The organism is Kitasatospora sp. NPDC092948 (assembly GCF_044754805.1).
GTDB lineage: Bacteria > Actinomycetota > Actinomycetes > Streptomycetales > Streptomycetaceae > Kitasatospora.
On sequence record NZ_JBIVPU010000001.1, the window covers coordinates 355,939 to 586,624 of the forward strand.

Here is a 230,686-nt window from a genome sequence, read left to right on the forward strand (position 1 = left end):
TGGCGGAGGGTGGGTAGGGGTCTGCGGTGGCTGTGGTGTGGAGGGCGGACTGTTTGCGGGCGTGGGTCGGGAGGGTGTGTCGGCCGGGTCGAAGTTGCTTGATCCCGGCGGGAGTTCAGGGCTCGGTGGGCTGCTTGGCGGAGGGTGGGTAGGGGTCTGCGGTGGTTGCGGTGTGGAGGGCGGACTGTTTGCGGGCGTGGGTCGGGAGGGCGTGTCGGCCGGGTCGAAGTCGCTTGATCCCGGCGGGAGTTCAGGACTCGGTGGGCTGCTGGACGAAGGGCAGGCAGAGGTCCGCCGTGGCTGCGGCGTGGATGGCGAACTGTTTGCGGGCGCGGGCCGGGTCGCGGGCCTCGATCGCGCCGGCCAGGGCGCGGTGGCGCTGGGAGGGGGTGCTGCGCGATTCGGTGCCGCCGGGGTGGCCGGCGAGCAGCCGGGTCAGTTCGTGCTGGATGCCCTGTTCGGCCTCCAGTAGCCGGCGGGAGCCGGAGAGTTCGGCGATGTACAGGTGCAGGCCGGCGTCCGCGGTGCGATAGGCCTCGGCGTCGGCGACGACCGCGTCGGCGGCGGCCTCCAGTTCGCGCATCCGGGCCAGTCCGGCGTCGGAGGCGCGCAGCGCGGCGCGGGCCGATGCTTCGCCGGAGATCGCGATCCGCCAGGCCGTCAGCTCCTCGATGTCGGACCGGGTGTACGGGTGCAGGGCGGTCAACTCGCCGATCCGGGTGAGGATGTCGGGGACCACGAAGGTGCCCGCGCCGCGGCCGCGCCGGGTCTCGATCAGGCCGTCCTCGCGGAGCACCGCCATCGAGTGGCGGACGGTCATCACGGCGACGCCGAACAGCTCGGCCAGCGTCTTCTCCGGCGGCAGGCGGTCACCCCCGACCAGGATCCGTGCGCCGATCAGCTCGCCGAGCCGACGCGCGATCGCTTCGGCCGCTCCCGCCGCACGCACCGGCTCGATGTGTTGGGTCCACCCCTTGCCATCCATGAAATCTATCTTCTAGATTTCACATCTCATCCGCAAGCCGTTCAGGGAGAGCCTATGAGCGCCACCGATCACCCGGAACCCCTCATCGGGATACCCGTCCGCCTCAGCGACGGCGACGCTCCGGGCGCCGACATCCGCATCGGTGAGGCCAACCGGATCTTCGACGATGTCGTGAACCTGGTCCGGGCCGCCGGCGCCCGCCCCGTGCTGCTGGAGCCGGACGCCGTGGGCGACCCGTCGGCCGAGCAGCTCGCCGACTGCGCCGGCTTCGTGGTGCCCGGCGGTGGCGACGTCGACCCGGCCCGGTACGGAGAGGACGCGAAGCACCCGTCGCTGTACGACGTCAACCCGGTGCAGGACCGGCTCGACGAGGCCGTGGTCCGGTACGCGCTGGACAACGGCCGCCCGATGCTCGGCATCTGCCGCGGCATGCAGCTGCTGAACATCGTCCGCGGCGGCACCCTGCACGTGGACATGGCGCCGACCGACGTCCCGCACAACCCGGAGCCCGGTGTCGAGTGGGCCACCCACGAGGTCGTGCTGGCGGCCGGCAGCGCGGCCGCCGAGGCGTTCGGCCGCGACCGGATCGCCGTGGCCTCCGGGCACCACCAGGCGGTGGACCGGGTCGGCGAGGGCCTGGTCGTCTCGGCGCGCGCCGACGACGGCTGTGTCGAGGCGATCGAGCTGGTCGGCGACCCGGACGCGGCCTGGACGGTCGGCGTCCAGTGGCACCCCGAGGCGCTGGAGCCCCTGGCGGAGCTGCGGCTGCCGCTGTTCCGCGCGCTGCTGCACCAGGTGGAGGTCCGGCACGGAGTGGAGCTGCCGTCGTGAGCGACGTAAGAGAGACCCCGGGCGTCAGAGAGAGCCTCGACGTAAGAGGGAACTCCGACGTGGGAGAGCACCCCGCCGCAGGAGGGGCCCGGCCGCCGGAGGGCGCCCATGACACGGCCGTCGCCGTCGGCGGGGCCCAGCTGTCGCGGAGCCTGCTCAGCCGCCACATGACCATGATCAGCATCGGTGGCGCGGTCGGCGCCGGGCTGTTCGTCGGCTCCGGCGTGAGCATCCAGCAGGCCGGCCCGGGCGTACTGATCGCCTACGCGGTGACCGCCGCCATCGTCATCGTCGTGATGCGGATGCTCGCCGAGATGTCGGTGACCCGCCCCGACACCGGCGCCTTCGCCGTGTACGGCCGCCTCGCGTTCGGCCGCTGGGCCGGCTTCGCCAGCGGCTGGATCTACTGGGTCGGCTGGCCGCTCGGCATGTGCATCGAGTCCATCGCGGCCGGCAAGATCGTGCACGGCTGGATCCCCGCGCTGCCGGTCTGGCTGATCGCCGTGCTGATGCTCGCCGCGGTGACGGCCGTCAACCTCGGCTCCGTCCGCGCCTACGGCGAGATGGAGTTCTGGGTGGTCTGGGTGAAGGTCGCCGTGATCGCCCTGTTCATCGGCGTCGGCCTGGTCGCCGTGGCCGGCCTGCTGCCCGGCACGCCCGCCCCCGGCGCCGACAACCTGCTCGGCCGGGGCGGCTTCCTGCCGATGGGATTCAGCGGGATCGTCATCGCCACCTCCGGCGCGATGTTCTCCTTCTCCGGCACCGAGATCGTCACCATCGCCGCCGGTGAGGCCGAGGACGCCGCCGCCGCGATCCGCAAGAGCACCCGCACCATCCTGTGGCGCGTCACCGTGTTCTATCTCGGCTCGCTGTCCGTCGTGGTGCTGCTGCTCCCGTGGAACAGCGCCGCCGTCGGCGACAGCCCGTTCGCCGCCACCCTGGACCACCTCGGCATGCCCGGCGCGTCCACCGTGCTCAACGTGGTGCTGTTCGCCGCGATGCTCTCCACCATGAACTCGCAGGTCTACGCGAGCTCCCGGATGCTGTTCGCGCTGGCCCGCGACCGGGACGCGCCCGCGCTGTTCGCCCGGATCTCCCGCCGCGGCGCCCCGCACACCGCGATCCTGTTCACCTCCGCACTGGCCGCGGCCTGCCTGGTGCTCGAAGTGGTCCACCCGACGGACGCCTTCAGCCGCCTCGTCGACGTCACCGGCGACACCGTCTACGTCACCTGGATCGGCATCGCCGCCGCTCACCTGGTGCTCGGCCGCCAGGACCGCGCCGACGGCCGCAAACCCGTCGAGGGCACCGCGGTCTGGCTGTTCCCCGGCCTGACCTGGGCGGTCCTGCTCGCCCTGCTCGGCCTGTACGCCGTGATGATCGTCCTCGCCGACTCCCGCGTCGACGCCCTGCTGGCGCTGGCCCTCACCGTGGCCGTCTCGCTGGCCGGCCGGTGGCTCCAGCACAGGCAGGCGGACCCGCCCCGGTCCTGATCCGGGGCCGTGGCCGGACGGGGGGCCGGCCGTCCCGAGCCCCAGATGCGGACCGGGCAGGGCGGTGGGACGGTGTCGGGGAGGCGCGGTGAGGTCCGGCCGACCGACGGGTGCGAGCAGAGGCCGGGCGCCGCGCGGTTCGCGCACCGTAAGGGGTCCCGATGTTCGACACCAGTTTTGCGTTCCCCCGCGCCCTGCTGACCCCGACCGCCGGCCCGGGCGGCCGCGTGGTCGTGATCGGCGCCGGCATCGCCGGCCTGGTGTGCGCATACGAGCTCCAGCAGCGCGGCTTCGACGTGACGGTGTACGAACGCGGCAACCGGCCCGGCGGGCGGATCCGCACCCACCGGTTCTGGGACGGCACGCACGCCGACCTCGGCGCGATGCGGATCCCCGCCAACCACCACTGCGTGCTGCACTACGTGGAACGGTTCGCGCTGGCCACCCGGCCCTTCGTCAACGCCAACCCGCGGGCCTACTACCACCTGCGCGGCAGCCGGGTCCGGGTCGACGAGGTCTCCTCGCTGTTCCCCGCCTTCGCGCTGCGCCCCGACGAACGCCACACCCCCTCCGCGCTGCTCGACCGGATCCTCGCCCCCGTCTGGCGGGCCCTCAGCGTCGAACAGCAGCGCCGCGCCCTCGCCGGCCACTGGGACGATCCGGCGCTGGAGCGCGCCGCCTCGGTGTCGCTGTGGCAGTTCGTCCACAAGCACCTCTCCCAGGACGCCTGGGACCTGTTCGGGCACGCCAGCGGCCTCGCCCACTACGAGCAGTCCTCGCTGCTGGAAGTCCTGGTCGACTACTTCGGCCTGTTCCACCGCGGCCAGGTCGAACTCGCCGACGGCATGGACGCCCTGGTGCACGCCTTCGTCCGGGCGCTGCGCCCCGGCACCCTGCGGCTGTCCACCCGGATCGACGAGATCACGCTGCGCGCCGAGGGCGTCCGGGTGCGCGGCCGGCGGATCGGCGGACGGCTCGACGAGGACGCCGACTTCGTGGTCTGCTGCATCCCCGCCCCCGCGCTCGACCAGATCGCCGTCACCCCCGGCCTGCCGCACGCACAGCGCCACGCCGTGCGCGGCATCAGCTACGCGTCCAGCGCCAAGACCGTGCTGCACGTGACGCGCCGCCGCTGGGAGATCGAGGACGGCATCCACGGCGGCGGCAGCTTCACCGACCTGCCGATCCAGCAGTGCTGGTACCCGTCCGACAACGCGGTGCGCACCGACGGCGGCGTCAACGGCTCCGGCACCCCCCGCTGGGACGCCGCCGACCGGCAGCGCTCCGCCGAACCCGCCGCGCTGCTCGGCGCGTACCTGTGGGGGGCCAACGCGCGGCGGTTCGCCGCACTGGAGCAGGCCGACCGGGAGGCCCTGGTGCTGGAGTGCCTGGAGCAGCTGCACCCCGGCATCACCGGCGACGTCGACGACATCGTGCACTGCAACTGGGACGTGCAGACCGGCATGGGCGGCGGCGCGTTCGCCCACCTCACCCCCGGCGAGCACACCCGCTACCTGTCGGTGCTCGGCGCGCCCCACCCCGCGCACCGGCCGCGGGTCTTCTTCGCCGGCGAGCACCTGTCCGGCGCGCACGCCTGGTGCCAGGGCGCCGCCCAGTCCGCGCTCGGCGCCGTCGGCCTGCTGCTGGAACACGCCCGGCAGGCCGACACCGCCGCCCCCGTGAGCGCCACCTGATGGACCGGGCCGAGCTGCTCGCCCCGCTGACGCCCGCCGCGGACACCGTCGAACAGGTCGGCGTCGAGGTCGAGTGCGGCCTGCTCGACCCGGCCACCGGCATCGGCGCCCGCTACCACGGCCCGCGCGGCGTACGGGCCGTGCTGGAAGCGGTACTTCGGCACTGGGGCGGCGAACCCCAGTGGGACGCCGACTGCCTGGCGGGCGTCCGGCTGCCCGACGGCAGCACCGTCACGCTGGAGCACGGCGGGCAGATCGAGTACTCCTCCCTCCCCGGGCCCGGCGTCGGCAAGACCATGGACGACGTCCGCGCCGCGCTGGCCCGGCTCGCCGACCTGGCCGCCGGATTCGGACTCGCCCTGGTCCCCGGCGGCAACCTGCCCTTCGGCCGGCTCGCCGACGTCGACTGGGTGCCGATGTCGCGCGGCGCCCTGATGCGCCAGTACTTCGCCGACCTCGGCCCGGCCGGGGCCCGCGCCCCGCACATCATGGGGCTGTCGCTCTCCACCCAGGCCACCCTCGACTTCCTCGACCCCGCGGACCTCACCAGGAAGCTGCGGATGCAGACCGCCGTCGCCCCCGTGGTCTCCGCCCTGTTCGTCAACTCGCCGCTGCACCAGGGCCGCCCGTCCGGACTGCTGTCCCACCGCTGCTGGGCCTGGCTGCGGATGGACCCGCGCCGGACCGGCCTGCTGCCGCCCGGCCTGCGGTCCGACGTCGGCGCCGAGGACGTCGTCGACTGGGCGCTCGGCATCCCGCTGATCCACTACCGCACCGCCGACGGCCGCTACCACCGCGCCCCCGACGGCAGCTTCGCCGAACTGCTGCGGCACGGCCTCGACGACGCCCCGCGGCGCTGGGCCGCCCACCTCGACCAGCTGTGGACCGACACCCGGGTGCGCCGCACCCTGGAACTGCGCGGCGCCGACGGCCCGCCCCACCCCCACCTCGGCGCGCTGCCCGCGCTCTGGACCGGCCTCAGCTACCACCGCGAATCCTGCGACGCCGCCTGGGAGTTGACCGCCCGGCACAGCGCCGCCGACCACCGCGCCACGCGGGCCGAACTCCCCGTCCGGGGCCTGGACGCCCGCCTCGGCGACACCCCGGTGCGCCCGCTCGCCGTCGAACTGCTGCGCCTGGCCCGGGCCGGCCTGGACGCCCGGGTCGCCGCCGGACTGGAACCCCCGCACGTGCCCGGCCGGCTCGACCCGCTGGACGAGATCGTCGCCACCGGCCGCACCTTCGCCCAGCAGACCCTGGCCCGCTGGGACGGCGAGCTGCGCGGCGACCCCGCCCGGTACGTCGCGGCCTACCGGATCTGACGGCTGGTCAACCTGTCGGCGCAGGCCGCGATCAAGGCATCTGTCACCTGCGTGACCCGCGCGCCCCAGCGGACGTTCGCGTTCACCTCGCACACCGTGAAGGTGCCGTCCTCCTCGAACAGCAGGTCGACGCCGGCCAGCACCAGACCGATCTGCTCGGCGGCCCGCACCGCCAGCTGCTCCGCCGCCGGATAGCGGCCGGGGCACGGCTCGACGGTGCCGCCGAGCGTCACGTTCGACTGCATCAGGCCGTTGGACGAGGTGCGCAGCCCGGTGGCCACCGGGCGGCCGTCGACCACGATCACCCGCAGGTCCCGGCCGTGCGAGTGCCGCACGTAGCGCTGGAACAGGAACGGCACGTCGGGGCGCAGGCTGCCCTGGACATCGGCGACCGTCGCGGCGTCCGGCGCCAGGAACACCCGGTGGCCGCCGCTGCCGCGCACCGCCTTCACCACGCACGGCTCGGGGATCCCGACCAGCGCCCGGTCCGGCCGGGTGTCGGTGTAGGTGCGGGTGTCGGGGACGGGCAGGCCCGCCTCGGCGAGCTGCTGGAGCTGCCAGAACTTGTTGGCGCAGGTCAGGATCGACTCCGCCGGGTTGATCAACGCGGTGCCCATCGCCTGGAGTTGGCGCAGCAGGGTGATCTCCCGATCGCTGCTCAGCGACGTCATCGCCAGCCGCACCACCGCGAGCCGGGGCGGCGTGACCGGACGCCCCGTCAGGTCGTACAGGGCCAGCTTCCCGCCCGTCACGCCCAGCAGCAGCCGATCGGTCGACACCACCGCGAACCGCGCTCCGAACGCCTCGGTGAAGTCCCTGGCCAGCCGTTTCGCGACCGGGGAATTCAGCACGGTGGGGCCGAGCAGCAGCCACAACTCAGCCTCGGGCAAGGGTAGTTCGGACACGGAAGGGTCTCCTCGGATCGACGGGTGGACGAGCGCCCCCATCATCCGGGCCCGGGGCGTCGCCGGTACAGCCACCGCGCCGACCGCGCGCCCCTGGGGGCGTGGACTGCCGGTGGAGTGCGCCTGCTGCGCCCCCCTGCGCCGCCGTGTCCGGCCCCGGATTGCCGGGCCGGGGTCGCCCGCGCGACGCACGATGGCGCCCTCACCCCGTCGCCGACCTGCGCTTTCGTCGGCGACACCGGCATTCCGAGGAAGGAGCCACCTCCCGTGGCCGTCCCCACCGCACCCGACCAGACCGTCACCGACTACAGCCTCCCGCACGCCTACTGGCTGGCGAGGGCCTCCGATCTCGCCTACCAGGACGACGCCGCCGTCGAGCGGCAGGCCCACGACTGGGGCTTCCCGACGGTCCGGCATCACGCCACCGCGTTCACCCCGCCGTTCCCGCTCCAGGACACCCAGGCGTACACGGCGGCCAGCGACCGGATGATCATCACCGCGTTCCGCGGCACCGAGCCCAAGGAGATCCGCGACTGGCTCACCGACGGCACCACCCCGCCCTGGCCCGGCCCGGCCGACACCGGCTACGTGCACTACGGCTTCGCCGAGGCGCTGAGATCGGTGTTCCCGACCGTCCGCGACACCATCGCTGAGCTGCGCACCAACGGGCAGACCGTGTGGTTCACCGGGCACAGCCTCGGCGGCGCGCTCGCCATGCTGGCCGCCGCCCGGCTCTACCTGGAGGACCCCGAACTCCGCGCCGACGGCGTGGTCACCTTCGGCCAGCCCCGGACCTGTGACCGGCTGCTCGCCGCGGCTTACAACAACGGTTTCCAGCAGCGCAGTTACCGCTTCGTCAACAACAACGACATCGTCCCCCAGCTGCCCCCCGAGCCGGCCTTCACCCACGTCGACGCGCTGCGCTGGATCGACTCCGAGGGCCGGATCCACGACAGCGGCGCCGGCCTCGTCGGCGGCCTCGCCAACCGTGCGAAGGGGGTGGCGGCCGACGCGTTCTCGCCCACCGGCGAGGGCATCCGGGACCACTTCATGCGCAACTACCTGGCGGCGATCGAGCAGAACCTGTCCTGAAGGCGGACGGAGATTTTGAGCAGACACGGTCACGATTTGGCGTGAACATTACGGACACTTCACCACTGGTCGTACTGGTCGGTCACTTGGGCTCTATCCGCGTAGATCCCTGATGCCCCACCATGGTCCCGCTCCAGGAACCATCACGCCGGACCCGGCCCGGGTCCGGCGTCCATGGCCTGCCCGGAAGGCGGGCGGCCGCTTCAGGTGGAGGCTCCCCCATGTTCTCCCTGCACTCTGCACAACGGTTCCGCGCGGTGCTGACCGGCGTCGCGCTGACCGGTCTCGCCGTCACCGCCGCCCCGGGCCTCGCGTCCGCTGCGCCCGTCGCCGCCGGCCCCCAGCGGCACGCGACGCGCGTCTCGGCGGTGGATTCCATCGAGGACGGCACGGCCCGCTCGCTCGCGCTCTCACTGGCCGACAAGGCGTGGCAGCGCCAGGTCTCCGGCGCGCTGGCCAAGGGCGGGGCGGTCGGACTGCACGGCCTCACCGCCGGTTCGGCGACGAAGGGCGCGGCCGGTCTCGGCGAGCGCGTCGCGACGGCGGACCGGCAGGTCGTCGAGGCCAAGGGCCTGGGCGCGGACACCGGTTCGCTGCTCCGGGTCCGGCTGGTCGGCGCGGCCGCCGACGGTGTGGAGCCGCTGGTGGCGTCCTCGCCGTCGGACGACCACGCCACCGCGGTGGTCGCGTACGACAGCACCGGCAAGGCGTACGACCTGGCCGCCGACCACGCCCCCGACCGCCCGGTCATCCTGGTCGACGTCGACACCGACAAGGCCACCGAGGCCGGCCTGAAGGTGCTCCAGCAGGAGCTCGCCGCCGCGGGCCTCCAGGCTCCGGCGAGCGCGCCGACGAACACCGCTGCGGCGGCCGGCGGCTTCTGGACCACCCGGGTCACCTCGGTCACGGTCAAGGACGTCAAGGAGCCCTGGTTCAAGGGCGCCGCGGAGATCTTCGACCTGGTCACCGGCTTCGGTCTGGACGGCAAGGTGCGCGTCGACACCGTGACGATGCCGTACCTGGACTACGCCAACACCACGTACTACCCGAACCAGATCCTGGTGAACTGGTCGCTGTACAAGTACAACCTGGCCGACGTCGTGATGATGGAGGACGACGGCGACACCAACTACTCCTCGCTGGCCAAGGCGCTCGCAGCGGCGCTGCTGACCATCACCGACCAGGGCGCGTACATCCCGCTGGTCAACGCGATCATCGACGCGATGCCGTCGTCCTGGTGGACCGACGACCCGGACTACGTCGACTCCTGGTACACCCTGGCCACCACCACGACCGGCACCCGTGCCGGCGCCTCGGCCAACGGGACGATGACGTTCGACCGGTACTGGGTGTCCGCGCTCTGACGGACCGACAGGAGTGAGCCGGGCGCCGGCGGGGCACTGCTCCCGTCGGCGTTCGGCGTTCGGCGTTCGGCGTTCGGCGTTCGGCGTTCGGCGTTCGGCGTTCGGCGTTCGGCGTTCGGCGTTCGGCGTTCGGCGTTTTGGGCCGCCGGGCCCCGAGGTGGTGTGATGTCGGCGCCGACTCCCGAGGGGCCGGCGCGGGAAGAGGAGGTCCGTTGTCCGCGGAGCCGTTGTCCGCCGCCGATCGTGCGGAGCGCTGGCGTGAGGCCGTGTCCCGGGCGTTCGTGCCGATGGCGGTGGAGTTCCTGGAGGACGAGCCGTCGCCGGGGACGATCGTCGGCCACCGGCTCGGCCCGGTGCGGATCCTCCAGGTGCAGGCCGGCCCGCAGACGGTGACCCGGAGCGGGCGGCCGACCGCCCGGGACGGCGACGGGTCGCTGATCCTGACGCTCCAGCAGCGCGGCACCGCGCTCAAGGAGCAGGACGGGCGGGAGACGTCCGTCCGGCCCGGAGAGTTCTCGATCACCGACGCGTCGCGGATGTTCCGCAAACGCCTCGGGGAGGACTTCGCCTTCACGTCGTTCCACTTCCCCCGCGCCGAACTGGACGTTCAGGAAAGGGACTTGCGGGATCTGACCGCCATCGCCTTCGGCCCCGGCGAGGGCAGTGCGGCACTGGTGGCGACCTACCTGGCCGGGATGGCCCGCGAGGCGCCGGTGCTGGACGAGGCGGTCGGGCGGCGGGCCGCGGCGACCGCGCTCGACCTGCTGGCGCTGCTGGTCGACGACCGCTGCGGGCGGGCGGCGAGACCGCAGTCGGCGCACAGTGCGGCCTCGCTGGCGCGGATCAAGGACCACATCCTGCACCACCTCCCGGACCCGGACCTGTCGCCGTCCGCCATCGCGGCGGCGAACCAGGTCTCGCTGCGGCTCCTGCACAAGCTGTTCCAGCAGGAGGGGACGACCGTCGGGGCGTGGATCCGGGCGCAGCGCCTGGACCGGTGCCGCCGGGACCTGCGCCGGCCGACGACCGCACAGCTCGGTGTCGCGGCGATCGCCCGGCGCTGGGGCTTCGTCAACTCCAGCCACTTCGGACGGGCGTTCCGGGAGGCGTACGGGATGACGCCGCGCGAGTGGCAGGCGGTCGGCCGGTCCCGGGACTGACCTCGCGCCCGGGACCGGCCGGCTGCCGGACGAGAGGGCCTAGTTGACGTTGACGGCCTTCCAGGCCGCCGCCACCGCGGCGTACTCCGGGGCGCCGTACAGGTCGAGGGTCGCCCTGAGTGTCGCCTTGCGGGCGCTCGCGTAGGTGGTGGTGGGCAGGAAGTAGAGGTTCAGTGCCCGGTACCAGATCGCGGCGGCCTTGTCCCGGCCGATGCCGGTGAGCGTCGAGCCGTCGTACGTCGGGCTGTCGTAGCTCACGCCGTTGATCACCTGCGGGCCGCTGCCCTCGGACAGCAGGTAGAAGAAGTGGTTGGCGGGGCCCGAGGAGTAGTGCGGGTCCAGGGTGCCGATGCCCGGGTACCAGAAGTCCGGCGAGTTGTGGTCCCTGGAGGGTTGGTCCAGGTAGCGGATCGGGACGCCGTTGCCGCTGAAGTCGAGCTGTTCGCCGATCCAGTAGTCCGGCGGGTCGGCCGGCAGGTTGGCGTACCACTCGACCATGGTGCCGAAGATGTCCGAGGTGGCCTCGTCCAGGCCGCCGGGCTCGCCGCTGTACGGCAGGTTGGCGGTGGCGGAGTTGATGCCGTGGACCATCTCATGGGCGGCCGCGTCCAGTTCGGTCATCGGCTTGGCGTTGCCGGGGCCGTCGCCGTAGGTCATGCAGAAGCAGGCGTCGTCCCAGAAGAGGTTGATGAAGTTGTTGCTGTAGTGGACGCGGCTGCTGATGCCGACGCCGGTGTTCCTGATGCCGTTGCGGCCGAAGGTGTTCTTGAAGTAGTCCCAGGTCGCGCCCGCCGCGAACTGGGCGTCCACGGCGGCGGTCTGGCGGTTGGACGCGAGGCCGTTGCCCCAGATGTTGGTGACGCTGGTGAACAGCGGGCTGCCGCCGAGGCCCGCGTCGACGGTGTACTGGTTGCCCCGGGTGGCGTCCTTCAGCTGGTAGGTCCCGGAGGCCTGCGTGGTGGTCAGGGGGACGGTCCCGACACGGAAGCCGGTGCCGGTGCCGGCCGCGGTGCGGAGGTCCTCGTCGTCGGCGAGCACCGCGCCGGTGGCCGCGTCCGTGATCAGCTGCTGCCGGCTGGGGGTGCCGTCGGCCCGCACCCCCTCCACCGGGGTCCGGTAGGCCAGGTGCGGGGTGTCGCCGCCGGCCCAGACCACCAGCTGCGCCGCGCCGGTGGCGCCGACCTGTGCGAGCGCTGTTCCTCGCAGGCCGGCGGCCGCCGCTGCGGCGGCCTGGTCGGCGGAGAGCCTCGGGGTGAGGGTCGGCAGCGACAGCTGCCCGTCGAAGGCCCGGTCGACGGAGGTGATCGAGCCGTCGGCCCGCTGGTGCACGATCAGGTCACCGTTGACGACGGGCAGGCCGGCGAGGGTGCGTTCGTAGCGCAGGTGGCGGTCGCCGTTGGCGTCCAGCACCGCGTCCTTGACGATCAGTCGCTCCTGGCCGCCCAGCGCGAGTGCTTCGGCCAGTGGGGCGGCCTCGGCCCCGGCCAGGGCGAGCAGGGCACCGCGCTGCTGCCCGACCGGCGGCACGCCCGCCTGTGCGGGGGCGGCGGCGACCTGGACGGCTCCGGCCAGCAGGACGGCGGCGGAGAGTACGGCTCCGACTGTCGGCTTTCGCTTCACGTGCGGGGTCCCTTCCACGAAACCGCAGGTGCGCGGTCGCGCCGCGGACCGGGGCGCCGGGGTTGGCACCGTGGGGCGGTCCGGGCGCTGACGTGCCACTCCGCACAGTTGGTCAAGTTCGTTGTGCTGTACGGGAGTTGGGCAGCAGCATGACAATCCCTTGGGGGAAATGACAGGCCCCCTTTGCAGATTGGCCAGGTTCCGCCACCGGGCCGGGAGGCCGTCCGCCTGCCGACCCGGCGAGGGTGCTGATCCGCGCGCGTCCCTACTTGGCCAGGAAGGCCAGCAGTGCGGCGTTGACCTCCGCGGCATGGGTCCAGAGCAGGCCGTGCGGCGCGCCCTCGATCTCCACGTACTCGGCGGCGGGCAGCGCGCGGTGGAACGGGCGGGCGGTGTTCTCGACGGGCAGGATGCGGTCGGCGGTGCCGTGCACGATCAGCGCCGGAACGTCGATCCTGGGCAGGTCGGCGCGGAAGTCGGTGTACCAGGTGGACGGTGCGGCCGAGGCCGCGTACGCGCCGCCGCCTGCCGCGACGTTCCAGCTGTTGCGGACGGCCTCCTCGCTGATCCGGGTGCCGAGGTTCTCGTCCAGGTTGTAGAAGTTCTGGAAGAACTCGCTGTAGTAGGCGAAGCGGTCGGCCTTCACGGCGTCGACGATGCCGTCGAAGAACTCCTTCGGCGCGGCACCCTCCGGGTTGTCCTCGGTCTGCAGCAGGTACGGCTCCAGCGAGGCGAGGAAGGCGACCTTGGCGACCCGGGCCGAGCCGTACGTCGACACGTAGCGGGCGACCTCGCCGGTGCCCATCGAGAAGCCGACCAGGACGGCGTCGCGCACGTCCAGGGTCTCCAGCACGGTGTTCAGGTCGGCCGTGAAGGTGTCGTAGTCGTAGCCGGTGGCCGGCTGCGAGGACCGGCCGAAGCCGCGCCGGTCGTAGCTGACGACCCGGTGGCCGGCGTCGAGCAGCGCGGCCTCCTGGCGCTCCCAGGAGGCCGCGTTCAGCGGGAAGCCGTGGATCAGCACGACCGGCTGCCCGGTGCCGCGGTCCTCGTAGTGGAGCTCGATCGCGGCGGTGTTCTCCTGGCCGACGGTGATGTAGGGCATGGCACTTCACTCTCGTCCGTGGGGTGGCCCGGCGTGCGGGCCGTTGACGAGTCACATGCTGGGTGCGATCGGGGGAGTCGGATCGTCCGGGCTCGGGCCCCTGGGCGATTTCTCGCTCCAGGGGACCGAGCCCGTCCGCGGTGGCGTCCGCTTCGCGGCGTCTCACTCGCGGTGGAGGACGAGCCGGGTCGCCAGGCCGCCGCCGACGCCCGCGACCACCGCCGGCGCGAGGCACCACAGCGGCCAGTCGGCCAGGCCGAGCGCGCCGTCCGCGGACCACCGGCCGGGGCCGGTGGCGGTGAGGGCGGCGGCGGTGACGATCAGGACGAGCGGGAACTCGTAGCCGTCGTGCTGGACCCACAGGCCGTGCGGCCACTTGACGGTCAGGGCGACGGTCATGACGCCCATGACGCCCGCGCCCGCGAGGGGGGTGAGCAGGCCGGCGGCGAGCATCAGTCCGGCGCCGATCTGGGTGCCGCCGGCCGCCAGGGCGGTGAGCCTGCCGCCCCGGAAGCCGTCGCCCCGGAACTCGGCGGTGCCGCCCTCCAGGCCGTTGCCGCCGAGAAAGTGGCTGATCTTCTGGACGCCGTGGCCGGCGATCAGCAGGCCGACGACCAGGCGGAGCAGGAGAAGTCCGGTGTCCATGCCGGTCAGCCCGCGGCGTGCGGGTCGATCATCGACTGCGCGTAGACGACGCCCATGCCGTAGGCGCCGCCGTGCTCCTTGACCAGGTCGGTGACGGCGACGTAGGTCTCGGTGCGGGCCCAGTCGCGCTGGAGCTCCAGCAGCACCTGCACCCAGGTGACGGGCACGGCGCCGGCGGCGGTCATCCGCTGGAGGGCGTGCTCGTGGGCGCGCGGGCTCACGCCGCCGGAGGCGTCCGCCACCACGTACACCTCGTAGCCCTGGGCCAGCGCGGAGAGCGCGGGCAGGACCAGGCAGACCTCGGTCCACAGGCCCGACAGGACGATCTTGGTGCGGCCGGTGGCCTTGACGGCCTCCACCAGCGCCGCGTCCTCCCAGGCGTTCATGCTGGTGCGGTCGACGATCTCCTGGTCGGGGAAGACCGCCCGCAGCTGCGGCAGGATCGGGCCGGAGAAGGACTCGGCGGCGACCGTCGACAGCACCACCGGCACGTCGAATATCTTCGCGGCCTTGGCCAGGCCCACGGTCGAGTTGATGATCGAGGTGCGGTCGCCGGAGCCGGTGCCGAAGAACATCTGCGGCTGGTGGTCGACGAACAGCATCATCGCGTTGTCAGGGGTGATCAGGTCCGGGCTCGGGGCGGCCTTGACGTTGGCGAAGTCGACCACAACGGCACCTTCTTTCGTGAGAACAACGGGAATTGACGAACCGGCGGGCACACGTCCGGGCCGGCCGGGGGGCCACGTCGACCACGCTAGGCCGTGACCGGCGGCCCGTTCTGCCCGCTGCGCGCCCGGCACTGTTCCCACAACGCATGAGGCGGAGACCGTGCACTCCGGGGCAAACGGCCATGCGCTGGGGAGGTGTTGGGCGGGCGGTGGAATGCCTAGGTTCGGTGCCGACCTCCCGTACGCCCGAAGGGGACCAGCCTTGTCCAGCATGCCCGTCGTCGGAATCCGCCCCGGCACCCCCGACCAGCCCGCGGACCTGGTCGTCCGCAACGCCAAGGTGTTCACCAACGACCCGCGCCGCCCGCAGGCCACCGCCCTCGCCGTCCGCGACGGGCTCATAGCGGCGGTCGGCGAGGACGCCGACGTCGCCGCGCTGGTCGGCCCCGGCACCCGGGTGGTCGACGCGCTCGGCCGGCGGGTCGTCCCCGGGCTCAACGACGCGCACCTGCACGTCATCCGCGGCGGCCTCAACTACGTGATGGAACTGCGCTGGGACGGCGTCCGCTCGCTCCGCCAGGCGCTCGCCATGCTGCGCGAACAGGCCGAACGCACCCCCGCCGGCCAGTGGGTGCGGGTGGTCGGCGGCTGGTCCGCCGACCAGTTCGCCGAACGCCGGCTGCCCACCCTGGCCGAGCTGAACGCCGCCGCGCCCGACACGCCCGTCTTCGTCCTGCACCTGTACCAGTCGGCGCTGCTCAACAAGGCCGCGCTGCGCGCCGCCGGCTTCACCCGGGACACCCCCGACCCGGCCGGCGGCCAGATCGTCCGCGGCCACGACGGCGAGCCCACCGGCCTGCTGATCGCCGCGCCCGGCGCGCTGCTGCTGTACTCCACGCTGGCCAAGGCCCCGACCCTGGACGAGGCCGACAAGCTCGACTCCACCCGGCACTTCCTGCGCGAACTCAACCGTTTCGGCCTGACCTCCGCGATCGACGCCGCCGGAGGCTTCCAGGCCTTCCCGGAGAACTACGGCACCGTCATGGAACTCGCCCGCCGCGGCGAGCTGACGCTCCGCATCGCCTACCACCTGTTCCCGCAGACCGCCGGCCAGGAACTCGACGACCTCAGGCGCTGGATCGACACCGTCCGCCCCGGCGAGGGAGACGCGTGGCTGCGCCTGAACGGCGCCGGCGAGAACCTCACCTGGGCCGCCGCCGACTTCGAGAACTTCGCCGAACCGCGCCCGCAACTCGGCGCGTACGAGAGCGAGTTCGAGCAGGCCGTCCGGATGCTGATGGAGCACGGCTGGGGTTTCCGGCTGCACGCCACCTACGACGAGACGATCCGCCGCGACCTCGCCGTGTTCGAGAAGCTCGCCGCCGAGGGCCTGTTCCCGCAGGGCAACCGCTGGCTGTTCGACCACGCCGAGACCGTCAGCGGCGAGAGCCTGGACCGGATCGCCGCACTCGGCGGCGCGGTCTCCGTGCAGAACCGGCTGTCCTTCCAGGGCGAGGCGTTCGTGAACCGCTACGGCGCCGCCGCGGCGGCCGAGGCCCCGCCGCTGCGCGCCATGCTGGACCGCGGCCTGACGGTGGCCGGCGGCACCGACGCCACCCGGGTGTCCTCGTACAACCCGTGGGTCGCACTGCACTGGCTGGTCTCCGGCCGCGCCGTCTCCGGCCGCCGGCTGGCCGCCGAGCACAACCGCCTCGACCGGGCCCGGGCACTGGAGCTGTTCACCCTCGGCGGCGCCCGCCTCACCGGCGAGCAGGACGTCAAGGGCCGCCTGGCCGTGGGCAGTTACGCCGACCTGGCGGTGCTGGGCGCCGACTACTTCACGGTCGAGGAGGCCGACATCGCGCACATCGAGTCGGTGCTCACGGTGGTCGGCGGCCGGATCGTGCACGCCGTCGCCGAGCACGAGGGCCTGGTCGCCGACCTGCCCGCGATCAGCCCCGAGTGGAGCCCCGTCGCCCGATTCGGCGGCTACCGGGCCACCCCCGCGCCCGGCCTGGCCGGCGCCCGGCAGGCGGACCGGGTGCTGGAGGCCGCCGCCGACTCCGACGAGCAGTACGCCTGGCGCCTGGCCCGCGGCCGGGCCGTCCCCGCCCCCGTCCCCGGGCAGTCGGCGCTGCCGCAGGACCCCTGCTTCCTGTGATGATCGGTCAACTCCGGAAGCCCGCCAACCCCGACGAGGAGACAGGCGTGTCCACCGCCACCCCGGCGTCGCAGATCACCGACCGCCACCCGCTGGCACTGGCCCTGTTCGGGCTCACCATGGCCAGCGGACTGATCGACGCCGTCAGCTACCTCGGCCTCGGCCACGTCTTCACCGCCAACATGACCGGCAACGTGGTCGTCATCGCGTTCGCCCTGGCCGGCGCACCGGGCTTCTCGGTCGCCGCCTCGATGACCTCGCTCGGCGCGTTCCTGCTCGGCGCGGTGCTGGCCGGCCGGTTCACCACCGGGCGGCGGCCGGGCCGGCTGCGCACCGCGCTGGTCCTGGAGGTCGCGCTGCACGGCACGGCCGCCGCCGTGGCGTTCCTCTGGGCGGTCGAGGGGCCCGTCCGGTACGCGGTGATCACGCTCGGCGCGGTGGCGATGGGCATCCGCAACGCCACCGTGCGCGGCCTCGGCGTCCCCGACCTCACCACCACCGTGCTCACCCTCACCCTGACCGGACTGGCCGCCGACTCCCGCCTGGCCGGCGGCACCGCGCCCCGCCAGCGCCGCCGGATCCTGTCCGTCGCCACCATGCTGGCCGGCGCGATCCCCGGCGCCGTCCTGGTGCTGCACGGGCAGCTCGCCTGGGCGCTGGTGGCCGGTGCGGCGCTGGCCGCCGTCACCGCCGTCCTCTACCGGGAGTGAACGGAGCTGGCCGCCGTCACCGCCGTCCTCCACCGGGAACGAACGGAGCCGGACGCCCTCACCGCCGTCCACTGCCGGGCGTGAAGCCGCAGGCCAGGGGCGTACTGCCGGGGCCGCCCGGCCGGGCGATACCCTGGCGTCCCGGGGCGCGGACCGGCCGGGCCGTCCGAGGGAATGAGGCACGGTGGACGGCGGGCGGGTTACTGGCCTGGTCGGACGGCAACGCGAGACCGAACTGCTGACGGCGGCACTGGTGCAGGCCGAGGAGGACGGCAGCGGCTCCGCGGTCCTGCTGCGCGGCGAGGCCGGGGCCGGCAAGAGCACCCTGCTGGCCTGGGTCGAACACAAGGCCCGCGCCCGCGGGTTCACCGTGCTGCGCGCCGTCGGCACGGAGGCGGAGACCGACTTCGCGTTCGGCGCCCTGCACCAGGTGTTCTGGTCGCTGCTCCAGCACTCCACCGCGCTGACCGGGCATCAGCGCGAGGCCCTGGAGAGCGCCTTCGGCGTCCGCTCCGGCACCCCGAGCGGATTCGCCGTCGGCGCGGCCGCGCTGGCCCTGCTGGACGAGGCGGCCCGCACCGCGCCCGTGCTGCTGGTCCTGGACGACCTCCAGTGGCTGGACTCGTCCAGCGCCACCGTCTTCGCCTTCCTGCACCGCCGCTCCACCCGCCTGCCGGTGGTGCTGGTCATCGCCGGCCGCCCCGGCGGCCGGTCCGCGCAGGTCTGGTCGGCCGAGGCGCTGGACATCGGCGCGCTGCCCGAGGCCGACGCGGCGGCGCTGCTGGACAGCCGCCGACCCGACCTCGCCGCCACCACCCGGGACCGGGTGCTCGCCGAGGCCGCGGGCAACCCGCTGGCGCTGGTCGAGCTGCCCGGGCAGCTGGCCGCCGCCCAGCAGCGCGGCTTCGCGCCGCTGCCCGAGCGCCTGCCGCTGGGCCGGAAGCTGGAGCGAATATTCGCCGAACGACTCGGCGAACTGCCGCCCGAGGCAGGCCGGTTGCTGCTGATGGCGGCGCTCGGCTCCGGGTCCGGCCGCGGCGGCCGGCTGCGGGCCGACGACGGCCGGGCCCTCGGCGACGCCCTGGCCCGGCTCGACGCGGACGGCATCGCCCGGCTCGACGACACCGGGCAGCTGGTGTTCCGTCACCCGCTGGCCCGCACCGCCGTGGTGTCCGCCGCCTCCGCCGCCGACCGCCGCCGGGCCCACCGCGACCTGGCCGGCGCGCTCGCCCCCGACGACCCGCGCCGGCTCGCCCACGAGGCCGCCGCCGCGCTGCTGCCCGACGACGCCCTCGCCGCCCGCCTCCAGGAGGCCGGCCGCGACCTCGCCGCGCGCGGCGGCGACGCGGAGGGCGCGTTGCTGCTGGAGCGCGCCGCCGTGCTCAGCACCGACTCCTGCAACCGCTCCCGCCGGCTCACCTGGGCGGCCGTGATGGCGGCCCGCGGCGGGCAGCTGTCCCACGCCGCGGCGCTGGTCGAGGAGCTGACGGCCACCACCGTGCCCGCGGACGTCGCCACGCTGTTCGGGTACGCGGTGGTGTACGTCGACCAGAGCCACCGCATCGACTTCGACTCCTCCACCGCGCTGCTGCCCGCCGTCCTGGACGCGCTGACCGCGCCGGGCGCCGACACCTTCGGCGGACTGGTCGAACAGGCCTTCTTCAAGCTGCTGCTGGCCGCCGCCTACACCGACGACCCGTGGACCTGGCGGGCCCTGGAACGCCACCGCGACCAGGTCTCCGAGGCCGGCCGGCTCTGCCTGACGGCCTGGACCGCCCCCGGCCCCGGCACCGCCGACGCCCTGCTCGCCCTGGCCCGCGACCTGCCGGCCGACCAGGAGGCCGGCGCGGCCTGGCTGCTGCTGTGGACGGCCTCCGCGCTCGACTCCGCCGAGGGCGAGGTGTGGCAGCGCTTCGCCGGGCAGCACAGCTACGCCACCCAGGGCTCGGTCGCCAAGGCCAAGGCCCACCAGGACTTCCTGCTCGGCCGCTGGGACCAGGCGCCGGTCTGCCTGCGCGAGGCCGAGATCGCCGACGAACTCGGCTACCGCACCAACGCCCTGATCTTCCGCCAGTCCTACGCGCACTTCCTGGCCGGCCGCGGCGACGAGGCCGGCCTGCGGGAGATCGACGAGGCGATCCGGCCGATCGCCACCCGGGCCCGGATGCGGTACGTGCTGGACCGCCTCGCCCACCTGCGGGCCCTGGTCGCGTTCGCCCACCGCCGCCACGACGAGGCGTACGCGCACCTGTGCGTCCTCGCCACGCCCGGGCACCCGGTCGGCGGGCCGCCGTGGCGGCACGCGCTGGTCCTCGACCAGGTCGCCGCCGCCGTGCACACCGGCCGCCGGGACGAGGCGCTGGCGCACCTCGCGGCGGCGCGGGCAGCCGGCTCCGCGGCGATCTCCGACCGGCACGCCTTCCTGTTCGCGGCCGCCACCGCGCTGGCCGCCGACGACGAGCACGCCGAGGACGCCTACCGGGCGGCGTACGTCGTCCCCGGCGCCGAGCAGTGGGTGTTCGACCTGGCCCGGCTGCGACTCGCCCACGGCTCGTGGCTGCGCCGCCGCCACCGGCCCGGCGCGCGGGAGGTGCTGCGGGCCGCCCACCACGACTTCGGCCGGCTGCGGGCGCTGCCGTGGATGCACTGGTGCGAGGAGGAACTGAGGGCGGCGGGCGAGGCGGTCACGGCGCCCGCGGGCGGGCCGACCGGGGAGCCGACCGAACTGACCGGGCAGGAACTGCGGATCGCCCGGCTCGCGGCCACCGGCCTCACCAACAAGGAGATCGGCCGGCGGCTCCAGCTCTCGCCGCGCACCGTCGGGGCACACCTGTACAAGATCTTCCCGAAGCTCGGCATCACCTCGCGGGCCGCGCTCGCACACGCGCTCGACCAGCGCTGATCCGCGCCCGGACGGGGCCCGAATGTGCTGTCCGTGCACGCCGATCCGACCGGCAGTGCACCGCTTCGGAGGGGCAGTCAAATGACTTAAGCCGCCGCCCGGACGGTGCCGCACGCTCGCAGCAGGGCATCCGGGAGGGAGACAGTCGGAGATGGGTGTGCGGACAGCGGGCGGGTGCGCGCCCGCCGCAGCGGGACCGTGGCCGGCGGGCCCGGCCACGACGGAACGGACCGGCGAACGGGTGGTCAGGTCCCGGGTCGGGTACCTGCGGATCACCACCCTGGAGGCGGACACGGCACTCCCCGCCGGCGGGCCGGCCCTGGACGCGGGGGAGCCGATGGCGGGCATCGGGGTGCAGGTGTCGGGGACGGGGGAGCCGATGGCGGGCATCGGGGTGCAGGTGTCCGGGACGGCGGTGCTGACGCAGGACGGCCGGCGGACGGTGCTGGGCCCCGGCGAACTCGTCCTGTTCGACACCGGGCGGACGTACACCGTCGACTACCCGGAGCCGTTCCGCGCGCACCTGTTCCACCTGCCGCGCCGGCTGCTCGGCGTGCCCGCGGCCGAGTGGCAGCAGGTGACCGGGGTGCCGGTGACGGCCGCCGACGGGTTCGGGTCGGTGCTGCTGCCGTTCCTGGAGACGCTGGCCGGCACCGCGCACCACTACCCCGCGCCGGTCGCCGACCGGCTGGCCGGCACCGTCGCCGACCTGGTCGGCACCCTGGCCGCGCAACTCGCCGCGACGCGGCGCACCGAGGCCGACGACACCCCGAACGGCCACCTGGTCCGACGGGTCCGCGGCCACATCGAGCGGCACCTCGCCGACTCCGACCTGTCGCCGGAGACGATCGCCCGCGCCCACCACATCTCGGTGCGCTACCTGCACCGACTGTTCGAGGCCGAGGAGATGACGGTCGGCCGACTCATCCGCCGCACCCGCCTGGACGCCTGCGCCCAGGAGCTGTCCCGGCGCGGCCCGTCCGGCCCGTCCGTGTCGGCGGTCGCCCAACGCTGGGGCTTCGCCAGCCCGGCGCACTTCAGCCGGGCGTTCCGGGCCGCGTACGGGGTGTCGCCGCGTGAGTGGCGTGGGCAGCGCGCTGCGGCGTGAGTTGCGGGTCCGGGGCACCGGTCGGGTCGGTTGCCATGCCGCCGGGCAGCCGGGCCGTGCGAGTTGAGGAGTGTTGAAGTTCGTCGTCCTGTCGGCCCGTTCGGGCTGTTGGTGTCGGGGGTAGCCCTCGCCGGCCCGGCGCATTTCGGCCGGGCGTTCCTGTCGCCGCGTGAGTGGCGTGGGCAGCGTGCTGCGGTGTTGTGGGCCGGTAGCCGTGGTGCCCGGGGCCGGAGCCTGGCGGCCCGGTGCAGTTGTCGGTCGGGCGCTGTGGTGTCCGGCCCCTGATCTGAGGAGTGCTGATGTCCGTCGTTCTCGACACCGCCGCCGTCCCGCCTGCCGAGCGGGCCGCGTACTGGGAGGAGGCGGTCTCCCGTACGTTCGTCCCGCTGGATGTGCGGCTGCGGGAACGGATGCCCGAACCGGCCGCCATCGTGACCCACCGGCTGGGCGCCCTCCGGGTCTCCCTGGTGCAGGCCGGGCCGCAGCAGGCCGTGCGCAGTGCGGGCCTGATCGCCCGTGGCGGGGAGGACCGTCTCACCGTGGCGCTCCAGCGCCGCGGCACCGCCCGGCTGGACCAGGACGGCCGTCAAGTCCTGCTGCGCCCGGGCGCTTTCGCGCTCTCGGACGCCGGGCGGCCGTTCGCCAAGGACTTCGACGGGCCGTTCGCCTTCACCGCGTTCCACTGGCCGCGTGCCGTGGGCGGCCTGGGGGAGGACGAGTTGCGGGTGCTCACCGCGACGGCGTTCGACCCGGGCGCGGGCACCGCCCGCCTGGTGGCCGGCCACCTGGAGCGCCTCGCGCAGGCGGCCGGGACGCTGGAGCCGGCCGTGGCCGCCCGGCTGGCCGCCACCACCCTCGACCTGCTCGCCGCGCTCGGCCAGGAGCGGTGCGGGCGGGGCGGCCCGGACGCGCCCGGGACGGCCCTCGCCACGCTGGCCCGGGTGAAGGACCACATCCTGCGCCACCTCGGCGACCCGGACCTGACGCCGGAACGGATCGCGGCCGCGCACCACATCTCGGTGCGCCACCTGCACAAGCTGTTCCGGTTCGAGGGCGAGACGGTGACCCGCTGGATCCAGCGCCGACGCCTGGAGGTGTGCCGGCGGGCGCTGGCCGGCCCGGCCGCGGCCCGGACCACTGTGGCGGCGGTGGCGGGCCGCTGGGGGTTCGTCAGTGCGAGTCACTTCAGCCGCTCGTTCCGGGCCGCCTACGGGGTGTCCCCCCGCGAATGGCAGCAGGCCGGAACCGAAATGACGTTTCGTCAGGTCGCGTGAAGCTCGGCGACGTAGCCGCCCGGGAACTCGACCATCGCACCGGTCCGGCCGTCCGCCCGGACCGGCCCCCACAGCACCGTCGCACCGGCGGACCGGGCCCGGGCCAGGGTCGCGTCGAGGTCCGGCACCGCGTAGCCGGTGAGTTCCCGGCCGAACGGGTAGGGCTGGTGGCCGTCCGTCACCACGACGGCGGTCTCGCCGAACCCGGAGGTGAGCCGCACCAGCCGGTAGCGGGTGCCGGGCAGGCCGATCGCCGCGCCGTCGGCCCGCCGGTCGTCGGAGACGATCCGGCCGCCGGTGAACGACCGGTAGCTGTGCAGGAAGGCGTCCACCGAGTCCGGGGAAAGGTAGACCCGGTTCTCCGGCACGCTGGCCGGCGCCGGGTAGTTCGGCGGGGTGGTGTGCACGTAGAGCTGGGCGTTGATCCCGCCGGGGAACTGGACCACCGCGTCCCGGCCGATCGGGTCGGCGAACGGCGCGACCAGCACGGACGCGCCGTCGGCCCGGGCGGCCCGCACCGCGCGGTCCAGGTCGGTGACCAGCCAGCCGGTGCGTTCGGCGCCGAACGGGTACGGGACCGGCGTGGTGTAGTCGAACACCGACAGGGTGCCGACCGGCGAGATCACCAGCTCGGACAGCGTCCGGCTGGGCGTCGGAGTCACCTGGGTGGCGACCGGCCCGATCGTCGAGCCGCCGAAGGTGGACACCCAGCTCGCCACGAACGCCTGCTCGGTGCCCGGCGCGACGTACACGTGCGTGCTGTCGTACTGCGGGCCGACGGCGAACGTCCCTCGCACGTCGGCCGGTTGGGCTTTCGACGTGGTGGCGGCGGCGGGAATCGTGCCGAGCGCGGCGAGCGCCGCGACCAGCGGAATCAGCCGGCGGAACAGGCGGGGCAGTTTCACGGGAACCTCCCGGTCGAAAGGGGGGCGTACCGCCGTCCCGGGTCGGGACGGGCACGGCCCGGGGCGGCGGATCACGGATGCCGGGTCACGGACGCCGGGGGCGTCGCGGTCCGGCGGGGTGCGCTCAGCAGAAGTTGAACGGCCAGTCCATCACGGCGACGCGGTACTGCTCCGCGCACGGCCGGGCGCCCGGCTCCGCGACCGGCTCACCCGCCAGCACGCGCTCGGCCAGCTCGACCGCGGCGTACGTCTTCTCGTCAAGTGTGCCCTGCGCCATCGCAGTTCTCCTCTCTCAAGGGCCCGCCGGAGTGCGGACCCTGATCACCCGTCACGCTAGGCCGGGCCGGCGCACCGCAGTTGTGCGTTCGTGCACCGGAGGTTGCCCGGCAGCGGCAGTCGGTGCACGGGCCGGCGGCAAAACGGTTCGGAGTCGAACTCGGGTGCGAGTAACGTGAGTTGCGACCGGATTCGGTCAGGACCAGACAGCCCCGGAGAGGATGCGCTTCCCGCATGACACCCGATCAACTCGCCATCCAACTCGCCGATCCGACCCAGCGCCGGGTGTTCTCGGCGGTCGCCCTGGGCGCGACGACGTCCTCCGAGATCCTCGCCGTCTCCGCTCTCGCCGCACCGGACGCCGCCCCCGCCATCGGACGGCTGGTCCGGGCCGGCCTGCTCGTCCAGGGGCGCGGCACGGTGGCCCTGAACGACGCCGCCCTCGCCGCCGCCGCGGACAGCGCCGCCCGCCGCCTGGCCGACGAGGCGGCGAACGACCAGCCCGACCCGCAACTGCGCGGGCGCATCCGCGGCGGCGTCCTGGTGGACCTCCCGGAGGACGACAGCGACGCCCGCCACGCGGTCCTCCGCCACCTCGCCGGGGCCACCTTCGCGACCGGCCGGGAGTACGACGAGCGGACGGTCACCGAGCGCCTGCAACCCTGGTGCGAGGGCGGCCTGTTGGACGCCGTCTCGCTGCGGCGCACGCTGGTCGACGACGGGCTGATGCTCCGGCAGTCCGGCCGCTACCGGCTGGCCGCCGACTGACGGCCTGCGTCCGGGCCGCCGCCTCCGGGCAGCGGCCCGGACCCGTCAGGCGGCGTGGCGGTGCGACCCGCTCAACTCCTGTTCCGTACAGCCCAGTTCCGTCCGCCCGGCGCGGCGGCGATGGGCCAGCCAGGTGGCCAGGACGGCGAGAGCGGTGGCCGGCCAGGTCGTGACGCTCAACGGGCCGGCGAACAAGGGGTCGACGAGACCGGCCGAGATCTCGCGGGTCAGCGGCAGTGCGAACTCGTTGAGGGAGACGTGCGCCGCGACCGCCGCCCAGACCGACCCGGTGGAGAGCCGGACGGTGGCGATCACGGTGCCGAGCAGCGTCGCGGTCACCACGGCGACGGGTATGCCGAGCAGCACCGAGTGGCCGGGGTAGCTGCCGCCGAGGGCGGTCATCGGGACGTGCCAGGCGCCCCAGATCGCGCCGCCGATCAGCAGTCCGCGGGTCCGGCCGTAGCGGAGCAGGCGGGGCAGCAGGTAGCCCTGCCAGCCGAGTTCCTCGCCGAAGTACAGCGGGACGGACACCAGCGCGCTCAGTGCCAGCGGGGTGATCGCGGTGGGGCCGGGCAGGTGGGCGGGGGAGTACCGGCCGGCGAGCGCCGCCACGGCCAGGCCGCCGGCGGTGAGGGCCAGCGGGATCGTCAACGCGGCGGCCACGGAGCGGAGTTCGTGCCGCCACGGGGTGGCCCTGGTGAGTCCGAGGATTCGGACGGCCGCGCGTGGTCCGTGGCGGTGGGCGGTGAGCCCGAAGGCGGTCAGGGCCGGGACCAGCATCATCAGGATCATGCAGAGCGCGGCGAGCGGTGGCGTGCCCTGTGCGGCGCTGGTCCGGCGGAGGCCGTCGAGCCAGAGCGGGACCATGGCGAGCCAGGCGCCGGCGAAGCTGATGGCGAGGAACGGGAGGAGGCCGGAGGGTGGGTTCGGTTTCATGGCCCGGACGCTACGAACCGCGCCCCGGCCGGGACGATGGTGCAGGCTCGTCGATCAACGGTGTAGCAGGCTCCACTGCGCCGGGCGGTTCGGGCGGGAAAGACTGGCTGCCGTGAACAAGTGGGAGAAGTCGCTCGCGGTGGCCGCCCGTTCGGCGCGCGCCACCGGGTACTGCACGGCCGTGTTCGTCCGCGGGCTGGCCCTGATCGTGGTGGTGCCCGTGCTGGTCTACTCGTCGGTGCTCTGCCTGGTCGGCCTGGGCCTGCTCGTCCTGCCGTACGAGCTGCGGCTGCTGCGCCGGCTGGCCGATGCCGAACGCGCCCGGCTGGGCCGGTGGGCGGCGCCGGTGGCGGTCGCCGGACCGCACGGGCGCAGGCCGTTGCTGGTGATGCTGTCGGACTCGGCGACCGGCCGCGATCTGCGCTGGGCGCCCGGGCAGCTGGTGGCCGGCACCGTGCTGGGGATCCTCGGCGTGGCGCTGTTCCTGTTCCCGGTGGCCGTGTCGGTGCTGGCGGGCCTGTGGTGGCTGTTCCCCGCGCAGGACCCGATCCGGTTGATCCTGGACGTCCCGATCGACAGTTGGGCGTCCGTGGTGTACGCGGGCGTGCCGCAGTTCCTGCTGAGCGTGCTGCTCGCCCTGTTCGGCCCGCCGCTGGTGGCCAGGTCGGCGGCGTCCGTGAGCCGTTGGCTGCTCGCCCCGTCGGCCGCCGCGGCGCTCGCCGATCGGGTGGCGGCGCTGGACCGGACCCGCAGCGGGGCGATCGACGCGCACGGCAGCGAACTGCGCCGCATCGAGCGGGACCTGCACGACGGCACCCAGGCCCGGCTGGTCTCGCTCGCCATGCAACTCGGGCTCGCCGAACGGCTGTTCGGCTCAGACCCGGCCGCGGTCGGCCCGCTGCTCACCCGGGCGCGGGAGGGCGCGGAGGAGGCGATGGCCGAACTGCGCGACGTGCTGCGTTCCGTCTACCCGCCGATCCTCGCGGACCGGGGCCTGGCCGGTGCGGTCTCCGCGGTGGTCGCCCGCAGCCCGGTTCCCGCCACCCTTGCCGTCGGCGAACTCGGCGACGTGCCCGCACAGATCGAGGTCGCCGTGTACTTCGCCGTCACGGAGGCGCTCACCAACGCGGCCAAGCACGCCCACGCCGGTACCGTCGCGGTCACCCTGACCAGGACGGCGGCGGCCGTCCGCGCGGAGATCGCCGACGACGGCCGGGGCGGGGCCGCCGAGGGCCTCGGCAGCGGCCTGCGCGGCATGCGACAACGCGTCGAGGCGGTGGACGGGGCGCTGCGGGTGCGGAGTCCGGCCGGCGGCCCCACCGTGATCACCGTGGAGTGCCCGTGCGCATCCTGATCGCCGAGGACAACGCGCTGCTCGCGCAGGGGCTCTGCGCCCTGCTGGAGGCCCTGGGCAACGAGGTGCTCGCGATCACCGGGGACGCCGGGTCCTTCGTCGCGGCCGCCGTCGCGCACCGGCCCGACGTGGCCGTGGTGGACGTCCGTCTCCCGCCGACCTTCACCGACGAGGGCATCAGAGCCGTCCTGCGGGCCCGGAAGGACGTCCCCGGCCTGCCGATCCTGGTGCTCTCCCAGTACGTCGAGGACACCTACGCCCGGGAGTTGCTCGCCGACGGCGCCGGCGTCGGCTACCTGCTCAAGGACCGGGTCGCCCGCGTCGACGACTTCCTGGAGGCGCTGCACCGGGTGGCCGCCGGCGGCACCGCGCTGGACCCGGACGTCGTCCGGCAACTGTTCGCCACGCACGGCAACCCGCTGTCCAGGCTCACCGAACGCGAACGCGAGGTGCTCGCGATGATGGCCCAGGGGTACGGGAACTCCGAGATCGCCGACCGCCTGGTGGTCACCGAGCGGGCCGTGCACAAGCACATCGGGAACGTCTTCGTGAAGCTCGACCTCCCCCCGGAGGACAGCGGCGACCGGCGTGTCCTCGCCGTCCTCGCCTACCTCGGCGCGCCGCAGCGCCCGTCCCGCTGACCGGCCTCAGTCGCTGCGGGAGCCCAGGAGGCCCAGGCCGCGGGCGGTGGCCGCCACCACTATGCGGTCGCCCTCGGTCAGGACCTGGTTCTCGGGCGGCGACCAGAGCAACTCCGGTCCGCTGACGTGCGGTTGGGCGAGGTCAGGGCTGCGCAGCTCCGGCGGGGCGAGGTCGACGGCCAGGACCCGCCACAGGCCCGGGCGGTGGGCGTCGGCCACGGTGACGCCGCGCAGCCGGGGGGAGCGGGCCACGTCCACGGCGGCGATCACCAGCACCTCGCGGCCGACGGCGAGGGCCCCGATCACCTGACGGCCCATCATCGCGGACGCGAACGCGGGGGCCGAGAGGTAGGCCACGCTGCGGCTGCGGGTCTGTGCCTCGGGGTACGAGTCGCGCAGCGTCAGGTACACGTTCTCCGCGAAGTCGTCGTCGAACAGCCGTAGCACCGTGCGGAGTTCGGGCGCGGTCTCGCGGCCCGCCAGCGCCACCTCGAAGTTGGTGGAGTCGTCGCTGCTGAGCGCCAGCAGCGCCTGCGCGCGGTCCACCTTCGCGGCCTCCAGCACCCCGTCCTGGGTGGCGTCCCCGATCACCACCGGCACCCCGAACGCCCGCGCCCGGGCCACGCCGACCGCCGCCGGGTCGGCCTCCACGCACACCACCGGCACGTCCAGGTCCCACAGTTGCTCCAGCACCCGGCTGCCGAGTCGGCCCAGGCCCACCAGCACCACGTGGTCGGTCAGCCCGCGCGACGGGCGGCGCAGCGCCGTCGCGGTGCGGAAGGTGCCCAGCGCCTCCAGCACCAGGGCGATCAGCAGCGGCATCAGCATCATTCCGCTGATCGCCGTCAGGATCTGCAGCACCTTGCCGGTCCGGCCGCCCTCCTCCGTCGGATCGGCGATCTCCAGCACGTCCATCAGCCGCAGCCACGCCGAGTGTGCCGGGGACTCCCCGGTGAGCACCGCCGTCGTTCCCGCCAGCAGTGCGACCAGCGCGACCACTCCGGCCAACGACCAGCGCAGCCGCGCCGAGAACAGCGACGCGAACGGCATCCCCGGCATCCCCGGGAGTCGGCGCCGGCGGGCCGTCGTCGACCCGTCGCCCAGCAGCTCCAGCACCAGCCGCTCGCCCCCGGTGGCCTCCGGGGCGGGCAGCAGCGCCGAACCGTCCCCCGGCTCGTCGGGCGGGCCGACGGCCGTCACCGTCGCCAACTCCCGTCCCGACGCGGCCTCCCCGGCCCGCCGCACGGTGGTCCGCAGCAGCCGGCCGTCCACCTGCACCGCCTGGCTGCGGCCCGACACCGCCGCCGCCACCAGGGCCGGCGCGGCGGTCGCCGAGGTGGACAGCACCGTGGTGGACGCCTCCAGCTCGGCCCTGGTCAGCTCCGGGTTGCGGGCCAGTGCGGCCCGGTCCAGCGCCTGCTCGATCCGCAGGCCCAGCCGCCGGTTGAACACCCGTACCACCAGCCGCAGTTCCGGGTTCAACTGGCGCGCGTTCAGGGCGACCTGAAGGTTGGCGTGGTCGTCCCCCGAGGTCAGGGCGAGCGCCACCGCACCCCTCACCCCGGCCAGCTCCAGCGCCGCCACGTCCAGCCGGGACGCCTCCAGCACCTCCACCGAACCCGGCCGCTCCCGGGCCAGTTCGACGAGCCGCGGCCCGTGCCGCTCCGTCAGCGACGGCACCAGCACGACCACCCGGCGGTCGTACAGCGCGGAGAGCTGCACCGCCAACCGGTGCGCGAGCGGCCCGCCCCCGCAGACGATCATGTGTCCGTCGCCGTCGGGCTCGGCCCGCCCGGCCGCGCGCGGCGCCGGAACCGTCACTGTCTCGCTCACACTTCCCCCGTTGCCGTCCCCGGGCCCGTTCGCTGCCGGGCCGTCCGTACGCCACCCTGCCAGAACGCCCGGTGCCGGCGCGACGGTGATCGACGGAGATCGTCAACGTTCCTCGCCGATGTGACGGCGGATCAGGGCGGTGACGGCGAGGGCGGCGACGGCGGCCAGGCAGAGCCGGGCGAAGGTGTCGCCGATCCGGTTGTAGACCGTGGCGGTGCGGTGCGTCGGCAGCTGGGCGACCACGGTCTGCTGGTCCGTGCCGAACCAGTCGGCGGTGGCGAGCACGCGGCCCCGGCTGTCGAAGGCGGTCGACACGCCCGCCGAGTCCTGGCGGATCAGGCTGTAGCCGTTCTCGACGGCCCGCAGCGCGGCCTTCTTCGTGTGCGCGGAACCGTACTCCCGCCAGTCGTGCGAGGGCACCAGCATCAGGTCCGCCCGGACCTGCATCAGCGCCGGGAAGTCGGCGTCGTAGCAGATCACATCGGCGATCCGGCCGTACGGGGTGTCGGCGACCGGCACCCGGCCGTCGCCGGGCGCGTACGACTCCGAGCCCGGGATGGGGTGCGCCTTCCGGTACGTCCACAGCACCGTCCCGGACGGGTCGATCAGCAGCGCCTCGTCCCGGTCCTGCGCCGGGCCGGCCGCACTGTCCACCCGCAGCCCCACCTCCAGGTACACACCCGACTGCCGGGCCCCCTCCTGCGCGGCCGCGATCACCGCACCCGCCTGCGCCTCCTGCGTCCGCACCGCCTCCTCCGGCCAGACCACGATCTTCGCGCCCGCCGCGGCCTCCCGCCGGGTCGACGCCAGCAGATCAGCCTCGACGGCGTCCGTGATCGCCCCCGCCTCCGCCCCCGGCGCGGCCCGGAACTGCACGTTCTCGGCCGAGAGTTGCTCCAGCGCGGCCTCCTCGGCGTTGACCACCGCCCGGCTCGGGCTGACCCCCGCCACCCGCACCGTCGGCCCCCCGTCCGGCCCCGACGCCAGCCGGGCCCCGCCCGCTAGCAGCACCGCCACCAGCACCGACCCGCACACCGCGCCGCTGCGCCACGACGGCCACCGCCGGATCCGCAGGACGGTGGCGGCGAACCACCCGATCAGGAAGCCGACGCCGTACGGGCCGGTCACCGAAACCACCTGCAACAGCGGCAGGTTGTCGTACTGCGTGACCGCCAGCGACCCGAACGCCGTCCCGAACGGCGACAGCACCGTGATCAGGAACTCGGCGGCAGCCAACCCGGCCGGGAACACCAGCGCCCCCTGCCACGGCCGCAACCGCCCGGACAGCAATCGGTCGACGAGGAACGGCGCCGTCTGCAACGCGGCAAGCCCGACCGCGCCGCCCACCACCACCGGATTGAACCCGATCGCCGACTCCCACACCCAGAACACCGCCGCCGCCCCATGCGCCCCCCACACCCACCCCGCCCCGGACCACACCCCGGACCGCCGCGAGAACGCCAGCAGGAACACCGGGAAGACCCAGGCCGACGCGGCGACGTCCCACCGGCCGCCGACCGCGAACAGCATGGCCGCCGTGCCGGCCAGGAGGAGGGACGGGCGACTGCGCCACCACGAACGACGGGATGTTTCACGGGAGTTGGATGCCGCGTCGGATGCCATGTCGGATGCCATGTCGGATGTCATGGGGGCGACGCTAGGCGGCCGTCCGGGCCCGGCACGTCGGCCCGCACGGCGAGACTTCGGCGCGCTGCGCAACCAAGGATGTGCGCCCGGCGGAGGAAAGCGCTCTCTCCGGCGCCACTTCGGCAGTGCCGATCGGGCCGGTGCGCGGCCTCCGCCGAATGCTCAGCGGTGGCCGTGGTGCATCAGCTCGACGACCTCTCCTGCGGCCCTGCGCAGGGGATTTCGGCGCAGCCAGGCCAGATGGACGGGCAGGAGGACGCCGTTCCGGGTGTTCTCGAACTTCAGGACCTGTAGGCGGCCGGCGGCGACGGCCGGCCGGATCGAGGTGGTGGGCAGGTTGGCCCAGCCCGCGCCGCCCTGGACCAGGTCGATCGCGGCTTCCACCGAGTCCACGTGCCAGCGGTCGTCGGAGATGAGGAGCAGGCGCTCGATGGGGTCGTCGGGGCCGGAGACCACGATCTGGCGGCTGGTGCTCAGGTCTTCCAGGCGGCGCAGGTCGATGGGAAGGCTGGGCGTGTCGACGGTGGCCGAGGCGACGGCGACGTAGGTCTCCTCTCCTACGGTGACCCGGGCTTCCTCCCGGTCCGTGCGGGTGGCGGCGGCCATCAGGGCCAGGTCGACGCGTTCCTGGTGGAGCATCGTGCGGACCTGGTCCTGGGGTGCACGGAGCAGGTTGACGCGCAGGAGCGGGTAGCGGGCGCCGATGCGGATCACGGCGTCCAGCAGGCCGCGGTCCGGGATGCCGGTGGCCACGGCGACGGTGAGGGTGCTCTCCAGGTCCTGGGACAGCTGGGCGGCGTGGACCTGGAGAAGGCGCAGGCTGCTGGCGATGGTCCGGGCCTGCGGCACCAGGGCCATGGCCTGGGCGGTCGGTACGGCCTCGCGGTGGGAGCGGTCGAACAGCGGGTAGCCGAGTTCGGCCTCGATGTTGGCGACGCTCATGCTGACCGCGGAGGGGACCCGGCGCAGTGCGCGGGCCGCGCCGGAGAAGGAGCCGTGGTCCACCACGGCCAGGATCAGCGTGATGTCGTCGCTGGAGAGCGCCATACGCCCCTCACCTGTCAGCTCCGTCCGTTCCGGCAGCTCCGGCAGTTCGGTTCTGTCAGTTCTTCTGAAAGAACCTTGCTTTTTGCGCCAGCGTACCTGAACTAGCTTCCTCGTACGCAGACAGAAGAACTGGGAGAAATCACTGTGCAGGGCATAAAGCGGAAGCTGGTCTACGTCGGGGGATACGAGGTCCTCGGGCTGGCGGTGGGCACGACGGTGATGACGCTGTTGACGGGTGACTCGGTCTCCTCCACCGGCCCGCTGGCGATCATGATCACGGTCATCGCGACGCTGTGGAACATGGCGTACAACTACCTCTTCGAGGCATGGGAATCGCGTCAGGCCGACCGTACCCGGACGGTGTGGCGTCGGATTCTGCACGCGGTCGGATTTCAGGCCACCCTGATCTGCTTCCTCATCCCGCTCATCGCGTGGTGGCTGGAGATCACGCTGGTTCGGGCGTTCCTGCTCGACGTGGTGTTCATCGTCTACGTCCCCTTCTACACGTTCGCCTACCACTGGGCCTTCGACCGGATCTTCGGCGTTCCCGCGTCGGCCGTGAACGACGCCGAGCCGCAGGAACAGGAGAGCGTCGCCCTCGTGCACGCCGAGTAGACCGGGCAGGCGTCGGGCGGATCGGCGGGTGCCGCCGGCGGCTGCCCACGCAACCATCGATGTGCGCCCGGCGGAGGATCCGCACCGGGGAGGCGCTGGTCTAACCTGACGGACCGATGGCTACCTGGACGACGACGGCGCTGCGTGCCGCACCCCGATGGATCGCCGACCGGCCGCGGCTGACGGACGCGGCGCTCGGCGGTGGACTGACCCTGTTCGACGCCGCTACCGTGCTGAACCACACGCCGGTGCCCGGCAGTTGGGCTGTCGCACTGTGGGCCGCGCAGACCGTCCCGCTGCTGTGGCGGCGACGGTGGCCCGGGGCCGTGCTGACGGCGATGACAGCTGTGTACCTGTTGTTCCGACTCCTCGACCCGATCCCGGGGAAGATCCCCGGCCCGTACCTGCTGATGCTCGGCGTGTACGCGTTGGCTCGCTACGCCCCGCGCCGGGCGGGGGTGTTCGGCGCCGCGCTGTGCCTGGCGGCGGTCACGGCGGGCGACGCCCTGAGCGGGCACTGGGAGCGGCCGCAGCTCGGGTCGTTGGAGCCCATCAGCACCACCACGTTCGTGTTCTTCTTCGCCCTGGCCTGGATCCTCGGGTCGGGCCGCCGCCGGATCGGCGCCGACGCCGACCGGCTGCGCGAGCTCAACGGGCGGTTGCGGGCCGAGCAGGAACGCAACGCCCGGCAGGCGGTGGCCGGGGAGCGGGCCCGGATCGCCCGGGACCTGCACGACGTGGTGGCGCACCACGTCAGCGCGATCGCCGTGCAGGCCCGGGCCGCCGAGGACGTCCTGACGGACGATCCGCTGCTGGCCGTCCAGGGCGTCGGGCAGATCGCCCGGACCGCGGACACCGCGCTGGTCGAGATGCGGCGCATCCTCGGCCTGCTGTCCACCCGGGGGCAGTGCCTCGCCCCCGAACCGTCCCTCGCCCACCTCGACCGGCTCGCCGACGCGGCTCGGGCAGCGGGCTGCCGGGTCGACACGGCGGTGGAACTCCCGGTGGACGACGCACTCCCGGCCGGGCTGGAGGTCTGCGCCTACCGGATCGTCCAGGAGTCGCTGACCAACGTGCTCAAGCACGCCGGCCCCGTCGCCGTCCGGATCGCCGTCCGCGCCGCCGCCGGACGGCTGGTCATCGAGGTCGAGAACGGCCCGCCGACCCCCGGCCACCGGCCGGTCCCCGGCTCCGGGCGGGGACTGATCGGCGTGCGGGAACGGGCGGCGGCCTTCGACGGCACCCTGGACGCCGGGCCGCAGGCCGGGGGCGGCTGGCGGCTGCGCGCCGAGCTGTCGGTGCGGGCGGAGTCGGGCGAGTGGGCGCAGGCGCGGACCCGGGCGGGGGAGGTGCCAGCATGAGCGGGCGGGGCGCCGGGTTGTCGGTGCGGGCGGAGTCGGAGTCGGAGGCGTGGGCGTGGGTGGAGTCGCTGGCGCCGGCGCCGGCGCTGGCGGGGGAGGCGGGCGGATGAGCGTGCGGGTGCTGGTCGTCGACGACCAGGAGATCGTTCGGACGGCGCTGCGGCTGGTCATCGACCGGCGTGAGGGGCTGTCGGTGATCGGTGAAGCCGCCGACGGGGAACGGGCGTTCGCGCTCGCCGTCGAACTGCGGCCCGACGTCGTCCTGATGGACATCCGGATGCCCGGCACCACCGGCATCGAGGCCACCCGCCGGATCTCCGCCGAGTGGCCCGGCCCGGGGCCGGCGCCGCGCGTCCTGCTGCTCACCACGTTCGACCTGGACGAGTACGTGCACGAGGGGCTGCGGGCCGGGGCGGACGGCTTCCTGCTGAAGAACAGCGCCCCCGAGCAACTGGCCCGGGCGATCCGGGCCACCGCCGCCGGTGAGTCGGTGCTCGCGCCGAGCGTCACCCGTCGGCTGATCGACACCCTCACCGCGCTGCCGCCCGCCCTGCTGCCCGCACTCGACGCTCCGGTGGCCGAAGGCGTCGAGCTGCTCACCGAACGGGAGCTCCAGGTACTGGTGCTGGTCGGCCGCGGCCTGTCCAACGCCCGGATCGGCGAAGCCCTCGGCCTGACCGAGGCGAACGTGAAGAGCCGGGTCAACCGGATCCTCACCCGCCTCGGGCTGGAGAACCGGGTCCAGGCGGCACTGTTCGCCCACCGCGCCGGATTGAACTGACGTTCCATCAAGTCGCGTGCCGAGGTGAGGATTCGGTGTGATCGGCTTCCTCGCCCCGCCCGCAGACCGTAGGGTTCGGTCCGCGCACCCGACGGGGAAGGGACGGGCAGGTGCAGCCACTCGACGGGATGGATCCGCGGCAGGTCGGGCCGTACGCACTGGTGGGCCGGCTCGGGGCCGGCGGCATGGGTGCGGTCTACCTGGGGCGCTCGGTCGGCGGCCGGGCGGTCGCGGTCAAGGTGGTGCGGCCGGAGCTGGCGGAGGACGCCGAGTTCCGGCAGCGCTTCCGGCAGGAGGTGGCCGCCGCCCGGCGGGTGTCCGGCGCGTTCACCGCGCCCGTGGTGGACGCCGACCCGGAGGCCGCGCTGCCGTGGATGGCGACCGCGTTCGTGCCCGGCCTGGCGCTGCGTCAGGCCGTCGAACGGCACGGCCCGCTGCCCGTCGCGACCGTCCGCACGCTGGCCGCCGGACTCGCCGAGGCGCTCGGCGAGGTGCACGGCGCCGGGCTGATCCACCGCGACCTGAAACCGGGGAACGTGCTGCTCGCGCTGGACGGGCCGCACGTCATCGACTTCGGCATCTCCCGGGCCGCCGACGCCGAAGGGCTGACCACCACCGGCTCGGTGATCGGCTCCGCGCCGTACATGTCCCCCGAGCAGGCCCTCGGCGAGCCGCTCACGCCCGCCGCCGACGTGTTCTCGCTCGGCTCCACCGTGGCGTACGCCGCCCTCGGCCGGAACCTGTTCGGCGAGGGGGCGGGCGCGGCCGTGCTGTTCCGGATCGTCAACACCGAACCCGAGCTCGGCGAGCTCCCCGCCGACCTGCGCACCCTGGTCGCCGCGTGCCTCGCCAAGAACCCGGCGCACCGTCCGACGCCCCGTCAACTCGTCGCGCACGTCGCCCTGGCCGGCCACCCCGCCGGTCCGGACGGCTGGCTGCCGCCCACCGTCGCCACCGACGTGCGCGCCGTCCGCGCCGTGCTCACCGCGGCGCCCGCACCACCGCCGATGCCCCCGCGCGCCCCCGAGTCCGCAACCGCGCCCGTCGACCGGCCGCCGTCGCGCGGGCCGCGCCGCCGGACGCTGCTCGCGCTCGGCGGGGGCGTCCTCGCCGCCGGTGCGGCCGGCGCCGCCTACGCGCTGATCGACCGGGGCCGCGGCAGCGCGTCCGGCAAGCAGGCCGCCCCGCCGGTGCGGCCGAGTGCGGACGTCCCGGAGGCCGTCCCGCTCTGGCAGAACCACCAGGTCACCCTGCCGTGCGTCCAACTGCTGTCGCTGGACGGCGCGGTGGTCGGCATCACGACCCGGCAGACCTGGGCGGTCGACGGCGACGGCAAGCCGAAGTGGACGCTGGACGACGCCACGGCCGGCCTCACCTTCGCGCTCGACTCCACCCAGCCGCACCCCGTCGCCGCCTTCGACGGCCACCGCATCCAACTCGCCGGGATGGGCAGTACGGGCGGGCTGGGCGGCCTGGCGACCGTGCTGCTCGCCATCGACCCGGCCGACGGGAAGGCCGACGGTGGGGTGACACTGGACAAGCCGAAGGCGGCCGGGGTGCTGCGCCTCGCCGGGATCCGCGGCGGCACCGCGTACGTCCTGGGCCTCGGCCAGGGGCAGAACCAGCAGGGCAGCAACGTGTGGGCGGTCGACCTGGCCGGGCGGCGCACCGCCTGGTTCCACGGCGACGGCGAGCTGCTGCTGGAAGCCGCCCTGCCGGCCGACGGCGACCGGATCCTGGTGTCCGCCGCGGACCGCCTCACGGCCCTCGACGGCACCGGCTCCGTCTCCTGGCAGGCCCGCCTGCAGTCCTTCGGCATCGCCGCGGCCGGCGGCTGGTTCCTCACCCCCGACAAGGACGGCGCCGTCACCGCCCTCGACCCCGCCACCGGCAGACCCGCCTGGTCCGCCCCCGGCATCCTCGGCCCCCGCCCGAACGGCAGCGCCTTCGCACAGGGCCCCGACGACAGCCTGCTGTACTGCCTGTGGGCCGACATCGACGGCGGCTCCTCCGTCGGCGCCCTCGACCTGAAGAGCGGCACCCCGCGCTGGAAGACCCCGCTGCCACCCGACGGCACCGCCACCGGCACGTACAGCGCCGACCTGCTGTACGCCGAGGACACCCTCTACCGGATCGGCCGCGACGCGGTGGTCTGGGCCCTCGACCCCGCCAACGGCAAGGCCCGCTGGAAGTACTCCGGCTACAAGGGCACCGACCCGGCAACCCTGACCTGGACGGCCGGCGCGGGCCGCCTGTGCGTCGCCGCCGGCAGCCCGTCGATCCTCACCGCCCTGTCCGCGAAGGGGAATTGACGATGCGATCTTCCAGGGCTGGCCTGTTGCTCCTCACTGCCCGTCCTGCGAGGGGGGATTGATGATGCGATCCTCCCGTCGCGGCTCCGCCCCCCCTCACCGCCCGGCCCGCGAGGGGGAATTGACGATGCGATCCGCCGCCGCAGGCCCGTCGATCCGCACCATTCGGCCCGCGAGGGGACATTGACGATGCATCCGCTCGGACCGACCGACCCCGTCCAGGTCGGCCCCTACCTGCTGCTCGGACGGCTCGGTGCGGGCGGCATGGGCGCCGTCTACCTCGGCCGGTCGGCCGGCGGTCGCACCGTCGCGGTCAAGCTGATCCGGCCCGAACTCGCCGACGACCAGCGGTTCCGGGACCGCTTCCGGCGCGAAGTCTCGGCCGCCCGCACCGCGTCCTCCGCGTTCACCGCTCCCGTCGTGGACGCCGACCCGGACGCGCCGCTGCCCTGGCTCGCCACCGCGTACATCCCCGGCGTCCCGCTCGACGAGGCCGTCCGCCTGGTCGGGCCGTTCCCCGAGCCGGTGCTGCGGATCCTCGCCGCCGGCATCGCCGAGGAGCTCGCCGCCATCCATGCCGCCGGGCTGGTCCACCGGGACATCAAGCCCAGCAACGTGCTGCTCGCCCTCGACGGCCCGCACGTCATCGACTTCGGCATCGCCCGCGCCGCCGACGACAGCGTCCTGACCGCCGAGGGCTCCATTCTCGGCACCCCCTCCTTCCTGTCGCCCGAACAGGCCCTGGCCCGGCCGACCGGCCCCGCCTCCGACGTCTTCTCGCTCGGCTCGACCCTGGTGCACGCCGCGACCGGCGCGGGCCCGTTCGGCGGCGGCCACCCCGTCGAGGTGGTCCGCCGGGTCGCCGCGGAGGAACCCGACCTCGCCGCGGTGCCCGCCGGGCTGCGCCTGCTGATCGCCGCCTGCCTCGCCAAGGACCCGGCGGACCGGCCGACCACCCGTCAACTCGTCGACTCCCAACGGCTCGAACCGCAGCCGCCCGGCGGGTGGCTGCACCCCACGCTGGTCGCCGCCGTCGAACGTTCCGCAGCGGTGCTGGCGCCCGCGCTGCCCCCGCCGCCGGTCGCACCCACGAGGGAACTTCCGCCCGCCGCACCGGAGTCGAAGCGTCCCGCCCGGCGGAGCCTGCTCCTCGGGCTGGCCGGCGGAGCGGTGGTGCTGGCCGGCGGCGGGACGGCGGCATACCTGACGCTCGGCCCCGACAAGTCCCGCGCGGTGAAGAGCAGTTCGGCGGCGCCGCCCGATCTCACCGACCCGCGGCGCTCGCTCGACACCACCAACATCGCCACCGCGCTGTGGACGGTGCCGGTGCCCGACCCGGTCAACCAGCTCGTCGCGGACGGCGAGAGCATCCTCACCGTCGACGCCAAGAGCATCCGCGGCTACGACCGGGACGGCAAACCCCGCTGGGCCCCGAAGACCGCCCCGGGCGCGATGCCGGCCCCGACGCTCGGCCAGGTCGTCGCCGCCGGTGGCAAGGGCTACTACGTCGCCCGGGAGCCGATCACCGCCCCCGACTTCTCCCTCCGCACCTCGCTCAAGGCGATCGACCTGGCCACCGGCGAAGTCTCCTGGACGTTCACCCGGCCCGGGCTGAGCGCCACCAGCGGCGCGGTCTGCGGCATCCTGGACGGCGCCGTCCACGTCCAGGGCAACGGCTCCTCCACGGCGACCCCCGGCCAGCTGATGTTCCTCTGGGCGGTGGACGCGACCACCCACGAGCTCCGCTGGGAACAGCGCTTCCCGTCACCCGGCATGAGCAGCGGACGCCTCGCCGTCCCCAGCACCGGCACCCGGCTGCTCTGGCAGGCGACCGACATGGCCAACGGCAAGTCCACCCTCCAGGGCATCGACACCGCGAACGCCGGCATCTCCGCCTGGCAGCAGACCCCGCCCGGCACCACCCTCGGCTCGGGGCCCCTCCTCCAGCCCTTCACCGACGGCCCGCACAACTCCGCCGGCGGCCGCCTGCTCTACCTCGCCGACCGGGTCTACGCCCTCGACCCGGCGGACGGCAGAGTGGCATGGAAGACCGACGCCACGATGACCTACCAGGCGGCGGTGGCGAACGCCGACGGCACGACCGTCTTCGCCGTCGCCGTGGACTACCAGACCCTCACCGTCAGGATCCAGGCCCTGAACGCGAGCGACGGCACCGTCCACTGGGCCGGCGCCCTCCCCGCCGGCGCCCTCGCCACCAACCTGGGCGCCCAGTTCGCCGACGACACCCTCTACCTCTGGGTCCACGGCAAGGTCTGGGCCCTCGACCCCACCACCGGGAACGCTCGCTGGACCTACGACTTCCAGGCCTCCGCCACGACCCTCACCGTCCCTCTCTGGGCGGGCGGCGGCCGGGTCTACGGCCCCACCGAACAGGGCCTGACGGCGGTCGCGGCCACCGGCAGGGCCTGACTTCGAAGGCGGGTGCTCAGCTGTGCACCCGCTGGGTGCCGATCGCGGCGGGCGGCACCTGGCCGTCGGCGAGCTGCTGCATTCGTCCGTCCTCCGGCGCGCGGCTGTAGAGGATGTCGAAGTAGTCGCTCCATTGCTGCCGGGCGCGTTCGAAAAGGCCGACCCAGTCGGTGGCGTCCATGTCGTCACCGCGAAGTTTCGCGATTTTGTCCATCACGTCCGGGTCCCGGTCGAGATGGTCCGCCACCAGCAGGCCGGAGACGGCCCGGTAGTCCGAGAATCGTCCTGCGGTGGCGTGGCGAAGGCGGGTCACGTACCGCTCGAAGCGGCCCAGATGGTCCCAGTCGATCTTCAGTCCTGGGCGCATGAACTCCACCACCAGGAGCTGACTTCCGGAGGCGAGGACGAGGTCCACTCGGGCGTTCCAGTCCTTCTTGAACACGTCCTTGGCGACCTCTTCCATGAGCCCGTGCATTCCGCGCTCCACACGGAACGTCTCCCAGCGCGGGGAGATGAGCCAGGGATTCTCCGCGATGTAGTCACGGATGTGATTTTCGAGCTCGCGGTGCTGGACCCGCTCCTCCAGGCCGGTGATCAGGTTGAGCTGTGCCTTCACGTGCTCGGCGGCGTGAAGTGCGCTCATCACTCGCGACTCGGCGAGAATCCGTACGAGCTCGTCCGAATCCATCGAGTCCGCGGAGGCCAGGTCGTCGATGAGCCCCTTCAGTCGACCGCCCTCCCAGGCGGAGAGCATGGCGTTGGCCAGGTCGGCGAACTGATCGTCATTCAGGGAGGGGATCTTGGCGATCGACTGGAGTGCCCGCTCGACGATCTTCCGCTCCGGTCGTTCCAGTCGTCCGAGCCGGGTCGAGAAGGGGGAGATCCTGTCGCGCATGGCCAGGACCTTCGCCTCGGCCCGGCAGTTCTGCCAGATCTTCAGCAGGGACTTCACCCGGGCCTGGCCCCAGGCGAGCAGGGGCTCGGATGCCTCCGCGTCCCAGTTCACCCGCTGCCGTTCGGTGGAGATGAGGTCGCGGGCCTGATCGTCCAGGAAGTCGGCCTCGACCCGTCCGGAGAGGTAACTGGTTCCCTGCTGCCCGCCGAAGCCGCCGGTGAGGTTGAAGAGGAAGGGACGCTGCGCCAGCTTGTGATGGCTGAAGACCGAGATGCCGGTCAGCTCTTCTTCGCCGATCGGTTGCTTGTAGAACACGAAACGCCACCGGACGCGATGCCCGGTGGAGAGCTTCTCGACGCCCCACTCGCCGTCGATCGTCAGACCGTCGGGTGCCTGGCCCGGCGCGTAGTCCCGTGGGAAGGAGAATTCGACCTTCTCCGGGCTCTCGACGTCGGAGATCTGCAGGCCGTCGACCGTGACGGTGAAATCGTCCGACCGCTCCATGAGGAGAAATCGGCGCGCCATACTGACTCGGAACTGTTCCGAGTTGGGCGTCTTCTTGAGGGTGAGCTCGCGAAGGGTGATGGTGGTTCCGTGGTTCTTCCGGCGACTTTCGGAAGGTTCTTCGTAATCGACCACGTTGACCTGCAACGGGTCGCTCTCGGCGTAGCTGTCGACGCCCTCGATCAACTGTTCCGCGTTCAGTTCGAAGACGGTGCGTTCGCCGGTCTCCCTGCTGACGGTGTCCACCGTGACCAGGTTCGCGATTCCGAAGCCGGCGAACTTTCCGATTCCCTTCCGGCCCATCATCGGGCGCCCGCCGGAAGTGAACGAGGTATTGGCGTCCTTGCGCTTGTTGTAGCCCACGTTCAGGTAGCGGTTCTGGCATTCCAGCAGGGTCATCCCGTCGCCGGTGTCGTGGATGACGATTTCCGAACCGTGACTGATGTGCGGAGGGAGCGAGATGTCGACGTTCTTGGCGTCCGCGTCCCAAGCGTTGGAGACCAGTTCCGCGATTGCCGCCACCGGCGACTGGTACATGTCGATTCCGAGGTGTTCGATGACGCGCCCCCGGAATCGGATCTCAAGACGCGGTGTATCCCCGACCACAACTACCCCCTCGACGATTTCGGCGCGTGACGCCGCGCCAGCCTATCCTGCCGGTCCCGTGATCGAATCCGCCCGGCGTTCTCCGGCCGAGGGGCGCGGCCCGACGGTGAATCCGGTGACGGCTGTCGACGGTGTACGACGGGGGTGCGATCATCGAGGCCCAAGTCCCCGGCTCCCAGGAATGAACGGTGATCATGGTCGAGTCCCGCTCCGAACGCCTCAGCTGTCTTGCCGTGTGTGCCGGCGCCGGGGGGCTCGCGCTCGGGCTGGAGCAGGCGGGTTTCGATCCGGTCCTGCTGCTGGACAACCGTTCGGTGGCCTGCGAAACGCTGCGGCTGAACCGGCCCGCCTGGAACGTACTCGAAATGGACCTGCTGGACTTCGACCCGTTCGAGCATCAGGCGGTCTACGATGTGGACCTTCTCGCCGCGGGTCTGCCCCGGGTAAAGGGAAGCGCGACGGCAATGCGCGCGGACAGCGCCGAGGAACTGCGCGTGCTCGAAGCGACGATCATGCTCCTGCACGGCGTGCAGCCGCGTGCCCTGCTTCTCGAGAACGTTGCCGCCCTGGCGTTCAAGCCCGCCTACCAATCGATTCGCGACCAGGTGGCCGTCGAACTCGAACATCTCGGATACGGGCACCAGTGGTACGTGGTCGACGCGAAGGATCACGGGGTTCCGCAGGGCCGGAAGCAGGGCGTCCTGGTGGCCCTGAAGGGGGACGCCATCCGCGATTTCGTCCTGCCCGAGCCCCGGGAAGGGGAACCGGTCACCGTGGGCGAGGCGCTCGGCGCGTCGATGGCCGCGCGCGGCTGGCCCCACGCCGAAGCCTGGGCCGAGCAGGCCACGGAGGTGGCGCCCACGCTGGTGGGGGGATCGTGGAACCGGGGTGGCCCCGATCTGGGCATGGCCGGGTCGAAGCGGGCCTGGGCCCGGATGCGGGTGAACGGGGCGACGGTCGCCAACCAGGTCCCGGGGCCCGAGGTCGGGTGGGACACCTCGGAGGACGGCGGGACCCTGGTGCCGTTGACCGTGGAGCAGGCGGCCGTCCTGCAGGGATTCCCCGAGGAGTGGTCCTTCGCCGGCCCCAAGACACTGCGCTACCGGCAGGTGGGCCACGCGTCGCCGCCACCGGTGGCCAGGGCGCTCGGGCTGGCGATCCGGGCCGCACTGGGGCACGGAGCCCCCGCGGCGGGACCGTCGATGACGTGATCCCGCCGCGGGGCGATCACCGGCGAATCACCGATCGAGCAGATCGGCGAAGAAGCCGACCGCGGGATTCTCCGGAGTGCCGACCAGGAGCGCCCGGTCGAGCAGACCGTTGTTGTGCTCGCAGCTGGTCTCCGGAAGCATCACGCAGGCGTGGCAGGCGGCCAGGTTGGTCCCGCCCGCGCCGGAGATCTCCGTCTCCATGCAGAGCGGGTCCGCCGAACACCACTCGGCACGCCGGACCGCCGACCGGACGGCCTGACCGAGCCGATCCACCTCGCCCTGGGCGACCAGGCCGCCGAGGCTGCCGGCCGAGTCGCTGGTGGCGGTGTAGATCAGGACGCCGGCTATGTCCTCGCCCGAGTAGATCCGTTCGCGAAGTGACGCCGCCGGGTAGCCGGAGTCGAGGCTCCACTCGTTGATCATCACGTGTGCGAAGGTGTGCAGCAGCGCCATCCGGGGCGTGGCCGGCGAGGTGGGGACCAGCGTGGGGTCGGTGGCCCGCTCGGTGAGCACCTGCTGATGGCGGTCGCGCATCCGGGCCACCCGATCGACGACCTCCGGATGCTCGGCCCACGCGTCCAGGCGCTTCTCGTCGAACCGGAGGAACACTCCCTCGCCGTGAACCTCCATGGCGGGAAGCCACGTTGTGGGGGCGGCGGACAGCGCCGCCTCGTGACCTTCGGCGGAGCTCTCCGGGTCGACGACCCGGGTGAAGGCCTTGAGCGCACGGACCTCCCGGAGCTTCTTCACCAGCATCGGCGCGACCAGGCCCAGCTCGTGCAGGGGCTCGTCGTCGCCGGCGGGCGGTTCGCAGATGAACTGTTCGGTGTACTGCCCGGACTCCTCGGGGTTGCCCGCGCACAGGCGCTCGTACTCCAGGTTCCGCAGGGCCAGGTAACGCTGGTCCTGGGTGCGGTCCGCAGCGCCCTCGTCGGTCGGGTCCTCCGCCTCCATCGCGTTGATCCGCTCCCAGACCTGCTGGGCGGTCATCGGGGCGGGAACGTCCTTGAAGAGGTAACTCAGGTGGATCGCGAGCTGGTTGATGTCGGCGGCGGTCCGCAGCACGTCCCAGTGTTCGTACAGGACGTTCATCCGGGTGTCGCTCCACGGCGGGATGGAGAGCGCCGAGCGGAGCACCGGCTGCCACACGGAGGACGAACCGCGCTGGAGGGTCCGGAGCGCCCTGGAGCAGGGGACCCGCTCGGCGCCCTTCAACCAGGGCCGCTCGCCGCGGCAGCCGATGCCCAAGTCGCGGAGCGCGCCACGCCGGAACGAACCCTCCATGGACGCGTCCGGGACTCCGCAGGAACAGGAGAGCACCACCGAACGGAGCGAGGAGGTGCGCCCGGACGAGCGCAGGCTCATGCGGCCGCCGCAGGCGGCGGACCTGCCCTCGCCCTTCTGCTGCCGGTGCAGCCAGTCCCGGTACGGGAAGTCGGAGATGTGTCCGTCCTCGCAGGCGACCACGAAACGGGAGGGAACCAGCGGCTCCGCGCACTCGCCGCACTCGTTGCGGCCGGGCGGGGAGTTGAACTTCGCGACGTGGTCCAGCGCATGGCACTCCGGACAGTGGTGCCACAGCGGGAAGCGCCGCACCCGGATGCCGTCGCGGCTGCCGTCCGTCGAAGCGGGCGGAAGCCGGAAGTGCTGCACACCCAGCACCCGGGCGAGACGCCGCTCGTGGATCACCGGCGCCTCGTCGCGCGACCACTGGTCGCCCGCTTCGTCGATGCCGGAGACGATGAACGACTCCTGGTCCACGGCGACCAGCGAACCCACGCCGTAGGTGGTGATGGCCTGCGCCCGACGGACCGCGCCGCGGCGGGGCAGGGTGTGGACCGGTGCGGCGGAGCCGGTGGTGCCGCGCCGGCGACGGGAGGGGGGCGGGGTCATCGGGATGCCTCCATGAACAGGGCGGACTCGGCGTCGACGTCGCGGAGCGACCACAGGGTCTCCCACGCGGCCACGCCCTCCAGGGCGTCGTCGAAGGGCTTGAGCAGCGAGCGGGCGCGGTTTCCGCGCCGCGACTCGTAGTGCAGGCCGCCGTGCGCCGCGGCCTCGTCCTCCCACCATTCGACGAAAGTGTCGAAGTCGTCGGCGGCATGGGCGACTTCCTCGGCGGCGGTCTCCGGCGGCGAGACCAGTTCGACCCGTCGAAGGATCAGCGGACGGATCCGGGACCGCAGTTCGTCCCCGAAGAGGTCGATCCGGCCCGCGTCCTCGTTGCCGCGGGCCGCAGGGATCAGGAGGCGGGCCAGCGCGACGATCACCGCGTGCAGCCCGCGCTCGCGGGCACGGGCAGAGAACGGGGTGACCGAGGTGGACTCGACCTCGCGGTAGAGCGCGGAGTGGAAGTGCTGAAAGTTCTCGTAGTGCGAACGGTCGCGCGAACGGCCCGAGTTGAGCATCACCGCGACCAGGCCGGGGTGGGCTCGGCCGACCCGGCTGGTGGCCTGGATGTACTCGGCCGTGGTCTGCGGCTGACCCATCACGGCCATCAGTCCGAGCCGGTCCACGTCCACCCCGACGGCGATCATGTTGGTGGCCAGGAGCACGTCCATCACGTCCGCCGGGTTGCCGTCGGTCAGTCTGCGCTCGATCTGCTTCAGCCGGGCCGGAATGTCGCTGGCGTCGACCCGGCTGGTCAGCTCGGAGCAGTTGCCCGCCGAACGCGGCTCGCATCCGTCGCGGTCCGCCAGATGGTCGAGGTAGGCCACGACGTCGTCGTGGACCTGGAGTTCGGCGGCCGACAGCAGCCGCAGGCTGTTGAAGTAGCCGACCAGCGTCCAGTACGCGTCGAGCACCTCCGGGTCCGCTCCGGTGCGCATCGCCTGGTGGAGCAGGGTGGCGTAGGTGCGGATCAGCAGAGTGGACTGGCTGGTGCCGGGGGCGAGCAGGCCGACGTAGCGGCGGGAGGCCTTGTCGGTCGCCGGGGTCTCCACGGCGAACCAGGAGTCGCGGCCGTCCAGGCCGGCGGGCGGGAACTGACGTACGTCGCGGGCGAACAGCGCCCGGCCCTGATCGGCCGCCCGACGGATGGTCGCGGTGGAAGCGATCACTTTCGGCCGGTCGGCGAGCACATCGACGGCGGTCTCGTAGAGGCCGGTCAGGGTGCCCAACGGACCGGAGATCAGGTGCAGTTCGTCCTGGACGATCAACTCCGGAGGTGGGGTGGAGTCCTGGCGGTCGCGATTGAACAGGGCCGCGGTCCGCTCGCGCCACGGCATCGAGGCGAACTTGTCGACGGTGGCGATCACCAGGGTCGGCCTCGCCGCGTACACGGCCTCGTCGACCAGGTGCACGGGAAGCCCACCGGCGAACGGACAACCCGCGCCGGGGCAGCGCACGTCCATCCGTTCGGCGTCCTCGTCCACCGCGTAGTGGTGCGCGTCGAGGGCGGTGCCGCACCACGGGCAGGCGTGCAACTGCACCGGGTTCTCGGTCTGCAGCACCCGGCCCGAGCGGGCCGCCGACAGCTGCTGCGCGGCCGCGGCCAGGGTGTTCGGGGTGGCGGAGCGCCCCACCCACATGCCGATCGAGATCTCCTCGTGGCCCAGTACATCGGGATTCTCCCGGCGCAGCTCCTCCATCGCGCAGATCAGGATCGCGGCGCGCTCGAACTGTTGCAGGGTCAGCAGCCGGAGCGTGTAGCGCATGAGGACGGTGACACCGCCGCCCGCCGCGCCGAGGCGCATCCGCCGCAGGAAGGCGGTCAGCGCGATCAGACCGAGGTATGCCTCGGTCTTGCCGCCGCCGGTGGGGAACCACAGCAGATCGGACACGTTTCGATCGGCGTGCTTCGGGTCGTCCACCCCGGCGAGGCACAGCAGCACGAAAGCGATCTGGAAGGGGCGCCAGCGGGCAGTGGCCGGATCCGGTTCGCCGACCCGGCCGTCCTTGACCCAGGCGCTTCTGGCCCGTTGTGTCGCCATCGCGCGGTTGGCCAGCCGGAACGCGGCCATCAGGTCGGGCTTGTCGCGCAGCAGGGCGATGCCTTCCCGGATGCGGCCCAGGGCCTCCTCGCAGGCGCGGACCTGCTCGGCCGCGGCGCTCTCGTACGCCGAGCCGACGAGGGCGGCCGCCTCGGCGTTTTTCCGCCCGATCCACTGCTCGTAGCCGGTCGCCAACCGCTCCAGGGCGTCGATCACCCGGGAGTCGTCGTTCTCGGCGAGACCCAGCATGGTGAGGGCGCTCGCGTCGATCGTCGGATTGGAGTCGGTGAGCAGCACCTCGTGCGTGGGCACGAACTCGGTGCGGACCTCTGCCACGCCCGCCCGCACCACATCGGTCACGCCGATCGGCGGCGGGGCCCAGTCCCAGACCGCCGCACAGCCGTGACCGACGGCGAACGTGGGGGCGTGTCGGTGGAGCAACCGACTGCTCTCCAGCTCGGAGTCCACGGCGGACAGCGTGGTCGGGCGTTCCACGAATGCGCTCGACCCGTTCGCGGCACGGACCGTCAGACCGGTCTGGAACAGAGCGAATGCATCCTGGAGCTCCCGCTCGCCGACCTTCTGCTCATTCATCAGGGTGATCGTGACGGTCACCGTGTCGGTCTGCGGAACCGGTCGGCGCACGTGCACGTGCAGGTGGACCACACCGTGGATCAGCTTGTGGGTCCGGCGGCTCGGGTACGTGACGTCGATGACGGTGTCCGGCAGGTCCAGATCCGTCCTGCGCCAGCGTTCCCGCTGGTCGGCCGTGGTCCGGGCTTCGCTCCGGCGGGCCGGGATCCGGCGGCCCTCGGCGTCCTCCGGCTCGTACACGGCGGCGCGCGCCGAGACCACGATCTGCTCGCAGGAGGCGCGGTCGACCGCGAAGGTGAGTCCGACGCTGGAGGGGCGGCGTCCGCCGGAGTTCGGGCGGTCGGGGTTCGAGTCGGACTCGTCGAGGCCCGCCGACCTGATCAGGGGTTCCTCGTCGAGGCCCAGCTGCAGGCCGATCTCCTGGAGGAACTCCGTGTTGACGGCCGGATCCGCCGGGCGGGGATGGAGCACCCCGATCGGGTAGCGGGTGATCGGGGCGTCGTGCTCCAGGACCTCGGAGCGATCCGCGTCGGCGTCCCCCGCCTCGGGCCCGAACAGCTCCCGGCGCAGGCGCGCCACCAGCTCCTCCCGAACCTCGTAGTGGTCGGCGTGCCGGCCCGCATGGATGGTCATTCCTGTTCCTCCCCGGTTCCGGCGGAGTGCCGAAAACGTCCGATTCCGCTGATGCGCGGGGCGATCCACACCCCGTGGTCGCCGATGCCCGCGTTGGTCCCGGCGGCCGGGCTGCCCGCCACCGATTCCAGGCCGTCGATCCGCAGCCCGTGGAGCTCCTGCGGCCAGCGGATCTCCCAGGCCGCACCGACCTTCAGGACGGAGTGCAGCTGGGCCCTGAACGCCTCGGAGGCGTCGCCGATCTCCCGCCCGTCGTGCAGCAGCACGTACGGGGGGCTCTGCTCGACGCCCATCGGCAGCGAGTCGCGCAGCCGGAACGTCACCGGGTCCCCCGGGCGGACGTGCTCCAGCAGGTAGGCCTGGGCACCGGGGGCGTCGGCCCCGGCGCAGGCCGGTTCCAGCGTCTCGACGTCGCCGCTCCTGACCTCCACGCCGTCCCGCCGCCAGCGCAGGCGCGCGTTCGGCGAACCCCGGTACAACCGGCCGGTCGGCCGGTGGCTGAGTACCGTCACCGTGTCGGGCGCGGCGATCCGGTACAGGTCCTCGCGGGCCCGGGTCATCGCGACGTAGAGCGCGCGGGCCTCGGCGGGAAGATCGGGTTCCGCGGTGCGCCGGCGCAGCTCGGAGACGGTCGGCGGGGCGAGCAGGATCACCCGGTCGAACTCCAGCCCCTTCGACCGGTGGACGGTGGACACCACTAGCCGGGCCGGTTCCGGATCGGCCAGCTCGTCCGGGAACCGGCGCTCCGCGACCAGCCGACGCAGCCCCGCCGCATCGACGGTGCCGCGACCGGCGCCGCGCGCCGCCGCCCGCAGGGACCGCCACACCCGGTCGAGGTCGGTGCCTTCGGGCAGGGGCAGCGCGGCGAGCAGCTCGCGCACCCGTTCCTCGGACAGCGTCGCGCCCGGGGCCCGACGCAACAGCTCGGCGACCCAGAAGGGCACGGACCGGTCCCGGACCGGGCGCCGCAGCGCGTGCGCGATCCCTTGAGCGTGCAGCAGCTCCGAGACGACCAACGCCTGCCTGTTGTCCCGGCACAGCACGGCGCACGTGCCGGAGAACGACCTCAGCACGTCGAGTGCGAACGGCTCGGCGAACGACCCGAGGTCGGGAACCTCGTCCAGCAGGTCCCGCAGTTCCCCGTAGCGGCGTTCGGCCGCCGCGTCGGCGCCCTCGGGGGCGCTGCCGATGCTCTGGACGGCGGGGCCGAGCGGGAGCGCCGTGCGTGCGTCGGAGGTGACGGCCCGGAAGTTCTGGGTCAGCCGCAGTTCCTCCAGGTCGTCGGCGTAGGAGATTCGCACCCAGCGGAGGAAGAGATCGGTACGGTTGGCGAACTCCTCCGGGTCCTCGATCTGGAAGTCGTAGATCGCCTGCGCCGAGTCGCCGACCAGGGTGAATCCGCAGGACTCCTGCAGCCGGTCGAGCAGCGCCTCCACCATCTCCCGGCGGGCGCCCACCAGGTCCTGCACTTCGTCGACGATCACGTGCGTGGGCGGACCGGCCTCCAAGAACTCCAACGCGCCCTTCTCGATCGCCGTGGTGGCCGCCCGGATGCGCTCGTCGAAGGAGAGCGGCGACCACTCCCCGTCGGGGTAAGCCTGAAGCAGCAGGGAGTAGGCCCAGGAGTCGAAGGTCTGCACCCGCACCCGTCGTGCGTGTTCGCCGTACCGGGCGATCCGGTCCCGCAGCTCGCGGACGGAAGCGCGGGAGAAGCTGAGGACCAGCAGCTCGGAGGCGTCCAGCGCCTCGTCCGGGTCCGCGTTCCCGACCAGGGCGTCCATGCGGCGTACCAAGGTGTGGGTCTTCCCGGTCCCGGCCCCGGCGGTGACCAGTAGTCGGGCGTCCCACGGCCGGTCCACGACGGCCTGTTGCTCGGCGGTCAGGGCGGGATCGCCCTGGTGGCGGACGGTCAACGGTTGCTCCACAGGTGCTCGAACCGGGTGAAGGCGAGGGCGGTGTCGAAGTTCCGGATGTTGTCCCGGACGTTGAGGATGAGGCAGGTGTCCTTGCCGCCGTTGCGGGGGCCGCGCAGACCGCGGCCGATCATCTGCTGGTACACGTTCGGGCTGTAGACGGGGCGCGCCACGACGACCGCACGGGTGGCGGGGGCGTCGAAACCCTGCGTGAGGACGCCGTAGTTGGTGAGCACCCGCACCCTGCCGTCGCGGAACTCCCGGACCCGGGCCCGGCGGTCGTTGTCGGAGGTGGTGGCGTCCACCGAGGAGGCCGAGATGCCACGGTCCTTCAACTTGGCCGCCAGGTACTTGGCGTGCTCCACCGAGGTGGCGAACACCAGGACCGGCCAGTTCTCGTCCATGGCCGCGATCTCGGCCACGATGCGGCGGCTGCGGTCGTGGTCGTCGGCGAGCCGCTGCTCGGCGGCCTTGGACAGCAGGCTGAACTGCTCGGCGCTCTCCCGTTCCTGACGGGACAACTCGATGGTGCCACCGGCGAGTTCCTTGTGCTCGACCCGCGCCAGCACGCCGATCTCCTGGAGGTGACCGTAGGCGTCACCGGACGGGAAGACCCCCTCGTCCAGGCGGCGCGCGCCGAACCGGTTGACCAGGCGCCGGGTCTCCTCCTCGTTGTGCCCCCGGAACGGAGTGGCGGTCAGCCCGAGCAGGTGCCGGTCGGTGCGGTGCTGCGTCAGGCCGAGCAGGTTCAGGATCTCGGTGTAGCTCGGACTGGTCGCGACGTGCGCCTCGTCCACCACGACCAGCGCGGCGTCCCGGAGCCAGGCGTACCGCTCGGTGTCCAGGCACACCCGCAGCTTGGCATCGGTGGCCACGACGAGCTGGGGACCGTCGACGATCGGGGCAGCCTCGTTCGAGGTCCAGAGCCGATTGATCGTCAGGCGTTCCTGCGCGCCGGCCCTGCTCCACACGAACTGCCAGCTCTGCACGGCCTGTTCGCACAGTTCCTCGGTCTGGGCGATCCACAGGATCGGCCCGCGGAGCGCGCCGGTCTGCTTCACCCAGCGGATGACGGCCTCGGCGGTGACGCGGGTCTTGCCCGCACCGGTCGGCAGCGACAGCATGGCGCGCTGCGGGGCGAGCCGGTCGAGCATCTCGAAGATGTTGAGGGCGAGCCGCTCCTGGTAGTCGTGCAGCCGGGGGAAGTCCCGGGGGCCCTCCACGATCAAGCTCTGCTCCAGCGCCGGGGCCCGGTAGCCGGCGAAGGGCGCGGGCAGACCGAGCTCGGCGACGAACGAGACCGCGGCGGAGCCGCCGGTGTAGGACGACGGCGCGTTCGGGAAGCGCTCCTGGATGTCCCGGGCATGGACTTTCAGCACGCCGTCGCCGTGCGCGTTGAACGCCAGCTGGGCGATCCGACGGCCGGTCGGCTCGTGCCCGTCGAGCTCCTGCCGTTCGGCCTCGATCAGCCCGGCGGGGAGCCGGTCGCGCAGGGACTCCGCGCCGATCAACAGTTCCAGCTTCGCCGTCACGTCCGCAGCCGCGCGGACCGCCTTCAACGCGGACCGGGTCCGCTCGTCCTGCTCCTGACGGGTCTGGGCCTCCAGCACCACCCGGCAGCCGGCGTCACCCATCCGCAGACCCAGCTCACGGTCCACCGCGCGGAGCACGCCGATCCGGTCCAGCGAGTCGACGACCTTGATCACGTTGCCCTGGCGGGCGCTCTCCAACGACTTCGCCCGGGCGCCGTGCGGGGTGCGGACCACTTCCTCCAACGTGGAGCAGCGCAGCAGGGAGTACGCGTCGACCGAGCTGCCCACCTTCTGGCGCAGCGTCGGGAACTCCTCGACCAGCGGCAGCGGCTCCACGCTGGACTCGTGCCGGGTCTCCCGGCTGACCACGTCGTCGTGACGCAGCATGCCCCACCGCTCGACCATCAGGTCGGCGGACTCCTGGTTCGGCATCAGCAGCGCGGGCACCCGCTCGGCCTGCAGCGAGCGGTACTCGTCGCGGCCGGCGGCGACCGCGATCTCGCCGTCCACCCGGGTGTCCCAGGCGTTGCCGACCCGACAGCGGGTCAGAGAGTCCTCGGGGAAAGGGATCTCCAGCCGGGTCAGCAGGGCGTAGGTGGAGCCGACGAAGGCGTCGTCCTCGCTCGCCTGGAGCTTCTCCAGGAGCTGCGCCCACTGCTCCGCGCGGACCTTCTCGACCGTGCTCGCGAGGCCCAGCTTCCGGGCCTTCTCCTCACCGATCGACGCCACCGGCAGCACGTCGCGGTAGGCATCGAGCTGCGGGCCCACCGCCTCCTTGAGGGGCTTGAGGCCCTGCGAGGTCCGCACCCGGCCGTGCCGGTTGAGCATCCAGCGGACCGGCGACCACACCGGCCGGCGGGTGGCGGTCTGCGCGCCGATCTGCAGCGTCCAGTTCGCGAGCAGCGCGTCCTCGGGCAGGGCCTGCAGGAACGCCGCGCGGGCCTGCTCCGACATACGGGGCAGCAGGTGCAGCGGCCCGCCGACGGCGGCGCCCTCGATCCTGGTCCTGGCCAGGGTCGGGCGGGCGGCCCGGTCGTCGAGCTTGCGGCAGTAGGCGGCGTGCATCGCCTCCCGGTACTCCTCGAACCACCCTTCCTCCTCCGGCCGGTGACCGGCGGTGGGACGGTCGCGGAGCCCCGACTCCCGGAAGAACCCGGTGTCGTCGGAGTGGAAGCGCAGATCGACGGCGATCGCCGGGTCGCTCTCCGCGGTGACGACCGGGCCGGGCAGCAGGCAGTCGCGCATGGAGTGGAAACGCCCGTCGGCCGTCTTCACCATCAGGGTGTCCATCGGCGCCGACACCCGGGCGGTCACCTCGTGTCCCACCACGGAGGAGCCCGCCCGGTGGAACAGCTCCCAGAACCGGTTCCACTCCTGCGGGCCGTACCCGTCGAAGCCCTGTTCGAGGACGCTGACGAAACGACCCCGGACGTCCGCCTCCTGGATGCCGAGGGCGGTCAGCGCGGAGTGCAGCGACGGGTCGTCGGACAGCGCGCGGTCCACGTAGACCAGCGACTCCGGCAGGCCATCCTCCTCGGTGCGGCGGTACACCACGCTGCCCAGCGGCGCGACCAGACCGTTCTCCTCGGTGAGTACGATCCGGGCCGTGCGGGCCTGCGCGGCGCAGGCGGCGTTCGAATTGATCATGTCGGCGACGATCCGGACGGCGGCCGCCGAGGCCTCCGCCGAGCCGTCGAAGACCAGGGCCTCCAACCAGTCCACGACCGACTCCCGCTCCCGGTCGGCGGCGGCCAGGATGTGCTGGACCTTGCCGGTCCGGATGTCGGTGGCCTCGACCGAGGGGTGGATCCAGTTGCGGGGGCGGTCCGGGTACGCATGCCACGCCCACAGCCAGCGGTTGACGGAGGCGCTGTCCTTGCCCAGATCGGGGTGCCGAAGCTCGCTCGGCGCGCGCAGGACACCGTCCTGGTCCGGCAGCGACGGACGCCGCGCGGCGGCCAGCCAGATCTGCTCGGTGAGCAGGCGGTCGGCCCAGCTGATCGTCTCCACGGCCCTCAACCGGCCGGGCAGCAGCGGGAGATAGGCGCCGGGATCCTCCGCCGGCGCGAGGTCGGGCAGCGAGTCGACGACCAGTCCGGCGGCGACGCGGAGCATCTCGACGTTGAACGGCGAGGAGTCGAGCAGGTTCTGCCGGTCCTCATTGGTCTTCCACGCCCCGTTCAGGATGCCGCTGAGGGTCATCTCGTACTTGGTCGGGAAGTACGACCAGAACCTGCCGCGCCCGCGGGCGTCGGCGGCGCTGAGCAGGCCGGTCCGCTCGTCCGGCCGGTAGTCCGGCACCGCCCAGGCGACGTCGATGGACAGCCGGTCGTGGAGCTCGCCGGCGTCCTGCCGGGCCTCGGCGCCCGGCTCGTGGGAGCGGGTGAAGACCCGCCACCGGGAGGTGGCCGGCGGCCTGCCGACCCGCTCCTCGTGGATCGTGTGCAGGCTCCCGGCCCGCTCGGACCGGAGCACCCGGCGCGCGATCGGACGGAGCCGGCGGTCCTCCAGCACCACCGGTCCCACGTGCGGGGAGAACAGGTGGAAGCCGGCGGGGAACTCCTCCCGGGTCTCGTGACTGGCCGAACCCTGATGGCCGTGCATGTCCTTGCCCAGCCGGTCGGCGGCGCCGGGCAGCAGCGGCAGGCGGACCACCGTGGTGGCCCACTCCATCAGCTCGTCCAGCACCTGGTCCCGCAGCCGCTCCGCGGCCGTGTCCAGCGGGCGGGCCATCCGCAGCACCGGAGCCTCGAACGCCTCGCCGAGCCGCTCCCGTACCCCCGGCACATTCCGGATCAGCTCGTACGACCAGGCCCGGTCGAAGCCGAAGCTGCTGCCGTTCAGACCGAAGAACTCGGGTGCGTCGGTCACCACCAGGACCGACTTCACGCCCACGCCGAACCGGCCGATCTGGCCGCCGCGCTTGCGGGACATGCTCATCCGCAGGATGGTCTCCGCGCCCTCCGGCGTCATCGGGTCGCCCTGGTTGGCGCAGTACAGGTGGGTCGCGGTGAGGACGACCTGGATCCGGCCGCCGGGCTCGGCGCGCAGCTCGTCGGCGGCGTTCTGGACGAGTTCGAGCAACTGCCGGTCGCCGTACCCGCCCTGGGTGATGCGACGCTCGCCGTTGGCGTGCTCGGGGATCAGGCCCGGGTCGACGGCGTAGGTCTCCAGGACACGGCGGGACTGCTCGTCGACGGTGCGGATCACGGGGGAGTGCTGATCGGCCACAGATGGTTCCACTTCGGGTGCGGGGAGGAGGTGTGGGCGGCGGGGGGCCGTCAGCGGATACGGTCGAGCGGGGAATTCTGCGGGAACACCGGGGTACCTGCGCTTTCGCATTCGTGGGTTTGTGCACGAGAGAAATGGAGCAAGTGGTGCGGTAGTGCAGAGGGGAACGCGCCGCGAAGGAACACACGGAATCCACGATGGCCGGGATCGCCGGGCGGCTGAAGAGATTTCCCCCCATGGGAAAACTTGATACTTCTGGCCCTGTCCCCAGAGCCTCTCCTGCGGCCGTTCCGCCGGGGAGTGGCAGCGACTATTCCATGGTTTCGGTGGGCGGCGCAAGTGCCGTTCGCTCCGGATGGCTTCGGCGACAATTCCGGGCGTTCCGGGAAAATTCGGGCAAAGTGGAGCACAGGTGAAAGTCATATTTTTCGACGGCCCTCGGCATCTACCCCTCTGTCCGGCAGGTGTGTCAAGGGATGCTTGACAAGGCCCTGTCGTTGTCAACAGCACTCGGGTAGAGTGGCTCCCACCTTGTGGAACAGGCCGGGCGGAAGCAGGTGGGACGTGAAGGCGGCTGAGGATTTCGGCCCCTGGCTGGCGCGTCAGCTCAGGAACGCGGGAAAGAGCCAGACCGAGCTGGCGGAGGAGGTGGAGGTGACCAGGGCCGCCGTGTCGGCCTGGATCGTCGGCCGCTCCGTGCCCAGGGACGACACCATCCGGCGCATCGCCGGGGTGCTCAACACGGATCTGGAGACCATCCACACCCGCGCCGCCGACGCCCAACTCCGGGTGCCCGTCACCTGGTACCACCGGCCGGCGCACGCCGACGGCGGGCGCGAGTACGGGAACGCCGCCGCGTTCGCCTTCGAGGCCGACGTCTCCGTGCTGGCGCGGGAGGCCACCCAGAACAGCCTGGACGCGCGATTCGACCCGGCCGAGCCGGTCCGGGTCCGCTACACGCTGCACGAACTCACCGGCGAGGCGCTGGCGAGATTCCGCGAGGCCATCGACTGGGAGCACCTGCTCCCGCACTACGAGGCGCTCACCGCGGACGGCGGGAAGCACAGCAAGGTGTCGCGGACGATCGCCGCCGGGCTGCGGGACATGTACCAGCACGACCGCCTGGTCCTGCTCCGCGTCGACGACTACAACGCGACCGGTCTGACCGGCGGCGACTACGAGGACGGCCTGTTCGCGGCCGTCGTCCGCCGCCAACTCGACAGCAACAAGCGGGACGCCGGGGCCGGCGGTTCCTACGGCCTGGGCAAGGCCACCCTGTGGGCGACCAGCCGACTCGGCCTGGTGCTGATCAACTCCACCCTCTCCGTACCGCACGAGGGCCGCACCGAACGACGCCTGGTCGGCCGGCTCGACCTTCCCTGGCGCGAGGTCGACGGCCGAGCGTGCGCCGGCCCGGCCTGGTTCGGACGTCCGGACCCGACGACCGAATCGGCGGACGTGGTCCGTTCCTGGTGGGCGGACGAGGAGACGGTCGAGAAGCTCCTCCTCACCCGTGACAGCGCGGCTCCCGGCACATCCTTCCTCATCGTCGGCGCCCACGACGTGGCCAGCCTGCTGCCCGTCGGCGACACCGCGGACGAGGAGGAGAGCGGCGAGGACGACGACTCCGTCCACCGCATGCACGCCCGGCTGGTCGACGCGCTCGGCCGGAACTTCTGGGCCGCGATGACCGGCGGAGGGGAGCAGAAGCCGCACCTGGAGGCCTCCGTGCGCACCTACCGCAACGGCGAGGTGCTCATCGAGGAGGAGCACGTGGACCCGGCCCTGGTCCAGCCGTCCCGCACCCGCGCGCTGCGGGCCTTCCTGGACGGCACCACCGTCGAGCGCCTCACCGACCTGAGCCAGGTCGCGCTCGCCACGGTGCAGCTCAACGTGCCGCTCCACGGCGGCCGGACCCACGGAGGGGTGCCGCACCAGGCGGTGGTCCTGGTCACCGGGGCGGAGGACGCCGACGGCAAGAAGAACCGGCTGGTCTCCATGCGGGGCAACCGGATGACCGTCAAGGACAGCGAGGTCCGCAACCTGCCGATCGGCACCAACCCGTTCCAGGCCATCCTCCTCACCGGCCGCGCCGCCGGCCCGGCCGCGCCCGGCGCCGAGGAGGCCGAGGAATTCCTGCGCGCATCGGAGCCGCCGGAGCACAACAAATGGGGACAGACCGAGGAACTTCGGCTTTCCTATTCGCCCTCCGCGCACCGCCGCATCGCGAATCTGACCACCGCGGCGAACAATGCCGTGCGCGAACTCGTCGCCGTGCCCAAGGCCAAGCGCCACAGTGGGGGCGAGGCCAATATCGCCGGCCGGTTGAAGGTCGGAGGAGCGAAGAAAAGGAAGACCTCCACGAAATCCTCGGCAATGCCCGAACTGGACAACGTGGACGCGCTGGTCGACGAGACGGGGGCCTGGTCGGTCACCGTGGACCTGCGGGTTCCGGCCGGCATGGACACCGACCGTCCGGTCACGCCGGTCGCCAAGTTCGACGTGCGGTCCGGCCCTCGCCCGGCCGCGCCCTGGAAGGAACTCGTCGCCATCAGCGGCTGCCAGATCGTGGACGGCGCGGTTCAGGTGTCGCCGGGCAGCCGCAAGGCCGTCTTCCGGGGCGTCACCGACGTCTCCCGTCACCCGGTCCGGGCCCAACTGACCGGCCTGGTGGTCGAACTCCGCAGCGGAAAGGGGGAGCAGGCGTGAAGGTCTACCCCTACCGGCGGCTCACCGGAAATGTGTCCTGGCGGATCGACGGCGCCCGGCTCAGGGCGGAGGGCGAGCCCTGGGACGACGTGGAGAGCAAGTACGTCTCCGTCGTCGAGCACGTGGTCGCCCTCGGGCCCGACGAGGACCGGTCCGAGTGGTCCGAGGCCCGGCTCCGGCTGTCCGGCGGCATTCCGGCCAAGGCGCTCGACCCGTCCGGACCGTGGCAGGACGTCAGGCTCGTCGCGGTGCTGACCGAGCGCGCCACCAACACCCGCACGGCGACCGAGTTCCACCGGCCCGCGGACGACGGCCGCGAGTGGACGGCGGAGCTGTACCTGCGCCGGTGCGACCTGCTCGACCGGGCCTCGGTGGCCGTGCACGTGGTGGCCACCGTCGACGGTGTGCCCGGGCGGGTGATCGCCACCTCGGACGTCGAATGGCTCGTCGACGTCAACGAGGCCACGCCCGCGCTGGCCCGTGAACTCGAGGTCAAGATGGTCAACTTCGGCGCCGGAGGAAGCCGGCTCCAGCGCTTCAAGGAGTCGCCCTGGCTGGTCGACACCACCGGCCGGATCCCGGCCGTCCGCGTCAACACCGACTTCGAAGGGCTCGGCGACCTGATCGGAGCCGCCGGCGGCAGCGGCGCGGAGAAGACCGTTCGGGAACTCCTGCTCGCCCAGATGTGCTCCGAGGTCTGGACGGCCGTGTTCCACTCCGCGGTCGGTGACCTGGAGGTCGAGGAGGACGGCGCACCGGTGTTTCCGCACGGCTGGCAGGGCGAGGTGCTCCGGGAGATGCTCCCCGACGTGTACCCCGATCGCACGCCGGAGGCGGCGCTGCGCGAGGTTCACGCGGCCCGCACCGGAACGTCCGCCGCGGGCTGGGGCGAACTCCAGGCCCGGATCCACTTCGCCGCCGCCCGACGGGCCGACGTGCCCCGGACGCTCTCCACCACCGTTCGCGACCTGGAACGCCTCGCACAGGGGGACGACGCATGACCGACCGACCCGAGCACTTCCCCGAGCGGCTCGCGCTGCTGCCGGACTCCGAGGCGATCGAATTCGTCGTCGAAGGACTGCTCACCGGCCGTGAGAACGTGCCGAGCATCAAGCTCAACCAGGTCACCGAACCGCTCGCGCACGCCGACCGGCGTGGCGAACTGCGCCCCGTTCGGGACCTGGTCGAGGACGCCATGGCCTACTGCCGGACCAACGGGCTCAAGGTCACCCAGGCCGACGCGTGGCTGGCCCCGCGCCTGCACGCGGCGCTCCGGCTGACCCGCCGCGAGGCCGCCGACCCGGCCCTGTGGAACTACCTGGCCCTCGGCGTCGCCCCGGACTACGTGGTCTGGCGGCACCTGCCGGAACCCAAGGACGGCGCGGTCGTGAAGGTGGCGGCCGACCGCTTCCGCGGCCCGTACCACAAGCAGGCCTTCGCCCGTCTCTGGTGGGCCGCCGAACTCTTCCGGGACGGCCCGGACTACGCACCGGTGGTCACGGCCTGCGGCATCCAGGACGTCCTCAACACGGCACTCCGGATGTCCGTGATCAACCATCGGCCCACCGCGCAGGCGATCGCCCGACTGATCGGCAAGGGCACGATCAGCGGCGGTCGAGAGGTCAACGCCCTGGCCGGGGCCGTCAACGCCTCCGCCGCGACGCTGATGTACGACGTGATCGCCCCCGACCACCCCGAGCGCGACCCCGGGCCGCTGCTCGACTGGATCGCCGAGGCCGAGACCGCCCGCCAGGTGTCGCGGAACGCACTGCCGGCCGGGCCCGAGGAGGAGCCCGCGCCGGAATCCTCCGTGACCCAGCTGGTGGACTACTTCGCCGACCTCTTCGCGGACGCGCCGGTCCGCGGACGCGGCGAGTCCGAGGAGGTCGAGGAGGAGGCCTGACGCTTGGGCTTCGGGCAGTCGGGTCCGCAACCCGACGAGTCTCCGCAGCCGCTCTTGCGAAGCGTGGCCCGGTCCTCGGCGGAAGGTTCGGGCCAGTGCTCCCGAACCATCTCCTCCCGAGGACACGGCAGGGCGAGCGCGGCCGCCAGCACGTGCATGCCGAACAGCGGCGGCACCGCGTTGCCCACCTGCTGGGACTTGTCCCCGCCGCTCCACGGATAGTTGGGCGGGAAGGTCTGGAGAATGCCGGCCTCGGGGATGGTCAGCCGATCCGGGGTGTGCGGGCTGCCGCCCCCGGGGTGGTTGACGGCATTGCGGGAGACCTTGCCGGTGACGGTGAACGAGGGCTGCTGCCAGGTGCGGATGCCGCGGTTGTCGGGCTTGCCGCCGCTGCCGTAGTTCGAACGGATCTCGAAGCGGGACTTCCTTCCCTCGGGCCACTGCTCCGTGGCGCGAAGGACGTCCCACATCGGCACCCAGGGCTTGAGGTGCGACTCCAACGACAGCGCCATCTGACCGGACTGCGACTCCGGCAGCGCGTTCGGGTCGTCGGGGCCGCCGTGGAGCGGATTGTTGGTCCGGTAGGTGTGGTGCGTGGGCTGGGGGAGTCTCGGGATGCCGTGCCCGGCGAGGCGGGCGATGAGGATCGCCCGGCGCCGGGTCTGCGGAACGCCGTACGCCTCGGTTGGGAGCGTGGCGACCTCGGCGACCTCGTACTTCACCCTGGTCCCGTCGGGCTTGGGCAGACCGGTCTCCAGGGCTGTCTTGTAGACCTCCCAGAGGGCCTTGACCTGCGGTACCTGCTCCAGAACGATCACATCGAACGGACGTCCGTTGCGCTTCGTGGAGCCGAGGGCCTTGATCGCGTACCTAAGGGGCTCCAGGACGAGGGCGGTCCGGTTGTCGTCGCCCAGTTGCGCGAGTTGCTCGTCGATCTCCTGATCGGGAACGCCGTCCATGAGGGAATGGAGGACCTTCTCGACCTTCTCCAGGGATCGCCGACCCGCGCCCTTTCCGGCCACCGAATACGTCTGGCACGGCGGCCCCCCGGCCAGCACGTTCAGTTCGCTCGGCAAGTCCTCGAACCGGTCTCGGCGCACCTCGCTGACATCCGCGTGCACGGTCTGCAACCCCGCTGCGTAGCGCGTCTCGCAGGCGTCTTTGTCCCATTCGATGCCGAGACTGGGCACGTCGAGCAGGTGCGCGGCTACGTCAAGACCGCCCGGACCGGCGAACAGGTCCAGAATGTACGGGTTCTCGAGGAACGAAGAATGTGAGTCCGAGCGGGTCATGTGGCGAGAGTCTAGCCGGCGGGGGTCGGTACGACCTAGTCAGCCGAAACCGGCCCCGCCCGACGATCGCTGCCCGGAGACGGGCGGCGGGCGGCCGGAGGTCGGACCGGGGCCGGTTTCGGGACGGAGCGGGGAGGGCGCGAAGCGGTCGACGATCGCGCCGCCGACGGCGAAGAACGCGATGGCGGAGACCGAGGCGCACATGGCCTACAGGGTGAGGTGCCGCTCGCGCCTGCGGCCCGGCCAAGTGGCGGTGAGGCGCGGCCGGGCGAGCATGGCTCCGTTCGCCCCGTGGCCGGGTCCGGTCGAGGAGGGACCACGGGCAGCAGGCTCCGACCGGCCCGTAGGGAGGGCGAGAGACGTCGGCACGGTACGTCGTACAGATGGGCCGGGGCGGCATTCATCCTGGAGGGGCGGAGCGTCCCTCGGTAGTGCCGCCACGGGCCGATTTTGCGAGTGCATGTCAATTGTCCGTTGAATGGCGATCCGTCGGAATCTGCTCCTGACGGCCCGTCGGCAGTGCGCCCGACCGGGCGGGTTCCCGCAGGTCAGGGCGGCGGTGGGGCCCGGTAGCCTGGGCGGGTGGAAGCGATTCTGGTCAGTGCGTGTCTGCGTGGGGTGCCGTGCCGGTTCGACGGGCGGGACAAGGCGTCGCCCGCGCTCGCCGAGCTGCTCGACGGACGGCGGGCGGTGCCGTTCTGCCCCGAGGTGGCGGGCGGGCTGGCCACGCCGCGCCGCCCGGCGGAGCTGATCGGCGGGGACGGGCACGACGTGCTGGACGGCACCGCGCGGGTGGTCGACGACGGCGGGCACGACGTGACGGCGGAGTTCGTGGCGGGGGCCGAGCGGGCGCTGCTCGCCGCGCAGCGGGCCGGGTGCACGGAGGCGGTGCTGATGCCCCGCAGCCCCTCGTGCGGCCGGGGCGCCGTGTACGACGGCTCGTTCGCAGGCGCGCTGGTGCCGGGCGACGGGGTGACGGCGGCGCTGCTGGGACGCAACGGGATCACTGTCCGGCCGGCCCCGGGGGTCTGACCGGCGGCTCCGCGGGTGCCGGGCCGGCCGCGGTCCGGCGCCTTGTCCGACGCCCCGCGGGTGCCGGGCCGGCCGCGCTCCGGTGTCCTGCCGGACGCTCTGCCGGTGGCGAATCTGCGGCGGGCAGAGAACCGTTCGCCGGGGGCCGTCCGGGGTGAACAGTGGAGTGGACGACGCAACTCCCGCCCCGAGGAGGAGACTCCCGATGCCCCACTCGTTCCAGCCCCGCGCGGAGGACGGCGACACGCCGCCCAGCCGCTTCGACGACCACCTCGCGGCGCAGCTGCTCGCGCAGCGGATCGTCCTGCTCGGCACCCAGGTCGACGAGGTGTCGGCGAACCGGGTGTGCGCGCAGCTGCTGCTGCTCTCCGCGGAGGATCCGCGCACCGACATCAGCCTGTACATCAACAGCCCGGGCGGGTCGGTGACGGCGGGCCTGGCGATCTACGACACCATGCGGCTGATCCCGAACGACGTCTCCACGCTGGCGATGGGATTCGCCGCCAGCATGGGGCAGTTCCTGCTGACGGTGGGCACGGCGGGCAAGCGGTTCGCGCTGCCGAACGCGCGGATCATGATGCACCAGCCGTCGGCGGGCATCGGCGGCACCGCCTCGGACGTCGCGATCCAGGCGGAGAACCTGGAGTACACCAAGCAGGCGATCGAGCGGATCACCGCCGCGCACACCGGTCAGAGCGAGGAGACCATCGCCCGGGACGGCGACCGCGACCGCTGGTTCACGGCCGAACAGGCAATGGAGTACGGGATGGTGGACCAGGTGGTGGAGTCGCTGGCCGACATCCGCCCGGCCGCGAACCGTCGACGGATGGGGCTGTGACATGGGCTCGTACACGGTTCCCTACGTCGTCGAGCGCACCGCGCAGGGCGAGCGGTCCTACGACGTGTTCAGCCGGCTGCTGAACGAGCGGATCATCTTCCTCGGCACCGACATCGACGACGGCGTCGCCAACGTGGTGATCGCGCAGCTGCTGCACCTGGAGTCGGCGAGCCCGGGCGAGGAGATCGCGATCTACCTGAACTCGCCCGGCGGATCGTTCACTTCGCTGATGGCGATCTACGACACCATGACCTTCGTCCAGTCACCGATCTCGACCTTCTGCGTCGGGCAGGCGGCGTCCACGGCGGCGGTGCTGCTGGCCGGCGGCGACCCCGGGCGGCGGTTCGTGCTCCAGCACGCCCGGGTGCTGCTCGGCCAGCCGGCCAGCGGCGGGCGGCAGGGGACGGTCTCGGACCTGAGCCTGGCCGCGAAGGAGATGCTGCGGATCCGCTCCCAGGTCGAGGAGGTGCTGTCCCGGCACACCGGCCACGACGCGGCGGCGCTGCGCGCGGACATGGACCGGGACAAGGTGTTCACCGCCGAGGAGGCGGTCGCCTACGGCCTGGCCGACCAGGTCCTGAACCGACGAATCCTCCCGACCTGACGCGAACGGCCGGCCTGACGCGGCCGGCCTGACGCGAACGGTCGGTCCGGCAGTGGAACACCGCCGCCGGACCGGCCGTCCGACGTCGATCAGGCCGCCAGGCAGAGCCCGTTGTACGGTGCGGCCGGAGCGGCGCGGCGGGTCTGCGAGTGGCGGACGAGGTCGCCCTGGGCCAGCGACAGGAGGTCGCCGAGGTCGAGGCCGAGGGCGTGGGCGGCGGCCGCGAGGACCTCCGAGGAGGCCTCCTTGCGGCCGCGCTCCAGCTCCGAAAGGTAGGGCATGGAGATCCGGGCCGCCTCCGAGACGTCCTTCAACGTCCGCTGCTGGGCCAGTCGTTCGCGGCGCAGCACGCCGCCTACCAGGTCGCGCCACAGCGGTTCCTTCGGCGCGGGCTGCTGCGGGCGCAGCGGGATGACTCGGGCTTCGTTCCGCTCTTGAGTGCTCACCCCTCCAGCGTAGGCACCGGCGGCGCCGGGGGAACAGTGCGGCGTTCTGCTGTGGGTGAAGCACCGGAGCTGACGGGCGGTCAAAAATGGCGGGTGGTGGGGCGGGCGGCGGCCTAGGATCGACGGTCATGGTTGATCTCTATGAGCCGATGCACCCCTACGACAGTGGTTTCCTGGACACCGGAGACGGCAACCGCATCTACTACGAACAGCTCGGCAACCCCGAGGGCAAGCCCGCGCTGTACGTGCACGGCGGGCCCGGGGCGGGCTTCCCGAAGCGTCCGACCCGGGCGTGGGACCCGGCGGCCTACCGGGTGATCCGCTACGACCAGCGCAACTGCGGGCTGAGCACGCCGCACGCGAGTGATCCGGCGGCGGACATGGCGCTGAACACCACCCGGCACCTGATCGACGACATCGAGCGGCTGCGCGAACACCTCGGTGTCGAGCGGTGGTTGCTGGACGGCGCGTCCTGGGGGTCGACGCTGATCCTGGCCTACGCGCAGCAGTACCCGGAGCGGGTCAGCGAGATCGTCATTCAGGCGGTGACCACCACCCGGCGGGCCGAGACGGATTGGCTGTACCGGGGCGTCGGCGGGTTCCGGCCCGAGGCGTGGGACCGGTTCCGCGACGGTGTGCCGGAGAGCGAACGGGGCGGTGACGTCTACCGGTTGCTGGCGGCGTACGCGCAGCTGATGGAGCACCCGGACCGGGCGGTCCGCGAGCAGGCCGCGAACGAGTGGCTGGCGTGGGAGGACGCCGTCATCGAGGGGGAGCCGAACGGCATCCCCGGCATGTACAGCGACCGCGAGATGGACGACCGGATTGCGTTCGTCCGGATCTGCTCGCACTTCTTCAGCCACGGCGCCTGGCTGGAGGAGGACCAACTGCTGCGCGGGGCGCACAAGTTGGCGGGCATTCCGGGCGTGCTGGTGCACGGCCGGTACGACATGGGCTGCCCGGCGCAGACCGCGTGGGAGCTGGCGAAGGCGTGGCCGGACGCGAAGCTGCACATCTTCGACGACTCCGGGCACGTGGGCAGCCAGGACATGGCGGCGACCGTCCGGCAGGCCCTGGAGGACTTCAAGGGCAGTAAGTAGCCCCCGTGCGGCCCACGGGTCGATGCCCCGTCACGACGGTGGTCGTGACGGGGCATCGTCGGTCACTTCTGCCAGCCGACCGAGGTGATCACGACGTCGGCGAGGCTGCTGGCGCCGTAGTTGGCCAGGCCCTTGCGGATCGCGACGATGCTGGGGCGCTGGTAGAGCTCGACGGTGTGGCCGAGTTCCCAGATCTTCGTGTCGGCCTGGTTGTAGAGGGCGGCGGCCTGCGCCGGGTCGAGGGTGCCGGCGGCCTTGCGCAGCAGGGAGTCGATCTCGGGGGTGCTCAGCTTCGAGTAGTTGCCGAACACGTTGTCGCCCTGCGGGGCGCGGAACAGCGCCACCGTCTTGGAGAGCGGGAAGGAGTCGGTGTTGCGCCAGCTGGCCAGGTCGAACTTGCCCTGGTCGATGTACTTGGTGAAGTACTCCTTGCTGGGCACCTTGTCGATGGTCAGCTTGACGCCGACCTGCTGGAGCATGTTCTGCACCGCGCTGGCCAGGTCGACCTGGGTCTGGTTGGAGCCGTCGCTCATCACGTAGTGGAGTTCCAGGGGCTGCCCGTCCTTGCTGAGGGTGCCGCCGGAGTCCTTCCAACCCGCCTCGTCCAGCCACTTCTTGGCGGTCGCCGGGTCGTACGTCGCCCAGTCGCCGGAGTTGGCCTTGTAGCCGTTCTGGTTGGTCATGAACAGGTGGTTGTCGAGCGGCTTGAACTCGATCGGGACGCCCTTGTTGGCGATCTTGATCAGCGAGGCGCGGTCCAGTGCCCGGCCGAGCGCCTGCCGGACCTTCTGGTCGGCGAGCGCGCCGTTGCTGCCGAAGGAGATGTGCACCTCGTCCCACGGGGTGCCGGTGCGGATCACCGAGTCCTTGGCGTCCTTGAGCTGGCCGTAGGAGGAGGCGGTGCCCGCGGAGGCGAAGTCGATCTCGTTGTTGAGGTACGACTGGGTGATCGCGGCGGCGTCCAGCACCCGGAAGGTGATCCGGTCCAGCTTCGGCTTCGGGCCCCACCAGCGGGGGTTGGGCGTGAGGGTGATGGTCTGTGCGGTCTTGTCGATGGTGGAGACCACGAACGGGCCGCCGAAGGTCGGGACCTTCTCGATCCAGCCCTCGTTGAACGCCTGCGGGGTCGACAGCCCGGAGGCCGGCAGCAGCGGCCGGAACAGGCTCTGCCAGTCGGCGTACGGCTCCGAGAAGGTCACCTTCACCTCGCCGGCGTCGGCGCCCTGCTCGACGCCCGAGATCTGCTCGTAGCCGGCGGGGTCGGCCAGGTTGTACGCCGGGTCCTTGCCGTTGGAGGCCTTCCAGACCGCCTCGAAGTCCCGGTAGGACAGCGGCGTCCCGTCGGACCAGACCGCCTTCGGGTTGAGCTTGTACGTCACCACCTGCGGCGAGGTGGAGGTGACCTCCGCGGAGACCAGGTACTCGGGCACGGGGTGGTAGGCGCCCTTGGCGTCGACGCGGAAGATCTTGGCCTCCACGTAGCCCATGATCTCCACCGCGTCGCCGTAGTTGCCGTCGACCTGGTACGGGTTCCACTGGGTGATCCACTGCTGGAGCGGTTCGCGCAGCTCGCCGCCGTCCTTGATGTTCTCCAGCGGCTGCGGGTTGTTGTCCTCGGCGTCCACGGTCGGCACCACGGTCTTGGCGACGTCCGCCGAGCCGCCCTGGCTGCTGCAGGCGGTCGCGGCCAGGAGCGCGGCGAGGGCAGCGGCGGCGGCGCGGCCGATTCGGCGGGTGGCGGGCGATGTGTGCATCGGCGGAGTCCTCGGGTCTCGAAGAGTCGGCGGTCGTCGTCAGGTGTGGCGACGCTTGATCGTGGGCAGCCAAGTCGGTGCCGGCGGGCCGAACGTAACAGCCCATCAGCCGCTCCCACCAGGGTGATGCGCGGAACTGATCGAAACGAAACGGAGCGAAACACCGCCGCAATACCCCGTCCGTACCCGTCTGATCAGCTGTGACCAGCAGGTTCGCCGGACCGGTCGAACCGCAGGCGTCCCCGACTCTGGACGGGCCGGGCGAGCGTGGCGTACAACTGCTGCGCAAAAGTGCGTCAAAGTCCGTACTAGCGAAGGCAAATGACCATGTTCCGCAGGTGTGCGAACCACGCCGGAGGCGCTCCGTGACGGGCTACCTGGCCAGGCGGCTCGGCTACTACGTGGTGCTGCTGACCGCCGCGGTGTTCCTGGCCTACGCGCTCACCGGCACCGCCCTCGGCCCGCGCGCCTACTTCGAGGCCAAGCAGCCGCGGCCCTCCGCCGCCGCCGTCGACCGGCAGCTGACCGCGCTCAACCTCAACGACCACACCCCCGTGGTCGAGCGCTTCGCCACCTGGGCGGACGGCGTCCTGCTGCACGCCGACCTCGGCCGCACCATCCACGACACCTCCGTCAACGACGAGTTCGGCCGCCGGATCTGGGTGTCGCTCCGCCTGCTGCTGGTCGGCAGCGTGCTCGGCATGCTGCTCGGCGTGGCCGCCGGCGCATGGAGCGCGGTCCGGCAGTACCGGCTCTCCGACCGGGCGCTCACCGTGCTCTCCTTCGTGCTGCTCTCCACCCCGGTGTTCCTGCTCGCCCTGCTGCTCAAGAACGGCGCGATCGCCGCGAAGAACGCCGCCGGCCACGACGTCGTCCCGTTCACCGGCTACGAGACGCCCAACCTGTCCGGCGGCCTCGGCGCCCACCTCGCCGACTGGGGCCTGCACCTGCTGCTGCCCACCCTGTCGCTCGCCCTCGGCGGACTCGCCACCTACAGCCGCTACCAGCGCTCCACCATGCTCGACGTCCTCGGCGCGGACTACCTGCGCACCGCCCAGGCCAAGGGCCTCACCCGCAGCCGCGCCCTGATCAAACACGGCCTGCGCACCGCGATCATCCCGATGACCACGATGTTCGCCTACGCCTTCCTCGGCCTGTTCACCGGCGCCGCCTTCACCGAGACCATCTTCGGCTGGCACGGCATGGGCGAGTGGTTCATCCAGGCCGTCAACGAACAGGACGTCAACTCCGTCGTCGCCGTCAACCTCTTCGCCGCCGTCGTCGTCCTCGCCGCCGGCTTCCTCGCCGACGCGCTGCACGCCGCGCTCGACCCCCGAGTGAGGACGGCATGAGCGCGGACCTGCTGGAGCCGACCGAACCGGCACCCTCGGCGGAACGGGCGCCCGCAGGGCGGCTGCGGCTGGCCGCCGCCCGCCTCGCCGCCTCCCGCGGAGCGCTCCTCGGACTGGTCGTCCTCGTCCTGCTGTTCCTGCTGGCGTTCCTCGGGCCCTACCTCACGCCCTGGGACTACGCCACCCCCGACTACACCGCGCTCCGTCAACCCCCGTCCGCACAGCACTGGTTCGGCACCAACGGCCTCGGCCAGGACGTGTTCGCACAGACCGTCCGCGGCCTCCAGAAGTCCCTGGTGATCGGCCTGCTGGTGGCCGTGCTCTCCACCGGCCTGGCCTCCCTGGTCGGGGCGTGCGCCGGATACTTCGGCGGATGGACGGACCGGCTGCTGACGTTCCTGGTCGACCTGATGCTGATCTTCCCGGCGTTCCTGGTGATCGCGGTGATCTCGCCGCGGCTGCGCGGCAGCGGCTGGATCGCCTTCGTGCTGCTGCTCGCCGTGTTCAACTGGATGATCACCGCCCGGGTGATCCGCTCGATGACCCGGTCGCTGCGGATGCGCGAATTCGTGGTCGCCGCCCGGTTCATGGGCGTCGGACCGTTCCGGATCATCTGGCGGCACATCCTGCCGAACGTCTCCTCGTTCCTGATCATCGACGCCACCATCACCGTCGGCGGCGCCGTGATGAGCGAGGCCGCACTGTCCTACTTCGGCTTCGGCGTCCGCCCGCCCGACGTCTCGCTCGGCACCCTGCTGGCCGCCGGCGCCGCCGACGCCCCCGTCTTCCCCTGGCTGTTCTACTTCGCCGCGGGCCTGCTGGTGCTGTTCGTGCTCGCCGTCAACCTGGTCGGCGACGGCCTGCGCGACGCCCTCGACCCCACCAGCACCCGCCGCCGCCGATCCGTCACCACCTCGCGCCGGAGCACCCCTTGACCACCCCGCTGCTCGCCGTCCGCAACCTCACCGTCGACTTCGGGGACCACCCGGCGGTCCGCGGCGTCGACCTCGACCTGCGCCGCGGCGAGACGCTCGGCCTGGTCGGCGAGTCCGGCTCCGGCAAGTCCGTCACCGCGCTCGCCGTGCTCGGCCTGCTGCCCGCCGCCGCCCGGATCGGCGGCTCCGTCCGCCTCGACGGCCAGGAACTGGTCGGCCTGCCCGCCCGGCAGCTGGCGGACATCCGCGGCCGGCGGATCGCCATGGTCTTCCAGGACCCGCTGTCCGCGTTCACCCCCGTCTACCGGATCGGCGACCAGATCGCCGAAGCCGTCCGCGTCCACCAGGACGTCGGCAGGGCCGCCGCCCTCAAACGCGCCGCCGACCTGCTCGACCTGGTCGGCATCCCCGACCCGGCCCGCGCCCTGGACGCCTTCCCGCACGAGTTCTCCGGCGGCATGCGGCAGCGCGCGATGATCGCCATGGCGGTGGCCAACGACCCCGACATCCTGCTCGCCGACGAGCCCACCACCGCCCTCGACGTCACCATCCAGGCCCAGGTCCTCGACGTGCTGCGCACCGCCCAGCGGGAGACCGGCGCCGCCCTGGTGCTGGTCAGCCACGACCTCGGGGTGATCGCCGGCAGCGCCGACCGGGTCGCCGTCATGTACGCCGGGCGGATCGTCGAAACCGCCCCCGTGGACGACCTGTTCACCGCGCCCCGGCACGCCTACACGCTCGGCCTGATCGGCGCCGTCCCCCGCCTCGACGGCCGCAGCGGCGCGCTCGTCCCGATCCCCGGCCGCCCGCCCGCCGCCGGTGAACTGCACGGCCCCGGCTGCCCGTTCGCCGACCGCTGCCCACTGGTCGAGGACCGCTGCCGCACCGCCGAACCGGAACTCGCCGGAGACGACGGACACCTGGCCGCGTGCGTGCGCGCGGCGCAGCTCGCCGCCACCCGGCCCGCGCCCGCCGAGGTCTACCCCGTCCCCGCGGTGCCCGCCGCCGCCGAGGACCGGCCGCGCGCGGAACGCGAGAGCGTGCTCACCGTCACCGGCCTCACCCGCAGCTTCCCCCGCTACCGCGGCTCCCTGCTGCGCCGCCGGATCGGCGAGACCTTCGCCGTGGACGGCGTCGACCTGGACATCCGGCGCGGCGAAACCCTCGGCCTGGTCGGCGAGTCCGGCTCCGGCAAGTCCACCACGCTGTACGAGATCCTCAAGCTGACCGCCCCGCAGGGCGGACGGATCGAGCTGCTGGGGCAGGACACCGCCGCACTCGACCGGGCCGCCGCGCACCGGCTGCGGGCCCGCGTCCAGATCGTCTTCCAGGACCCGGCGGCCTCCCTCGACCCGCGGATGCCGGTCGGCGACGTGATCGCCGAACCGATGCTCGCGCAGCGCACCCCCGCCGCCGAGGCCCGCCGCCGGATCCCCGAACTGCTGCGCCAGGTCGGCCTGGACCCGGCGCACGCCGACCGCTACCCGCACGAGTTCTCCGGCGGCCAGCGCCAGCGGATCTCCATCGCCCGCGCCCTCGCCGTCCGCCCCGACCTGCTGGTCCTCGACGAACCGGTCTCCGCGCTCGACGTCTCCGTGCAGGCCGGCGTGCTCAACCTGCTCCAGCAGCTGAAGGCCGAACTCGGCCTGGCCTACCTGTTCGTCTCCCACGACCTGTCCGTGGTGCGCCACCTGGCCGACCGGGTGAGCGTGATGTACCTGGGCCGCACGGTGGAGACCGGCACCGTGGAACGGGTCTTCGCCCGGCCCCGGCACCCCTACACCCGCGCCCTGCTCGCCGCCGTCCCGCTGCCCGACCCGGCCGCCGAGCGCGCCCGCCCCCGCCTGCTGCTGGCCGGGGACCCGCCGTCGCCCGCCGAACGCCACCTCGGCTGCCCGTTCCGCAGCCGCTGCGCCGTCCACGCCGCCCTCGCCCCCGAACAGCGCACCCGCTGCGCCACCGAACTGCCGCCCGTCGCCCCCGCCGCCCCCGGCGTCGACCACACCGCCGCCTGCCACTTCCCGGACGGCCCGTGACAGCCCCTGACAGCTCCTGACGGCTCGTGACGGCTCCTGACGGCTCGTGGGTGACGTCACCGGCCTGGCGTGTGCGGCCGTGTCCTGCCGGGAACCGGGTGAACCCGGCATGCTTGCCGTGGTGTGCGGGGTACAAGAAGCACTGGGGCTGCCCGGAACGACGGCGCGGCGCCGCTACTACCCCGGCCCGACAGGGAGTTGGCACGCACCATGGACATCACGCACCTGCGGGCACAGACGCCCGGCTGTACCGAGAGCGCCTTCTTCGACAACGCCGGCTCCGCCCTGCACACCGAACACGTCACCCGCACCGTCGTCGACCACCTGCACCTGGAGGCCCGCCTCGGCGGCTACGTCGCGGCCGCCCGGGAGGACGCCCGGGTGGAGGCCGTGTACGCCTCGGTGGCCCGCCTGCTGAACGCGCGGCCCGAGGAGATCGCCCTGATGGACAGCGCCAGCCGGGCCTGGGACATGGCGTTCTACGCCATCGGGTTCCGCCCCGGCGACCGCATCCTCACCTCCCGCAGCGAATACCCGTCCAACGGCCTGGCGTTCCTGCAGGCCAAGCAGCGCCACGGCGTCTCCGTCGAACCGATCCCCGACGACGAGCACGGGCAGGTCGACCTCGACGCGCTCGCCGAGATGCTCGGCCGGGGCGGCGTCCGGCTGGTCGCCGTCAACCACGTCCCGACCTACGACGGCCTGGTCCAGCCCGCCGCCGAGATCGGCGCACTGGCCCGCCGGGCGGGCGCGCTCTACCTGCTCGACGCCTGCCAGTCGGCCGGCCAACTCCCGCTGGACGTCCGGGAGATCGGCTGCCACCTGCTGTCGGGCGCGGGCCGCAAGTATCTGCGCGGCCCGCGCGGCACCGGCTTCCTGTACGTCGATCGGGAGGTGGTGACGGAGCTCGACCCGCCGCAGATCGACCTGCGTGCCGCCACCTGGACCGGCCCCGACAGCTTCGAGGTCCGCCCCGACGCCCGCCGCTTCGAGACCTGGGAACGCGGCGTCGCCGCCCTGCTCGGCTTCGGCGCCGCCGTCGACGAAACCCTCGACCTCGGCCTCGACCCGATCCGCCGGCGCATCGACACCCTCGCCGAACAGCTGCGGGCGGGCCTGACCGGGCTCGACGGCGTCCGCGTCCACGACCGCGGACAGGTCCGCAGCGGCATCGTCACCTTCACCAAGGAAGGCTGCGACGCCCAGCACCTGGTGGACGGGCTGCGGGCCGCCGGAGTGACCGCCTCGGTCTCCCGGCCGTCCGGGGCCAGGTTCGACCTCCGCACGCAGAAGCCGTCCGAGGTGGTCCGGGCCTCCGTGCACTACTACAACACCGACGCCGAACTCGGCCGACTGATCGACGGCGTCGCGAAGTTGTGACCCGGGGAACCGGCCGCGGCCCGGGTCGGGCCCGGGGCAGGTCCGGGAGGCTGACGGGGCGTCACCGCCTCCGTGCGGAAATTCTCGGGCGTTTCCCCAGGTTGTCTGCCATCCTCGGGCGGGTGCCAGCTCGTAACCGCCGCCTGCCGCGGCACCTCTCGTGGCCGCTCAGCTCGACGGACATCTGCTCCGTGCTCGGCGAGACGCCGTCCGATGCGCTCCGGCTCAGCTTCGCCGACCTCCCCGGGGCCGACGGGACCGTGCTTCAGGCCACGTGGATGCCGTCGACCGGTTCGAACTACGGCACCGGCCTGCCCCCCGACTGGTGGTCGAGCGTCTGGATCGCCGTCGCGCCCGTCCCGAGCGGCGAGCGGGTCTCCGCCCGCCGGACGTTGCGCGAGCTGGCGCTGCCGGGGCTCCGGGAGTGGGTGGACGGCGCCCGGCACGGGTCCGAGGCGTGGGCGCTGAGCAGGCACCGCGTCTCGTGGCGGATCGTCGACCGGGCCCTCCAGCTCAGCCGTGATCAGCAGCCGTATCGGCCGGTCGAACCCGGGTGAGACGGGTCGTCGGCGCCCGGTGACGTGCCGCCGCGATCGCCGGGCCGTTCGCCGGCGGTGCGAGATTCCCGGCCTGGCGGTCCCTCAATCTCCGCTGCGGCAGGGCGTGTTGCTCGGACGGCAGCGGCCCCGCCAGGTATCCGGCGGGCATCGGCCCCGGGTACGCGTGCTGCCGGCCCGACGTGTGGAGCCGGGCGACCTCGCCGGCGTCCCGGGCGCCCCCGGCGCGAATCCTCGTCGTCCGGATCGTACCGACGGCGCCCGATACGGACCGGAAGGTCAGCCGCGCGGCTGGACCTCGGCCATCTCGGACCAGCCGTTGCCGGGGACCTTCATGTTGACGATCTCCGGGATGCTGGCGACGGCGCCGGACATCTTCTCCATGGCGTCCTTGAAGTGCGCCGAGTTGACGTGCTGCGAGCCGGCCTCGTCGTCGGCGAAGGCCTCCAGCAGGACGAACTGGTGCGGGTTGTCGACGCTGCGCGACCACTCGAAGAACAGGTTGCCGGGCTCGTTGCGGGTGGCGGCCGTGAAGTCGGCGACCAGGTCCAGCCACTTGTCGCTCTGCTCGGGGCGGACGGTGAACTTCACCGCGATGAAGATCATGAGGGTCTCCTTCGTTCGTTCTCGTGCTCCGGGAACGGGCCCCGGAAAATCGTTCGTGTGAACTCCAACGATCCCCCATCTGCGGTGTCACGCGTGCACCGGGGTCGACCCCGGGGGTGGCGCGCGGCCGCGGGAGGGCGGCGTCAGCCGGAGATCGGCCGGGCGCCCGTCGCCGCGAGCGAGAGCTCCCACAGCCGCTCGGCCGCCAGCGGGTCGACGGCGTGGGCGCGGACGCCGCCGTCGTCCATCGGCGTCCCCGGGGCGGCGGCGACGGCGACCTCGCAGTCCTCCAGATACAGCCCGCCGAGACCGGCGAGCAGCGGCGAAGTGGCGGCCCACAGGCCGGTGGCGGCGCCCTGGGACGCCGTCTTGAAACCGGCGCCGATCACGGCCCCGCGCTCGTCCACCCAGCCGCGGTCGACCTGCTCCCGGAGTGTCATCTCCCGCTGCAACCCCGTGATGATCTTCCCGGGGTGCAGTGCGAACGACCGGACGCCGTCGCCGCGCCCGAGGGCGTCGAGGTGCACGGCGAACAGCGAGTTGGCGGTCTTCGCCTGGCCGTACGCCAGCCACTTGTCGTAGCCCGTGCCGAAGTGCGGGTCGTGCCAGCGGAATCCGGTCAGGGCGTGGCCGGCCGAGCTGCTCACCACCACACGGGCGCCGGCCGCGGCCGCGAGCAGCGGGTAGAGCTCGCAGACGAGGGTGAAGTGCCCGAAATGGTTGACGGCCAACTGGTACTCCCAGCCGGGCCCGACCCGCCGCTCGGGAGTCGCCATGACACCGGCGACCGCCATCAGCAGGTCGATCCGCGGAAGCGTCTCGGCGATCCGGGCCGCGGCGGCGCGCACACTGCCCAGGTCGGCCAAGTCCATCGGGACCACCTCGCACCCCGCGACCTCCGCGAGCACGCCACCCGCCACCTCCGGACGGCGGGCCGGAACCACCACCCGGGCCCCGGCGGCGGCCAGCGCACGGACGGTCTCCAGCCCGAGACCCGAGTAGCCGCCGGTCACCACGGCATGCAGGCCGGACAGATCGACGCCCGCCAGCACGTCACGGGCGCTACTGGCGGCGGAGAAGGGCGAGTTGAGCGGCAGCTGTTCGGAACGGTTCATGACGAGGACGCTACGAGCTGGAGCGAGGTCCAGATCAAGTCGCGGCTCGCCAGGGCCTAGGCTGGCCGCCATGGCAGCCACCGAGACCGCGACGGAGCCGCTGAGCATCGGCGAAGTCGCCCGGCGGACCGGACTCAGCATCGACACGCTGCGCTTCTACGAGCGCGAACGGCTGCTGATCGGCCCGGTCGAACGCACCGCCGGCGGCCGGCGGAGATACACCGCGTTCGACGTCGAATGGCTGCTGATCTGCGTCAAACTCCGGGAATCCGGGATGCCCCTCGCCGAGCTGCGACGCTTCGCCGACCTGGTCCGCTCCGGCCCCGGCAACGAGGCGGAGCGCCTCGCGCTCCTCGACGCCCACCGACAGCGCGTGGACGCCAGGATCCGCGAATTGGAGGACTGCCGCGCCGTCATCTCCCGCAAGGTCGACATCTACGCGGAGCACCTCGCCCGCGGCGACGCGGCCGGACTCTGGGATCCGACCAACTGACCACAGCGGCCGGGCGGTGGCTCGGCTCGAGGCGTTCTGCTGCGACGTGATCCAGTACCGACGTGATCCGGTACCGACCTGATTCAGTACCGACGCGATCGACTGCGACGTGTTCGACTGCGACGTGATCGATTTCTGCGCGCCGCACACCTGACGGTCCGGGGCCGCGGCCGACCCGATCGGTTCGGCCGGTTCGGCCTGTTCGGGGCCGGGTCTGGGCCGGTTCGGCCGGTCGCGGCCCGGGCCGGCAGGTGGTCAGGCCATGTCGCCCTTGCGGCGGTCGGTCGTCGGGCGGGAGGTGGTGGTGTCGGACAGGTCGGCCTCGATGCGTTCCTTGCGGACCTCGCCGGTGACGGTGCGCTGCTCGATGTGCTCCTCGGTCACCAGGCGCACCCGCTCGACCGGCACGGCCTCGGTGCGCACGATCGGGCGTTCCGCGTGCAGGACGACGTCGTACTCGGCCTCGGCGATCGGCTCGTCGGACATCGCCGTGCCCCGGTTGGCCTCGGTGATCGGCTCCCGTTCGACCCGGACCTCTTCGTGCCGGATCGGTACGGTCCGCTGTTCCTCCTCGGTGACGACGTACTTCCGCAGCTTGGCGTGCCCGGTCTCGTACCGTTCGACGCCGACCTGCAGCCGCTCCTCGGAGCGGGTCATCACGTCGTCCCTCGCCCGGTCGCCCACGCGGTCGCCCACGCGGTCGTCTGCGCGTGCGGCCCGCGTGCGGTCGCTGGTGGTCGGTACGCCGGTGGCTGCCGCGCCGGTGGTGCCTTCTCCGCTGGTGGTGGTGATCCGGGTGCCGGACATGCGGGAGGTGTCGGCGGATTCCCGGCCGGTGCCCGGCATGGCCGCCGACTCGGTCCGCTCGGCCCGTTCAGCCCGTTCTGCCCGTTCTGCCCGTTCAGCCCGTTCGGTCCTGCCGGTGGTGGCCGCGCTGCCGCTGTCGCGGTGCGCCCAGCCGCCCTCGCCGGGCTCGTTGGCGGTCCTCCAGGCGTCGTCCCAGTCGATGCCGTAGTGGCTGTACAGCCGCCGTTCCTCCTGTTCGGAGAGGTGTCCGCCGCGGTCCACGGCCACGTGCGGGGCGTCCTTGACCTTGTCTCTGGCGAACGGGACCTGGAGGTGGTTGCCGACCACTTCGGCGTCGCGGATCGGGACGAAGGACTGGCCGCCTGCGAGGCGTCCGGTCTTGATGCTGACCCACTCCGGCCGGCCGGTCGCGTCGTTCAGGAAGAGGTTGTCCGCGGTGCCGATCCGGTTGCCTTCGGCATCGTGCACGGGGTGGTGCAGCACGGAACGCATCTGTTGTTCGGTGATCATGGATTCACGCCTCCTTCACATTCCAGCGTCGGGGCGGAGGGCCGACCTGCGCGAGTCCGGGCGTCGCGGAGGGCGGGAACGGGGGCGGGAAGGGCGAGCGGGAGCGGGGGTGAGGAGGTGCGGCGGGCCGAAACACTTGTCGGCGTGTTCGTGCGGTCGCCCTTCGTCGCGGTCGGACCGCTGTCGGGTCGGCGCCGCGAGGTCCGGCTGCGCGGCCGCGGCCCGGTCGACGGCCGGCAGGTACTCGCGCCAGAGCTGCTCGGCCCTGCGGGCGATCACCTCGGCCGCCCGTGGCAGGAACTCGGCGCCCTCCGGCTGCGCGATGAGCGGGCATGCTCCCAGGAGGCCCAGTACCGGCCCGACCGCCGAGCGGCGAGCGCCAAGCGTCGACCGCCGACCTGCTCGGACATCGGGGTGCGCAGGAGGGCTTGTTCGCCCTGCCGGGCGCGCCGGCCCGGCGACTGGCCTGGCCGGCCCTCTCCCCATCCCACACCGACGACGAAGTGGGCATCGCGGTGCGGCATGCCCTCTGCAACGCATCCGGGCGGACCGGTCGGCTCCACCGCGGCCGTTGCCGTCGCCGTCGTCGGTGGTGGGCGCGTGCAAGTGTCAGCGGCTCCCTGCTCCGTGCGGTCGGCACGGCGTCAGCCGGGCGTAGTAGGAGAACGGCGGGCCGATCAGCCGGGTCACGTGGAGCCCCGCGGCATTGGCATGGCGGGCCAGGGTGGTGCGCCGCACCTGGTGCCGGTCGAAGAACTCGCCCACCACGATCCTCCCGGTCGGCTTGACCACCCGCTTCAGCTCCGTCAGCGTCACGTCCGGCTCCGGTATCTCGCCCAGGGCGGTCACCAGGTAGGCGGCGTCGAACACGGAGTCCTCGAACGGCAGGTGGTGGGCGTCCGCCCGGGTCGGCGCGATGTTGGTGACACCGAGCTGTGCGGCCCGGCCCATCACGTGGTCGAGCATCTCCTGCTGGATGTCGACGACATCCAGTCGACCGTCGGGGCCCAGCTGCGGGGCGGTCCGCAGAGCCTGGAGGCCCGTACCCGGTCCGACCTCCAGGACTCGCTCGCCGCGGCGCAGCTCCAGCATCGAGTCGAGCCGCTCCTGGCTGAGCAGCGGCAGGGGCAGATCGAGCAGCCAGCGCTGCGCGTACGGATAGGGGGCGGAGTCCAACATCCACCAGGACAGGGCCGCGGTGCCGGCCGCCGCCGCGGTCAACCCCCAGCGCGCTCCGGGCCGACCGAGCGCAGTACGAAGATTCATGATCGAGGGTCCTCTGTCTTTCAGTGATCGACGGTTGGTGTCGGAACTCGGAGCGATCGCCAGGCGACGACCGCACAGACCACCGCAAGCGGCAGTTCGCCGAAGCACGCCATGGCCAGCGCCACGGCGAAATCGCGGCCGGGCCCCGCTGTCATCAGGTCGAACCAGGAGTCGACCAGCAGCAGCACCGAGGTGGCCGCGGCAGACAGGACCCGTCGGAGATCGCCCCGCGCTGCCAGGACCCCGGTGGCGATGAAGCCGAGCGCCTCCATGACGTCCAGCCCGGCCCAGGCGGCCGACCAATGCGCGGCGGTCGTCGTGGACGGCAGGGCGACGAAGAGCACGAACGCCCAGGCGAGTACTGCGACTCCGCAGCCGATGAGCGCCAACTCGGGCCACCGGCAAGGAAAACGGCGCCGGTTCCGCGCGGACTGCCGGCCCGCAACGGCGCTGTTGCCGGACGCCACGGACAAGGTCGCACCGGCCGGCGCCGGCGGGCCGTTGTCGAATTTCTTCGTCGCCTCGCGGATGTCGACCATCGGCGGATTCGTCATGCCACGAAGCTACGAACAGAGCGTGAACCGTCGCGTCGGCCGGTGGATGTCACTGTTCCCCGGGCCCTCGGCTCGGGGGTGTACCCGCGTACATCCCCGGGGCGACGCGCGGAGCCTGTGCGGCTCAATACGATCTCCGCATGGAAGAGCTTCTCCGGCGTCTCTCGACATCCGAGCGCATGACCTGGCTGACGGAACAGGCCGTGGTGCTGGCCACCGCCTGCTTCTACGCGGTGATGCTCATCTGGTCGATCGCTCAGATTCCGCACCACGCAGACCTGTTCCGGTTTCCCGGCGGGCCCTCCGAGTTGCAGATGATCGGTCTGTGCATCGTGCTCGCCCTTCCGGTTCTGCTGACGCGCCGTCGGCCGGGGGCGGTCTTCGCGGTGATCCTGGGCGAATCGGTCCTCGGCCACCTCGTCGGCGTGCGGCCCTGGATCGTGTTCGTCCTGCTCGTCGTCCTGGCCGGGTACCTCGCCGTCCGGCGGCCGAAGGCTGCCGCCGTGGGCTCCGTCGCGGCCGTCGCGGCCGTGTTCGTCGAGAACCTCCACGTCTACCCCGGGGAGAAGCTCGGCGACGCGATCCAGTGGGCCGGACAGTTCGCGTTGTGGTTCGCGGCCGCCTGGGTCTTCGGAGGGGTGCACCGCAAACGCCGCGAATACCTCGGAGCCGTGCACGAGCAGAAGGCGGCCCGCGCCGTCATGGCCGAGCGGCTGCGGATCGCCCGCGAGCTGCACGACAGCGTCGCGCACAGCATCGGGATCATCACGGTGCTGTCGGGAGCGGCGGCGCGGGTCGTGGACACCAAGCCCGAGCAGACGCGGCAGGCGCTGACCGGCATCGAGACCACCGGCCGGGAGACGCTGCTCGAACTGCAGCGCATGCTCGGGGCGCTCCGCCGCGCCGAGCCGGATGACGCCATGCCGGGGGCCGCTCCGCTGGCGCCGGCCGGCAGCCTGGCCGACATACCGCGGCTCGCCGAACGGACGGCCGACGCCGGGGTGCGGGTCCAGGTGGCCTGGCAGGGCGAGCAGCGTCAACTGCCGCCGGAGATCGAGCTGTCGGCGTTCCGGATCGTCCAGGAGTCGGTGACGAACGTCGTGCGGCACTCCGGCGCGCGGACGTGCCGGGTCGCGGTGGGTTACGAGCCGACAGGAGTGACGATCGAGGTGGTGGACGACGGTCCCGGCGGGCCCGGCCGGCCGAGGCCCGCGGTGGCGGCCGGCGGGAGCGGCTTCGGCCTGCTCGGCATGCGCGAGCGGGTGTCGCTGCTGTCCGGCCAGTTCAGCGCGGGCCGGCGTCCGGAGGGCGGGTTCCGGGTGACGGCGAGGTTCCCGGCATGAGCGTGCGAGTGCTGCTGGCCGACGACCAACCCCTGATGCTGGTCGGACTCGGGATGCTGATCGGCGGCACCACCGACCTGGAGGTGGTCGGCGAGGCCGGCGACGGCCACGAGGCGGTGCGCCTGGCACGCGAGCTGCGGCCGGACGTCGTGGTGATGGACATCCGGATGCCGGGCATGGACGGGATCGAGGCGACCCGGCAGACGACCGCCGAGCCGGACCCGCCCAAGGTGCTGGTGCTGACGACCTTCGACGACGACGAGTACGTCTACGGCGCGCTGCGCGCCGGCGCCAGCGGATTCCTGCTCAAGAGCATGGCCCTGGACGCGATCCTGGACGCGATCCGCGTGGTGGCGGCCGGCGACGCGTTGATCGCGCCGAGCGTCACCCGACGGCTGATCGCCGACTTCGCCGGTACCTCCGCCGCCCCCGCCGCGCCCGCAGCATCCGCCGCCTCCGCGCCGGACACCGGGCCCGCCGCGGGCCCACGTCTCATCGCGGGGATCACCGACCGGGAGCGCGAGGTGCTGGCCCTGGTCGGACAGGGGCTGTCGAACGGCGAGATAGCCGAGCGGTTGGTGATCAGCGCGGCGACGGCGAAAACCCATGTCGCGCGCCTGTTCGCCAAGCTCGAGGCCCGGGACCGCGTCCACCTGGCGATCATCGCCCACGAGAACGGGCTCACGCCGGGCGGACGGTAGAGCAGGAACGATCGCCGACCGCGAAATTCACCGCGCCCCCGGGAATACGCGACCTCACCCACCTGCCCGCGACGAAACTCGGGCCGAGGCCGTTCAGGAAGAGGAGGAGACGCCTTCGCACAGCTACGTCCCGGCCCGCGCCCGGGCCGTGCGGCCGTCCCCTCGGCGGAGCAGGAACTGGACGCTCCGCTGGTGGTGCGTCTCCGCCCGGGCCTGGTCGAGCAGTTCGAGCATCGACGTGCCGCCGAGGTGGGCGAACTCGGGGTGGGGTGTGGGGTGTTGGTGGTCAGGTGTCCCAGGTGAGCTGGTAGACGGCTGTGGCGGTGTTGGCGAAGTGGACGGCGCCGGTCAGGCCCCGGTAGGCGCCGGTGCCGCCGGTGACGACGCCGTCGAAGGTTCTCGGGTAGGCGGTGGTTGTCGGGTCGTCGGTCGGGATGACGACGGTGAAGGCGACCCGGTCGCCGGAGTCGAAGGCCAGGTCTGCGGTGCAGAGGGTGCCGGCCGAGCGGTTCTGGATCGCGTCCGCGTTGCACAGGTTGTGCGCGGTGCCGACCTGCGTGCCGGAGGTGTCCTTGGCCGCGCCGGTGCCTGCGAAGCCGGCGCCGACCGCGTCGCCCGGACCGGTGAAGTCGATGGTGACGCCGGGCGGGGCCTTCCGGTGGGCCGCGACGCCGGCGGACATGTCGGCCAGCATGGGGGCCCCGACCGTCACGGCGACGATGCCGACGACGAGCGCGGCGATCGCCTTGGCGTTACGGGACATGGTTCCTCCGGGTCGAGTCCGGTCCGGCTGCTCGGGCACGGGGCCACCGTAGTCCGGGCCGGGCGCGCCGTCGGGCCCGATGGCCGGTGCCGATGCGGCGGCGGGCGGCGGACGCACCCTCGCAGCCCTTGCCGGACAAGCTCCCTGTCGACCAGGGCGAACCCGGCGTCACCCGTTCGCCGGTAGCGCCCGCGCGTGTTGACGAGACGTCACCGGATATCTGCCGAACGGCAGATGGCAGCCGCACGCGGATCGGCGAGGCTCGGGGACGTACCCGATCGAGCCGCCCGGAGGAACCGGTGAACCGACGCCTGCACCCGAAGACCGCCCTGCTCGCCCTCGCGGTGGCCGCCGTGCTGCCGCTGACCGGCTGCGCCGACGCCTCCAAGGCCAAGCCCGAGGAGCAGACCTTCGCGTTCACCGGCACCACCCTGGACGTCAAGGCGCACGGCAACCCCACCGACCTGATCCCCGCCGACCGCACCGACGTCAAGGTCACCCGGTGGTTCGACACCGGCGCCCAGCTCGGCAGCAAGAAGCTCAGCTGGACGCTGGAGGACGGCACCCTCGACCTGCACGCCGGCTGCACCGGACTCGCCGACTGCGAGGCCAGGTTCCGCGTCGAGGTGCCCCGCAACGTCGCCGTCACCCGCGACGGCCGCGCCACCGACCTCAAAGGCTGACCGGCACCTTCCAGGGCCGACCGCCCGCCCCCGCGAACCACGGAGAAGCAGAACCATGGAGAACCACCCATGACCGAACCGACCATCGAACTCGACGGAATCGGTAAGGAGTACCGCGGCGGCAAACGCGCCCTGGACGACCTCACGCTGCACCTGCGCCCCGGCCTGACCGGACTGCTCGGCCCCAACGGCGCCGGGAAGTCCTCGCTGATGCGGATCCTGGCCACCGTCACCCGCCCCACCCGCGGCAGCTACCGCTACCGGGGCGTCGACGCACTCGCCGCGCCCGACCAGGTGCGACGCGAACTCGGCTACCTGCCGCAGGACTTCGGCGTGTACCCGAACCTGACGGCACGCGAGTTCCTGGCCTATCTGGCCGCCGCCAAGGGCCTCTCGGCCCGCTCCGCGCGGGACCGGATCGACCAGCTGATCGAACTGGTCAACCTGACCGAGGCCGTCCGCCGTCCGCTGCGCGGCTACTCCGGCGGCATGCTGCGCCGGGTCGGCATCGCCCAGGCGCTGCTCGCCGACCCCAAGGTGCTGGTGGTGGACGAGCCGACCGCAGGGCTCGACCCCGAGGAGCGGGTCCGGCTGCGCAACCTGCTCGGCGAACTCGCCGCCGACCGGATCGTGCTGCTGTCCACCCACATCGTCTCCGACGTCGAAGCGACCGCCGCCGACCTCGCCGTCCTCGCCCACGGCCGGCTGCTCCGCCGCGGCACCCCCGACCAGCTGCTGCGGGAACTCGACGGGCAGGTCTGGGAGACCGTCGTCGCACCGGCCGAGGTGCCGGCCGTGCAGGCCCGGTACCAGGTCGGCCGCGCGGTGCGCACCGCCGACGGCGTCCGGCTGCGGGTGCTGGCCGGGCACCCGCCCACCCCGGACGCCGTGAACGTGGCGCCGGACCTGGAGGACGCCTACCTGACCGCCGTGTATGGCGCGCCCGCCTGGCCGGAGGCGCTGCGATGACCGGCACCGCACTCGTCCGCCTCGCCGCCGGGGACTTCCGCGACCGGGTGCGGCGGCCCGTGTACGCGGTGACGCTGCTCGCCGCCGTCGCGCTCGGCTACCTGGCGGTGCCCGCCGCCGACAGCCGCTGGGTGATCATCGACGTCGGCGGCAACCGGGGCGTCTACAACAGCGCCTGGGTCGGCGCCGCGACCGCGCTCGCGGGCGCGCTGTGGCTCACCGTCGGCGGTTTCTGGGTGGTCCGCGGCGGCATCGCCCGGGACGCCGCGGGCCGGGTCGGCGAGATCCTTGCCGCCACCCCGCTGCGCACCGGCGGCTACCTGGCCGCGAAGTTCCTCGCCAACCTGCTGGTGCTCGGCTCGATGCTCGGCGTGCTGGCCGGCACCGCACTGGTGCTGCAACTGGTCCGCGGGGAGGACCGGTCCGTCCACCCCGTCGCGCTGTTCGGGCCGTTCGTCACGATCGCGCTGCCGCTGATCGCGGTGACCGCCGCAGCCGCCGTGCTGTTCGACGCCGTGCCGCCGCTGCGGGCCGGGTTCGGCAATGTGGTCTGGTTCGTGCTGTCGCTGGTCCTCGCGGTCGGCGGGCAGTCGGGCGCCGCCCCGCTCGGCGGGATCGGCGTGCAGCAGGTGACGCAGTCCATGGCCGACGCCCTCCGGCAGCAGCAACTCCCTCTCGGTGAGGGGCAGTTCAGCCTCGGCCTGACGCAGGTCCCGGAGCCGCTGCGCACCTTCGACTGGGACGGCGCGCAGTTCACCGGCGGCTTCCTGGCGACCCGGTTGACGATCGTGCTGTGCGCCGCCGCGCTGGCCGTGCTGCCCGCGCTCTGGTTCGGCCGCTTCGACCCGGCCCGCAACTCCCGGCGGAAGGGCGAAACCACCACCGGGCCGACGGTCGACCTCGCGCCCGCGTCGCCCGCCGCGCCTGGGTGGCCTGCCGCACCCGCGCCGTTCGGCGTGCTGCCGCACACCGCGCCGGTGCGGGCCGGGGCGTTCGGGCGGCTGCTGGTCGGGCAGACCCGGATCCTGGTGCAGGGCATCCGGTGGACCTGGTGGGCCGTCACCGCTGCGCTGGGCGTGGCCGCGCTTGCCGTGCCGCTGCCGGTCGCCACCGGTCTGCTGCTGCCCGTGCTGTGGCTGTGGCCGGTGCTGATCTGGTCCCGGCTGGGTTCCCAGCAGGTCGAGAACGGACTGGAGGAGCTGCTCGCCGCACACCCCGCGCCGAGGCTGCGGCTGCTGGCCGACTGGGCGTCGGGTGCGGTGCTGGCGGCGGTGGCCGGTCTCGGCCCGCTGCTGCGGATGCTCGCCGCGGGCGACGCCCCCGGGGCCGCGCACTGGTTCGCCGGGGCGCTGTTCGTCCCGGCGCTGGCCCTCGCTCTCGGCAGGGTCGTTCGCAGCCACCGCCCGTTCCAGGCGCTGTACCTGCCGCTGTGGTACCTGCTGGTCAACCATGTGGGGGCGGTCGACTTCATGGGCGCCGTCCGCACCGCCGGCCGCCCGGACGGACCCGGCCCGCTGCTGGTCGCGGCGCTGGCGGCGGCGCTGTTCGGTGCGGCGTTCCTGGCCGACGCGGCCCGACGCGACGTCGGACGCTAGCACCGGCCGGTCAGGTGGCGGCGCTGCTGGAGGTCAGGTGGGCGAACACCACGGTGTTGGAGTCGTAGCCGTTCTTCCGGTCGTAGTGGCCGCCGCAGGTGATCACCCGCAGTTCGGCGCGGCCGGTCGTCCCGTACACCTCCTCGGACGGGAAGGCCGACTTCGGGAAGGAGCGCACCTCGTCGACGGTGAAGGTGGCGGTCCGCCTGTCCTCCCGGGTGACGGCGATGGCCAGGCCCGGGCGCAGCAGCCCGAGCCGGTACAGCACGCCGGGGCCGCGCCGGTCGTCCGCGTGCCCGACCACCACGGCGGTGCCGTCGGCGCCGGGCATGGCACCGTCGCGGTACCAGCCGACCAGGTTGGCCCGTTCGGTCGGCGGGGTCTCCAACTCGCCCCGGGCGTCCAGGCCGAGATCGGTGAACGTGGCGTCCACGGCGATCGACGGGATGCGCAGCCGGCGCGGCGCGGACGGGTCCAGCGCGGGGGAGTCGGGGGTGAGCGAGACGGCGCGCGACGGGGCGGACGGGGCCGCTCCCGGGGCCGGTGGCCGGTCGCCGGTCAGGCCGTCGCGCACCAGCATGCTGCCGAACAGCACGGCGACGGCCGTGGCGCCGACCACGACGGGGTCGGCGCCACGGGCCCTCCGGCGGCGGGGAGTCCGCCGGGGTGCGGTCAACGGCGCGAGCGGCGCAGCCGGCGAGCCACCAGCCACCCGCCGCCGGCGAGCAGCGAGCCACCGACGGCGATCTCCGCCGGGTTCAGCCCGTGCGAGCCGCCGCCGGCGCCGGCCGCGACACCGCCCTTCGGCACGTGGCCCTGGTGCGCGGGCGCGGCCGCCGGGTTCGGGGGCGGCGAGGCGGGCGGGGAAGCCGGCGGGGAGGCCGGGGCGCCGGAGCCGCAGTCGACGGTGAACGCCTTCTGCTTGGCCTGGCCGGTCTGGCCGATGAAGTTCCAGGCCAGCCGGTACGTGCCGTTCGGCAGCGACAGGTTGGTGCTGTGGCCGGTGCCGCCGTTCAGCACGATGCTGCCGGACAGCGTCCGGCTGCCGGGCGGCTGCTGCTGGTCGATCTCCCAGGACACCAGCTGGACGGTCTCGAAGTTGAAGGCGTCCAGGTAGAACTTGCAGACCCTCGACTCGTCCCGAGGGTCGTTGAACGGCACGCCGGTACTGTGGATCTTCACGTCGCCGTTGTCGCCGGGCGCGGCGAACGCGGGCGCCGCGGACGCGGCCATCGGCAGCGCGGCGGCACCGACGAGGACACCGGCGCGCAGGGCAAGCAGGCGTCGCCCGGCCAGGGTTGAGGCCATGGAGAACTCCGGAGGGGTGGACGGGAGCTGCCGGCACCGCGCCGACACCCCACGAGGTTCACCGGGCCCTCGCCGCCCGCCGCCACAACACTCCGGTCCGGTACGACGTTTCGTTCCAACGGTCGAGCGGCCCCACTCCGACGGCCTGCCGGATCACCGACGGACCGTCAGGCCGCCTGCCGGGGGCGCTCTCCGCTCGTCATGCCGTCACGCCGCCGCGCCACCACGGTGTTATGCCGCCGCGTCGTCATGCCGTCCGGTTGTCGGGCCGTCGGCGGCGGCGCGGGCGCAGGCGTTCGCCGCGGGCCAGCCGGCGGACGCCCGCGAAGCGGGAGAAGCGTTCGCGGTTCGCGACCGATGCCCGGTCGAGTTCCTCCATCAGGCGGCGGGAGCGGTGCTCCAGGTCCAGCTCGTCGAGGATCCGGTCCACCTCGGCGAGCAGCGAGCCGTGCAACTGCCAGGCCTGCGGGTCCTGTTGGATGCGGCGCAGCAGCAGCTGCGCGACGTTCTCCCGGCAGGTCCAGGCGGCGGCCAGCTCGGACGTCAGCCGCTGTTCGGCCTCCTCGGCGTTCCGGCTGACCTGGGTGGTGACCAGCACCGCGAAGCTCACCAGCGCCCCGCCGATGTGTGCGAACAGCTCCTCCAACGCCACCGCGACCTCCGCCGGGAACAGCCGCTCGTCGACGGTGCGCCGCTTGGCCAGATCGGTCAGCGAACGGGCGATCACCCGGATCACCACCACGCAGATCTCCAGGGTGTCCAGGCCGGTGCGCAGCACCAGCCGCGACAGCAGGCCCTCGCTGATCCGCGGGTTCATCCGCAGGCTGTCCTCGGCCTGCCGCAACGCGCCGTCCACCTCGGCGATCGCCTGGTCCAGGCGGCGCGCCTCGTGCAGCCGCTCGGCGGCCCGCTCCACCGGCACCGGCCGGCCCAGCTCCTCGCCGAGGTCCAGCAGCAGGTGGCGGGCCCGGCGGGCCAGGTCCTCGATCTTCTCCCCGGCGGTGTCCACCCACACCGGCGGCGCGAACACCAGGTTGAACAGCAGGCCGACGACCGCGCCGATGACCGTCTCCAGCACCCGGTCCCAGGCCTGGGTGGTGACCTGCGAGACGCCCAGGATCAGCATCGCGCTGATCGCCACCTCCTGGACGAACTCGTCCACCCGCACGAACCGCCCCACCGTCAGCGACGCCAGGATGATCAGGCCCAGGCTCCACCACGACAGCCCCACCACGGTGGAGAACCCGATCGCGATCAGCACCCCGACCACCACCGAATTGACCCGCCGCACGCTGGTCTTCAGCGTCGAGTACACCGTCACCTGCACCACCAGCAGCGCCGTCAGCGGCGCCGTCAACGGCACCGGCTCCCGGCTCAGCCAGGTCGCCACCACGTACGCCAGCGTCGCCGCGACCGTGGCCCGCACCGTCTGCACGACGAACGGGTCCCTGGCACCGCGGCGCACCAGCGCCGCCACCGACTCCGGAACAACTCGCATGCCGCCCTTCTATCCTTCCGGCGGCGGTCCATACCTGCTGACACTCCATCAGCGTGTGAGCTGCGGTCACAGGACCAACGCCTGTCTGGTTGCCGATCCGGCCCGCCGCCCAGGATGGCCGCATCGGGCCTCCGTACTTCCTGCGCGCGGCCGACGGCGTCCCCGGTCCGAGGACGCGCCGCGCGCCGCTGACGAGGTGGTGGTCGCGGTGAGCGACGTGTCCGATCTTCCCCAGGCTGCGGAGCCGACACCGGCCGCCGAGCCGGCACCGGCCGCCGAGCCGGCACCGGCCGCCGAGCCGGCACCGGCCGCGGGGCCGACACCGGCCGCCGAACCGGCGTTCCGGCGGTGGCGGTACGCCGGCGTCTTCGCCCTGCTGTTCCTGTTCGGGACGGAGACCTTCCTGGTCTCCCCGCTGCTGCCGACCATCGCCGGCTCGATCCACGTCAGCGAGGCCGCCGCGGCCTCCACCGTCACCGCGTACGTCCTGGTATACGCGGTCTGCGCACCGTTCCTCGGCCTGGCCAGCGACCGGTTCGGACGCCGCCGCACCCTGCTGGCCGGCACCGTGCTGTTCGTCCTCTCCAACGCCGCCGCCGCGCTCTCCACCGACCTCACCCTGCTGGTGCTCTCCCGGGCCCTCGCCGGAGTCGCCGCCGCGGCCGCCGGCCCCGCGATCTGGGCGCACATCGCCGAGACCGCCCCCGACGCGGTGCGCGGCCGGGCCCTCGGACTCGGCATGGCGCTGTTCTCCACCGGCCAGGTCGTCGGCGTCCCGCTCGGCGGACTGCTGGCCGGCGCGGCCGGCTGGCGCGCCGCGTTCTGGGCCCTCGCCGCGGGCACGGCCGCCGCCGTCCCGCTGCTGCTCCGCCAGGTCGCCCCGCGGGCGGCCGCGGCGGGCGGCGGCACGATCCTGGTGGTGCTGGCGGCCTGGCGCGCCCCCGCCCTGCGGCGCGCCCTGCTGGTCAACACCGCCTTCAACGCCGCCAACCTCGGCGCGTACACCTTCCTCGGTGCGGTCCTCGGCGAACGCTTCGACCTCTCCGTGCAGGCCCTCGGCCTGGTCGGCGCCCTGGTCGGCGCGGGCAGCGTGGCGGGCTCCCTGCTCGGCGGGCGCCTCGGCGACCAGGCCCGGGCGGCGGGCCGCACCAACCTGCCGCTGCTCCCGCTCTGGGCCCTCCTCCTCGCCGCCGGCATCGCCCTCGCCGTCGCGGGCCCGGGCCTGCCGCTCTCCCTGCTCGGCGTGCTGCTCTGGTTCGTCGCCTCCGGCGGCTTCGTCACCGACCAGCAGACCCTGGCCGGCACCGTCGCCCCCGCCCACCGCGCCACCTCCAGCGCCTGGCTCACCTCCACCATGTACGCGGGCACGGGCGTCGGCGCCTGGGCGATCGGGGCCTTCGGCAAGGTCGCTGACGGTTCGTTGGTCGTCGGCGTCGCGCTGGCCGTGGTCGCGGCGGGCGGGGCCTGGCTGGTGACGCGGAGCCTGCGGCAGCAGGGGTGAGTACGCGCGGGGCGCGCGCGGAACGGACGGTGTTCCGTCCGGTGTTCCGTCCGATGTTCCGTGGTGTTCCGTCCGGGTGACGCCCTGCGTGACGGGCGCCGCCGCGCGGGATGCATGGGGGCGAGCGGCCGCCGAGGGCGGCCACCGTCACCGGAGGACCCATGCGCATCCGTACCGTTCTCACCGCCGGAGCTCTCGCTGTGGCGGCGCTGGCCGGCAGCACCGCCACCGCCACCGCCGCCGCGGGCGGCCTCTCCGACCACCTCACCGGCCACAAGCCCGCCGCACCCGCCAACGGCAACCCCGGCGCCTCCTGTTCCAGCCTCGCCGACGCCATGGCCATGATCCCGGCGCTCGCGAACCAGTTCGCCCAGGGCTGCAACGCGGCGTCTCCCAAGGGCTGACCCGAGGCCCCGCGCCGGGGGCAGTGCCATCGGCGCCGGCACCCGGCCGAACCGCCGCACCATGCCGGCACCCGGCCGAACCGCCCTGTGACAAGGGCACGACGGCACACCCGGGCGGCCCACCCCGGTACGGGGGTGGGCCGCCGTTCGCGGACCGGTCCGGGCGCGCGGCCCCGGCCGGCGGTGGGCGTCGCCGGCGCTACGCGGTGGCGCGCAGCGGACGGCTCGTCAAGTCCGCCATCCGCGCGAAGTCCGCCGCCGTGTTCGGGGTGAACAGGAGCACCAGCGCCGACGGGTCGTCGACCGGGTGGAAGGAACTGAGGGTGAGGCGCAGCGGGCCGAGGGCTGGCGGTTCGACGACCACCTCGCGGGCGGTGAGTTCGGCGACGGTGTGGCAGCCCCACCAGTGCCGCAGGTCGGGGGCGTCGGCTTCGAGGCGGCGGTAGAGCTCGTCCGTGCGGGGGTCGGCGAGGGCGGGGCCGGCCTGGGCGCGGAAGTGCTGGAAGATGTTCATGGCGAGCGGCTCCCAGTCGTGCAGGACGCTGCGCAGGTGGCGGTCGACGGCCATCAGCCACATCAGGTTGCGGCGGTCGGCGTCGACCTTCTCGGGGGAGCCCCAGAGCGCCGTCCAGGCGGCGTTCCAGGCGAGCAGGTCGAAGTGCCGGTCGAGCAGGACGGCGGGGCTGGCGGGCCAGGAGTCGAGGACGGGGCGGACCGCGTCGGTGAGCCGCTCGGCGGCGCTGCGGTCGGCGGGGACCGGCTCGTGGTAGCCGGCCAGGCGCATCGCGTGCCGCAGGCCCGCCGCGTCCAGGCGGAGCGCCCGCGCCACCGCCTCCAGGACCTGCCGGGAGGCGGTGACGCGGCCCTGTTCGAGCCAGGTGTACCAGGCGAGGCCGACGCCCGACAGCGAGGCGACCTCCTCACGGCGCAGCCCGGGGGTGCGCCGCCGCGCGGTGGCGGTGAGTCCGACGTCGGCGGGCTGGAGGCGTTCGCGGTGGGCGCGCAGGAAGGCGCCGAGCTCCTGACTGACGGCGGGGGTGGACACGGGTGGCTCCTCGTCGCGGGTGGTTCCGGGGTCGTCGCGCACTCAGACTAGGTGCGGGGCGGGCGGTTTCCGGTTCCTGAAACAAACTCCTCATGTGCCGTCAATTCCCAGAGCCGGACGGGCATCCGGCTGACCCACCCGAGCGAGTTCTGCCGCCGCCACGCGCTCGCCCCGACCTCCCGGTAGAAGTCGGCGCGGCGCGCCGCGGGCAGCACCCGGGCGTAGTAGTCGCCGAACGTCGCGGCGTGGAAGTGCTCGTACTGCTCGGCCGATTCCACCGTGACCACCGCCTCGCGTTCGGCGTGGCCGGCGACGCTCAGGTGCGGGGCGAGGACGGTGCGCAGGTCGTCGACGGTGCGGGTGCGGGTGGCGATCGGCAGGACGCCGTGTGCGGCGAGCAGCGCGGGGACGTCGGCCGCGGGGGTGCCGAGCGCGGCGAGCGCCTCGCGGACCAACTCGTCCTCGCCGCCCAGGCCGTGGGCGTCCCGGGCCGGGTGGTAGGTGGTGAGCAGGAAGCGCCCGCCGGGGGCGAGGTGGTCGGCGACCCAGGCGAAGATCCGGTCCTCGTCGGGGTACAGCCAGTGCAGCACCGAGGTCTGGGTGATCACCTGGGCGCGGTACGGGAGTTGCTCGGGCGCGGTGAGGTCGGCGGCGTGCAGGACGGCGCGTTCGCCGTACGGGGCAAGGCGGTTGGACGCTTCGGCGATCCGGTGCTCGGAGCGTTCCAGGCCGACGGCCAGGCGCAGCGAGGGGAACCGTTGCAGGGCGGTCTCCAGCAGCTGGCCGATGCCGCTGCCGAGGTCTATCAGCGTGTCGGGGGCGTCGGTGACGCGGTCCAACACCCAGTCGCGGTCCTGGACTTGGCGCAGTCGGCTGGCGTCGGCGTACCCGGCGAGGGTGCGGGCCTGGATCTCGACGGCGGACGGGCTCACGCGTGGGCCTCCTCGGTGGCGGCGGGGGCAGTGGTGGCGGCGGCGGTGGGTTCGGGTTCGTCGGTGGGTTCGGGACCGGTGGCCGGGTCGAGCAGGGCGAGCAGCCGGGCCCTGGTCGCGGACTGGTCGTAGCGGTGGAAGACGGTGATGCGGTTGCGGGCGAGGTCGCCGCGGTGGACGTACTCGTACAGGTCCTGGCGTTGGCCGAAGCCGTCCCCGGTGAGTTCCCAGGCCAGCCTGAACAGGCGGGACTTGAGCTCGACGTCGATGTTCCGGCCGCGCATCCAGCGGTCGAGGTGCGGGCGCAGCCGGGGGTTGGCGAGGTCGCCGGGGGAGGGCTGCATCAGCAGGCCGGACGCGCCGATCTTCCGGACGATCTCGACGGCGTGGCCGGCGACCTCGGCGGACCAGACCCGGGAGGCGAAGGTGTCGCCGGGGGCGAACAGGCCGGCGTCGGTGCGGGCGCCGCGGTTCTCGGCCGCGTCGAGGAAGTACTCGGTGAGTTCGGCGTACCCGGCGAGCTGCCCCAAGTCCTCCTGGATGTTGCGGAATTGACTGACGCCGATCGATTCGGCGAGCAGCGTGGCGGTGGCCAGCAGGGTGCGCAGGCGCTCCCGGTAGCGGATGTGGCCGACGTACGCGCTCCAGGCGTTGATCCGGGCCAGGCCGCGGCGCGCCAGATCGGCGTCGCGCAGCAGGAACACCCGGTCCCACGGCACCAGGACGTCGTCGAAGAACAGCATCGCGTCCTGTTCGTCGTAGCGGGCGCCGAGCGGATGGCCGTGGCCCCACGGGGCGGTGCCGAGCGGTTCGCGGGCCAGCGTGATCAGGCCGGGGGTGTTCAGCGGCAGCGCGAACCACACCACGAACTGCTCGGCCCGACCCTGGGTGAACGACGCCGACAGGTACACCAGTACCTCGTGCGCCAGCGGGGCGAGCGTGGTGAGCTGCTTCGCGCCGCGCACCACGATGCCCTGCTCGTTCTCCGCCAGCACGCGCAGCGCCAGGTCGGGATCGTCCAGCGGGTTCGCCGACCGGTCGATCTGCGGGTCGCCCAGCGCGTGCGACAGCACCAGGTCGTTCTGTGCGCAATGCCGGTACCAGGCCTCGGCGTTGGCCCCGAACCGGGGATCGGCCGAGGCCAGCTGGTGGCGGAAGTCGTGCACGCCGACGGCGATCGAGGCCATGAACGCCGGGGAGCGGCCCTGCTGGCCGAGCGCCTCGGCGTGCCAGAATTCGGCGCTGCGCCGCTGCACGCGCAACTCGTCCAGCGTGGTGGGCGGTTGGTAGGCACGGGCCAGGCGCAGCCCGGTGTCGGGATCCTTCCAGGTGAGCAACTCGCGGTGCTCGGGGAGGTGTTGAAGGTCGAGGAGCCGGCCGAGTTCCTCGGCGGCGGGCCGGAAGGCCGGGTGCTCGGCCGGGTTGGCGACGCGCTTCCCGTCCAGGTACAGCTCGCGGCCGTCGTCGAGTTCGGCCAGGTAGCGGGCGCCGGTGAGCAGGCCGCGCGGCTCCGGGGACAGCAGGGTCATGCGCCGACTCCTTGCGCTGAGACGTCAGTTGGTGGGAGCTCCGGCCCGAGTCGCCGGTAGTGGGCAGCGTGGTGCAGCAGTGGGAGGCCCGGGCCTTCGCCGACCGCGAGTGCCTCGCCGACCAGCAACAGGTGGTCGCCGACCGGGAGTTCGGCGTACAACCGGGCGTCGAACCAGGCGGACACGCCGGCCGGCACGGGACCGCCGGTGGGCACTGCCCCGCCGGCCGGTGCTGCCTTGCCGGTGGGTGCGGGCCCGCCGGCCGGTGCTGCCTCGCCGGTGGGTGCGGGCCCGCCGGCCGGTGCTGCCTCGCCGGTCGGGTCGGTGAGCAGTGGCAGATCGGCGAACCCGCCGGGTGCCCGGCCCGCGCCCGGGGTGGCGAACCGGCGTGCCAGCGCGGCCTGTTGCTCACCCAGCACCGCGACCGTGAAGCGCCCGGACGCGCGCACCGCCGCCGTCAGCGGGCTGCGCCGGGAGACCGCTACGCCGATCAGCAGCGGGTCGAGCGAGAGGGTGCTGAACGAGGAGACGGTCTTGGCGTGGTCGATGCCCGCCCAGCGGGCGGTGAGCACCGCGACACCGGTCGGCCAGTTCCGGGCGGCCGCCCGGAACTCGGCCTGGCCGAGCGCCGCCGCGGCCGAGCGCTCCGCTTCCCGGGCTGCCCGCTCCGCCTCCCGGGCTGCACGGCCCACGTCCTGTGCCGTGCGGTCCACGTCCTGCGCTGTGCGGTCGACGTCCTGCGCCGGGGCGCTCATCGCAGACCCACCCGGTAGGCGCGCAGCCACTCGTCGACCTGCACCAGGTGGTCCAGGCCGCCGACCGGGTTCGGTGCGGTGCGCGGACTGGGCAGCGGCCGGCCCTCGGCGAGATGGCGGCGCACCGACTCCCGGTCCACCAGGTCGAACACGGGCGCGGCCGGGTCCGCCAGCAGTTCGTGGGCGCGGGCGGTCAGCACCTCGGTGTAGCGCACCGCCGGGGTCGACGGGTAGCCGGACTTCGGGCGGTCCGCGACCTGTGGCGGCAGCAGGTCGCGCACCGCGTCCCGCAGCAGCCCCTTGGCCCGCCCGCCGGGGGACTTCAGCTCCCACGGCACGTTCCACAGGTACTCGACCAACCGGTGGTCGCAGAACGGCACCCGGACCTCCAGTCCGACCGACATCGAGACCCGGTCCACCCGGTCGAGCAGCGGCGGAAGCCAGCGGGTCAGCGCCAGGTGGAAGGTCTCCCGGACCTTGGCCGCGGCCGGGTCCTCGCCGGCCAGCCGGGGCACCGAGGCGAGACTGCTGCGGTACGCGGCCTCGGTGTACTCGGCCGGCCGGACCTCGGCGCGCACCTCCGGGCGCAGCAGCGCCGCCGGGGTGGTGCGGCCGTGCAGCCACGGGAAGGTGCCGGCGGCCAGCGCCTCGGCGTCGTGGAAGTACGGGTAGCCGCCGAACACTTCGTCCGCGGCCTCGCCGGACAGCGCGACCGTGGAGCGGCGGCGCACCTCGCGGAACAGCAGGTGCAGCGAGGCGTCCATCTCGCCCCAGCCGGGCCGGTCGCGGGCCCGCAGCACCGCGTCGCGGGCGTCCAGCAGGTCGTCGTCGGGGATCAGCACGCTGGTGTGCACGGTGCCGATGTGTTCGGCGGCGGCCTGCACGAACGGGGCGTCCTGGCTGGTGCGCCAGGCGTCGGGGGCGCGGTCGGCGCTGCCGGGGAAGTCCACCGAGAAGCTGGTGATCTTGCCGTGGCCGGCCCGCTCCCGGGCCGCGGCGGCCAGCGCGGTGATCGCCGAGGAGTCCACCCCGCCGGACAGCAGCGTGCACAGCGGGACATCGCTGACCAGCTGTCGTTCCACCGCGTCCGCGAGCAGCGTCCGCACGGTGGCCCGGGTGGTCCGCCCGTCGTCCGGGTGCGGGGCCGACTCCAGCTGCCAGTACGGGAGTTCGCGCACCGAATGGCGGCTCGCCAGCACCAGGTGGCCGGGCCGGACTTCGTTCAGCCCGCGGAACAGGCCGTGTCCGGCGGTCGGCGCGGCCGGCAGCGCGAACAGCTCGGCGATGCCGGCCGCGTCCAACTCGGCGGGCAGCAAAGGGTTCGCGAGCACCGACTTCGGCTCGGAGCCGAACAGCACGCCGTTCGCGTGCCGGTGCCAGTACAGCGGCTTGATGCCCAAGTGGTCGCGCACCAGCAGGAGTTCCTCACGCAGCGCGTCCCACAGCGCGTACCCGAAGATCCCGTTGAACCGGGCCGGCGCCCGGTGCCCCCACTGGAGGTGGGCGCGGAGCACCACCTCGGTGTCGGAGCGGGTCCGGAACACGTGCCCATGGGCCTCCAACTCGGCCCGCAACTCACGGTGGTTGTACAGCTCGCCGTTGTACGCGAGCACCGCCCGGGCCGGCTCCCCGTCCGCGAACGGCTGCAGCCCGCCGTCCAGGTCGATCACCGCCAGCCGGGTGTGGCCCAGCGCCGCGTGGCGCGACAGCCAGATCCCGTTGGCGTCCGGCCCCCGGCACAGCAGGGTCTCCGTCATCCGGCGGACCGTCGCCGCCCGCAGCCGCAGGTCGTCCGCCCAGTCCAGCCAGCCCGTCACTCCGCACATCAGGACGCCCCCGTCGTCTCGTCGGCTTCTCTCTCCGCACTGGACTCCCAGCGGCAGCCGTGGCCGGTGGGACCGGAGAGCAGTCGGTGCGCCGGGCGGAAGCCCTTGGCGCGGATGTTCGCGGACAGCGCGTGCGTGCAGTACGTGCACGGCGAGGCGAGAGTGATCGTCACCCCGCTGCGGCGGGCCTGCTCGCGGTAGTCCCAGATCGCGCAGTGCGTGATGGTCAGCGCGGCGTGCCGCGGGCCGGGCGGCACGGCGTCGTCGAACTCGTAGTCGGAGCCGTACAGTTCGGCCTGGCGGGCGATCCGGTGGATCGGGTCCGCCGCGCCCCGGCCGTGGTCCGGCTCGACAGTGCGGTGCACCTCGGCGTTGGACGCCGCCCACGCGGCGAGCACCTGCTCGCCGTAGTGCCGCACCAGGAAGCGCTCCATCAGCGCCTGCCCCCGGAAGAACAACCGCTGCCACTGCGCGGACGGCGCGGACCCGTCCGGCAGATCGGCGAATATCTCGCCCTGCAACGCGAACCACTCCGCGAGCTGCGGCTCGTCGCCGAGACTCACCAGGTATCTGGTCAGCCCGGCCTCCGCCTCGTGCAGCCGCCTGCGCCACAGCGCCGAGCGCTCGGCATCCGGCATCGACCGGTACGGCGAGCGCCAATGCTCTCTGTCTTCCACCGATTCGACGGGAAGCAGCGCAACTTGCCTCCCCACCGGCCCGGTCCCGCCCTCGGGTACGACGCCCATCGGTGCTCCCTCCGACCCGCACGGCTACGTCTTCCAGCCACGCTAGGCAGCACCCACCGACCCTCAGAAGCCCCGAACGGATCCCCCCGGGGCGACCTTCGTCGCCCTCCGCGAGGCCCTCGGCGGGGCGTTCGGCGTGGGTGGTCGGCGTGCGGGTGGAGCAACTTCCCTACCTGGGCGTCCAGTTCATCGATCTTGAGGCCTCGGAGCTCAGTGGGGGCGTCGGGCGGTCAGGAATCCGGCGATCGCGGTGACGGTGGCGACGGCCTCGGCGATCGCGGTCGTGGTCTTCTTCGGGAACCACGCGGGCTCGTACATGTTCGGCACCGGGCCGAGCGCGCCCACGTCCACGTACCGGTACAGCAGCAGGACGCCGAGCGCGGACGCGGCCACCAGGGCGGCGAACACCCACACGGACCGCCGGTGACCGGCCACCAGCACCAGGAGCGCGGCCAACGCGGCGACGGCGGCTTCGAGCCGGAACAGCGTGCCCTGGGTGAGGTGTGCGCCGATCGCGTCGTACCCGGGGGCGAGATCGGCGTGCACCGCGGCGCTCACCGCCAGCGCCGCGGCCGTGACCAGCTGAAGCACCCGGCGGAGCAGCAGCCGCCCGGTGCCGGAGTGCCGTTCCTGGAACTCAGTAGCCATTGCCGGCCGGCGAGGCGGCGCTGCCCGCACCGGTCGGCGACCCCGCCGCGCCCGCGCCGACCTGGACGTGGGCGTCCATGCCCAGCGCCTTGTGGTCGTCGATCGGACACCACAGCTCGTAACTGCCCTGCTGGAGCGTGACGGTGAGCTGGGCCTCGCCGCCCGGCGGGATGGGCGAGGTCTGCACGGTGGTGACGCCGGGGCCGGAGATGGCCAGCGCGTGGTCCGTCGTCCCGGCGTTGTGGGCGACGAACGTGTGGCTGCCGGGCGAGAGCTGCGTCTCCGAGAACGCGAGCGAGTACTCCTTCTCCGTCACCGTCACGGTCCCCGCCTGCCCGCCGGTCGCGCCCTCCGTCGGACTGCCCGCCGCAGCAGGAGACTTCCCACTGCTGCTGCACCCCGTGGCGGCCGCCAGCAGAGCAACCACCAGCACAGCGGCGCGGGTGACGGGCCCGGATCGGCGAACGGGAACCATGGTCATCGCCTCCTTCTGCGGACGAGCCTGGAGCACCCGCCCGGCCACCCGGCCGCGACACTCCCGCCACCTCCGACCGGCCACCCGATCGGCCGCTCACCCGATCAGCGGCTGACCGGGTCAGCGGCTCACCCGCTCACCCGACCGGACCGAGAACGACACGGCGAACCCGGCGGGTGGGCCGTGGCGTGAAGGAGGCTGCGCAGTCAGAAGGGAGGTTCGAGATCGCCGCGGCCGTCGCTGTGCGGCCCGCAGTCCCCGGAATCCTCCTGGAAAGGTTCAATGCCGGTGACGTCGTGGCCCCATGCTTCGAGAGCCTTCCGGGCAACACGCCGGTTGAGCTCGCCGCTGCCGGTGTCCAGGATGCGGCGCGCGTGCACGGCGAGGTGATCGCGGTGCTGGGCGAGCCCGGGGTGTTCGGCGAGGACGAGCGCGGCGACGCCGGCGGCTTCGCGCACGTCCTCGTGACTGTCCTCCAGGAAGGGCGCAACCGCCCGATAGAGCATCGGGCGCAGGTCCCGGAAGGCCGCCAGTTTTCCGCTTCGGGTGAGGAAACCGGGGAAGTACTGCTCGGTGTGGTCGACAATCTCGTCGGAGGCGTCGTAGGCCATGGAGGCCAACCAGTTCAACAGTGCCGCGCGGATGGGGACGTTGCGGTAGGGCCGGAGGTTCATAGCCGCCGGGTGAGCGAGGATTCCGGCGACATACACGACGGCGGGGGCGGTGGCTTCGTAGATGCTGTTCTGGTGCCCGACCAGCTCACTCAGTTCCGACAGAGCGACGACCTGCACCTTGGGATCGGGATCCAGCAACCGTGCCAGGACTTCGGGAAGGCACCCACCGTCCCCGAAAGCCGTCCGGAGCGAACCCCAATCAGTCTCCGCCAGGACTACCTGGTGGGGCGGCAAGTCAGGCTCCCGGGGCGCCCCGGCCTCGGAGCTGCTGTGGTTCACAGGCCAAACCTAGATCAGGCTTCTGACACGATTCCCGTCACGATTTCCTGTCCGGGCAGTCGGTGTTTCGGCGGCATGGACGAGGTGTTGTCCTGCGTGCCGCAAGTTTTCCTGACGGCACGGTGGTGGAGGTCAACGACACCCGCATGTCGGCCGATGCGTACGAGATTGGATACCCCATCACCCGCCACCCCACAGCGGCGCACCAGGGCGAGGGCGGAGCTGCCGCCGGTCGGTGAGGCGTCGCGGCCCTGGTCCGGAGCAGGCCCCTGGTGTCCGTGGGGGAGGTCGGTGATCATTGCTGACGTTGTGTCATGTTCACCTGACGAGAGGTTGATGGCGATGGCGGTCGACTGGCCCACGGAACCGTTCGTGCTGCGTCTGCACCGGGATCCGTCGTTGGTGGCGCAGGCCGCCGAGGGGCGGGACGGCGGGGTGGTGGGGCTCGTCCGGGAGGGGGTGGGGGAGCCGCAGTTGTGGGTGGCGGAGCGGTTTCGGGTGGCGCAGTCGCGGATCAGGCATGCGGCGACGGGGCTGTATCTGACGGCGGAGGGTTCTGGTGCAGGGGCGGCGGTGACGTTGCGGCCGAAGTTCGAGGACACGGGGTCGGACACCGCCTACTGGCGTCAGACGTGGCGGGCGTACGTCCAGAGCGGGACCGAGCGGTTGAAGGCGATCAACGACCTCTCCGGGTGCGTCCTGGGCCTGGCCCCGCCCGCCGAGGCCGCCGCCGGTCGGCCGCTCGTGCTGGAGACCAACACCGGTGCGCAGGACCTGACTTGTACCGCCTGGGCACCCGCCGTCCCGGTGGTGGCCGCGCCGGATCCCGTGGTCGAGTTGGCGCCGGGCACCGGGCGGGTGCGGGTGACCGCGAAGGTCTACGAGCCTCGTTCGCGGGTGATCGAGTCGATCTACGAGCCCTACCTGCTGGAGGTCGCGGGCCGCACGCTGGCCGCCGGGACGACGCTCGACTCCTTCGCGTTCGACGACTACTCCCGCACCGCCTGGTACTGGCAGGGGAAGGAGGGCGGCCTCACCGCGTGGACCGAGGGCTTCGAGGGGTCCGACACGGTCCGCAAGACCTTCCACCGCCTCGCCGGCGACCCGGCCCGCTACGTGGACGCCGACGAGGTCGACGTCAACTATCACTATGTCGCGCCCAAGGTCGTCGCCCGCACCAACTTCCCGGCCCGCCTGTTCGCCCCCGTCGTCGACAGCAACATGCTGATCAGGACCGATTTCCGGATGAACAGCGGCGACGCGTTCTACAACCAGCCCGAACGTCGCGAGGGCCTGTACTTCCCGAAGGTGGACGGCGCCGGCACCGTCGTGGCGTGGCACAAGACCTGGCTCGCCGACAACGACACCGTGCGCAAGGTGTTCCTCTGCTTCGACGGCCGCTACTTCATCGACGAGCGCGACATCACCTGGGCCACTGACTGACATTCCGTCAGCTGGGTTCGACTCGGGAGCTGTAGCTCGCCCGCCACTGATGTGCGGTGGCCCCGGTGGGCTACTGCGTGGGGTGGGTGGGGCGGTGGTGGGTGGCCAGGAGGGTGAGGAGGTGGGTGAGTTCGGACTGTTGGGCGGGGGTGAGGGGGGCGAGGAGTTCGGTTTCGGCTTCGGCGATGAGGGCGGAGAGGCGTTGCAGGCGCTGGTGGCCGGTGGGCGTGAGGGTGATGACGTTGCGGCGGCGGTCGGTGGGGTCGGGGGTGCGGCGGATGCAGTCGGTGTCGGCGAGGTCGTTGAGGACGGCGACCATGTCGCTGCGGTAGATGCCGGTGCGGCGGCTTAGTTCGGCCTGGCTGGCGGGGCCGGTCTCGGCGAGGGTGGCCAGCGCGGCGAAGTGCCACTTGCGGGCTCCCTCGGTGGCCAGGCGTTCGCCGACGAGCCGGTCGGCGACTGTGGAGGCCTGGGCCAGCAGCCGGCTGGGGATGGCGCGCAGGCGGGCCGGGGTCGGATCGGGGGACGGGCTCATGGGTTCCTCCAGCCGTTGCGTTAGTGCCACTAACAGTCTAGCTTTGTTAGTGGCACTAACGTTTGCTCAAGTGGCGCTCCTGGAGTGAAGACTGTGATCAAGCCGTTCCGCATCGACATCCCGCAGGCCGACCTCGACGATCTGGCCGATCGGCTCGCCCGCACCCGCTGGCCCAACGAAGTCGCCGACGCCGGGTGGGACTACGGCTTCCCGTTGGCGCGGCTCAAGGAGCTCGCCGAACACTGGCGGACCGGGTACGACTGGCGCCGGCACGAGGCCGAACTCAACGAACTCCCGCACTTCACCACCGAGATCGAGGGCCAGAACATCCACTTCGTCCACGTCCGCTCCGAGCGGCCGGACGCGCTCGCGCTGGTCCTCACGCACGGTTGGCCCGGCTCGTTCCTGGAGTTCCTCGACGTCATCGAGCCGCTGTCGCGTGACTTCCACCTGGTGATCCCGTCCATCCCGGGCTACGGATTCTCCGGGCCGACCCGCGAGCGCGGTTGGGAGAGTGACCGGATCGCCCGCGCCTGGGCCGAGTTGATGCGACGTCTCGGCTACGAGCGCTACGGAGCGCAGGGTGGCGACTTCGGCGCGGGCATCTCGCTGGCGCTCGGCGCGTTCGCGCCGGAGCGGGTCGTCGGGGTGCACGTCAACTACCTTCCTACGCCGCCGGATCCGAACTCCGAGGTCGAACTGTCGGCGACGGACGAGGCCCGGCTCGACAAGGTCCGGCAGCTGATGGCGGCCCGGCCGCCGTACCAGGCGCTCCAGGCCCTCGCCCCGCAGACCATCGGCTACCCGCTGACGGACTCGCCGGTCGGCCAACTGGTCTGGATCGCCGAGCGGTTCGCGCACTGGGTCGATCCGCGCTCGCCGATCGACGACGACCGGATGCTCACCGATGTCTCGCTGTACTGGCTGACCGCCACCGCCGCCTCCTCGGCGCGGCTGCACCACGACACCCCGCGCGGGACGGCGGCGTGCCCGGTGCCGGTCGGCGTGGCGGTGTTCCCGCACGACATCACGCAGTCGGTCCGGCCATTGGCGGAGCGGCGGTTCGACATCCGGCACTGGTCGGAGTTCGAGCGCGGCGGCCACTTCGCAGCGATGGAGGTTCCCGAGGAATTCGCGCGGGACGTAAGGGACTTCTTCGTCGACAGCGCCAAGGGCGGCCGGCCGTAGGTCGCGGGCAGGGCAGGGGCAGGTCGGGGACGGATCAGGGTTCGGATCAGGGGTGGTCCGGAGGCGCGGCGGGTGGGCGGGGCCCTAGCGTCTGGGCGGTGAACAGTGATGGTGCGGCGGGGGAGCAAGTGGTGCGGCTGGCCGGGGTCCGGCGGGCGTACCGGCGGGGCGAGAGCGTGGTGCGGGCGCTGGACGGGGTGGACGCCGGGTTCGCGGCGGGGAGTTTCACGGCGGTGATGGGGCCGTCGGGGTCGGGGAAGTCGACGCTGCTGCTGTGTGCGGCGGGGCTGGAGCCGGTGGACGCGGGGGAGGTGCTGCTCGACGGGGCGCCGGTGCATCGGATGTCGGAGCGGGCGCTGACCGAACTGCGCCGGGAGCAGCTGGGGTTCGTGTTCCAGTCCTTCAATCTGGTGCCCGTCCTGACGGCCCGTCAGAACGTCGAACTGCCGTTGCGGCTGGCGGGGCGGCGGATCGACCCGGCGGAGATCGACCGGCGGTTGGCCGAGGTCGGGCTGGCGGAGCGCGGCGGGCACCGGCCCGCCGAGTTGTCGGGCGGTCAGCAGCAGCGGGTGGCGATCGCGCGGGCGCTGGCCGCCGGGCCGAAGGTGATCTTCGCGGACGAGCCGACCGGCGCGCTGGACTCGCGTTCGGCGCGGGCGGTGCTGGCGCTGCTGCGCGAGGTGGTGGAGCGGCACGGCCGGACGGTGGTCATGGTGACGCACGACCCGGTGGCGGCCTCGTACGCCCAGCGGGTGCTGTTCCTCGCGGACGGCCGGGTGGTCGGCGAGCTGCACGACCCGACGGCGGAGGCGGTCGCGCTGCGGATGGCCGCGCTGGAGCCCGACGAGGAACAGGAGCCCGACGAGGAGCAGGAGCCCGACGAGGAGCAGAAACCCGGCGGGGAACAGGAGCCCGGCGGGGAGCAGAAACCCGGCAGGGCGAAGGCGCCCGACGCGCGGCAGGGGATCGACGAGGCCGGGGTGGAAGCGTGTTGAGCCTGGCGGCAGCCACCCTGCGGCAGCGCTGGGCGAGCTTCCTCGGCGCGTTCGTCGCGCTCGCGCTCGGCACCACGATGATCGGCACCATGGCGCTGGTCCTGACCGCCACCTTCGGCACCCCCCACCCGGGCCCGCAGCGCTTCCGGGACGCGGGGACGGTCGTCGCCCCGGCCGGGTTCGCCGACCACCCGATGAAGGCCCCGGCGGTGCTGCCGGACGACCTGGTCGCGCGGCTGGTCGCGGCGGGCGCCACCCCCGACCGCAGCTTCCCGGTCCACCTCGACGGCGATGCCACCGGCCACCCGTGGTCCTCGGCCGCGTACGCCGGCTACCGGCTGCTTGCCGGGAGGCCCCCGCAGGCCCCCGACGAGGTCGTGCTGGCGGGCGCGGCAGCCGACCTGATCGGCCACCGGTCGGCGGACCACCGGGTGGTCGGCGTGACCGAAGGGCGCTGGTTCGAACGGGCCGCGTTCTTCACCGACGCCGAGGCACAGCGCCTCTCCCCGGGCGTCAACGCGCTGGTCGTCGACCTGCCGGCCGATCAACTTCGGGCGCTGGTCGGCGAACGCGCCGTCGTGCTGGCCGGCCAGGACCGGACCGGGCTCGACCCCGACGACACCGGCGGCGCGCAGGCCCTGGCCAATGCCCAGGCGATGGCGGGCAGCACCACCGGACTCGCCGTCTGCGTGGCCGTGTTCGTGGTCGTCGCGACGTTCGCGTTCGCCACCGAGCAGCGCCGCCGCGAACTCGCCCTGCTGCGGCTGGTCGGGGCCGCGCCCCGGCAGGTGCGGCGGATGGTGCTCGGCGAGGCCGCGCTGATCGGCACGGCCGCCGCGCTGCTCGGCTGCGCCCTCGCGCCGCTCGCCGTCGGCCCGCTGCGCGGCTGGATGCTGCGGCACGACGTCGCGCCGTCCTGGTTCACGGTGCCGCTGAGTCCGCTGCCGCTGCTGGTGGCGTTCGCCCTCGGGCTGGCCGCCGCGCTGGCGGGCTCGGCGGCGACGTTGGTCCGGGTCTCGGTGATCCGCCCGGCCGAGGCGCTGCGGGACAGTGCGGTGGAGCGGCGCGGCCGGGTGCCGCTGCGGCTGCTGCTGGGCGGCGCGCTGCTGATCGGCGCGGTCGTCGCGGGCGTCGTCATCGCCCGGACCGAGCCGTACCTGGCCGCCAACGTCCGCAAGTACCAGGTCGTTCCGGTGCTGTACGTCGGCGCGTTCGCGCTGCTCGCACCGGTCCTGCTGCCGCCGCTGGTGCGGGTGCTGACCTGGCCGCTCGGGCGCTCCGCGAAGGCCGGTCCGATGCTGGTCCGCGAGAGCGTGCTGACGGAACGCCGGCGCACCGCCGCGACGGTGGCGCCGATCGTGCTCGCGGTCGGCCTGGTCGGCACCCTGCTGACGGTGCAGCAGTCGGCGGACGCCGCCGTGCTGGCCCGCCAGCGCCAGGAGGTGCACGCGACGGACGTGGTGCTGCCGCCGCCCGGCACGACCGGGGTCGCCGAGCGGCTGGCCGCGCTGCCCGGTGCCGTGGTCACGCCCGTGACCTCGCTGAACGTCAAGATCGGCACGGCAGCGGGCGAACAGCTCGACTCGCTGCGCGTGCAGGCGGTGCCGGCGACGGCGTTCGGCCGCACGTTCACGCCGCCGGTGCGGGCCGGGTCGCTGAGCGGGCTGCCCGAGGATTTCCTGGTGATCGACGAGCACGCGGCCGAGTCCGACGGCATCGCCGTGGGCGACCACCTGGTGGCCCTGCTGCCGACGGGTGACCGGGTTCCGGTGGTGGTGGCGGCCGTGGTGGCGCGCGGGCTCGGCGGCGACGACGCGTACCTTTCGGCGTCGCTCACGGGGGCGGTGCCGCCCAGCCTGCTGTACGTGGACGGGTCTCAACCTCCTTCGATCGAACGGGCGTTGGCCGGGACGGGCGTGCGGGTGACCACCCGTGCGGCGATGCTCGCGGCCGAACGCGCGAAGGCTGCCGAACAGGCCGACAACGCGGCCGTGGTGATCCTCGGCATCGCCCTGGCGTACTCGCTGATCTCGGTCGCGGGCACCTTGGCGATGGCCGTGGCCGGCCGCCGCAAGGAGTTCGCGGTGCTGGGGCTGGCGGGCGCGGTGCGGGGACAGATCGTCGGGGTGGCGGTGGCGGAGGCGGCGGTCGCCGTCCTGGCGGGGACGCTGCTCGCCGCGGCCGCGACGGCGCTGGCCGCTGTGACTCAACACGCCGCGCTGAACGGCCTGTTGGCCGACCCGCCGATCGCCGTCGCCTGGCCCCGCCTGCTGGCCACGGCCGCCCTGTGCGCGGCCGTCACCCTCGCCACGGCGGCCGCCTGCACGGCCCGGGTCAGCCGCCCGCAGGCGACGGGCACGCGGGCGCAGTAGCCGGGAAACCCGCTGGCGTGCGACCTCGTCCGGCCGTTGGGGTCGCCGCTCCGCCGAACAGGGAGACATCGGATGAGCCAAGTACTACGACCTCGGGGAGGAGACGCTCTGGAACCCGTCCAACGGGGCCTCGCGGCTGTTCCTGCGCCAGGTGACGGTCTTCGAGGAGGAGATCGGCCTGCCGTCCGGCCTGGGCCCCATGGGCGCGGACGAGTGCAAGATCGACCCGGCCGTGTTCGAGGAGTTCGTCAACGCGCTGCTGGCCCGGCGCCGACAGACCCGGCACCCCGTCGTCCAGGCCCTCACCGACGGTTTCGTGATGACGGTCCTGGTGCCGGCCGACCGGGCGGGCATCGACGTGGACTGGGACCCGCCGGCCGCCGCCCCGCCCGCCGAACTCCGGGACGTCCCGGTACGGACGGGGCCGCCGGTGTCGATCCACGAGAGGCCCGACGCCCGGGACGACGGACTGCGCGACCGGGTACGGCAGTCCGGCCGGGGCATGCCGCGCTGAGGGGGCCCGCCGGTCGGTTCGGAGAGTTGACGCGCCCGAGGGCGGTCCCGGCCCCGGCGGTGGGTGCTCAGCCGGTGAGGCCGTGCCGGACGGCGTAGAGCGCGGCGCGCAGGCGGTCGGACTGGCCGGTTTTTCGCATGGCCTGGGTGAGGTGCTTCTTGACGGTGGCTTCGGCGAGGGCCAGGCGGCGGGCGATCTCGGCGTTGCTGAGGCCGAAGGCGAGTTGGGTGAGGACCTGGCGTTCGCGGTCCGTCAGGCCGGCCTGGTCGAGGGGGCGTTCGGCGGGGGCGGGGTGCGGGCGCAGCGGGGTCGGGGCGGGGAGGAAGAGGGTCGCGCCGGCCGCGGCGAGGTGGACGGCGTCGAGGATGCGGTCGGGCGGCAGGTCGAGCGGGAAGCAGCCGCTGCCGCCGGCCAGCAGGATGCGGCTGGCCTCGGTGGTGGTCTCGGCGCGGCGCAGCAGCAGCACGCGGGCGTCGGGCGCGCCCTCGGGTCGGCGCAGCGCGGCGACGGCGGCGAGGTCCGCGTCGAGGCCGGAGCCGCGGCCGAGCAGGACGAGGTCGGGCCGGGCCCGGTGGACGGCGGCCACCGCGTGCCCGGGGTCGGTCGCGGAGCCGACCACCGCGAGGTCCGGGTCGGGGGCGAGGACGCTGCGCAGCCCGGCGCTGACCACCGGGTGACGTTCGATCAGGAAGATCCGGGTGGCGGCGGGCCGGTGCGCGCGGGCCGGGCACAGCGGGTGGCCGCAGGTGCAGGCGGGCTCCGGCGCGGGGCGGGCGGCGTCGGCGAGCAGCTGATGGCCGGCCAGCAGGTCGAGCGGGTTGTCGATCTCGGTGTGCAGGGCGTCCAGCGTCCTGGTGCCGCGCCGGGTGGGCGGGCGCAGGGTACGGGCGGAGCCACGGGTCAGCGCGGGCACGGGACCTCCCGGCGGGAGGGCGTGACGGGGTACGGGTGCATGGCGGAGGTCCCCTCGAAAGCGGCGGGCCGGGGCGTGGGGCCCGGCACGGGACGTGGGGATCGGCGACGGCCGGACGGCGGCGCGCGGATCCCGGCGGAGGACGGGCGGACGCCGGGGCCCGATCAGGCCAGGGGGCGGCGCACCGTGCCGGGGCGACACGTCTCGTCGAAGCACCTGCGGTGCCACGAGCCGCCGATCCCCCAGAGGGTGAAGTCGGTCCGCCGATATGCCATACCGGAAATCGTATGGATGCTGCTGACGGGCGGTCAAGGAAAGTTCTCCCCGGACCTCGCCCCCAGCGCGATACCCCGTCCCGCTGCTCCTATGACCACCGGTACCAGCATGAACGCCTGGCTGGCTGGCCCCGCGCACCGTCGGCGACCCTATGGCCAGTCTTCGAACCCCCTTCTGCCCTGCGGGTTCGAAGGCAGGCCCATGGCCTGGACACACCCGACGGGCCGCGCCCCGAGCACCGAGCACATCCGGTGCCGCCACCCGTCGCCGAACCGGAGGACCCGCCGCCGATGCCCGCCACCGTCCCGCACCGCCCGAGCACGCCGTGACCGGGTTCCTGCTGCGCCGCCTGCTGCTCGCGGTGCCCACCCTGCTGGGGGTGAGCGCCGTCGTCTTCGCCACCGTCGCGCTCGTCCCCGGCGACCCCGTCACCGCGTTCCTCGGACCCGGCGCACCCGCCGAAGCCCGGCAGGCCCTGGCGGAACGGATCGGACTCGACCGGCCGCTGCCCGTCCGCTACCTCGACTGGCTCGGCCACGCCCTCACCGGCGACCTCGGCACCTCGGTCTCCACCCAACGCCCCGTCACCGCGCTGCTGCTGCCCGCCCTCGGCCAGACCCTGACGCTCACCGCCGCCGCGTTCGCCCTGGTGCTGGCCGGCGGCGTCCTGCTCGGCACCCTCGGCGCACTGCGCCCGCACGGCTGGTGGGGACGCCTGTGCGGCGCGGCCTCCACCCTCGCCGTCTCCGCCCCGCAGTACTCGGTGGCGCTGCTGCTGATCGCGGTGTTCGCCGTCCACTGGCAACTCCTCCCGGCCGGCGGCACCCACGACGCGTTCGCCGCCGGCGGGCCCGGCGACCTGCTGCGCCACCTGCTGCTGCCCGCGACCGCCGCCGCCCTCGTCCCGCTCGGCCTCACCGCACGGGTCCACCGCGCCGCGCTCTCCAGCGTCCTGGACGGCGACCTCGCCGACGGCCTGCGCGCCCGCGGCCTCGGCCGCGCCGCCGTCCTGCGGCACTGCGCGCACAACGCCTCGCCCGCGCTGCTCACCATCGGCGGCCTGCAACTCGCGTACCTGCTGGAGGGAGTGGTCTTCGTGGAGACCCTGTTCGCCTGGCCCGGCCTCGGCCGGCTGCTCTACGACGCGCTCACCGCCCGCGACCTGCCGCTGATCCAGGGCGGCGTGCTGATCGTCGGCACCGCCTTCGTCGGCATCAACCTGCTGGTCGACGCCGCACACGCCGCGATCGACCCCCGGGTGCGGACCAGCTGACATGACGACAAATCGACTCCGCCTCGCCCTGGTGGCCGCCGGCGCACTGCTTCCCGTCCTGCTGGCCGTCGCCGCGCCGCTGCTCGCCCCCGCCGACCCCACCGCCGGACACCTCGCCGAGCGGCTGCTCGACCCCGGCACCCCGGGCCACCCGCTCGGCACCGACACCCAGGGACGCGACCTGCTCAGCCGCCTCCTCTGGGCCGCCCGCCCGTCCCTCACCGCCGGCCTGCTGCCCGTCGCGGTGGCCGCCCTGCTCGGCGCCCTGCTCGGCATCGCCGCCGGACTCGGCGGACGCCTCACCGAACAGGCCCTGCTGCGCACCCTCGACGTCCTGTACGCCTTCCCCGGCGTCCTGCTCGCCATCGCCGTCGCGACGCTGCTCACGCCCGGCCTGACCGCGACCGTGCTGGCGCTGTCCGTCGTCCTCACCCCGGCCGTCGCCCGCGTCGCCTTCACCGAGACCCGGCGCATCCGCTCGGCGGAGTACCTGGACGCCGCGAGAGTCAGCGGCGCGACCTGGGCCGCGCTGGTGCTGCGGCAGGTCCTGCCGGTGGTCGCCCCCGTCGTCCTGGTGTACGCGACCTCGCTGGTCGGGCTCGCGATCGTGTACGCGGCCGGGCTGTCGTTCCTCGGGCTCGGCGTCGCGCCGCCCACGCCCGAGTGGGGGGCGATGCTCGACGAGCTGCGGCCGGCGATCTTCACGCATCCGTGGCTGGCGGCGATTCCGGCGCTGGTGATTCTGGTGGTGTCGGTGCTGTTCAACGTCCTCGGAGAGGCGCTCGGGGCGGGTGGGCAGGCGAGTGCGGGACGCGGACGGGCGCGAAGCCGGGGGAGCTGGAGGTCCCCCCGGGGAAGCGAGGGGACGGAACGGCGCGACAAGCGCACACCACGTCCGCAGACATCCGATTGCGTGCTGGCGATCGACGAGCTGACGGTCGAGTACCCCGGCGGCGTGCGGGCCGTGGACGGCGTCAGCCTCGCTCTCGCGGCCGGGGAAGCGCTGGTCCTGCTCGGCGAGTCCGGCAGTGGGAAGACCACGGTGGCGCGGACGGTGCTCGGGCTGCCCGGGCGGGGCGCGCACGTCACGGGCTCGGTACGGCTCGGCGGGACCGAACTGTTGGGGCTGTCCGAACGGGAGTTGACGGACATTCGGGGGCGGCGGATCGGCTACGTCCCGCAGGACCCGTCCGCGACGCTCGACCCGCTGCGCCGGATCGGCGACCAGCTCGCGGAGGTGCTGCGCCGGCACGGCCTGGCCGAGAGCCGCAGGGCGGCGAGGGCGGCCGCGCTGCCGCTGCTCGCCGCCGCCGGCCTGCCGGACCCGGCGCGGACGGCCGCCGCGTACCCGCACGAACTCTCCGGCGGGCTGCGCCAGCGAGCCGCGATCGCGCTCGCGGTGGCGTGCGGGCCCGAGTTGCTGATCGCCGACGAACCCACCACCGCCCTGGACGCCGTCGTCCGGGCGCACATCCTCGACCTGTTCACCACGCTGCGCACCGAGCAGGGCCTCGCCCTGCTCCTGGTCACCCACGACCTCTCGGCCGCCGCCCGGATCGGCGGCACCGTCGCCGTGCTCGACCACGGCCGCCCGACCGCCACCGGCCCCGCCGAGACCCTGCTCGTTCCGACCGCCACCACGTCTGCGGGTGCTCACCGATGACGACTTCCGACCGACTCGACTCCGCCCCGCTGCTGCGGCTCGACGACGTCTCCAAGAGCTGGGCCGGGAAGCCGGCCGTCCGCGGCGTGAGCCTGGAGGTGCGGGCCGGCGAGGCCGTCGCGCTGGTGGGGGAGTCCGGGTCCGGGAAGTCGACGCTGGCGCGGCTCGCGCTGGGGCTGGTGCGGCCGGACGGCGGGGCGGTGGCGTTCGAGGGGCGCGACCCGACACGGCTGCGGGCGCGGGCCGACCGGGCGGTGCGGGCGAGGCTGCAGTTCGTGCCGCAGCATCCGCGCGGGTCGCTGAACCCGGCGCTGCGGGCCGGCGAGGCCGTCGGTTTCGCGCTGCGCGTGCACGGCGTGCCGAGACGTCAACGAGCGGAGCGGGTCGGTGAGTTGTTCCGGCAGGTGGGTCTGGCGCCGGAGCTGGCCCGCCGGTTCCCCCGGGAACTCTCCGGCGGGCAGCTGCAACGCGTCGCCGTGGCACGGGCGTTGGCGACCGGACCGGCCCTGGTGGTCTGCGACGAGCCGACCTCCGCGCTCGACCCCGCCACCCAGCGGCGGCTGCTGGAGCTGCTGACCGAACTGCGCGAACGCACCGGCACCGCCTACCTGTTCGTCTCGCACGACCTGGCCGCCGTCGCCCGCTTCGCCCACCGCACCCTGGTGCTGCGCGCAGGCCGAGTGGTCGAGCAGGGCCCCACCGAAACCCTCTGGTCGTCACTCCAACACCCCTATACCCGAGACCTGTTGGCCGCCTCCGGCCCGGCAGTCGCACTGCGCGACCCGGACGTCCGCACCACCACCGAACCGAACGAAGGACCGTCATGAGCACGTACGCCCGCATCCGTTCCAGAGCCGCCGCGCTCGCCGCCGCCGCCGTCCTGCTGGCGAGCGCCGGCTGCGCCGCCACCACGGACGCCGGGGCGGGAGACGGCGCAGCCGGAGCCGGTGGCGGCACGCTGGTGATCGGGGCGACCGGGAAACTGCCGAACCTGGACACCGTGATCGGCGGCGCCGGATTCGAGGGCAAGCGCCTGCTGAGCTTCCAGATCTACGAAGGACTCACCCGGTACGAGCTGCTCAAGGACACCGACCGGCCGCCGCAGGTCACGGGAGCGCTCGCCGAGTCCTGGCAGGTCGCCCCGGACCGTCTGACCTGGACCTTCACCCTCCGGCAGGGCGTCACCTTCCAGGACGGCACACCGTTCGACGCCGACGCGGTGCTGTTCAACCTGCACCGCTACCTGGACCCGGCCGACCCGGAGTACACCGCCGCGCTCGGCGCCGCCGCCAAGGAGTACGCCGGCGACATCGCGTCCTACCGCAAGACCGACGACACCCACATCGAACTGGTCACCACCGCACCCAACGGGCACTTCCCCGAGGACCTCGCACACGTCCTGATCGCCAGCCCCACCGCCGTGCGCAAGAGCGGCACCGCCAACTTCTCCCAACACCCCGTCGGCACCGGCCCGTTCGGATTCGTCTCGCAGACCGAGGGCCAACAGGTCGAACTCGCCGCCAACCGCTCCTACTGGCGCGGCGCACCCAAACTCGACCGGCTGATCGTCAAGGCGCTGCCCGACGCGGCCGCCCGCACCGCCGCGCTGCGCTCCGGCGGCGTCAACTGGATCGAGTACCCGAACCCCGACGACCTGGACAGCCTGAAGGCCGCCGGCGCGCAGATCCTCACCAACAGCTACGACCACCTGTGGTACTGGATCCTCGACACCGCCAAGGGCCCGTGGGCGGACGTGCGGGTCCGGCAGGCCGCCAACTACGCCATCGACCGGCAGGCCATCGCCGACACCCTGCTGCACGGCACCGCCGACCCCGCGTACCAGGCCGCGCCGCGGGCCACCGCCGCCTACGACCCGGCCGGCAACCGGTACTCCCACGACCCGGACAAGGCGCGGCAGTTGCTCGCCGCGGCCGGCTACCCGAACGGGTTCGGCACCTCGGTGACGGTGCCCACCGGCGGCTCCGGCAACCTGCTGCCCGTCCCGATCACCGAGGCGCTGCAACGCGACCTCGCCGCCGTCGGCATCAAGGTGGAGATCCGCACCACCGACTGGACCACCCTGATCGGCGCCGAGGCCAAGGGCCAGGTCGCGCTCGGCTCCGACGCCATCGCGCAGTCCACCACGCTGTTCCAGTCCGAGGCGCTGCTGCCGCTGTTCATCGGCTCCAACAGCCCGTTCTGGACCGGGCATTACGCCAACCCGGCGGTCGACGGCCTGATCTCCGCGGCCGCCGCCGAGCCCGACCGGGCGGCCCGGCAGACCGACTACCGCAGCGCGCTGCGCCAGGTCACCGAGGACGCGCCGTGGCTGTTCGTGGTCAACGACCGCAACCCGCGCGCCCTCGCGCCGACCGTCCACGGGCTCGTCCAGCCGCAGTCCTGGTTCCTCGACCTCACCACCGTCCGGGTCGGAAAGTGACGAGCCGTCAATTCATGTATCGGAAGAGGTAGTTAATTGAGCACGCAGAACCGAACGCCGGCCTGGGGCATCACCCTGCCGCTGCCCGGGCTCACCATCGACCGTCACCGCTTCCTGGTGGAGCGGCTGCCGGAACTCGGCTACACCGACGTGTGGAGCGCGGAGGGCGGCGGCACCGACGCGTTCACCCCGCTCGCCGCCACCGCCGCCTGGTCGCCGCACCTGCGGGTCGCCACCGGCATCGTCCCCGTGCACACCCGCGGGCCCGCCGTGCTCGCCCAGACCGCCGCCACGCTCGCCCAACTCGCCCCCGGGCGCGTGCTGTTGGGCATCGGGGCGTCGGTTCCCGCGCACGTCACCGACATCAACGGCATTCCGTTCGACGAGCCGTTCAAGCGGACCAGGGACGTGCTGCGGTTCCTCACCGCCGCGCTGCGCGGAGAACACGTCGCGGGCGAGTTCGACACCTTCTCCATCACCGGCTACCGCCTGCCGCACCCGCCGACCGAACCGGTCAAGGTCATCCTCGGCGCGCTGCGGCCGGGCATGCTCCGGCTCGGCTTCACCGAGGGCGACGGCGCGATCACCAACCTGCTCGGCGCCCAGGACCTGCCGAAGGTGCTGGACGCGGTCGGGCCGCAGCCGCCCGGCAAGGAGCTCGTCGTCAAGGTGTTCGTCTGCCCCACCGAGGACACCGCGTACGCGCACCGCGCCAGCCGGCCGTTCCTGGCCTGGATCCTCAACCGGGAGCCCTACCGCAAGTTCCATCAGTGGCTCGGCAACGGGGAGTTGCTCGCCGAGACGCACAAGCGCTGGGCCGACGGCGACCACGAGGGCGCGCAGCGGGCGCTGCCCGACGAGGTCGTCGACACGCTGTTCCTGAGCGGCTCGCCCGAGGAGTGCCGCGAACAGATCCTGCGCTACCAGCAGCCCGGAGTCACCGCCATCCAGCTGTACGTCTCGCTGCCGCCCGAGGTGTTCACCAGCCGCACCCGGCTGCTCGACACCCTCGCCCGGCTCGGGCCCGCCGCGAGGTGACCGCCGACTGTCCCGCGGCGGGCCGCCGTCCGGCGGCCCGCCCGCCACCGTGAAGCACGTCTGTCACCTGGAGACCTTTCGATGGAGCTCGAACTGCGCGGCGGCGTCCGCGCCGCCGCCGTCCTCGGCAACACCCCCGCCGAACGGCAGGCCCTGCGCTGGGCACCCGACCCGCGCGAACGCACCGCCGACCCGGCCCACATCAGCCGCACCGCACGGGAGTTGGAGGAGGACGGCCTGGACAGCGCGCTCGTCGTCCAGTCCTCCTCCTGGCCGGACCCGTGGCTGGTGGCCGGCTGGGCGCTCGCCGCCACCAGCCGACTGCGGATCGCCGCCGCCCACCGCATCGGCACCACCTCGCCGACCGCCGCCGCCCGCTCGCTCGCCACCCTGGACCGGCTCTCCGGCGGCCGGATCAGCGCCCACGTGATCATCGGCTCCAGCGACGCGGACGTCGCCCGGGACGGCGACACCCTGCCCAAGGCGGAGCGCTACCGGCGCGCCGACGAGTACCTCTCGGTCTTCACCCGGTACCTCGCCACCGAGACCGACCTCGACCACCACGGCGAGTACTACACGCTGCGCGCCGCCAGACCCGGCCTGCGGCCCGCGCCCGGCAGCGAGTTGCTGTCCTTCGGCGGCTCCTCGGCGCAGGGCGTCGAACTCGCCGCGAAGTACGCGCAGGTGTACGCCGTGCCCCCGCTGCCGCTGCCCGACACCCGGCTGCGGATCGCCGAAGCCCGCGTCGCCGCCGCCCGGCACGGCCGCACCCTGCGGATCTGGCGGCACGTCACCGTCGTCCTCGCCGACACCGACACGGCCGCCCAGCAGCACCTGCGGCGCCTGCGCCGCGACGCGATCCGCCTGGCGGCGGGCCCCGAGTCCACCCGCCACCTGGACGCCGTCGCCCTCGACCGCGACCGCGAGCGGGGCCTCGCCGGCCCCGACCAGATCGCCTCCTACATCCGCCGGAACCTCGCCAACGCCTACACCGGATCCCCCGCCACCGTCGCCACCCGCATCCACCTCCTGCGCGCCGCGGGCGTCGACATCGTCCAACTGGACCTCCCGGCCGAGACCGCGCAGGACCGCGCCCTGCGCCGGGAGTTGATCTCCCGCCTGCGGAACCCGCTGGGGCTGCGGCGGGGGTGGTGAGGGGGCCGCCGGCGGCGGCGCGGGCGGAGATCAGTGGCGGGGGAGGGTGCAGGTGATCTGCTTGCCGAGGGGCGTGGGGGTGACGGTCCAGCCCGGGGCGAGGGCGTCGAGGATCCAGAGGCCGCGGCCGGTGTTGGCCCGGGGGTTGTCCGGGGGTTCGGCGGAACGGCAGGGCAGGACGGTCGGCTCGGGGTCGTGGACCTCGACGACGACCTGCTGTTCGGTGTGGGACACGAGTACGACGACGGGGGCGTGCGGGCCGCACAGGCGCACGGCGTTGCCGACGAGTTCGCTCGCCACCAGGCGGGCGGCGTCCGCGACCTCCTCCGTGGCGCCGGCCGACGTCACGGCCTTGAAGACCTGGGCGCGCATCTCGACCAGGTGTGCGGGGCCCGCGTTCATGTGCAGGACGAAGCCGTCATGGCGGGGTGAGAGATAGAAGCCCTGGGTGGAGCCGGACTTGTGCGGTGAGGGGGCGAGGGATTCGCGCATGGCGGGCTCCGGTGCGGTGGAGCGATCCGTCGGCCCACTGGTGGGGCGGTGGATCGCTCAAGGGTTCGGCGGTCGCGCCGGTGCCGGGGCAGTTGAACACCCCGGTGGCCGGTGCGAGGCAGGCGATGGACTGTGCCACGAGGAGCGACAATGGAGTCACGGCGCGCTACCTGGAGTCAGCATGCCTCCATGATTGCCGAGTGGGCAATATGCCCAGCCGGATTTCCCCCGATCTAGTTGCTGTGCGGTCTCGGCTCGGTGGAGACTGCCGCCCATGGCGAAGAGAAACCCCACGCCCAAGTCGGTCTACCGGCGTCAGCTCGCGTCCAGACTCAAGGAGTTGAGGGACGAGTGCGAGCTGACGCTGACCCAGGTGGCCGAGGTGGTGGAGGTCAACCAGAGCTCACTGAGCCGGATCGAGAACGGCGACCGGGGAACCACTCCGCTGCTGGTGAAGGCCCTGCTGGACTGCTACCAGGTCACCGATCCGGCCGAGCGGGAGGACATCCTGGACCTGGTCCGCGCCGACCAGGCCCAGCGCCAGCAGTGGTGGAAGAAGTACTCGGCGGTCATCAACACCACCCAGTACGGCGGGTATCTCGCACTGGAGTCCAGCGCCAGCAGCCTGCGGTCGTACGAACCCCAGCTGATGCCGGGCCTGTTGCAGACCGCGGACTACGCGCGCCGGGTCATCGCCGAGATGCGGGTCGATCTGACGGACCGCCAGATCGACGCGCTCGTGGCGTTGCGGATGGAACGGCAGGAGAAGCTGCTGGACCGCGAGGGCGCTCCGAAGCTCTGGGCCGTGATCGACGAGGCAGCGATAGCGCGGATCGGGAGCAACCGAACTGTTTTGAAAGGGCAGTTGGAGCACCTGCTCAAGCTCTCGCCGCGTCCGGGAGTCGCGCTTCAGTTGCTGCCGTTCTCGGCCGGCTTCCATCCCGGACTGTACGGATCGTTCATGCTGATGGGTTTCCCGGATTCGAATCCGGAGGTGGTTTGGGTGGAGAATCTCACCAACTCGGTGTACTTCGAGGGATCCGAGGATGTGGAGCGCTACACCGAGGTCTTCGACCATCTGCGGGCCCGTGCCCTCGGCCCACCCGAGACCCGCAGCCAGATCAGCAAGATTCTCAAGGAGCTGTAAGAGTTGAGCACCACCAAGCCCGTCCCCGCCGAACTGGACTTCTCAGCGGTCGCCTGGGAGAAGTCCCCGTTCAGCGGGGGCAACGACAACTGCGTGGAGTTCGGCGTGGTCGGCGCGTTCATCGCCGTCCGTGACTCCAAGCGGCCGGAGCAGACGCCGCTCGTCTACACCCGCGACGAGATCCGGGCCATGGTTCAGGGCGCGAAGGCCGGAGCCTTCGACCACCTGGTCTGACGGCAGTAGGCGCACAGACATCGACGGCCCCGTTCGACCGCACCATCACCCCGGTGCGGACGGCCGGGGCCGTTTCGGGCGGCACGCCGGATCACCCGGAACGGTGAACTTTTCGGCGGCCGCCGGGGCCTGCGGCCTATCGGCGAGAAGTAGGCCTGCGCACCGACCGCCGGGCCGCCCGCGAATTACCGCACGACGGCCCCGGCATCCCCCGAAACGAACGCCGAGGAAGTACCCCCGGCCGCAATCACGGCCGGCCCGCCGATCGGAGCCGCCTCCACTCCCGCCGGGGCACGCCAGGTTTCGGGTCGTCATAGACCAGGTAAACAACGCGGATCGACACGGCCGTCCCGTTCGGGCCCAACCTGGCCGGATGACCGGGCGATTGAACACGGTGGCGCCGATGTGCGGCCTCCCGGGCACGGGCAGGACCACCTGCGCGAACGCGCCGGCGCGGGTTCGTGCGGCTGTCGATCGACGGGGCGGTGTGCCGGCGGCGGGGAGCTGCCGGGGTCAGGGGTGGCGGGTGGGCCACCAGAGGTGGGGGCCGGTGTGGTGGGTGAGGGCGGTGACGAGGACGGAGCGGACGATCAGGGTGTCGAGGAGGACGCCGAAGGCGACGGTGAAGCCGAGTTCGGCGGCGAAGACCAGGGGGAGGGAGGCCATCGCGGCGAAGGTGCCGGCGAGGACCAGGCCGGCGGAGGTGATGACGCCGCCGGTGGCGGTGAGGGCGGTGCCGGCCGCGCGGCGGGTGCCGAGGGTGCGGGCGTCCTCGCGGATGCGGGTGACCAGGAAGATGTTGTAGTCGACGCCGAGGGCGACCAGGAAGACGAAGGCGAGCAGGGGGAAGGCGGCGTCCGTCCCGGCGAAGTGGAACAGGTGGCGGAAGACCAGGGCGGAGACCCCGAGAGCCGCGCCGAAGGAGAGCACCACGGTGCCGATCAGCAGCAGCGGGCCGACGGCCGAGCGGAGCAGGACGGCGAGGATCAGCAGGACCGTCAGCAGCACCACGGGGATGATCAGGGCGTCGTCGTGGGCCGCCGCGTCCCGGGTGTCGAGGGCGATCGCGGTCGTCCCGCCGACCAGCGCGTCCGCGCCCGGCACGGCGTGCACCGCGGTGCGGGCGAGGGAGACGGTGTGCAGCGCGTCCCGGCTGCTCGGATCCGCGGACAGCTCGGCGGTGAGCAGGGCCCGGGACCCGGAGACCATCGGCTGATGAACCGTCAATATGCCCGGCAGGGCGGAGAGTTCGGCGCGTACGGGCTCGGCGGCGTCCGCGTTCGCCACCACGTACAGCGGGTCGCCCGCACCGGCCGGGAAGTGCGCCGACTGGATCTGCTTGCCGACGGCGGTCTGCGGGTGGCCGGTGAACTGCTCGGTGTCGGCGAGGCCGTCCGCACGCAGCGAGAAGCAGCCGAGGGCGAGCGCGCCGAGGGCGAGGGCCGTGCCGATCCAGACGGCGCGCGGGCGGCGGGCGATCGCGTCGCCCAGGCGGGTCCAGATCCGGCCGCCGGCGGGTGCGGCGGCGCCGTACTCGGGGCGGCGCGGCCAGAACGCGCGGCGTCCGCAGACGACCAGCAGGGCGGGCATCAGGGTGAGCATCGCCAGCCAGCCGACCAGGACGCCGACCGCGCAGGCCGGGCCCATGCCCCGGGTGGAGTTCAGCTCGGCGAGGACGAGCAGCACGAGCCCGGCGGCGACGGTCGCCGCCGAGGCGGTGATCGCCGGGGCGCAGCGGCGCAGCGCCAACGCCATCGCGCGGTGCGGATCATGATGGAGTGTCAATTCCTCGCGGTAGCGGGCGATCAGCAGCAGCGCGTAGTCCGTGGCCGCGCCGAACACCAGCACCACCAGGATGAACCCGGTCTGCTTGTTGACGACCAGCCCGGCGTGCCGGGCCAGCAGGAACACCGCCGCCTCCGCGACCGCCAGCGCCCCGCCGACGGTGACCAGCGACAGCAGCGGCAGCCACGGACTGCGGTAGGTGAGCAGCAGGATCAGCACCACCACGACCGCGGTGACGGCGGTCAGGCTGCCGCCCGCGCCGAACGCCTTGATCGAGTCGGAGGCGTACCCGGCGGGCCCCGTGACGTGGAACCCCAGGCCGTCCGCGTGCGCGGCGCCGATCGCGGTCAGCGCGTCCACGCTGCGGCCCAGGCCCTCCCAGCCGTCCCGGCCCTTGCGGAGCTGGACGACCGTCTGCAGGGCCATCCCGTCCGGCGAGGCCACCGGCCCCTGCACGGCGCCGACCACCGCCGGGACCGAACCGAACGCCGCCGCGTCGGCCTGCGCCTTCGCCAGATCGGAGGCCGTGACGCCGGACGGACGGTCGTACAGGACGATCGCCGGCACGGTGTCCGCCGCCCCGAACGCGGCGGCGCGCTGCACCACGGCGGTGGACTCCGCACCACCGGGCAGCCACGCCGCGTTGTCGTTCTGCTCCGCCCCGCCCAGCCGCCCCGCCAGCAGCACGGCGGGTATCAGCAGCACCGCCCACAGCGCCAGCACCACCCACTTGCCGCGCCGACCGGCGGGCGCCGTCAACCACCGAGCCGCCCGGTTCACACCAGACCCCCGAGCTTGTCCGGGTTCGACACCGCGTAGATGCCGGAGATCAGGTCGCCGTCCGGCGCCAGATCCAGCACCAGCACCGCGAACGCCCGGCCGAACGCCGAAAGCACCGCCGCCGGCGCGCCGTTGACGGTCCGCCAGTCGACGTCCAGCCCGCGGCCCGCCCTCGGCGCCAGACCCGCCAGCAGCCGTGCCACCTTGGCCCGGCCGGTGAGCGGACGCAGACCCCCGGGCGCCTTCCCGCCGCCGTCGCCCCACAGCGTCACCTCCGGCGACAGCAACTCCAGCAGCGCCGCCAGATCACCGCCGAGGGCCGCCGCCAGGAAACGCTCCGTCACCTGCCGCCGCACCGCCGGCTCCGGCTCGTACCGCGGCCGCCCGGCCCGCACGTGCTCCCTGGCCCGTTTCGTCAACTGCCGCACCGCCGCCGGGCTGCGCCCCAGGATTCCGGCGATCTCCGCGCCGCTGTACCCGAACACCTCGTGCAGCACGAACGCGCTGCGCTCCAGCGGCGACAGCGTCTCCAGCACCACCAGCAGCGCCATCGACACCGACTCGGCGCGCTCCACCGCCGCCGGCGCGTCCCCGGCCGCCCCCGGCTCCGCCGCCGGACCCACCAGCGGCTCCGGCAGCCACGGCCCCACGTACGTCTCGCGCCGGCGGCTCACCGCCGCCTGCTGGGCCAGCGCCCGGTTCACCGCCACCCGCACCAGGTACGCCTTCGGGTGCTCCACCGGCCGGGCCGCGACGTCCGTGCGCCGCGCCGCCCAGGCCAGCCAGGTGTCCTGCAGCACGTCCTCGGTGTCGGCGACGCTGCCGAGCAGGTTGTAGACCAGGGAGAACAGCAGCTCCCGGTGCTCCGCGTACTCCCGCGTGGCTTCGTCGGAGGCCGTCCGTGCCGCCGCCTGTGCCGCCCGCTCCTCGGTCATCCCGGGTGTCCTCTCCGCCGATCGCCGCCGATCGCTGTCGATCGGGTCGGCCGATCACTGTCGATCGTGTCGGAGCTGAGAGCCTCTCCGGGCCGCGGAAAGTGACACGGCGGCGCGCAGTGTGAGTCAGCTCACAGCGCGACGTCGGCCAGCAGCAGGTCGGCGAGCTGCGCGGGCGTCAGTCCACCGTCCAGGAAAGCGGTTTCCGGCGGCATCGCGGCCTCCGCCGCCCGGCACTCCGCGATCCGCGACCGGCACCAGGCCCGCACCTTCTCGTCCCGCGCCGGATCGTCCGGGAAGAAACTGCGCCCGTCGATCCGCGCCACCAGTACCTCGTCCGGCACCCGCAGGAAGAAGTGCCGGGCCGGGACGCCGGCCGCCGCCAGGCCGCCGAACACCTCCGCCAGGTACGCCGGGCGCACCAGCGTCATCGGCACCAGCACCGGCCGCCCGTACTCCGCCGCCAACCCGGCCGCCAGCGACACCACCTGACGCCGCCACAGCGGAAGGTCCTGGAAGTCCCCCGACGGCTCCGGCACCACCCGGCGCAGCAGGAACCCGACCTCCTCCGGATCGAACACCAACGCCTCGGGCAGCCGCCCGCGCACCTCGTCGACGAGCGTCGTCTTCCCACTGCCGAACGCCCCGTTCACCCAGATGATCACGCCGTCTCCTCCACTCCTCCGCCGCCCCCACTCCCCGTCACCACGCTCCCGACCGCCCCCCGGGTTCCGGCCGGACGGACGTACGCGCAGCTCCAGTAGGCTGACGCCCGCCGGAGATGTACGGGGGACAGGCCACGCCGGGCGGGACAGCCGGGCCGTGCCGCCCCGTGGACGGGGGCCGGCACACGGGGCCGGACAGGACACGAAGGACAGCGCACACAGTGAACGGCGGCGAGCAGCACACCGGCACGCAGGGACAGGACCAGGAGCGGACCGGGGGCGGCAACGCCTGGCGGTACGCCCTGTACGAGGGCGCCGACCCGGCCGGGCGGATTCCCGTCCAGAACGTGCAGGGCAGCTGGCCGCCCGGCCCGGGCGCGGCGTTCCGGCCGAACCCGCGGCTGGGCAGGCCGCTCGCCGACCCCGTCCCGGCCGACGCGCCGCCGCCCGGCGTGCCCCCGCTCGGGGCCGGCCGCAAGCCCGCCGGGCGGGCCCTGCTCGCCTGGCTGGAGGACGCCCGGGGCCCGCGCCTGTGCCGGGTGGCCGGCTCCTCCGGCAGCGGCCGCACCCACCTGCTGACCTGGCTGGCCGCCGCCTGCCCGCCCGACCACCCGCGGCCCGGACGCCGCGTCCACGCACTGCTGGACGTCGAAGGGCTGACGGTCCGTTCGGCCACCGCCCGACTCGCCGACCTGCTCGGACTCACCGCCGGCACCCCCGCCGAACTCCTCGAAGTGCTCCAGGACGGCACCCCGCGCACCGTCGTCGTCACCGACCTCGACCGGGCCGGCGGCGCCGGACTGCCCGGCACCCCCGAGCGGGTGGCCGGCGAACTGCTCGCCCCGCTGCTGTCCGTCCCCTGGCTGCTGCTGGTCGTCGAGGCCGCCCACGGCCCCGCCGCCGACCTGCTCACCGCCGCCGCCCCGGGCGGCGCCGTCCTCGACCTCGACCAGCCGCAGTGGACCGACCCCGAGAAGTACGCCGCCTGGTGCGCCCGGCTGGCCGGCCACCCCGTCGACCCCGCCGCCACCCACCCCAGCCCCGGTCTCGCCCAGCTCGCCGCCCGCACCCCCGGCGCCGCCCTCGACCCGGACCGCCCGCCCGCCGAACGCGCCACCGCCCTCGCCGACACCTGGTGGGCCGCCCTCCCCGCGGCCGAACGCGGCGCCCTGACCGCGCTGTCCACCGCCGAAGGGCCGCTCAGCACCGAACTGTGGGCCACCCTCCCCGGCGCCGGCGGCGAACCGACCGTCAAGTCCGCCGCCGACCTGCTGCCCCCGCCGCCGATGGCCGACCGCTGGCGGCTGCGCCCCGACGAGGTCGCCCACCGGGTCGCCGCCGACCGGCCGCCCGTCGACCACTCCGCGATGATGTGGGAGGTCGCCGGCGGCATCCCGGTCCGCGCCGACGGCGGGCCCGACCTCGCCGCCAGCGACCCCGAACGGCTCGCGCTGCTGCTGCGGCACGCCTCCCTCGGAGACCCGGCCACGCCGATGCTGGACGAGCTCGACCTGCTGCTGTACGCCGAACCCGCCTCCGTCACCGCCGCGTTCCAGCGCGCGAAGGACGCCGGCGCACCCGCCGGAGCCCTCGCCGACGCCTGGCGGCTCGCCGTGCCCGACCGCGACCCGCTCGCCCGCCCCGCCGACCGCGCCGCCGTCCTGCACGCCTTCCTCACCGGCCGCGACGACGAATCCGCCGCGCACTGCGCCGAACTCGCCGACGCCCGCTGGCACACCGTCTGGAACCGCCCCGCCGCCGGCCCCTGCATGACCGCGCTCGGCATCGGCCCGACGGCCGGCTCCCTGCTGATCGCCGACGGGACGGCGCTGCGCCTCACGGACCCCGCCACCGGCGAACCCGGGCCCGTTTCGGGCGAGTCGGTCGAAGCCCACCCGCGCGCCCTCGCCGCCACCCCGTTCGGCGGGGCGCTGCTGCTGGACGCCTCCGGCACCCTCCGCCCGGTCGCGGTGGGCGGCGCGGTCGGCGCACCGCCCGGCACCGTCGAGACCCTCGGCCCCTGCACCGCCGTCGCCGGCCACCACGACGCGCTGGTCTTCGGCCACCCCGACGGATCCACCAGCCACAGCACGCTCTCCACCGGCCTCACCCACCGCCCCGAGACCCCGCTGCACGACGGCCCCGTCACCGCCGTCGGCGTCACCGACGCCGACGGCGGCACCCTGGTGGTCAGCGGCGGCGAGGACGGCCGCGTCTGGACCTGGATGCCCGGCCGCCCCCCGCTGCCCGCCCCCGTCGACCGGCGCCCGCACCCCGTCACCGCCACCGCCCTCGGCGCCACCCCCGCCGGGCTGCTGCTCGCCGCCGCCTGGTCCGACGGCCTGCTCCGGCTGCGCCGCTGGGGCGAGCGCCACCGCGGCGCCGACATCCGCCTCGGCGCGACCGTCCGCTCCCTCGCCGTCACCCCGGACGGCCTGGTGGTCGTCGCCCTGCCGGAGGCCGTCCTCGCACTGACGCTGGTCGGGTGACGCGAAGGCCCCGGACGGTCGAGGACCGTCCGGGGCCGGGGGAGCGCCGGGAGCAGCGACGCGGTCGCCCGGAGCGGGGACGCCCGGAGCGTGGATGCTCAGAGCGCGGTGCGCGTCACCCGGCGGAACACCAGGGCGACCAGCACGGCGGAGAGCACCAACAGCAGCCCCGCCTCGACGAGTTGCATCGGCACGAAGTGCGACACCGGGTGGTAGTCGCCCCAGACCGAGGGCGCGTTCTCGCAGACCTGGTAGTCGGCGCCGCAGGCGGAGGAGGGCAGCCGGGTGCCGTCCGCGAGCACCACGCCGTCGTTCACCACCCACGACTGCTGGGGCTGGATGAAGTGGCCGAGATAGTTACGGCTGTTCGGGTCGGTGCTGTGCACCAGCGGGACGAAGTACTGCCGGACCTGGCGCATCAGCACCTCCGCCAGCACCACCAGCACGCCGCTGACCAGGATGGCCGCCACCGTGCGCCGCAGCAGCACGCCGACCGCCGCGCCGAGCGCCAGCCCGAACAGCGACCAGGCCAGCGGGGCCAGGCCGAGCGTGTGATAGGTGAAGCCCGGGTACGGCGAGTAGGCGAGGATCCGGTGGCCGGCGATGTCGGCCCGCCAGATCCAGGCGGTGAGCACCGACACCACTCCCGCCGACAGCGCCACCACCGCCGCCGGGACGACCAGCCGGGCCGCCAGCCAGCGCACCGGGGAGACCGACTGCGACCGGATCAGTCGGATCGTTCCGCGCTCGTACTCCTGCGCCAGCAGCGGCGCGCCCACGAACATGCCGACCACCACCGGCAGGGCGACCATCGCCGGCTGCACCACGTTCAGGAACACCGTGTTCAGCCGGAAGATCCGGTCGTTCAGGTCCGAGCACTGCGGCTGAATCCAGGCGCCGGGGTCGGTGCACACCCCGTGGGTGAGACCGTACTCGGCGTCCGCCATCAGCAGATGCACCGTCACCAGACCGAGCACCGCGACCAGCAGCAGCCCGCCCGCCACCCGGCGCAGCGGACGGCTCTGCCGCCAGGCCGGCCAGAACGCGCCGCGCGGGCGCAGCAGCACGGACAGCCGAGGGGCCGTCCCGGAGGAGAGCTCTGCGGTGGTCATGCGGCGGCCTCGCAAGTGCTGGGAGTTCCATGGGCATTCGGTGCGGGGGAGTCGGGGTTGCGCAGGTAGCCGAGCAGCAGCTGCTCCAGCTGCGGGCGGCTCGGCTCCCACGCGTCCGGCACCGGCGAGTCGGTGCGCAGCAGGCCGGTGGCCTGACGGCCCGTCACCCGCCACTCCACCGCGTCACCGGGCGGGCGCGGCCCGTCGGCGAGGCCCGTCACCAGCCAGTGGTTGTCCAGGATCTCGTCCAGCTCGCCGGCCAGCCGGACCCGGCCGGACTGCACCAGCAGCACATGGTCGATCGCGCCGTCGAGCTCCGCCAGCAGGTGCGAGGAGATCAGCACGGTGGTGCCGTGCTCGGCGGCCTCCGACAGCAGCAGGCCCATCAGCTCGTGCCGGGCCAGCGGGTCCACATCGGCCAACGGCTCGTCCAGCAGCAGGAGTTCGGGCCGCTTGCCGATGGCCAGCGCCAACGCCACCCGGCTGCGCTGCCCGCCGGACAGCGACCCCACCCGGGCCGTGGGCGACAGCTCGCCCAGCTCGACCACGCGACGCGCACCCGCCTCGTCCCAGCGCGGGTTGAGCTCCCGGCCCAGCCGCAGCGTCTCCTCGACGGTGAACGACGGGTACAGCGGCTTGCTCTGCGTCACACAGCCGATCCGCTCGCGCAGCCCGGGCGCGCCGGCCGGCTCGCCGAAGATCCGCAACTCGCCCTCGGACGGCGCGAACAGCTGCGCCATCAGCCCGAACAGCGTGCTCTTGCCCGCGCCGTTCGGCCCCACCACGCCGCACACCCGGCCCGCCGGGACGGTGAACCCGCAGTCCCGCAGCGCCCACTGGCCGCGACGGTAACTCTTGCCCAGCCCCACGGCCGACACCGCGGGCACGGGGCCCGTGACCTCGCTCATCGCTCCCCCTCACTCCTCGTCTCCCGCTCCACCGGGGGAACCCCCGACTCGAAGCGCTGATCCAGCACGGAGGTCACCAGCGCGGTGATGTCCTCCCGGTCCAGCCCCGCCTGCCGCGCCCGGTCCACCCAGGCCGTCAACTCGGCCCGCAGCGGGCCGTCCTCGGCCGTGCCCGGCCGGGACAGCGAGCGGAGCACGAACGTGCCAAGCCCCGGACGCGGCTCCACCAGGCCCTCGCGCTCCAACTCCCGGTACGCCTTGAGCACGGTGTTGGGATTGACCGCCGTCCGCTCCACCACCTCCCGGGCCGTCGGGAGCTTGTCCCCCGGCTGCAGCGCACCGAGCCGCAGCGCCTGCTTGGTCTGCTGCACGATCTGCTGATAGGTGGGGACGCCGCTGCGCCGATCGAGGCGGTACTCGATCACGCTGCATCACCCTTTCACTAGTTGATTAGTGGAATGGTGGCGGAGGGCGGCGCTGCGGTCAAGCCGGAGCGGGCGGTGTCAGGGGTGGCGCAGCAGCACCAGGTCGCCGTCGTCGACCACCACCCGGTAGCCGAGGTCCTGTTCGTAGCGGACCAGCATCCGCCAGGTCTCGGCGGCCGGGCACGGCACGTGCACGCTCGGGTCGGCCAGGTCGACCGCCACCCACTGCGGGCCGCCCTCCGGGGCGCCGTCGGGGCGCAGCGCGCCGAGCGGCGGCTCGGGCTCCCGGCACACCAGGGCGACCTCCGTCCGGCCGGCGAGCTGGGCGGCCAGGTGATTGGTCGCCACCACGCTCGCGCCGTCCGGTATCCGGGCCAGCGCGGCCCGGATCTGCACCACCCGCTCGGACGTCCCCCAGGCCGAGGGCAGCGCCACGTCGCGCAGCGGGTAGAACGGCAGGGTCAGGACGGCGGTCAGGGCGGCCAGCGCCAGGGTGCGGCGGGCCCGGCGGCGGCCGGCGCGGCCCACGGCCTCCACCAGGCCCGCCAGCAGCGGCGGCATCAGCACCGCGCTGTAGTGGTAACTGACGCCCCAGTAGTGCGGGTTGTCGGCCAGCAGCCGCCAGGCCAGGGTGGGCGCGCAGATCAGCACCAGCGGCGAACGCAGGCCCGCGAAGCCGACCGTGGCCGCCATCAGCGCCAGCAGCAGCCACTTCAGCGGCGGCCACAGCAGCCGCAGCGGCACCGTCCACGGCGCGGACGCGGCCTGCCCGGCGGAGAGCTGGCTGCCGTAGTCGAACCCGCCGGTCGGGTTGAAGGCCGGGACGATCAGGAAGACCGTCACCACCGTCGCCGCCACGCCGAACAGCGCCACGCCCACCGTCGCGACCCGGGCCCGGCTGCCGAGCGGCGCCCGCCGGAACGCGAGTACGGCGACGGCCGCGACGGTCAGCCCCAGATCCTCCTTCACCAGCACCAGCGGCAGCGCCCAGCACACCGCCGCGACCGGCCGGCGGCGACCCAGCGCCACCGCCGCGAACGCCAACAGCGGTACGGCGAAGGCGATTTCATGGAAGTCGTCGCCGACTGCGGCGGCCACTCCCCAGGACGCCCCCGCCAGGCAGCCGACCAGCACCCCCCGTCGCCGCCCGCCCGTCTCGCACGCCCACCGCGCCAGCGGCACCACCGCCAGCGCCATCAGCACCGCCTGCGCCACCAGCAGCGTCCGGGCGTCCGGGAACACCCGGTACACGGGCGCGAGCACGGCCAGGACCGGATGGAAGTGATCGCCGAGAAGGTGGTACCCGGGCCCCTTCAGCGGCACGATCGGCGCCCGCCCGTGCGCGTACGCCCGCACCGCCTGCTCGAAGATCCCCAGGTCGTACGCCTGACTCTCCAGCCGGCGGTACCGGTTCAGCGAGACGCAGCAGTACAGCGCGGCGAACAGGACGCCAAGTCCCCACGCGAGCACGGCGGGTGAGAGCCGGGCGGGCGCCAGTCGCGCGAGGCCGGCGGTCGGCGGGGGTGCGGTGGCGGCGGGTGGGAGCACGGGGGCGGGCATGGCTGAGCGCATGGGGAAAGTACCCTTCCACTAATCAATTAGTGGAAGGGTGGTGGAAGTCCGAACGACCCGTCAACTCCGGTCGGCGAACGCCGACCGGGCCTTCGACCTGCCCCGATGTCCCGCCGAGCGGTGCGCGGACCGGGGCCGGCGGTGCCGGATCCCCGCCTCTTCGGGAGCCGGGACCGGGCCCGGCGGGCCGAGCGCGGGGGAGGGGAGGCGACGCGTGCGGCGGGGTGTCAAAAGCGTTTGCCGGAGCGGGTGTTCGTCGGATAGGAAGCCTGAATGCTTCGAGGTGAGAAGATCGGGCTGCGGGCCCGGCACGACGAGGACCTGCCGATTGTGCAGCGGGAGCTCAACAACGACGTGGTGACCGCGGCGCGGTCCGAAGGCCGGCCGTGGCAGCCGGTCGCGGTGGGGAGCAGGCCGCCGCATCCGGTGGCCGACGATCCGAGCAACGTGCAGTTCTCGGTGGTCGAGCTGGAGCACGGTGAGCTGATCGGGGTGGCCAGCGTCTGGGGCATCGACCACCTCAACCGGTCGGCGCACCTGGGGCTCGGGCTGCTGCCGTCAAGCCGCGGGAAGGGGTACGGCTCGGACCTGGTCGCCGTGCTGTGCGAGTACGCCTTCTCGGTGCGCGGGCTTCAGCGCCTGCAGGTCGACACGCTGGCGGACAACCACGGGATGATCCGGGCCGCGGAGCGGAACGGGTTCGTGGTCGAGGGGCGGCTGCGGTCCTCGGCCTGGGTGCTGGGCGAGTTCCTGGACCAGGTGCTGCTCGGCCTGCTGGCCGATGAGTGGAGGCAGGCCCGCGCCTGACGTCGGACCGGTGTGCGGTGCTGCGGTGCGGCCGTTCGTGGTCGGGCGGCCGCACCGCGGGCAGCCCATCAGGTCATGTGATCACCCTATGGTCGCGCGTTCCGGGTCGGCTCCGGGTGTCGACCGCCTCGTCTGGGTTGGTGTACGTACGGTTCAGGAGGTCGGCCACCGCTGAAACAGGGTCGGGTGGAGGGCTGTGTTGAAAGAGTCCAGGAACGCAGCGATCTTCAACCAAACACAGGGAGCCCCACCATGTCCGGCTGCGGGGGGACCGAGTTTGATCACCGGAAGGACCTTGGCGTCAACGGATCCGCCTGTCCTTCCCCTCGGCGGATGAGGCCCTACACACATCAAGTCCGACAGGAAATGAGGAACCGATGACTGAGTACCGTGGCGGGGTCGATCAGGTGGAGAAGGTGTGCGCAGCCCTCGCGGGCCTGCCCGCATCCCAGCGACTCACCGAACTCGAACACCTCTGCCGGCGGACGGAGAAGATCCTCGGCCTCGCCGTCCTGGACACCGCGAGCGAGGTCTACGAGCAGGGCGACGACGCCGCTCTGCACCGCTCCCCGTACGCCTACGGCTACCTGCGCCGCACTCTCGGCTTCGGGACCGACCACCGGATGGACGGCTGACCGTTGTACACCTACTCGTGCCGGACCCGCTGGGGCGACATGGACGCCTTCGGACACATCAACAACCTGAAGGTCCTGCAGTACGTGCAGGAGGCCGTGTACTGCCTGCTGTACGACGAGAGCGAGGGCCAGGAGCTGTTCGAGGACGGGTTCATGATCGCCCGCCATGAGATCGACTACCGCACGCCGCTCTACCACAGCCCCGCCCCGCTCCCCGTGCAGATCTGGGTGGAACGTCTCGGCAAGGCGTCCATCGGCACCGCCTGCGAGGCGCGCCGCGACGGCGAGCTGGTCTTCGAGGCCCGGACGGTCACCGTGCCGACCGATGCCGGGACCGGCCGCAGCCGACCCCTGCGCGACGCGGAACGCCGGCACCTGAACCGCTATCGGGTCCGCCCCATCGGACCGCTCTCCACCGTCGCCCCGGTCGGCCGCGTCCCCGTCCCCACCGCCGCCCGCCTCCGGGTCCCCGCCCTGGGCGGACGGGCTTCCTGAGGGGCCCGGTGACCAGCACGCGGAGAACCCTTTCTGCCCCCGGGCAGGCACCACGGAGCGGGCCGGCCCGGGCCCGGGCAACAACGCCCGACCCGGAGCCGGCCCGGCTTCGGCTCCGGCCCCGGCCCCGGCTCCGGCCCCGGCGGGCGTCAGGCGTCGGGCGGCGAGCCTCGGGCGTCGGGCGGCGAGCCTCGGATGTCGGGCGTCGGGCGTCGGGCGTCGGATGTCGGGTGTCGGCGCGTGCGCCGCTGGTCGGACGGGCGTCAGGTGCCGGGTGCTGCCGGGCCGTCGCCCGGTGGTTCGGCCGACGGGATCTCGGCGTGCCCGTCCGGGGCGGGAGATTCGGCCGGGGCGGGCGCCGGGGCCACCAGGGAGTAGTACGAAGGATCGTTCATGCCACCATTGACCACTCGGCGGGCGGCCTTGCCAAGCCACCGCTCCGGCCGGTCGAGCGGCGAGCCCGGGATCCCCGATCCGGCCGGCCCACCGGCCTCGCCCGCAGGAGACTCGTCGACCCCGGAGCCACCCGGGCGGCCCAGCTTGTAGGCTCGCGAGGAACAGCTCCGAATTCTTGAAGGGGGAGCCCCGTGCGCGCCCGTCGCTCGATAACTGTGGTCGCTGGAGTCGTCGCGCTGAGCAGCCCGGCGGTCGCGTACGCCCGTGGCGGTGGCGGTAGTCACGGGTTCACCGGCGGCGGTGGCGGGGGCGGCGGCAGCACCTTCCACGGGTCCACCGGCGGCGGCTTCGGCTACGGTTTCGTGGCCGGTGGCGGCGGTGGCGGGATCTTCCCCCTGCTGGTCGTCGTGGCCATCCTCCTCCTGGTCATGTGGATCAAGTACCGGCGCCGGAAGGCGAAGGAGGCGGCCGACCTGAACACGGTGTCGGACCGTACGGCGCACCGCGCGGACGAGCAGGCACGCGAGCGCGCCGCCCAGATCGGGGCCCGGGTCGACGCCATCGCCGACACCGACCCGAGCTTCAACCGGGCCGCCCTCGAAAGCCGGGCCGTCTGGCTGTACACGACCGCCCAGCAGGCCTGGACCCGCAACGACCACGCCATGCTGCAGCAGATCCTCTCCCCGGTGCTCTACGGCAAGTGGGCCGAAGAGCTGCGCGACTACGAGTCGCGCGGCGAGATCAACGTGGTGGAGATCGTCTCCGGCCCGGTGGTCGAACTGGTCGACGTCGCGAACCGCGCGGGCGAGGTCAACGACACCGTCACCTTCCGGATCACCGCGACGCTCAACGACTACGTGCGCCGCACCTACGGCACGGACTCCGTGCGCAAGGACGGCTCGACCCGCCCGGTCGAGTACTGGACGCTGCGCAAGAACCAGGCCGGCGAGTGGATCGTATCGTCGATCGAGCAGGCGGCCGAGGGCGCGTACCACCTGACCAACGCCATTGAGACGGACAGCTGGGACCAGAAGGAGATCGCCCGCGAGGCGGTCCTCGAGGTCGCCGGGAACACCGCGGTCAGGGGCGCGGGCGACATCCTGTCGCTCACCAACATCTCCTGGAGCACGGACGCGGACGCCGCCGTCGGCGACCTGAGCGTGCTCGACGGCCGGTTCGACAAGGCCGTACTCGAGGTCTCCGTCGAGCGGTTCCTCGAAGAGTGGGTCATGAACGACGGCAGCCTGGACTTCACGTCCGTGCGCACGGTCAACCGGACCGTCATGCGCAACGCCGTCGTCAAGTCGGTCACGGTGCGCTCGCTGCTCTCTCGTGACCCGATCGTCTTCCGGGTCTCGGTCGACGCGGAGGGCGTCTACTACGAGGTCGACCGGCGCACCGAGCAGGTGCTCCGCGGCGACGCACGCGAGCGCAGGCCGATCACCTTCGCGTTCGACCTCCGCCTGGACGACACGTCGACCAACGCGTGGACCGTGGTCGCCACCAACGTGGAGTAGACCGATCCCACGGCGGGGCCGACGTCCTGGGACGCGGCCCCGGACCCTAACCGCCCAGGCGGGCGAAGCGGCCCTCCAGTCGGGAGAGTTGGAGCGAGGTGGCCGGCGAGCGCAGGGCGTCCTGGCGCTCGCGGAAACTCGTGTACGCCCGCCTGGCCTGGTGGATGTTGCCCGCGTCCAGCTCCAGGTGGGCCAGCTGGAGCAGCGACACCCCGATGGTCCGGTGCTCGCCCGTCGGGCGGGCCCGCAGTGACGCCCGCAGGTAGGACAGCGAGAGCTCGGTGGCGCGCAGGGAACGGTGGACCTGCGCCGCCTGGTACAGGAGTGCCGGCTCCGGATACTGGTGCGGACCGCCCTCCGCCACCGACCGGGCCGCCCACTGCTGGGCCTCCTCCAGGAATCGCAGCGCCTCGTCGGACTGCCGCAGCCGGGCCGCCGCCACCGCCTGCTGCGCCACCACGAACGCCCGCACCCCCGGCGCGGTGTCCGACGGCAGGTGCTCGGCCGCCGCGTCCGCCAGCCGGGACGCGTACGCCTGGTGCCCCAGCGCCCCCGCCTGGGTGCTCTGGTCGCGCAGCGCCATCGCCTGCGCCTGCCCGTCCTGCGCCTCCGCCGCCAGCCGGTAGGCGAACCGGTAGTGCCGCTGCGCCTCCCCGTGCCGGTTGTCGTCGGTGTACGTCCGTCCCACCAGGCGCACCAACTGGGAGGCGGCGACCAGGAGTTCGCGGTGCCGAAGGTCGCCGGCGGAGGACGTCAGCCAGGGCAGCACGTGGTCTCGCAGGTACCCCAGCAGCGGGCTGCGGGCGATTGCGCCGCCGTACCCGTCGTAGTGCCGCGCCCCGAACGCCGTCATCTCCCGTACCGCCTCGACCTGCCGCGACCCCACCCGCTCCGGGCCGGAGCGGCGCAGCACCGGTGCGAGCCGGGTGGGCGGAACGGAGGGAACGGACAGGACGGATGGGCCGGGGGAGGGCGGGGGAGCGGTCGCGGGTGCCGACGGGGGAGAGCTGCGGGGGGCCGGGAGCAGTCGGATTCGGAACAGCGGAGGCTGAAACGTTTCGTCCGAGGGGTCGCCGGAGTACGGCCTGGCGTGCAGTCGGCGCAGGCCCGTCAGCGCGTCTGCCGGCTCCGGGTCGAGGTCGTCGCCGGCGGCCGACTCGGCCGACCGGAGGCCGAGATCCGTCCGCGTGACCGGACGGCCCAGCCGCCGGGCGAACGCCTCCTCCAGCAGTTGCGGGCCCGGGTGCCGGGGCTGGGTGCCCGACAGCCAGTGCGCCACCGTGGTCCGGTCGTAGCCGACGCTGAACCCGCTCTCCCGGGCCACCTTCTGCAGGGCCGCCGCCAGGGCGGGCCCGTTCCACCCGGCCTCCGCCATGCGGCTGCGCAGCGCGAGATTGGGTCCACGGACGTGCGGCATCGACAACTCCTCGGGCGGACTGCCGAGAGGCCGGCCTTCGGAGCTCGGGAAGTCGTACGGTCGGCGTCGGCGGCGTATCCAGGTTTCGCAAAGCCCCCTGTTCAACGCGCGGGAGGGGAAATCGGTGCGGCGGAGGCAGAGGAGGCGGGGCGGAGGCGAAGACGGGGGTGCGCGGGGCTCACTCCGGCTGGGGCCGGTCGCGGTGCGCCGGTGGTCCGTCGTCCAGCAGGCGGTGCAGCAGGGCGCCGGTGTCCAGGTGCTGGTACTCCGTCCCCGGCGGCACCACCCGGTAGGACAGCCGCAGGAAGTCCCGGACCGGCGCGGACGGGGTGTACAGCACGGCGGTGTGCCCCGGGGTGTTGAGTGCGATCGCCAGCAGCTCCGGGTCGGAGCCGGACCGGCGGACCGTCACGTCGCCGATGCCCGCCCGCCCGTTCAGGCCCTCGGCGAGCAGCTCGCGGCCGAACAGCCAGGTGATCGGCTCCTCCAGGTCGGCGTGGCAGTCCAGGTGCACCGCGTACGGGTCGGACCGGTGGTAGCGCAGTCGGGCCGGGACGCTGACCTGTAGTCCCGGGCACGGGCAGACGGTGACGTCCAGCCGCAGGACGCAGTCCGGTTCGTCGGCGGGCCGGAGCCAGGTGCTCGGCGTGTTCTGGTGGGTCACCGGGTCTCCCTCGGGTGGACGGACGCGGACGGGGTGGCGGCCTCGGGGGCGGAGGGGCATTCGGGGGGCGTGCTGCGTGCGGTGCGCGCGGGGGGTGTGGTGAAGGCGGTGCGCGCGGGCACGGGGGCGCGTCCGCGGCGTGCGGGCGCGGGGGTGGGCTTCGGGGCGGCGGGTTCGATCTGCGTGGCGCAGTCGGAGAGCCGGGGCGGGGCGGCCGGTCGGGGCCGCTCCCGGTCGATCGGCCCGGGCGCGGGGCGGCCGGACCGGCGCCGGAGGGGCACCGACCCGGCGTAGATCGGGGACTGCTGAATCGTTTCGTCGCTGACGCCCGTCGGGGCCAGGGGATCGGCACTCACGTTCGGGGATAACGACCGAACCCGGGGGCGGTCACGGCGCTTTGCGGTCCAGGTCGCCGCCCCGCGCGCGAGCGCAGCGGAAGGGGGCGCGCTCCGATCGGAGCGCGCTGGTGGTCCGACGGGGCGTCAGCCGGTGGTCCGGCGGGGCGTCAGCCGGTGGTGGCGTGGGTCGCGGCGACGGCGCGGGCGTGGTCGAAGGCGCGGACCGGGTGGTGGGTGGAGGTCCAGGGGTGGGCGCCGCACCAGGGGCCGAGCTCGCGGAACTGGTCCAGCGCCAGCCCGGGCTGACGGGACACCAGCGCGAAGTGCGCCAACAGGTGCCGCAGCAGCGGGAGCTGGTCGTGCGGTGCCGGGACGGCGGCCAGCGCCGATGCCACGGCGGGCAGCAGCTCGTGCAGGCGGGCCGCGTCGGGCAGGCCGGACAGGCCGTGCCGCTGCTCCAGCTCGGTCAGCGCCTGGAGGTACAGCCCGGGCAGCACGGAACCGGGCGGGGCGGTGCGGACCGCGCCCTCGGCGAACCGCAGCATCAGCGCGTCGCTGCCGTGCCACTTGGCACACCAGTACTGCATCGCCTGCCAGTGCCCGGCCACGTGGTGCGGGGCGCGCGCGGTCAACTCCTGCCACAGCGCGCTGAACCGGCGCCGGTTCAGCGGGACGCCGCGGGCCGTGGTGACCAGCACCACCCACGGCCCGGGGTCGCGCGGGTCCAGCTCGGCGGCCTCCCGGGCGGCCGCGTTCGCCTCGCCCAGAACGGACTTGAACGCGGCCAGCTGCTCGGCCGGGACCTGGTGGGCGACGGCGCTGCCGCGCACCTCCCAGGCGCGCTGCACCAGCAGCCGCGCGTACACGGTGGTGGCGGCGCACGCCTCGGTGCCGGACGCCCGCCATTCGGTCAGCCAGGCGTCGCGTTCGGCCGCCACCCGGGTCAGGAAGTCCAGCCGGGACCACCGTTCGTCCCAGTCCTCGCCGGCCGCCGCCACGTACGCCGCGGCGGCCCGCCAGCCGCCGGCCAGGCAGGAGTCGGCCAGTGCCTCCAGCTCCTTCCGCCGCAGCAGCGGCAGGGGCGGCCCGGCGCGCCCCGGGTCCAGCTCCGCGCTCGACACCAGCCCGTACTGCCTGGGATCGAACCCGTCGGGGACGGGCGCCGTCGGCGGCTGTGCCGGCGCCGCCACCGGCATCGGCACGCCGCCGCCGTTCCACCGCCGACGGGTCAGCAGCGAGAGCAGCAGGGCGATACCGAACACCAGAACGGGGGTCATGTCGAGAATGATCTCCCACCCGGCGCGGCGCCCGGCACCCGCACGCCGGTCGGACCGGTCAGCGGCCGGCGGTGGGGACTGCGGTGGGGACCGCGGTGGGGTCTGCGGTCGGGGTCGCGGTGGGGACTGTGGCCGGGGCCGCGGTGGCCGACGGGTACAGGTCGGCCAGCGGGTTGTTGAACGTCGCGGCGGGCATGCAGGCGGGGGCCGGATCCGTCATCAGCCCGGCCTCCAACTGCCGGAACCCGTTCTCGGGGCTGGTCACGGCCAGCGGAAGGTGGATGAAGAGCCGCACGCCCGGCTTGAGCGCCCCGGGGCGCACCGTGAGGACCTGCGCGTGCCCGTCCGAGGAGATGTCCCGGCCGAAGTAGGCCGCCCGGCTCCGGCTGTCCCCGTTCAGGGCCCGGAGTGCGGCGTCCGAGGTGTCGACGGGCGGCGAGTTCGGCTTCGGGGCCTGGCAGCCGGGCTCGCCCGCGTAGACGCGGCTGGGCACGCCGAGCCGGTCCAGGTCGCTCTGGAGCCGGGCCACGTCGACCGGCTCGTTCTGGTTCAGCACGGTGAGCGCGACGGTGCCCTCGCCGGTGTTCTGCAAGGTGTACGCGACCTGGCCGGCCTCCAGCGGCGACGGGCTGCCGCCGACCGCGACGGTGTGGTGGCCGGGCGCGGAGCCCAGGTCGGCCCCGGTGGCGAACACGGCCGCGGCCGCGGCGGCGGCCAGGCCGACCGGAACGGCCCGCCGCAGCATCAGGTTGCTGCGCCGGCGGCGTGGTCCAGGCTCTCCCACACGCACAGCGCGAACACCTCCCGTTCGGCCGGACGCAGTCGCTCCAGGGCGGCCTTCGCCGCGCGCAGCTGCTCGGCGTCGGCGATCCGGCCGGTCAGCTCGACGGCGAAGTCCGGAGCGTCCTCGCGCGGCGGCAGTTCGGCCGGCGCCTCCCGGTGGCGGCGTGCGGCCCGCCGCGAGTTGCGGAACACGTTGGTGGCGATGCCCAGCAGTCACGGCCGCAGACTCCCGTCCTCGGGCTCCACCCGGGCGCGCAGGCGCCAGGCCTCCAGGAATGTCGGTGAGACCACGTCCTCGGCGACCGACCGGTCCGCGGTCATCCGGAGCGCGTGCCGGTGCACGGCGCCGGCGTGCTCCTCGAAGACCTGGCCGAAGGCCTTCGGATCCCCGGCTCTGATCCGCGCGCGTATCGAATTCTCCACACCTGTGCCTGTCCGGTCCCGGCGGGCCGCTGCCGTGATCCGCGCCACAGAGTCCGCCGCAGTGACGCCGCCGGAACCGGCGCCACGTCATTGATCGGGCCTGGCCCGGGGTTCGGCCGTCCGTCCGCCGGGGCCCGGGCCGTTTCGGGGCCGGGGCGGGAGGGGCGCTACCGTGGGGGCCGCGCGCGGGTGGTGTTCGTCCGACGATCTGTCCGGAAAAGCCCGTTCGCGTCCGGTCCGTGAGCGACGAGCGCGACGAGAGCGAGCCCCCTGATGCCCCTTGCTGCCCCCGACGTGGCGCGACTGTTCACTCCGGGCAGCCAGTACGACCTCGGAAGTGACCGGACGGCCACCGTGGTTGCGCTGCCCGAGACCGAACTCGCGCTCCCCACCGGGCGGTTGGTGGCCTGTGACCCGGTGGTGGGCCTGGTGGACGAGAACGAACCGTTCCTCGTCGTGGTGCCCCCGGGCCGCTACCCCGTCACGCTGGCCGTGGTCGAGGTGCGCAACGCGTACGGCCCCGGTTCCTCGGACACCCGGACGGCCGCCGCCCTGCTGCGGGTCGGCGACCGTCCGGCGGTGTGGTGGCAACTGGCGTTGAGCGAAGGCCAGGACGAACAGGCGCTCGGCCAGGACGACTTCTTCGGCTACGGCGTGGACGCGGGTGCCGGCTGCTTCCTGGACGCGTCCGCCGTCGGCCCGATCGGCGAACTGGTCGAACAGGACGCCGACCCGGTCGTCGACGCCATCCACGACGCCGGCCACCGCCCCGCCACCGTCGCCGACCCCGCGACCGGCCACACCATGGTGGCCTTCCGGACGGGCTGGGGCGACGGCCACTACCCGACCTGGGTGGGCCACGCCGAGGACGGCCAAGTCGTGTGCTTCGTCAGCGAGTTCTTCGTCGTCCCGCAGCCCGGACGCGGCCCCGCGGCGGGGTGACCGGGCCCGGGCGACGCGCCGTACGGCGCTCACTGGGCTGCGGGGCTCACGGGGCTCACGGGGCTGCGGGGCTCACTGGGCCGCGGGGCTTATGGCGTTCCGGGGCCGCGGGGTCAGCTCGGGATGGCGTATTGGGCGCGGACCGCGTCGACCACGGCGGGCGGGGCGGTCCGGGTGGAGCCGGCGGTGTAGGGCGGCTGCGGGTCGTACTCGGTGAGCAGCTGGATGCCCTGGGCGGTCTCGGCGTCGTGGATCCGGCCCACCAGGTGCAGGGCGAGGTCGATGCCGGACGAGACGCCTGCGGCGGTCGCGTACTTGCCGTCGAACACCACCCGCTCGTCCACCGGTTCGGCGCCGAACGCGGCCAGCGCCTGCGGCAGGAGCCAGTGGGTGGTGGCGCGGCGGCCGGTGAGCAGCCCGGCGGCGGCCAGCAGGATCGAGCCGGTGCAGACCGAGGTGGTCCAGGTGGTGGTGGCGTCGACGGCGCGCAGCCAGTCGAGCACCTCGGGCCGCTCCTGCTGGTCGAGCGAGCCCGGGCCGCCCGGGACGAGCAGCAGGTCGGCGGCGGTGACTTCGTCGAGCGTCGCGTCGGCGGTGAGCGCGAGGCTGCCCAGGTCGGAGCGGACGGGCCCGCGCCGGGCGGCGGTGAACACCACCTCGGCGCTGGGCATCCGGGCCAGGATCTCGTACGGGCCGACGGCGTCCAGGGCGGTGAAGCGGTCGAAGAGCAGGATGGCGATCTTCATCGGGTGCCTCTCGGGATCGGTGTGACGCCCCGTCAGGATGCTTTGCGGAAGCGTCGGCGGTAGTCGATCGGGCTGACGGCGAGCGTGCGGGCGAACGCGCGGCGCATCGCCTCCGGGTTGCGGTAGCCGCTGCGGCGGGCGACCTGTTCTATGCCGTCGTCGCTGTCCTCCAGTCGGCGGCGGGCCACCTCCAGTCGTACGCCGTCCACGTAGCGGCCGGGGGTGGTGCCGGTCTCGGCGGTGAAGACCCGGGCGAACTGGCGCGGCGACAGCGACGCGCGGCGGGCCAGGGCTTCGACGGACAGGTCGGCGTCCGGATGTTCGGTAATCCAGCTCTGGACGTCGCGCAGCGGCCGGCGGACGGCGAGTTGGGCGGCCAACTGGGTGGAGAACTGGGCCTGGCCGCCCGGGCGGCGCAGGAACACCACCAGGTGCCGGGCGATGCGCAGGGCGAGGTCGCGGCCGTGGTCCTCCTCGACCAGGGCGAGCGCCAGATCGATCCCGGCGGTGATCCCGGCGGAGGTGGTCACCCGCCCGTCCCGGACGTGGATCGGGTCGGGATCGACCGTCACGTCCGGGAACCGGCGGGCCAGTGCCTCGCAGTGCGCCCAGTGCGTGGTGGCCCGCCGCCCGGCCAGCAGCCCCGCCTCGGCGAGCAGGAACGCGCCCGTGCAGACCGACGCCACCCGCTCGGCGCCCTCCGCCAACTCGGCGATCCGGCCGACCAGTTCGGGTGCGGACTGCGGGGCCCCCGGCCCGCCCGGGACGATCAGCGTGCACGGCGGCGCGGCCTGCGCCAGGTCCTCGTCGGGCAGCAGCCGCAGCCCACTGCTCGTCCGCACCGGGAGCCCGCCGGGCGAGGCGGTGCGGATCGGGTAGCCGGCCGCCGCGAGCACCTCCAGCGGGCCGGTGACATCGAGGCTCTGCACCCCGTCGAAGAGCACGAAGAGCACGCTGCGATCGTCCATGCCCCCACCCTCGCCCGTGGCACCGGTTGGCAGCAATGACGTATACCCCACCTTTCCTGCCACTGCGCCCGGACAGCTGCGGCTTGGATCCGCGGTCGGCCCTCGGCCCTCGGCCCGCGGTCGGTCCTCGGTCCTCGGTCGGCGCCGGGCCGGGGTGGTGGCGTCAGTCCGGGTCGTGGCAGAGGCAGAACGGGTGGCCGGCCGGGTCGAGCAGGACCCGGACGTGCGGCTGCGGTTGACGGGCGGCGAGGGTGGCGCCGAGGGCGACGGCGGAGTCCAGGTCGCCGACCTGGAAGTCGAGATGCATCATCGGGCGCTGCTCGCCGTCGACCGGGGGCCGGACCGGGGCCCGGTAGCCGTCGGCCCGCTGGAAGACCAGGAACGGCCCCTGCGGGGAGGCGGCGACGGCGGCGGTGCCGGGCTCCTTGTGGCCGAGGTGCCGGCCGAGCAGTTCGACGTAGAACCTGGCGAGGGCGCCGGGATCGGGGGCCTCGATGGTGGTGCCCCACCACATGCCGGCCGTGCGGGATCTCGTGGCGGCGCACTGTTCCGCACGGCACTGACAGCACCGACAGCACTGGCGGGCCGTCAGGGGCGGTGGCGGGGAGGCCGGGCGGCGGCCGGGCGGTGGCGCGTACGCGGAAAACAGCCGACGGGCAGTCGCGGATGGGAGGCCGCGACTGCCCGTCGGCAGGTGGGGGAGTGGGGGTCAGAACTGCGTGGCCACGGTGACGTTGGAGAAGTCGGTGGCCGCGTAGAGGCTCAGGTAGCGGTAGCCGGCCTGCGGGGTGGTGACGGTGATGGTCTGGGTGGTGCTGTTCGGGGTGGTGGAGGAGGCGGTGTAGGCGCTGGGGGAGGCCCAGGTGGCGTCGTTGTAGTACAGGTACGCGGTGCCGGTGCCGCCGGTGGTGGTGATCTTCAGGGTGCTGGTGCCGGCGGGCAGGTAGACGTACAGGTAGTCGACGCTGCCGGCGGTGCGGGTGCGGCCGGTGCGCTGGCAGTTCTGGCCCATCGCGTCGGTGCGCTGGTCGGTGCAGGTCGGCAGGGTGGTGCCGCCGGTGCCGCCGGTGGTGACGGTGACGCCGGCCGGGGTCGAGGTGGAGCGGCCGGTGGAGTCGGTGACGGTCAGAGCGACGGTGTAGGTGCCGGCCGCGGCGTAGGTGTGCGACGGGTTGCGCTCGTCGGAGGAGCTGCCGTCACCGAAGGTCCAGTGCCAGGAGACCAGCTGCGCGGGCGAGTTGGTGACCACCGAGCGGTCGGTCAGAGTCACCGTCGCGCCGTTCACCGACTGGTCGAACAGCGCGGTCGGGCCGGTGGCGAAGCACGCGCCGGCCGCGCACTGGTTCAGCCAGGCGTCGAAGTCGGCGTCGTACGAGGTGCCGAGGCCGTTGTAGACCGCGTACCCGCCCTGGTAGTCCCCGGTGCGGAAGTGGCCCAGCATGGCGGTCACGTCCGCCGGGTGCTTCTCCATCATGTAGCGCACGGCCAGGTAGCCCCACGGGTAGACCCGGGTGGAGTCCGAGTTGTCGTAGGTGTTCTGGAACAGGGTGCTCAACTTGTAGGTGTGCTTGGCGGCTTCGGTCATCGCCTGGGTGTCCGTCACGCCCCGGTACGCGTACGACTCGTACTCCGCGACGCCCTCGATCCACCAGATGTCCGGGACGGAGATCTCGGTGGCGAAGTTGCCCTTCAGGTCGTAGATGTTGTCCAGGTAGTGCGTGTACTCGTGGTTGAGGTTCCAGACGTTGCCCGCGAAGTCGTCGTTCCACGACTTCTGGTACATGATCGACACCGGCTGGTTGTTCGGGTCGGTGACGTCCATGATGGTGACGCCGCCGTTGTCGGTGGAGTTGTCCCAGATCGCCCACGAGTACGTCTGGTAGTCCAACGCGCTGGCGAACACCGGAAGTTGAAGAGTCTTTCCGTACTGGCCCGGGATCGGGCCGTTGTCCTTGACCAGGTTGTGGAAGAACGCGTCCTCGCCACGCAGGCTCTCGCACACCGGCTGGAGCTGGGCGACCGTCAGGGCCTGGGCACGCAGCGTCTTGTTGTCGCAGACCAGGACGTTCGGCAGCACCGCGTTGATCAGCTTGTTGGGCAGGTCGCAGGTGCCGTACGTCGAACACTGATTGTTGTCATAGGTGTTGGCCTGGTACGCCACGTGCACGTACAGCGGGCCGCCGGCGCCGACGATCGGCGTCGAGTCGAGGATCTGCTTGACCAGCGGCCGGACCGCCGCCTCGATCGTCGCGCTGTCGCCGGACATCCGGGCCAGGTCGTTGCCCGCGTTGACCTCAAGGAAGGAATTGGCCGTTCCCAGCAGGTCCTTGTGGTTCATGGTGAAGCTGCCGAGGGTGCTGATCAGCGAGGTGTCGGCGTTCAGCGCGTTGACGAAGTCGGTGTTCCAGTTGCCGCGCCACAGCGGGGCGAACAGCACCGCGTTCACCGCGTTCACCATCTTCGGGTACGCGTTGTAGCTGTTGCTGTAGCCGTTCAGCACCTGCTTGTACGTGCCCAGGTAACTCGCCTGCACATTGGCGCTGTCGGTGAGCACCAGCACGTCGTACAGCACCAGGCCGTTGGCGTCCGAGACGTCCTTCCAGTGCTGACCGGCGAAGAACGTGTCCAGGCCCGCCCTGGTGGCGGCGGTCAGCGTCGAGTCGTAGCTGCCGACGCTGCCCGCGTTGTAGGACTGGACGTAGTAGCCGGCCCGCAGGAACTGCACCAGCTGAAGGATGTTGGCGTTGTTGGTGCCGTCGTACGTCGCCGCCAGGTCCTTGAAGGCGTTGGCGACGGTCAGCATGTTCGCCTGCTTGAAGATCGCGCCGGCGTCGCTGCCCGTCACGTTGTACAGCGTCCCGATGCACGCGGTGGTCGAGCCCTTGACGTACGAGACCAGGTCCGCGCCGGAGCGGGATCCGAAATCGGACGGGGTGCAACTCTGCGCGGCCAGCAGGCCCTTGGCGTTCTGCTGCTTCGGCTGCTGGACTGCCGGGCGGGGCGTGGTCTGGACGGCGGTGCCGGCCGGCTGGCCCATCACGGCCTGGCCGAGCAGGGCCGGGGGCAGCGGGGCCGAGACCGGGGCCGGGGCGTCCGGGGCGGCCGCGACGATCGGGCCGAGCGGCTTCGGGACGGCGCCGCCGGGGGCCTTCGCGTCGAGGGCGGAGGCGACGCCGGAGGTGACGGCGGAGGTGATCGGGGCGGCGGCCTTCGACTGTCCGCCGGTGGCCGCGAAGGCCGGGGCGGGCAGCAGGGTGGCCGCCGTGGCGCAACCAGCCAGCAGGCCGGCTGCCAGCGCGGGGAGGGATATGCGCACGCGCACTGCTTCTCCTGTGGGGTGGGGGTGGAGTTGAAGCCGGGGGAGGTGCCGGGGTGGGCACCGGGGCATGTGCTGGGGCTGGGGGAGTGCACCGAGTACGGGCTGGGGAGATGCGGGGGGAACGCATGAATCGTGGCACCGGGGCGAGGGTCAGAACAATGTCACAGGTCATATGACATTGCACTGCGGCGGCATAACATCGGTGGGGAGTTCTTGGTGTCCGACCGGTCGTGCGACCGTCACCGGGCCCGCGGCGGCCGGAACGTCCGGCCCGCCCAGGCATGCAAGTGCGGTGCCTCGGCAGCGAGTTCGCGGCAGGCGGCGGTGGCCGCGGCGAACACGGTGTCGGCGAGCGCCGGACCGAGAGCGGTCCGGCGCCACAGCAGGACGTACCGCAACCAGAGCGGCGCGCCGAGCAGCGGTTTGATGAGAGTGTTCGGGGCCGGCGGCGTGCTCGCCGGGACCAGGGCCGCGCCCAGCCCGGCCGCCACCAGGTCGAGCACCTCCCGCCGCCCGTACGGGAGTTGGCGAACAGCGGCGGGCGCGAACGCCGCCGAGTCGCAGGCCGCCCGGAGGACGGCGGCGTCCACGGCGGGCAGCAGCCAGGTCTCGGCGGCCAGATCGGCGAGGGCGGGCTCCGCGTGATGACGGAGCGGATGGGTGGCGGGCAGCGCGACGAACACCGGCTCGGTGGCGAGAACGCGGGCCGCGAGCGCGGCGGGGACGGGACGTCGGCCGGAGTCGGGACGGTCGAGGGCCAGCGCGAGATCGAACGGCTCGTCGGGGCCGGCGGACAGCGAGAACCGGAGCTCGGGCCGGAGTTGGCGGATCCGGGCCAGCGTGCCGGGCAGCAGCGCCGGACAGTCGGTGGCCAGCCGCAACTCCCGGTGCGGGCGCTCGCCGTTGGCGGCGACGGCATCGCCGAGACGGTCCACCCGGGAGAGCACCTCGCGGGCGGCGGCGAGGACCTCCGCCCCGAAAGTCGTCGGCACGACACCGGTTGCCGTCCGCTCGAACACGACCGCGCCCAAGTGGTGCTCGATCCGCCGCAGTTGGGTGCTGGTGGCGGGCTGCGACGCACCGATGGCCGCCGCCGCCCGCCCGACACTCCCGGTGTCGGCAATCGCGCAGAGCACCCGCAGGTGCCGCAACTCCAACTCCACGGGCCCGGCCCTCCCCTCGCGTGCGGCCCGCCACAAGCACGCCGTTTCGGGTTGACGTGGGGCCGATGGTGTCATTTCACACGCAACATGTCAGATGGTGCGGCTCACCTTCGCCGCTCGTCGGTGCCACGTCAAGCCCGGGGGTGGCGGCGGGGAGCCCCGGACGGCGGGGTCCGCTGCGCGGGGCCGGGGGAGGGGAAGGGCCTGTGAAGCGCGGGGGCGGTGGGGCGGCGAGGGTCCGCTGCGCGGGGCGAGAGTGGGGAAGGGGCGGCGAGGAGCCCCGGGCGGGGGGATCCGCTGCGCGGGGCCGGGGAGGGGGAGGGCCTGTGAGGCGCGGGGGCGGTGGGGCGGTGAGGGTCCGCGCTGCGCGGGGCGAGGGCGGGGAAGGGAGAGGCGGGGAGCCCCGGACGGCGGGGTCCGCTGCGCGGGGGTGCGGTTGATGGGCCGTTCTCCGGCGGGCGAGTTCGGGGGCCTGTCGTTCAGGCTGTCGGTGGGAGCGGGTGGGACTGGTACCACTCGGTCTGCATCAGTCGGTCGCGGACGGCGGGTGGGGCTGCGGCGAGGCGGCCGGGGAGGGCACCGCGGCGGACCTCGGAGTGGTGGGCGAGGACGGCGGCGAGCTTGCGGGGGAGCCAGGGGGTGACGTCGAGGGCCTCGACCGTGGCGTCGGGGACGCTGTGTGCGGTGCGGCCGGGACGCAGCAGGAGGGGGCCCAACTCCTGTGCGGCGCTGTGCGGGTGGGTGGCCAGCAGGAGTCGGCGGACCGGCCACGGGGCGCCGAGTTCGGGGTGGAGACCGGGGAGGGCCGCAGCGTGGACGGCGAGCACCGTCAGACGGTGGGTGTGCCGGTGGTCGGGGTGGCCCGTCAGATTGCCGTACGCGTCGTGGGTGACGACCCAGTCCGGGCGGAACTCCCTCAGGTGGGCGACCAGTCGGTCGACGGCCGGCTCCAGGGGGGCGTCGAGCAGGCGGGGCTGCCCGGGGGCGGAGGCGGGAACCTTGGCGTCCGCGTACCCGAGCAGGCGGGGTGGCCCCGCGCCCAGTTCGGCCAGGGCTGCGGCCAGTTCGGGGATGCGATGGGTGCCCTGCGCCCAGGTGGCCGTCACCACGCCCGTCCGGGCCCCGGCTTCGGCGTGTCGGGCGAGCAGGCCGCCGGCGGCGAGGGATTCGTCGTCGGGGTGCGCGAACACGCCGAGCACGCTGGGGAGTTCCATGCGTTACCGCCTTTACCCTGCGGAAGTTCCGTCTCCCGGCAGGGTGTCCGGTTCGTCCCTGGGGGAAACCGCAGCGTCGGGAGGGCGGTCGACAGGGGTCGGACGGCGGCCGGCGTCCCGGTCCCCGGGGGGTCAGGGGTGCTGCGGGCAGTGGCAGAGGGTGTCGTAGGCGTCGGTGAGGGCTGCGGCGAGTTCGGTGGTGACGGTGTGGGGTGGGTCGCCGGCCAGGATTCGGCGGCGGAGCTCGCGGAGTGTGGCGCGGTGGGTGGCGGCGAGTGCGGCGGCCAGGAACGGTGTGCGGGGGGACGGCGGCAGGGCGGCGGCGAGGGCGGTCTCGGCGTGCTCGGCGATCTCGCGTTCGCGGGCGCGCAGCGCGGGACTGCCCTCGATGGTGCGGAAGAACGCGGCGGTGCCGGGGTGGATGCCGAGCGGGTGGCCGTCGGCGACCTGGAGGGCGTCGCGCAGGTCGTCGCGGAGGGCGGCCACGGGGCAGCCGTCGGGCGGGAGGGCGCGGACCACGGCGGCCTGGTGCTGCTCGACCTCGGCCTGCCGGTCGAAGAACAGGTCCTCCTTGGTGGCGAAGTAGTTGAAGACCGTGTTGGTGGAGACACCCGCGTGCCGGGCCACCTCGGCGACGGTGACCTGGTCGAAGCCGCGCTCCAGGAACAGCGGCAGCGCGGCGTCCGCGATGGCGGTCCTGGTCTGCTGCTTCTTGGTCTCGCGAAGGCCCATGCGCCCCATGCTAGGGGAGTGCCCGGAAATGGTAGAGTCACTGAAAAATTGGTGTGACACCAAGAATGTCGAGCCAGGGGGCGAAGTGGACGACGCACAGCGGCAGTTCAGGTTCGGCATCTACCCGGGGGCGCTGCTCGGCGACGAGCGGGGGATCGTGCACCCCGTCAGCCCGGACGACCCACGGCAGGTGGCCGAGGCGCTCGACGCGCTCCAGGGCGCGGAGCCGGAGTTCCTGGTCCGGGTGTACCGGTCGTTCGCGTCCACCGTCGCCGCGCCGGAGCAGACCCCCGGCGGCTGGGAGGCGTACCTGGAGCGGCCGGGGCGGAAGGTCGACCTGGTGCTGCAGTTCCGCGAGCCGACCGGCAGTCGGGACGGGTGGGAGCGGTATGTGCGCGGGCAGGTGCGCGAGCTCGGGGCGCGGCTCGGCTCGGTGCAGATCTGCGAGGAGCCCAACATGGACCTGCCGGTGTTGGACGGCGGCATCCCCGGGGTGCGGGAGGCGCTGGTGGCGGGCGTGGTCGCGGCCAAGGAGGAGGTGCGGATGCTCGGCCTGTCCGCGGAGGTCGGCTTCAACGCGGTGCCGTCGTTCGACCCGGCCGCACCGTTCTGGGACGCGCTCGGCGAGCTCGCCGACGCCCGCTTCCTGGACGCGCTCGACTACGTCGGGCTGGACTTCTTCCCGGACGTGTTCCGTCCCTGCCCGGCGGAGCGGCTGGCCGACACGGTGGCCTGGGTGCTGCACGGCTTCCGGAACACCGACCTGCCCAGGGCGGGCATCCCGGCGACGGTGCCGATCCGGATCTGCGAGAACGGCTGGCCGACCGGCGCCGGGCGATCCGAGCGGGAGCAGGCCCGGGTGCTGGAGACGGTGGTCCGGGCGGTCGCCGGGCAGGCCGCGGCGTTGAACGTCGACGGGTACACGCTGTTCGCGCTGCGCGACGCGGACAGTCGCGGCGACAGCCTGTTCCATGGCTTCGGCCTGCTGCGCGACGACCACACCCGCAAGGAGGCGTTCGACGCCTACCGCCGGCTGATCGCCGAACTCGGGCCTTCGACCCGGAGCGGGGGCGGGAGCCGGCCGGCCGGTAGCTGAGGCAATGTCAAGAGTTTGTGAAAGAAAAGCGGAATGAACCGCTCCGGGCGATTCCCGGGCCGGTCGGGGAGATTTTGGCTGTTCAAGTACGGTTTTCGATATGTTTCGGCAGGGGTCATGCCAGGCTCGACCGGGGGAGCGCTAGACTCCGGAACGGTTCGGCCGGCGGCCCTGACGGATGGTTCGCGGGCCGCTCCGGCGCCGGGTGGGGATTCAGTTCCGGTGCTGGGGCGGGCAGTTCGCGCGAGCCGAGTCGGTCGTGTGCCGAAGAGCCGCCGTGCAGTGGGGTGTTGACCTTCGGGCGGCTCATCGCGCCTGGCCGGAAAGGATGTTGGGACACCGCGGGCGGTGCCGTGTCGGGGCGCCGGACCGCCATGGCGGCTTTATGGGCCGCTATACGGTGATACTAAGATCCACCCGTCAGAGTCCTCATCAGATTCGACCAGTTCTGAACGACTGGCGTCGCCCCCAAGGAGAATGTCCTGCCCACGCGCGCGCCTCGGCGGATCAACAAGGGCCGGCTGTCGCTTCGGGCGACCCTGCTCGTGCTGGCCATCGTCCCTGCGGTGGCGCTGGCCGCCCTGTGGGCAGTCACCAGCGGACAGCTCCTGTACTCCTTCCAGCGACTGGCCGCCCAGGGCATGCTCGCGGAACAGGCCGGCCAGCCGTCCAACATCGTGTACTACAACCTGCAGGAGGAACGGCGCCTGAGCGCCGAAGCCCTCGCCGGTCACAGCGGCGTCACCGGCGCGCTGCGCAGCCAGCGCGCCAAGACCGACGAGGCCGTCGCCACGTTCCAGAAGCTGTCCGGCGTCGAGGCCGGCAGCGCGCCGCAGGAAGTCCGCGACGCCGTCCGGGACGCCCGGTCCGCGATCAACCAGCTGCCCGCGCAGCGCGCCCTGGTGGACAGCGGCAGCGACCAGCAGCAGGCCGCCGTGTACGGCTACTACACCGACCTGATCGCCGTGGACCTGCGGCTGTTCGGCGCCCTCAGCCACGTCGACGACGGCCGGATCACCACCGTCTCCGCGCCGCTCGTCGACCTGTTCTGGGCCAAGGAGATGATCTCCCGCGCCGACGCGCTGCTCGCCCGCGGCTGGGCCACCGGCTCGCTGAGCGTCGAGGACTTCCAGCAGGTCCGGCAGTCCATCTCCGAACAGGACTTCCAGTTCGGCACCAAGGTCGCACCCAACCTGGACGCCACCCAGACCGAGATGTGGCAGCAGATCGTCAACAGCCCGGCCTGGCAGGCCAAGGTCCGCGCCGAGCAGGAGCTGCTGAAGCCCGCCGCGACCGACCGCAGCGGCCGGGTCGTCCTCGCCACCGACAAGGACGCCTGGCGCCAGTCGATGGACGCCCTCAACCCGCAGCTCGTCGGGCTGATGGAGTTCCGCACCGCGTTCATCGTGGAGAAGGCCAAGCGGATCACCCTCGACCTCGCCGTTCGCCTGGGCCTCACCACCCTCGCCGGCCTGATCGCCCTGGTCTCGGTCGGCATCACCAGCTGGCGCCTCACCCGCACGCTGCGCCGCCGCATCGGCGGCCTCCACCAGCAGGCCGAGGAGCTGGAGAAGTCGCTGCCCGAGGTGGTCGAGCGGCTCGGCAACGGCGAGCAGATCGACGTCGAGGAGCAGGTCCGTGCCATCGAGCCCGACCCGTGGGTCCGCACCGAGGACGAACTCGCCAAGCTCGGCGAGGCCTTCAACCTGGCCCGGGCCAGCGCCCTGCAGGCCGCCGTCGCCCAGGCCGAGCAGCACCGCGCCTACGAGCGGCTGCTCCAGCGCATCGCCCGCCGCACCCAGCTGCTGATCGGTCAGCAGCTGAAGAAGCTCGACGAGTTGGAGCGCAAGCACGAGGACCCGGAGATCCTCGAGGGCCTGTTCGACCTTGACCACCTCACCGCCCGACTGCGCCGCTACGAGGAGAACCTGGTCATCCTGGCCGGCGGCACCCCGCACCGGCGCTGGCGCAAGCCCGTCCCGCTGCTGGACGTGATGCGCGCGGCCCAGGGCGAGGTGCAGGACTACCGCCGCGTCATGATCGACCTGGACGGCAGCCCCTGGCTGTCCGAACGCGCCGTCGGCCCGGTCGCCCACGTGCTCGCCGAGCTGATCGAGAACGCGCTCAGCTTCTCCCGCCCGCCGAACCCCGTCGAGGTCCGGGCCGGCCGGGTCAGCCGCGGCATCGCCGTCGAGATCGAGGACCGCGGCCTCGGCATGGACGACGAACAGATCGACGAAGCCAACCTGCTGATGACCCGTCCGCCCAAGGCCGACGTGCTCGCCCGCGGCGACGACATCCGCCTCGGCTTCTATGTGGTCGCCCGGCTCGCCGACCAGAACGGCCTGCGGATCGAGTTCCGCCAGTCCGCGTTCGGCGGCACCCGCGTCGTGGTGCTCGTCCCCGACGAGCTGATCGTCCCCGACCCGACGGCCCGCCCGACCCTGGTCGCCGCGCCGCCCACCGGCGGCCTGCCCACCCGCTCCCGCGGCCGGGCCCTGGCCGGCGTCACCGGCCTCGCCGAGGTGCCCGACCGGGAGAACGCGCTGCTGGAGCTGCACGCCTCGCCCGAGGAGCTGCCCCTCCCGCCGGTCGAGAGCCCGTACCGGGCCGACGACCCGTTCCCGCCGTACGAGCTGTTCGGCGGGCCCGGCCCGGAGCAGACCCCGATCGTCCACGAGCAGCCCTTCGCCGACGCGCAGCAGCCCGCCGAGCACCCCGCCGCCCCGTACGGCGGCCCGGCCGGCGAGTCGATGCCCTACGCGCCGGCGCCCGCCCCGTACGGGCTGCCCGTGCAGTACCGGCCCGAGCCGACCGGCGGCCACCCGCCCGTCCCGTACGAGCCGGCGCCGGCCTCCCCGTTCCCCGCCCCGGGGACCTACCCGGTCCCCGCCCCGGCGGTGCCCGCGCCGTACGTGCCGCTCACCCCGGCACTGCCCGGCGCCGAACCGCCACTGCCGCGCCGCGTCCGCCAGGCCAGCCTGGTCGACGAACTGCGGCTCGACCCGGCCACCGCGCCGGCCGCCCCCGCTCCGCCGCGCTGGGACGAGAACCCGCTGTTCCGACCGGCCCCCCGACGGGCCGGGGCAGCGATCGGTGCGTTCCAGCGGCGGTCCAGAGAGGCGCGGGCCGAAGCCACCCAGCCCACTGCGGACACCACACCGCAGCCCGGCGAGCGGCCGGAGCCCGGAGACACCTGGAACACCCACACCATCCCGACGAGAGAAGACCGGTCATGACGCGCACAACCGCCACCCACCAGGACCTCGACTGGCTGCTGGACGGCCTGGTGGACTCGGTGGCCGGGACGAGGCTCGCCGTCCTGCTCTCCGACGACGGTCTCGTGGTCAGCCACTCCCGCACCATCGAGCGCCCCGACGCCGAACGCCTCGCCGCCATCGCCACCGGCCAGCAGAGCCTGGCCCGCGGCGTCGGCCAGCTGTTCACCGGCGGCCCCGTCCACCAGGTGATCGTCGAACTCGCCGACCTCTGGCTGTTCGTGATCGCCGCCGGCCAGGGCACCCACCTCGCCGTCGTCGCCTCCCAGGACGTCGACGCCGAGGTCATGTCGCTGGCCATGCACAACCTGGTCCAGCAGGTCGGCCAGAAGCTCAGCACCCCGCAGCGCGGCGACTTCGACGCGTTCGCCGCCCGGAGCGGGCAGCGCGGGTGAGCTCGCACTGGGACGAGGACGCGGATGACGACGGCGCGGAGAGCATGGTCCGCCCGTACACCATCACCAGCGGCCGCACCGCACCCGAGCGGGACGACTTCACCCTGATCACCCTGCTCACCGCCGTACCGGAGCCGGTCGACGCCTACGGCGCGCCGGTCCGGCCCGGCCGGCTCCAGCCCGAGCACCGGATGATCCTGGGCCGCTGCCGGACCCCCGCCGCCGTCGCCGAGGTCGCCGCCGACCTCGACCTGCCGGTCTCCGTGACCAAGATCCTGCTCGGCGACCTCGTCGAGCAGGGCCTCCTGACCGCCCGGGCCCCGATCTCGGTGGCCCGGGCCGCGGGCGGCGCCGACCGAGGCCTGCTGGCCGCTGTACGTGAGGGACTGAGGAGGCTTTGAGATGACGATCACCCAGGTGGGCGCCGCCGCGTGCAAGATCCTGGTCGCCGGCGGCTTCGGCGTCGGCAAGACCACCCTGGTCGGCGCGGTCAGCGAAGTCGCCCCGCTGCGCACCGAGGAGTACCTCACCACCGCCAGCGTCGGCGTGGACGACCTGGCCGGCGTCGACCAGAAGACCACCACCACCGTCGCCCTGGACTTCGGCCGCATCACCGTCAGCCCCGAGCTGGTGGTCTACCTGTTCGGCACGCCCGGCCAGGAACGCTTCTGGTTCATGTGGAACGACCTGGTCAACGGCGCGCTCGGCGGCGTGGTGATCGCCGACACCCGCCGGCTGGAGAGCAGCTTCGCGTCGATCGACTTCTTCGAGAGCCGCAAGATCCCGTTCGTGGTCGCCATCAACTGCTTCCACGGCGTCAACACCCGCACCGACGAGGAGATCCGGGCCGCGCTCGACCTCGACCCGCACGTCCCGATGCTGGTCGGCGACGTCCGTGAGCGGAGCTTCGGCCGGGACGCGCTGCTCGCCCTGGTCGACCACCTGATGGCGCTGCCGGTCGGCTGACCCGGCCGCCCGCCCGCCCGTTACGGCCCCATCCCGAACCCATCGGAGAAGACCATGGCAATACCCCTGCGCGTCCTCGTCCACGGCGGCGGCATCGGCGGACTCACCCTCGCCGTCGCGCTGGCCCGCCGCGGCCACAGCGTCGAGGTCGCCGAACTCCGCGAGCAGTTCGACGCCCTCGGCGTGGGCATCATCCAGCCCTCCAACGCCCTGCACGTGATGCGCGAACTCGGCATCCTGGAGGACTGCCTGGAGGTCGGCTACGAATGGGAGGTGCTGACCATCTGCGACCCGGCCGGCAACCCCCTGGCGAAGATCCCGCAGCCGCAGATGGACGGCGCCCCCGCCAACAACGGCATCCCCCGCCCGGCGCTCGCCCAGGTGCTCGGCCGGGCCGCCGCCGAGGCCGGTGCGACCGTCCGGTTCGGCACCACCATCGCCGACCTCACCGACGACGGCGACGGCGTCGACGTCACGCTGTCCGACGGCAGCACCGGCCGCTACGACCTGGTGGTCGGCTTCGACGGCATCGGCTCCCCGCTGCGCACCCGCCTGTACGGCGACCGCTTCCGCCCCGAGTACACCGGCTTCGCCAACTGGCGGGTCACCCTGCCCCGGCAGGCCGAGGTGCGGGGCGTGGTGATGAGCACCGGCAACGTGGCCGCGAAGGCGCTGCTCACCCCGATCACCGACGAGCTGATGTACCTGGGCTCGGTGTTCGCCGAGGCCGAGGACTTCCGCCCGGACCCGGAGCGCGCCCACGAGCAGCTCGCCGAGCGGCTGACCGACTTCACCGGCCCGGTCGCCGAGGCGCTCGCGCAGATCACCGACCCGGCCACCGTGGTCTACTCGCGGATCTCCCAGGTCACCGTGGACGCGCCCTGGCACGTCGGCCGGGTGGTGCTGGCCGGCGACGCCGCGCACGCCTCCACCCCGCACCTGGCGCAGGGCGCCGCGATGGCCGTCGAGGACGCCCTGGTGCTCGCCCAGGAACTGGACGCCGCCGCCGACGTGCCCGCCGCGCTCCGGGCCTGGGAGGACCGCCGCCGCCCGCGCGCGATGTTCGTCCAGTCGCTGTCCCGGGCCATCCTCAAGCAGGAGACCGGCACGCCCACCACGCCGGAGGAGGACGAACTCCTCAAGATCGGCATCCCCGGCGCCGCGCACGTCCTGGTGAAGCCCTACTGACCGTCCGCGCGTCCGCGCGTTCGTCAGGGAGCGGGGCCGGGCGGTGGACGCCCGGCCCCGCTCCCTTCGTCAGCGGCCCTTGACGCAGGTGATCCAGCGGTTCGCGGCGAGCGCGTCGTCGCGCTCCCGGCGCGGCGCCCGCGGCAGGCCCGCCCCGTGGTCGAACGGCGTCCGGACGGTGGTCGCCCAGCCGCGCGCGGCCAGGTGCGCCGCGGTGTCCGGGCGGGGGCCGGGGGCGAACAGCGCCAGCAGGTCCACGCCGATCCTGGTGCGGGCGGCCGTGTACACCGGGCTGGCCCGCACCTTCGCCACCTCCAGCCCGAGCTTGACCTCGTACGCCAGCGTGGAGCCCGGCGCGCTGAGCTCGTCCAGCGCGTCCGCCACCAGCACCTCGGCCTCCGCGGGCAGGTACAGGAACAGCCCCTCGGCGAGCCATGCCACCGGCTGCCGCGGGTCCAGCCCGGCGTCCGTCAGCGCCTGCGGCCACGGGCCGCGCAGATCCACCGGCACCGTCCGCCGGCAGGCCGTCGGGACGGCCTCCAGTTCGTCCAGCACCCGCTGCTTGAAGGCCAGCACCTCCGGCCGGTCCAGCTCCCACACGGTGGTGCCGGGCGGCCAGGGCAGGCGGTGCGCCCGCGAGTCCAGGCCCGCGCCGAGCAGCACCACCTGGCGTACCCCGGTCCGGACGGCCGTCAGCAGGTGGGTGTCCAACACCCGGGTGCGCAGCGCGAAGTAGGCCGCCAGCCTGCCCCACAGCGGGTCGCCCGGGGCGATCTCGTCGGGGTTCAGCGGCCAGTCGGCGCAGCCGGGGTCGGCCCGGACGAAGTGCTCGGCGAACGGGTCGACGGCCAGCGCGTCGGGCCGGCGGGCCTCCAGCGCGCGGGCGTGCGCGACCAGCAGGGCGGTGCGGCCGACGCCGGCGGTGACACCGGGGTCGTCCAGAACGGGGGCGGTCATCGGCACGACTGACCCACCCGGTCGGTCGCGGCGGCCGTCCCCGGCAGCTCCGGGAGAACGAAAGGCTGATCGTCGGCGAGGTCGGTGATCCGGGCGCCGTACACGCGGGCCATGAAACCCAGCACGTCCTGGTCGGTGAGGTGCAGCGCGGCGGTGCAGTCGCGCAGCACGGTGAGGTGGAAGCCGCGCTGGAACGCGGTGCGGGCGGTGGAGTCCACGCACACGTCGGCGAACAGGCCGGCCAGCACCAGGTGCTGGATGCCGCGGGCGCGCAGGTGCGGCTCGAACTCCGGGTCGAGGAAGGCGTCGAAGCAGGCCCGCTTGGTGAACACGGCCTCGCCGGGCCGGGGCACGGCGGCGTGGAACTCGGCGCCCCAGCTGCCCTCCAGGCACTTGGGACGCTTGCCGAGCGCGGCGTCGCGCCGCTGCCAGGCCGGGCCCTGGTGGGCCTCGTCGCCGAGGAAGCGGACGAACAGCACGTCGACGCCGAGCGCGCGGGCCCGGTCGACGGCGGTGGCGGTGTGCTCGGCGACGCGGGCCAGCCGCTCCGGGTCGCCGGGGAAGCGGGCGGCGGCGACCGGGCCCGCACAGAAGTCGTTCTGCAGGTCGACGACCACCAGGGCCGTCGCCGTCGCGGTGGTGCCGGTGCTCATCGGGCGCCCGCCCGTTCGCTGCCCGACCCGGCGACGACGCGGGCCGAGGACGACCTGGCGGCCGGCACGAACGGCTTTAATGCGACGGCGAGTTCGCCCAGCACCGCGTCCACCACCTGGGTGGTCCTGGCGGTGCCGCCGAGGTCGGGGGTGAGGATGCCGCGGGCCCGGACGGCGGCCAGCGCGGCCTCCACGGCGGCCTCGGCGCCCGGACACCCGGCGTGGCGTTCGGCGATCCGGGCGGCGGCCCGAACGGTGGCGACCGGGTTGACCAGATCGCGGCCCGCCAGGTCGTCGGCGGAGCCGTGCACGGTCTGGTACTCGGTGAGGCCGTGCAGGTCCGGATGGAGGTGCACGTTCTCGGTGCAACGATTCTCCTGCCGCTCCGAGCCGTACCGGTCGAGCAGCACCACGTGCATGATGTCGGCCCATTCGTTGCCCGCGACCAGCACGGTGCGGTCCTCGGGGCCGTGGGCGATCAGATTGCGGTTGACCGTGTCGGGCTGGAACAGCGCGATCTCCAGGCCGAGCTCGGTGGACAGCGCGGCGGCCCAGTCGTCCAGCGCCCCGTCCAGCAGGTGGAACTTGTACGCCATCTGGACCCGCGCGGGGCCCTCCGGCCACAGGTCGCGGGCCCGGCGGACCGCGTAGCGCACCACCTGCTCGGTGACGTCGCGGCTGAACTCCATGGTGCGCACCACCCGGCCCGGGGTGTGCTGGTTCTCGCCGGTGTAGAAGCCCTGGGCCTGGTCGCGGACCAGCAGCAGGCGGGCGCCGGCCGCGTCGAGCGGCTCGACCTTGACGGCGGCCAGGCGCTGGCGCACCAAGTACAGCGACTGGGCGTTGATCGCCGTGCGGAACACGGCCCGGACGCCGGCCGCAGCCTGCTCGCGGCAGAACTGCTCGTAGTGCGCGGCGTCCTGCGCGGTCAGACGGGTGATCTCGGCGGTGTCGGCGTACTCGGCGCGCAGCGAGACGTACGAGTGGTAGAGCCGCGGTGACCGCACCAACTCGGCCTCCACACCGTGCAGTCGGGTGATCCGGCGGAGCACCCGCTCGAAAACGGGGGCGAGGTCCGGTCCGGTGCCGCGGCCTACGGCCAGGGCAATGAGCGGTGCGGTCAAAACGGGCTCCTTACAACGGGTGGAGAGGTCAGACCCGAAGATTCGGGACCAGGTGGTCACCGGCGATGCCGACCTTCTCGGGCGAGTAGTAGTCGCGGATGCCCTGGGCCCATACCGCCACCGTGATCCGGTCGGTGGCGTCCGGCCCGAAGGCGTCGAACAGGGCCTCGATATTGGGCTTGTCGAAGCCGATCGCGGTCATCAGCGCGAGGAAGCGGGGCCGTTCGATCAGGCCGTCGCAGTCCGGGTCGCCGAGCGCGGCCAGCGCGTCGGCGAACACGGCGGCGGTGGCGCCGAACAGCTCCGGGTTGAGGACGAAGCCGCGGAACTCGGTGGGGGTGACCAACCCGTCACCGTTGACGTCCAGCGTCTTGGCCATCACCGCCCAGTAGTTGCTGATGCTGGCGGCCAGCGCCTGCCGGTCGGCCTCCGCTGAGTCCGTGGCGACCTCCAGGACGCGCTCGGTCATCAGGTCGAAGTCCTCGGCGTCGAGCACCCCGTTGCCATTGCTGTCGAACAGGGTGAACACCAGCGCGGCCCGCTGGTAGGCCAGGTGTGGCATGGACGGCCGTCCCTTCCTCGCGGCGGCCCGGCCTCGGACGGCCGGACCTGCACCCCGTGCCGGGCGGCCGCCCGGCCGGGGCTCCCACTCTCCTCCATCCCAGAGCCCCAAGTGGCCGAAAATGATGAGACATCACCCCGTGGGGTGATGAATTCGACGTGGGTGAGCTTGGTCACGCCCGGCCGGGCCCGGAATAGAGCTGACGTGGCGTCAGATTCGGTACCGAGCTGCACCGGAGCGGGCGGAGAGTGCCGGCGGTGTGGTCGCGATCACGTTCGAACGGGCTCCGTCCGGCACACCACTGCTGGTCAGCGAGGGGACCACCCCGTCGTCGACCGGTCTGCCGAAGCTAGCATGGGGGCGCCTAGCTCGGCCTACCCTCGAAAGTTGAATTGTGACTGTCAACGACGACGTGTTCACGGACTGGAAGAACCGCGAGGAGCTCGCGGAGTCGATGATCCCGATCATCGGGAGGCTGCACCGCGAGCGGGACGTCACCGTCCTGCTGCACAGCCGCTCCCTGGTGAACAAGTCGGTGGTCAGCATCCTGAAGACCCACCGCTTCGCCCGCCAGATAGCCGGCGAGGAGCTCTCGATCACCGAGACCTTCCCGTTCCTCCAGGCGCTCACCGCCCTCGACCTGGGCCCGTCCCAGATCGACCTGGGCCTGCTCGCCGCCGCGTACCGTGCGGACGACCGCGGCCTGAGCGTCGAAGAGTTCACCGCCGAGGCCGTCGCCGGCGCCACCGGCGAGAACAAGCTGGAGCGCCAGGCGCCCCGCGACGTGGTCCTGTACGGCTTCGGCCGGATCGGCCGCCTGCTGGCCCGCCTGCTGGTCGAGAAGGCCGGCGGCCTTCGCCTGCGCGCCATCGTGGTCCGCAGCGGCGGCCCGGACGACCTGGTGAAGCGCGCCTCGCTGCTGCGGCGCGACTCCATCCACGGCCAGTTCCAGGGCACCATCACCGTGGACGAGGACACCAACACGATCGTCGCCAACGGCAACGCGATCCAGGTGATCTACTCGAACGACCCCAGCGAGGTGGACTACACCGCGTACGGGATCGACAACGCGATCCTGATCGACAACACCGGCCGCTGGCGCGACCGCGAGGGCCTGTCGAAGCACCTGCGCCCCGGCGTCGCCAAGGTCGTGCTGACCGCCCCCGGCAAGGGCGACGTCCCGAACATCGTGCACGGCGTCAACCACGACACCATCAAGCCCGACGAGCAGATCATCTCCTGCGCGTCCTGCACCACCAACGCGATCGTCCCGCCGCTGAAGGCGATGGAGGACGAGTACGGCGTGCTGCGCGGCCACGTGGAGACCGTCCACTCGTTCACCAACGACCAGAACCTGCTGGACAACTACCACAAGGCCGACCGCCGCGGCCGTTCCGCGCCGCTCAACATGGTGATCACCGAGACCGGCGCCGCCTCCGCCGTCGCGAAGGCCCTGCCGGACCTCAAGGCGAAGATCACCGGCAGCTCGATCCGCGTCCCGGTGCCGGACGTCTCGATCGCCATCCTCAACCTGCAGCTGGCCCGCGAGACCACCCGTGAGGACGTTCTCGACCACCTGCGCGAGGTTTCGCTGACCTCCCCGCTGAAGCGGCAGATCGACTTCATCGACTCGCCCGACGCGGTCTCCAGCGACTTCATCGGCTCCCGCCACGCCTCCATCGTGGACGCGGGCGCGACCAAGGTCGAGGGCGACAACGCGATCCTCTACCTGTGGTACGACAACGAGTTCGGCTACTCCTGCCAGGTCGTCCGGGTCGTCCAGCACGTCTCCGGTGTCGAGTACCCGACCTTCCCCCGCCCGGTCGCGTAACGCATTTCGCTTCCTCGGGACCCCGTTCGGCCTTCACGGCCGGGCGGGGTTCCGCTTTTTCAACTCTCGTTCGCCGCACGCTTCCTGGCGTAGGCGCGGGCGGCGCGGACCCGGTCGCCGCAGCGGGTGGAGCACCAGTGCCGACCGGCGTGGGTGCGGACGAAGAACCGGGTGCACGGGGCGCCGCCGCAGGCCGCGAGCCGGGGGGCGTCCGGGCCGGTGAGCAACTCGGCGGCGTCGGCGGCGAGTCGGGCCATCGCATGGTCGGCGATCCGGTCGGCCGGGTGGGGGAGGGCGCGGTGCAGGCCGCGCTCGGCGTCCCAGTGCAGCAGTGGCGCGGACGGGGTGGCGGTCAGCGCGGCGTTGACGGCGGCCAGCGCGCCGGTGGGGGCGGGGCCGCCGGCGGTGTGGGCCGCCATCAACTCCCGCAGCTCTGCCCTGAGTCGATGGATGCGGTCGGTGCACGGCCGGTACACCCGGCCGCCGGCCGGGGCGAGGTCGTGCTCGACCAGCCAGCCGGTGGCCTGCTCCGGGGTGCCGATCAGGTCGAGCGGGCCGGTGGGCAGGGTGAGCAGCGAGTTGACGAAGTCCAGCGCCGGGTACTGCTCGGCGCCCGGGGCGGGGGACTGGGCGGTGGTGGCGCTGCGCTGACTCATGACCCTCATGGTAGAGGCCTCCGCCGCAGGTGAGGAGGGCCCTCCCGACTTCTTCTCACGTTGAAGCTTGCGGTTCTCCGTGATGCACCGTTAGATTCCTCTCACGGCAAACGTTCTTCTCTTCCGTGAGGTGTGTCATGGCTGCTGCTGTTACCCCCGTTCAGGTCTTCGGAGGCCCCACCGCGCTGATCGAGTACGGCGGCCTGCGCCTGCTCACCGACCCCACCTTCGACGCCGCCGGCGAATACCCGATCCCCCGCGGCGGCGCCCTGGTCAAGACCCACCCCGGCACCGTCGACCCCGCCGCCCTCGGCCCGATCGACGCCGTCCTGCTCTCCCACGACGAGCACCCCGACAACCTCGACCACAGCGGCCGAAAGTTCCTCGCCGACGTCCCCCTCACCCTCACCACCCGCGGCGGCGCGGAGCGGCTCGGCGGCACCGCGAAGGGCCTCGCCCCTTGGCAGAGCGTCGAGTTGACCACCCCCACCGGCGCCCCCGTCACCATCACCGCCGTCCCCGCCCAGCACGGCCCCGACGGCTGCGAGCCCGTCATCGGCGAGGTCATCGGGTTCGTCCTGACCGGCCCCGGCCTGCCCGTCGTCTACGTCTCCGGCGACAACGCCTCCCTCGACGTCGTCGGCCTCGTCGCCCAGCGCTACGCCCCCGTCGACACCGCCGTCCTCTTCGCCGGCGCAGCCCGCACCGGCCTCTTCGACAACGCCCTCCTCACCCTCGACAGCGCCCGCGCCGCCGAAGCCGCCCGCCTCCTCGGCGCCCGCCGGGTGGTCCCCGTCCACTTCGACAGCTGGGCCCACTTCACGGAGGGCCGCGAGCCGCTCGCTGCCGCCTTCACCGCCGCGGGCCTGTCCGACGTCCTCGACCTGGCCTGACACGCGGCGCTCCTCCGGCCGGCGGGCGGCGTGGCGTCACGGCTGCCCGCCGAGCCCCAACTTCCGCACGCCGAACGGGGAGAAGACCATGTGGGCGGCCCAGCCGTGGTGGACGACCGCGATCTGCGAAGGCACGGGCGTCACCGGGTAGCTGACGATGCCCCGCGACCAGTTCCTGAGCAGGCCCTCGGTGGTGTCGACCGCGGCGACCACCATCGTCACCTGCACCTCGCCGTCGCCCCACGTGTTCCACAGCGCCCACCCCTCCGGCCGGGCCTCGACCCCGAGCCGCGCACACGCCTCCTCGTAGGTCTCCGCCATGCCGTCCGGCATCGCCCCGGGGCGGAGGACCACCACCCCCGCGACCTTCAGATCGGGGCGGTCGCGTTCCTCGTCGAGGCAGCCGTCCCCGGGGAAGTGGTAGTGGCGAAGCCCCCGGGAGAGCGCAACCAGCGCCCGCTGCAAGGGCGTTCCGCTCTCGTCGCCGAGCCGGCCCTCGCTCCAGGCGGCGTCCGTCACCGCTCTGGCCAGCCGCTCGATCTCCCGCAGATGGTCGAGCTCGGAGAGTTCAGGTCGGGTCATGCCGGTCAGTCTCGCAACGGCGCCCGGCCGGGGCACCCGGTTTTCGTGCGCCGCGCCGCACCCGGGGCGCCGGTCGGCCCAGGTCCGGGTGACGGGCCCGGCTGCCAGAATGGCCGGGTTCGGCGGGTCGGGCGAGGAGGCGTGGCAGTGGGAAGCGGGCGGTGGGCCAGGGAGGTCGTGGGGCGGGCGGGGCGGCTGCGGGAGGCGGCCGCGGGGGTGGTGGCGGCGCGCGCCGGGGCCGTGGGGGCGGTGGTGGACGCCCATGCGGGGATCTACGGCGCGCTGGTGCGGGCCGAGCTGGAGGCGATACCGGTCGAGCGGCTGAAGGAGGTCACGGAGGGGCGGCTGCAGACCGGGGTGCTGGCGGGGGCGGGGTACCGGACGGTGGCGCAGGTGGCCGGGGTGAGCGCGCAGGAGCTGGTGCGGATTCCGGGCATCGGGGGGCCGACGGCGAGTCAGCTGGTGGGGGCGGCGCGGCAGATCGCCGAGGCGGTGGAGCGCAGCACGGCGGTGCGGATCGACCCCGCGCGGCCGGACGCGGAGAGCACGCAGCTGCTGGTCGCGCTGCACCGGCTGGTGGTGGCCGGCCCGGGCGCGCGCCGGGCGGCGCAGGAGGCGGCAGAGATCGAGCGGCAGCTCGCCGAGCCGTTGGCGGCGGCGCGGCCGGCCCGCGGGTGGGTGCGGGGAGTGCTGGCCGGGGCCGAGGGCAGGGAACAGGCGCGCCGGGCGGTCGAGTCGCTGGAGAAGCAGCTGGCGTCCGCGGAGGCCGACGGAGTCCCGCTGCGGCTGGCCCAGGCCGGGGCCGACCTGCTGCGGCCCGGGGCGGGAGAGGTCGAGGTCTGGGTCGAGTTCGAGCACCGGGCCGCCGAGTTCTACGCCGAGTTGGCGCTGCTCGAAGAGGCGGGGACGCTCACCGGGGTCGACGGGGGCACCAGGGGCGCCGCCGAGGGGCACCTGCCGGACGGGCTGGCCGAGCAGGTGCGGGCCGAGCCGTTGGACGACCGGGGCTGCACCGTCTCGCTGCGCGGCTACCAGGCGTTCGGGGCCCGGTTCGCGCTGGCCCGGAAGCGGGTGATGATCGGCGACGAGATGGGGCTCGGGAAGACCGTGCAGGCGCTGGCGGTGCTGGCGCACCTCGCCTCGGCGGGGGAGCGGCACTTCCTGGTGGTCTGCCCGGCGTCCGTGCTGGTCAACTGGCAACGGGAGACGGCGAGTCGGACGACGCTGGCCGCGTACCGGTACCACGGCCAGGAACGGGAGACCGCCCGCGCGCAGTGGCTGGAGCAGGGCGGCGTGCTGGTGGCGACGTACGAGTCGCTGCGCACGCTGCCCGAGGATCCGGTTGCCGCGCTGGTGGTGGACGAGGCGCACTTCGTGAAGAACCCGGCCGCGCTGCGCACCCGGCTGGTCGCGGGGTGGGCCGGGCGTACCGAGCGGGTGCTGTTCCTGACGGGCACGCCGATGGAGAACCGGGTGGAGGAGTTCCGCACCCTGATCGGGCACCTCCAGCCGGAGCTGGTGAGCGAGCTGCCGGCCGGCCTCGGGGTGGCCGGATCGGTGGCGTTCCGGCGGGCCGTCGCGCCCGCGTACCTGCGCCGCAACCAGCAGGACGTGCTGACCGAACTGCCGGACGTGGTGCGGGTGGACGAGTGGGACGAGCTGTCCGGGCCGGACCGTGCGGCGTACGCGGCCGCGGTCGCGGAGGGCAACTTCATGGCGATGCGGCGTGCCGCGTACGCGGAGCCCGCGCACTCGGCGAAGCTGCGGCGGCTGCGCGAACTGGTCGCGGAGGCGGCCGACAGCGGGCACAAGGTGGTGGTGTTCTCGTACTTCCGGGAGGTGCTGGCCACCGTGGCGGACGCGCTGGGGGAGGCGGTGGCGGGAACGGTGAACGGGTCGCTGCCCGCCGAGGCCCGGCAGGAGCTGGTGGACGCGTTCGGCGCGGTGGACGGCCATGCGGTGCTGCTGTGCCAGATCCAGGCCGGCGGGTTCGGTCTCAACCTCCAGGCCGCGAACGTGGTGGTGCTGTGCGAGCCGCAGCTCAAGCCGACCCTGGAGGACCAGGCGGTGGCCCGGGCCCAGCGGATGGGTCAGATCCGCCGGGTCCGGGTGCACCGCCTGCTCGCTACGGACAGCCTGGACCGCGGCCTGGTGGAGCGGCTGCGCGGCAAGGCGGAGCTGTTCGACAGCTATGCGCGCCGCAGCGAGCTGGCCGAGTCGGCCCCCGAGGCGGTGGACATCTCCGATCGCGCACTCGCCGTACGGATCGTGGAGGACGAACAACTGCGGCTGGCAGCAGTGCAGTTGTAGGCATTACAGGCGGACCATCATCTTGCCGGTGTTGGCGCCGGCGAACACGCCGAGGAAGGCTTCCACGGTGCGGTCGAAGCCGTCCAGCACGGTCTCGGGGGAGACCACCCGGCCGGAGGCCAGATGCGGGCCGAGCAGGTCGTACAGCTCCTCCTGGGCGTCCATGTGGTTGCGGACCAGGAAGCCCTCCAGCCGGATGCTCCGGCCGACCAGCTCGAACAGGTTGTGCGGGGCGGCGGGCGGCTCGGTGACGTACTGGGAGATCGCGCCGCACCAGGCGATCCGGCCGTAGTCGCGCATCGAGCTGATCGCGGCGGCCAGGTGTTCGCCGCCGACGTTGTCGAGGTAGACGTGGATGCCGTCGGGGGCCGCGGCGGCCAGCAGGTCGGCGACCGGGCCGTCGTGGTAGTCGAACGCGGCGTCGAAGCCCAGCTGTTCGGTGAGGTAGGCGGTCTTCGCGGGCGAGCCCGCCGAACCGATCACCCGGCGGGCGCCGAGCAGCCGGGCCAGCTGCCCGGCCGCGGTGCCGACGCCGCCGGCCGCCGCGGAGATGAACACGTCCTCGCCGGCGGTCAGCTCGGCGATCCGGCTGAGGCCGACGTACGCGGACAGGCCGGTGCCGCCGAGCACGCCCAGGTGCGCGCTGAGCGGCACGCCCGGCAGGTCCGGCAGCACCCGCACGTCCTCGCGCCGCACCACGGCGTGGGTGCGCCAGCCCCGACGGTGGATCACCGCCGTGCCGACCGGCAGCGCGGCGGAGCGGGACTCCACCACCAGGCCCACCGTCCGGCCCTCCATCGGGGCGTTCAGTTCGTTGCCGCCGTCGGCATCCTCCATCATGCCGAGCATGTACGGGTCCACGGACAGGTAGGCGTTCTCCACCAGCGCGCTGCCCTCGGCGAGCGGCGGCAGCTCGTCGTCGACGAACACGAACTGGTCGGCGGTCGGCAGCCCGGTCGGGCGGGCGACCAGGTGGACGGCCCGGGCGTGGCGGGTGGCGGTGCTGGACATGGTGAACACTCCGGAAGGGGGGAGGGGTTGACGAGGAGAAACGCTAGGTCGGGCGTCGCGGCCGTGGCAGGGCCCGGCGTTGATGGCAGCCCGCGATCCATGAGCGGCGTTCATGCCTGAACCGGGCGGGCCACGCCGCGGCCGGGCGTCCCCGACGGAGCCGGTGGGCCGTTCGCGGTGACGGACGAGAGGGAACGGGAGGGGAGCGAGAAGGGAACGGGAGGGGGAATCGTGGCCGAACGGGTGGACCGGCTGTCCGGGCCGGTGACGCCAGGAGGGGCGAACTGCGGTGCTACGGGTTCCTGTTGGCCGGCGACCGCGCCGAGGCGGCCGACCTGGTCCGGTGCTCCGGCGGACCTGCCGAGCGGTCCGGCGGAGCTCCGGCGGTCGACGGCCCGGGGCCGCGGCGCAGCCGGGCCGGTGGCGTTCCGGGACGGGGCGTGGCGGGGGGCGGGGGCGTGGCGCGGGGCGTCCTTTACGCTGCGGTGGTGGCAGAGGATCTGGTCCCGCAGGAGCTGCGGGTGTTGGTGGCGGTGGCCGACAGCGGCAGTTTCACCGCCGCCGCGGAGCGCTTGGGGCTGACGCAGTCGGCGGTGTCGCACGCGGTGCGGGGGTGTGAACGCAAGCTCGGGGCGGTGCTGTTCGAGCGGGGGCGGCGCGGGGCGGTGCCGACGCCGGCGGGGGAGCGGGTGGCGGGGCACGCCCGGCGGATCCTGCGGCTGCTGGCGGCGCTGCCCGGCGAGGCCCGGCAGGGCGGGCCGGGGGAGCCGGGCGGGCCGCGCGGGAAGGTGCGGATCGTCGCGTTCCGCAGCGCCGCCGGGCGGGTGCTGCCCGCGGTGCTGGCCCGACTGGCCGTCAACTACCCGGAGTTGGAACCCGAAGTGCGGGTCGTCCGGGACCTCGGCCGGGGCACCGCCGGGGAGGTCGCCGACGGCCGGGCCGACCTGGCGCTGGCCACGCTGGGCGCGGCGATCCCGGCGGGGCTGCTCCAGGCGCCGCTGTACCGGGAGGGCTACGCGCTCGCCCATCAGCAGGGCCACCCGGACCCGCGCAGCCTGCCGCTGGTCGACTGGGACGAGAACTGCGGCTCCTACACGGCCGATTGGTGGCGCCGCCAGGACTGGATCCCGCCCGCGACCATCAACGTCTCCGACGACACCGTGGTGCTCTCGCTCGCCGCGCAGGGCCTCGGCATGGCCATCATGCCGATGCTCACCCTGGACCGGCTGCCCGACGGACTCGCCGTCACCGACCTCGGCCCCGAGCGCCCGTCCCGGCAGGTCGGCTACGTCACCACCCCCGAACTCGCCCGGACCGCCGCCGTGCGGGCGGTGGTGCGGGAGTTGCGCGCCGTCCCGCTCCCCGAGGGGGCGAGCGCGGAGCGCTGAACCCGAACGCGGAGCGCCGAACAGGGGTGTCCCGCCGCCCGTAGCGGGGGCGCCCGGCCCGGGAGAGAAAGGTGGGCCGGGTGGGCGGCGGGACTGGAGTGACGAACCCCACCACTGAGTCTGCGGGCCCGGGCTCACGTTCCGCTAACGTCCCGCTGACGTGCGGGAACAGCCGTGGAATATGGTTGACTTGACGCGTGGTCGAAGGGCCGGGGAGGGTGTGCCGGGGTGGCACGCCGACCCCGGGGCGACGGGGGAATCCGATGAGAGCGCTCGCCGAGGTGCGGGACGATCCGCTGACGGACGACGGACTGCTGCTGCGCAGGCCGCAGCTGTCGGACGCCGCCCTGGTCCTGCGCGGCACCCACGACCCGCTGGTGCGCGAGTTCCTGCAGGCCGTGATCCCGCACCGGGACCAGGCCGCCGCCGAGCAGTGGCTGGCCGAGATCCCGGAGCTGCTCTGGCAGACCGGCCGGGCCGCCTACTTCACCCTGGAGGCGGACGGATCGGCCGTCGGCTGGGGCGAATTGGTGAACCTCGACCCGACGCAGGACAGCGCGGAGATCGCGGTCTGGCTGCTGCCCGAACACCGCCGGCTGCGCACCGCGAAGAGCGCGATGCGCCTGGTGTGCCGGTTCGGGTTCGAACGGATCGGCCTGCGCCGGATCGACGCCTTCGCCGCCGCCGACAACATGCCCAGCCAGCTGACCGGGGCCGCCATCGGCTTCCGCCGGGCCGGCTACCGCCCCGCGCTGTTCCGCAGCTCCCGCACCCAGCGGCTGCACGACGCCGTGTACGCGACGCTCGTACCGGAAGACCTCTGCTGATCCACGGGCTCCCCGATGCCCCGCACCTGAACCAGGAGTGACGACATGTCAGAAAGCAGCCTCCGGCTGGAGGACGGCGCGCTCGGCGAACTGCTGATCACCCCCGAGGGGTTCCACGCCGTCCGGGACGGGCAGGAGCGCACCGGCCGGGTCGACGCCGCGCTGATCGTCCGTGTCCTGAGCACGCTCGGCGAGGCCCCCGCGCCGGTGCCCGGCGCCGCCGCCCCCGCCGTCGGCCGCCGGCTCACCGTGGCCGGCCTGAACGGCCGCGCGGACCGGCAGTGGACGGACGGCACCGACGCGCCCGTGCCCGCCGCCGTCGCCCCGTTCGCGACGCTGCTGGCCCAGGTGTTCGGCGAGCCCGGCGAGCCCGCCGCGCTGCCCGGCGCGGTCGCCCTCGGCCACCCGGCCGTACCGCCCGCCCGCAGCGCCGCCGCCGTCGGCACCGTCGGCGGCCGCGCCGCGTACGCCCTCGTCGAGGAGGACGGCTCGTTCGGCCTGACCGCGCTCGACGACGCCGCCTCGCTCGGCGGCTCCGACGCCGACGCCGGCCTCGCCCCGTCCGCCGTCGCGCTCGGCGAGGTCGCCGGCCGCTCGCTGTTCGCCGTCGGCGGCGCCGACGGCTCGGTGCAGGTCTGGGACGCCACCACCGGCCAGGTGGTGCACGGCTCCACCGGCGGCGAAGGCGCCCAGGCGGTGGCCGCGCTGGTCTGCCGGGACATCCCGGTGGCGTTCTCGGCCGGCCAGGGCGGCGACCTGCGGGCCGTCCGCGCCGACGACGGCCGGGTGCTCGGCAACCTGCCCACCGGCGGCCACGGCGCCACCGTGCTGCGCGCCGCGCACTGCGCCGGCATCGACCTGCTGGCCGCGGCCGCCGCCGACGGCACCGTGCGGGTCTGGGACGCCGGCAGCGGCGACCAGTTGCACCTGCTGGTCGGCCACCGCGGCGAGGTCCGCTCGATGGCCGTCCTCACCATCGACGACCAGGCCGTGCTCGCCACCGGCGGCCACGACCGCACCGTCCGGATCTGGGACCTCGCCACCGGCCAGCCGGTCGCCGAGCTCGCCGGCCACACCGGCACCGTCACCGGCCTCGCCTTCACCACGCTCGACGAACGCCCCGTGCTGGCCTCCTGCGCCCTCGACGGCACCGTCCGCACCTGGGACGTGTACGACGGCCGCCCGCTGCACGGCTGGCCCGCCGGCAGCTGGCTCACCGCGCTGGCCGCCGTCGACGGCGTCCTGTACACCGGCGACGAGACCGGCCGGATCAGCGTCTGGGACGCCGCCACCGGACAGGCCCGCGCCGGCGCCCCCGCCGGCCGGCCCGGCAGCCCGCTCGCCGCGCTCGCCGCCGGCGAGCTGCACGGCCGCCCCGTGCTCGCCGCCGGCTTCGGCGACGGCACGCTCGCCGTCTGGGACGCCCCGACGGGCAGTCAACTCCTCGACCTGGCGGCCGACGGCGGCCCTGTGCACAGCCTCGACCTGACCACCGACGGCCCCGACGGCCCGCTGCTGGTCTGCGGCACCACCGCCGGCGCCGTCCGCAGCCACCGCCTCGCCGACGGCACCGCCCACCCGCTGCCCGTCCCGCACGCCGGCCCCGTCACCGGACTCGCCTTCACCACCGGCGACCAGCCGCTGCTGGCCTCGGCCGGCCGCGACGGCGTGATCGCCGTCCGGGCCGCCGCCACCGGCGACGACAGCCGCCGCTTCGCCACCGGCCACGGACCGATCACCGCGCTGGCCGCCGTCGTCGCCGGCGGGCAGCCGATCCTCGCCACCGCCGGCGAGGACCTCAAGGTGCGGATGTGGCACGCCGGCAGCGGCGCCGCCGGACCGGTCTGCGAAGGTCTCGCCCGGCCCGCCGAGGTGCTGTCCTTCACCGAGATCGGCGGCCGGCCGGTGCTGATCGCCGGCGCCGGCGACGGCGACGTGCTGGTCTGGGACGTCCAGAGCGGCCAGCGCACCGCCCAGCTGGCCGGCGGCGGGGCGGCCGTCCGCGCCGTGGTCGGCCGCGAGTTCGACGGCGAGGCGCTGCTCGCCGCCGGCGACGCCGCCGGCACCCTGCGGCTGTGGCACCTGAGCAGCTCCACCCTGCTCAACGAGGCCGCCCTGGACGGCACCCCGCTCGCCATCGAACTCGACGAGGCAGGCCTGCGGATCGTCACCCCCGGCGGTGCGGTCACCCTCTGACGGCCCGTTCGACGGCCCTGATTGCATGTACCGGATAACGACCCGGTAGCCTCCGTCACCGAACACAAACTCGGGGGGGTTTGGGGGTTACCACGGTGAAGTTCCAGCTGCTCGGGGCCGTTTCGGCGGAGGACGCCGAAGGCGGCGAACTGCGACTCGGACCGGAGAAGCGGCGCAGCGTGCTCGCCCTGCTGCTGCTGCGCCGCAACCGGGCCGTCTCGGTCGCCCAGCTCACCGAGGCGCTGTGGGTCGCCGAACCACCCGCCAACGCCCGCACCGTGGTGCAGAGCCACATATCCCGGCTGCGCGCCCTGCTCACCGAGCAGGGCGCCGCCGGGCGCGGCGTCCAACTCGCCACCGCCGGCGACGCGTACACCCTGCACCTGCCCGAAGGGTGCCTGGACGTCGAACAGTTCGACACCCTGGTGGCCGCCGCCCGGGTCGAGCCGCGCTCGGCGGACGTCACCACCGCGCTGGAGCACGCGCTCGCGCTGTGGCGCGGCCCCGCGCTCACCGGCACCGTCGCCAGCCCCCCGCTGGAGGCCTGGCGGCACACCCTGGAGGAGAACCGGCTCGCCGCCGTCGAAGCCCTCGCCGAGCACTACCAGCGGCTCGGCGACCCCGCCCGGGCCGCCGAACTGCTGCGCGCCGAAACGGTCGCCCACCCGCTGCGCGAATCGCTGGTCTCCGCGCTGATGCTCGCGCTGTTCCGGGCCGGACGGCAGTGCGACGCGCTCGACTGGTACCACCGCACCCGCGAATCGCTCGCCGACCGGCTCGGCGTCGACCCCGGCCGGGCGCTGAACGCCGCGTACGAGCGGATCCTGCGCGGCGAGCCGGCACCCGAGCCGGCCGCGCCCGCGCCCGCGGCCGGCCGGCCCGTCGAGTTCGTGATCCCGATGCCCGCCGCGCCGCCCGCGATCGAGAACCTCCCCGCGATCGACCTGCTGCCGCGCGCCCCGCGCGGCTTCCACGGCCGGGAGGCCGAACTCGCCACCCTGGCCGACGCGGTGCACGGCGGACCGGACGGCGCGATCGCGCTGATCACCGGACCGGCCGGCGTCGGCAAGACCGCCCTCGCCCTGCACTGGGCGCACCGCAACGCCGGACGCTTCCCCGACGGCCTGCTCTTCGCCGACCTCGGCGGCTTCAGCGACCGGCCCGCCCGCGACCTGGACGAGGTGGTCGCCGAATTCCTCGCCGCGCTCGGCGTCGCCCGCGAGGACCTGCCGGCCGGCACCGCCGCCCGCAGCGCGCTGTACCGGCGGATCACCACCGGCCGCCGCCTGCTGGTGCTGGTCGACAACGCCCGGGACACCGCCCAGGTCCGGCCGCTGCTGCCGGCCGGCGCCGACTCCGTCGCCGTCGTCACCAGCCGCCACCGGATGCTCGGCCTGGTCGCCGCCGAACTCGCCCGCCCGCTGCCGCTCGCCGTGCTCGACCCCGAGGAGTCCGCCGCGCTGCTCGCCCGGGTGCTCGGCCCGGCCCGGATCGCCGCCGAACCCGAGGCCGCCCGGGAACTCGCCCGGCTCTGCGACGGCCTGCCACTGGCGCTGCGGATCGCCGCCGCCAAGGTCGCCGCCGACCCGCGCCGCGGCCTCGCCGCGCTCGCCGAACAGCTCCGGCACGAGCAGCGCCGACTCGGCCACCTGGCCGCCGAGGAGATCAGCGTGGCCAGCGCGCTGCGCATCTCCTACGAGCAACTCCCGCCCACCACCGCCAAGTTGTTCCGCTCCCTGGGCCTCCACCCCGGCCCGGTGATCGACGCCCACACCGCCGCCGCGCTGAGCGACCTGGAACTGTCGGAGGCCGCCGAGGCGCTGGAGCAGCTGGCCGCCACCCACCTCGCCACCGAGACCGACGGCGGCCGCTACACCCTGCACGACCTGGTCGGGCTGTACGCCCGCGAGCTGAGCAGCCGCACCGACCCCGCCGAACAGCGCCTCGCCCGGGAACGCCTCGCCGACCAGTACCTGCACACCGGCCTGGCCGCCGTGCAGATCGCCGAACCCGGCAGCAAGCCGTGCTGCGAACCCCCGGCGGGCAGCCACCGGCCGCGCGCCGTCCCCGAGTTCGCCGACGCCGACGAGGCCATCCACTGGCTCGGCGCGCACCGCGAGACCCTCGCCCACGTCATCGCCACCGCCTCGCCGGAACGGGTCTGGCGACTCGTCCTCACCCAGTGGCCGCTGATCCTGCGACGGCTGCGCGACGGCTGGGTTTCGCAGCTGGAACACGCCCTGGACGCCGCCCTGGAGTGCGGCGACGCGGACGGCGAGAGCCAGGTGCGCGCCATGCTCGGCTGGGTGCTGGTCTCCAACCGTCGGCTGCCCGAGGCCGTCGCCTGCCTGGCCCCGGCCGCCGAACTCGCCGCCCGGGCCGGCAACCAGGTCGGCCGGGCCGTCGCCCTGGTCAATCTGGCCGCCGTGCAGGCCGAACTCGGCGACACCGCCGCGGCGGGCAGCAACCTCACCCAGGCCCTGGAGATCGCCCTCGCCATCGGCCACACCCACACCGTCACCCTCGCCCTCCAGCACCTGGCCCGCCACCTGCTGGTCACCGGCCGCCCCGCGCAGGCCATCGACCGGGCGCTGCACGGCCTGGAGTTGACTGCCGACCAGGTCCCGTCCGCGCGCCGGGTCCTGCTGCACACCAGCTGCGGCGAGGCGCTGTCCGCACTCGGCCGCCACACCGAGGCCCGCAGCCGGCTCCACGAGGCCCTCTCCGAGGCCGAGCGGATCGGCCACGACGAGGCGACCGCCGAGGTGCTCGGCGCCCTCGCCGCCGCCGAGGACGCCGCAGGCCTGGCCCGGGAGGCCTCCACCCACCGCCAGCGGGCCGCCGAACTCGAATCGCGCTGAACCGAGTTGCGCCCCGCCGTCGCCTCCGCTCCCGCCTCCGCCTCCGTCCCTGCCTCCGTTCCCGCCTCCGCGTCGGCCTTCGAGGTCGCCCCGCTGTCGCCGTCTGTCGGCGCGCGGCACCAGCGCGTTAGTGAGGCGCAAGCGGAAGGCAAACGCGCGCCGCGAGGATGAACGGGTGCGGCAGCCGCGGGTGCGCGGGACTGCCCGTGGCACCGCGTTCCGGCCCCTCGCTCACCCGGCTGCCCGGGTCCCCCCTGCAACGGTTCGCACCGTCGGGGAGCAGTAATCGGGAGAGGGCGGGACGGCATGGCCGGCGACGGCGTGAACATCGACCTGGACGAGGTCCAGGCAGCAGCCAAGACAATCGCAGCGCTGCTTGAGGAACTGCAAGGCCCGTACGCCCAGTTGGAAGCCCACATCAACATGGTCACGGACAAGGTCTACGGGACCGACCTGCTGGGCAAGTCGCTGACCGGTGACACCTCCTCGGTCGGCGGGTTCAACCAGCACCAGAAGGACGTGCTGGCGGGCATCAAGCTGCTGCTCTCCAACGCCACCACGATGGGCGCCAACCTGCAGACGATGGCCGCCCGGCACCAGGCCAACGACGAGCACCACGCCTCCGAGCTCAGCAGGATCACCACCGGCGACGGCACCCCGATCGGGCCGTCCACGCCGTCCACGCCGTCCACGGCCCCCGGGCCCGACCCGTCCACGGCCCCCGAGCCCGCTCCCGCACCCGCTCCGACGCCTGAGCCCGCGCCCGCGCCTGCTCCGACGCCGCAGCCGGACACCGGGGGCTACCACACCCAGACCGGGCCGGACCTGGACTACAACAAGCCCAAGCCCCCGCCGGAGCCGCACGGCCCGGTCGGCGGCGGTCCCGGCCGCAACCTGATCTGATCCACGCCGCTCGTCCGCACCACGGCGGCTGATCCGGTGTCAGCCGCCGCACCCCCCATTCCCAGAGAGCTTCCCCGCCATGATCGAGCTGCCGGCCGACCTCGCCGATGTACTCAAGACCGTGCGGAAGAACGAGAACGGCTCAGACATCTCGTTCCCCGACGGCAACGAGGACCTGATCGGCGACCTCGCCGTCGCCTGGGACAAGTGGAACCAGATCGCGGACACCCACATCCGCGGGATCGCCCAGGCCGCCCAGCGCGCCATGTCCTGCATGTCCGGCCAGGCCGCCGACAGCTTCCAGCAGTACCTGCAGAAGTTCGCCGGCGGAGACGCCTCGCACGTCGCCACCACCGTCAAGGCCGGCACCGACATCGCGAACGGTCTGCACGGCGCGCACCAGGCGATGATCGACACCAAGAACGAGATCATCCGGGAACTCGACTACGCCAAGACCTACATGGCGCAGAACCCGGCGGGCAAGAAGGACGACATCGCCAACTCGGCCGGCATCAAGCAGGCCGCCAGCCTCTACCACCAGTACGTGGGCGGCGTCAGCTCGCAGGTCGACAGCATCCTGCGCAACAACGCCAACCAGATCGCCGACATGAACGGCATCGGCAAGACCTGCACCCTCAACGGCGGTGGCGGCGGCGGAGGCGGCGGTGCGGGGGCCGGCGGCGGATCGGGCCTCGGGATCGACGGCGCGGGCGGCCTGCCGGGCGGCGCGGACGGCCTCGGCGGCGGCGGTGACGGTGTGGGGGACGGGGCCGGCGGCGGTGCGGGCGGCGGTGCCGGTGGAGGCGCCGGCGGCGGTGCGGGGGGCGGTGCGGGCAGCCACGCCGCGCCCAAGACACCGAGCATCCTGAAGCCGTTCACGCCGCCCGTCAGCCACATCCCCGACCTGACCTCCGGCAGCGGCAACCCGCCGGTGTTCACCCCCCTCCCGGTCAGCCCGAAGGGCTCGCTCAACCTGGCCGGCCTCGGCGACCTGGGCTCCGGCGGCGCAGGCCTGGGCTTCGGCGGCGCCGGACTCGGCGGCGTCGGCGGAGGAGGCGCGGGGCTCTCCGCGTTCGGCGGCGGAGCGGGCGGACTCGGCGGTGGCGGCGGGGCGTTCGGCGGCGCCGGCGGGATGAGCGCGAGCTCCTTCGGCAACGCGATGGGCGCGATGGGCCGGGCCGGCGGCGCGCTGGCCGGCGCGGGCGCCGGTGGCGGCGCGCGCGGCGGCGGAGCGGCCGGTGCGGGTGCCCGTGGTGCGGGTGCCCGCGGTGCGGCGGGTGCGGGTGGCGCGGGCGGGGGCCACGGCGGCGGCATGGGCGGCGGACGCGGCGGCGGCAAGGGCGAGAAGAAGGGCGCCAACCGGTTCCTCGGCCCCACCCGCTTCGGCGCGGAGGGCGGCGAGGAGGAGACCGCGCTGCTGCACGACAGCGGCATCCTCGGCCAGGCCGGCGAGGTCGACCCGCGCGACCGCAACTGGCAGCGGGCCCGCCGCCGTTGGCTGGACGACGCCCGCGCCGAGGGCGTCCTCACCGCGCCCGAGGCCGAGCCCGTGGTGGAGGCCGAGGCGGCAGCCGCAGCCCCCGCGAGCGAGCAGGCCCTGCTCAACCAGCTCGCCAGCGCCGTGCTCGGCGCACCCGCCCCCGGCGAGGGCGCCGAGACGGCGGCCGGCAGCACGGAGACGGCAGCGGTCGCTGCCACCGGGGAGTCGGTGACGCCGCGTCAGGAGAGCGTCGCGGCCGAGACCACCTCGGGCGAGTCCAAGGCGAGTGCGGACGGCGACTACCTGGAGCGGTCGCGCAGCGTCGCCGCCCGGCGCGGCCACGGCGAGGTCGCGGAGACGGCGGCCGCGCCGACGACGGCGGCCGCCGCGGCGGCTCCGGCCGGCGGCCTGAAGCCGTCCCCGATCCGGGAGGAGGGCGGCTACCAGGTCCCCAGCCCCTTCCTGCGCGCCGCGCTCACCCGCCTCGCCGTGCCCGCTGCGGACTGACCACACCCGCCCCCTCCGCACTCACTAAGGAACATCCATGAGCAACGACGTGCCCTGGTTCGCGATCGATCCCGACATCGAACCCGCGCACACCGTGCGCATACCGCAAGGCGAGCGGATCGGCGTGGAGGCGCCGATGTTCGGCGAACCCGCGCGGGTGGGGTGGATGGAGCCGGATGTGATGCCCGCCCAGCGGGTGGAGGAGCGTGCGCCGTTCACGGAGGCGCAGTTCGGGCGGTTCGAGCCGGACGTGATGCCCGCTCAGCGAATCGAGGAGCGTTCACCGATCTCGGAGGCGCAGTTCGGGCGGTTCGAGCCGGACGTGATGCCTGCCCAGCGGATCGAGGAGCGTGCGCCGATCTCGGAGGCGGCGCGGGCCGGGTGGCTCCCAGCGGACGAGATGCCCGCGTACCGGGTCGGGACGGCCGTCGGGGAACCGATGGAGACTGCGCGGCTGAAGACGTCGGAGGGCATGCCGCTCGGGGACACGATTCCGGCGATGCCGATGGAGACCGCGCGGCTGAAGACGTCGGAGGGCATGCCGCTGGGCGACACGATTCCGGCGATGCCGATGGAGACTGCGCGGCTGAAGGCATCGGAGGGCATGCCGCTCGGGGACACGATTCCCGCGATGCCCGCCGAGATGGGGCGGCTGAAGTCGCAGGGGACGCCGATCGAGGACGGTGTGCCGGCGACGCCCGGTCAGCCGCTCAGTTCGCCCGACGGGACCGAGTCGGCGTTGAAGTCGAAGGGGACGCCGATCGAGGACGGCGTGCCGCGGCAGTCGACCGAGGCGGGGCAGCGGGCCGGAGCGGCCAACGGCACCGCGGCCGGCGGCGGTTCGGGCTCGGGCTCGGGTTCGGGTTCGGGTTCGGGTGGCGCCGGGACGGGGTTCGCCGTCAGCCCCGAGAAGTACAAGGCGGCGGTCTCGCCGGTGCTCGGCGCCTCGGAGCAGATCGCCTCGCTGTCGGCGTCGATGATGGCCTACCTCCCGCCGATGGAGGCTCAAGTCCCTTGGGGCAAGGACGAGTCCGGCAAACAGTTCGCCGAGGGTGAGAACGGCTACTCGCAGTACAGCGCGAGCACCCTGAAGACGCTCAAGTCGCTGTCCGGGGAGATCGCGGACATCGCGGACCGTCTGAAGCAGATGGCCGCGAACTACGAGGGCGCCGAGGAGGAAACGACCGCCGCGTTCAACGGCATGGACGGCGACGGTCGACCGAGCGCGCCCGGTGCCCCGCCGACCGCGCCCACCCGCCCCGTGCACGTCCCGATGACCCCCAGCATGACCCGCCCCAACGGAAGGCACTGACCCATGGCTGTCGAACTCCCGGAGCCCCTCCAGTGGGTGCTCCTGCTGCTCGCCGGCTGCCGCTGGCCGGAAGCCGACGAGGACCAGCTCCGCGACATGGCCGACCACTGCCGCAAGGCGGCTGAGACGCTGCGGGACGCGGGTCAGGGCGTGGATGCGGCGATCAAGCGCGCCGTGGACGGCCAGCAGGGCGAAGCCGCCGATGCGCTGACCGCGTACTGGGCCACCTACACCGTGGGCAAGGGCACCAAGGACGACCAGGGCCGCCTGACCATGACCATCAACGCGCTCGACGGCATGGGCGACATGCTGGAGCAGGTGGCCAACTCGGCCGAGACGGCGAAGATCCAGATCGTCGCCCAGCTCGGCATCCTGGCCTTCGAGTTGGCGACGGCGGAGGCCGAGGCGATTCCCACTGCGGGTGCCTCGATGGCCCAGGTGCCCGGGTTCATCGCGGCGGCGCGGGCGTTCGTCCAGACGACGCTGAAGACGCTGCTCAAGGACATGGTCAAGATGGCGGCCAAGCAGGCCGCCCAGATGGCCGCGATCAACCTGATGGCGCAGGGCATCGAACTCGCCGAGGGCCACCGCAAGAGCATCGACTGGAAGGAAGTCGGCGAGAACGCCAAGGGCGGCGCGATCGGCGGCGCCGCCGGACACCTGATCGGCGCGGGCCTGGGCGGCGCGGCCGCCAAGATGGGCCTGGGCCACGTCGCGAACTCGGCCGGCGGCAAGATGGCCATCGGCGCGGCCACCGGCGTCGGCGCGGACGCCGCCACCCAGTACATCACCACCGGCAAGGTGGACACCTCCTCCCTGCTCGGCTCCGGCCTCTCCGGCGGCGCGGGCGCGGGCCTCAGCCACATGGCGCAGGGCGCCGCCGGCGCACACCCGCCCGCCCCCAAGCCCGGCGACGCCCCGAGTCACATCCCCGACCCGGTCGGGTCCGGCCAGGGCGGGCGACAGGACGGCCCGCCGAAGTTCACCAAGCCCGACACCTCGTCGGGGGACAGCGGCAGCTCCTACCACGGCCCGTCCGGCGAGAGCAGCAGCGGCTCCAACTCGGGCGGCAGCGCCTCGCGTTCGGACGGCTTCGACACCGGCGGGTCCAACTCCGGCGGCGGCAAGTCGCGTTCCGACGGATTCGACGCCGGCAGCTCCAACTCGGGCGGCGGGAAGTCGGGTTCGGGAGATTCCAAGGTCGGCAACCTGTCCCCGTTCGGCTCCGGCCGCAGCAGCGGCGACGCGCCGCCGTCGTACGCGGAGGCGACCGGTGGTGGCCGGGGTCACGAGCAGGCTCCGCCGCCGTCGTACGCGGAGGCGACCGGCGGTGGCCGGGGTCACGAGCAGACCTCGCCGTCCCACGAGCAGTCGTCCGGTGGCGGGAACCACGAGCAGGCCGAGGCGGTTCGTCCGTCGCACGAGCCGCTGACGGAGCAGACGCCGTCGCGTCCTGCGCACGAGCAGACCTCGCCGTCCCACGAGCAGTCGTCCAGTGGCGGGAACCGCGAGCAGGCCGAGGCCACGCGGCCGATGCGGGAGCCGCTGACGGAGCAGACGCCGTCGCGTCCCGCGCACGAGCAGACGGAGGCGGTTCGTCCGTCGCACGAGCCGCTCTCCGAGCAGACCCCGTCGCGCCCTGCGCACGAGCAGTCGGGCCGGGGCGAGTCGGAGGGGCAGACCGTCCGTCCCGACGCACGGGAGGCCGGCGCGCCGGTCCGCGAGCCTGCCGAGGCGGTTCGTCCGTCGCACGAGCCGCTCTCCGAGCAGACCCCGTCGCGTCCGGCGGCGCACGAGTCGCTGGCGGGCCAGGAGTCGAGCCGGCCTGCGCACAGCGACACGGCGAGCACGCCCGTCCGCGACAACCCGCCGTCCGTCCACGAAAACTCGCCTTCCGGGCGCGACAACTCGCCCTCCGGGCGCGAGAGTTCGGCAGGCGACCGGGACTCCGTCCAGCCGTCGGGTGACGACAGCGCCTCGCGTCCGTCGTCCGGTGCGGGGCCGGTGCCCAACCTGTCCGGCGTTCTCGGTGGCGCGGCGCACCTCGCGGGTGCCTCGTCGTCGTCCGGCCACGGCAGTGGTGGCGGCAGTGGCAGTGGTGGCACGCACCTCGACGGTGCCCGCAGTGCGACCCTGCCGCGTCCGGACGGGGCGACCGTCCCGGGCCACGGCATGCCCGACGGCGTCGGCGACACCGGGGCGAACACCGGTACCCAGAGCCCGAACCAGGGTGCCGTCCCGCCGATGGGCGGTGGCGGGTTCACGCCCGGGCCGGTCGGTGGCGGCAGCCACAGTGGCGGCGGTGTCCGACCCGACACCCCGTCAACCTCGTCCGCCGCTACGCCCAGGCCGGCCCACGCCGACGGCGCCCCGCAGGGTGGCAGCACGATTCGCCCCGGTGGCGGCCGTGGCACCCGCCCCGAGCCGCACGTCACGCCGGAGCAGCAGCACGCGCCGGCGTCGAAGCCCACCGAGAACAACGGGCCGACGGCGAAGCCCACCGAGAACAACGGGCCGACGTCGCACGACCGCCCGGTCACCGAGCACGAGGGCGAGTCGCGTCCGCCCGCGTCGGACAAGCGTCCGATCGACAAGCCCGGCGGTCTGAAGGAGCCCAGCGCCCACGACCAGCAGCGGATCGAGGACGCCGTCCCGCGCGACGAGAACGGCAAGCCGAAGGTCCACCCCAACCCCCTGGAAGGCGACTGGGTCAAGCAGCTCAACGGCGACGGCTTCCGGGAGCCGGGCCGCAACAACAACTGCGCGGACGCCGCGCTGTCCTTCCGCGACACCTACAACGGCCACCCCACCGGGGCGGCACCGCGAGTGGAGAGCAACGGCGCGGGCGAGAAGGGCGGCCGCGACCGGATCGAGCAGGCACTCGGCGGCCGGTTCGAGCACCAGGGCGCGGGCGCGGGCGGTCACGACAAGCTCCAGCAGACCCTGCTGGAGAGCGGCCACGGTTCGCAGGCGCTGATCATCAGCACCGACGGCGAAGGCCGTTCGCACGCCTGGAACGCGGTCAACCAGGACGGCAAGATCGTCTACGTGGACCCGCAGATGGGTCGCACCAGCGACAAGCCGCTGTACGCGGGCGAGGGCGGCCTGTTCGCCGTCCCCGTCAAGCCGGACGGCGGTGCGCTGCACCCCACCGACCGCCCCAACTCCGCTGCGGGCAACGACAACCACCAGTCCGGCGCCCGTCCCGAGACGTCCCCGAAGCCCGAGGCCGCTCCGAGGCCCGAGACGTCCCCGAAGCCCGAGGCCGCCCCGAAGCCGGAGACCGAGCCGAAGCCGGAGACGTCCCCGAAGAACGAGGCGACGCCGAAGCCCGAGACCGAGCCGAAGCCCGAGACGGATCCCACCAACCGGCCCGAGTCCGACACGTCACCCAGCACCGAGGAGCCGCGGCCGGACGATGCGCCGGCCGGTCAGACGTACAACGACCCGTCGCCGTACGAGGGCCTGCGGAACGAGCGGCACATCCCCACCCTCGAAGAGATGCAGGAGATCGGCAGGCGGCTGGGGATTCCGGAGGACCAGCTCCCGGTCATGGTGTTCGTGCCGGACAACGCCACCGCCTCCACGCCGTTCCACGAGTACGGAAACGGCATCGTCGGCCATCTGTCGGAGGAGGGCGGCAACCTGTCCCTCGGTCACATCAACGGGAACGAGCCCGGTGACACCACCGCGGCCGCCAAGGTGATCTCCGGCAAGGCGGGCGGAGCGTACGTCAAGGGCGCGGACGGAGCCCCGGACGTGCTGGTGGTCAACCAGCGGATGAACACGGGGGAGGACTCGTTCGAGCAGAACCACGTGATTCAGCACGAACTGGGGCACCACAAGCAGTCGCTGGACGGCCTCGACCTCGACGTGACGCGCAACAACCTTGCGTTGATCGAGTACCACAACATGCTCACCAACGAGGTGAAGTTCTTCGAGGAGGGCCCGGGTAAGAAGCCTCGCCTGACCTACCAGAAGTCGGACGGGCAGGGCGGCCTCCTGGACGGCGAGGCGAAGGCGGTCAAGCAGGCGCTCGGCATGCCGGAGGACGCCTTCTTCCCGCCCGGCCGGTACTGGAACAAGGTCGCGGAGCTGCCGAAGACCCCGAACGAGCAACGGCTGTACGACGGCATCGTGGAGGCGGTCGGGACGAGGCCGTACTCCAACCACCCCAAGGTCCAGCAGAACTTCGCGAAGGCGTACCTGCTCGCGCACGCGCGGACACACGCCGCCGCGGAGGCCGCCGGACCCGGGCCGGAGACCGCACCGCCGACCCAGCAGCACGCCGCGCCCGCACCGGAGACCGCACCGCCCGCCCAGCAGCACGCTCCGGCCGCGCCGCCGGTCCCGCCGCCGCCCATGCAGCAGCACGCTCCGGCTGCGCCGCCCGTACCGCCGCCGTTCGTGCAGCAGCACGCTCCGGCTGCGCCGCCGGTGCCGCCGCCGTTCACTCAGCAGCATGCTCCGGCTGCGCCGCCCGTTCCGCCGCCGTTCATGCAGCAGCATGCCGGCGCTGCGCCGCCGGTCCCGCCGCCGCACTCCCAGCAGCACGCCCCGGCCGCAGCGCCCGTTCCGCCGAGCAGTCACCCCACGGCCGGGCCGTCGGGAGAGAACCCGTTCGGGAACGATCACGCGAGTTCGTCGAGCAGCCACCCCACGCCCGAGGCGCAGAACCCGTTCGGGGACGACCAGGCCGTTTCGTCGGGCCACAGCACCCCGTCCTCCGAGGCGTCGAACCCGTTCGGGGACGGCCACGCCGTCTCGTCGGGCCACAACAGCCCCGCCTCGGAGCTGCCGAACCCGTTCGGGGACGAGCACGGCAGCACGTCGCACATCCAGACACCGGAGGACCCGGCCGGCCTGGGCGAGCATGTGACGCACGAGCAGCAGCCCTCGCACGAGCAGCAGCCTTCGCATGAGGAGCAGCTTTCGCACGAGCGGGAGTTGATGGAGCATGACGGTGGTGACGGTCCGCGTCAGTCGGCGTCGGACGGGCGTCCGTTCGGTGTCGAGGGTGGGTTGAAGCCGCCGTCCGAGCACGAGCAGCGGGAGCTTCACGACGCGGTTCCGAAGAACGCGGACGGTTCGCCGCAGCGGCACCCGGACCCGCGGGTCGGTGACTGGCTGAAGAAGATGAACGGTGGCGAGCCGCACACGGCGAACCAGAAGAACAACTGTCTGGACGCCGCGCTCGCGATGGTCGACACGGTCGACGGCCGCCCGACGGTGGCCGCGCCGCGCCTGGAGGGCAACGGTCTGGGTGAGAAGGGTGGCCGCGACCGCGCCGAGCAGGTGCTGGGCGCGAGGTTCGAGCACCTGGGCGCGGGCCCGGACGGCCACGCCAAGCTGGCGGAGATGCTGCGCGAGAGCGGCCACGGCTCGCAGGCCGTGATCACCAGCCGTGACGGCGACAACCGCAGCCACACCTGGCACGCGATGAACCACGAGGGTCAGATCGTCTACAGCGACCCGCAGTTGGGCCGGGTCAGTGACAAGCCGCTGTACGCGGGCGAGGGCGGCCTGTTCGCCATCCCGCTCACCCCCGACCGCGCGCCCGTCCATCCCACCGAGCACCCCGACGGCCATCAGGGCGCCGGCGACCGCCCGGTCGAGACCGAGCCCAAGCAGGACTCCGACACCTCCCCGAACCCCGAGGAACACCGGCCGGACGACTCGCCCGGTGCCATCGACGGGATGCCGGAACTCACCGAGCCACACATTCCCACTCCCGAGCGGATGACGGAGTACGGCCGCACGCTGGGCATTCCGCACGACCAGCTCCCGGTCATGGTGTTCGTGCCGGAGGGCGCCACCGTCTCCACCCCGCTGCGGGACTACGCGAGCGGTGTCATCGGCAAGGAACACCTCGGGCAGGGGACACTCGACCTCACCCTGGGAGACATCGACGGCGGCCGGACGGGCGACCACAGCTCGGCCACCGGCTTCGTCCGCGGTATGGGCGAGGGTGCCTACATCGGCCCGAAGGACGGGCGCCCCGGAATCCTGGTCGTCAACCAGTCGACCGCGGTGGGCGGGTTCAACCAGGAGCACGTGATCCAGCACGAACTGGGCCACCACAAGCAGGTCCTGGACGGCTTCGGTATCGACAAGTCGACGACCAATCCCGCGCTGATCGAGTACCACAACATCTTCACCAACGAGTCGAAGTTCGTCGGGGAGGGCGGCAACCTCCGCAAGGAGTACGTGCCGGCCGACGGACAGGGCGGCCTCTCCACCAAGGCGGCCGACGCTGCCAAGGACGCCCTCCGGGCGGCGGACCCGAGCTTCAAGAAGTTCCGGGTCCCGCCGGAGGACTACTGGAGGGCCGTCGAGCACCTTGTGCAGGGCGGCTCTCCCAACGAGAAGCAGCTCTTCCACAGCATCGAACAGGAACTCGGCTCGGGGCGCTACGCCGACGACGCGAAGGCCAGGCAGAACTTTGCCAAGGCCTTCCTGGAGGCGCACGCGGCCAAGGCCGCAGAAGCTCCGCCGGTCGACTCCGCGTCGAGCAGCAGCACCACTCCCACGCCCCCGCCCGCCCAGTCGACGCACAACGGCCCGCCTCCGCCGCCGCCCGCACCCCCGGTGTCGAACCACGGCGCGCCCCCGCCGCCTCCCGCACCGCCTGCGCCCCCGCACGTCCCGTCCCACCAGGACACCGCGCCGAGCCAGGAAACGCCGCAGCAGCAGACGTGGCATCAGGAGGAGTCGAACCAGAACCCGTTCGAGACGCCATTCGACACCCCGCCGGGCACCCGGCCGGGTACGCCGACGCCGCCCGAATCGCCGGCGGGCACCGGCGACAAGGCCCCGACCACGCACACCGATTCCACGCCGTCGGGGCCCCTGCGCCCGGACCCGGAGCCGGCCGGGCTGGGCGGGGGGCCGTCGCTGATCACGGAGCACGGGCTCACCCCTGAGGGGCGAAAACTGCTCCACCAGGCCCCGGAAGCGCCGTCGATCGTCTATCCGCCGTCGAACAACCGCTTCGAGCGCACCGGAAAGTCACTGGCGAGCAAGATCTACCCCGGAGCCACCGGTCGCGTGGTGGAGAAGCTCCACGATGTGATCCGCGAGGAGCGGAACAGCCAGCCCGGCCCATCCGAATCACTGGGCAGGACGGCGAACGGGAAGCCGAACGTCAAGGTCAAGGACGGTGTCTTCAAGTCCTACCTCGACCCGAAAACGATGAATCTCATCGAACCGAGGGTCACCTACAATCTCCAGGAGCCGCTTCAGCGTCTGACCGGCGACTACCTGCACGCTCCCTCGGGCATTGAGTTGCTCGAACAGGCCGCCTCGAACGACTACCGGTCCCGGCAGAACCGCGAGCAGGAGCAGGAACGCCGGAACCTGTTGAAGGCCCTCGCGGAGCAGAACTCCGAACAGGGCGTGTGGATCGACCGCGACCGGATCGCGGAGCAACTCGGCGCCCACGACTCCGCGTGGCAGGGCGTGGACCACCTGCTCAACGGCAACAACGGGCACCCCGGTTTCCCCGGAGTCGTGATCGGTGAGATCCATCGCGACTCCCCGGCCTGGAACTTCCTCCAGCGGAACATGGCGCAACTGCGCGCCAGCGGTGTCGACACCATCTACCTCGAGGCCGTCCGCGACGAGTCCTTCCAGCACGACCTGGACAACTACCTGGCCTCGCCGCCCGGGGCAGCCATGCCCCACAACCTGGAGACCATGCTCAAGAGGTACGACGAGGGCAACAACGCGGACCTGCGCGGCATGCTGGCGGCAGCGAAGGACCAGGGCATCAGGGTCCGCGGTGTGGACGGCTATCCGGCCCGGGAGGACGCTGCGGACGGCGGCTCTCCCGAGCGACTCCGCCTGATGAACACGTACGCTCATGATTTGATCACCGCGGATGCCCCCAACCGCGGCGGCAAGTACCTGGCCGTGCTCGGAGGCGACCACCTGCACTCCAGGACCTCGGCCGGTATTGGAAGGATTCCCGGCACGGCGGATCTGCTGGGTCTGCCGGCCGTCCACCTGATCAACGGACCGGCCCAGCCGCACGGCGAGCCGGGCCCGGCGACGAGCGCCACGGCACCCGACAACCACCGGGTCCACTCCTATCCCCTCCCCGAACACCACTCGCCGGTCGGGAACCCGGTGCAGCACCACGCCGCTCCGGCGGCACCGGGCGGGATCGGCGAGATGCACGCCGGCGCGGAGACGCCACACCTGGGGTCCGAGCACACGCCGAGCCCGGAGGTGCACGAACAGCCCTCGCGCGCCCACGAGTCGGCGGAGCACCAGGACGGTCCGCGTCAGCCGGCGTCGGACGGGCGTCCGTTCGGTGTCGAGGGTGGGCTGAAGCCGCCGTCCGAGCACGAGCAGCGGGAGCTTCACGACGCGGTTCCGAAGAACGAGGACGGTTCGCCGCAGCGACACCCGGACCCGCGGGTCGGTGACTGGCTGAAGAAGATGAACGGTGGCGAGCCGCACACGGCGAACCAGAAGAACAACTGTCTGGACGCCGCGCTCGCGATGGTCGACACGGTCGACGGCCGCCCGACGGTGGCCGCGCCGCGCCTGGAGGGCAACGGGCTGGGCGAGAAGGGCGGCCGCGACCGGGCCGAGCAGGTGCTCGGCGGGAAGTTCGAGCACCTGGGTACGGGGCAGGCCGCGCACGAGAAGCTGGCGCAGACCCTGCTGGACAGCGGTCACGGCTCGCAGGCCGTGATCACCAGCCGTGACGGCGACAACCGCAGCCACACCTGGCACGCGATGAACCACGAGGGTCAGATCGTCTACAGCGACCCGCAGTTGGGCCGGGTCAGTGACAAGCCGCTGTACGCGGGCGAGGGCGGCCTCTTCGCGATCCCGCTCACCCCCGACCGCGCGCCCGTCCATCCCACCGAGCAGCCCGCCGGCCGCTCGACCGCCGACCACCCCGCCCCGTCGGAGCCGGCAGGCACCGGCGGCACAGGCAACTCGAAGCCGGCTGTCAAGGCCGAAAACCCGTCGGACCGGGCCAACACCAGCGGTATCGGCAAGTCGAAGAAGGACGCCATCGACGAGGCCAAGCGGGCCGAGGCGGCCCGAAAGGAAGCGGCGAAGCGCAAGGACGACCGGTCCGATTGGCAGAAATGGCTCGCGAACGAACAAGCAAAGCCGAACCCATCGGTACGGACGATGGAACGGCTTGCCGAGCGGCTGCGCGTGAGTAGGCAACAGGACGATCTGGCCGCGCGGCAGAACAGGTTGGTCGACGAGCAGTGGACGCTGGCCGAGAAGCGCTACGAGTCGAACCGGCGGCAGTCGAACGCTGAACAGAATCACCTGGACGCGCAGCAGAATCTCCTGGACGCGGAGCAGAGGCGCCTGGACAACCAGCAGAAGCGGCTGGCCGAGCAACAGAAGCGAATCTCCCGGCACGAGGCCCTGGTCGAGCAAGGCGAACGGATCGCTCCGGCGCAGCAGAATGATCCGGCCCGGGCCCAGAACGATGATGAGAGCAAAACGCTGATCGACAAGCAGCGAGAGCTGATCAAAAAGCAGCGAGAGCTGGACGATAATCATCGGAAGTTGAACGATGAACAGGGCGAAGTCGATCGCAAGCAGCAGAAGCTGAATGACCGGCGGGAGGGGCTGTACCTCACGCGGAGGCGCTTGGAGCGCACACGGGAGGAGCTGGACGGCGAAGGCTATCGACTGGAGCACGCCGCGAAGAACGCCAAAACCACTGCTGCCAGGAAGAAATTCCGAGCCGACTCGGCGAACTTCGAGAAAGCCAAGAGTGAACTCAAAGAAGCCGAACGCGGGCTCGCCGCCGCCCAGAAGAGGCTCGAACCCGACCACGAGGGCCTCAAGGGCAAATGGCAGAGGCACGAAGCCAACCAGGCGAAGCTCGACAGGGAGCGCGAGCTCCACGAGCAGGATCAGTATGAGCAGGCCAAGAGCGCACCGGACTCTCGGCGTGAGAAGTCACCGGAGGACCGGAAGCAGCTGGACGGCGAGCGGATCGCTCCTGGCCAGAGCGCTCTCGAAAATGATCGTAAGTCCCCGGAGGAGCGGCGGAATTCGCATATCAAGAGCGAACTGGACATTCGGCGCGAGAAGTTGATCGTGGACCAGCAGCGGCTGGACCGTGAGCAGAGCGCCGTCGATCGCCGGCAGCGAGAGCTGGACGAGAGCCGTCGCAAGTCGGAGCGCGATTTGGCAGCGATCGAGGTCGAGCAGAAGGAGCTCGATGGGAACCGCCGCTCCCTGGACCGCCCGCAGCAGGATCCGAACAGCGATTCGGCGGCGATCGAGGAGCTCGAGGGGAAGCGCCAGTCCCTGAACGAGCAGCAGCAGGATCTGGACAAGCGTCGCCTCAAGTTGAAGAGCGATTTGAAGGAGATCGAGGACGAGCAGAAGGAGATCAACGGGAATCGCCAGGCCCCCTTGAACCGGTGGCAGAGGTGGCTCGACAAGAGCGAGTGGCTTGTCGACAAGCATGGACGGCTGACCAAGGAGGAATCGGCTGACGAGCAGGAAAACCCGTCGGAGGCCCGGCTGAAGGAGCTGGCCGGCCGTCGGAAGCTGCTGAACGAATGGCATGCCGAACAGGCCAAGTTGGAGGAGGGCGGCCCCTACAAGAGGAACCCGGAGGAGTCCGTTTGGCGGGAGCGGGAGCAGGCGTGGGGGGGAACGCAGCACGAAGGCGAGGGGGAGGGGCACGCGGGCGGTGACGGCCAGCAGCGTGTCGACGACCGGACGTGGCCGGCCGCTGAGGGGGGAGATGGCCCCGGGTCGGGCCAGAGTCCGAGCGCGCCCAGCCCCAAACCCGACTTCGTAGATGCCGGACGCGGAAAGGGCAGGTACTACGTTTTCCCGCCGAAGGAGATGACGAACGCCAGCCTCGACGAGGCCTTCACGGAGGCGATCAAGTCCGGAGATTCCATGGCGGCCTCCCTCAAGGAGAAGCTCCCAGCGGAGAACAGGAGGGTGAAGAAGGAGAAGGCCGAGTGGAAACGTGGGCAGTACGAGATGAAGACGGAACTTCCCGGCTGCGTGGCCACCGCGGTGTACGTCGGAGAAAAGGACGGCACGCAGCATTTGATCGTCGCCACTGCGAGCAGCACGAAGGGGGTGCCGAATGATCACACGCCTGCCGATGTCGACCCGATCATCGAATTCGCCTATGCCAAAAAGGGGGACGAAAGGTACGCGGAAATCAAGGATGAGATGGGCTGGAACAGCTACCCCGCCGGTTCCGAGCTAACTCGTTGCAAGTGTGCCGAGCCGAACGTGATGACGAAGGTGCTGGAGCAGGTGCACGGTGGATTCACGGGGGTTGACATGGGCAACCCCCGAGAGGTGCGCAAGGCTCTGGAGAAGTCGAAGGAGATCCTCGGGAAGGCATTCATCCGTCCCCTGGAAACCGGAGTTCGGAAGACGCAGGATGGTTCGGGGTTTGAGGCGGTGAGTAAATACGGTAAATACAAGGCCCCCTGTCCCAACTGTGCCCCGGTGGTGGAATTCTTCGGCATGAAGGTCTTCCAGTTCACGGATTGACCCTGCGGGCCAACATCCGGCATTCCTGACGTTGTGTCGAATTCCGGGTAGTATCTACTGTCGAGACTGCGGCCGACCGGCCGTCCGAAAAGAGAGTGCAGAACGCTCATGCCTCAATCCCCCGACCCCGACGCGACGATGGCGTGGCTGGCCGGCTGCGGCTGGTCGCCCTCGCGTGACATCGGCGAGCGGGCTCGTGAGTTGCTTGCCGGCTGGATGCGCGGCCCGGCGGACGACGGGTCGGAGGGGGAGGAGTCCGCAGCCGTGCGGGAGGCGCTGTCCTTCCTCGGGCGGTTCGGTGACCTGACGCTGCCGACGGCGTCCGGTGGGGCGCTGCGGACGGTGCCGCCCGCGCCGGTCGCTGATGCCGAACTGGCTGAACTGGCAGAGGGGTTGGGCGATCCGGTGGTTCCGGTCGGGACCGAGGTGGACGGGCCGGGGCAGCTGGTGGTCTCGGGTGGCGGCAGCTACTTCTTCCTGAGTGACGACGGTGTCGAGTTCCTCGGCCTCAACCCGTACGCCGTGCTGGACCGGTTCCGGCCGGTCGAGGAGGCCGAGGTGCCGCACACGGTGTCGACGCTGCTCGTCGGGCGGACGGTCTACACCCAGTCCAACTCGGTGGGCGAGGACGAGCCGGAACTGCACCCGGCGGTGCGGGAGTTCCTGGGCGGGCTGCCGCCGTACCAGCGCGAGCCGTTCGCCGCCCGGTGTGCGGAGAGCGGTCTGATCTCCGACGTGCTGAGCCGGCTGGACGAGGAGCGCGGTGACGGGGCGGAGTTGACGCTGGACGAGGCCCGCCCGCACTTCGCCGAGAGCTGGATCCGCAGCATCGCGGTCCGGCCGGACGACGACGCGGAGCACGGCCGGCCGGTGCCGCCCTGCCGTTCCTGCGCGGCCCTGCTGGCCGAGCTCGGTGTCCAGCAGCTGGTCGAGGGGGACGAGCGATGACGGACATCCATTTCACTGCGGGGCTGCGTGAGGCCCTGGTCGAGGCCGGCTGGACCGAGGGCCGCCGACCCACTGCGGAGGCGGACCGGCGACTGCTGATGACGGTCGTCGCGGTCATCGACGATGACGCCCTGGTGGAACCGTCCGAGACGGCGCAGCGTTTCCTCCGGGACTACGGCGACCTGACGATCCCCCAGGTCGGCCTGGGCGTGGAGGTCGCGGCGCACAGTGCCGTGATCGACTCGGAGACGGCGCGCGGCAGCCGTACGGCGGCTTCCGCGCTCGCTCGGAGGCTGGGCGTGTCGGTGTTCCCGGTCGGGCGGACCGGTGACGGTGTGCTCGCCGTCGACGGGCGGGGGCGCCTGTTCCGGCAGGGCCGGAGCGACTGGTGGTACCTCGGGGCGACGCCCGAGGAGGGGCTGGCCCGCCTGGTCGAGGGGTACGCCCCGGCCCGGGTCGGGGTCGGTGGACACTGGTCGGAGCCCGAGCCGTTGCCGCGTGAGGTGCACCGGGACGGGTGGGTCGACACCGGCCCGGCGAGCGAACTGCTGGCGGCCGGGATGGCGCTGGCCGCCGAGGCCACCCGCCCGCTGCGGCGGCACGGGGTGCCGGCGCTCGGCCGACTGGCCCTGACCGTCGAGGGGGAAGGCGTCGAACTTCCGATCCTCTACCGGGAGTTCGATCTCGACGAGGCGGACCCGGAGGGCCGGATCGCCGAGATCGTCGACCGGACCTTCCTGCGGCCCGGGACGAGGCCGGTCCGGGTCACGGTCCGGCTGACCGCCCAGCCCGCCGCGGAGGACGGCTGGGAGGTGCTGGTCGTCGCCCGGGCCGACCGCAGCCGGGAGCTGACGCTCCGGCACCGCAGCCCCGCCGGGCAGCAACTGCCTGATTCGGTCGATGTCACCGCGACCGTCACAGCCCTGTCCGCGCTCGGCGCGGCACATCGCACCACAGGAGGAACGGCATGATCACCCAGGAGCAGGCCCTCACGAAGGCCCAGGCATGGCTGAACGAAGGCGCCCCGGAGGGGGCCGGACGTGAGGTCAGGTTCCGCGAGTTCGATCTCGGTTGGGTGGTGTGGGCCGCGCCCGCGCCGCTGGAGGTCGACCCGGTGACCGGGGCGGTTCGGCCGCCGGCCGATCTCGGGGACTCCACCGGCGTGGTGGACCGGGCGACCGGTGAGCTCAGCACCTGGCCGTCGATCCCGATCGACGCGGTGATCGAGGCGTACCAGGAGCAGCAAGCCGGGCGGTGACCACCGGTGGGGGTGGATGTCACCGCCCACGGCGGCCGGGCCTCAGCACAATGAGGGCCGGCCGCTTCCGCTTTTAGTCAAAAACTGCCCAATCATCACCGGACATTCACGACTGTCTCGGCGCGAAGCGCCCCATCCGGCTACCAGGCGAGTGATTCACACCAGGAATTTACCAACTGCATACCTTCGGGACTGATGTCCCGGTCTGTCGTTCTGTAAAGCTCGTACCGAGGTGACGTCCTGTCACCTCGGCGGACGTGCTTGGCCGGACGCCCCCGAGTGCCTAGTAAAGTTACCTGACAATTGAGCGGGTGCGGCAGCCTCGGGTGCCCTGGCCTGCCCTGAATCCGGTGCGGGCGCTGCGGCGTGCCCGGCCGGTGGGCGGGCCCGACGGGTGTCCGGCCGCCCGGGGGCGGTGACCTGGAGGGGTGGACGATGGCAGACGAGACGGTGTGGCTCGACCTGGACGAGGTCGAGACGGCAGCCAAGAAGATCATGAGCCTGCTGGCTGAACTGGAGGGCCCGGCCAACCACTTGGAGGCCGTGGTCAAGCAGGTCGAGGGCTCGGTGTACGGCACCGACCTGGTCGGAAAGGCCCTCAAGGGCGGCGGGTCCGCGGTCGGTGGCCTGGACAAGCACCAGCAGCAAGTCCTCGAGGGCATCCGCGAGTTGATGAAGAACGCCACCGCCGTCGGGCAGAACCTCCAGACCATGGCTGCCCGGCACCGGGCCAACGACGAACTCCAGGGCGGCGAGATCGGCAAGATCTCCACCCACGGGGACATGCCGGCCGCTCCGCGGGTGCCCGGCGGCCCGGTCGAGGTGACCGCCCCGCTGTCGAGCGAGAACCGCGTGCCGGCCGCCGACCCGGTGACCCCGCCGCCGCCGACCCCGGTCGCGTCGATCGGCAACACCAACACGGACGACGGCTACCAGAGCGTGGAAGCGCCCAAGCTCGACTACAACCACCACAAGGACATCCCGGACCCGATCCGCGGCGGTGGCGGCCCCGGCATGCGACAGGTCATCTGACCGTCCTGTCAAGCGACTTGTTCGTCCGGCGCGGCGGCGTCCGGCTTTCCCGTCGCCCCGCTGCACCGCCGAACCGTCACCCGGGACGCTCACCCGTCCCCGCTCCGACCACGATCGTCACACCGGAGAGACTCCCGCCATGATCGAGCTGCCTGCCGACCTCGCCGAAGTACTGAAGACCGTCCAGAAGAACGAGAACGGGAAGGACATCGCCTTCCCGGACGCCAACGAGGAACTCCTCGGTGAACTCGCCGCCGCCTGGGACAAGTGGAACCAGGTCGCGGACACCAACGTGCGGGCGATCACCGAGGCCGCCCAGCGGGCCATGGCCAGCATGTCCGGTCCCGCCGCCGACAGCTTCCAGCAGTACCTGCAGAAGTTCGCCGGCGGCGACGAATCGCACGTCGCGACCACTCTCCAGTCCGGGCAGTCGGTCGCCAACGCGCTGCACGGCGCGACCGGTGCGGTGACCGACACCAAGAACGAGATGGTCCGTGAACTCCAGTACGTCAAGACGTACATGGAGCAGAACCCGGCGGGCAAGCACGACGACATCGCCAACTCCGAGGGCATCAAGCAGGCCGCAGCCCTCTACCACCAGTACGTCGGCCAGGTCGGCACCCACGTGGACGGCCTGCTGCGGAAGAACGCCACCCACATCGCCGACATGAGCGGCATGGCGAAGACCTGCTCCCTCAACGGGCAGAGCGCGTCCGGCGGTTCGGGCGGGGCGGCCGGAGTGGGCGGAGCCGGTGGGGCGGACGCCGCCGAGGCGGCCGCGCGCGCCCGCGGCAACAACCCGGAGGGGATCTTCGGCGCGGGCGGGGCGGGCAACACCCCCGGCGCGGCGGGCGCCCCCACCCCGTTCTCGCTGCCGGACGCCCCCAACGCGGCGGCCGCGCACCTCGCCGCGGCCGGAGCCGCGGGCGGCGCGGCCGGGTTCGGCGGCATCGGCGACGTGGGGCAGTTCGGCGGGGCCGGCGCGGCCGGTGGGGCCGGATCGGCGGGCGGTGCAGGGCAGTTCGGCGGCGTCGGCGGGGTCGGGTCGGTGGGCGGCGCGGACCAGTTCGGCGGCGGCGGAAGCTCCGGCGGCTCCGGTGGCGGCCCCGCCCTGGCGCCGTTCAAGATGCCCACCCCGAACATGCCCGACTTCGGTTCGGGCAGCTCGGGCAGCGGGGCACCGGTGTTCCACCCGCTCAGCGGCGGCTCCGGCGCGGGCCCGCTGAACCTGGCCGGTCTTGGCGACCTCGGCAGCCTCGGCAGCACGCCCTCGGTCTCCAGCAGCCACTACTCGCCGCTCGGCGGCACGCCCAGCCCCGGCCTGAGCAGCGGCGGCCCCGGCAGCAGCTCCCTCGGAAGCTTCCCCGGGCTCCCCAACGTCGGCAACTTCACCGGAAGTTCGGGCGGCCCCCAGACTCGCAGCCTGACCCCGTTCAAGGGCACCACCAGCAGCCCGTTCAGCGGCTCCGGCGGTTCGACCGCGCGCGGCGGCGCGAGTGGCGCCGGCGGCTCCGCGATGCGCGGCAAGGTCGGCAGCGTCGGCGGGGCCGGTGGCGGCTCGGCGCTGCGCGGCGGCAGCGGCCTCGGCAGCAGCTCGCTGGCCTCCCGGGCCGGCGGCGGAGCCGGACTCGGCGCGGCCGGCGGGGCGTCCGCCAAGGGGATGTCCGGCGCGGCCGGGGCCGGCCGGGTCGGCTCCAGCGGGCTCTCCTCGGGCGGCGCGGCCGGTCGCGGCGCGGCAGGCGGCGGCGCCGCCGGCGGCGCTGCGGGCGGCCACATGCCCGGCATGGGCGGCGCGGGCCGCAGCGGGAAGGGCAAGGACGGCAAGGCGGGCAACCGCTTCCTCAGCCCGACCCGGTTCGGCGCCGAGGGCGAGGAGGAGGACGAGTTGCTGCACGACAGCGGCATCCTCGGCCAGGCCGGCGAGGTTGGCGAGCGCGACCGCCACTGGCACCGCGCCCGCCGCCGCTGGCTGGACGACGCCCGCTCCGACGGCACCTTCATCACCCCCGAGCCCGCGCCCACGCCGGTCGCACCGGCCGGCCCCGCCAGCGAGCAGGAGGCCCTCAGCCAGCTGGCCGGCATCCTGCTCGGCACGGGCCCGGGCACGGACGCGGGTGCGGGTGCAGGTGCCGGGGATGCGGCGGACGGCTCCGCGGCTGGCGGTTCGGGGATCGGCGGTGCCGGGGCAGCGGACACGAGCGCACCGGCTGCCGACCTGGCGAGCCGCCGGGAGAGCGCCGCGGCCCCGGCGGAGACGCCCGGCGGCGGCGCGGACGACGGCTACCTGGAGCGTTCGCGCAGCGCCGCCGCCCGCCGAGGGCATGCGGACGTACCGGCCGCCGCTTCGCCGGGCACCGCGGCAGGTGCTGCGGCGGGTGCGGACGAGAAGCCGCAGCGCGCCCCGCTCCGCGAGGAGGGCGGCTTCCAGGTACCCAGCCCGTTCCTGCGCGCCGCGCTGTCCCGCCTGGCCACGTCCGGCGCTCCCGCCACGGACTGACCGCGTCCGCCGTCGAACCGAACTGACGAAGGATCACCATGAGCAACGACGAGCAGGCCTGGTACGCCGCCACCGAAGCCGCGGAACCCGCCCGGCCCCGGGTGGGCGCGGTCGCCCCCGAGCCGTTCCAGCAGGCCGAGGCGGGCACCCCGCTCCGTCCGTTCGAGCGGGTCGAGATGGCGACCCCCGTCGAGCCGTTCGAACCGGTCGAGCAGGCGCGGTCGGCGCGGATCGCCCCCGAGGCGTTCCAGCGGGCGGAGGCGGCGACGCCGGTGGAGCCGTTCGCGCCGGCCGATGCGGCGACGCCGGTGGAGCCCCGGGTGATGGCGGACAGGGTGTTGCGTCAAGGTGAACCGGTGGCCGCTGCGCAGCCGGTGGAGCCGTTGCAGCCGTTGCAGCCGGCCGATGCGGCGACGCCGGTGGAGCCGTTCACGCTGGCCGATGCGGCGACGCCGATGGAGCCCCGCCTGATGGCGGACAAGATGCTGCGCCAGGGTGAACCCGTCGCCGCCGCACAGCAGTTGCACCCGTTGGTGGCCGAGACGCCGGTGGAGCCCCGGCGCACGGCGGACAGGGTGGGGACCGTGGTGGCGGGCAACCGGGCCGGAGCCAAGCCCGCGGCCGGCGGCCAGGGCGGGTCCGGGAGCGGCCAGGGCTTCCAGGTCGACCCCGGGCAGTACCAGGCGGCGGTGTCGCCGATGCTCGCCGTCTCCGAACAGGTCGGCTCGCTGTACAGCATGCTCAGCTCGTACCTGCCCGCGCTGGAGTCCCAGAACCCGTGGGGCAACGACGAGTCGGGTAAGCAGTTCGCCGAAGGCGACAAGGGCTACCTGAAGTACAGCAAGGACACCCTGGACGTCATCAAGGGCCTGCCCGAGGCGCTCAAGGGCATCGCCGACGGCCTGAAGGCGATGGCCGACGGCTACCAGAACGCCGATCAGGGCGTCATCGACGAGTTGGACAGCGTGGACCCCGGCAGCGCGCCGATGCCGGCCTCGCCCCAGCTGTCGAACCCGGTCCCGATGCGGATCACCCCGCGGATCTCCCAGAGCGGAAGGCACTGACCAGATGGCTGTCGAACTCCCGGAGCCCCTCCAGTGGGTGCTCCTGCTGCTCGCGGGCTGCCGCTGGCCGGAAGCCGACGAGGACCAGCTCCGTGACATGGCCGACCACTGCCGCAAGGCGGCGGAAAGCCTGAAGGACGCCGCGCAGAGCGCCGACGCCACGGTCAAGCGCGCGCTGGAGGGCCAACAGGGCGTCGCCGCCGAGGCGTTGGGCAAGTACTGGGAGAAGTACTCGGTCGGCAAGGGCACCGAGCAGGACCCCGGCTACCTGCCCGGCGCGATCAACGCGCTGAACGGCATGGGCGACATGCTGGAGCAGGTCGCCAACTCCGCGGAGACGGCGAAGATCACGATCATCGCCCAACTCGGCATCCTCGCCTTCGAGATCGCGACCGCGGAGGCCGAAGCGCCGTTCACCGCGGGCGCGTCGATGCTGGAGGTGCCCGCGTTCATCGCGGCCAGCAAGGCCACCGTCTCGGCCACCCTGAAGGTGCTGCTGAAGGAAATGATCACGATGGCGGTCAAGCAGGCCGCCCAGATGGCTGCGATCAACTTCCTGGCCCAGGGCATCGAACTCGCCGAGGGCCACCGGAAGAGCATCGACATGAAGGAAGTCGGCATGAGCGCGGCCGGCGGTGCCGTCGGCGGCGCCTCCGGTCACCTGCTCGGCGCGGGAATCGCCAAGGGCGCGGAGAAGCTCGGCGCCGAGGCCGCACTCAAGACCACCGCCGGCAAGATGGCCACCGGCGCGGCGGTCGGCGTCGGCGCGGACGTCATCACCCAGGCGGTCACCACCGGCAAGGTCGACGGCAGCTCCCTGCTCGGCTCCGGCCTCTCCGGCGGCGCGGGCGCGGGCCTGCACGCGGGCGCGTCCGCGGCCAAGGGCCACTTCGCGACGCCCAAGGCGGCGGAGGCGCCGAAGCTCCCGGGTTCCGGCGCCGGTGCCGGTGAGCACGGCGGTACCCCCAGCTTCAACAAGCCCGATACCTCGGTGGGCAACAGCGCGTACCACGGGCCGTCCGGCGACTCCGGCAGTTCCGGCAGCTCCGGTACCCCGCACACGGCGGACTCGGGTTCGTCGAGCTCGGGTGCGGGTGCGGGTGCGTCGCACGAGACGAGTGCTGGTGCTGGTGCGGGTGCGTCGAAGGTGAACGGGCTGAGCCCCTTCGGTGCGGGACGTGGCGGCGACGCCCCGTCCGCCGTCGGTTCGCCGTCCGCCGAGCACAACGCTGCCCCGGCACCGAGCCACGAGTCCGCCCCGGCCCCGGCCCCGGCTGCCGCTCCGCGCGAGCAGGCGGCGACGCACGTCCAGGAGCAGACGGCTCCCCGGACCGAGTCGCAGCCGGCTGCGGCGGCGCACGAGTCGACGCCCCGACAGGAGGCGTCGTCCCCGGTTCACGAGAACGTCGGCCCGCGCAGTGAGTCGCAGCCGGCTGCGCCCGCGCAGGAGTCGATGCCGCGTCAGGAGAACGTCGCGCCGGGGGCGGAGCAGTCCGTGCCGCGTCAGGAGGCGTCGGCGCCGGTTCACGAGAACGTTGCTCCGCGCAGTGAGTCGCAGCCGGCTGCGCCCGCGCAGGAGTCGATGCCGCGTCAGGAGAGTTTTGCGCCGGGGGCGGAGCAGTCCGTGCCGCGTCAGGAGGCGTCGGCGCCGGTTCACGAGAACGTCGGCCCGCGCAGTGAGTCGCAGCCGGCTGCGCCCGCGCAGGAGTCGATGCCGCGTCAGGAGAACGTCGCGCCCACCCACGAGTCGGTGACGCCGCGCTCCGAGCCGCTGCCGGCTCCGCCGCCGTCGTCGCCCTCGCACGAGACGGTGGCCTCGCACGCCGCGTCGCAGGAGCACAACTCCGTGCCGCTGCAGGAGACTGCCGTCCCGTCGCGCGAGTCGGTCCCGGTGTCGCACGAGAACGTGCCGCCGCAGGCCGCCGGGGCCGGGCACGAGTCTGTTCCGCGTCAGGAGAACGTGGCATCGGCGCAGGAGCCGGCGCAGGTCTCGAACGTCCACGAGGCGGCTCCCCGTCAGGAGAGCGTCGCACCGTCGCCCGAGTCGGTCCCCGCTGCGCACACCGCGCCGCAGACGCACGAGTCGGTGCTTAGGCAGGAGGGCGTCACGTCCTCGCACGCCACTGCGGAACCGACCCCCGTCCAGCAGTCGATCCCGCGTCAGGAGAGCGTCAACCCGGCGGCTGCGCACGACACTTCGGCCGACTACGAGCCCACTCCGCAGAACGATCCGCGGGAGCCGCGGCCGAGCGGTGCCGGGGCGTCCTCGATGCCCAACCTGGCGGGTGTGCTCGGCGGTGCCGGGCACGCGGCGGGGGCCGGTGGCGGGACCCACCTGGACGGCGGGACCCGGCTCTCGGCCGGGCCGGCCACGACGCGTCCGGCGGCGGGGCCGGAGCAGGTGCCGGGGCAGATCGTTCCGGACGGGTTGGGTGACACCGCGCCGACCGCGAACACCGCGCAGAGCCCGATGGCCGGTGCGCCGATGGCGGGCGGTTTCACGCCCGGCCCGGTCGGCGGGGCCGGCGGGCACGGCGGCGGGTCCGGGGCCTCGGCCCACGCCGCGCCGTCCACGACCGTCCCGCACCAGGGCGGGGCCAGGCCGGCTGCCACCCCGAACCAGGCCGGTCCGGTCGGCGGCACCATCCGCCCGGGCGCGGGCCGGACGTCCGAGCCGAGCAACGGCGCGAGGCCGGTCGGCGGGACCAGGCCCGGCAGCGAGACCAGGCCGGTCGGCGAGACCAGGCCCGGCAACGGCAACGAGCCGACGACGAACCGCCCGGACCCGGAGCAGGTGCACGACCAGCTGCTGGACCGTCAGCGGCAGGAACGTCAGGAGGAGCTCGACCGGTTGGGCCGGACGGCCAACGTGCGGGACGCCGTCGAGCAGCTCGGCGGCACCCAGCGGGACATCTCCCGGATCCGCCCGGCCGACGCGGACCGGCTGCGGCAGGACCTGCCGGGCATGACGCCCGAGCAGCGGTCCCAGGAACTCGCCAACCTCAAGCCGGAGAACCGGCGTTGGCTGGCCCGCGACCCGAAGTTCGTGGACGCGCTGAAGGACGCGCTGCCGCCGAAGGACTTCGCCAAGGTGGCCTCCGAGCTGATCGTGCACGTGGACCCGCGGGCCGAGCAGGCCCCGTCCGCGCGCCTGGAGGCACAGCAGCAGGTCGCCCGGTTGCTCCAGGACCCGGACACCGCAGCGCAGTTGATGAAGAACGGCGCGGACGTGGCGGTCGTCCCGAAGGACGTCCGGATGCCCGACGTCCCGGGCCTGCACGACCTGCGCGGTACCAGCAACAACTCCGAGGCGGGCGGCGGTCGCGGCTACGACGACATGCGCGGCTCGGGCGGCAGGCACTCGGCCGTCACCGAGGAGAACCTGCTCGGCGAGCACACCACGATCGGCAACTCCTCCCACTACGCGGACGGTTACTCCACCACCACGCACGAGTTCAGCCACACCGTGCACGAGTACGGGCTGAACGGGCACGACAAGCAGACGATCACGGACGTCTTCAACAAGAAGAAGGCGGACGCGGAGGCCGGCAAGCCCGTGCACTGGCCGGACGGCGACACGCTCGGCAACTACTCGTCGAGGAACGAACAGGAGTACTTCGCCCAGGCCACCAACGCCTACCTGGGGACGAACCACGGCACCGACCCGTACACCAACGTGCCGCGCAACAACGGCCCGGAGTGGGTGAAGCAGCACGAGCCCGAGCTGTACCCGCTGCTGAAGAAGCTCTACGGCGAGGACCCGTCCGCCATCCACGACGGCGCCGCGAACCCGGTGCGCGAGACCACCGAGCAGAACGCCACCTACGAGGGCTTCCGCGAGTTCATGGAGCACGTGGACGGCACCGGCGGGACCACCGAGCACGCGCCTCCGGCCGCCGAGCACGCGCCTCCCGCCGCCGATCACCTGCCGCCCCTGCCCGATCACCTTCCGCCCGTGCCCGAGCACCAGCCGCCTGCGTCCGAGCCCCGGCCGCAGACCGACACGCCGTCGGCGAAGGACCAGCTCCCGCCCCCGCCGCCCGCCAACACCCCGGCCGGGCACAGCGGTTCGGCCCAGCCGCCGGCGGCGAAGGGCAGCGAGTACACGCACAAGATCGACGGCAAGAAGACCTTCGACACCATCGACGACTTCCTCGGCAACTCCCCGGAGTTCAAGGATGCCCGCGGCACGTTGGAGGGCTACTCGCGGGCCGATCTGGAGGACAAGGACACCGACGCGATCCTCTCCCAGTACCGGAACGAGAAGCGTCTGCACGTGGACGTGCTGTCGCGGAACGCGGACGGACTGCACCAGGCGGTCGCCAAGCTGAACGAGGAGGTGACGGCCGCCAAGACCGAGCGGGACAAGGGCGGCCACACCCCCGAACAGCGTGCCGAACTCCAGGACCGGTACGAGAAGTTGAAGGCTGCCAGGGACAGCGCCCAGGAGCAGACCGACCGGCTGGCGATCTTCGAGCACGAGCGGCTGAAGGGTGACACGAAGCGCAAGGACCTGGCGGACCGCCTCAGGGACCGGCAGGAGGCGGAGGTGCGGGTCCTGCCGAAGACCATCGAGCGGATCCGGGCCGAGGAGAAGCGCGTCGACGAACTGCTGAAGGAGGCCAAGGCCAACCAGGCGGTCGCCACCAAGTCCAAGGACGTGCACAAGAAGCGGGTCGACGACCTGGAGCTTCAGCAGAAGAAGTTGCAGGGGGACCGCGAGCAGCGGGAGAAGGACCTGACGGCCGCAAAGGCGGCGGTCGACAAGAAGGCTCCGCCGCGTACCGGCGGCACCCGCGACGAGGGCGTGCCGGTACCCGTGCCCCCTCCCGGGCGGGTGACCAAGAAGGCGGATCCCTGGAAGCCGTTCGAGGACAGCTACCACAAGGCCTTCGGGTACTCCGAGCACGGGCTGATGCAGGAGCAGCCGCACGCCGAGAAGGTCGTGACGCGGATGAAGGACGGCAAGGTCAAACTGGCCGATGCCGCCGTCAACCGCAACCACGTGATCGCCGACTACATGGTGCACAAGTACGTGACGGCGGCGGTGTACAAGGCGCGTTCGCTGGACGAGGCCGAGCACCGGGCCGTCTCGGACGCGTTCGGCGACTTCGTGACCGCGATGGCCCCGGACCGGCTCCGGATCTACGACACGTTCGGCGCCCAGGCGGAGTCCCGGCTCGCCGAGGGCAGCCCGGAGCACGCCTTCCTGGTCCGCCAGGACCTGGCCGCCACCGTTCACGACGTGGACCTGCGGACGACGTACGGCAACGAGCGGCTGGCGGACGCGTTCGATTCGCGCGGGGTCACCGACCGCGACAGCGCCGAGGCGGCCGTGGCGAGCCTGGAGCACGAGCTCGGCCGGTCCGGCCTGGACGTGTCCGCCCGCGGCGAGCTCGACCGGCTGGCCGCCGAGGTGGCCAAGGTGAACCCGGCGGGCCCGTCCCACGAGCAGCTCACCGCCGTGCACGACGCGATGGGGGCGGTCGAAGGGAAGATCAAGCAGGGCGCCGTCGACGACCTGGCGCTGGTCAACGGCATCACCGGACCGCAGAAGATCGACGAGACGGTGGCCTCGCTCCGCGCCGCCGCCGAGCACGGCGGGCCGCTGACCCCCGAGCAACAGCGGCGGCTGGCCGGCCAGTTGGACGATCTCGCGGGTCACGTCGAGCAGGCGGGTCGGGTCGGACAGGCGGGCCCGAAGGCGGACGCGCTGCGCGAGTTGGGACGCAACCCGGGCGACCTCTCGACGCCCGAGACCCAGCAGCGGTACCGCGACCTCGCCGACCAGCTGGCGGCCGACCGGGCCGACGTGCGCCGGAGCGAGATCGACCGGCGGCTGTCCGAACTGGGCGATCCGACCGGACCCATGGTCCCGCCGAAGGCCAGGGAGAAGAAGCCGAACGACCCCTTCGAGGAGACGCCGGCCCACAAGGACCTGATCGGCGCGCAGAGTTCACTGGCCACCAGCCAGAAGGCGAAGACCAAGTCCGAGCAGGCGGCCAACGCGGCCGACGCCGCCCACACCACGGCCAAGGCGAAGGCCGACAGCTCCGCCAAGGACGCCGCCGACCACCCGGGCGACGCCGCCAAGCAGCAGAAGGCGGCGAAGGACGCCGCTGCCGCGGAGGAGACGGGGAAGAAGGACACCGACGCGCAGAAGGACCTGAAGCAGAAGCAGGACGCCGTCGATGCCGCCGGCCGGCGGCTGGCCGACGCCCAGCAGGTGCGCGACCGGGTCAAGCAGCTGTACGACGACCAGCTGACGTCCAGCTCGACGAAGTCGGAGAAGGTGCTCGCGTCCCGGAACGCCCAGATGCTGTTCGACCGGGATCTGGTCGCCCAGCAGTACGGCGGCATGCACGCGCGCGCCGGGGCGGGAGAGAACCACCCGGCCGCCATGTTCGACCAGGCGCTGACGGCGCGCGCCGAGGACGTGCCCGCGCTGATCGAGGAGATCACCGCCGGCCTGTCCAACAGCGCGTCCAACCTGCGATTCGGCGACGACCGGGCCAACCAGTGGATCCAGAACTTCCTGGACCCGCACCTCATCCGCGACCCCGAGCTGCTGACCGCCGTCGCCCACGAGCAACTGCCGCCGGAGACGCTGTACGCGCCGCACACCGCCGACCTGTTGCAGGCGGTGCGCGGCCTGGAGGCGAACGGGCTGGTGCCGCCGGAGCTGCGCGACATCATGGCACCGAAGACCCAGGGCGACCTGGACAAGGTGGTGAAGGGCAACGACCCCAGCCCGAGCTCCCGGATCATCGCCGACGACATCGGCGTTCCGGCCGGGCACGCCGACAAGCTCCCGGTCTCCTCGTCCGGCGAGTTCGCCAACCGGGCCGACGCCGCCGAACTGACCGACGACCAGCTGAGCCGCCTCGGCGTGGAAGGCCTGTACCGGCCCGACCACGTGGCGCAGCCGACGTCGACGCCCGACCACGACGTGGTGATGGCCGACGCCGACTCGCAGACCGCGCACCGTCCGGACACCGACGTGCAGATGCACGACGGGACGGCCGACACCCCGAACCGGAAGCGACGCCGGGACGACAGCGACTCCGACGCGGAGGACCTGCCGGACGCCACTCGCCGCCGGCTCGACAACCTCACCCTCGGCGGGTCGACGCCGCCCCCGCCGCCGCCCGCGCCCACTGCGCACGGTACGGGCACGGGCACCCGGGGGTTCGGCAGCCCGGTCGCTCCGCCGCCCCCGCCGCCGTCGAGCACCGTCCGCGAGGGCGTGCCGTCGGGCAGCGGTCACCACTCGACGCCGCCACCGCCTCCGCCCGTCAGCAATCATGACGGTGCGTCAGGAGCGGTGCACGAGACGACCGTTCACGAGTCGACGCCCCAGGACGCGCCGCTGCACGACCAGCAGCCGCCGCACAACCAGCAGCCGCCGCTGGCCGAGCCGTTGCTGCCGCCGCGCGGCACCGTGGAGCACTGGCTGGTGACGGACCCGGCCGAGCTGCTGTCGAAGGCACCGGTGTCGGTGTCCTTCGCCGACGGCGCGATGCAGCGGATGCCCGAGCTGGCGAAGCACCAGGCGAACGCCTTCGTCGCCGCCGTCGAGGCCGCGGACCGGCACTGGTTCACGGTCGAGCCGGACCGCTCCAACATCGGTCCGGGCAAGAACGGCTTCGTGCTGGTCCCGGCCTGGGAGAAGTACCGCCAGCACGACCCGAACTTCCTGGAGCCGCCGGCCGGCATCAAGCTGCCCGAGCCGAAGGAGGACCACCACTACGTCACCGGCTCGTACGTGCCGTACAAGACCGGCCGCCCGGACCCGAACGTGCCGGGCGCGATCGGCAAGACCGTGGTGCCGATGCACCCGGACCCGTCGCGGCCGGGCGACGGGCTGGTGCTGACCGGCGGCATGAACGGCTGTGCGTTGGCGATCACCGACGTGACGCCGCACAGCTTCACCGTCTGGCACGTCCAGTCGTACACCTCGTCCTCGAACCTCGGCCTGACCGCGGACTTCCGGGCCGGCAAGTCGGTCACCGACTGGTTCGGCCTCGACGAGTACCGGTCGCCCGAGCAGTCCCAGCTGTACGAGGCCACCAACATGCTCAAGTACGGCGAGCACGGTTGGGAGGTGATCAGCCACGAGGTGATCCAGGAGGCGGGCAACTACCACATCGGCCGGGAGAACCGGCGCCCGCTGAACTTCGAGCCGCCCACCGAGGCGGACCGGGTCCGGATGACCGTCGGCACCTACGAGGTGACCGCCCGCGAGCAGCTCGAACGGTTCGACACGGCCGCCGCGGGGGTGCTGGGCGGCCTCAAGCGGGACAACTTCGCGTTCGGGCTGCTGGAACAGCAGATCGGCGAGATGCGCGGCCACCTGACCGGCCAGCTGGAGACCGTCACCGCTCTTCGGCAGCCCGGCCACACCCTGGAGGACGTCCGCAACGTCACCCAGCAACTGGCGGCCGACGCCGCGCAGAACGTGCACGCCACGAACGACCGGCTGCTGCTGATCGAAGGCTCCATGCGGACGCTGCTCGGCGAGGGCGGCGGGCCCGGCGCGGGTGCGCCGCCGCACTCGCGGCAGGGGAAGATCGACCAGCTGCTCCAGGAACTCCACCCGGAGAGCGGAGGCCGCTGGATCGACCGGATGGGCGAGGACGCGACGAAGCAGATCCAGGCCCACCAGGCGCCGCCGCCTCCGCCGCCGGCCGGCGAGGGCTTCGGCACGCCCGCCACGGGGCAGCACGGCACCGATCAGTACGGCACCGGGCAGCACAGCACCACCAGCCACGACGTCGAGCCGATGGACATCGACAGCCCGACGTCAACCACGCCAACCACCGGACACGAGAGGGTGGTTGAGAGCGGCGGCGAGACCGTTCCCCGGGAGGAGGCCCGCAACGACCGCAAGCGCGGTCGGGACGACGACGGGGTGACGATCCGCAGGGAGGTCGAGCCGGACCGGCCGCAGGCCAAGCGGCAGCGCACCCCCGCGTACGAGAACTCCGACGCTGTGATGTACGACCGCGGCTACCAAGCGGTCGGCCCGCAGCACGAGTTGACCGGGCAGCTGGTGGACTACCTGGGCGGCGCATCCAAGTTGCACCCGCCGATGAGCAACTCGCTGCTCCAGAAGGTCAATCCGCACCAGTCGCCGGTGCGGCCCGCCGAGGGCTTCCAGCCCGGCCGCGACCTGAACGCCTGCTTCGAGAACGTCGAGGCGTACCGGGACACCCACTTCGGGCGCCCCCGGGTCTCGGGGCAGACCCTGCACGGCACGGTCGAACCGATCCCCGGCAACGTGCTGTGGAAGCGGCACGACGGGCCCGCGCTGTTCGGCGAAGGGCCGGACGCGGTCAACGGGCTGCTGGCGAAGGTGAAGGCCGGTGGGCCGGGCAGCTTCGCCACCGTGCTGGGCGCGGGGCAGACCGGCGCCGGGCACGCCGTCGCGCTGGTCCACGACCGGGACGGCACGCTGCGCTGGGCCGACCTGACGGACCGCCGGGTGGTTCCCGCCCGGCCCGGGGAGATGCCCTACAGTTTCGACCCCTCGTGGACGCTGTGGGCCTCCGTCGCGGACCGGCACGAGACCAACATCTCCGGGCCGCACGACCCGCAATTCATGGAGCGCTACAGCACGTTCACCCGCGACGAGCCGTTGCCGCACGACACGTCCGAGCCCATGGACATTGACGACGGCTTCGGCGCCGAGCACGCCAAGCTCGACCACACCGACCCCGAGGCCGTGCACCCCGAGGCCGTGCACCCCGAGCAGGCGCCGAAGAACGCCGTGCCGCAGCCGAGCGTCCCGCAGTCGACCGACCGGACCTCGTCCGGTGACGAGGGACCGGACACGCCCGGGCTGACCACGCCCGCCACCCCGCCGCCGAGCACGCCCGGCGGCAGCACCGGCGGCCGGGTGACCGGCGGGCCGACCCGCCCCCGATCGGCCTCGGCCCCGGCCGAGTTCGGCCCGCGCAGCACGACCACCACCGAGTCCCGCCCGGCGGCGGGCCAGGGGAGCACGCCCCGTTCGACCTCCCCCGAGGGGGCCGAGCGCACCGGGCCGCCGTCCACGTCGGACCCTGTCCACGGGTCGGAGGCGGAGTTGCGGCCGTCCACGCCGGAGTCCGTTCGTGCGCCGGAGGCGGAGTTGCGGCCGTCCACGCCGGAGTCCGTTCGTGCGCCGGAGGTGGAGTTCCCGCCGCCCGGGCAGCGGGTGCTGGTGGCCGGGGACGGCTACTGCCTGCTCCGTTCGGTCGCGGTCGGCGCACCGGAGCTGGGCGGTCCGCGCGAGTTGCAGGCCGCGGTCGGGGAGCACTTCCGGGCGCTGCGCCCGGAGGAGTGGCCGGCCGAGGTGGTCGCCAACTACCGCGGCAACATGCTCAGTCGGGCCGACCTGCCCGCGGGCGACCTGCTGGCGCACCTTCCCTCCGACGCCCGGGAGGCGTTCAGGGGGCTGCCCGTCGACCAGCTCCGGGAGATCGTCGGTCAGCACCTGACCGACAACGCGCCCCCGCCGTCCGCCCAGGAACGGGCAGCCCTGCTCCGGACCGTCCAGGACTGGGACACCCGCTGGCAGTCGACCGAGGGCGAGATGCTCCCGGCGGCGACCGCCCACGCGCTCGGCCTCCGGCTCCGGGTGGTCGACCACGACGGCACCACCCAGGCCGTCTTCGGCCCCCAGGACGGACGCCAGGTGACGGTGTACCGCGCCAGCGACCACTACGACGGCAGCGAACCGCCGCTGTCGAACCCCCCGGTGTCCGAGCACGTCCCGGTGTCCGAGCACATTCCGGTGTCCGAGCAACTCCCGGTGAACGACCACGCGCCGGAGACCGGCGACACGTCGACGACCGATCACGTCCCGACCACCGATCACATCCCGCCGACCGATGACGTCCCGCCGACCGATCAGGTTCCGCCGACCGACCGTGCCCCGGTCGTCCCGCAGCCGGACGAGACGCCCGGACCCGAGCCGACGCCCCGGCCGGAGGCCCTCGCGCCGAAGCCGATCGCCGGCACCGACCTGGTGGTCGGGCTGACCGGTAACGAGAAGGCCGTGCGGGACAAGGTCATCGACGTCCTCGCGCAGGCCGTCCCGGGCGACCGGGCGGCGGCGCGGGCGTTCGCGGATGCGCACTTCGGGCCGGCGACGCTGCGCCCGATGCTCGGCGCGCTGTCGCGGGGCGAGGTATGGACGGCGCCGTTCGACGGCAACGGCTGGAGCGGCAGCGTCAAGCTGCGCGGCGAGGTCACCGGGTCGACGCACCTGCGCACCGAGAAGATCGAGTTCGAGAACGGCGCCGACCGGACGGTGGCGACCGGGACCAGCCGGGACGCGCAGTGGCAGTTCAACGTCGGCGTCCAGGCCCGGCAGTCGCGCGGTGTCGGCGATCCGTCGGAACTCGTCGCGTACTACCACGACCGCGGCCAGGCCGAGGTCAACCTGGACCTGGGCGGCACGGTGGCCCGGTCCAAGACCAGCGGGCCCGCCGAGGTGTACCGGTCGACGATGCGGCTGGACCTCGACTTCGGCGACCTGCGCCGCAACGGCGAGCCGGTGCAGGGGAGTTCGGGCGGTCGCACGGATCGGGTGGACCTCGATCTGACCGTCGCCGTCCCGGAGCGGCCCGAGGTCGCGCCGGGCGGCGAGCTACGGGTGCCCCCGCAGCGGCTGCTGGACGGCCGGGTCGGTGGCCAGGAGATCGTGCTCGACCTCGCGCCGCGCGGCAGCTCCCAGGGCCGGCTGCCCGTGGAGTCCCTGCTGGACGGCGCGGAGGCGGCGGCGAAGCGTGAATTCGGCGGTCACTGGCCCGAGTTGCGCGAGAAGGTGCTCGCCGAGGTCGACTTCGCCCGGCTCCAGCGGGACTTGAAGAGCATGACGGCCGGCGAACCGGTGTCCGTCACGCTCACCGACGTCCGCGGCAAGCAGGTCGGCACGGTCGAGATCAGCGCGCGGGTCGGCGAGTTGAAGCAGGTCGGCACCACCAAGGAGACCGAGTTCAACATCGGCACCACCGTGCAGCAGGTGCGCAGCACGTCCGCCGGCCACGGCCACGCGGCCCAACTCGGCTTCTCCGCCGGGGTGAAGGCCGGCACCGCACTGATCGGTGGCGGCGGTGCCGGACGGCTCGGCCGCGACCACGTGGAGATCAGCGGCGACGCCCGGACCTCCCAGCTGACCAGCAAGTCGAAGGTGCCCGGCGTGCTGTACGACGGCACCGTGCACTTCGACCTGTCGTTCAACGGCAAGCCCGTCGCGCACGACCCGGCCGCGGCGCACGACGCGGTCACGGCGGACGTCCGGCTGCTGGTCGACCGGGCGGACACCACCGACACCCCGTCCGAGACGTCGACTCCGGTGTCCCGGAACGCCGGTGAGTCGCACGAGGTGGTCAGCCCGCCGGACAGCGTCTGGCGCGGCGGCAACGACAGCGGTGGGCTGGGCGAGACCGTGGTGGTCCGCGACCTGGAGAGCACGGCGGCGCTCCGTGCGGCGCTGGACGCCAAGGGCCGGGAGCGGTTCGGCGACGACTGGAACGCCGTCCGGGACCAGGTCATGCAGGGCTTCAGCCAGCCGAACCTGGCCGCCCGGCTGACCGGGATGACCCGCGGCGAGCCGCTGGAGGTGAAGATCCCCGGCAAGGAGGGCCTGGTCGTCACGGCCACCGCCCGGGTGGAGGAGATGACCTACCGCCGGGAGGACGGCAAGGCGGAGCTCAACACCGTCAACGAGACGAGCACGTTCAGCGTGGACCGCCGGCTGGACGCCCGCACCACGCTGGAGCAGGGCCAGCTCGGCGGCAGCGTCGCCAAGGCCACCAAGACGGCGCCCGGCGCGGAGATCGGCGTCACCGGCGCCGGTCAGCAGCGCCGGCGGGCCGGCGGGCAGGGCCGGCAGGCCGACCGGGTGTACGCCAGCGGCAAGTACAGTGCGCCGCAGGTGATTTACGGGGCCGAGCTGAGGGTGGACGTGCACGTCGGCCGCCCCGGCGAGGCGGGCGCCGGACGTCCGGACTTCTCGGAGCCGGTCCGCGTCGAGGTGGGCATGGACGCCCGGGAGACCGTGAAGGTCCAGGCGCCCCGCACCGAGGACGGCGTCATCGGCTTCAAGCGCCCCGAGGACACCGCGCCCCGGCCTGCCGAGCCGACCGCCGAGCCGACCGCCGCCCCGACCACCACGCAGACCGCCGCCCGCACCGAGCAGGCCCCGTACGCCGCGCCGTCCCGGATGACGGGGCGTCACGAGCTGAACGCTTCCTATGTGGTGCACACCCTGAGCGGCGCCGACAAGGTGCGCGCCGAGGTGGAGAACGCGGTGCGGTCCAAGCACGGCGAGCCGTCGGAGGAGGTCAGGCAGCGGATCGCCGCGAGCTTCGACCGGGTCGCGCTCAAGGCCCAGCTGTCGCAGCTCACCCGCGGCGGGCGGATCACCGAGACCGTGTCCGGCAAGACCTGGTCGGCCGAGGTGACCGTCACGGCGAAGCTGGGGGAGTCGACCTACCACTCCCGGGCGGAGAAGTACGAGTTCGAGTCCGGCACCCGCACCTCCAGCGGCCAGGGCAACCTGCGCGACAGCCGGGACCGGCTGAACGGCGGCGGCCAGGTCAAGGTGAAGACCGAGGTGGTGGACGTCAGCGGCGGCTACGCGTACCGGCTGGACCGCGGCTACGGCCGGGCGGCGGAGACCGTCGGCTCGGCCTCCAACCGCGGCAAGCACGTCGAGCCCGCCGTGTTCTTCGACGTCACCGCGCCGTACGAGGTCAAGGTCGCGTTCAAGCGGCTGGGCCTGCCCGACGGGGTGCACAGCGCGGACGTGGAGACGGTGGCACGGGTGGCCGTCCCGGCGCGCGACGCCGTCCCGAGCGGTGGGGCGGTCGAGCGCACCACCGAGACACTGCCGAAGGGCTTCGCGGAGGGGCGGCGACTGGACTCCTCGGCGATCGTCACCGACATCCACGCGCTGCCCGGAGCAGCGGACGGAGCTCCCCGGCGGACCCTCGGCGAGTCGGTGCTGTCCCAGGTGGAGTCCGGCTGGAAGCGCGGCGGGCTGCGCCGGAAGGCGGCAGGGCAGCCGGAGTTGACGCGCAATCCGTTCGGCAGCGACTGGGCGGGCATCCGCGGCAAGCTGGACGCGGAACTCACCCCCGACCGGCTCCAGTCCCGGCTGAAGGCGATGACGGCCGGCGACGAGATCGTGGTGCGGCACGGGCGGACCACCGTCCGGATCGGCGCCCAGCTCCGCGACCGGATGGTGCACCTCGGCGACGCCGGCACCACCGAGTTCAACGCCGGCACCGATGTGCAGCGCAGCTTCGCCCAGACCGGCAGCACCGGCACCGGCCACCAGGGCACCCTCGGCGTGGCGACCGCCGTCCCGGTGCCCGGCGCGCCCGCCGTCTCGGTGACGGCCGGCCTGACCGGCACCGGCGGCCACGGCCACGACCACGTGGAGACCGTGACCCGGGGCACCGCGGCCGGGGCCGCCACCAAGGCCAAGCTGCCCGGCAGCGCCTACGCGGGTGAGGCGGAGCTGCAGTTCACCATCACCCGGCGGCCCTGGTTCGGCGAGCAGGTGTACCAGCGGCGCACCGCGGCGATCGGGTTCGAGGCGCTGGTCGAGACCGGGGAGACGGTACCCGCGGCCGGTGGCGCGCGGGAGGCCGCCGCCGTCCGGGCGCCCGAGTCGGTGACCGTCCAGGTGCCGCCGGAGCGGGTCTGGGAGACCGGCCTGCGCGACACCGACGTGCTGCGCTGGCTCGGCGACGTCGGCGGCGTCCAGGACCTGGTGCGGCTGCGCGGCCCGGAGTACTTCGGCAGGTCCGGGTGGAAGGAGATGGAGCCCGTGGTCGGGACCGTCACCTCGCACAGCCACCTGTCGGCGCTGTTCGGCACCGCCACCCAGGGCATGGAGGTGGCCGCGAGCATCCCGTCCAAGCGGGTCATGCTCGGCGGCGGCAAGGGCGTCGAGGTCGGGGTGAAGGTCGTCTCGCTGGAACACCGGGCGGTCGACGACAAGGTCGAGCTGAGTCCGGCCAACGCCACCGCCTCCGGCCGCACCCGCAACGAGCTGACGGCGCAGAACGCGGGCGCGCAGGGCCAGTTCGGCGTGAAGCTCACCGGCGACACCACCAACAGCCCGGCGGTCGTCGGCGGCGCCCAGCGGCTGTGGCGCGAGGGCGGCGGCCACGGCGACTCGGGCCAGGTGATCTCCAACGGCAAGTTCGCCACCCCGATGGCGCGCTACGCCGGCCATGCCGAGGTCGAGGTGACGCTCTTCGACGGGGACCGGAAGCCCGTCAAGGAGAAGGGAGTCGTCCCGTTCGCCGTGGACATCCCGCTGTCCGAGACGGTCGGGACGGACGTGCCGGGCGACCGGTACCTCGCCTTCACCGACCAGCAGCGGGCCGGTGAGCAGCGGGTCACCGACGGGGCGTGGCGGCTGGACGAGGTCCAGCGGCTGCTGACGCCGAACGCCGACCCGGCCGCCCGCACCCCCGCCGAGCACGAGCAGCTGCTCGGCACGGTGTGGCTCGGACGGGCGGTCTACGACCGGGAGTTCACCGCGAGCACCGATGCGGGCGCCGCCCACGTCCGGGCCACCCACCAGCTGGTCGAGCTGGGCGGCGGCACGTCGGACGGTGCCTCCGCCCTGCTGGGCAGGCTGCTCGGGAAGGCGGACGGGCAGTCGCCGACCGTGGCCGAGGTGCGCCAGGTGATCGACTACGTCGAGCGGAAGTCGGCCGAGGGCCCGGTCACGGTCGACGACCTGGCCGCCGGGGCGCAGCAGGGCTGGGAGGCCTGACCCGCCCCGCCCGTCCGGCACCGCCGGGGCCCCGCGAGGCGGGCCCCGGCGGTGTCGGACGACCATTGACAGCCGATCAGTCCGGTCGATCTAATGCTGAGGCCCAAGAACGCGCAGCTCGCTGGGGGAAGCAGTGATGGGGAGTTCACGGATCGACGCGCTGTACGAGCGCGACCGGGCCTGTCAGGGCGCGGGGATCGTGCTCGACGAGGTGACCGGCGGGCGGGCGGTGGCCCGGATGAAGGTCACCGCGGAGATGGCCAATGCGCACGGCATCGGCCACGGCGGCTACGTGTTCCTGCTGGCCGACGCCGCGTTCTCCTACGCCTGCAACAGCTACGGCCCGGTCGCGCTCGCCCAGGGCGCGCAGGTCACTTTCCTCGCCCCCGCGCAGATCGGCGACGAACTGGTCGCCGAGGCGACCGAGCGCACCCGCTCCGGGCGGCAGGGCGTCTACGACGTCACCGTCCGCACCACCGCCGGCGCCGTGGTGGCCGAGTTCCGCGGCCAGAGCATCCTGGTCGCCGGAGTGCCGCACAGCGCCTGACCGGCCGGCTCGGCACCGCGCGGCCGGTTCGGGTTCGACGCGCACTCGGAAAGGTTTCCGTGAACGGACAGGCCGGACAACGGCCCCAGGACGCGGACCGGCCGTCGGGCCCGGTCCGGACGGTCTGCGGCTACTGCGGAGTCGGCTGCGGCCTGCTGCTCGACCTCGCGACCGCCCCCGACGGCACCCGCACCGTCCGGCGGACCACCGGCGACCCCCAGCACCCGGCCAACCGGGGCCGGTTGTGCACCAAGGGCGCCACCACCGGCGACCTGCTGGCCGCCCCCGGACGCCTCACCACCGCCCTGGTGCGTCCCTCCCGCGGCGGGCCGCCGATCCCGGTCCCGGCCGCCGAGGCGATCGCCGACACCGCCCGCCGGCTGCGCGCCGTCCTGGACGAGCACGGCCCTGACGCGATCGCCTTCTACGTCTCCGGGCAACTCGGCCTGGAGGCCCAGTACCTGGCCAACAAGCTCGCCAAGGGCTTCGTGCGGACCAACCGCATCGAGTCCAACTCCCGGCTGTGCATGGCCGGCGCCGCCACCGGCTACAAGCTGTCGCTCGGCGCGGACGGCCCGCCCGGCTCCTACGACGACCTCGACCTGGCCGATGTGTTCCTGGCGATCGGCTCCAACGCGGCCGACTGCCATCCGGTGCTGTTCCTGCGGATGATGGACCGGGTCAAGGCCGGCGCCAAGCTGATCGTGGTCGACCCGCGTCGCACCGCCACCGCCGCCAAGGCCGACCTGTTCCTGCAGATCGCCCCCGGCACCGACCTCGCCCTGCTGAACGGCCTGCTGCACCTTCTGCACCGGGCCGGCCGGACCGACCCCGAGTTCATCTCCCGGCACACCGAAGGCTGGGAGGCGATGCTCCCGCTGCTCGACGAGTACCCGCCGGACCGGGTCGCCCGGATCACCGGCCTGGCCGAGCCGGACCTGCACCGGGCCGCCGAACTCATCGGCGAAGCAAGGGAGTTCACCAGCCTGTGGACGATGGGCCTGAACCAGTCCACGCACGGCACCTGGAACACCAACGCGTTGGTCAACCTGCACCTCGCCACCGGCGCCGTCTGCCGGCCCGGCAGCGGTCCGCTCTCCCTCACCGGCCAGCCCAACGCGATGGGCGGCCGCGAAATGGGCTACATGGGCCCGGGGTTGCCCGGCCAGCGCACCGTACTCTCCTCCGCCGACCGGGAGTTCACCGAGCGCCTGTGGAAGCTGCCGCCCGGCACCCTGCGGGCGGACGGCGTCGGCACCGGAACGGTGGACATGTTCCGGCGGATGGCCGACGGCGAGATCAAGGCCTGCTGGATCATCTGCACCAACCCGGTCGCCACCGTCGGCAACCGGCGCACCGTCATCGACGCCCTCTCGCGGGCCGAACTCGTCATCACCCAGGACGTGTTCGCCGAGACCGAGACCAACGCGTATGCGGACGTGGTGCTGCCGGCCGCCCTGTGGACCGAGAGCGAGGGCGTCCTGGTCAGCAGCGAACGCACCCTCACCCTGGCGCGGCCGGCCGTCGCCCCGCCCGGCGAGGCCCTGCCCGACTGGCGGATCATCGCCGAGGTCGCGCAGGCGATGGGATTCTCGGACGGCTTCCGGTACGAGAGCGCGGAACAGGTCTTCGACGAGCTCCGCAGGGCCCACAACCCCGTCACCGGCTGGGACTTGCGCGGCATCGACTACCCGCGGCTGCGCGACACCCCCGTCCAGTGGCCCGCCGCCGAACCCGCCGGCCCCGCCCGCAACCCGATCCGCTACCTCCGGCCCGACGGCACCCCGCGCTTCCCCACCCCCTCCGGCCGCGCGATCTTCCACCCCCGCCCCCACCTGGACCCGGCCGAACTCCCGGACGACACCTACCCGTTCGTCCTCAACACCGGCCGCCTGCCGCACCAGTGGCACACCCTGACCAAGACCGCCAAGGTCGCCAAGCTGCTCCGCCTCGACCCGTCGCCGTTCGTGGAACTCCACCCGGCGGACGCGGCGGAGCTGGGGATCGCCGAGGGCGACCGGGTCGAAGTCGCCTCCCGGCGCGGCCGGGCCGTCCTCCCGGCCAGCGTCACCGACCGGGTCCGGCCGGGGAACTGCTTCGCGCCGTTCCACTGGAACGACCTGTTCGGCGCGGACCTCTGCATCAACGCCGTCACCTCCGACGCGACCGATCCGCTCTCGCAGCAGCTCGAACTCAAGTACTGCGCCGTCGCGTTGACCAGGGTCGAGGCGGCGGCCGAGACCTCCCGGGCGGACCGCACGGCCGACGGCGGGGCACCGCCGCAGGCCCTTGTGCTCTGGGCCTCCCAGACCGGCACGGCCGAGGAGTTCGCCGCCGCCGTCGCCGCCCACCTGGCCGCCGAGGGGCGGACCGCCGAGCTGCGCGCCCTGGCGGACACCGATCCCGCCGAACTCCCCCCGGACACCGACCTGTTGTTCGTCACCTCCACCTACGGCGACGGCGACGCCCCCGACAACGGCGCGGCGTTCTGGGACGCGCTCAGCGCCGACACGGCCGCCCGGCTGGACGGTCGCCGCTTCGCGGTGCTCGCGTTCGGCGACCCCCACTACCCCGACTTCTGCGGCCACGGCCGCCGCCTGGACGCCCGCCTCGCCGAACTCGGCGCCCGCCGGCTGGCCGCGCGGGTCGACTGTGCGCCGGACGACGACACAGCCGTCCCCGCCTGGCTGGACGCCGTCTTCCGCCGAACGGCCGCCGGCCAGGGCCGAACGCCCGCCGGCCAGGGCCGAACGCCCGCCGCGTCCGTCCCCGCGCGTCGTCGCGACTTCGCAGCGGCCCGGCTGGTCGGCAACCGCCTGCTGAGCGGCCCGGGTTCGGGGAAGGAGGTGCGCCGCTTCACCTTCGACCTCGGCGAGCCGCTGGACTACTCCGTCGGCGACGCGCTCACCGTGCAGCCCGTCAACTCGCCGGAACTGGTGGGGGAGTGGCTGTCGTTCGTCGGCGACAGCTCCGCGGTGACCCTCCCCGGCCGCGGCCCGATCCCGTTCCGCGAGGCGCTCACCGCACACCTCGACATCACCCGGGTCGGCCCGGCGCTGCTCCGGTTCTGCGCCGACCGCACCGGCCGCGGCCGCGCGCTCCTGGCGGACCCGGACGCGCTGTCCCGGTGGAGTCGGGGTCGGCAAGCGATCGACGTGGCACGGGAGTTCGGCGTCCGGGCGAGCGCCCGGGAGTGGGCGGAGGCGTTCGGGCGGCTGACGCCCCGCCAGTACTCGATCTGCTCCAGCCCGCTCACCGACCCCCGGCTGGTCTCGCTGACCGTCTCGGTGGTCCGCTGGGCGAGCGTCGACGGCCGCCGGCGGGGCGGGGTCTGCTCCACCCACCTCGCGGACGCCGAACCCGGTGTCACCGTCCCCGTCCGCCTCCGCCGCGCCCCGCACTTCCGGCCGCCGGCCGACCCCGCCACCCCGGCCGTCATGATCGGCCCGGGCACCGGCGTCGCACCGTTCCTCGGCTTCCTGGACGACCGCCGGGCCCGCGGCCACACCGCCCCCAACTGGCTGTTCTTCGGCGCGCAGCACCGCGCCACCGACTTCTACTACCGCGAAGAGCTCACCGCCCACCTGGCCGACGGCACCCTCACCCGCCTCGACACGGCCTTCTCCCGCGACCAGCCCGCCAAGACCTACGTCCAGCACCGCCTGCGCGAACAGGGCCGCCGCCTCTGGTCCTGGCTCCAGGACGGCGCCCACCTGTACGTCTGCGGCGACGCCACCCGCATGGCCGCCGCCGTCGACCGGGCCCTCCACGAAATCGTCGCCGCCCACGGCGGCCTCACACCCGAGGAGGCCGCCGTCCACGTGAAGCAGCTCGCCGCCGACAAGCGGTACGTCCGCGACGTCTACTGAGCGCGCACCCGCCCCGGGCAGGGAGCCGGCGGCTCCCCGGCGCGGGCGTCAGACGTCGCGGCGGGCGCCGAAGAACAGCGTGACCAGGACGCCGCCCAGCGCCCAGGCGAGATAGACCCACCACTCGCCGGCCGGTTCGGCCGGGAACTCCAAATGCGGATTGACCGGCGCCCCGATCAGGTCGTGCAGCACCTGCCAGGCGCGGAACGGCGTCGCGTGGTACAGGCAGGCCGACCAATGGTGGTTCTGGCTCAGGAAGTTGGGGATCAGCAGCAGCACGGTGACGGTGGCGACGACGGTGGCCACGCTGTGCCGGATCAGCGCCGCGAGGCCGAGACCGGTCAGCGCGCAGACCGGCGGCAGCAGGGCGGACGCCAACAGGGCCTGCCAGATGCCCGGTTCGGCAATGGAGATGCCGGCGTGCTTGTTGGACAGGACGGCCTGCGAGACGAAGAAGGACGCCCCGGTCGCCACCGCGCCGAACACGGTCATCACCAGCGTCAGCACCAGGATCTTCGCGCAGAGCAGCGCCCGCCGGGCCGGCACCGCCGCGAAGGTGGTGCGGATCTGTCCGGTCGCGTACTCGCTCACCAAGGACACCGCGCCCAGGCTGCCGGCGATCAACAGAGTGGCGATGCACGCGTTGTTGGTGAACGACGAGGCCAGCGCACCGCCGGGGACGAACCACGCCCGCTGCTCGTCGCTGAAGTGCGCCCAGTCGTTCACGTCGGCGATCGCCGCGTTGGCGTTGAGGAAGACCAGGCCGAGCAGGCCGAGGACCAGCCCCCAGCGGATCGACCGGAGCGAGAGGAGTTTGAACCACTCGCCCAGCAGCAGGTCACGGAACCGGGCCCGCGGTTCGTCGACCGTGAGCGGCGCGGGCGGGGCGACGGAGGTGAGCGCGGTCATCGGGAGTCTCCTGCGAGGTATTCGACGCTGTCGGCGGTGAGTTCCATGAACGCCGACTCCAACGAGGCCGCACTGGTGGTGAGTTCGCGCAGCCGATGGCCGTGCCGGTGCGCCAGGTCGCCGATCGTGTCGGCGTCCAGGCCCGTCACCACCAGGCGCTCGTCCCCGTCCGGCCGCACCTGCGCGCCCGCGGCGGTCAGCACGGCGGCCAGCGCGTCCGCGTCCGGTGTGCGGACGGTGACACTGCTGCGCCGGCCGCGGGCGGCGAACGCGGCCAGCGGCTCGTCGGCGATCAGCCGGCCGCGGCCGACCACCACCAAGTGGTCGGCGGTGTGCTCCATTTCGCTCATCAGATGGCTGGAGACGAACACCGTGCGCCCCTCGGCGGCCAGCCGCCGGAACAGGCCGCGCACCCAGCGCACCCCCTCCGGGTCGAGCCCGTTCAGCGGCTCGTCGAACAGCAGCACCGGCGGATCGCCGAGCAGCGCGGCCGCGATGCCCAGCCGCTGCTTCATACCGAGCGAGTAGCCGCCGATCCGCCGCCGCGCCGCCCCGGCGAGACCGACCTCCCCCAGCACCTCGTCCACCCGCCGCAGCGGGATCGCGTTGGTCCGGGCCAGCACCCCGAGATGCGCGGCCGCGCTGCGGCCGCCGTGCACGTCGGAGGCGTCCAGCAGCGCGCCGACGTGCCGCAGACCGCGCGGATGGTCGCGGAAGCGGCGCCCCTGGACGGTGACGGTGCCACCGGTGGGCTCGTTCAACCCGATGATCATGCGGAGCGTGGTGCTCTTGCCGGCCCCGTTCGGCCCGAGGAAACCGGTGACGCAGCCCGGGCGGACGGTGAAGGTCAGGCCGTCGACGGCGACAGTGCGGCCGTAGCGCTTGGTGAGTTCGTTGACTTCGATCACGGCAACCACCGTTCCGTGACCGACCGTCATCCCGCGTCGGCCTGCCACCGACACTGTCTCCGGCCGGTGTCTTCCCCGGTTGTACGTCCCCGGTCCGACGCGTCGCCCGCGCGCGGCTGACTACGATCACCCCATGCCCGTGAACTCGCCCTCCCTGCTCAGACGCGTTTCGCCCGGCGGCTGGGCGGCGGCCGCCTGGACGGCGGGCCTCGCGTACTCCTTCGTGGTGCTGGTCCGGCTGCCGGGCGAGTCGCGGGGCAACTTCTACCGCGGCCTGCTGCTGGCGGACGGCAACCAGATCTGGCTGGCCGTCTGCGCCGCGGTCTCGCTCACCGGCTGCGTCCTGCTGCGCCGCAGGCCGCTGACCGCCCTCGGGCTGCTGCTGGCCGGCGCGGTGTGCGGGGCGTGCGCGATGCACTCCACCGCGATCGACGTCCCGCTGATCCTCGGCCCGGACGTGGCGCTCTGGTACGTCGCCGCGACCCTGCCCCGCCGGCAGGTGGTGCTCGGCTCCGGCCTGGCCGCGCTGGTCCTGGTCGGCTACCCGGTCGCGCGGGTGCTCGCGGGTTTCATCATCGGCACCTCCACCGCGCTGGCCGTCCTGCTGAGCGCCGCCGTCGCCGTGCTGCTCGGCAACTCCGCGGGGGAGTCCCGCCGGCATGCGGCCGAGCTGGGCGAGAACGCCGCCGCGCGCGCCGTCGCGGGTGAACGGCTGCGGATCGCACGGGAGTTGCACGACATGGTCGCGCACAGCATCGGCATCGTCGCCCTCCAGGCGGGCGCGGCCCGACTCGTCCTCACCACCCAGCCGGAGGCCGCCCGCGACGCACTCGGCCAGATCGAGACCGCCAGCCGCGAAACCCTCTCCGGCCTGCGCCGGATGCTGGTCGCGCTGCGCGCCGCCGAGGACGACCCGTCCGGGCAGCCGCCGCTCACCCCCGCCCCCGGCCTCGCCGACCTCGACCGCCTCGCCGCCTCCACCACCGCCGCGGGCGTCGCCGTCGACCTTCGCCTGAACGGCCCGTCCCGCCCGCTGCCGCCCGAGGTCGACCTCGCCGCCTACCGGGTCGTCCAGGAAGCCGTGGCCAACGTGGTCCGCCACGCCGGCGCCCGCTCCTGCCGGGTGACCGTCTCCCACGCGGAGTCCGAGGTGTCCATCGAAGTCCTCGACAGCGGCGGCCTGCGTGCCACCCAACCCGGCGGTGCGGGCTTCGGCCTGCTCGGCATGAAGGAACGCGTCGCCCTGCTGCACGGCTCGTTCACCGCAGGCCCCCGCCCGACCGGCGGCTTCCGCGTCGCCGCCACCCTGCCACTGCCGGCCGGTGCCCGATGACCGTGCGGATCCTCCTCGTCGACGACCAACCGCTCATCCGCGCCGCCCTCTCCATGGTGGTCAAGGACGCCCCCGACCTGGAGATCGTCGGCGAGGCCGGCACCGGCGACGAAGCCGTCCGGCTGGCCCTCGACCTGACCCCCGACGTCATCGTGATGGACATCCGGATGCCGGGCATGGACGGCATCGAGGCCACCCGCCGGATCACCTCGGGCCCCTCCACCGCCCACGTCCTCGTCCTGACCACCTTCGACGACGACGACTACGTCTACGGCGCCCTGCGCGCCGGCGCGTCCGGCTTCCTGGTCAAGGACATGGCGCTGGAAGACATCCTCGCCGCCATCCGCGTGGTCGCCACCGGCGACGCCCTGATCGCCCCCCGCGTCACCCGCCGCCTGATCGCCGACCTCACCTCCCGCCCCGCGCCCGGCAGTTCAGCACCGCCCCGCGCCCTCACCGGCGTCATCACCGAACGCGAACAGGAAGTCCTCACCCTGATCGGCCGCGGCCTCTCCAACACCGAGGTCGCCGAAGACCTCCACCTCAGCATCACCACCGTCAAGACCTACGTCACCCGCCTGCTCTCCAAACTGGACGCCCGCGACCGCGTCCACCTGGTGATCCTCGCCTACGAGGCAGGCCTGGTGACGCCGTCCCGCTGACCCGCCGGCCGGCCCGGCCCCTCCTGGTCCGACAGCCACGGACCGACCCGCCCCGACGCACGTGCCCGGGCCCCGTCCTCGATCTGCGCGGACGGGGCCCGGGTCTATTGCCGTGGGCCGTGGGTCGTGGGTCAGTGGGCGGGGCGTTCGTCGATGACCTGTTGGAGTTTGCCGGTGCGGGGGTTGGTGGCGAGGTCGGCGCGGGGGACCCATTCGATCTGGAGGGGGTGGATGGCGCCGATGGCGGTTTCGTCGGCGTAGGTGGGGCGGGCGGCGAGGACGGCCTGGCGGAGGGTCTCGGTGAGGGCGGGCGGGGGCGGGGTGGTGTGGCCGAGGCGGATGATCAGGCCGTCGCGGCCCGCCCAGCGGCGCTGGACGAGCTGCATGCCGGTGATGTGGTTGTCGGGGTCGTGGGCGAGCAGGACGTCGCGGACCTGCTCGGTGGGCATGGAGACGATGCCGACCCGGGCGCCCTCGGTGGAGCGGCCGAGCAGGCGGAAGCGGCGGCAGTCGGCGTCGATCCATTCGGCGCGGTCGCCCGCGGGGTAGCGGAGGATCGGGACCAGGGTGCGGAACAGGTTGGTGACGACGACCCGGCCGGGGACGCCGGGTTCGGTGATGGGTTCGCCGGTGGCGTCGTCGATCAGCTCGACCACGGTGCGGTTCGGGAAGGCCTCGTGGACGCGCAGGTCGTCCCCGGCGGGGACGGGGCCGGCGACCAGACCGGCGTCCACGGAGGCGTAGCCGATGGAGGACAGGGCGGCGTTCGGGAAGGCCGAACGGAGCAGCGGGCGAAGGTCGTTGAAGAGGATGTCGCCGCCGAACAGGATCAGTTCGACCTGCGGGGCGGGCCGGTCCTGCTTGAGCAGGGTCTCGGCGACGGCGGAGAGTTTCATGGGCTCGCCGGCCAGCACGTCCGCGCCGAAGCCGTGGATCACGTCGGCGACGTACTCGTCGGGCGCGGTGGCGATCGGCAGCCGGACGTTGTCGATCGGCGCGTGCTGGAGGGCGTACTCGATGAAGAGGAAGCCGCTGTAGAACTCGCCGGCCCGGAACAGGTTGGCGACCCGCCAACCGGGTTTGAGGCCGGCGTTGACCAGGCCGGCGCCGAACGCGGTGACGGAGTCGACGTGTTCCTCGCGGGTCCAGGGGGAGAACTTGGGCGCGCCGGTGGTGCCGCCGGACTTGTAGACGCAGGCGTCGGTGAGCGGGCCGGTGAGCAGTTGGTTGTCGGGCCAGGCGTTGGCGGCCCAGAACGCGACCTGGTCGATGACGGGCAGGTCGGTCAGCGAGGTGACGGTGGCGGGCACGTCGCGGTAGAGATCGGCGTAGAACGGCGAGTTGCGCCGGGCGTGGTCGACGAGCGCCTGAAGTGGCTTGGCGGGCATGGCGGTTGCTCCAAGGTCACGGGGTGGGGGTGAGGCCGATCCAGTCGTGGGCGAGCCGCTGGACGGTGCGGCCGTCGCGGTCGGCGAGCTTCGCGGAGAGGTACTCGGCGGCCCACGCGTTGGTGGTGATGCGGAACGGCGGCCGGTCCTCGGCGAGCGCGCGCACCACCGCGTCGGCGACCTCCGCGGCGGGCTGCGCGGCGTTCGCCCAGCTCCGGCCGAGCCGGTCGACGTACGCGCCGAAGGTGTCCGCGTACGGGCCCGAAGCGGCCTGCACGGTCCGGCGGTTGACGTCCGGGAAGTGGCCGAACTGGGTGTCGGGGACGTAGCCGGGCACCACCACCGAGACGTGCACGCCGTGCGCGGCGGCGACCGGGGCGAGCGCCTCCATGAAGCCCTCGACGGCGAACTTGGCCGCGCAGTACGCCTCGTTGAAGGGCTGGCCGACCACGCCGTGCACGCTGCCGATGGTGAGCAGCTGGCCCCCGGAGGCGCGCAGCAGCGGCATCGCGGCGCGCGAAACGGCCACCGTGCCGAAGAAGTTGACCTCCAGGTTGGCCCGCAGCGCGGTCGAGGTGGACATCTCCAGCGTCGGGTCGAAGTTGGAGATCCCGGCGTTGTTGACCACCGCGTCGAGCCGGGGGAGGGCGGCGAAGCAGGAGGTGATGGACTCCTCGTCGGTGACGTCGAGCCGGCGGACGAGCGCTTCGGGTGCGGCGGCCCGCAGGGCGTCGGTGCGGTCGAGGTCGCGCACGGTGGCGATCACCGTCCAGCCGGCCCGGCTCGCGGCCGCCGCGGTGGCCAGCCCGATGCCGGACGAGCAGCCGGTGATCAGAACGGTCCGACGATCCGTCATGCCAGGGTCTCCACAACCTCGGTGACGCTGTCGGCGGCCTTCGGCAGGTCGGCGTCCATCCGGGCCTGGATGGCGAGCGCGGGCAGGAAGGAGCAGGCGGCGAGCAGGGTGCCGCCGACCATCGTCCAGCGGGCCGCGTCCAGGATGCCGAGCGGGCCGGTGAGCAGCGACACGGCGAGGCCGCCGACCAGGGCGGCGAGCGGGATGACGCCCCAGGTGGCGGTGCGGAACGCGGCGTGCATGACGCCCTGGTGCTGCGCGGACATCCGGGACTGCCGGGCGGGCGCGGAGCACACGTTGATGCAGGACATGAAGAAGCCGTAGCAGCCCATGGTGACGGCGATGACCGGCCCGGCGGGCAGCGCGGGGGCGGCGAGCACGCCGAGGCCGACCAGGCAGTGCAGCAGCAGTGCCCAGGCCAGGGTCCGTCCGATGCCGAGCCGGCCGCTGATCTTCGGGGCGACGATCGCGCCGATCAGCGCGCCGACCGCGCCCGCGGACATCGCCGCGCCGAACACGCCGACGGTGACGTGGAGTCCCCGGTAGGCGAACACCGGCAGCACGGTGACGAAGATCGGCCCTCCGGAGTTGAGGGTGACGGCGGCCAGTACCACCCGGCGCAGCACCGGGTCCTGCCAGTTCAGTCGGAAGCCGAGGGTGAGGCGCTGCCACACCGAGCCCTGGGCGACGGTGCGTTCGCCCCAGGGCCGCATCCAGCGGAAGCAGGCCGCGGAGACCAGGTAGCTGGCGGCGTCGACCAGCAGCGAGGCGGCGCCGAGTGCGCTGTACAGGGCGGCGGCGATGGACGGGCCCGCGACCTCGGCGACCGAGCCGCTGCCCTCCAGCCGGGAGTAGGCGCGTACCAGGTGCGGCTGGTCCACCACGGCGGGCACCGCGACCAGGTAGCCGACGTTGAAGAAGATGGTCGCGCCGGAGACCGCCGCGACGCAGCAGAACAGCAGCGGCGTGGAGAGGAAGTCCAGCCAGTAGGCGACCGGGATGACGCCGACGGCCACCAGCCGGACCAGGTCGCAGACCAGCAGGGTGATCCGCTTGTCCCAGCGGTCCACCAGCACGCCCGCGATCGGGCCGAGCAGCGGAATGCCCAGGTACTGGGCCATCGCGACGATGCCGACCTGGAACGCGGAGGCGTGCAGGACGAAGATCATCAGGGTGGGGACGACGAACACCGTCACCCGGTCGCCGACGTTCGAGACCGACTTGCCGACGAAGAACAGGTTGAAGGCCCGGCCCAGTTGCTCGGGTGCGCGCAGTTTCACAGTGCCTCCCGGACCACGAAGCCCGCGGTCTTCCCGGTGCGGTCGTTGCCGATCAGTGCGTCCACCGTGCGGACCTGGACGTGCTCCGGGTCGTGGACGAAGGCGGTGCTCAACGTGAAGGTGGCGGACAGCAGTTCACGCCGCAGTGCGGCCGTGTCGATCTCCGCGCCGGCCGTGGTGAGCAGCAGCACTTCCACCTGCTGGGCCCGGCCGCCCTGCTCGGTGATCACCACCTGGCCGCGGGTGACGCCCGGTTCGCGTTCCACCCGGGCCAGCAGCTCGTCCACGTGCAGGCCGAGGCCGCGCACCTGCACCACGTTGTCGCGGCGGCCCAGCACCCGCATCGCCGGACCCGGACGGCCGCACGGGCAGTCGGTCAACTCGCCCGCGTCACCGGTGCGGTAGCGCAGCACCGGGTTGAGCATCGCCGGGTCGAGCGAGGTGAAGTCGAGCAGCCCGCCGTCGCCGACGTGCACCAGCTGGTGCGGGAAGGTGTGGAAGGTGTCGGCCGGGCAGTCGGGCGAGTTGGAGCCCACCACCCAGGTCTCGGTGGAGCCGAACATGCCGTGCCGGCGGGCCTTCGGCGCGACCACCGCCAAGTCCTCCTCCAGCTGCGGCTGCCAGGCCTCGCCGAGCCACAACACCTTGCGTAACGAAGGGAGTTCGATTCCGGCGGCACGGGCGTGGGCGAACCACAGCCGCAGCACGCTCGGGGTGCCGCCGATCGCGGTGACCTTCCGGTCGGCGAGGAAGCCCAGCCACTCCGGGTACTCCTCGCGGGTCACCGACCCCAGTGCGATCACCCGGCAGCCGGACAGGTCGGCCAGGCCCGCCGCCAGGAAGTGCGCGCCCCACATCCGGCCCGCCCCCCAGGCGTTGACGAAGATGTCGTCGCGGTCCAGCGGCTGCCAGTGCTCGAACACCTTCGCCATGTAGAAGCCGGTCGGCGCGTACCCGACCTTCGGCGCGCCGGTCGAACCGCCGCTCTGGAACAGCCAGGTGGCGCCCTGCTCGGCAGCCGGATCCAGGTGGGCGAGCGCCGTGTTCAGGTCGTCCTTCGCCAGCGGCGGCAGCTCCGCCAGCTCCGCCAGCGTGCTGGGCGGCGCGACGTCCGTGTACCGGTCCCCGAACTCCGGTACGGTGCACAGCAGTTCGAGAGTCCGGCGGGCCACCGCCAGGCCGTCGCCGGCCTGCGCGTCGGTCAGTGAGAAGCTCATCGGCCCGCACCCCCGAGGAACGCCGCGTGCGCGTCGCGGTAGGCCGCGAACCGGGCCCGGGTGACGTCCCGTTGGACCGAACGGTCCGGGTCGTCGAAGTCCGGGGCGATCACCCCGTCCGGCTCCAGCTCGGAGAACCAGAACCGCTCTCCGTCGTGCAGGAAGTCCACGCAGAAGAACGGGATCGGCAGCTTCTTCGCGAAGTACGCCGTGGCCTCGGCGAGTTCCGCCGGAATCTCGCAGAACTCCATCGACCCGCCACGGCTGGCGTTCGCCACCGGCGACCCCGCCTCCGGGGTGCGCCGCAGCACCGCGTACGGCTTCCCGTCGATCACGTACACCCGGTAGTCGGCCGTGCCGTCCCCCAGGTACGGCTGCGCCACCAGCGTGGTGTCACCGCCCTGGGCGAGGCTGGCCAGGCCGCGCACGTCCTCCGCCGAGCGGGCCAGGCAGATCCCGCCGCCGCCGCACCAGCCGGCCGGCTTCACGATCGCCGGGAACGTCAACTCGCCCAGCGCCACCTCGTACTGGTGCTTGGACACGTCCCGGCCCGAGCCGATCCGCACCGACGGGATCGGCGGCACCGGCGAGTCCGCCAGGAACAGCATGGTCGCCAACTTGTCGTTGCCCAGCAGCGACACCTGCGCCGGGAACGGCAGGTAGAACCCGGCCTGCTCCAGCACCGTGCACAGCGCCAGCTGGTTGAACACGTCCATCGACTGGTACGGCAGCGAGTACAGCGCCGTGATGAACAGGGTGTCCTCGGGCGTGACCAATCGGTCGTCCACGTACACCAGCGGCCGGGCCGGGTCGGTGCCGTCCACCGTCACCGCCTCCGGGGCGTGCCGGGACCACTCCATGCCCATCCCGGCGGCGACCTCCGCGAACATGTCCCAGAAGTAGTGCTTCCACATCGCCCCCGACCGGGTCGACTCCCGGTCCGGAAAGATCCAGCACATTCGGCGCAACGGCGCCGCCGCCTCGCTCACTTGCCCTCCAACAGGCCCAGAAGTTCCGGAAGTTGTGCACCCTCGCCGCGTTCCAGCTGCTCCGCCCACCAGGCGCGGCCGGCGGCCGGCAGGGTGTCCACCGGATCCACGTACGGATACCGGCGGCTCAACGGCGGCTCCTCGCCCGGCCCTTCGGCCGAACGCAGCTCAACTGCGGTGCGATAGTTCTTCGTCCAGTACGAGATGCCGCGCTCCCGGTCGTAGTCGACCGCCTGGTGCACCCAGCGCTTGCCGACGTGCGGCACGTCCGCGACCATGCGCGGCGTCGCGTAGCCCGGCAGGTAGCCGAGGATCGCCTCCTGGAGGCGCTGCGCCTCGGACAGCGGCAGCCGCCAGTGCTCGGCGTTCGGGATCACGTCGCACAGGTAGAAGTAGTACGGCAGGATGTTCGCCTCGCCCTGGAGGGCGAAGCACAGGTCGAGCAGCGCCGCCGGGGTGGCGTTCACCCCGCGCATCAGCACGCCCTGGTTGCGGACGTCCCGCACACCCGCGTCCAGCAGCCCCCGCGCCGCCTCGGCGACCAGGGGCGTCACCGAGGCCGCGTGGTTGGCGTGGGTGTGCACCGCCAGGTTGACCGACCGGCGGGCGGCCAGCCGGGCCACCCGCTCCACGCCCGCCAGCACCTTCGGCTGCAGCCAGTGCTGCGGCAGGCCGACCACCGACTTGCTGGCCAACCGGATGTCGCGCACCGAACCGAGCTCCAGCAGCCGCAGCAGGAACGACTCCAGACGCGGCCACGGCACGTTCGCCAGATCGCCGCCCGACACCACCACGTCCCGCACCGACGGGGTGCGCTTGAGGTAGTCGAGCATCTGCTCCTCGCGGTCCGCGGGCCGCAGCACCAGCCGGGCCTTGACCACCTGCGGCGTGGACCGGCCCACGAGGTCCATCCGGGTGCAGTGCCCGCAGTACTGCGGGCAGGTGGACAGCAACTCGGCCAGCACCTTGGTCGGGTAGCGGTGCGTCAGGCCCTCCACCGCCCACATCTCGCTCTCGTGCAGCGAGTCCCGCGCCGCCAGCGGATGGCTGGGCCACTGCGGATGCCGGTCCGAGCGCACCGGCAGCATGTACCGCCGCACCGGGTCGGCCAGGAACGCCGCGGTGAACGCCGCCGGCTCCAGCGGGGCGTCCGCCGCCATGGTGTTCAGCATGTGCGGCGGCAGCAGGATCGACATGGTCGCGAACTCGGCCTGGTCGGCGGCCAGTTCAGCATAGAACTGATCGGTCAGCAGCGGCCCGAACAGTGCCCGCAACTGCCGCTCGTTCTGCACGCAGTGCGCCCGCTGCCACTGCGCGTCCCGCCACTGCGCCGCCGACACCTCCCGCCAGCCCGGCAGCCGCCGCCAGTCCGGCTCGACCAGCTCCCGCCGCACGTACTGGTACGGCTGATGCACCTGCCGGTCCATCAGGGACGCGCCGAGGGCGACGCCGCGGACAGCAGGCCGGCGTGCCGGGTGCGCAGCTCCCGCTTCAGCACCTTGCCGGTCGGACCGAGCGGGAACTCGTCGTCACCGGCGGCCACCCGGAGCGCCGCCAGCTCCGCGAGCCCGGCCTTCGCCAGCTCCGCGTTGGCCGCCTCCAGCAGCCCGTCCGCACTCGCCCCGTCCTGGAGCCGCACCACCGCGACCGGCCGCTGCCCGCCGTCCGGGTGCGGAACACCCACCACCGAGCAGTCCTGCACCTGCTCGGCGCAGTCGGCGAGCAGCACCTCCTCCAACGGCAGGCTGTACACCGGGCCGTCCAAGGTGTCGATCACGTCCACCGTCCGGTCCAGGTGGTAGAACCGCCCCTCGCCGTCCCGGTACGCCACATCGCCGGTCAGCCAGTACCCGCCCTGCCGGAACGACTGCGTCAGCCGCTCGTTGTTCCAGTACCCGGGCGTGATCGACGGCGCCTTCACCGCCAGCAGCCCCACCGTGCCGTCCGGGACCTCCACGCCGTCCTCGTCCAGCACCGCCGCCCGCTCGACCACCTCGGACGGCTTGCCCACACAGCGGTCGGCGCGCTCCGTCTCCGGCGACGTCACCTGCCCGAACAGCGCCATGCCCATCTCCGACGACCCCAGGCCGTCCACGAACTGCGAACCCGGCAACGCCGGCTGCTCGGCCCGCTCCTGCGGCAGCAGCCACGGCCGGATCAGTCCCGCCGGCCGCTCGCCGAGCCCGACCAGCCGCCGGATGTGCCCGTAGTGCGCGCTGTCGCCCGTGTTGAACCACGAGTGCACCTTCGCCGCACCCGCCGTCGGCAGCTCACCCGTCGCCAACTCCACGAACGTACGCGGGAACGACGCCACCATGGTCGGCCGGAACGCCTCCATCACCGGCTCCACGGTCGCCCGCCGCCAGTCCGACATCACCACCGTCGGCAGACCCAGCAGCGTCGCCGTCAGGAAGTAACTCAGGCCCCCCGCATGGGTGTGCGGCATCAGCGACATCAGCCGGTCGGACTGCTCCGCCGGGAACCGCACCATCCGCGGCTGCTTGCCCTCCCAGAACTGCCGGTGCGCCAGGATCGTCGACTTCGGTGTGCCCGTCGTCCCCGAGGAGTGGATCAGCGCCACCACGTCCTCGGCCGCGTGCCGGTACGGATACCCCTCCGGCAGCGGCGCCGACGCCGCGTCGAACGCCTGCACCTCGGCCGTCAACGACAGGAAACGCGGCCGCAGTTGCGGCTCCTTCCGGTACGCCGACGCCAGCCGGGTGGTGTCGTCCGCGACCACCCCCAGCACACCCACATGGCTCAGGTAGCGCACCATCACGTCGTGCCGCATCGCATCGTTCACCAGCGCCGGCACCGCACCCAGCGCGGTCAGCGCGAAGAAGTGCAGCAGCGGTTCCAGACCTTCGGCGATCACCACGCCCACCGGGTCGCCCGGCCGCACGCCGTTCGCGTGGTACCAGGCCGCGTACCGGTCGCGCAGCGCCACCAGATCCAGCAGGCTGTGCCCACGCAGCGCCACCTGCCCCCGGTGGTCCAGCCGGTGGCTGAACGCGAACGGCACCGCACGGTGCGGATTCGCCTCGACCGCCCGGTCGAGGAAGTTGCCCGCACCCAACGTCGGGTCGGACATGAACCGCTCTCTGACGGCAAGCGGCGCGATGGATGTCTGATCGCTCATGGCGGTCTCCGGTCTCTCCGGTCTTCCGAAGCAGGACTCGACGCCCGGGCGCGTCCTCGTGGGGCGCGCGCCGGGCCGGGGGAAAAGGTCCGACTCTGTGCTCCGACGTCCCGGCCCGGGACGTCGAACGTGCCCTACTCGCCGAGCAGATCGGCGACAGCGCGGCGACCCGAACGGATCGCTCCCTCCAGCAGGCCGAAGAACTCGGTGCTGGTCTCGGTGCCCGCGAAGTGCACCCGGCCGTGCGGCGCGGTCAGCGCCGGCCCGAGCACCGACCAGTCGCCGGGCCCGAACAGCGCCGCGTAACAGCCCCTGCTCCACGGCTCGTTGACCCAGTCGGTGACATGGAAGGCGATCGGCTCCGGCAGCATCGGAAACAGCCGCGACGCCTGCGCGACCGCCGCCGCGCGCTGCTCCTCGGGCGGCAGAGCGGCGAAGCGGTGTGCCTCCGCGCCCGTGACGAACCCGGTCAGCACACCCGGCGACCCCTCCGGCGGGGTGTCGTCCACAGTGGACAGCAGCGGACCCGCCGCGTTCACCGACCACCCCGACAGGCCGTGCGCCCGCCAGACCGGCTCCGGGAACACCAGGTTCAGCTTCACCGCGCAGCCGCGCTCGGTCCTCGACGCCGCCCGCGGGGCCGGCAGTACGGGACGGAACTCGATCGCGTCCGCGAGCAGCGGCGGCACCGCGACGACCACCGCATCCGCCCGGTAACTCCCCTCGGGCGTACGGACAACGGCCTCCCGATCGGTCTGCTCGACGGAGAGCACCGGCTCCTCCGTATGCAGCACCCCGCCCCGGTCCAGCAGCTGCCTGGTCAGCCGCTCGCACAGCCGGTGCGCGCCGCCCGCCACCCGGTCCTGCTGCGCGCCGCCCTCGAAGGCGTTCAGATAGCGCAGCCCGCCGCCCGACCGCAGGTAGAACGCCATGTGCAGGACCGAGATCCGGGCCGGATCGGCCGCCATCATCTCGCCCAGGAACAGCGGGAAGAACAACTTCGCGTCCGGATGCGACAGTTGCTGCTCCGCCCAGTCGGCCACCGTCATGGCGTCCAGCCGCTCGGCGTCGGGCGAGAGCCACGGCGCGTCCGGGCGGACCGCCGCCGTCAACTCCTCCAACTGCTCGAACAGATCGCCCAGCGCGACGGCGCTCAGCGGCGGGAACCGCCCGTCGCGGGTCGCGGCGGCGTCGTCCGACCCGTCCGACCCGTCCGGCCCGTTCGACCCGTCCGGCCCGGCCGTGGCGAGCGCGAAGCGGCTGGCGCCCGCCATCACGGTCGGCGTGGTCTTCAAGTCGCAGGCGGCGAGCAGGGCGTGGAGCTCGGTGTGCCGGTCGCCCAGGTAGGCCGCGCCCGCGTCGATCCACCGCCCCGGTGCCACCTCGATGCCGAGCGTGCGCCCGCCGACCCGGCCCCGGGCCTCCAGCACGGTCACGCACACACCACGGTCGGCCAGCTCGACGGCCGCCGTCAGCCCCGCCGGACCGGCACCGACCACGATCACCGAACGCGGAGGTGTGCCGGGGGAGTTCGCGCCGCCAAGGGCATTCGCGGCGCCGGGGGCGTTCGCCGCGCTCGGGGAGTTCGCCGGGCCGGTCACCGGGCGGCCGCGATTCTGTCCGCCGCGACGGTGCCGGTGGCGGCGATGCGGGCGGCCAGGCCGGCCGGAGTGGGGTCGGCGAGGAAGTCCTCGAAGGTCAGCTCCACGCCGTACTGGCGGGCGACGGCGCTGAGCACCCGGGTGGCGATCAGCGAATCGCCGCCCAGCAGAAAGAAGTTGCCGTCGGCCGCGACGTCGTCCAGCTCCAGTACCCGGCGGAACACTGCCGCGAGCGCCTCCACCGGGACGGATACGAGTGTGGGCGCGGCGGGTGCGGTGACGGGCATGTCGAGGCTCATCGGGGTCTCCTTCGACCGGTGCGGGGTGCGCGTGGTCTGGCGGATGCCAGCGGGGTCAGCGGTGCTTGGTGTGCGGTGCTGCGCAGTGCTGTGCGGTGCGGCGCGGTGTGGTGCAGCGCGGTGCGTGGTGTGTGCTGCTGTGCGTGGCGCGTGGTGCGTGGTGCATGGTGCGCGAAACGTGGTGCGGCGGGCGGGCGCGCGATTGCGCGCGGAGTGCTGCGGCTCTGGTTGTACGTGAACTGACGAGTCGTCAGATGTGCGGACGGTTCGATGCCCGAACGGGGGGTGGCAGTGGTGGTGGTGCGCGGGACGGTCTCAGCGTGGGGCGGCGCTGTGCAGGCGGTGCGAGGCGGCGCGGTCGACTTTGCCGCTGGCGGTGCGGACCAGGTCCGGCACCACGGTGATCCGGCTCGGGACGAGGTGCCCGGGCAGCCGTTCCCGCAGGTAGAGCAGGAGTTCGGCGGCAAGCGCGGGGTCGGGCCCGCCGGCCCGCGGGACGACGTACGCGACCAGGGCGGCCCGCCCGGCCAGCGTGGTGGCGGTGACGGCCGCCGCGCCCACACCCGGGTGGGCGCCGATCCCGGCCTCCACCTCCGCAGGGTCGACCCGGATGCCGCGGATCTTGACCTCGTGGTCCAGCCGTCCGAGCGGGCTCAGCACCCCGTCCTGACCGCGGGCCGCCCGGTCACCCGTCCGGAACCAGCGCTGCCCGTCACGGACCACGAACCGTTCGGCCGTGACCTCCGGAAGCCCCGGGTAGCCGGTCGCGAGGGCGGGCCCGCCGATCAGCAACTCGCCGTCGGACGCCAGTAGTTCGGCCACGTGGGGGAGCGCGCGTCCGATCGGTGCGCGCTCGGCCGGCTCCCAGTGGCGGCCCGGCTCCGGGGCTCGCGGGCCGAGCAGGTCGACGGCGTGCGTGATCAGGGTGGTCTCGGTGCAGCCGTAGGTGTTCAGCAGTCGGATCCGCGAACTGCCCGCCAACCGGCTCCAGTCGGCCAGCCTGGCTGGGTTGGCGGCCTCACCGCCGATCACCACGAGCCGTATGCAGTCCGGGAGTTCGGAACCGAATCCGGTCCCGATCCCGCGTTCGTGTTCGTGTTCGGCTTCGGCTTCGGTGAGGTGCAGGACCAGCTCGTGCCAGAACGCCGTGGGCAGGTCGAGCACGGTGATGCCGCGCCGTTCGACCATCCGCAACAGCCGGGGGAACGACGCCGAGTGCGCGTCCGGGTCGAACACCAGCCGGCCGCCGGCCGTCAGCGTCGGCAGGATCTCCTCGAAGCAGGTGTCCCAGTTCAGCGAGGCGAACTGCAACACCCGGTCGTCCGGCCCGAGTTCGAACAGCTCCCGGAGTGAGGCGACGGAGGCCGAGATCGCCCGGCGCGGGGTCTGCACCGGCTTCGGCCGACCCGTGGACCCCGAGGTGAACAGCACGTACGCGGGGTCGTCGGGCGTGACGGCGGTCGCGGTGTACCGGGCGGCCGAGTCGTCCGCCAACTCGACGTGGGATAAGCCGAGTTGGTCGGCGTGTGCGCCCGCTCCGCGGCCGACCAGCAGTCGGCAGCCGGCCGTTTCGGCCATCTGTCGCTGCCGCTCCACCGGGAAGCCCGGGTCGAGCGGGACGTACGTGCCGCCTGCCGTCAGAATGCCCAGCAACGCCACCACGGTCTCCGGGTGGTGCGTGGCCGGCACCGCGACCGGGCCCGGCCGGTCGCCCAGTCGATCGGCCAACCGCTGGGTGGAGAACGCGAGTTGCTGGTAGCTGAGAGTGTGCTCGGGGGACTCGATCGCGGCTCGCTCGGGCCACCGGAGAACGGTGTCCGCGAACGCATCCAACAGGTCGGAACCCGATCTGTTGATGCCACCGTTCTTTGACATGCGCGCTCCAAGATAAATGCCCAGAGGTGCCCGTCCGTGCTTCGGCGAACCGGGACTCTACCTCTCGCCATCCGGCCCCACAATGGTTGTTGGGGCGATTTCCCAAGCGGTCTGTGAGTGAACTGTGAACCCCCCGCGCCCACGCCTTGATCACGTTCCGTGATCAAGCTCTTCAGCTGGGGCACTCTGTCGCATGGTCCGCCGCGGGGCCCGTTCGAGCCCTGGTCCAGTCCACGCCCGGAGGGTTCGCCGGCGGTCGGACGGCAGGGTGGTGCGCTGTCCAAGAATGCGTCCGGATCGGCAGTTGGCGTTACCGAATGGGCTCTCTTTGTCTCCGAACGGATCGGGGTCCGTCGGCGGTTGGTCGTATCGAACCGAGAATGGAAAGCGATTACCTGCCGCCGTCGTGACTGTCGTCAATTCGCCCGCCGTGCGGGGCCGTCGGCCGGTCCGGATTGACCGCCGATCGACAGCGGAGCGTGATCGTGCAAAGGTTCGGTGAGGCGACGTGCGTTCGAGGTGGCGGCCAGGTGCGGTCCTTCCCGGCGGGGCCCCGACGGACGGGCGGGAACTCTGGGCGAGTCCGGGCCGAGCGCGTGCGGTGCGTGCGGCACGCGTGGTTGTCGGGAGGGCAGGGGCCGTCCGGCGCAAAGGGGGCGTCGTTCGGGCGGGCGGGCCACCGGGCGCAACCGTGCAAGCAGCCTGCGGAATTCGACGGTCGAGGACGACGGTGCGTCGCGTACGACGTTGTCCGGATTCATGGCGGACCGCGGCCGATTGTCCCGCTGCCGGCCGGGCCGGCGCCGACGCTGACGAGTTGTGCGGTCGGGACGCGCGACGCCCCGGCGCGGGAGCCGAGCCATCGGGTCGGTGAACGGCATCGCCGCCGAGATCACCGGCTTCTTCGGCGTCTGCGCCAACCCGCACCGCATCGTCGCGCACACCGACGGCGGGATCCGCCAGCGGTACGAGAACACCTGCCTCGGCCACCCGCCCGTAGGATGTGGCGGATGATCACTACCGCACTGCTGATCGATTTCGCTGTCGTTCTCTCGGTGGTCGCCGCCCTGTGGTTCGGGTGGCGGGCACTGGGTGGGACGGTGGTGGGGCGGGGTGGGCGGGCGGTTCGGCCCGAGGTGGGGCTGGCGGTGGTGGTGGGTGCCGTGTACGTCAATCAACTGGTGTGTGCGGCCTATGTGGTGAGGGTGCACGGTGGGGACGCGTCGTTCGTGGCGCGGTACCTGCCGACCGGATGGTTCGCGCAGCCGGTGGGGAGCCCGGTGGTGCGGGCGCTCGCGGAGCGGCTGCCCGCGCCGTGGGTGTTCGGGCCGAGCGTGCTGCGGGTGCAGGCCTTCCTGGAGCTGCCGTTCGTGCTGTTCGCGTACGGGACGGTGCTGCGCAGGCTGAGTCCGGCGCGGTACCGGGCCGCGTTCGGATCGTGGCCGCTGGTGGGGGCGGCGGCGCTCTCGTACACGGTGGTGTTCGGCGTGGTCGAGTGGGCGCTGCGCAATCCGTGGACCGGCCAGGACCTGCTGATCCGCGCCGGGTCCGCGGCCGTCACCGCCCCGCTGGTGTGGGCCCTGGCGCGGCGCGACCGCGGGACGGAACTCCGGCCGGGGACAGTCGGGTTGCTGCACTTCGCCGTCTCGCTGTGGGCGGTCGGCGGGCTGGTGATGGTGGTGTACGACACCGCGCTGCTCTACAACTCGGCGCATCTGAGCACCCGTTGGCCCGAACTGCTGCTGTGCCTGGCGGCGCTGGCGGTCACCGGGAGGTGGAGCCCGGCGGGACGGGACACGACCGGACCGGCCACGGCCGCGCTCGCCGCGGTGCTGCGCCGCGGGCTGGTGCTGTTCCTGGTGCCGGCGCTGGCGGTGCGTTACGGGTTGGGGTTCGCCCATCCTGAAGTCGCCCTGGCCGGCGGGCTGTTCACCGCGGTTGCCGCGCTGTGGCACGAGCAGGTCCGGCGGGCGCTGCTGCCGCTCGCCCTCGCTGCGGGGGCCGGTCTCGGTGCCGCGTACCTGGCCCTGCACGCGATCGCCGACACCTATCCCGAGAGCGGCCTGCTCCGGGCGATGGTGGCCTTCGTGATGGTCGCCGTGCTGGTCTGCGCCCTCGTCGACCGCCGGGCGGCGAAGGCGGGCAGCGCTGCGTCAGTGGTCTGAGGGCTCCTCGGACGGTTCGGCGGGGCGGTCCATCAGGGCCGCCCCGAACGGCTGCCGGCCACCTACCACCGCATCCATGGCGTGACCTGCTTCCACGGCTGCCAGTCGGTCGGTGCCGACACCTTGTGGGGCGTCAACCGCCGCCGCAAGGGACCGCGAACACCCCGGCCGCGCTCCGGTCGAACCGGGCCTCTGCTTCACCCCGACCAACGGCTCCTGGGCGAACCCGGTCGAAGCGCGCTTCGGACCGCTGCGGCAGTTCACCCTCGCCAACTCGAACGACCCGAACCACACGGTCCGGACCCGGGAACGAGCAGACTGGTGAACCTGTGCGGTCATGGGCCGTTGCTTCCGGATCAGTGGCCGGCCAGGTGTCGTGCGAAGAACCTGCGGACCGTGTGGCGGACCTTGGGGACCGATACGGTC

At 73.2% G+C, this 230,686-nt stretch carries 175 protein-coding genes and 1 pseudogene (1 of these 176 cut by a window edge); 90 read left to right on the forward strand and 86 right to left on the reverse strand.

What is annotated here, in order from left to right; translation table 11 throughout:
- Positions 1-250 precede the first annotated feature (250 nt).
- Positions 251-985 (reverse strand): FadR/GntR family transcriptional regulator, encoded by a 735-nt coding sequence (locus tag ACIQF6_RS01275; RefSeq protein WP_400888580.1) that lies wholly within the window; start codon positions 983-985, stop codon positions 251-253.
- 54 nt (positions 986-1,039) lie between these two features.
- Here ACIQF6_RS01275 and ACIQF6_RS01280 point away from each other — a divergent pair, with 54 nt between their 5' ends.
- The 4 genes from ACIQF6_RS01280 (at position 1,040) to ACIQF6_RS01295 (ending at position 6,325) form a co-directional block, all read left to right on the forward strand.
- Positions 1,040-1,816 carry a gamma-glutamyl-gamma-aminobutyrate hydrolase family protein gene (locus ACIQF6_RS01280; protein ID WP_400888582.1) on the forward strand — a complete coding sequence of 259 codons (777 nt, stop codon included), beginning with the start codon at positions 1,040-1,042 and terminating at the stop codon, positions 1,814-1,816.
- A gap of 59 nt (positions 1,817-1,875) precedes the next feature.
- Positions 1,876-3,309 (forward strand): amino acid permease, encoded by a 1,434-nt coding sequence (locus ACIQF6_RS01285; RefSeq protein ID WP_400888584.1) that lies wholly within the window; start codon positions 1,876-1,878, stop codon positions 3,307-3,309.
- A 161-nt stretch (positions 3,310-3,470) separates the two neighbouring features.
- Positions 3,471-5,003 (forward strand): flavin monoamine oxidase family protein, encoded by a 1,533-nt coding sequence (locus tag ACIQF6_RS01290; protein ID WP_400888586.1) that lies wholly within the window; start codon positions 3,471-3,473, stop codon positions 5,001-5,003.
- Complete coding sequence (locus ACIQF6_RS01295; RefSeq protein ID WP_400888588.1) at positions 5,003-6,325, forward strand: glutamate-cysteine ligase family protein; 1,323 nt, start codon at positions 5,003-5,005, stop codon at positions 6,323-6,325. The genes ACIQF6_RS01290 and ACIQF6_RS01295 overlap by 1 nt, the downstream gene beginning before the upstream one ends.
- Here ACIQF6_RS01295 and ACIQF6_RS01300 read toward each other — a convergent pair.
- A complete protein-coding gene (locus ACIQF6_RS01300; RefSeq protein WP_400888590.1) occupies positions 6,313-7,230 on the reverse strand; it encodes a RimK family alpha-L-glutamate ligase in 918 nt (305 codons plus the stop codon). The two genes, ACIQF6_RS01295 and ACIQF6_RS01300, sit on opposite strands and share 13 nt — an antisense overlap.
- Positions 7,231-7,497: 267 nt before the next feature.
- Here ACIQF6_RS01300 and ACIQF6_RS01305 point away from each other — a divergent pair, with 267 nt between their 5' ends.
- The 3 genes from ACIQF6_RS01305 (at position 7,498) to ACIQF6_RS01315 (ending at position 10,846) form a co-directional block, all read left to right on the forward strand.
- Positions 7,498-8,322: a lipase family protein gene (locus ACIQF6_RS01305; protein WP_400888591.1), complete on the forward strand. Its 825-nt coding sequence runs from the start codon at positions 7,498-7,500 to the stop codon at positions 8,320-8,322.
- Positions 8,323-8,543: 221 nt separating this feature from the next.
- Complete coding sequence (locus ACIQF6_RS01310; RefSeq protein ID WP_400888592.1) at positions 8,544-9,686, forward strand: DUF3103 family protein; 1,143 nt, start codon at positions 8,544-8,546, stop codon at positions 9,684-9,686.
- 212 nt (positions 9,687-9,898) lie between these two features.
- The gene (locus ACIQF6_RS01315; RefSeq protein ID WP_400888594.1) at positions 9,899-10,846 is read left to right on the forward strand and encodes a helix-turn-helix domain-containing protein; all 948 of its coding nucleotides are present in this window, start codon (positions 9,899-9,901) and stop codon (positions 10,844-10,846) included.
- 39 nt (positions 10,847-10,885) lie between these two features.
- On the opposite strand, the gene ACIQF6_RS01320 is transcribed toward ACIQF6_RS01315, so the two are convergent.
- From ACIQF6_RS01320 to ACIQF6_RS01335, 4 genes are all read right to left on the reverse strand, one after another.
- Positions 10,886-12,466, reverse strand: a complete 1,581-nt coding sequence (locus ACIQF6_RS01320) for a M4 family metallopeptidase (RefSeq protein ID WP_400888596.1) — start codon at positions 12,464-12,466, stop codon at positions 10,886-10,888.
- 265 nt (positions 12,467-12,731) lie between these two features.
- Complete coding sequence (locus tag ACIQF6_RS01325) at positions 12,732-13,568, reverse strand: alpha/beta fold hydrolase (protein ID WP_400888598.1); 837 nt, start codon at positions 13,566-13,568, stop codon at positions 12,732-12,734.
- Between the two features lie 162 nt (positions 13,569-13,730).
- Positions 13,731-14,213: a DoxX family protein gene (locus ACIQF6_RS01330; RefSeq protein WP_400888600.1), complete on the reverse strand. Its 483-nt coding sequence runs from the start codon at positions 14,211-14,213 to the stop codon at positions 13,731-13,733.
- Between the two features lie 5 nt (positions 14,214-14,218).
- On the reverse strand, positions 14,219-14,881 hold the full coding sequence (locus ACIQF6_RS01335; RefSeq protein WP_400888602.1) for a hydrolase: 663 nt from the start codon (positions 14,879-14,881) through the stop codon (positions 14,219-14,221).
- Positions 14,882-15,152: 271 nt separating this feature from the next.
- On the opposite strand from ACIQF6_RS01335, the gene ACIQF6_RS01340 reads away from it, so the two are divergent.
- The 5 genes from ACIQF6_RS01340 (at position 15,153) to ACIQF6_RS01360 (ending at position 23,036) form a co-directional block, all read left to right on the forward strand.
- Complete coding sequence (locus ACIQF6_RS01340; protein ID WP_400888603.1) at positions 15,153-17,042, forward strand: amidohydrolase; 1,890 nt, start codon at positions 15,153-15,155, stop codon at positions 17,040-17,042.
- A gap of 47 nt (positions 17,043-17,089) precedes the next feature.
- Complete coding sequence (locus ACIQF6_RS01345) at positions 17,090-17,752, forward strand: YoaK family protein (RefSeq protein ID WP_400888604.1); 663 nt, start codon at positions 17,090-17,092, stop codon at positions 17,750-17,752.
- 184 nt (positions 17,753-17,936) lie between these two features.
- The gene (locus ACIQF6_RS01350) at positions 17,937-20,654 is read left to right on the forward strand and encodes a BREX system ATP-binding domain-containing protein (RefSeq protein ID WP_400888605.1); all 2,718 of its coding nucleotides are present in this window, start codon (positions 17,937-17,939) and stop codon (positions 20,652-20,654) included.
- A gap of 241 nt (positions 20,655-20,895) precedes the next feature.
- On the forward strand, positions 20,896-21,762 hold the full coding sequence (locus ACIQF6_RS01355) for a helix-turn-helix domain-containing protein (protein ID WP_400888606.1): 867 nt from the start codon (positions 20,896-20,898) through the stop codon (positions 21,760-21,762).
- Between the two features lie 299 nt (positions 21,763-22,061).
- A complete protein-coding gene (locus ACIQF6_RS01360) occupies positions 22,062-23,036 on the forward strand; it encodes a helix-turn-helix domain-containing protein (RefSeq protein ID WP_400888608.1) in 975 nt (324 codons plus the stop codon).
- Here the strand turns inward: ACIQF6_RS01360 and ACIQF6_RS01365 are convergent.
- Positions 23,024-23,941 carry a VOC family protein gene (locus ACIQF6_RS01365; protein ID WP_400888610.1) on the reverse strand — a complete coding sequence of 306 codons (918 nt, stop codon included), beginning with the start codon at positions 23,939-23,941 and terminating at the stop codon, positions 23,024-23,026. The two genes, ACIQF6_RS01360 and ACIQF6_RS01365, sit on opposite strands and share 13 nt — an antisense overlap.
- A 124-nt stretch (positions 23,942-24,065) precedes the next feature.
- Entirely contained in the window at positions 24,066-24,218 is a 153-nt protein-coding gene (locus ACIQF6_RS01370; protein WP_400888612.1) for a hypothetical protein, read from the reverse strand.
- Between the two features lie 233 nt (positions 24,219-24,451).
- On the opposite strand from ACIQF6_RS01370, the gene ACIQF6_RS01375 reads away from it, so the two are divergent.
- Positions 24,452-24,985: a DUF2087 domain-containing protein gene (locus ACIQF6_RS01375; protein ID WP_400888614.1), complete on the forward strand. Its 534-nt coding sequence runs from the start codon at positions 24,452-24,454 to the stop codon at positions 24,983-24,985.
- A gap of 45 nt (positions 24,986-25,030) precedes the next feature.
- Here ACIQF6_RS01375 and ACIQF6_RS01380 read toward each other — a convergent pair whose 3' ends face one another.
- The gene (locus ACIQF6_RS01380; protein ID WP_400888616.1) at positions 25,031-25,921 is read right to left on the reverse strand and encodes a CPBP family intramembrane glutamic endopeptidase; all 891 of its coding nucleotides are present in this window, start codon (positions 25,919-25,921) and stop codon (positions 25,031-25,033) included.
- Between the two features lie 112 nt (positions 25,922-26,033).
- Between ACIQF6_RS01380 and ACIQF6_RS01385 the strand changes: the two genes are divergently transcribed.
- The gene (locus ACIQF6_RS01385) at positions 26,034-27,275 is read left to right on the forward strand and encodes a histidine kinase (protein WP_400888618.1); all 1,242 of its coding nucleotides are present in this window, start codon (positions 26,034-26,036) and stop codon (positions 27,273-27,275) included.
- Positions 27,263-27,916, forward strand: coding sequence for a LuxR C-terminal-related transcriptional regulator (locus ACIQF6_RS01390; RefSeq protein WP_400888619.1), 654 nt, complete (start codon positions 27,263-27,265; stop codon positions 27,914-27,916). The genes ACIQF6_RS01385 and ACIQF6_RS01390 overlap by 13 nt, the downstream gene beginning before the upstream one ends.
- A 6-nt stretch (positions 27,917-27,922) precedes the next feature.
- Here the strand turns inward: ACIQF6_RS01390 and ACIQF6_RS01395 are convergent, their stop codons facing one another.
- The 3 genes from ACIQF6_RS01395 to ACIQF6_RS01405 form a co-directional block, all read right to left on the reverse strand.
- On the reverse strand, positions 27,923-29,749 hold the full coding sequence (locus tag ACIQF6_RS01395) for an NAD-binding protein (RefSeq protein WP_400888621.1): 1,827 nt from the start codon (positions 29,747-29,749) through the stop codon (positions 27,923-27,925).
- Positions 29,750-29,851: 102 nt separating this feature from the next.
- Entirely contained in the window at positions 29,852-31,396 is a 1,545-nt protein-coding gene (locus ACIQF6_RS01400) for a nitrilase-related carbon-nitrogen hydrolase (RefSeq protein ID WP_400888623.1), read from the reverse strand.
- A 162-nt stretch (positions 31,397-31,558) separates the two neighbouring features.
- Positions 31,559-32,443: a LysR family transcriptional regulator gene (locus ACIQF6_RS01405; RefSeq protein ID WP_400888625.1), complete on the reverse strand. Its 885-nt coding sequence runs from the start codon at positions 32,441-32,443 to the stop codon at positions 31,559-31,561.
- Between the two features lie 144 nt (positions 32,444-32,587).
- On the opposite strand from ACIQF6_RS01405, the gene ACIQF6_RS01410 reads away from it, so the two are divergent.
- The 5 genes from ACIQF6_RS01410 (at position 32,588) to ACIQF6_RS01430 (ending at position 39,942) form a co-directional block, all read left to right on the forward strand.
- Positions 32,588-33,058 (forward strand): PACE efflux transporter, encoded by a 471-nt coding sequence (locus ACIQF6_RS01410; protein ID WP_400888627.1) that lies wholly within the window; start codon positions 32,588-32,590, stop codon positions 33,056-33,058.
- A 116-nt stretch (positions 33,059-33,174) separates the two neighbouring features.
- Positions 33,175-34,419, forward strand: coding sequence for a sensor histidine kinase (locus ACIQF6_RS01415; protein ID WP_400888629.1), 1,245 nt, complete (start codon positions 33,175-33,177; stop codon positions 34,417-34,419).
- Positions 34,420-34,525: 106 nt separating this feature from the next.
- Positions 34,526-35,200 (forward strand): response regulator, encoded by a 675-nt coding sequence (locus tag ACIQF6_RS01420; protein WP_400888631.1) that lies wholly within the window; start codon positions 34,526-34,528, stop codon positions 35,198-35,200.
- 110 nt (positions 35,201-35,310) lie between these two features.
- Positions 35,311-37,512, forward strand: a complete 2,202-nt coding sequence (locus ACIQF6_RS01425) for a PQQ-binding-like beta-propeller repeat protein (protein WP_400888633.1) — start codon at positions 35,311-35,313, stop codon at positions 37,510-37,512.
- Between the two features lie 189 nt (positions 37,513-37,701).
- Positions 37,702-39,942, forward strand: coding sequence for a PQQ-binding-like beta-propeller repeat protein (locus tag ACIQF6_RS01430; RefSeq protein ID WP_400888635.1), 2,241 nt, complete (start codon positions 37,702-37,704; stop codon positions 39,940-39,942).
- A 16-nt stretch (positions 39,943-39,958) separates the two neighbouring features.
- Here the strand turns inward: ACIQF6_RS01430 and ACIQF6_RS01435 are convergent, their stop codons facing one another.
- The gene (locus tag ACIQF6_RS01435; protein WP_400888637.1) at positions 39,959-41,878 is read right to left on the reverse strand and encodes an ATP-binding protein; all 1,920 of its coding nucleotides are present in this window, start codon (positions 41,876-41,878) and stop codon (positions 39,959-39,961) included.
- A gap of 263 nt (positions 41,879-42,141) precedes the next feature.
- On the opposite strand from ACIQF6_RS01435, the gene ACIQF6_RS01440 reads away from it, so the two are divergent.
- Positions 42,142-43,158: a DNA cytosine methyltransferase gene (locus ACIQF6_RS01440; RefSeq protein WP_400890071.1), complete on the forward strand. Its 1,017-nt coding sequence runs from the start codon at positions 42,142-42,144 to the stop codon at positions 43,156-43,158.
- Positions 43,159-43,185: 27 nt separating this feature from the next.
- On the opposite strand, the gene drmB is transcribed toward ACIQF6_RS01440, so the two are convergent.
- From drmB to ACIQF6_RS01460, 4 genes are read right to left on the reverse strand one after another with little or no spacing between them, the layout of a single operon-like run.
- A complete protein-coding gene (drmB, locus tag ACIQF6_RS01445; protein ID WP_400888638.1) occupies positions 43,186-45,051 on the reverse strand; it encodes a DrmB family protein in 1,866 nt (621 codons plus the stop codon).
- Positions 45,048-48,317, reverse strand: a complete 3,270-nt coding sequence (locus ACIQF6_RS01450) for a helicase-related protein (RefSeq protein WP_400888640.1) — start codon at positions 48,315-48,317, stop codon at positions 45,048-45,050. Before ACIQF6_RS01450 ends, drmB begins: the two co-directional genes overlap by 4 nt.
- Positions 48,314-50,230 carry a UvrD-helicase domain-containing protein gene (locus ACIQF6_RS01455; protein ID WP_400888642.1) on the reverse strand — a complete coding sequence of 639 codons (1,917 nt, stop codon included), beginning with the start codon at positions 50,228-50,230 and terminating at the stop codon, positions 48,314-48,316. Before ACIQF6_RS01455 ends, ACIQF6_RS01450 begins: the two co-directional genes overlap by 4 nt.
- On the reverse strand, positions 50,227-54,993 hold the full coding sequence (locus tag ACIQF6_RS01460; protein WP_400888644.1) for a DEAD/DEAH box helicase: 4,767 nt from the start codon (positions 54,991-54,993) through the stop codon (positions 50,227-50,229). Before ACIQF6_RS01460 ends, ACIQF6_RS01455 begins: the two co-directional genes overlap by 4 nt.
- A 564-nt stretch (positions 54,994-55,557) precedes the next feature.
- On the opposite strand from ACIQF6_RS01460, the gene ACIQF6_RS01465 reads away from it, so the two are divergent.
- From ACIQF6_RS01465 to ACIQF6_RS01475, 3 genes are read left to right on the forward strand one after another with little or no spacing between them, the layout of a single operon-like run.
- Positions 55,558-57,702: a helix-turn-helix transcriptional regulator gene (locus ACIQF6_RS01465; RefSeq protein WP_400888646.1), complete on the forward strand. Its 2,145-nt coding sequence runs from the start codon at positions 55,558-55,560 to the stop codon at positions 57,700-57,702.
- Entirely contained in the window at positions 57,699-58,703 is a 1,005-nt protein-coding gene (locus tag ACIQF6_RS01470) for a hypothetical protein (protein ID WP_400888648.1), read from the forward strand. The genes ACIQF6_RS01465 and ACIQF6_RS01470 overlap by 4 nt, the downstream gene beginning before the upstream one ends.
- Positions 58,700-59,605 (forward strand): DUF6339 family protein, encoded by a 906-nt coding sequence (locus ACIQF6_RS01475; protein WP_400888650.1) that lies wholly within the window; start codon positions 58,700-58,702, stop codon positions 59,603-59,605. Before ACIQF6_RS01470 ends, ACIQF6_RS01475 begins: the two co-directional genes overlap by 4 nt.
- On the opposite strand, the gene ACIQF6_RS01480 is transcribed toward ACIQF6_RS01475, so the two are convergent.
- On the reverse strand, positions 59,530-60,897 hold the full coding sequence (locus ACIQF6_RS01480) for a DNA cytosine methyltransferase (RefSeq protein ID WP_400888652.1): 1,368 nt from the start codon (positions 60,895-60,897) through the stop codon (positions 59,530-59,532). The genes ACIQF6_RS01475 and ACIQF6_RS01480 overlap by 76 nt on opposite strands.
- Positions 60,898-60,936: 39 nt before the next feature.
- Positions 60,937-61,101 carry a hypothetical protein gene (locus ACIQF6_RS01485; protein WP_400888654.1) on the reverse strand — a complete coding sequence of 55 codons (165 nt, stop codon included), beginning with the start codon at positions 61,099-61,101 and terminating at the stop codon, positions 60,937-60,939.
- Positions 61,102-61,479: 378 nt separating this feature from the next.
- Between ACIQF6_RS01485 and ACIQF6_RS01490 the strand changes: the two genes are divergently transcribed.
- The 3 genes from ACIQF6_RS01490 to ACIQF6_RS01500 all read left to right on the forward strand — a co-directional run bounded on the left by ACIQF6_RS01490 (position 61,480) and on the right by ACIQF6_RS01500 (position 63,371).
- Positions 61,480-61,929, forward strand: a complete 450-nt coding sequence (locus ACIQF6_RS01490; RefSeq protein WP_400888656.1) for a DUF523 domain-containing protein — start codon at positions 61,480-61,482, stop codon at positions 61,927-61,929.
- A 205-nt stretch (positions 61,930-62,134) separates the two neighbouring features.
- Positions 62,135-62,767: a ClpP family protease gene (locus ACIQF6_RS01495; RefSeq protein ID WP_400888658.1), complete on the forward strand. Its 633-nt coding sequence runs from the start codon at positions 62,135-62,137 to the stop codon at positions 62,765-62,767.
- Position 62,768: 1 nt separating this feature from the next.
- On the forward strand, positions 62,769-63,371 hold the full coding sequence (locus ACIQF6_RS01500) for a ClpP family protease (protein WP_400888660.1): 603 nt from the start codon (positions 62,769-62,771) through the stop codon (positions 63,369-63,371).
- 89 nt (positions 63,372-63,460) lie between these two features.
- On the opposite strand, the gene ACIQF6_RS01505 is transcribed toward ACIQF6_RS01500, so the two are convergent.
- A complete protein-coding gene (locus tag ACIQF6_RS01505; protein WP_400888662.1) occupies positions 63,461-63,817 on the reverse strand; it encodes a helix-turn-helix domain-containing protein in 357 nt (118 codons plus the stop codon).
- A 128-nt stretch (positions 63,818-63,945) separates the two neighbouring features.
- On the opposite strand from ACIQF6_RS01505, the gene pip reads away from it, so the two are divergent.
- Positions 63,946-64,917, forward strand: coding sequence for a prolyl aminopeptidase (gene pip, locus ACIQF6_RS01510; protein WP_400888663.1), 972 nt, complete (start codon positions 63,946-63,948; stop codon positions 64,915-64,917).
- Positions 64,918-64,979: 62 nt separating this feature from the next.
- Here pip and ACIQF6_RS01515 read toward each other — a convergent pair whose 3' ends face one another.
- The gene (locus tag ACIQF6_RS01515) at positions 64,980-66,671 is read right to left on the reverse strand and encodes an ABC transporter family substrate-binding protein (protein WP_400888664.1); all 1,692 of its coding nucleotides are present in this window, start codon (positions 66,669-66,671) and stop codon (positions 64,980-64,982) included.
- A 365-nt stretch (positions 66,672-67,036) separates the two neighbouring features.
- Between ACIQF6_RS01515 and ACIQF6_RS01520 the strand changes: the two genes are divergently transcribed.
- From ACIQF6_RS01520 to ACIQF6_RS01540, 5 genes are all read left to right on the forward strand, one after another.
- Positions 67,037-68,023 (forward strand): ABC transporter permease, encoded by a 987-nt coding sequence (locus ACIQF6_RS01520; RefSeq protein WP_400888666.1) that lies wholly within the window; start codon positions 67,037-67,039, stop codon positions 68,021-68,023.
- Complete coding sequence (locus ACIQF6_RS01525) at positions 68,020-68,958, forward strand: ABC transporter permease (protein WP_400888668.1); 939 nt, start codon at positions 68,020-68,022, stop codon at positions 68,956-68,958. The genes ACIQF6_RS01520 and ACIQF6_RS01525 overlap by 4 nt, the downstream gene beginning before the upstream one ends.
- Complete coding sequence (locus ACIQF6_RS01530) at positions 68,955-70,994, forward strand: dipeptide ABC transporter ATP-binding protein (protein ID WP_400888670.1); 2,040 nt, start codon at positions 68,955-68,957, stop codon at positions 70,992-70,994. Before ACIQF6_RS01525 ends, ACIQF6_RS01530 begins: the two co-directional genes overlap by 4 nt.
- A gap of 210 nt (positions 70,995-71,204) precedes the next feature.
- Complete coding sequence (locus ACIQF6_RS01535) at positions 71,205-72,374, forward strand: aminotransferase class V-fold PLP-dependent enzyme (RefSeq protein ID WP_400888672.1); 1,170 nt, start codon at positions 71,205-71,207, stop codon at positions 72,372-72,374.
- Positions 72,375-72,496: 122 nt separating this feature from the next.
- Positions 72,497-72,931 carry a hypothetical protein gene (locus tag ACIQF6_RS01540; protein ID WP_400888674.1) on the forward strand — a complete coding sequence of 145 codons (435 nt, stop codon included), beginning with the start codon at positions 72,497-72,499 and terminating at the stop codon, positions 72,929-72,931.
- 279 nt (positions 72,932-73,210) lie between these two features.
- On the opposite strand, the gene ACIQF6_RS01545 is transcribed toward ACIQF6_RS01540, so the two are convergent.
- The gene (locus ACIQF6_RS01545; RefSeq protein ID WP_400888676.1) at positions 73,211-73,537 is read right to left on the reverse strand and encodes a putative quinol monooxygenase; all 327 of its coding nucleotides are present in this window, start codon (positions 73,535-73,537) and stop codon (positions 73,211-73,213) included.
- A gap of 143 nt (positions 73,538-73,680) precedes the next feature.
- On the reverse strand, positions 73,681-74,652 hold the full coding sequence (locus ACIQF6_RS01550) for an oxidoreductase (protein ID WP_400888677.1): 972 nt from the start codon (positions 74,650-74,652) through the stop codon (positions 73,681-73,683).
- Between the two features lie 70 nt (positions 74,653-74,722).
- On the opposite strand from ACIQF6_RS01550, the gene ACIQF6_RS01555 reads away from it, so the two are divergent.
- A complete protein-coding gene (locus ACIQF6_RS01555) occupies positions 74,723-75,145 on the forward strand; it encodes a MerR family transcriptional regulator (RefSeq protein ID WP_400888679.1) in 423 nt (140 codons plus the stop codon).
- 255 nt (positions 75,146-75,400) lie between these two features.
- Here ACIQF6_RS01555 and ACIQF6_RS01560 read toward each other — a convergent pair whose 3' ends face one another.
- The 3 genes from ACIQF6_RS01560 to ACIQF6_RS01570 form a co-directional block, all read right to left on the reverse strand.
- Positions 75,401-76,462: a YsnF/AvaK domain-containing protein gene (locus tag ACIQF6_RS01560; protein WP_400888681.1), complete on the reverse strand. Its 1,062-nt coding sequence runs from the start codon at positions 76,460-76,462 to the stop codon at positions 75,401-75,403.
- Positions 76,463-77,071: 609 nt separating this feature from the next.
- The gene (locus ACIQF6_RS01565; protein WP_400888683.1) at positions 77,072-77,728 is read right to left on the reverse strand and encodes a class I SAM-dependent methyltransferase; all 657 of its coding nucleotides are present in this window, start codon (positions 77,726-77,728) and stop codon (positions 77,072-77,074) included.
- A 20-nt stretch (positions 77,729-77,748) separates the two neighbouring features.
- Positions 77,749-78,282 (reverse strand): hypothetical protein, encoded by a 534-nt coding sequence (locus ACIQF6_RS01570; RefSeq protein ID WP_400888684.1) that lies wholly within the window; start codon positions 78,280-78,282, stop codon positions 77,749-77,751.
- Positions 78,283-78,422: 140 nt separating this feature from the next.
- On the opposite strand from ACIQF6_RS01570, the gene ACIQF6_RS01575 reads away from it, so the two are divergent.
- Positions 78,423-79,625 carry a sensor histidine kinase gene (locus ACIQF6_RS01575; protein WP_400888686.1) on the forward strand — a complete coding sequence of 401 codons (1,203 nt, stop codon included), beginning with the start codon at positions 78,423-78,425 and terminating at the stop codon, positions 79,623-79,625.
- Positions 79,622-80,326, forward strand: coding sequence for a response regulator (locus ACIQF6_RS01580; protein ID WP_400888687.1), 705 nt, complete (start codon positions 79,622-79,624; stop codon positions 80,324-80,326). The genes ACIQF6_RS01575 and ACIQF6_RS01580 overlap by 4 nt, the downstream gene beginning before the upstream one ends.
- 286 nt (positions 80,327-80,612) lie before the next feature.
- Here the strand turns inward: ACIQF6_RS01580 and ACIQF6_RS01585 are convergent, their stop codons facing one another.
- A complete protein-coding gene (locus ACIQF6_RS01585) occupies positions 80,613-81,089 on the reverse strand; it encodes a hypothetical protein (protein WP_400888689.1) in 477 nt (158 codons plus the stop codon).
- 299 nt (positions 81,090-81,388) lie between these two features.
- Here ACIQF6_RS01585 and ACIQF6_RS01590 point away from each other — a divergent pair, with 299 nt between their 5' ends.
- The 3 genes from ACIQF6_RS01590 to ACIQF6_RS01600 all read left to right on the forward strand — a co-directional run bounded on the left by ACIQF6_RS01590 (position 81,389) and on the right by ACIQF6_RS01600 (position 84,336).
- A complete protein-coding gene (locus ACIQF6_RS01590; protein ID WP_400888691.1) occupies positions 81,389-81,772 on the forward strand; it encodes a hypothetical protein in 384 nt (127 codons plus the stop codon).
- 69 nt (positions 81,773-81,841) lie between these two features.
- Positions 81,842-82,741 carry an ABC transporter ATP-binding protein gene (locus tag ACIQF6_RS01595; protein ID WP_400888694.1) on the forward strand — a complete coding sequence of 300 codons (900 nt, stop codon included), beginning with the start codon at positions 81,842-81,844 and terminating at the stop codon, positions 82,739-82,741.
- On the forward strand, positions 82,738-84,336 hold the full coding sequence (locus ACIQF6_RS01600; protein WP_400888696.1) for a hypothetical protein: 1,599 nt from the start codon (positions 82,738-82,740) through the stop codon (positions 84,334-84,336). Before ACIQF6_RS01595 ends, ACIQF6_RS01600 begins: the two co-directional genes overlap by 4 nt.
- 10 nt (positions 84,337-84,346) lie before the next feature.
- Here the strand turns inward: ACIQF6_RS01600 and ACIQF6_RS01605 are convergent, their stop codons facing one another.
- The 3 genes from ACIQF6_RS01605 to ACIQF6_RS01615 all read right to left on the reverse strand — a co-directional run bounded on the left by ACIQF6_RS01605 (position 84,347) and on the right by ACIQF6_RS01615 (position 87,142).
- Positions 84,347-84,955, reverse strand: coding sequence for a class F sortase (locus tag ACIQF6_RS01605; RefSeq protein WP_400888699.1), 609 nt, complete (start codon positions 84,953-84,955; stop codon positions 84,347-84,349).
- A gap of 53 nt (positions 84,956-85,008) precedes the next feature.
- Positions 85,009-85,644: a hypothetical protein gene (locus ACIQF6_RS01610; RefSeq protein WP_400888701.1), complete on the reverse strand. Its 636-nt coding sequence runs from the start codon at positions 85,642-85,644 to the stop codon at positions 85,009-85,011.
- Positions 85,645-85,891: 247 nt separating this feature from the next.
- On the reverse strand, positions 85,892-87,142 hold the full coding sequence (locus ACIQF6_RS01615) for an aromatic acid exporter family protein (RefSeq protein ID WP_400888703.1): 1,251 nt from the start codon (positions 87,140-87,142) through the stop codon (positions 85,892-85,894).
- Between the two features lie 208 nt (positions 87,143-87,350).
- Here ACIQF6_RS01615 and ACIQF6_RS01620 point away from each other — a divergent pair, with 208 nt between their 5' ends.
- Positions 87,351-88,643 (forward strand): MFS transporter, encoded by a 1,293-nt coding sequence (locus ACIQF6_RS01620; RefSeq protein ID WP_400888706.1) that lies wholly within the window; start codon positions 87,351-87,353, stop codon positions 88,641-88,643.
- A 161-nt stretch (positions 88,644-88,804) separates the two neighbouring features.
- Complete coding sequence (locus ACIQF6_RS01625) at positions 88,805-89,047, forward strand: hypothetical protein (RefSeq protein ID WP_400888709.1); 243 nt, start codon at positions 88,805-88,807, stop codon at positions 89,045-89,047.
- A gap of 199 nt (positions 89,048-89,246) precedes the next feature.
- Here the strand turns inward: ACIQF6_RS01625 and ACIQF6_RS01630 are convergent, their stop codons facing one another.
- From ACIQF6_RS01630 to ACIQF6_RS01675, 10 genes are all read right to left on the reverse strand, one after another.
- Positions 89,247-90,092, reverse strand: coding sequence for a helix-turn-helix domain-containing protein (locus ACIQF6_RS01630; RefSeq protein ID WP_400888712.1), 846 nt, complete (start codon positions 90,090-90,092; stop codon positions 89,247-89,249).
- 47 nt (positions 90,093-90,139) lie between these two features.
- On the reverse strand, positions 90,140-91,024 hold the full coding sequence (locus ACIQF6_RS01635) for a class I SAM-dependent methyltransferase (protein WP_400888714.1): 885 nt from the start codon (positions 91,022-91,024) through the stop codon (positions 90,140-90,142).
- Positions 91,021-92,553, reverse strand: a complete 1,533-nt coding sequence (locus tag ACIQF6_RS01640; RefSeq protein WP_400888717.1) for a 4-hydroxyphenylacetate 3-hydroxylase N-terminal domain-containing protein — start codon at positions 92,551-92,553, stop codon at positions 91,021-91,023. Before ACIQF6_RS01640 ends, ACIQF6_RS01635 begins: the two co-directional genes overlap by 4 nt.
- A complete protein-coding gene (locus ACIQF6_RS01645; protein WP_400888720.1) occupies positions 92,550-93,308 on the reverse strand; it encodes a flavin reductase family protein in 759 nt (252 codons plus the stop codon). Before ACIQF6_RS01645 ends, ACIQF6_RS01640 begins: the two co-directional genes overlap by 4 nt.
- Entirely contained in the window at positions 93,305-95,134 is a 1,830-nt protein-coding gene (asnB, locus tag ACIQF6_RS01650) for an asparagine synthase (glutamine-hydrolyzing) (RefSeq protein WP_400888723.1), read from the reverse strand. Before asnB ends, ACIQF6_RS01645 begins: the two co-directional genes overlap by 4 nt.
- On the reverse strand, positions 95,134-95,811 hold the full coding sequence (locus ACIQF6_RS01655; RefSeq protein ID WP_400888726.1) for a hypothetical protein: 678 nt from the start codon (positions 95,809-95,811) through the stop codon (positions 95,134-95,136). The genes asnB and ACIQF6_RS01655 overlap by 1 nt, the downstream gene beginning before the upstream one ends.
- Before the next feature lie 279 nt (positions 95,812-96,090).
- A complete protein-coding gene (locus tag ACIQF6_RS01660; RefSeq protein WP_400888729.1) occupies positions 96,091-96,528 on the reverse strand; it encodes a hypothetical protein in 438 nt (145 codons plus the stop codon).
- Complete coding sequence (locus tag ACIQF6_RS01665) at positions 96,518-97,003, reverse strand: hypothetical protein (RefSeq protein ID WP_400888732.1); 486 nt, start codon at positions 97,001-97,003, stop codon at positions 96,518-96,520. Before ACIQF6_RS01665 ends, ACIQF6_RS01660 begins: the two co-directional genes overlap by 11 nt.
- 206 nt (positions 97,004-97,209) lie before the next feature.
- Positions 97,210-97,815, reverse strand: a complete 606-nt coding sequence (locus ACIQF6_RS01670; protein WP_400888734.1) for a hypothetical protein — start codon at positions 97,813-97,815, stop codon at positions 97,210-97,212.
- Between the two features lie 155 nt (positions 97,816-97,970).
- On the reverse strand, positions 97,971-98,255 hold the full coding sequence (locus ACIQF6_RS01675) for a hypothetical protein (protein WP_400888736.1): 285 nt from the start codon (positions 98,253-98,255) through the stop codon (positions 97,971-97,973).
- Positions 98,256-98,298: 43 nt separating this feature from the next.
- Between ACIQF6_RS01675 and ACIQF6_RS01680 the strand changes: the two genes are divergently transcribed.
- Entirely contained in the window at positions 98,299-99,399 is a 1,101-nt protein-coding gene (locus tag ACIQF6_RS01680; protein ID WP_400888739.1) for an RICIN domain-containing protein, read from the forward strand.
- A gap of 70 nt (positions 99,400-99,469) precedes the next feature.
- On the opposite strand, the gene ACIQF6_RS01685 is transcribed toward ACIQF6_RS01680, so the two are convergent.
- A complete protein-coding gene (locus ACIQF6_RS01685) occupies positions 99,470-99,934 on the reverse strand; it encodes a MarR family winged helix-turn-helix transcriptional regulator (protein ID WP_400888742.1) in 465 nt (154 codons plus the stop codon).
- Between the two features lie 93 nt (positions 99,935-100,027).
- On the opposite strand from ACIQF6_RS01685, the gene ACIQF6_RS01690 reads away from it, so the two are divergent.
- From ACIQF6_RS01690 to ACIQF6_RS01705, 4 genes and pseudogenes are all read left to right on the forward strand, one after another.
- Entirely contained in the window at positions 100,028-101,122 is a 1,095-nt protein-coding gene (locus ACIQF6_RS01690; RefSeq protein WP_400888745.1) for an epoxide hydrolase family protein, read from the forward strand.
- Positions 101,123-101,220: 98 nt separating this feature from the next.
- Positions 101,221-102,117, forward strand: coding sequence for an ABC transporter ATP-binding protein (locus tag ACIQF6_RS01695; RefSeq protein ID WP_400888748.1), 897 nt, complete (start codon positions 101,221-101,223; stop codon positions 102,115-102,117).
- A complete protein-coding gene (locus tag ACIQF6_RS01700) occupies positions 102,114-104,489 on the forward strand; it encodes an FtsX-like permease family protein (protein ID WP_400888751.1) in 2,376 nt (791 codons plus the stop codon). Before ACIQF6_RS01695 ends, ACIQF6_RS01700 begins: the two co-directional genes overlap by 4 nt.
- A gap of 94 nt (positions 104,490-104,583) precedes the next feature.
- Positions 104,584-105,003, forward strand: a pseudogene (locus tag ACIQF6_RS01705) (DUF6086 family protein); the annotation flags it as partial.
- Between the two features lie 67 nt (positions 105,004-105,070).
- Here ACIQF6_RS01705 and ACIQF6_RS01710 read toward each other — a convergent pair.
- The gene (locus ACIQF6_RS01710; protein WP_400888754.1) at positions 105,071-105,916 is read right to left on the reverse strand and encodes a LuxR C-terminal-related transcriptional regulator; all 846 of its coding nucleotides are present in this window, start codon (positions 105,914-105,916) and stop codon (positions 105,071-105,073) included.
- 601 nt (positions 105,917-106,517) lie between these two features.
- On the opposite strand from ACIQF6_RS01710, the gene ACIQF6_RS01715 reads away from it, so the two are divergent.
- The 6 genes from ACIQF6_RS01715 to ACIQF6_RS01740 all read left to right on the forward strand — a co-directional run bounded on the left by ACIQF6_RS01715 (position 106,518) and on the right by ACIQF6_RS01740 (position 113,761).
- Positions 106,518-107,465: an ABC transporter permease gene (locus tag ACIQF6_RS01715; RefSeq protein ID WP_400888757.1), complete on the forward strand. Its 948-nt coding sequence runs from the start codon at positions 106,518-106,520 to the stop codon at positions 107,463-107,465.
- 1 nt (position 107,466) lies between these two features.
- On the forward strand, positions 107,467-109,128 hold the full coding sequence (locus tag ACIQF6_RS01720) for an ATP-binding cassette domain-containing protein (protein WP_400888760.1): 1,662 nt from the start codon (positions 107,467-107,469) through the stop codon (positions 109,126-109,128).
- Complete coding sequence (locus ACIQF6_RS01725; protein ID WP_400888763.1) at positions 109,125-109,955, forward strand: ABC transporter ATP-binding protein; 831 nt, start codon at positions 109,125-109,127, stop codon at positions 109,953-109,955. The genes ACIQF6_RS01720 and ACIQF6_RS01725 overlap by 4 nt, the downstream gene beginning before the upstream one ends.
- Positions 109,952-111,568: an ABC transporter substrate-binding protein gene (locus ACIQF6_RS01730; RefSeq protein WP_400888766.1), complete on the forward strand. Its 1,617-nt coding sequence runs from the start codon at positions 109,952-109,954 to the stop codon at positions 111,566-111,568. Before ACIQF6_RS01725 ends, ACIQF6_RS01730 begins: the two co-directional genes overlap by 4 nt.
- Before the next feature lie 36 nt (positions 111,569-111,604).
- On the forward strand, positions 111,605-112,606 hold the full coding sequence (locus tag ACIQF6_RS01735; protein WP_400888769.1) for an LLM class F420-dependent oxidoreductase: 1,002 nt from the start codon (positions 111,605-111,607) through the stop codon (positions 112,604-112,606).
- Positions 112,607-112,687: 81 nt separating this feature from the next.
- Positions 112,688-113,761, forward strand: a complete 1,074-nt coding sequence (locus ACIQF6_RS01740) for an LLM class flavin-dependent oxidoreductase (protein WP_400888772.1) — start codon at positions 112,688-112,690, stop codon at positions 113,759-113,761.
- Positions 113,762-113,791: 30 nt separating this feature from the next.
- Here the strand turns inward: ACIQF6_RS01740 and ACIQF6_RS01745 are convergent, their stop codons facing one another.
- Positions 113,792-114,253, reverse strand: a complete 462-nt coding sequence (locus ACIQF6_RS01745; protein ID WP_400888775.1) for an ATP-binding protein — start codon at positions 114,251-114,253, stop codon at positions 113,792-113,794.
- A 274-nt stretch (positions 114,254-114,527) separates the two neighbouring features.
- Between ACIQF6_RS01745 and ACIQF6_RS01750 the strand changes: the two genes are divergently transcribed.
- Entirely contained in the window at positions 114,528-115,400 is an 873-nt protein-coding gene (locus tag ACIQF6_RS01750) for a helix-turn-helix transcriptional regulator (RefSeq protein ID WP_400888778.1), read from the forward strand.
- Positions 115,401-115,403: 3 nt separating this feature from the next.
- Positions 115,404-115,634, forward strand: a complete 231-nt coding sequence (locus ACIQF6_RS01755; RefSeq protein WP_400888781.1) for a DUF397 domain-containing protein — start codon at positions 115,404-115,406, stop codon at positions 115,632-115,634.
- 513 nt (positions 115,635-116,147) lie between these two features.
- Here ACIQF6_RS01755 and ACIQF6_RS01760 read toward each other — a convergent pair.
- From ACIQF6_RS01760 to ACIQF6_RS01770, 3 genes are all read right to left on the reverse strand, one after another.
- Positions 116,148-118,178, reverse strand: a complete 2,031-nt coding sequence (locus tag ACIQF6_RS01760; protein WP_400888784.1) for an MMPL family transporter — start codon at positions 118,176-118,178, stop codon at positions 116,148-116,150.
- Positions 118,179-118,195: 17 nt separating this feature from the next.
- Positions 118,196-119,134, reverse strand: a complete 939-nt coding sequence (gene sigJ / locus ACIQF6_RS01765; RefSeq protein WP_400888787.1) for an RNA polymerase sigma factor SigJ — start codon at positions 119,132-119,134, stop codon at positions 118,196-118,198.
- 131 nt (positions 119,135-119,265) lie between these two features.
- A complete protein-coding gene (locus ACIQF6_RS01770) occupies positions 119,266-119,799 on the reverse strand; it encodes an AAA family ATPase (RefSeq protein WP_400888790.1) in 534 nt (177 codons plus the stop codon).
- 221 nt (positions 119,800-120,020) lie between these two features.
- Between ACIQF6_RS01770 and ACIQF6_RS01775 the strand changes: the two genes are divergently transcribed.
- Positions 120,021-122,288, forward strand: a complete 2,268-nt coding sequence (locus ACIQF6_RS01775; RefSeq protein WP_400888793.1) for a hypothetical protein — start codon at positions 120,021-120,023, stop codon at positions 122,286-122,288.
- Between the two features lie 98 nt (positions 122,289-122,386).
- On the opposite strand, the gene ACIQF6_RS01780 is transcribed toward ACIQF6_RS01775, so the two are convergent.
- From ACIQF6_RS01780 to ACIQF6_RS01795, 4 genes are all read right to left on the reverse strand, one after another.
- Positions 122,387-123,400, reverse strand: coding sequence for an ABC transporter permease subunit (locus ACIQF6_RS01780; protein WP_400888796.1), 1,014 nt, complete (start codon positions 123,398-123,400; stop codon positions 122,387-122,389).
- The gene (locus ACIQF6_RS01785; protein WP_400888798.1) at positions 123,397-124,308 is read right to left on the reverse strand and encodes an ATP-binding cassette domain-containing protein; all 912 of its coding nucleotides are present in this window, start codon (positions 124,306-124,308) and stop codon (positions 123,397-123,399) included. Before ACIQF6_RS01785 ends, ACIQF6_RS01780 begins: the two co-directional genes overlap by 4 nt.
- On the reverse strand, positions 124,305-124,733 hold the full coding sequence (locus tag ACIQF6_RS01790; RefSeq protein ID WP_400888801.1) for a GntR family transcriptional regulator: 429 nt from the start codon (positions 124,731-124,733) through the stop codon (positions 124,305-124,307). Before ACIQF6_RS01790 ends, ACIQF6_RS01785 begins: the two co-directional genes overlap by 4 nt.
- Positions 124,734-124,811: 78 nt before the next feature.
- Positions 124,812-126,305 carry a DUF2079 domain-containing protein gene (locus ACIQF6_RS01795; protein ID WP_400888804.1) on the reverse strand — a complete coding sequence of 498 codons (1,494 nt, stop codon included), beginning with the start codon at positions 126,303-126,305 and terminating at the stop codon, positions 124,812-124,814.
- Between the two features lie 273 nt (positions 126,306-126,578).
- Here ACIQF6_RS01795 and ACIQF6_RS01800 point away from each other — a divergent pair, with 273 nt between their 5' ends.
- From ACIQF6_RS01800 to ACIQF6_RS01810, 3 genes are all read left to right on the forward strand, one after another.
- Positions 126,579-127,112: a GNAT family N-acetyltransferase gene (locus tag ACIQF6_RS01800; protein ID WP_400888807.1), complete on the forward strand. Its 534-nt coding sequence runs from the start codon at positions 126,579-126,581 to the stop codon at positions 127,110-127,112.
- Between the two features lie 377 nt (positions 127,113-127,489).
- On the forward strand, positions 127,490-127,747 hold the full coding sequence (locus tag ACIQF6_RS01805) for a hypothetical protein (protein WP_387635726.1): 258 nt from the start codon (positions 127,490-127,492) through the stop codon (positions 127,745-127,747).
- A 3-nt stretch (positions 127,748-127,750) separates the two neighbouring features.
- Positions 127,751-128,242, forward strand: a complete 492-nt coding sequence (locus ACIQF6_RS01810; RefSeq protein ID WP_400888811.1) for an acyl-CoA thioesterase — start codon at positions 127,751-127,753, stop codon at positions 128,240-128,242.
- A 263-nt stretch (positions 128,243-128,505) separates the two neighbouring features.
- Here ACIQF6_RS01810 and ACIQF6_RS01815 read toward each other — a convergent pair whose 3' ends face one another.
- Complete coding sequence (locus ACIQF6_RS01815; protein ID WP_400888814.1) at positions 128,506-128,637, reverse strand: hypothetical protein; 132 nt, start codon at positions 128,635-128,637, stop codon at positions 128,506-128,508.
- Positions 128,638-128,853: 216 nt separating this feature from the next.
- Here ACIQF6_RS01815 and ACIQF6_RS01820 point away from each other — a divergent pair, with 216 nt between their 5' ends.
- Positions 128,854-130,155 carry a TIM44-like domain-containing protein gene (locus tag ACIQF6_RS01820; protein WP_400888817.1) on the forward strand — a complete coding sequence of 434 codons (1,302 nt, stop codon included), beginning with the start codon at positions 128,854-128,856 and terminating at the stop codon, positions 130,153-130,155.
- Between the two features lie 46 nt (positions 130,156-130,201).
- On the opposite strand, the gene ACIQF6_RS01825 is transcribed toward ACIQF6_RS01820, so the two are convergent.
- The 6 genes from ACIQF6_RS01825 to ACIQF6_RS01850 all read right to left on the reverse strand — a co-directional run bounded on the left by ACIQF6_RS01825 (position 130,202) and on the right by ACIQF6_RS01850 (position 135,057).
- The gene (locus ACIQF6_RS01825) at positions 130,202-131,572 is read right to left on the reverse strand and encodes a hypothetical protein (RefSeq protein WP_400888820.1); all 1,371 of its coding nucleotides are present in this window, start codon (positions 131,570-131,572) and stop codon (positions 130,202-130,204) included.
- Between the two features lie 178 nt (positions 131,573-131,750).
- Positions 131,751-132,236 carry an SsgA family sporulation/cell division regulator gene (locus ACIQF6_RS01830; protein WP_400888823.1) on the reverse strand — a complete coding sequence of 162 codons (486 nt, stop codon included), beginning with the start codon at positions 132,234-132,236 and terminating at the stop codon, positions 131,751-131,753.
- A 505-nt stretch (positions 132,237-132,741) separates the two neighbouring features.
- Entirely contained in the window at positions 132,742-133,851 is a 1,110-nt protein-coding gene (locus ACIQF6_RS01835) for a hypothetical protein (RefSeq protein ID WP_400888826.1), read from the reverse strand.
- A 58-nt stretch (positions 133,852-133,909) separates the two neighbouring features.
- Positions 133,910-134,635 (reverse strand): hypothetical protein, encoded by a 726-nt coding sequence (locus ACIQF6_RS01840; RefSeq protein ID WP_400888828.1) that lies wholly within the window; start codon positions 134,633-134,635, stop codon positions 133,910-133,912.
- Positions 134,596-134,826 carry a hypothetical protein gene (locus ACIQF6_RS01845; protein ID WP_400888831.1) on the reverse strand — a complete coding sequence of 77 codons (231 nt, stop codon included), beginning with the start codon at positions 134,824-134,826 and terminating at the stop codon, positions 134,596-134,598. The genes ACIQF6_RS01840 and ACIQF6_RS01845 overlap by 40 nt, the downstream gene beginning before the upstream one ends.
- Positions 134,827-134,847: 21 nt before the next feature.
- Complete coding sequence (locus tag ACIQF6_RS01850; protein WP_400888834.1) at positions 134,848-135,057, reverse strand: RNA polymerase sigma factor; 210 nt, start codon at positions 135,055-135,057, stop codon at positions 134,848-134,850.
- 273 nt (positions 135,058-135,330) lie between these two features.
- On the opposite strand from ACIQF6_RS01850, the gene ACIQF6_RS01855 reads away from it, so the two are divergent.
- Positions 135,331-135,999 (forward strand): DUF4241 domain-containing protein, encoded by a 669-nt coding sequence (locus ACIQF6_RS01855; RefSeq protein ID WP_400888837.1) that lies wholly within the window; start codon positions 135,331-135,333, stop codon positions 135,997-135,999.
- A gap of 113 nt (positions 136,000-136,112) precedes the next feature.
- On the opposite strand, the gene ACIQF6_RS01860 is transcribed toward ACIQF6_RS01855, so the two are convergent.
- The 7 genes from ACIQF6_RS01860 to ACIQF6_RS01890 form a co-directional block, all read right to left on the reverse strand.
- The gene (locus ACIQF6_RS01860) at positions 136,113-136,745 is read right to left on the reverse strand and encodes a DJ-1/PfpI family protein (protein ID WP_400888840.1); all 633 of its coding nucleotides are present in this window, start codon (positions 136,743-136,745) and stop codon (positions 136,113-136,115) included.
- A gap of 32 nt (positions 136,746-136,777) precedes the next feature.
- Entirely contained in the window at positions 136,778-137,713 is a 936-nt protein-coding gene (locus tag ACIQF6_RS01865) for a GlxA family transcriptional regulator (RefSeq protein ID WP_400888843.1), read from the reverse strand.
- Between the two features lie 163 nt (positions 137,714-137,876).
- Positions 137,877-138,227: a VOC family protein gene (locus tag ACIQF6_RS01870; RefSeq protein WP_400888846.1), complete on the reverse strand. Its 351-nt coding sequence runs from the start codon at positions 138,225-138,227 to the stop codon at positions 137,877-137,879.
- 195 nt (positions 138,228-138,422) lie between these two features.
- Positions 138,423-141,029, reverse strand: coding sequence for a collagenase (locus ACIQF6_RS01875; RefSeq protein WP_400888849.1), 2,607 nt, complete (start codon positions 141,027-141,029; stop codon positions 138,423-138,425).
- 242 nt (positions 141,030-141,271) lie between these two features.
- Positions 141,272-142,195, reverse strand: a complete 924-nt coding sequence (locus tag ACIQF6_RS01880) for a LysR family transcriptional regulator (RefSeq protein ID WP_400888852.1) — start codon at positions 142,193-142,195, stop codon at positions 141,272-141,274.
- Between the two features lie 479 nt (positions 142,196-142,674).
- Positions 142,675-143,409 carry a PIG-L deacetylase family protein gene (locus ACIQF6_RS01885; RefSeq protein ID WP_400888855.1) on the reverse strand — a complete coding sequence of 245 codons (735 nt, stop codon included), beginning with the start codon at positions 143,407-143,409 and terminating at the stop codon, positions 142,675-142,677.
- Between the two features lie 132 nt (positions 143,410-143,541).
- Complete coding sequence (locus ACIQF6_RS01890) at positions 143,542-144,141, reverse strand: TetR/AcrR family transcriptional regulator (protein ID WP_400888858.1); 600 nt, start codon at positions 144,139-144,141, stop codon at positions 143,542-143,544.
- 85 nt (positions 144,142-144,226) lie between these two features.
- Here ACIQF6_RS01890 and ACIQF6_RS01895 point away from each other — a divergent pair, with 85 nt between their 5' ends.
- The 6 genes from ACIQF6_RS01895 to ACIQF6_RS01920 all read left to right on the forward strand — a co-directional run bounded on the left by ACIQF6_RS01895 (position 144,227) and on the right by ACIQF6_RS01920 (position 151,064).
- Positions 144,227-145,237 (forward strand): hypothetical protein, encoded by a 1,011-nt coding sequence (locus ACIQF6_RS01895; RefSeq protein ID WP_400888861.1) that lies wholly within the window; start codon positions 144,227-144,229, stop codon positions 145,235-145,237.
- Positions 145,238-145,782: 545 nt separating this feature from the next.
- Entirely contained in the window at positions 145,783-148,476 is a 2,694-nt protein-coding gene (locus ACIQF6_RS01900) for a nitrate- and nitrite sensing domain-containing protein (protein ID WP_400888865.1), read from the forward strand.
- Complete coding sequence (locus tag ACIQF6_RS01905; protein ID WP_400888868.1) at positions 148,473-148,910, forward strand: roadblock/LC7 domain-containing protein; 438 nt, start codon at positions 148,473-148,475, stop codon at positions 148,908-148,910. The genes ACIQF6_RS01900 and ACIQF6_RS01905 overlap by 4 nt, the downstream gene beginning before the upstream one ends.
- Positions 148,911-148,954: 44 nt before the next feature.
- Positions 148,955-149,311, forward strand: coding sequence for a DUF742 domain-containing protein (locus ACIQF6_RS01910; protein WP_400890073.1), 357 nt, complete (start codon positions 148,955-148,957; stop codon positions 149,309-149,311).
- 1 nt (position 149,312) lies between these two features.
- The gene (locus ACIQF6_RS01915) at positions 149,313-149,876 is read left to right on the forward strand and encodes a GTP-binding protein (RefSeq protein WP_400888870.1); all 564 of its coding nucleotides are present in this window, start codon (positions 149,313-149,315) and stop codon (positions 149,874-149,876) included.
- 54 nt (positions 149,877-149,930) lie between these two features.
- A complete protein-coding gene (locus ACIQF6_RS01920; RefSeq protein WP_400888872.1) occupies positions 149,931-151,064 on the forward strand; it encodes an FAD-dependent monooxygenase in 1,134 nt (377 codons plus the stop codon).
- Positions 151,065-151,133: 69 nt separating this feature from the next.
- On the opposite strand, the gene ACIQF6_RS01925 is transcribed toward ACIQF6_RS01920, so the two are convergent.
- Genes ACIQF6_RS01925 through ACIQF6_RS01940 form a run of 4 tightly spaced genes read right to left on the reverse strand, consistent with a single transcriptional unit; the run spans position 151,134 to position 154,360 of the window.
- The gene (locus ACIQF6_RS01925) at positions 151,134-152,021 is read right to left on the reverse strand and encodes an SAM-dependent methyltransferase (RefSeq protein WP_400888875.1); all 888 of its coding nucleotides are present in this window, start codon (positions 152,019-152,021) and stop codon (positions 151,134-151,136) included.
- A complete protein-coding gene (locus ACIQF6_RS01930) occupies positions 152,018-152,674 on the reverse strand; it encodes a cysteine hydrolase family protein (RefSeq protein WP_400888878.1) in 657 nt (218 codons plus the stop codon). Before ACIQF6_RS01930 ends, ACIQF6_RS01925 begins: the two co-directional genes overlap by 4 nt.
- Positions 152,671-153,798, reverse strand: coding sequence for an isocitrate/isopropylmalate family dehydrogenase (locus tag ACIQF6_RS01935; RefSeq protein ID WP_400888881.1), 1,128 nt, complete (start codon positions 153,796-153,798; stop codon positions 152,671-152,673). The genes ACIQF6_RS01930 and ACIQF6_RS01935 overlap by 4 nt, the downstream gene beginning before the upstream one ends.
- Positions 153,799-153,826: 28 nt before the next feature.
- Positions 153,827-154,360 carry an EF-hand domain-containing protein gene (locus tag ACIQF6_RS01940; protein ID WP_400888884.1) on the reverse strand — a complete coding sequence of 178 codons (534 nt, stop codon included), beginning with the start codon at positions 154,358-154,360 and terminating at the stop codon, positions 153,827-153,829.
- A 394-nt stretch (positions 154,361-154,754) separates the two neighbouring features.
- On the opposite strand from ACIQF6_RS01940, the gene ACIQF6_RS01945 reads away from it, so the two are divergent.
- Entirely contained in the window at positions 154,755-156,191 is a 1,437-nt protein-coding gene (locus ACIQF6_RS01945; RefSeq protein ID WP_400888887.1) for a glyceraldehyde-3-phosphate dehydrogenase, read from the forward strand.
- A gap of 59 nt (positions 156,192-156,250) precedes the next feature.
- Here ACIQF6_RS01945 and ACIQF6_RS01950 read toward each other — a convergent pair whose 3' ends face one another.
- Complete coding sequence (locus tag ACIQF6_RS01950) at positions 156,251-156,847, reverse strand: CGNR zinc finger domain-containing protein (RefSeq protein ID WP_400888890.1); 597 nt, start codon at positions 156,845-156,847, stop codon at positions 156,251-156,253.
- A 137-nt stretch (positions 156,848-156,984) separates the two neighbouring features.
- On the opposite strand from ACIQF6_RS01950, the gene ACIQF6_RS01955 reads away from it, so the two are divergent.
- Positions 156,985-157,740 (forward strand): MBL fold metallo-hydrolase, encoded by a 756-nt coding sequence (locus tag ACIQF6_RS01955; RefSeq protein WP_400888893.1) that lies wholly within the window; start codon positions 156,985-156,987, stop codon positions 157,738-157,740.
- Between the two features lie 36 nt (positions 157,741-157,776).
- Here ACIQF6_RS01955 and ACIQF6_RS01960 read toward each other — a convergent pair whose 3' ends face one another.
- Positions 157,777-158,322, reverse strand: a complete 546-nt coding sequence (locus ACIQF6_RS01960; RefSeq protein WP_400888896.1) for a hypothetical protein — start codon at positions 158,320-158,322, stop codon at positions 157,777-157,779.
- Between the two features lie 147 nt (positions 158,323-158,469).
- On the opposite strand from ACIQF6_RS01960, the gene ACIQF6_RS01965 reads away from it, so the two are divergent.
- Positions 158,470-160,632: a DEAD/DEAH box helicase gene (locus tag ACIQF6_RS01965; protein ID WP_400890075.1), complete on the forward strand. Its 2,163-nt coding sequence runs from the start codon at positions 158,470-158,472 to the stop codon at positions 160,630-160,632.
- Positions 160,633-160,635: 3 nt separating this feature from the next.
- Here the strand turns inward: ACIQF6_RS01965 and ACIQF6_RS01970 are convergent, their stop codons facing one another.
- Positions 160,636-161,643 carry an NADP-dependent oxidoreductase gene (locus ACIQF6_RS01970; protein WP_400888899.1) on the reverse strand — a complete coding sequence of 336 codons (1,008 nt, stop codon included), beginning with the start codon at positions 161,641-161,643 and terminating at the stop codon, positions 160,636-160,638.
- Positions 161,644-162,128: 485 nt separating this feature from the next.
- Here ACIQF6_RS01970 and ACIQF6_RS01975 point away from each other — a divergent pair, with 485 nt between their 5' ends.
- The 7 genes from ACIQF6_RS01975 to ACIQF6_RS02005 all read left to right on the forward strand — a co-directional run bounded on the left by ACIQF6_RS01975 (position 162,129) and on the right by ACIQF6_RS02005 (position 173,117).
- Positions 162,129-163,031 carry a LysR family transcriptional regulator gene (locus ACIQF6_RS01975; RefSeq protein ID WP_400888902.1) on the forward strand — a complete coding sequence of 301 codons (903 nt, stop codon included), beginning with the start codon at positions 162,129-162,131 and terminating at the stop codon, positions 163,029-163,031.
- Between the two features lie 263 nt (positions 163,032-163,294).
- Positions 163,295-163,858, forward strand: coding sequence for a GNAT family N-acetyltransferase (locus ACIQF6_RS01980; RefSeq protein WP_400888905.1), 564 nt, complete (start codon positions 163,295-163,297; stop codon positions 163,856-163,858).
- Between the two features lie 45 nt (positions 163,859-163,903).
- Positions 163,904-166,054, forward strand: a complete 2,151-nt coding sequence (locus tag ACIQF6_RS01985; RefSeq protein WP_400888908.1) for a hypothetical protein — start codon at positions 163,904-163,906, stop codon at positions 166,052-166,054.
- A gap of 95 nt (positions 166,055-166,149) precedes the next feature.
- On the forward strand, positions 166,150-168,915 hold the full coding sequence (locus tag ACIQF6_RS01990; RefSeq protein ID WP_400888911.1) for an AfsR/SARP family transcriptional regulator: 2,766 nt from the start codon (positions 166,150-166,152) through the stop codon (positions 168,913-168,915).
- 306 nt (positions 168,916-169,221) lie between these two features.
- Positions 169,222-169,818, forward strand: a complete 597-nt coding sequence (locus ACIQF6_RS01995) for a WXG100 family type VII secretion target (protein ID WP_400888913.1) — start codon at positions 169,222-169,224, stop codon at positions 169,816-169,818.
- Positions 169,819-169,897: 79 nt separating this feature from the next.
- On the forward strand, positions 169,898-171,805 hold the full coding sequence (locus ACIQF6_RS02000; protein WP_400888916.1) for a hypothetical protein: 1,908 nt from the start codon (positions 169,898-169,900) through the stop codon (positions 171,803-171,805).
- A 37-nt stretch (positions 171,806-171,842) separates the two neighbouring features.
- Entirely contained in the window at positions 171,843-173,117 is a 1,275-nt protein-coding gene (locus tag ACIQF6_RS02005; protein WP_400888919.1) for a WXG100 family type VII secretion target, read from the forward strand.
- A 227-nt stretch (positions 173,118-173,344) separates the two neighbouring features.
- Here ACIQF6_RS02005 and ACIQF6_RS02010 read toward each other — a convergent pair whose 3' ends face one another.
- A complete protein-coding gene (locus ACIQF6_RS02010) occupies positions 173,345-173,926 on the reverse strand; it encodes a hypothetical protein (protein WP_400888922.1) in 582 nt (193 codons plus the stop codon).
- 213 nt (positions 173,927-174,139) lie between these two features.
- The gene (locus ACIQF6_RS02015; protein WP_400888925.1) at positions 174,140-174,316 is read right to left on the reverse strand and encodes a hypothetical protein; all 177 of its coding nucleotides are present in this window, start codon (positions 174,314-174,316) and stop codon (positions 174,140-174,142) included.
- Between the two features lie 334 nt (positions 174,317-174,650).
- Here ACIQF6_RS02015 and ACIQF6_RS02020 point away from each other — a divergent pair, with 334 nt between their 5' ends.
- From ACIQF6_RS02020 to ACIQF6_RS02065, 10 genes are all read left to right on the forward strand, one after another.
- A complete protein-coding gene (locus ACIQF6_RS02020; RefSeq protein WP_400888928.1) occupies positions 174,651-184,637 on the forward strand; it encodes a toxin glutamine deamidase domain-containing protein in 9,987 nt (3,328 codons plus the stop codon).
- Positions 184,638-184,745: 108 nt separating this feature from the next.
- Entirely contained in the window at positions 184,746-185,585 is an 840-nt protein-coding gene (locus tag ACIQF6_RS02025) for a YwqJ-related putative deaminase (RefSeq protein WP_400888930.1), read from the forward strand.
- Positions 185,582-186,556 carry an SUKH-3 domain-containing protein gene (locus ACIQF6_RS02030; RefSeq protein WP_400888933.1) on the forward strand — a complete coding sequence of 325 codons (975 nt, stop codon included), beginning with the start codon at positions 185,582-185,584 and terminating at the stop codon, positions 186,554-186,556. The genes ACIQF6_RS02025 and ACIQF6_RS02030 overlap by 4 nt, the downstream gene beginning before the upstream one ends.
- Positions 186,553-186,843: a hypothetical protein gene (locus ACIQF6_RS02035; protein ID WP_400888936.1), complete on the forward strand. Its 291-nt coding sequence runs from the start codon at positions 186,553-186,555 to the stop codon at positions 186,841-186,843. Before ACIQF6_RS02030 ends, ACIQF6_RS02035 begins: the two co-directional genes overlap by 4 nt.
- Before the next feature lie 435 nt (positions 186,844-187,278).
- On the forward strand, positions 187,279-187,875 hold the full coding sequence (locus tag ACIQF6_RS02040; protein WP_400888939.1) for a hypothetical protein: 597 nt from the start codon (positions 187,279-187,281) through the stop codon (positions 187,873-187,875).
- 139 nt (positions 187,876-188,014) lie between these two features.
- The gene (locus ACIQF6_RS02045) at positions 188,015-190,372 is read left to right on the forward strand and encodes a hypothetical protein (protein ID WP_400888942.1); all 2,358 of its coding nucleotides are present in this window, start codon (positions 188,015-188,017) and stop codon (positions 190,370-190,372) included.
- A 38-nt stretch (positions 190,373-190,410) separates the two neighbouring features.
- Complete coding sequence (locus ACIQF6_RS02050; protein WP_400888945.1) at positions 190,411-191,436, forward strand: hypothetical protein; 1,026 nt, start codon at positions 190,411-190,413, stop codon at positions 191,434-191,436.
- Between the two features lie 4 nt (positions 191,437-191,440).
- Positions 191,441-207,223, forward strand: a complete 15,783-nt coding sequence (locus tag ACIQF6_RS02055) for a hypothetical protein (RefSeq protein ID WP_400888948.1) — start codon at positions 191,441-191,443, stop codon at positions 207,221-207,223.
- Between the two features lie 136 nt (positions 207,224-207,359).
- On the forward strand, positions 207,360-207,770 hold the full coding sequence (paaI, locus tag ACIQF6_RS02060; protein WP_400888951.1) for a hydroxyphenylacetyl-CoA thioesterase PaaI: 411 nt from the start codon (positions 207,360-207,362) through the stop codon (positions 207,768-207,770).
- 59 nt (positions 207,771-207,829) lie between these two features.
- The gene (locus tag ACIQF6_RS02065; RefSeq protein ID WP_400888953.1) at positions 207,830-211,639 is read left to right on the forward strand and encodes a molybdopterin-dependent oxidoreductase; all 3,810 of its coding nucleotides are present in this window, start codon (positions 207,830-207,832) and stop codon (positions 211,637-211,639) included.
- A gap of 48 nt (positions 211,640-211,687) precedes the next feature.
- Here the strand turns inward: ACIQF6_RS02065 and ACIQF6_RS02070 are convergent, their stop codons facing one another.
- On the reverse strand, positions 211,688-212,548 hold the full coding sequence (locus ACIQF6_RS02070; RefSeq protein WP_400888956.1) for an ABC transporter permease: 861 nt from the start codon (positions 212,546-212,548) through the stop codon (positions 211,688-211,690).
- Positions 212,545-213,456 (reverse strand): ABC transporter ATP-binding protein, encoded by a 912-nt coding sequence (locus tag ACIQF6_RS02075; RefSeq protein WP_400888958.1) that lies wholly within the window; start codon positions 213,454-213,456, stop codon positions 212,545-212,547. The genes ACIQF6_RS02070 and ACIQF6_RS02075 overlap by 4 nt, the downstream gene beginning before the upstream one ends.
- Before the next feature lie 133 nt (positions 213,457-213,589).
- Between ACIQF6_RS02075 and ACIQF6_RS02080 the strand changes: the two genes are divergently transcribed.
- Together ACIQF6_RS02080 and ACIQF6_RS02085 are read left to right on the forward strand one after the other, a co-directional pair.
- On the forward strand, positions 213,590-214,789 hold the full coding sequence (locus ACIQF6_RS02080) for a sensor histidine kinase (protein WP_400888961.1): 1,200 nt from the start codon (positions 213,590-213,592) through the stop codon (positions 214,787-214,789).
- Positions 214,786-215,451, forward strand: coding sequence for a response regulator (locus ACIQF6_RS02085; protein WP_400888963.1), 666 nt, complete (start codon positions 214,786-214,788; stop codon positions 215,449-215,451). The genes ACIQF6_RS02080 and ACIQF6_RS02085 overlap by 4 nt, the downstream gene beginning before the upstream one ends.
- 131 nt (positions 215,452-215,582) lie before the next feature.
- On the opposite strand, the gene ACIQF6_RS02090 is transcribed toward ACIQF6_RS02085, so the two are convergent.
- The 10 genes from ACIQF6_RS02090 to ACIQF6_RS02135 all read right to left on the reverse strand — a co-directional run bounded on the left by ACIQF6_RS02090 (position 215,583) and on the right by ACIQF6_RS02135 (position 228,095).
- On the reverse strand, positions 215,583-216,839 hold the full coding sequence (locus tag ACIQF6_RS02090; RefSeq protein ID WP_400888966.1) for a phenylacetate--CoA ligase family protein: 1,257 nt from the start codon (positions 216,837-216,839) through the stop codon (positions 215,583-215,585).
- 16 nt (positions 216,840-216,855) lie between these two features.
- Entirely contained in the window at positions 216,856-217,695 is an 840-nt protein-coding gene (locus tag ACIQF6_RS02095; RefSeq protein ID WP_400888968.1) for an SDR family NAD(P)-dependent oxidoreductase, read from the reverse strand.
- Complete coding sequence (locus tag ACIQF6_RS02100; protein ID WP_400888971.1) at positions 217,692-218,975, reverse strand: MFS transporter; 1,284 nt, start codon at positions 218,973-218,975, stop codon at positions 217,692-217,694. The genes ACIQF6_RS02095 and ACIQF6_RS02100 overlap by 4 nt, the downstream gene beginning before the upstream one ends.
- The gene (locus ACIQF6_RS02105; RefSeq protein WP_400888973.1) at positions 218,972-220,192 is read right to left on the reverse strand and encodes a phenylacetate--CoA ligase family protein; all 1,221 of its coding nucleotides are present in this window, start codon (positions 220,190-220,192) and stop codon (positions 218,972-218,974) included. The genes ACIQF6_RS02100 and ACIQF6_RS02105 overlap by 4 nt, the downstream gene beginning before the upstream one ends.
- Positions 220,189-221,181: a RimK family alpha-L-glutamate ligase gene (locus tag ACIQF6_RS02110; RefSeq protein WP_400888976.1), complete on the reverse strand. Its 993-nt coding sequence runs from the start codon at positions 221,179-221,181 to the stop codon at positions 220,189-220,191. The genes ACIQF6_RS02105 and ACIQF6_RS02110 overlap by 4 nt, the downstream gene beginning before the upstream one ends.
- Positions 221,178-222,608 carry a KamA family radical SAM protein gene (locus tag ACIQF6_RS02115; RefSeq protein WP_400888979.1) on the reverse strand — a complete coding sequence of 477 codons (1,431 nt, stop codon included), beginning with the start codon at positions 222,606-222,608 and terminating at the stop codon, positions 221,178-221,180. The genes ACIQF6_RS02110 and ACIQF6_RS02115 overlap by 4 nt, the downstream gene beginning before the upstream one ends.
- Complete coding sequence (locus ACIQF6_RS02120; protein ID WP_400888982.1) at positions 222,608-224,320, reverse strand: class I adenylate-forming enzyme family protein; 1,713 nt, start codon at positions 224,318-224,320, stop codon at positions 222,608-222,610. Before ACIQF6_RS02120 ends, ACIQF6_RS02115 begins: the two co-directional genes overlap by 1 nt.
- Positions 224,321-224,454: 134 nt before the next feature.
- The gene (locus tag ACIQF6_RS02125; protein ID WP_400888985.1) at positions 224,455-225,921 is read right to left on the reverse strand and encodes a flavin monoamine oxidase family protein; all 1,467 of its coding nucleotides are present in this window, start codon (positions 225,919-225,921) and stop codon (positions 224,455-224,457) included.
- Positions 225,918-226,220: a phosphopantetheine-binding protein gene (locus ACIQF6_RS02130; protein ID WP_400888987.1), complete on the reverse strand. Its 303-nt coding sequence runs from the start codon at positions 226,218-226,220 to the stop codon at positions 225,918-225,920. Before ACIQF6_RS02130 ends, ACIQF6_RS02125 begins: the two co-directional genes overlap by 4 nt.
- A 315-nt stretch (positions 226,221-226,535) precedes the next feature.
- Positions 226,536-228,095 (reverse strand): AMP-binding protein, encoded by a 1,560-nt coding sequence (locus ACIQF6_RS02135; protein ID WP_400888990.1) that lies wholly within the window; start codon positions 228,093-228,095, stop codon positions 226,536-226,538.
- A gap of 870 nt (positions 228,096-228,965) precedes the next feature.
- Here ACIQF6_RS02135 and ACIQF6_RS02140 point away from each other — a divergent pair.
- Both ACIQF6_RS02140 and ACIQF6_RS02145 read left to right on the forward strand, forming a co-directional pair.
- Positions 228,966-229,109: a hypothetical protein gene (locus tag ACIQF6_RS02140; protein WP_400888993.1), complete on the forward strand. Its 144-nt coding sequence runs from the start codon at positions 228,966-228,968 to the stop codon at positions 229,107-229,109.
- Positions 229,106-230,260, forward strand: coding sequence for a hypothetical protein (locus tag ACIQF6_RS02145; RefSeq protein WP_400888996.1), 1,155 nt, complete (start codon positions 229,106-229,108; stop codon positions 230,258-230,260). The genes ACIQF6_RS02140 and ACIQF6_RS02145 overlap by 4 nt, the downstream gene beginning before the upstream one ends.
- Before the next feature lie 356 nt (positions 230,261-230,616).
- Here the strand turns inward: ACIQF6_RS02145 and ACIQF6_RS02150 are convergent, their stop codons facing one another.
- Positions 230,617-230,686, reverse strand: the 3' end of a protein-coding gene (locus ACIQF6_RS02150) for an alpha/beta hydrolase (protein ID WP_400888998.1). It continues 1,163 nt past the right edge of the window; 70 of the gene's 1,233 nt are visible here — the last part of the coding sequence; its start codon lies beyond the right edge, outside the window; it ends in the stop codon at positions 230,617-230,619.

Excerpts from the sequence above, each read along its gene's own strand:
- ACIQF6_RS01275 (WP_400888580.1), bottom strand. The coding sequence starts at position 985 with ATGGATGGCAAGGGGTGGACCCAACACATCGAGCCGGTGCGTGCGGCG.
- ACIQF6_RS01280 (WP_400888582.1), top strand. The coding sequence starts at position 1,040 with ATGAGCGCCACCGATCACCCGGAACCCCTCATCGGGATACCCGTCCGC.
- ACIQF6_RS01290 (WP_400888586.1), top strand. The coding sequence starts at position 3,471 with ATGTTCGACACCAGTTTTGCGTTCCCCCGCGCCCTGCTGACCCCGACC.
- ACIQF6_RS01295 (WP_400888588.1), top strand. The coding sequence starts at position 5,003 with ATGGACCGGGCCGAGCTGCTCGCCCCGCTGACGCCCGCCGCGGACACC.
- ACIQF6_RS01310 (WP_400888592.1), top strand. The coding sequence starts at position 8,544 with ATGTTCTCCCTGCACTCTGCACAACGGTTCCGCGCGGTGCTGACCGGC.
- ACIQF6_RS01325 (WP_400888598.1), bottom strand. The coding sequence starts at position 13,568 with ATGCCCTACATCACCGTCGGCCAGGAGAACACCGCCGCGATCGAGCTC.
- ACIQF6_RS01330 (WP_400888600.1), bottom strand. The coding sequence starts at position 14,213 with ATGGACACCGGACTTCTCCTGCTCCGCCTGGTCGTCGGCCTGCTGATC.
- ACIQF6_RS01340 (WP_400888603.1), top strand. The coding sequence starts at position 15,153 with ATGCCCGTCGTCGGAATCCGCCCCGGCACCCCCGACCAGCCCGCGGAC.
- ACIQF6_RS01360 (WP_400888608.1), top strand. The coding sequence starts at position 22,062 with ATGTCCGTCGTTCTCGACACCGCCGCCGTCCCGCCTGCCGAGCGGGCC.
- ACIQF6_RS01370 (WP_400888612.1), bottom strand. The coding sequence starts at position 24,218 with ATGGCGCAGGGCACACTTGACGAGAAGACGTACGCCGCGGTCGAGCTG.
- ACIQF6_RS01375 (WP_400888614.1), top strand. The coding sequence starts at position 24,452 with ATGACACCCGATCAACTCGCCATCCAACTCGCCGATCCGACCCAGCGC.
- ACIQF6_RS01380 (WP_400888616.1), bottom strand. The coding sequence starts at position 25,921 with ATGAAACCGAACCCACCCTCCGGCCTCCTCCCGTTCCTCGCCATCAGC.
- ACIQF6_RS01400 (WP_400888623.1), bottom strand. The coding sequence starts at position 31,396 with ATGACATCCGACATGGCATCCGACATGGCATCCGACGCGGCATCCAAC.
- ACIQF6_RS01405 (WP_400888625.1), bottom strand. The coding sequence starts at position 32,443 with ATGGCGCTCTCCAGCGACGACATCACGCTGATCCTGGCCGTGGTGGAC.
- ACIQF6_RS01415 (WP_400888629.1), top strand. The coding sequence starts at position 33,175 with ATGGCTACCTGGACGACGACGGCGCTGCGTGCCGCACCCCGATGGATC.
- ACIQF6_RS01420 (WP_400888631.1), top strand. The coding sequence starts at position 34,526 with ATGAGCGTGCGGGTGCTGGTCGTCGACGACCAGGAGATCGTTCGGACG.
- ACIQF6_RS01430 (WP_400888635.1), top strand. The coding sequence starts at position 37,702 with ATGCATCCGCTCGGACCGACCGACCCCGTCCAGGTCGGCCCCTACCTG.
- ACIQF6_RS01435 (WP_400888637.1), bottom strand. The coding sequence starts at position 41,878 with ATGTACCAGTCGCCGGTGGCGGCAATCGCGGAACTGGTCTCCAACGCT.
- ACIQF6_RS01440 (WP_400890071.1), top strand. The coding sequence starts at position 42,142 with ATGGTCGAGTCCCGCTCCGAACGCCTCAGCTGTCTTGCCGTGTGTGCC.
- drmB (WP_400888638.1), bottom strand. The coding sequence starts at position 45,051 with ATGACCCCGCCCCCCTCCCGTCGCCGGCGCGGCACCACCGGCTCCGCC.
- ACIQF6_RS01450 (WP_400888640.1), bottom strand. The coding sequence starts at position 48,317 with ATGACCATCCATGCGGGCCGGCACGCCGACCACTACGAGGTTCGGGAG.
- ACIQF6_RS01475 (WP_400888650.1), top strand. The coding sequence starts at position 58,700 with ATGACCGACCGACCCGAGCACTTCCCCGAGCGGCTCGCGCTGCTGCCG.
- ACIQF6_RS01480 (WP_400888652.1), bottom strand. The coding sequence starts at position 60,897 with ATGACCCGCTCGGACTCACATTCTTCGTTCCTCGAGAACCCGTACATT.
- ACIQF6_RS01485 (WP_400888654.1), bottom strand. The coding sequence starts at position 61,101 with ATGTGCGCCTCGGTCTCCGCCATCGCGTTCTTCGCCGTCGGCGGCGCG.
- ACIQF6_RS01495 (WP_400888658.1), top strand. The coding sequence starts at position 62,135 with ATGCCCCACTCGTTCCAGCCCCGCGCGGAGGACGGCGACACGCCGCCC.
- ACIQF6_RS01500 (WP_400888660.1), top strand. The coding sequence starts at position 62,769 with ATGGGCTCGTACACGGTTCCCTACGTCGTCGAGCGCACCGCGCAGGGC.
- pip (WP_400888663.1), top strand. The coding sequence starts at position 63,946 with ATGGTTGATCTCTATGAGCCGATGCACCCCTACGACAGTGGTTTCCTG.
- ACIQF6_RS01515 (WP_400888664.1), bottom strand. The coding sequence starts at position 66,671 with ATGCACACATCGCCCGCCACCCGCCGAATCGGCCGCGCCGCCGCCGCT.
- ACIQF6_RS01525 (WP_400888668.1), top strand. The coding sequence starts at position 68,020 with ATGAGCGCGGACCTGCTGGAGCCGACCGAACCGGCACCCTCGGCGGAA.
- ACIQF6_RS01535 (WP_400888672.1), top strand. The coding sequence starts at position 71,205 with ATGGACATCACGCACCTGCGGGCACAGACGCCCGGCTGTACCGAGAGC.
- ACIQF6_RS01545 (WP_400888676.1), bottom strand. The coding sequence starts at position 73,537 with ATGATCTTCATCGCGGTGAAGTTCACCGTCCGCCCCGAGCAGAGCGAC.
- ACIQF6_RS01550 (WP_400888677.1), bottom strand. The coding sequence starts at position 74,652 with ATGAACCGTTCCGAACAGCTGCCGCTCAACTCGCCCTTCTCCGCCGCC.
- ACIQF6_RS01555 (WP_400888679.1), top strand. The coding sequence starts at position 74,723 with ATGGCAGCCACCGAGACCGCGACGGAGCCGCTGAGCATCGGCGAAGTC.
- ACIQF6_RS01560 (WP_400888681.1), bottom strand. The coding sequence starts at position 76,462 with ATGATCACCGAACAACAGATGCGTTCCGTGCTGCACCACCCCGTGCAC.
- ACIQF6_RS01565 (WP_400888683.1), bottom strand. The coding sequence starts at position 77,728 with ATGAATCTTCGTACTGCGCTCGGTCGGCCCGGAGCGCGCTGGGGGTTG.
- ACIQF6_RS01570 (WP_400888684.1), bottom strand. The coding sequence starts at position 78,282 with ATGACGAATCCGCCGATGGTCGACATCCGCGAGGCGACGAAGAAATTC.
- ACIQF6_RS01575 (WP_400888686.1), top strand. The coding sequence starts at position 78,423 with ATGGAAGAGCTTCTCCGGCGTCTCTCGACATCCGAGCGCATGACCTGG.
- ACIQF6_RS01580 (WP_400888687.1), top strand. The coding sequence starts at position 79,622 with ATGAGCGTGCGAGTGCTGCTGGCCGACGACCAACCCCTGATGCTGGTC.
- ACIQF6_RS01585 (WP_400888689.1), bottom strand. The coding sequence starts at position 81,089 with ATGTCCCGTAACGCCAAGGCGATCGCCGCGCTCGTCGTCGGCATCGTC.
- ACIQF6_RS01595 (WP_400888694.1), top strand. The coding sequence starts at position 81,842 with ATGACCGAACCGACCATCGAACTCGACGGAATCGGTAAGGAGTACCGC.
- ACIQF6_RS01600 (WP_400888696.1), top strand. The coding sequence starts at position 82,738 with ATGACCGGCACCGCACTCGTCCGCCTCGCCGCCGGGGACTTCCGCGAC.
- ACIQF6_RS01610 (WP_400888701.1), bottom strand. The coding sequence starts at position 85,644 with ATGGCCTCAACCCTGGCCGGGCGACGCCTGCTTGCCCTGCGCGCCGGT.
- ACIQF6_RS01615 (WP_400888703.1), bottom strand. The coding sequence starts at position 87,142 with ATGCGAGTTGTTCCGGAGTCGGTGGCGGCGCTGGTGCGCCGCGGTGCC.
- ACIQF6_RS01625 (WP_400888709.1), top strand. The coding sequence starts at position 88,805 with ATGCGCATCCGTACCGTTCTCACCGCCGGAGCTCTCGCTGTGGCGGCG.
- ACIQF6_RS01640 (WP_400888717.1), bottom strand. The coding sequence starts at position 92,553 with ATGACCCTGCTGTCCCCGGAGCCGCGCGGCCTGCTCACCGGCGCCCGC.
- ACIQF6_RS01645 (WP_400888720.1), bottom strand. The coding sequence starts at position 93,308 with ATGAGCGCCCCGGCGCAGGACGTCGACCGCACAGCGCAGGACGTGGAC.
- asnB (WP_400888723.1), bottom strand. The coding sequence starts at position 95,134 with ATGTGCGGAGTGACGGGCTGGCTGGACTGGGCGGACGACCTGCGGCTG.
- ACIQF6_RS01660 (WP_400888729.1), bottom strand. The coding sequence starts at position 96,528 with ATGGCTACTGAGTTCCAGGAACGGCACTCCGGCACCGGGCGGCTGCTG.
- ACIQF6_RS01665 (WP_400888732.1), bottom strand. The coding sequence starts at position 97,003 with ATGGTTCCCGTTCGCCGATCCGGGCCCGTCACCCGCGCCGCTGTGCTG.
- ACIQF6_RS01675 (WP_400888736.1), bottom strand. The coding sequence starts at position 98,255 with ATGATCACCGACCTCCCCCACGGACACCAGGGGCCTGCTCCGGACCAG.
- ACIQF6_RS01680 (WP_400888739.1), top strand. The coding sequence starts at position 98,299 with ATGGCGGTCGACTGGCCCACGGAACCGTTCGTGCTGCGTCTGCACCGG.
- ACIQF6_RS01685 (WP_400888742.1), bottom strand. The coding sequence starts at position 99,934 with ATGAGCCCGTCCCCCGATCCGACCCCGGCCCGCCTGCGCGCCATCCCC.
- ACIQF6_RS01720 (WP_400888760.1), top strand. The coding sequence starts at position 107,467 with ATGACGACAAATCGACTCCGCCTCGCCCTGGTGGCCGCCGGCGCACTG.
- ACIQF6_RS01725 (WP_400888763.1), top strand. The coding sequence starts at position 109,125 with ATGACGACTTCCGACCGACTCGACTCCGCCCCGCTGCTGCGGCTCGAC.
- ACIQF6_RS01730 (WP_400888766.1), top strand. The coding sequence starts at position 109,952 with ATGAGCACGTACGCCCGCATCCGTTCCAGAGCCGCCGCGCTCGCCGCC.
- ACIQF6_RS01740 (WP_400888772.1), top strand. The coding sequence starts at position 112,688 with ATGGAGCTCGAACTGCGCGGCGGCGTCCGCGCCGCCGCCGTCCTCGGC.
- ACIQF6_RS01745 (WP_400888775.1), bottom strand. The coding sequence starts at position 114,253 with ATGCGCGAATCCCTCGCCCCCTCACCGCACAAGTCCGGCTCCACCCAG.
- ACIQF6_RS01750 (WP_400888778.1), top strand. The coding sequence starts at position 114,528 with ATGGCGAAGAGAAACCCCACGCCCAAGTCGGTCTACCGGCGTCAGCTC.
- sigJ (WP_400888787.1), bottom strand. The coding sequence starts at position 119,134 with ATGACCGAGGAGCGGGCGGCACAGGCGGCGGCACGGACGGCCTCCGAC.
- ACIQF6_RS01780 (WP_400888796.1), bottom strand. The coding sequence starts at position 123,400 with ATGACCACCGCAGAGCTCTCCTCCGGGACGGCCCCTCGGCTGTCCGTG.
- ACIQF6_RS01785 (WP_400888798.1), bottom strand. The coding sequence starts at position 124,308 with ATGAGCGAGGTCACGGGCCCCGTGCCCGCGGTGTCGGCCGTGGGGCTG.
- ACIQF6_RS01795 (WP_400888804.1), bottom strand. The coding sequence starts at position 126,305 with ATGCGCTCAGCCATGCCCGCCCCCGTGCTCCCACCCGCCGCCACCGCA.
- ACIQF6_RS01800 (WP_400888807.1), top strand. The coding sequence starts at position 126,579 with ATGCTTCGAGGTGAGAAGATCGGGCTGCGGGCCCGGCACGACGAGGAC.
- ACIQF6_RS01805 (WP_387635726.1), top strand. The coding sequence starts at position 127,490 with ATGACTGAGTACCGTGGCGGGGTCGATCAGGTGGAGAAGGTGTGCGCA.
- ACIQF6_RS01815 (WP_400888814.1), bottom strand. The coding sequence starts at position 128,637 with ATGAACGATCCTTCGTACTACTCCCTGGTGGCCCCGGCGCCCGCCCCG.
- ACIQF6_RS01825 (WP_400888820.1), bottom strand. The coding sequence starts at position 131,572 with ATGCCGCACGTCCGTGGACCCAATCTCGCGCTGCGCAGCCGCATGGCG.
- ACIQF6_RS01835 (WP_400888826.1), bottom strand. The coding sequence starts at position 133,851 with ATGACCCCCGTTCTGGTGTTCGGTATCGCCCTGCTGCTCTCGCTGCTG.
- ACIQF6_RS01855 (WP_400888837.1), top strand. The coding sequence starts at position 135,331 with ATGCCCCTTGCTGCCCCCGACGTGGCGCGACTGTTCACTCCGGGCAGC.
- ACIQF6_RS01860 (WP_400888840.1), bottom strand. The coding sequence starts at position 136,745 with ATGAAGATCGCCATCCTGCTCTTCGACCGCTTCACCGCCCTGGACGCC.
- ACIQF6_RS01865 (WP_400888843.1), bottom strand. The coding sequence starts at position 137,713 with ATGGACGATCGCAGCGTGCTCTTCGTGCTCTTCGACGGGGTGCAGAGC.
- ACIQF6_RS01870 (WP_400888846.1), bottom strand. The coding sequence starts at position 138,227 with ATGTGGTGGGGCACCACCATCGAGGCCCCCGATCCCGGCGCCCTCGCC.
- ACIQF6_RS01885 (WP_400888855.1), bottom strand. The coding sequence starts at position 143,409 with ATGGAACTCCCCAGCGTGCTCGGCGTGTTCGCGCACCCCGACGACGAA.
- ACIQF6_RS01890 (WP_400888858.1), bottom strand. The coding sequence starts at position 144,141 with ATGGGCCTTCGCGAGACCAAGAAGCAGCAGACCAGGACCGCCATCGCG.
- ACIQF6_RS01905 (WP_400888868.1), top strand. The coding sequence starts at position 148,473 with ATGACGCGCACAACCGCCACCCACCAGGACCTCGACTGGCTGCTGGAC.
- ACIQF6_RS01910 (WP_400890073.1), top strand. The coding sequence starts at position 148,955 with ATGGTCCGCCCGTACACCATCACCAGCGGCCGCACCGCACCCGAGCGG.
- ACIQF6_RS01915 (WP_400888870.1), top strand. The coding sequence starts at position 149,313 with ATGACGATCACCCAGGTGGGCGCCGCCGCGTGCAAGATCCTGGTCGCC.
- ACIQF6_RS01920 (WP_400888872.1), top strand. The coding sequence starts at position 149,931 with ATGGCAATACCCCTGCGCGTCCTCGTCCACGGCGGCGGCATCGGCGGA.
- ACIQF6_RS01925 (WP_400888875.1), bottom strand. The coding sequence starts at position 152,021 with ATGACCGCCCCCGTTCTGGACGACCCCGGTGTCACCGCCGGCGTCGGC.
- ACIQF6_RS01930 (WP_400888878.1), bottom strand. The coding sequence starts at position 152,674 with ATGAGCACCGGCACCACCGCGACGGCGACGGCCCTGGTGGTCGTCGAC.
- ACIQF6_RS01940 (WP_400888884.1), bottom strand. The coding sequence starts at position 154,360 with ATGCCACACCTGGCCTACCAGCGGGCCGCGCTGGTGTTCACCCTGTTC.
- ACIQF6_RS01950 (WP_400888890.1), bottom strand. The coding sequence starts at position 156,847 with ATGAGTCAGCGCAGCGCCACCACCGCCCAGTCCCCCGCCCCGGGCGCC.
- ACIQF6_RS01955 (WP_400888893.1), top strand. The coding sequence starts at position 156,985 with ATGGCTGCTGCTGTTACCCCCGTTCAGGTCTTCGGAGGCCCCACCGCG.
- ACIQF6_RS01960 (WP_400888896.1), bottom strand. The coding sequence starts at position 158,322 with ATGACCCGACCTGAACTCTCCGAGCTCGACCATCTGCGGGAGATCGAG.
- ACIQF6_RS01970 (WP_400888899.1), bottom strand. The coding sequence starts at position 161,643 with ATGTCCAGCACCGCCACCCGCCACGCCCGGGCCGTCCACCTGGTCGCC.
- ACIQF6_RS01980 (WP_400888905.1), top strand. The coding sequence starts at position 163,295 with ATGAGAGCGCTCGCCGAGGTGCGGGACGATCCGCTGACGGACGACGGA.
- ACIQF6_RS01985 (WP_400888908.1), top strand. The coding sequence starts at position 163,904 with ATGTCAGAAAGCAGCCTCCGGCTGGAGGACGGCGCGCTCGGCGAACTG.
- ACIQF6_RS01995 (WP_400888913.1), top strand. The coding sequence starts at position 169,222 with ATGGCCGGCGACGGCGTGAACATCGACCTGGACGAGGTCCAGGCAGCA.
- ACIQF6_RS02000 (WP_400888916.1), top strand. The coding sequence starts at position 169,898 with ATGATCGAGCTGCCGGCCGACCTCGCCGATGTACTCAAGACCGTGCGG.
- ACIQF6_RS02005 (WP_400888919.1), top strand. The coding sequence starts at position 171,843 with ATGAGCAACGACGTGCCCTGGTTCGCGATCGATCCCGACATCGAACCC.
- ACIQF6_RS02020 (WP_400888928.1), top strand. The coding sequence starts at position 174,651 with ATGCGGGAGCCGCTGACGGAGCAGACGCCGTCGCGTCCCGCGCACGAG.
- ACIQF6_RS02025 (WP_400888930.1), top strand. The coding sequence starts at position 184,746 with ATGCCTCAATCCCCCGACCCCGACGCGACGATGGCGTGGCTGGCCGGC.
- ACIQF6_RS02030 (WP_400888933.1), top strand. The coding sequence starts at position 185,582 with ATGACGGACATCCATTTCACTGCGGGGCTGCGTGAGGCCCTGGTCGAG.
- ACIQF6_RS02035 (WP_400888936.1), top strand. The coding sequence starts at position 186,553 with ATGATCACCCAGGAGCAGGCCCTCACGAAGGCCCAGGCATGGCTGAAC.
- ACIQF6_RS02040 (WP_400888939.1), top strand. The coding sequence starts at position 187,279 with ATGGCAGACGAGACGGTGTGGCTCGACCTGGACGAGGTCGAGACGGCA.
- ACIQF6_RS02045 (WP_400888942.1), top strand. The coding sequence starts at position 188,015 with ATGATCGAGCTGCCTGCCGACCTCGCCGAAGTACTGAAGACCGTCCAG.
- ACIQF6_RS02050 (WP_400888945.1), top strand. The coding sequence starts at position 190,411 with ATGAGCAACGACGAGCAGGCCTGGTACGCCGCCACCGAAGCCGCGGAA.
- ACIQF6_RS02055 (WP_400888948.1), top strand. The coding sequence starts at position 191,441 with ATGGCTGTCGAACTCCCGGAGCCCCTCCAGTGGGTGCTCCTGCTGCTC.
- paaI (WP_400888951.1), top strand. The coding sequence starts at position 207,360 with ATGGGGAGTTCACGGATCGACGCGCTGTACGAGCGCGACCGGGCCTGT.
- ACIQF6_RS02070 (WP_400888956.1), bottom strand. The coding sequence starts at position 212,548 with ATGACCGCGCTCACCTCCGTCGCCCCGCCCGCGCCGCTCACGGTCGAC.
- ACIQF6_RS02080 (WP_400888961.1), top strand. The coding sequence starts at position 213,590 with ATGCCCGTGAACTCGCCCTCCCTGCTCAGACGCGTTTCGCCCGGCGGC.
- ACIQF6_RS02085 (WP_400888963.1), top strand. The coding sequence starts at position 214,786 with ATGACCGTGCGGATCCTCCTCGTCGACGACCAACCGCTCATCCGCGCC.
- ACIQF6_RS02090 (WP_400888966.1), bottom strand. The coding sequence starts at position 216,839 with ATGCCCGCCAAGCCACTTCAGGCGCTCGTCGACCACGCCCGGCGCAAC.
- ACIQF6_RS02095 (WP_400888968.1), bottom strand. The coding sequence starts at position 217,695 with ATGACGGATCGTCGGACCGTTCTGATCACCGGCTGCTCGTCCGGCATC.
- ACIQF6_RS02105 (WP_400888973.1), bottom strand. The coding sequence starts at position 220,192 with ATGAGCTTCTCACTGACCGACGCGCAGGCCGGCGACGGCCTGGCGGTG.
- ACIQF6_RS02115 (WP_400888979.1), bottom strand. The coding sequence starts at position 222,608 with ATGGACCGGCAGGTGCATCAGCCGTACCAGTACGTGCGGCGGGAGCTG.
- ACIQF6_RS02120 (WP_400888982.1), bottom strand. The coding sequence starts at position 224,320 with ATGAGCGATCAGACATCCATCGCGCCGCTTGCCGTCAGAGAGCGGTTC.
- ACIQF6_RS02130 (WP_400888987.1), bottom strand. The coding sequence starts at position 226,220 with ATGAGCCTCGACATGCCCGTCACCGCACCCGCCGCGCCCACACTCGTA.
- ACIQF6_RS02135 (WP_400888990.1), bottom strand. The coding sequence starts at position 228,095 with ATGTCAAAGAACGGTGGCATCAACAGATCGGGTTCCGACCTGTTGGAT.
- ACIQF6_RS02145 (WP_400888996.1), top strand. The coding sequence starts at position 229,106 with ATGATCACTACCGCACTGCTGATCGATTTCGCTGTCGTTCTCTCGGTG.